The sequence below is a fragment of the Sorangium sp. So ce119 genome (genome assembly GCF_051524405.1).
GTDB lineage: Bacteria > Myxococcota_A > Polyangia > Polyangiales > Polyangiaceae > Sorangium > Sorangium cellulosum_G.
This window is the reverse complement of record NZ_CP150310.1, coordinates 1204601-1435286: the sequence shown is the minus strand read 5'-3', so window position 1 is coordinate 1435286 and position 230686 is coordinate 1204601. Positions and strand designations below refer to the sequence as shown.

The window sequence follows — 230686 nt, the reverse complement described above, 5'->3', positions numbered from 1 at the left end:
GGCGCGGCGAGGCCACGGAGGCGCAGCGAAAGGCCGCTGTCCACGCGCTCGCGGCGCTCGCGGCGGCGCGCGGCCGGCGGAGCTGGGCCCTCGGTCGCGCTGTCCGCCGCGCCCGGCGCGCGCTCGAGGCGCTCGGCGGGCTCGACCCCGCGACCGACATGGCGCTGTCGGCCGCGCTGGACGCGCTCATGGCCCGCGTCGTCGCGCCGAACGCGCCCGACCGGCTGCCGCTCGTGCGCGCGATCGAGCTGCTCTCGGAGCTCGACGCCGCGGCGTTCGCGCGCGCGGTGGGCGAGACCTGGAAGGCCCCGCCCGCGACCTCGCCGGCAGCCGGAGCGCTCGCCCTCCTGAAGCGGCAGCTCGAGGAGCTCGGCGACCCGGAGCTCGGCCTCCGGCTCGGCGCGCTGCTCGTGGATCGGCCGCACCACGGCTCGATGAGCGCGGAGGCCGGATGGACGCTGCGCTGGAAGGCGCTCTCGCCGCACCTCGAGGCGCACCTCGCCCGCAGCGGGCGGTCGCTGAAGGACTACCTCGCGAGCCTCGACGCGGGCGGCGACCCGCACATCGCGCGGCGCGTTCAGCGGATGCGCGCGGCGTGAGCTGACCGCCGAGCGCGCGCCCGAGGAGACGCCGCGCCAGGCAGGTGCGCGGCGCGGCGTCTCCTCGGGCGCGGACGTGGGCGAATGAGCGACACGTAGATACGCCACGCGAGGGGATGCTTCCGCCGTGACCCGAGCGACTCTGCTTGACCTGTTCTGCTGAGATCGCGATTCTCTCAGGCCATCCGCCGCGGGAGGCGCCTTGGCGAGCTCACCGAACCCGATCGACATCGCGAACGTCAAGCAGCTCGCCGCGAGCGGATCACCTTCCCTCGCCGAGACCATCGAGGCCTACCTCGATCAGCCGGAGCCCACCCCGGAGGCGCCGCCCCGCGAGGGCGCGCTGACCTTCCCGGCGTTCCTGGGGCTGCTCTCGAGCGCGCAGGGCATGCGCACCCCCGAGCAGCGGCGCGAGCGGGCCACCGACGCGTGGAAGCGCTTCCTCGCGCAGCTCGACCCCGCCCCGCCGCCGCGGCTCGAGCTCGCCGACCTGCTCGTGCGCATCTACGAGGAGGGCACGGACGCGGGGCGCAGCGCGCTGTGCGACGTCGCCACGAGCGCGCCGCTTGTCTTCGGCGCGTGGGGCGGGCTCAAGCGCATCTACAAGCTGGCCGAGGCGCGCCTCGACGCGGTGCTCTTCGGGGCGCTCGCGTTCCGCTTCGACACCGAGGTGGCGCGCGGCGGGCGGCGCGAGGTCTCCCGCGGGACGCTCATCTACATGCGACGCCGCGCGTGGCGCTTCCTCCGCGAGCTCGGCCGCAGCGTGCCAGAGCTCTACCCGCAGTTCGCGGTCGAGGTGCTCCGCCACTACACGCCGGACACGAGGTTCGGCGACCTCTGGGTCGCGAACCACGTCTGGGCGCACCGCGCGGGCAAGTACGACGGGCGCTCGTTCCACGGCGGCGTCCCGCCGAGCGACATGGTGAAGCACCGCGCCTTCGACGAGGCGTGGAGGCGATCGCCCGACCCGCTGATGCTCCTCCTCTCGACCTGCGAGGCCGATCCGCCGGCCAGGTTCGCGATCCAGGGGCTCAGGAAGGACTTCCCCGAGGCGCTGCGGAGCGTCACGCCCGCGTGGCTCGCGCGACTCGCCTTCCGGCCGCTCGCGAGCGCGCACGACTTCCTGATCGAGACGCTGCTCGGCTCGCCGGAGCTCCACCAGAGCAAGCTGCGGGGCCTCGGGCTGCACGACGCCGCGCTCGCGCTGCTCGACTCTCCGAGCCCCAAGGCGCGCGCGTTCGCGATCGAGTACGCCCGCGCCCACGCGGCGGATCTCGACCCGGAGCGCCTCGCCGGCCTGCTCGCCTCCGCGCACAAGGACACGCGCGCGTTCGCGGCGGCGGCGCTGCAGGGCAGGAGCCCGCGCGCGCTCGGCCACGAGCTCCTGGGGCGGCTGCTCACGCGCGGCGAGACCGAGGCCTGGGCCGCCAAGGCGCTGAGCGAGAGCTTCGACCGCGCGGAGCTGCCCGAGCGCTTCCTCATCGACATGATCTACGGCGAGCCCGCGCAGAAGCGGTGGGCGGCCGCGCACTTCAAGGCCAGGTACCGCCCCGGCGAGCTCGGGACGGGGTTCTGGGTGCGCGTGCTCGACGACCCGCGCCACGAGGAGGACGACCGCGCGACGGAGACCGCGCTGGACGCGCTCGGCAAGTACCCGGTCGCGGCGATCGGGACGCCGTGGCTGCTCGACGCGCTCACGCGGAAGAGCATCGGGCGCACCGTCGCGACCTGGCTCCAGAAGGCCGACGCCCTGCCCGACCTGACGGCCGAGAGCGTGGAGCGCCTGAAGGGGCTCGTCTTCAGCGCCGAGACGCGCGCTGTCGCGCTGGAGGTGCTCGGCAACCCGAAGATCGTGACGCCGCGGCAGCTCACCCTCCCCTGGCTGCTCGCGCTCGCGCGGCGCGCCGATCCCACGCTGAACGGCTTCGCGCGCCGGTACCTCCTCGCGTACATGAAGCCGCAGGACTTCGACCCGGGGCAGGACCCGAGCGGCCGCGGCGACCGCGAGGCGGGCACCGCGAAGCTGTTCGCGCTCGCGCTCGGCGAGAAGGAGCCCGAGCCGATGCGCGCGTTCGCGCAGACCTACCTGCGCTGCCACCACCCGGTCCTCGGGCCGGAGCAGAGCGAGGCCAAGGAGCTCGAGCTCAAGCCCGCGCTGAAGCGCGCGGCGTTCACCGCCGAGCGGATCTGGCCCGCGCTCCTCGACCCGCGCGAGGACGTCCGGCGCTTCGCCGCGCTCGTCACGCGCGCGGAGCTCCGGGCGTGGGGCTACCAGACCCGCGTCTACGAGCTCGCCCACAGCGACGCGAAGGAGGTGCGCAACATCGCCTTCGACGCGCTCCGCAAGGCCGGCGATCCGTCGGCCGATCCGGCGATGACGCTCACGGTCGAGGAGCTCGATCCAGCGCAGGTCTTCGCGCTGACGGAGAGCCTGAAGAAGAGCGCGCGCGAGCTCGGCCTGTCGCTCATCCTGAAGCACTACGCGCGCCTCGGCGGCCCGGAGCGCCTCGGCTGGCTGATGCAGAGCGCCGACCGCGAGGTGCGCCTCTTCGCGGTGCGCATGCTCTGGGAGAAGCACCGGCCGCGCGATCTGCCGCCGGGCTGGCGGCCGCGCGCGGCGCGCGGGGAGGCCGGCCCGACGACGGAGCCGCCGGAGGACGCAGGGCGGTTCGAGGACGTCGAGGCGCTCCGGCGCTTCCTGCGGTACGTGCTCTCCGGCATCCCCGCGGGGCGCTCGCCCGATCCAGGCGACGGCGCGGGCCCGCGGCGGCGCCTCTCCGCGAGCGAAGCCAAGCGGCGCGTGATCGAGATCGTGCGCGACCTCGCGGTCGAGGACGCCGCGTTCGCGGCGCTCGTCGCCCCCGTCATCGCCGAGTTCACCGGATCGATCGCGAAGGGCGAGTGGCAGGCGTGCCTGGCGGCGCTCCTGCACCTCCGGCGCGCGCACCCGGGGCTCGAGATCGAGGGGCTCGCCGCCCCCAGCGTCGGACAGGAGCGCGCATGAGCCACGCGATCGGCCACTACGAGAAGGTCCGCGCGCTCGCGGTCGGCCCGCGTCTCCTCGCCGTCGGCGGGGTGCGCGCGCCGGCGAGCGGAGGCGGCGCGCGCGGGACGTCTGCCGCGCGATCTCCCGCCGGCGCGAGCCAGGTGACGCTGTTCGATCACGCGGCGAACAAGCCGGTGCGCTCGATCGACGTGCCGGCGCACGTGCTGGGGCTCGCGTTCGCGGGCGACCTGCTCGCCGCGGCCTGCTCCGACGGCGCGCTGCGGCTCGTCGCGGGCGCCGGGGCCGAGGCGCGGGCGATCGACGCGCACCCGGGCGGCGTCACGGCGGTCGCGGCGGCGCCGGACGGCGCGCGCCTCGCGACCGTGGGCGTCGACGGCGCGCTGCGCGTCTGGCGCGTCGGCGGGGGCGCCGGATCCCCTGCACCGCCGCCGGGGACCGCCGTCGAGGTCTCGTCCTTCGCGCTCTCGACAGCGCCGCTCCGCGCCGTCGCCTTCGATCCTGCCGGCGAGCTGGTCGCGGCCGCGGGCGACGACGGCATCGTCCGCGTGATCACGCTGTCGACCGGCGCGCAGCGCGACATGCCCGGCCACGAGGGGCCGGTCGCGGCGCTCGCGTTCACGCCGCGCGACGGGCGGCTCGCGTCGGGCGGCGACGACGGCACCGTGCGCCTCTGGTACCTCGTCGGCGACGTGGAGTGCGAGGTCCGGGGCGCGGACGGGAGCGGACACGCGGGCGGGGTCCGCGCGCTCCTGTGCCTCCCCACCCCGCCGCCGCAGGAGGACGGCAAGGAGGCCGGCGACCGCCTGGTGTCCGCGGGCGTGGACGGCGCGATCCGCATCCACCGGCTCGAGGACCGGCGCAAGCCGCGCACGCTGGAGACGAGCGCGCTGCCGCTCCACGCGCTCGCGCTCGCGCCGCCCGCGGACGGCGGCTCCGCGCGCAAAGGATCGCGAGGGCACGCCGGGCGCGGCGCCACGGACGCGAAGGACGGGCTCGGCGCCGTCCTCGCCGCGGGGGACCGGCGCACGGTGTGGCGCTTCCCGATCGACGCGACCGGCGCGCCCGCGGACGGCGCCGTCGAGCTCGCGCACGGCTTCGATGTCCTCGCCCAGGCGCTCTCCGGGGCGCGGCCGGCGCGCGAGAGCGCCGTCAAGACGCTCGCGGCGCTCGACGAGCCCGAGGCGCTCGAGGCCGCGCTGCGCGCGCTCCGGTCGGACCGCGACGCCGAGGTGCGCGCGCTCGCCGCCCGCGAGCTCGGGGCGCACGCGCGCCGCGGCGCGCGCGTGAAGCTCCGCGAGGCGCTCGACGACGAGCACGCGACCGTCCGCCTGGCCGCGCTCGAGGCGCTCCGCGCGATCGAGCGCGACGCGCCGCTCACCCCGCTCCGGGCAGGCCTCGAGGCGCGCGCCGCGGACGTGCAGCGCCGGGCGCTCGTCGAGATCGGCAAGCTCCACGGCAGCTCGCCGCTCATCCCGGGGCTCATCGCCGACAAGCTCGCCGCCCGCGACGCGTCGGTGCGGCTCACGGCGCTCGACCAGCTCCAGAAGCTCCACCCGGACGGCCCGGAGCCGCTCCGGGCCGCGTTCGAGCGCGGCCCGGCCGACCTCCGGGTCGAGGCGCTCGTCCGCGCCGCGCTGAGGGGCTGGCTCTCGCTGCCGGCGTTCGCGCCGATCGCGGCGCGCGCGCTCGACGACGACGACGCCGAGGTGCGCCGCATCGCCTTCGCGGCGAAGGTGCTGGAGCGGCGGGCGCTCGCCCACGCGCTCGAGGCGCGCGACGAGGATCTCGGCCGCGCGGCGCTCGACATCGCCCGGCGCGCGGCCGAGGTGCTGCGGCGCGCCAGCGCCGGCGGCGACGAGCAGCCCGCGCCCGAGGCGAAGGCCAAGGCGAAGGCGGCCGACGAGGCGCTCCTCCAGGCCACGCGCGCCCGGATCCCCGGGGTGGGGAGCCCCGGGGCCGAGCCCGCCGAGGCCGACCTCGAGCCGCTGCTCGCGGCCGTCGCGTGCCGCACGCCGGACACGGCGGTGCGCGGCGCCCGCGGGCTCGCGCAGCTCGGCGACACGCGCGCCCTCGGCGCGCTGCTGCAGCTCACGCGCGAGCAGGATCCGTCGCTGCGCCGGCAGGCGGCGACCGCGCTCGCCGAGCTCAGGGATACGCGCGCCGAGAAGCGGCTCATCTGGATGCTCGACGACGCGGACGGGTCGGTGCGCGCCGCCGCGCTCGACGCCTACGCGCGGCTCGAGTCGTCGGCCCCGCTCGCCGTGGCCGAGGCGTCGCTCCGCTCCTCGCAGGAGGACATCCGCGTCCGCGGGCTCGACCGGCTCGTGGCGCTCGCCGGCGAGGGCAAGGGCCCGCGGCCCCCCGAGGCCGAGGCGCTGCTCGCCGACGCGATCGAGGACGAGTCGCCCAAGGTCCGCGGCGAGGCGTTCCGGACGCTCTGGTCGTGGCACACCTCGGACCCGCAGAAGGCGCTCGACCGCGCCCAGCTCGCGCGCTTCCCCGATCTGCGCCTGCGCGCCGTCGAGGAGCTCAAGGCGCACGGCGAAGCGCCGTGGGCCGCGGAGCGGCTGCACGCGGCGATCGGCGACCGCGACGCCGGCGTCGCGCAAGCCGCGTACGACGCGGTCGTGAAGCTCCGCGGCAAGGCCGCCGTGGAGCCGCACCTCGCCGCCATGGCGTCGATCCACGCATCGGTCCGGGAGAGCAGCGCGCGCGGGGCCACGCACGCGCCGGTGAGCGAGGCCGCGCGCAGCGCCCTCATCCGGCTGCTCGAGGACGACCACGCGGGGCCGCGTACCGCCGCGATCGAGGCGCTCGACAAGCTCCTGCCCGGCGAGGCGGGGCCGCTCCACATCGGTCTCCAGTCGAGCCACCTCGATCTGAGGGTGCGCGCGGCCGAGCTCTGCGCCGCGCGGCGCGACGAGCAGCTCGTGAACCCGATGCGGGCGCTCCTCGCCGACAAGTCGCTCTTCAAAGAGCTGCCGATCCAGATCCTCGGCCCCCTGCGCGCCCGCGCCGCGACCGCGCTGGCGACGCTCGGCTCGCCGCGCCTCGTCAAGTACTTCGCCACCGAGCTGCTCAAGGACGACTATCCCGACGTGCGCGAGCAGGCGGCGCGCGGGCTGGCGATGGCCGCCCGCCGCGGCGAGGAGGGCTACCTGCTCGACGCCATGGGCCACGCCGACGTCGCGGTGCGCTCGTGGGCCGCCGACGGGCTCGCGCGCCTCGGCGACGTGCGCGCGCTGCCGGTGCTCACGGGCACGCTGCGCCACGAGCACCCGCCCATCCGCGTCGCGACCATCATGTCGTTCGCGGCGCTCGGGCCCGAGGGCTACGGGGGCATGCTGCAGGGCCTCGAGGACAGCGCGCGCGAGGTCCAGGAGATCGTCTTCGCGATCGTGCTGGCGCGCGACCTGAGGGCCTTCCGCCGCGGCGATCCGCCGGATCTCCTGACCAGCGCGCTCTCGTCGCAGCGCTCCGACGTGCGCTTCGCCGCGGCGCGCGCGCTGGAGCTCCGCGCCGACCCGGAGGCGTACCTCGCCCACCTCATCGAGGCGCTGATGCCGCCGCGCCCCGACGCCGCCGCGCAGGCCGACCGCGACCGCGCGGCCGACGGCGAGAAGCCCTCCGGCATGAAGGAGTGGCCGCCCGAGGTCGCGCGCGGCCGTATCCTCGTCGGCCTCGCCGAGGCGCTCGCCAGCGACAACCCGGAGCAGCGCTACGCGGCCGCGCAGGTGCTCCGCCTCCGGCGCAAGCCCGTCGAGTACTTCCGCGAGGCGAAGCGGGTGGCCGCGCTGCGCCCCGCGGGCGCGCCCGTCATGGCGGACACGACGCCGCGCGCGTCCGAGGACACCGACACGGCGCCCAGGAAGGGGTGGCTCCGCCGCCTCTTCGCGCAGCCCGGTCAGAAGCAGGGCGACAAGGCGGGCGCCGACGCTGTCCCGGAGGGCGAGCAGCGGCGGCTGCGCTGGCTCGCGTTCGGCGCGTACATGGGGCTCCTCCGGCAGGTCGCGCCGGGCGACGACGAGGCGCACCGCACCCGCCGGGACGCCATCGACCGGATCGTCGACGTCTGCGTGAGGGGGCACGTCAGCAGCACGGCGGCGATCCCGCCGCTCGTCCGGGCGCTCGACGACCCGCACCACCTCGTCCGCAAGGCGGCCTTCGCCGGGCTCAAGGCGCTCTTCCCGGCAGGGGCGCGCGAGCCGCTCGCGCTCGGGCTCGCGTCCGCGTCCGCCGACGTGGCGCGCGCGGCGCTCGACGAGATCGCGGCGCGCGGCGAGGACGCCCGCCCCGAGATCGTCCGCGCGCTGAGCTCGCCGCTGCCCGACGTGCGCCGCTACGCCTTCGAGCTCCTCGAGCGGCTCTGCCCGAAGGGGAGCCTCGAGCCGCTCCTCGCGGCGCTCGGCAGCGAGCACGCCGACCTGCGCCTCGGCGTGCTGGAGCGCCTCGCGTCGTCGAGCGATCCCCGCATCGTGCCGGCCCTCTGCCGCGCGATGGAGAGCGACCACGACGACCTCCGCCTGCGCGCGGCGGAGCTCCTCGCCCGCCGCCGCGACGATCGCGCCGTCGACGTGCTGGCGGCGTTCCTGCGCGACGCCGCGGCCGCGACGTCGACGCGCGCCCGCGAGGCGCTCGTCGCGCTCGCGAGCGACGCGGCGGTGCGCGCGCTCGCGGCGCACATGGACGAGGCGGCCGCGCCGGCGGACCGCGCGGCGCTGGCGCGCGCCCTCGGGAGCACGCGGAACCACGAGGCGACGGGCGCCCTCGCGGCGCGCTTCGACGACGACGCCGCCGAGGTCCGGAGCGCGGCGTTCAAGGCGTGCCTCGAGATCGTCGACCGGGGGCGCGAGCGCGAGAAGCGCGACGCGGCGCGCGCGCTCGGGTTCCTCGCCGCCGCCGCGCGCGCGAAGGACCCGGCGCTCCGCCTCGGCGCGGCGCGCGAGCTCGATCTCGGCGACGATCCCGCGCAGAACGACCTCCTCGCCGCGCTCTTCGCGGATCGCGACCTCCCCACGCGCGTCGCGGCCGTCACGTCGTACGCGAAGCGCGTGAAGGACAGGGGCGCGCCCTCGGGGCCGCTCGAGGCGGTGCTGCGCGCGGGCGCGCGCGAGCTCGTGCTGCCGGCCGCGGAGGGCGTGGCCGCGAGGGGCCTCGCCGCGGCGCTCCGGCCACTCCTGCTCGTCGCGCGCGCGGGCGAGCCCGGAGAGCGGGAGCGGGCGCTGCTCGCGCTCGGCACGCTGGGCGACGCCCGCGCGCTGGACGAGCTCGAGGCGATGGCCGCCGGCGGGACCAAGGATGCGCCCGTCGAGCCGAGCATGCAGGCCGCCGCCACCGAGGCGCTCGGCCGCATCGCCCCGAAGCTCGCGAGCGCCGAGCTCCGCCGGCGCGCCTCGGAGCGCGTCGAGCAGGCGCTCAACGCGGACGCGATCGATCTCCGCGAGTCGGCGGCGCGGGGCGCGCGCTGGATGGGCGGCGAGCGCGCCCGCGTGCTGCTCGAGGAGCTCGTGCGCGCCGGTGACACGCCCGACCGGCTCCGCGTCGTCGCGGTGAACGAGCTCGGCCTGCTCGGCGACCCCGCGGCCGAGCCCGCGCTCGCCCGCGCGCTCGACGCGCGGAGCGCCGAGGTCCGCAAGGGCGCGCGCAAGGCGCTGGAGAAGCTCTTCCCGGACCAGCGCACGCGCGTCGAGCTCCTCGCCGTCGGCAGCGAGTACGACGACATCGCAAGCCCGGCGGCGAGCTACCTCGCCGCGGAGGCGGATCCGGCCGAGCTCCTGCCGCGGCTCCCGTCGCTCAAGGACGAGGACCTCCGGCAGCGGCTCGCCATGGGCCTGCTCCGCCGTGGCCCCCTGCCGGCGGCCGCGCTCGAGCGCATGCTCGCGGACGAGCGCGCCCCGGCGCGGCAGGAGGCCGCGCGGCTCATCGCCGCCGGCACGGTGGAGGGCGATCGCGGGGCCCTCGCCGGCGCGCTCGCCGCCGCGGCGCAGCGCACGGCGGAGCGCTGGTCGGCGGCGCACGGCGACGAGCGCGACGCCGAGGCCGCCGCGTGGCGCGAGCTCCTCTGGGCGGCGGCGCGCGCCGGCGCGACCGCGATGGCGCCCGCGCTGCGCGCGCTGCTCCTCTCCAGCGGCGCCCCGGGCGTCGTCCGCCGCGAGGCCGCGCGCGCGCTGGGCACGCTCGCCGCGCTCGAGTCGGCCGAGGCGGCCGCAGGCGGCGCGCGGGATACCGTGGAGGCGCTCGCGGCCGCCCTGGCGGACATGGACGCCGGCGTCCGGACCGCCGCGGCGGCCGCGCTCGCCGCGCTGGCGCCGGACGGCTCGGCCACGCGCGCGGCGTCGGTGCGTCCCTTCGACCCTGTCGCCTTCGAGGCGACCGCGCGCGCGGCCTCGCCCGAGGCGCTCTCTGCGCTCGCCGCGAGCGAGCCGGGCAGGCGCCTCGCGCTGCCGGCGATGCTCGCGCGCGGCGCGCTCGCCCCGCTGATCTCGCTCGCGCAGGGCGCGGGCGGCGACGCCGCGGCGCGCCTCGACGCGATCGCGGCGCTCGGCCGCGCCGGCGGCGAGCGCGCGATCGAGGCGCTGGCCGCGATGGCGTTCGACAAGGCGGCGGCCGACGTCGCGGCGCGGAAGGCCGCGTACCGCGCTTACCGCCGCGCGAAGCGCAAGGCGGCGGTCGATCGCCGCACGAGCAGCGCCCGCGCCCCCGTAGAACCCGAGACCCCCGACGGAGTCAACGCATGACGGCGGCCCTCGCACGCCCCATCCACCTCCGGTACGCCGCGCCGAGCGAGCTCGCCGCTGCCCCGCTCCACTCGAGCGTGCGCCTCTCCCTCGACAGCACCCGCGGCCCGGTCGGCGTGCGCGGCACCCTCCGCGACGCGGCGCTCTTCCGCGACGCCATGGCCGCGCTGGCGACCATCCTGGAGAGCGACCTCCGGTACAAGGGCAGGGACCGCGCCGCGTACCTCGCCTACCTGATGAAGCAGGGCAAGAAGGCGACCGCGGCGATCTGGGAGGCGCAGAAGGCCTTCCTGGAGAGCGCCTTCGCCGACGACGCCGCGAGCGCCAGGAAGGGCGACGGCTCGCCGGCGAAGGCGTCCGGCGCGCTCGATCCGGTACTCACGGTGCACCCGGACGAGGTCTCGATCGAGGTCTTCTCGCGCGACGAGAGCGCCTACGCCCGGCTCGCCTTCTCCAGCGACCTCTTCGAGGGCCGCGAGGCGGCGCACGGCACCGCGTTCGTCGATCTCTCGCCGCGCATCGTCGAGCAGATCGACCGCCTGCGCGTCTACACGAAGGTGGAGCTCGACGCCGGCGCGTCGCGCGCCGCCGGCACGACCGGCGCCGGCGCGCGCGGGGCGGGCGGAGCGTCGATCGAGCGCTCGCTCGAGGTCCCGGCGACGTGGCTCCGCGGCTTCCTCCAGGTGCAGTCGGCGGCCACGCTCCCCGCGGTCTCCTGCGAGCTCGCCCCGATCGACCTCTACAACGCGCTCTTCGTGCTCCGCACCCGCAAGGCGAAGAAGCCCCCGCGCGGCCTGCGCTTCGAGCTCGTCCCCGGCAAGCCGCCGCGCCTCATCCTGGAGCCCTGGGAGATCCTCCTCGAGGGCCACGGCCCGCCGTACGAGGGCCCGCCGCGCGTCGTCCGGACGTTCGGCCGGCAGCGGCTGCTCGCGCTGTCGCGCCTCCTGCCGCACGTGCGGAGCGCGCGCGCCGAGCTCCGCGGCCCCGGGCTGCCGGTCTTCTGGGTGCTCGATCTCGGCCGCGCGACGCTGACCGTCGCGCTCACGGGCTGGACCGACAGCAGCTGGGCCAGCGCCGCCTCGTTCGACGCGCTGATGCCGCGCGAGGGCGGCGCCCGCGCGGCGCTCGACGCGGTCGCCGGGCGGCAGCTCGCCCTGCTCCGCGAGCGCGGTCCGCTCCCGCTCGCCGCCCTCGCGGCCGGCGGCAGCGCCGAGGACGCCCGCGCGGCGCTCCAGCTCGAGTGCCTGCGCGGCCGGGTGCTCTACGACGTCGCGCGCCGCGTCTACCGCCCGCGCGAGCTGTTCCCCGAGCCGGTCGACGAGCGCGAGATCCGCTTCAGCTCGCCCCGCGAGGCCGCGGCGCACCGCCTGCTGGGCGCGCCCGGCGCGGTGAGGCCGACCAAGGTGCACGAGATCGCCGGCGAGGGCACCGAGATCCACGGGCAGGTCGCGGACCGGGAGGCGCACCGCGATTTCTCGCCGCGGTTCACGATGGACCTCGAGGGCCGCGTGTCCGACGCCTGGTGCAGCTGCCCGACGTTCCGGCGCAGCGGGCTGCGGGAGGGGCCGTGCGAGCACATGATCGCGCTCCGCGTCGCCTACGCCCGCGAGCGCGCCGAGAAGGACGCCCTGCGCCAGACGGCCGAGGGCCGATCGCTCATCCGCGCCGAGACGCGCACGTATGTGCGCCGCGAGGCCTCGGGCGCCGAGGTGGTCTATCGTGTCTCGCTGGACGACCGTGTCGTGCACCTGTCGTGGGCCCCGCGCGGCGGGGAGCCTCGGCACCAGCGCATTTGGTTTGACACGGACGGCGAAGCGCGCGACGCGTATTTCAAGCGCCTCGATGCGTTAACATCGTCTGGATTCGTCGACGCCGACGCGTCGTCTGCGTGAAGCAGGGGGAGGAGGTCAAGGGTCAGATACTCGTCGTGTTGCCAGGAGAGGTTCTGAACGCACCAGCCTCCGCGCCTTGAGCGTAGGAGCGGCGTCGCGCCGCTCTGGAGGAACCGCCAGTCACTCTCCGCAAGGTAGCCTGTTCTTGGTTCTCTTCGGCTAGACCAGCGCTACGGCGCGGGGAGAGCTGAGACAACCTCGCGAACGCCGTTTCTCCCCGCGCCGTAGCGCTGGTCTAGCCGGAGAACCGGTGAGGCTACCGTGCCCCATGAGAAGAAGGTGATGCGCTCGGGGCCTCTCTTGGCGACATGAGATCGTATGCAGCGACAGGCATCCCGGCCTCGCCGGGGGACCGGCCGCGCTCGTCGTGATGCACAGCCACGCCTCCACCGAGACATGACCGCGAAGATCGACGCGACCGTCCAGGCCCGAGCCCCCGTCGTCCTCCCCCTCACGGCCTCGCCCGCCGCCGGCGGCGCGGCGGCCGGCGGCGGCAGCGCCGAGGAGCGCCAGCGCGCCCACGAGGCGCGCGTCGCCCGCTGGAAGGCGATCGCCGAGGCGGGCGGGATCGACGCGTGGGTGATCGCGGAGCTCACCGCCCGCGGCGCCCTCGCGACGGGCGACCCGAAGGCGATGTCGGACCGGGAGCGCGCCCAGTGGAAGGAGCGCAAGAAGGTCGAGGCGAAGGAGCGCCGCGCGCTGCGCCGCCTCGCCTGGGAAGCCTACCTCGCGACGCACATCAACCACCTCGGCGCCGGCGTGCACTGGGGAGATCGCCCGAAGCCGGACAGGCTCGACGTCCCCGGCATGAGCGAGCGCGCCCGGTCGCACGGCCTCCCCGAGCTCCCCGGCGCGGGAGAGCTCGCGACGGCGCTCGGGCTGTCGATCCCGCGGCTCCGCTGGCTCGCCTACCACCGCGAGGTCGACACGGGCACGCATTACCGGCGGTGGCTCATCCCGAAGCGCGACGGCAGCGCGCGCACCATCGCGTCCCCGAAGCGGGAGCTGAAGCGCGCGCAGCGCTGGGCGCTCCGCAACCTGTTCGAGAAGCTCCCGGTCCACTCCGCGGCGCACGGCTTCCTCGCGAGCCGCTCCATCGTCACGAACGCCGCCGCGCACGCGGGCGCGGACACGATCGTCAAGGTGGACATCAAGGACTTCTTTCCGACGATCACGTGGCGCCGCGTGCGCGGGCTGCTCCGCAAGGCGGGCGTGGCCGAGGGGCCGGCGACGCTCGTGGCGCTCCTCTCGACCGAGGCGCCGCGCGAGGTCGTGCAGTTCCGCGGGCAGACGCTGTACGTGGCCACCGGCCCGCGCGTGCTCCCGCAGGGCGCGCCGACCTCCCCGGCGATCACGAACGCGATCTGCCTGCGCCTCGACCGGCGCGTGTCCGGCCTCGCGCGCAAGCTGGGGTTTCGCTACACGCGGTATGCCGACGATCTCACGCTCTCCTGGCGCGCGCCCGACCCGCCCGACGCGCCGGGAACGGCGGAGACGGGCAGCGCGCCGCGAGCCAGCGCGCCGCGCGCGCCGGTGGGCGCGCTGCTCCGGGGGATTCGAGAGATCCTGAGCTCGGAGGGATTCCGGCTTCACCCGAGCAAGACCGTGGTGATGCGCAAGGGCAGCCGTCAGAAGGTGACAGGCCTCGTCGTCAACCGCGCGGGCGACGCCGCCCCGGCGGCGCGTGTCCCCCGCGAGCGGGTGCGGGCGCTGCGCGCGGCGATCCGCAACCGGGAGCTCGGACGGCCCGGGAAGGGCGAGACGCTGGCGCAGCTCAAGGGGCTCGCCGCCTTCGTGTACATGACGGATCCGGTCAGGGGGCGCGCGTTCATCGAGCGCATCGAGGCGCTCGAGCGGAATCAGCCTGCATCGGCCGGCGAGGCGGGCTGACGCCGGCCGCGCGCGCGGGCGCCGCGCGCCGGCGCAGGACTACTGTCGTTCCATCCTGAGCAGCGTGACGTCCCCCGGGTCCCGGCTGATCGCCGTACCCCGCTGCCCCTTGGCCGTGAGCACCCAGTCGAAGACGCTGACGCCGCCGGCCGAGTCGATCGTGGTGAACGTGCCCGTGCCGTCCTCGCCCAGCGACCAGCTGCCCGTGAAGGTGTCCGTGAATACTCGCCCTCGAGGCTCCCCGACTCCGTGGCGGTCAGCGTCCCATCACGGTGGAACACGACCACGCCGTTCGCCACGAAGTTGCCGAGCCCCACGAGCGAGCCGGCGGCGTCCCACCCGTACCGTCCATGGAAGTCTCCGCCCCTGCGCGCGGACTCCGAGGCTTCCTCGGCATGGGCGATCCCGGCGCCGCCTCGATCCGCGTCGACGAAGCACGCGATCGTCATCAGACCAACGACAGCCATCCTTTACAGTGTCTTCTTCATGGCGCACCTCCAGCTCCAGCGGTCGCGGCTCGTGGCGTGGTGCTGACGAGAGGCATGGGCTCTTCCGGCCCAGCCGCCCGCCTCACCGCGCCTGCTACGCGCCCGGAAATCGTGACCCTGCCGATGCCTCGCGCATCGCACACCCAGGCGTCGACATTCGATTCACCTTACAGGCGCATCAACAGCGCTGTCAACGCGGCGCGCCCGCGCCGATCTCGTGTTCTGGCCATCCGGCTCGCGACGCGGGGCATCTGGCCATCCGGCCGCCTGGCTTGTCGGTTCGTGGCCTGAAGCAGAAAGGACTGCTCGAGGCGAGCCTGCTGGCGCACGTGCGTAGCGCATGTAGCAGCCGCGACGACGCGATGCGCTGCTCGCGGCTCGTCGGCGGCGCCCCCGGGCATACCAGGCAACCTTCCCTTGAGAGCATCAATCCAGCATCCACTGGGCAACATGAAGGTCTGCTGCTGTAAAGCTGCTACACCGAGCGGCGTCTGGACATCCGGAGTGCAGCCTGGATAGGATGATCGGCTATGCAAAAGCCATCTGCTCGTGTCCTCGCGCTTCCGGCCGTCCTGCTCGTTGGCTCCTTGCTCTGCGGGTGCCCCAACCCGAACTCTTACGGGACACCGCGGACCGTTGCGCCTGGCAAGGTCGCGCACTCGGTGTCGCTCGAGAGCCTCGGGTATATCGCGCCGGTCGATGACATCGAGGTTGATCCGAACACCGGCGAGACCACGCCGAGGCGGAGGACGGCCAGCGGGTTCCTGCCGACGCTGCCCTCATACCAGCTCCGGGCCGGCTTGACGGACATGCTCGACATCGGCGCTCACCTCCACAACCTCAGCTCGTTCGGCGTCGATCTCAAGGTGAACCCGGTCCGCGGCGTCTTCGACCTCGCCGTCGATCCCGGGTTGCAGTACTTCTACGTGGCGTCCAACGATGCCTCCGTGCATGTCCTTTACCTGCACGCGCCGGTGATGCTCGGCGTGAACCCGGCGGACTGGTTCTCCATCGTGGTGACCCCCGGGGTCACGTACGCGCTCGCCTCGGGCGACATCGTGGGCGACGACGAGGCGGCGGCGGCCGCGGACGGCCTCCTCCTCCGCGGCGGCCTCGGCTTCCAGTTCCGGACCTCCGACAGCTTCGCGATCCACCCCGAGATCACGATGATGAAGAGCATCGATGGCCCGGGGCTCGTCTACAACTTCGGTATCGGGTTCAACTTCGGCGCGCTGCCGAGCTACAAGGACCTTCAAGAGCCGATGTGACGCGGCCGTCGCGGCGGCCCGTCCGTCTCGGGGAGACGCTCGGTCGGCGTGGCGGTCCGCTCCTCAGCCGTGACGCCGACGAGCGGCACGCCGATGATGCCCTCGCCGGCCTCCAGGATCCGTTGTCCGCGACGCATTCCGGTGTCCGCAGCAACAGCCATCGCCCCTGTGGCCGCGCCTCTCGTGAGGTGAACGAGGTGTGTGGTGAGAGAGGCGATGGGCGCCCTTCGAATTGAGCGTACATCGGAAGTCGAACGCGAACAGGCGAGCTCGTTCGGCATGGCAAACTGCCCTTCTTCCTCGCTGCCGGGAGCGCCTCAGCGAGCGCGCTCGCGCGTCCGCTTCAGCGCCGCCTTGAGGACGTGCTCCGCGATGAGGTAGCCGAACCCCTCCCCGTCGATCCGCCGGAGGAGCTGGTCGCGCGCGATCCGGAGCGCCGCCGCGGTGGCGTCCAGGTTCCACCCGTGCGCGGCGAACTGCTGGAGCAGCCGCGCGCGCCGCACCTGCCCCGCGGAGAGCCGGTAGGTCTTCGCGTACTCCAGCGTGCCGTCGTCGCGCACGATCGCCTCGCCGATGTGGTTGTCCAGCGCCGGATCGAGCTCCGTCATGAACCGCTGGAGCGAGAACGGCCCCGCCCTGTACACGCGCTCCGCCGTGATCGGCCGGCCGAGGAGGCCCGCGGCCGTGTCCACGTGCAGCGCGCCGGCCTCCGCCCGCGCCCGGTCGAGCGCGGCCCGCAGGTCGTCGAGCGAGCCGATCTGCGCCGCGTCGAACGTGTGAACGAACGCCTGGCTGTCGCCGTTGTGGCGGGCCGCGTGGAGCAGCGTCTGCTCGAAGAAATCCTCGATCAGCGTGCGGTGCAGCGCGCGGTAGTCGTCGGGGTGCGACACGACGAACACCGACGCGAGCAGCTCGCCAATGAAGAGCAGGAGGCCGCACTGACCCTCGTGGATCTCGAAGACGCGCAGCGCGTCCTCGAGGCTCGGGATCGCCCGGCCGGAGAGCGACACCTCGGCGCGCGGGTCGAGACCGCGCGAGATCGCCCGCCGCGAGTACTCGGACCAGGCGATCTCGGGGGCGTTGAAGTGCAGGGCGAGGAAGCCCTCCATGGCGAGGTGCTGCGGCAGGAGACGCAGGCGGTTCCGCTCGGCCGGATCCTCGCCGCGCGCCTCGCGCCGGGCCATGCGGTGGAGCAGGTTGACGCCCCAGCCCAGCCTGGCGAGCGGGTTGCGCTCGCCAGGTCCCGCGAGCGCCGCGCCGTACGACGCGACGGGCGAGCCGTCGTCGGTCCACCCGACCACGAGCGCGTGCGGCACGTAGTTCGAGCAGTAAAGCGAGCCTTCGCCCGCATCGACGAGCGCCATGGGGTCGTCGTACCCGCGGCGGGCGATGCGCAGGTCGCCCCGCGGGGCGGCCCGGAGGAGCGGGACGAGGCGCACGCCCGCGAAGACCTGGGCGTGCGTGGCCGTGAGACCCCGGAGCGCGAGAGACCGGAGCAGGGCGGGCGCCTTGGCCATCAGGGCGCTCCCGGCGCCGCGGCGAGCGCCTCCACGGCCTCCTCGCCCGAGGCGGCGAGCGCCTCCACGGCCTCCTCGCCCGGGGCGGCGAGCGCCTCCACGGCCTCCTCGCCCGAGGCGGTCGCCCCGGCCGTCTCCGCGGCGACCGAGGGCCGGCCGTGCCGCGACAGCAACGCGGCCGCGCGCTGCGCGAGGTAGCGCTCGAGCTCCGCGAGAGGCGCCGTGCCCTCGGCGAAGCGGGCGAAGCCGAGGACCGTGGGCAGGTCCTCCGCGTCGCGCAGGCCGACCGTCGGGATCGACGGGCCGAGCCCGCGGGGCGCGTAGCGCTCGCTGTCGAACACGGGGTTGATGTGGACGATGGAGGTGCGCTGCCCCGGGTCGAGCCGCGCGCGGAAGCAGCGCGCGACCTCCGCGGCGGCGCCCGGCGGGTCGTTCTCGAAGCCGTCCGAGAGGACGACAACGACGTCGGGGCGGCACGCGAGCGCGTCGAGCAGCGGCGTGGCGAGATCGGTCTGGCCGCGCGCGTCGACGAGGATCTCGTCGGGCGTCGGCGCGGTCCAGAACGCGCGGTACTCGCGGGCGGCGGCGCGCAGCAGGTAGCTCACCCCGAGCGCGACGGCGAGCGGGCGGCGGCGCTTCTCGCTCGATCCGGACGCCGAGTAGCTCCGGTCGAGCACGGCGGCCACGCGCCCGAGCGCGGCGGGGCTCTTGCGGAGCGCCCGGGCGGCGGCGCGCTCGAGCGCGGCGTGGAGCTCCTCGCGGCGATCGCGCCGCGCCTCCTCGGGCAGGGAGAGGGCGTACAGGGCGACGCGGGTGAGCGGGGCGCGGCCGAGGTCGACGGCGAGGTCCACGTCCTCGCGCCCGGCGGCGCGCTGGAGCCGCAGGCGCTCGCCCTCGGTCATGCGCGGGGCGGCGCGGCGCAGGAGCTCGTCGCGCGAGACGCCGCGGGCCGCGGCGAGCCCCTCGGCGACGGTCAGCGGCAGGTCGAAGATCGCCTCCTTCGCATAGCGGGCCTGCCGCGCGCGCTCGAGGAGCGGCGCCTCGAACGGCGCGCGACGATCGGGCTCGAAGAGGAACGGCCCGAGCTCGCCGGGGAGCCGGAGGTGGGCGTGCGTCGCGAGCGCGCGGACGTGGGCGCGGTACTTGACCGCGTCGAACGCCGGATCCGGCCGGCCGGCGAGGTAGTCGCGGATGACGGCGCGCGCGCGGCGGTTGTTCACGCGGCGCTCCCGGAGGGCGCGGAGCGCCCGGAGCGCGCGCTGCGGCGGGAGCTCCCGGAGCGCCGCCGCGATGAGCAACCCCTCCTCTCGCCGATCGGCGGGGGGCGTCTCGGCGCCGGTCGCGAGGAGGTTCACGGCGATCAGGGCCTGGTTGAAGTGGTTGATGCCGGCGGCGAGCGTGCGCGCGTAGAGGCGACGGTAGTTGCCGAGGATGTATTCGTGGAGGAACTCGACGGAGACCACCTGTCCGCCGGAGGATCCGTAGAACTCGGCCTGCCCGGTGCACGCGAAGCAGGCGTTGATGAACATGACGAGGTCCTCGCGCTCGACGCGCTCGGTATGGAAGCAGGCGGAAAGCGCGGGCCGCGAGGGGGACATGCGAAGAGCCGCCCGGGGAATGGTGGGGCGAGTTACCTAAACAGTTACCAGACTGGGCTCGGGAATCGCCCCGGAGTCCCACGGGCGGCAAGAGGCAGGATACACCGGGACCGGCGCCTCGCAGAACCGGCCGAGCAGGTTTGCATCACCGGTGCGGGGCTCCGGGGTAGCGGGCGCGCGCAGCGCTCCCGTCTCGGCAACGCTCATCGGCGGATCTGGCCGGCTGATCTGGCCGACGATGTGACCGGCTACTCTGGCCAGACCTCGATCCAGACGAACAGCACCTGCCCGGCGGCCTGGTTGTCGACCGCGACCGGATAGACGGTGCGCGCCCGCAGCGCCGCGACGAGGTGATCGTGGTGGATCGCGAACCTGCCGATGAAGTCGTCGCTCACGAGGTCCCTGTCGATGAGCTCACCGCTCAGGCGAAGGTCCGGCGTGAGCGGCACGCCGCGCCACGTCGGCGGGCCGTTCCATCCTGGCGTGCACGTGTCGCGCTGCCCCGATCGATCGAGCGCGCGCCTCCCGAGCGAGCGCGCGCCCGCGAACAGCTCCGCCGAGCCGAAGGGCTCCGGCGGCTCGGTCCCTGCCCCCGCCGCCTCCGCGGCGAACCCCGCCACGCTGGCGGCCGCAGCCGCCGGGTGCTCCGTGCGGAGGAGGCCGCCGATGGCGGTGAGCGCCCCCGGCGCGACCGCGCCCATGCCGTCCCATTGACGCCCGTCCGCCTTGGCCGGGCTGATGACGGCGCCGTCGATGGAGATGCGGACACGGGCCGGCAGCGGCTCCGCCGCCGGCTTGCACGCAGCGAAGGCGAGGGCGAGCCCACACAGCGAGGCCGCCCCGAGGGGAGGACATGACGCCATGCCTCGAGAGCGTATCCCGGCGGGCGCGGATCACCAACGCGGAAGAGCGGGTGACAGCGTATTACTTCGTCCGCGCGACCTTCTGCGCCCGCGCAAGGTCGTCCTTCAGGCGCGCGATCACGGCGACGATGCGGTCACGCGGCGCGGCGTCGAGCGACATCGTCAGCCCGTGGCTGCGCGCAAAGTCGATGAGCGCGGGGAGCACGCGACCCGGCTCGCCGGTGATCACCGTGGCGCGTGGGTGAATCCATTCCTGGTCGGTCGCGAGCTCGTCCTCCGCGGTCAGAGAGGGCCGCAACGCCACCTTGAGCGCCGCGGGCTCCATGCACGCGGTTCCCTGCTGAGAACGCCGCCAGAACGTGGCGGAGAGCCGGACAGACCCGCCGTCCATCCACTCCGCGTTCCCGCCGGCGCGCTGGATCAGGAAGCCGTAGCGCGGCGGGATGCGCGACGACGTGGCGATGAGGTAGCGGTCCGCGATCACCGCCCTGCCGTCGAGCGAATCGGCCGTGGAGGCGGCCGTCGCGGCGTCCGGGAACGAGGCCCAGAGCCGCGCGCGATCGGCGCGCGGGGAGCGGGCGGCGAGCATTTCAGGCCAGTGGGCCTCACCGGGAACCGGGGCCAGCTCGGCGGCCAGGACGGCACCGTGCCTCACTGCGATCGCCTCGATCTGCGAGAGGGTGCCGTGGAGCGCTCCCCGATCCGGTGTTCCGGAGGGGAGCGCACCACCGCGGAGCGGGATGGGGCCGTACAGGTCGAGGCCGCGCCTCTCGAGGACGGCGATGTCGTCCACCGCCAGCGCGACCTCCGCCGCCTCCAGCGACGCCGCGTCCCCGAACCGCAGGCCCGCCACGATCTCCACCGGATCGTGCTCATGGACGCCCGAATAGACGGCTCGTCCGCCCCGCTTCCACAGGAGCGCTCGCAGCGAAGGGAAGTCGTCGTCCACGGCCATATCGGTGTGCAACATCACGCTCCCCCCGACGCGCGCGATCGAGCCCGGCGCCACCTCTCCGTCGTCCAGGCGGATCCCCTCGCGCTCCAGGAGCGATCGCCACTCATTCCCGTACGGCTCGCCCGGAGTCCATCCCGGCAAGAGATCTTCGATATAGCGACGGGCGTCATCGAGCTCCTCGAAGCGCCCGACGAGCACGCAGTCGCCGCTGTTGTTGCCGGAGAACCCCTGCCAGATACGGATACCGTCGGAGAGCTGTGCCTTGCGCCGCGCGGGCCTGGCGCAGCCCGGGAGCGGCGCGGGCCCGAGGAGCCGCTCTCGCTCGGCAGACCAGGCGGCGAGCACGTCGTCCGCCGACCGGACGGGCGCTCCCCGCTCCTGGAACGAACAGGCCTTGAGCGTGCGATCCGAGGTGATCGTCACGAAGTCCAGGCCGGCCCCGCAGTCGCCGTCCACCCCGTCGAAGAGGCGCGGCACGGGTTCCAACCTGTCCCCGAAGCAGACCGAGAGCCGCGCTCGAACAGGGCTGTCGGCGATGATCTCGGCGAGGCGGCGCTCGCCGTCCCGGTCAAGGTGGTTGTCCGGGTCGAGCCCTACATACCGTAGCAGCGCCACGTCGCGGCACCCGAGCCGGGCGAGCCGCGCGAGGAGCGCAGGCAACGACGGGAGCTGCGCAGGCGTCGCGAGCACGTTCACGCCGAACGTCACGCCCGCCGCCGCGAGCAGCTCCAGCCGGTCGTCCCAGGGCGTGTCTTGATACACGGAGACCCGGATCTCTCCGACGTGCGGCGCGAGCGCACGGAGCCTCCGCTCCGTGAGCAACGTGCCGTTCGTGGTGACGTGGAGAGCGAGCCCGGTCCGCTCGGCGAGGCGCGTCAAGAGCTCGTCGAAGCCGGCGAACGCCAGCGGCTCTCCTCCGCCGAAAGCCACCTCCAGGAGGCCGCGGCGCGCGAGGCCCGAGAGCACGTCGAAGGCCCCGTCCACCGTCCACGCGCTCCCCGCGTCCCGGTCCCGCGAGCAGAAAGAGCACGCGAGGTTGCAGCGGTTGGTGATGCCGAACAGCGCGACGCGCGGGGCCCGCCTCGTCAGCCGGCGCGTCGCGGGCCCGTCCCAGCGCACGTTCGTCCCCGTTCGCGGATGGAACCAGAGGAGCGCCCCGTCGAGCGCGTGGGGCCGAAACACATCGCGGGACGGCAGGGGGATCGCGTCTTCCATGGCGCGGGAAGTCTACCCTTGCTGCGGCTCTGGATCATCGGGGGAGGGCTCTCGGCGAGGTCCATCCTTTCAGTACAAGGTACTCAGCGGCTGACGACCATGCGATCGACGAGCTGCTGCGCGAGGACGAGGACCCCCAGGTATCCGTCTTCGGCATTCTCGATGACCCACGCCGTGAGCTCGTCCGCCGCGGCCGCGGCGCGGCGCTGGAGGTCAGTCCGCGCGCGGACACCAGCGAGCAGGCCGAGCGTGGTGGCCGTCACGAGCCGGGCGAGCAGCTCCCGTAGCGCGTCAGGGAGCTCCTCGACAGTCCACTCGACGATGAGCCGCACATCGTAGCCGACGAACAACCCCGCATGTGCCGCGCAGGCGGGCACGAGCGCAACGCCGGTGTTGCACGCCATGGCGTGGGCCCATCGGGGACCGACGCGCGCCGCATTCGTGGCGTCCAGGGCCTCGCGTGCGTCCGAGCCCATGACCGCGTGGGCCAGCCCGTGGCCGAAGAGCGCCACGCCCTCGAGCGCGCTGTCCTCCAGCGCGGACTCCAGCATCTCGCGGACGGCATGGTCGCCCTTCACGGCGACCGCCTCGGCCTCCGCGGCAAGGCGGATCGTCTGCTCGGCCATCCAGCGGCTGTTCCACAGCGCGGCGTCCTCCGGGGTCCATGCCGCGAAGACAAGGAAGCGCGCCATCAGCCCGCCTGACGCATCTTCGCCTGGACCTTGACCATGCGCACGGCGGCGCCGTGGATGTCTTGCAGGAAGTGCAGGGCCACCGCGTCGTCCTCCTGAAGCAGCTGCAGCATCTCCTTGGCCGTGACGCCCGCGCCATCGGGGCGCCGGAAGACGACCTCGTCTTCCGGCGCGTACTGGAGGAGGTGCTCCAGCGCGCGCTTCGCGGGGCCTGGCTCGTAGAGGTGCTCGCGATCGATACGCGTGAGGTCCGCGCGCTCGATGACAGTGCAGCCGTCGTGGAGCGAGACGTCGTAATACCCCGTAGGGTCGAGGTCGAACAGGTTGGAGTGGGTCGCGATGAAGAGCTGATCGATGTGCCGCTCCTCGACGAGCCGGACGAGCAACTGGCGCAGCGCACGGCCGCTCGTCGGGGCGTGGAGGTGGGCCTCCGGCTCCTCGATGCCGACGGCGCGGGCGCCGAGCAGCATGGCGCCCGCCAGGATCGTGTAGACCTGCGCGACGCCGAGGCCGACGAGATCGATGGAGACGTCGCGGCCGTCGGGGTTGGGCTCCGGGAGGAGCTCGCGCAGGTCGATCTCGCCAGTGCGCGGGTCCTGAACCGGGGCGAAGGGCGGGCGATGAAGCGGCTCGCCCGCGAGCAACGCGCGGAACGCGGCGAGCTTGTGGCGGACCTCGTGGCTCGGGCTGAGCTGGGCGGCGAGCAGTGCGCTCTTGAGGCGGCCAGCACGGAGGTGCCATGCAACGACGTCTTGGCCCTCGGGCGGCGCAGCGGTCTCTTCATGCCGAGGCTGGCGGTCCGCGCTTACGAGCGTGTAAGCGCTGGCGCCGAGTTCGATCAGCAGCCCCCGCAGCTGGTCGCGCTGATGCCGCCGATAACCGTTCACCTGACCGTGTCCTGGCGGCGGTTCGGGCGGCGCCCAAAGAGACTGGAGATCCGAGCCCCCCGATTCGAGGACCGAGAACGAGAGGTTCGGCGCGTGCTCGAGAGTCCAATCGAGGGTCACCTCGAGGATGAGATCCGCCGCGGGAAGCGGCCCGGCGGGCTCCAGGGCCTCGGCTTGCAGCCCCACGAGCCGAGCTCCCAGCACGACGTGCCTCGAGGTGTCACGAGCGCAGACGTCGCGCCGGTGAATCAAGCCTGCGTGGATCGCCTTCACGGCGTCCGTGACGCTCGCGAGCTCCTCCGTCATCGCGAGCGCGGCGGCCAGCCGAAAGAGCGTCCGCAGGCCTTCGAGAAGGTTGGACTTGCCGCTCCCGTTCGGACCGTAGAGGACGTTGAATGCGCCGAGGTCGTCGACGCGGACATCCCGGAGGCTGCGGTAGCCTTTGGCCCAGAACGACGCGATCCGCATGGCGGCGCGATGCTACACACCGCCACCCGCCCGGGCCAGCGCAGCGACGACCGCGCAGGCTGGGCGGACCGCGCAGCGCAAGCGACGCCGCGCCGTCGAGGCGGGCTGGCCTGTTCCCGCGCACATCACCAGCTCCGTTAGCTCACGCGCCGCTCACCCCCGGCTCATCCGCGCGATCGCCTCGGCCAGCGCGCCGTCGTCCGCGCCCTCGGCGTCGCTCGCGAGCGCCTCCTCGGCGGCGGCGAGCGCCGCGTCGCGGAGGCGGTAGAGCTCGGGCTCGGGGATGCGCTCGCGGGCGGCGAGGACGCCCGGCGGGACGCCGCGCAGCATCTCCAGGACGAGCCCGAGGCGGCGGCGGGCCTCGGGCGGCGGCGGCGCGCCGAGGCCGAGCCGCCGGCGCGTGGCCTCTGGCGCGGCCGCGAGGCGGCGCGAGGCGGCCTCGGCGACCTGGGCGGCGAGCGCGTGGTACGCGCGCGGCGACGGGAGCTTCGCCTCCGTCCAGACGAGGAGCCGGACGAACTCGCGCGCCCCGCCCTCGAACGCCCGCCGCCCGTGGAGCATGCGCCGGTTGTCGACCACCAGGATGTCCCCCGCGCCGAGCGAGAGCTCGATCACCTCGCGCCGCGACGCCTCGACGAAGCGCGCGAGCCGCGCGGCGATCGCGTCCCCCGGCGGCACGATCGGCGCGTGCGTGAGCGCCAGCGCGCCGCCGCGGAGCGACACGGTGGGCCCGAAGAAGTCGCCGAAGACGAAGGGGATGCGCCTGTACACCGTGAAGAGCGCGCGGAAGAGCTCGGGATCGTCGCGCTCGATCGTCGCGAGCAGCGCCCAGCCGTCGAGCAGGAGGCAGCCCCCGCCGCGCTCCGCGGGCCTGACGCAGGCCATGATCTGCACCGCCGGCGGCGCGCCCGCGAAGCACTGGCTGTCCGTGTGGAGCGGCGCCGCCGCGGAGCTCGCGGCGAACGACCTCCCCCCCGGCACCGCCTTGATCGGCTGCCGCTCGACCAGGAGCGGCCTCGCCCCGAGCAGCCGCTCCGCGAACCCCCACGGCGCCCGCGCCGCCTCCTCCGGAGGCAGCGCCCCCTCGTCCCCGCGCAGGACCGAGAAGCCGCGCGCCGCGAGCTCGTCGAGGAGCCTCATCTCTCTTCCTCTGTGCCCTCTGTGCCCTCTGTGCCTCTGTGGTTCAAATTCTCTTCTCCCCCCGCCCCCGCTCCTCCATCGAGGAAGCGGGCCTCCCGGAAACCGGCGCGGAGCAGGTCGCGCGGAACAGGCAGGATCCGGAGCAGCGGCGCGCCCTCAGGCACCTCGATCGCCGCGCCGATGCGGCGCACGTGGAACACCGCCGGGGTCGCGAAGAAGACGTCGGTCGCGACCACCCCGCGCATCACGTCGTAGCCCTCGCCGTGGATGCCCTCGAGCAGGCTCGACCAGCCGGGCGGGGTCGTGGTGAAGGCCCACGGCTTCACGAAGAAGTGCGGCTCGCCCGGCGGATGGGGCGTGAAGTACTTCGTCAGGTACCAGAGCGCCCCGCGGTTCGCGGCGACGAAATCCTCCCCGAAGACCCGGGCGAAGGTGCGCTCCACCGCGGCCGCCCCCTCGGCGAGGCGCGGCGCCTCCGGCGCGACCGCGAGCGTGTGCCCGTCGAACGTCGCGCGGAACGGCACCGCGTTCCTCACCACGATGGACTGGAGCCGCCGAGCTCCCCCGCGCCAGGGGACCGGATCCGGCCCCGCCGCGGTCGTGACCTCGGTGACCTCGGCGATCTCGGGCGCCCCCGGCCCGGCCACGACCAGCCGCGCGCGCGCCGGCCCCGCGCGCTTCACTCCCGCGCTCCCTTCCTCCGCGCTCCCCCCTGCCGCGCTCCCTTCCGCCACGCTCCCCTCGGCCGCGCCACCCGCCCCCGCGCGCCCCTCCCCCGCCCTCGCCTGTCCCGCCACGAGGCGCCGGTACTTGCGCGTCACCTCGCCCTTCTTCACCGCGAAGTATTTCGCGTCGTAGAACGCCGCGTGCGCCCGCCCCACCTCGGGGGCGTCCGCGAGCGCGCAGGCCTCGATCCGCACGTCGGGGCGCACCGGCGCGACGCAGCCGATCTCGCCCTCGAGCCGGAGCACCCGGGGCGCCTCGTCGCGGACGCGCAGCTCGACCACCAGCGGCACGAAGGCGCCGTCGTCGGCGAGGTACGCCTCGCTCACGTCGATCAGCACGTTCCGGCGGTTCGCCGCGCCCGCGACCCGCAACCAGAGGCCCGGATCCGGGCGCACCAGGAGCCCGGTCCACAGCCGCAGGCGCGGCGGGCCGAGCCCCGTCCGGCACGTCCAGGCGATGCCGCCGCGCAGCGCCCGGTGCCACGCCCCCTCGGGCGCCAGGAAGCCCTGCGTGACCAGCCGGGGCAGCGCGGCGCGGTGCGCGCGGAGCAGCGCCTCGCGGTGCTCCCCCGCGGGCTCGGCGCGCAGCGAGCCGAGCCGCCGCTGCACCTCGATCGGACGCCCCAGGGTGATCTGAAGCCCGAACGCGTTGCCCTCGAGGAGCGGCACGCACGCCTTCGCCACCCGGAGCGGCACCGCGCCGTCGAGGTCGCCGGTGCGCCGGGTGAGCCGGCAGAGGCCGAGGGCGTCGAGCACCTCGAAGCAGGCGTCACCCGCCGCAGCCACCACCACCGCCGCAGCCGCCGCCGCCACCGCAGCCGCCGCCGCCGCCGCAGCTCGACGAGCTGCAGCTCGATCCGCCCGACGAGCCGCCGCCCGTCGAGACCGCCACGGGCGGGCCCATCGCGTAGACCATCGGCGCGAAGAGCGGCGACATCGCGAGCATCGCCGCGCCGCCCGCGGCCACCGTCAGGCCGATGTCCACCGCCTCCCGGCGGCGACCGCTGGCGACGTCCGAGCGCAGCGAGACGGTCGAGTCGTCGAGCCACGCGAGGTAGCTCGCCCTCAGGCTGCTGTACTTGCTCGTGGCCATCGCCACGAGCCACGTGGCGAACAGGAGCGCGATCATCTCCATCACGAGGAACGTGTGGGGACGGTTGAGCTCCTCCGCGCGAAGGACGCGGATCAACCCGACCCCGAGGAGCGCGAGGCCGACAGCCCAGACCACGGCCGAGAGCGTCTTCAGCGTCCCCGGCGTGCGGAGCATCCCGGCGGCCGCGAGCTCGCCGCGGAGCTCCTGCTCGAACCGCTGCGCGATCTGATCGGCGGAGGCGCGCAGCTGCGCCACCGAGAGCGTCGCGCCCGCGGCCCCCCTCGAGGAGAGCGCGCTGTGGAACGCCGCGAGCACCCGGTCCCGCGGCGGCGCGCCGCCCATGACCTGGAACGCCTGCGGCGCGTCCTTCGCGTCGCCCGCGGGGACGAGCCAGCCCGCGGCCATCGCGACCGCGATCAGCGTCTCGGCGACGCCCTTGCTCTGGTCCCGGAGGTACGCGATCGCCCAGTACTCGTCCGGCTGGGGGATCCAGCCCGCCGAGAGCCGCTGCCGCTGCGGCGGCTGCGCGTGGAACCGGTACGGCGTGCCCGCCGCGGCCGCGGCGGCCGCCGGCGCGCCGACGGGCTGCGCCGACCGGTCGAGGGAGGCGCCGATCGCGTTGCGCAGCAGGATGGCGAAGAGGAGGCCGGAGACCGACAGCGCGCCGTAGAAGAGCAGGAACGCCGGCCCCGACTCCATGTTGAACGGGAAGAAGTCGAAGATCTCGTGGATCACGGCGACCCCTGGTGCTCGAGCCCATCGACGTCGTCGACCGCGCGCGCGAGCAGCGCGGCGAGCGCCTCGTAGGCAGCGCCCGGCGCCTCGTGGACCCGCTGGAGCGGGGCCACGTCGACGCCGAGGTGCTTGCCCGCCCCGGCGAGCACGGTCGCGAGGTCGTCGTCCCCGCCGTCCCCGTTGATCCCGTGCAGGCCGAGCAAGGCGTGCAGCGGGCCGCGGATCTGCTTCACCTTGCGGAAGACGGCGCCCCGCAGCGCCTCGTCCGAGCCCATCCCGTCCACCACCGCGCGGCGGAGCCGGATCTGCGCCTCGCGGAGCTCCTGCTCGACGCGCAGGCGGCGGTTCTTGCCGTCGATCACCAGCGCCGAGAACGGGTCGCGCCCGGAGAGGAGCACGTGGCACCGGCGGATGTCGTCGTAGAGCAGCGGGAACACGTCCGCGGCGCGCGGGATCTCGGCGACGGTGAGGATCATCGCCTCGATCCGGGCCGCGTAGCGCGCGATCCTGAGCGCGTTGGCGATCGCGTCGAGGCCCTCGCGGGAAGCCTCGTTGAGCACCACCATCAGATCGACGTCGCTCTGCCCCTCGCGGTAACCGCCGCGCGCCGCGCTGCCGTAGACGAGCAGGCACGCGAGCTCGTCGCCGAGCGTCCGCTCGAGGCTCTCCTTGAGCTCGACGAGCCGCGCCTGCACCTGCGCCGGCAGCCTGGAGACGGCGCTCCCCTGGGCGATCGTTCCTTCTTTCATGCGCACTCCTCACGACCCGAAGAGCCGGACGTCGGCGCTCGAGCCAATCCCCTTGATCGCCCAGATTACCCGACCTCCGGGGAGCCGTTCTCGCCGAATGAACGGCAGGAGCCGGGGCCGCACGCTCCCGTCGCCCGCGGGCCCGACGAAGCGGGCGCGGAGGAGCAGGCGATCCACGGCCGCCTCGGGCGCGAGCCGCGCGTCGGCCTCGGCGGCGGCGGCGATCCGGAGCGCGTCGGCCACCGCGGCGAGGCGCGGGGCCCGCGGCGACGCCTCGACGCACCGGGCAGCGAGGCGCGCGGCGGCCTCGCGGTGCGACGCGAGCCGCGGCAGCAGCGGGAGCGCGTCGTCCACGCGCTTGCGCTGGAGGATCGCGCGCGAGCGGGCGACCTCCGCGGCGTCGAACGGCCGCACGCCGTCCGGCGATGGATCCAGCGGCGCGGTGAGCAGCTCGGCCACGTGCGCCTGGACCGCAGCGAGCGCCGGGGCCCCGGCGGGCGGATCCGGATCGGAGGTGGAAATTTGCAGTGCTGATGCGCGTCCGGCCGTCGGCGGGGGGCGGGGCGGCGCGGATCGGGCGAGGACGCGGAGGGTCGCGATCTCGGCCGCGAGCGACGCGAACGGGGGGAAGTCGCCGTCGCGCTCGAGGAGGATCGGGACCGGCCCGGTGCGCTCGAGGACCGCGGCGAGGAGCGCGAAGACAGGCTCGGGGACGGGGTGGGCGTGCGTGTCGAAGTAGAAGCCGTGCTCGCGGGCGCCGCCGGCGATGTGGATCATCGCGACGCGATCGAGCGGGTAGGAGCGGACGAGCGTGGCGGGATCGGCGCCGGCGTTGACGGCGTTCGCGTAGACGTTGCCGACGTCGAGGAGGAGGTCGCAGCCGGTGCGGGCGACGACCTCGGCGTAGAAGCGCCCCTCGTCGAGGTCGTCGTCGGGGAAGCGCAGCGTGCGCGCGGCGTTCTCGAGCAGCAGCGGGATGTCCGGGAGCGCACGCCGGGCCGCGGCGACGTTCCGCGCGACGACGCGGGCCGCCTCGACCGTGTACGGCAGCGCGGTGAGGTGGCCGATCTCCCGGCCGCCGCCGCGGACGAAGGCGACGTGCTCGCTCACGACGGGGGCGGCGAGCTCCCGGCAGAGCGCCCCGAGGCGGCGGGCGCGATCGAGGTCGATGCCCGAGGCGCTGCCGAGCGAGAGCTTCACGCCGTGCGGCACCACCGGCCAGATGCGGGCGATCGCGGCCGCCTCGCGCCGCGCGGCCGGGCTCGCGAAGCAGGCCTCGGCCACGACCTCGACGAAGTCGACGGCGTCGGGAGCGGACAGCAGATCGGCGGCGAGCTCGGGGCGGAATCCGACGCCGACGCTGCCGACGCCGCCGTCGACGCCGGAGAGCGGTGCGCTGGGGAGGCGAGCAAGCACGCGGGGACCTCGCCCAGTTTGCCCCAGCGGAGCGGTTCGCGACAGGGGGCGAGCGGGTCGCGCCTGCGGGAGGCCGCGGGAGAGGCAGAGGATCGCGTTGCCAGGACGCCAGGAGGGGGGAACTCACCTCTTCGGCCAGAAGCGGAGATCTCGAGTTGCGCATGGCAACGAGGAGGGCGACGACATTGCAATGGGAAAGCGACCGATCCAGATGCCGGCGCCTCGCCATTCACGGCCGCTCCCGCGGCGCGGACACACTATGTCCGCGCAGCCGCCTTCGGCATTGCGCGCCTCCGCGCCGCGCGCGAGGCTCGGCGCCGAATGAAGATCCTCGCCATTGCGCTCGCGCGTCATAGCCAGTTCTCCGGTATCTTCGATGTGCTCCGCCGCAAACACGAGATCACGCTCGTCGCGCCGGACGGCACCGGCGAGGCGCCCGGGCTCCGCGTGATCCCCTTCACGCCGGCCCGCGTCAGCTCGGGCAGCCGGGCCGAGCGCGCGGTCGGGTCGTTCCTGGGCACGGGCCGGGCGGTCGCCAGCGCGATCGAGCCGCTCCGGGGCGAGCGCTTCGACGTGGTGTTCGGACAGGTGAGCTTCGGCTGCACCCACGAGATCCGGCGCGTCCTCGGCGCGCCCGTCGTCTCCCATGTCGAGCTGCCCGGCCGGGAGATGGCCACGGCGCGCCCGGAGTTCCCGCCCTCGCGCGAGGACATCGAGGCCGGCGAGGCGCACCGCGCCCTCGTCGACCAGAGCCTGCGCGCGTCCGATCTCATCATCACGCCGTCCCGCCACGCCGCGGGGCTGCTCCCGCGCGACGTCGCGCCGCGCGTGCGGGTGAGCATGGAGGGCTTCCGCGTCGGGCCGCTCAGGGACGCCGCCGAGCGGAGGGCCCTGCGGCAGCGGCACGGGCTGCCAGCCGACGCGCCGCTGCTCGGCTACTTCGGGAGGACGCTCGAGGCCATGCGCGGCTTCGACGTCTTCGTCCAGGCGGCGCGCGAGGTCCGCCGCGCGCTGCCCGGGGCGGCGTTCCTCGTCGTCGGCGAGCCGGTCACGCACTACGGCAGCGAGCAGGCCGCGCTCGGCGGCGAGAGCTTCAAGGACTTCGCCCTCCGGACCGCCGGCGTCGCCGAGCGCGAGCTGATGTTCCGGAGGATCCAGCCGTTTCCCGTCTACCGCGAGCTCCTCGCCGCCGTGGACGCCGCGGTGTTTCCGATCTTCGAGAGCGCGGGGCACTGGAGCTTCTTCGACAGCCTCGCCGAGGGCACGCCCGCCGTCGCGGCGCGCCGGGCCTTCTTCCCCGAGGTCATCAGGGACGGGCACAACGGCCTCCTCTGCGACGTGCGCGACGTCGCGAACTTCGCCGCGCGCAGCGTCGCCCTGCTGACGATCCCGGGGCTGCGGGCGCGGATCGGGCGCGCCGCGTGGGAGACGGCGCGCCGCGACTTCACCGAGGAGCGCGCGGCCGCGCGGTACGAGGCCGTCTTCGAGGAGGCAGCGCGGCTGCCCGCACGCGCGCTGACGGCGTGCGCGCCGGGCTGAGCGCCCGCCGCGCAGCGCCGGCGTCGCGTCAGCCGCGCAGCGACGCGGCCGCGTCGAGCGCGCGCGCGGCGGCGAGATCGGCCGGGGTGTTGATGTTGATGTACCGGCCCTCGAACCGCAGCGCCGAGAAGCGGACGCCCCGGCGCATCGCGAAGCGGAGGGCCTCGGTGATCTCCCGCTCGTTCCGGGACGGGTCGATCGGCGCGAGCGCGAACAGATCGAGGACCTCGGGGGTGAGCAGGTAGAGGCCGAGACCGCAGGCGAGATCGCCGGGATCCGGCGGCTTCTCGGCGAGCTCCTCCACGAGCTCGCCGCGCATCCGGACGCCGTAGTTGCGCCGCACGCTCGCGCCGTCGCCGCCGGACCAGACCGCCAGCGCGGGCGCGGCCGGCCACGGCTCCACGAGGCGCCCGTCGAGCACCAGGTCGCCGAGGACGACCAGCGCCGGCCCGCGCACGAGGGGCCGCGCGCAGAGCGCCGCGCTGGCGACGCCGTCCGGCGCTGGCTGGCGCACGATCGCCGCCCCGGGGCACCGCGACCGCGCGAAGCGCGCGACGTGCTCGTCGTCGCCCGCGACCACGAAGACCGGGGGCGCGCGCGACGCATGGTAAGGCAGGAGCTGGCGCATGAGCCGGCCGACGAGCGGCTCGGCGCCGAGCGCGATCATCGATTTGGGCACCCCGGCCGGCTTGTGATCGCCGAGCCGCGTGCCCCGCCCGCCGCAGATGAAGACAAGCTGCATGGCGGCTCCGTTCATCCGATCGGGTGCGGGGTCGGATCGCCGTCGAGGCGCGGCCTCAGCGCGTCGCAGTCGAGCGGCGCGAGGTCGGGCGTGATCACGCGCGCGACCCGCAGGCCGGCCCGCGCGACGTCCGGCGTGGTGAGGTCGACGAAGCACGCGTCCGGGATCCGCGCCGCGATCTGCCGCCATCCGGGCGCCGGCGGGCGGGGTCGCGCGACGCCGTCCGGGCGCAGCCAGCGCTGGCGGCTGGCGATCAGATCCCGCCGGACCGCGTGCGCGCGCGGGTGGTCGCTCAGCGTGCGGGGCGGGTACGCGGGCGGCGGCTCGCCGCGGGCGAGCCATCCTCGCAGCCAGATGTCGACCACCACCGTCTCCAGCGACGCGGCGCGCGCCGCTTCCTCGAGCGATCGGCGCGCCGCGAGGCCGGTCGCGGCGTACGGCGGCTCAGGCCGCTCGAGGAGCGAGACGACGACCTCGAGGCCGCTCTCGCACGGCAGCCGGCAGAGGTGGAGCCCCTCGATCGGGACGGGGCGCACGTCGACGCGCTCGACCGGCAGGTGGAGGCGCCACGCGCGCATCACGCTGTCGCGCTCGATGCGCTCCTCCAGCGCGTGCTGGATCGCGTCGTCGAGCGTGCGGCCGAGCGCGAGGCCGCAGGTCGTCTGCACGCCGAGCGAGGGCTCGCCCTCCGCGCGGTGGTACGGGAAATAGACGAGCGCCGCCGGTACCCAGACGGGCGCGTCGTCGACGAGCGACGTGGCGCGCGCCCAGCGCAGCGGCGCGTCGGCGTCGAAGGGCTCCCCCGGGGCGAGGCGGCGCGGGTCGAGCCACCGTCCGTCGAGATCGCGCGCGCGCGCCAGCGGGAGATCGTCGGGCGCGAACGCGGGACAGTAGCGCTCGACGCTCTCTCCGCTGGCCCGGGCGCGGGCCGACGCCCTCGTCGTGTCGGCCGCGATGCCGTCGTTGAGCCCCCGGACGCCCAGCTTCCACCCGAGCGGCTCGGTGCAGCAGCCGACCGCCAGGGCCGCCACGATCCCCGGGAAACCGCTGGCGATCTCGTCGACCCGCGTCACGACGCCGAGCCGCTCGCTCACGAGCGCGTCGATGCCGCTCGCCTCCGCGGGCAGGGGCGCCTCTCGACACCGCGGGCACCCGGGGACCGGGACGAAGTCGTGGCGGCGCGTCCCGCCCTCCGGAAGCAGCTCGATCTGGGCTGCGCCGGCCGCGCCGTCGTCGTCGCCGTCAAGAAAGCGCCGCACCGCCGCGGCGACGCGCGCCACGAGCGCGTCGGGCGCCTCCTCGACCGGCCGGCACGCCCTCGCCCCGTTCGATCGGCGGCGCGCGGTGAAGCACGCGAGGCAGCCGGACCCGCCGGCGCCCAGCGTCGGCCCGACGAGCACCTGCCCCTCGTCGCCGGCCTCGATCAGGATCCACGGCGACTGCGCGTGGCCGTCGAACGCTCGCAGCGCGGCGAGGTCGTCCCAGTGGCACGCGAGGACGACGGTGGACGACGCCGCGCCGCGCGGCGCGCTCGCCCCGGAGAGCGCGCTCCGGAGCGCCCTCGAGAACGGGGTGTGTCCCAGGATCTGGATCTCTTTCTTCATGGCTCATCCCCCCGCGCTCGACGATGGATGTCCTCCGGCAGGCCCCCGGCCCGTTCCAGCGCGCGCCGCGATCTGCGCGTAGGTCTCGTCGGGCAAGCCCAGCGTCCCCCGGATCTGCCGGACATCCTCGATGGGGCGGTGCGCGACGAGGATCCTCGCGGTCATGCGCGGAATGCCGAAGCGCGCCGCCAGTTCCTCGGGATCGCTCTCGTTCAGGGCGGCGAGCACCCCGTCGCGCTCGGCGCGATCCGGCGCGGGGCGCGGCGCGGCCGGCGCCGCGGGCTGCTGCGGGCGCCCGCCGCGCGCGGCGGCCGCGCGCACGGCGGCGCAGCCATCGATCAGACCGGCGCCGAGCCCGGGGTCGCGCGCCGGTGTCGCCGCCGCCGCCATGATCGCGCGCACCTCGGCGGGAGACAGCGTGGGATCCTGGGACAGGATGAGCGCCGCCACGCCGGCGACGTGCGGCGTCGCGAAGGAGGTCCCGAAATCGGACCGCGCGCCCCCGCCTATCGCCGCGGAGAGGATGTTCTCGGCAGGATCGTGCGAGCCCGAGCCTCCGGGCGCCCCGAAATCGACCTCCTTGCCATGGAACGAATACCTGCACCGGGCGCGATCGGGCCCGACGGCGCCCACCGAGATCACCGAAGGGTAATCGGACGGGTAATGCGGCTGATCGGCCTGATCGGGCCAGTTGCCCGCGGAGCAGACGACGACGGCGCCGCGCTCGACGGCCGTCGCGAGGGCGTCCCGGATGAGGCCGATATCGCCGCTGGTCTTCCAGCTCAGGCTGATGACGAGCCGCTTCCCCGCCGGGACGCGGCTCAGCGCATAGAGGATCGCGTCGCGCCGCCGCGCATAGCTCGCCGTCTCGCCCGAGAGCGGCACCTTGAGCGGCAGCAGCCGGCACCCGCGGCAAACCCCCTGGATCGACTGCGCGCCGCTGCCCACCAGGATGCCGGCGATGAACGTCCCGTGCCCGACCTCGTCGTCGGGGACGAGAACCCCGTCGCTCGCGAAGTTCCAGTCGTCGTCGTCCCCGCGCGGCAGGATCGCGTCCTTCAGCGCCGGGTGCGACGTGTCGACCCCGGAGTCGATCACGGCGACGATCACGTCCGGCGAGCCCTCGCCGTAGCCCCACGCGTCCGGGGCGCGGAGCAGCGCGAGGTTCCAGGCCGCCGCGGGCCCGCCGCTCGCCGGCGCGCCCGCCCCGCCGCCCTCGAGATCGTCGAAGCCGATGAAGTTGGGCTCGGCGAACTTCACCTCGCTCCGGCGGTTCAGGCCCTCGATCGCGCGCGTGAGCCGCGCCGGCTCCCGCTTTCCGTCGACGAGGCGCAGGGTGAGCAGCCCCGGGGTGCGGTGGCGCTCCGCGATCTCGAACCCCGCAGCGGCGATGATCTCCGCCTGCCGCGCCTCGGGGACGCCGTCCGCGAACTGCACGGCGCACAGCTCGGGATCCATGTACCGGCGGCTCGCCGACGGATCGCGGAACGCGGGCGTCACCTTCTCCACGTCGGGCGCGCGCTTGAGATCGGCCAGGATCTGCGGCGCCGACTCGGTCTCCGGGACGCGGAAGAGCCGGTGGCTCGCGCGCGGCCCCGAGCGCGCGTCCTCCCGGAGCCTCAGCGCCATGGGGCTCGGCGCGCGCGCGGCGGCCTCGCTCTCCCGGAAGGTCACCACGACCTCGGACGCGTCCGGCGCGAGCGCGACGCGGCTCCCGGTGAGCTTGTCGCGATAAGCCAGCTCGGGGACGTCGAAGATCGCCGCGACAGCGTCGAACGCGGCGGCGTCGATCTCCGGGAGGCCGCGCAGCTCGGAGAGGAAATAGAGCGGCCGCGCCGCGAGGATCGCGCGGGCGGCCGCCGCCGGGATCCCCGCCTTCTTCGCGAGCTCCTCCTCGCTCGCGGCGTTGATGTCGAGCTTCGGGATCTCGAACGCGCGCACGCCCCGCGCCACCCGGAACGGCAGGGCGCGGCGGAGCTCCGCGAGCCCCGGGAACGGGCGCGCCCGCACGAGCGCCTCGACCTCCTCCGGCCTCAGATCGAGCAGCGCGGCGAGCTGCTCCCTGGAAGCCTCATTGACGTGGACCGTTCGCATGGATCGCCTCCTCCTCCAGCACCTGAAACAGCTCGGAGAGACCGCAGCACGAGGGGTCGTGTCCCGGGTCGTGGCGCTCGGCGACGTAGCGCTCGTGCGGGCACCAGCCGCGGCAGTACTTGAAATACCGACACCCCCGCTGCTGCTCCTGCGCGGCGCGGTTATCCGCCGCGAGCGCCTGCGCGCGCTGGCCGGCGCGCATCTCGTCGAAGCTCTGGGTGAGCACGTTGCCGAGCGTGTAATCGGGGTCGCCGACGAACTTGTCGCAATGGCCGACGCTGCCGTCGGGCTCTATCGAGAAGAACGCCCCGACGCAGCTGCCGAGCAGCTCGCAATGGCCCGCCACCTCCCCTCGCGCGGCGCGGGCGGCGCTGTCGAGCTCGCGCACATGGATCCACGGCTCGGGCTGCGCCTTGCGCGCCCGGTCGAGCTCCAGCAGGAAGCGCACGTACGTCGCCCGATCGACCCATTCCACGCCGGGCCGCCCCGCGCCATCGCCATTGCCGGGGCGGGTCGGGAGCACGCCGACCCGGGTGAGCCCCTCTTCCTGCAGGAACCGGACGATCCGCGCCGCGCCCGCGGCGAGCGTCGCGCCGCCGATCACGAGGTAGACGTGCTTGAGCAGGCCGGCGTCGCGCAGCAGGCGCAGGCCACGGCGCACGTCCGCGAACGTCGACCGGCCGCTCACGTGCAGGCGCGTGCGATCGTGGAGCTCCGGCGGCCCGTCGATGCTGACCCCGACGTGCATTCCGTAGCGAAGGAAGAACCGCACCCAGGCGTCATCCATCGTGGTGGCGTTCGTCTGGATGCGATTGAAGATCTGCTGTCCGGGGCGCTGGAACCAGCGCTCCAGCGCGAGCGTCCTCAGGAAGGCCTTCTGACCGAGCAGCGTGGGCTCCCCGCCGTGCCACACGACCTCGATCGTGCCGTGCTGTCCGGACCCGACGAGCTCCTGGAAGAGCCGGGCCTGCACGGGGAACGTCATGATCTGGTCCGTCTCTGCCCGCCAATCGTGGCAATACGTGCAGCGCAGGTTGCAGAGGCGGGTGATCTTGACGATCGCGCAGGCATAGCCCGCGTAGCTCATGTCCTGCCCCGGCGCCCAGCGGAGCCGCGTGGGCGCCGCCGGCGCCTGGCTCGGCCGTGCGGCCTGGAGCCACGCCGCCTCGTCGGCGGTGAACAGCGTCTCCAGCGGCCAGGTCGCCAGCGCCTCGACCGGATCGAGGGCGCGCCGGAGCAGGACGTCGAGCGCGGCGCGCCCGGCCTCGTCGAGGCCATCGGCGGCCGCCCACAGCGCGGCCGCGCGCGCCTCCGAGCCGAGCGCCCGCGCGGCGCTCGCCTGGCTCCGGAGCACGACGGGGCGGCCGGCCACCGCGACGTCCTCGGGCAGCCCGGGCGACGCCGCCCGCTCCAGGAGATCGCCAGGGCTCCCGGGCCCGTCCTGCGCCTCGGCGAGGCGCGCGAGGGCGTCGCGGGCGCGGCCGAGCGCCGCGGGCGACAGCGATTCTTCCACGTGCACGCTCATCGTCGGCTCCTCATCTCCCCGGGCTCGCCGGCAGCGCGAGCGCCAGGAAGCTCCGGCCCTCTCGCATCATCAGCCCCCTCGCGCAGAACTCGACCAGCGCGGCCTCGACCTCGTCCGGCGGCGCGGAGACCCCGGCCCTGGCGGCGATGCTCTCGACCGCCAGCGGGCGATCGCTCGCCGCGAGGTACAGCGAGGCCAGCGGCCCCTCGAACGTGTACGTGCCGGCGCGCTCCGGATCGCGCAGGTCCTCGATCTGGAGCAGCTCCGGAGAGGACCAGTAGGTGAGCGACGGCCGCGGCGCCCGCTTCCACGCCTCGATCCAGGCGGTCACCGCCCTCGACAGCCCCTCGTACGCGGACGCCCCCAGCGTGTTCTCGAGCTGGTAGTCGAAGAAATAAGCCACCCTGTCGAGCGCGACGTGCCGCGGATAGACATACGCGTAGCTCTTCTCCGGCCGCACGTAGGCGGCGGGGAACGACGCGCGATCCGCGTAGATCGGGCTGAACCGCTCCATCCAGATGGGGCCCGCGCCCCCGGGCGGCTCCAGGTGGGTGAGCTGCGCGATGAGCTCCGTTTGCTCCCGGTAGTCCTCCGCGGTCTCGCCAGGGAAACCCCAGATGAGGTTCCAGCCGACCCCGATGCCATGGTACCTGGACCAGCGCATCGTGTTCACGTTCTGGATCCCGGTCACCCCCTTGCGCATCAGCTTGAGCACGTGGCTGCTCAGCGACTCGATCCCCGGCTGGATGCGCCGCACGCCGGCCTCGCCGAGCGTCTTGAGCTGCTCCCGGGTGAGGTTCGATTTCACCTCGTAGAAGAACTCGTAATCGGTCCGCTCCTCGGCGAGGCGCGTGAAGAGCGTCTTCAGGTACGCGTTCGAGACGATGTTGTCGACCGCCTCGAACTGGAAGCTCCTGTGGCGCCGCGCGAGCTCGGCCAGCTCCTTCGCGACCCGCTCCGGCGATTTGGCGCGGAACGCCATGGTCGAGCCGTTCAGCCCGCAGAACGTGCAATGGTGCTTCTCCCCCCACCAGCAGCCCCTGGCGCTCTCGAACGGGATGTCGACGACGCGCCGGCCCGCGCGGGGGAGGAGACCGAGCGCCTCGGCCCGCTCGAAATACTCGCTGTACTCGGGCACCGGCAGCTCGTCGAGCCGCTCGAACGGCGGGCGCGGCCGCGGGCTCACCACCTCGCCGCCCCGCCGGCACGCGACGCTCGGCACTCCGGCCGGATCGCGCCCCTCGTGCAGCGCGAGGAGCAGCTCGGGGAAGGCCTGATCGCCCTCGCCGCACACGGCGTAATCGACGCAATCGATCGACCGGCAGAGCTCGACCCCCATGTCGCCCTCGAAGTTCGAGCCCCCGAAGATCAGCGTCACGCCCGGGTGGCGCTCCTTGATGCGCCTCGCCAGGGCGAACGACGCCGTGTTCTGCTGGAACGTCGACGTGAAGCCGACCACCCGGAAATCCCCCCATGGGATCGCGTCGATGAGGCGATCGAGATAGCGGGGCACCACCTCGCGGCGGATCGCCCGCAGCCGCTCGGGCGACTCGGGCGAGTCCGCGGGCTGGCCGGCGCCGGGCAGGAGGTCCTCGAGGAAGCGATCCTCGAGATCGGGCGCCCGGTCGTCGAAGGCCGCCAGGGAGAACAGCCATTCGCCGACCAGGCGCCCTCGATGCCGGCAGAGGTGCTCGTACACGGCCGGGCCGACCTGGACCGCGAAATCCAGGTTCAGGTGGTGGGTCGTCACCGGGAACCCGTGGGACTCCCCGATGGCCTTGAGGAGCCCGAGCTGGATGGATGGCCTCGTCATCGACACGAACGGCATCGTCACGAGCGCGACCCGAAACGACGCGCGCGATCTCCGTGTCGCTGCGTCCAGCCTGGTCACGTCGCCCCGGACCCCCGGTGACCCGGGCCGGACCTCTCCCTGCCCCGGCTCGGTCGCGTCGAGCAGCGATAGACGTCGCCTGTTGTCAGGCGCCGGTTCGCGCGCGATGTCCCTGGGCGACGAGCTCATGGGCTAGTTAGTCCAGGTGACGGTCGCGCCGCCGACGGAGACCTCCCTGGCGGCGGCCTCGCCCTCGAACTCGTACCTGGCCGCGACGCCCGCCTTGAACGCCGATTTGAAGGCGTCCGACAGCCTGGGCAGGCTCGTCGGGCCGGTCGGCTCCGCCGGCTTCGCCTTCGCCTTCTCCGCGATCGACTGGCCCGCGATGCTGATGATGGCGAGCAGGAGGCCTCGCTCGGTCTCGGTGAGCACCTCCGAGAGCTCATCCAGCTTGGTCGCGAGCTTGTCGATCTCTGCCTGCGTGGGTTTGATTTCCATCTGTTTTCACCTTCCGTGAATGGTTGCCTCAGAATCCGGCGGCGCCATGGCGGGCGCCGCCGGAGCTTGCGGGGCTCCGGCGCGAGCGCGCGTGTCGGCGCGCCGCTGCGCGCCAGATGCGCGCCCGGCGCGCCCGGCGCGCGCCGGCACGCGTGCTCGCGCGTGCGCGCGTGCGCCGCGCTGGCTGCCCGCGGGAGCTTGCCTTGCTCGAGCCCCTGAAACCGTTGCTTCTGTGGTGCGGCCCCTACCGCTCTACCGTCTCCACCGTCGCTCGAAGCGAGGTGCGGTCACGCCGGAAGCACTCGACCGTCCTACAATGATTTCTGGCTCACGCACGGTCAAGGCGCGGACCACGAGGTCGGCTGGCCATCCATGCCGGCGCGCGGGCATATTGGCTCAATGGCTCGCTTCATCCATCGATGTCGGCCGCAACCGCGGCGCGGGCGCTGAGCCCGCCGCCGCGGCGCGGCAATGCCCGCGGGCGCCGTCGCGCGGGCATTGCCGCAGCGACGGCTCGATCGAGCTATCGCGGGCTTTCGCGCGGCTCGCCGGGCCGCGCGACGCGAGCGCCGAGCTCGCCGCCGCGGCGGTCAGCGTGGATTGGAGTCACGCCCTCGCCCCGCGTGGCTCAGAGGAACTGGCTGCTCCACTTGCGGAACGTCATGATGCTCTTCTCGCCGGCGCACAGGACGGGCTGAGGGCGATAGATCTTGTTCTCCCAGATCGGGATATCCTCCTCGATCTGCCGGCAGACCTCCGCGGCCAGGGCCTGGCCCAGGCGCTGCGCGCCGTCCTTGCGCAGCCAGAACGCGACACGCACGTCGACGAGCTCGTCGTCCACCGGGGTGACGGTGTTCACGAAGAGGAGCTCGACGATGCCGGTGAAGCGGATCGTCCCGTAGCCCATGCCGTGGCCTTCCCAGGTGATCGTGCCGTCGACCACCCGCCCGCCCGGGCCTCGCTGCTTCACCGCCGACCGGGATCGAATGATATGGCCCTCGACCTCGACCTCCGTGCGAGGCGGCTCCGGCATGCTGTGTACGGTGACGAAATGGGCCGGATCCACGATGTTCTCGAGCGTCTCCTGGACGTGCGTCCGGATCCTCCAGCGCCGGGTCGTGTCCATCGACCACTCGGTCGAGCGCGCCTCGGCGAGCGGCGGTATCTCGAAGGCGGGGGGCTCGCCGCCGATCGCGTGGTGGACCAGGATCGCGCCGTCGAGCTCCCGCGTCTCCCAGGCGCGGACCCTCGCCTTCGGAGGGATCGTGTCCGCGTACGGGATGTGCACGCACGCGCCCTCGCCGGAGATCACCCATCCGTGGAACGGACACCGGAGGCCGCCCTGCTCGACGCGGCCTCCGATCCCGAGGTGGGCGCCCATGTGCGGGCAGTGGGCGTCGAGGACGCGGGCCTGGCCGTCCTGGGTGCGGAACAGCACCAGATCCCGCCCGAAGCAGCGGAGCGGGAGCGGGCCGCCCGTGGACAGCTCCTCCGAGGAGGCCACCTGGAACCAGCCTCTGGGGAAAGGCGGAAGCGGGATGCGAGCGCTCACGTGGGTCTCCTCGGCTCAGCGCCTGTCGGGGTCGGCCGGGCGCTCGTCTGGCGCCCGGGGGAAGCGGCTACGTCATGCCGGCGATCGCGGCATGAGCTCACCACTTTACCAGCAGCGTGGCAGACGTGCGCGCGCCGAGACACGCCACGAAGCCGCCGCGCGTGCCCCTGCCCACGTCGAGCGCGGCGCGCGACACGCGAGCGGGCGGCCGCGCTCCAGCGGATACCGTCGCTGTGCGCCGCCAGGCCGCCTGGCCGCGGGCTCCCTGTCAGCGCGCCGCCGAGAGCGCCGCCAAGCCCTCGTCCACGCCGAGGACGGGGGCATACCCGAGCTCGGCGCGGGCGCGGTCGGTCCGCACGGTCACGGTGCGCGACATCATGGCGACGGCGAAGCGGGTCATCGGCGGCGCCCGGCGGACGCCGAGGAGGCGCCACGCCCCCTCGAGCGCCGTCGCGAGCGGGAGGGCGACGGCGCTCGGCACGCTGCGCCCGGGCAGCTCCACGCCCTGCGTGCGCGCCAGCGCGCTCAGGAACTCGCGCATCGAGCGCGCACCGTCGTCCGCGACGAAATACGCGCGCCCGCCCTGGCCGCGCTCCAGCGCGAGCAGCAGCGCGTGCACCAGGTTCGCGACGTGGGTGGTCGACGTCCGCGCGCGTCCGCCGTCGATCCAGGCGAAGCTCCCCTCCCGCGCCATGCGCAGCACCAGGGGCAGCACGGTCGCGTCCCGCGGGCCCCAGACGAGGCGCGGGCGGATGGACACGGTGGTCATGCCGCCGGGGTCGTTCGCGGCGAGCGCGCGCCGCTCCGCCTCGGCCTTCGTCTCCGGGTACAGGAAGCGCGGCTTCTCCGGGTACGGGTGCGTCTCGTCGACCTCGACGAGATCGTGGCCGTCGAAGAGCGCCGCCTCGGTGCCGACGTGGACGAGCCGGCGCACCCCGGCCGCGCGCGCCGCCTCGATCACACGCGCCGTGCCCTCCACGTTGGCCTCCCAGAACTGCGCGCGCGTCCCCCACTCCTCGACGTACGCGGCGCAATGCACCGCGGCCTCGGCGCCCGCCAGGTCCTCGGCCTTGAGCGTCCCGAGGTCGGCGGCGACCGGCGTCGCGCCGTACCGCCGCGCCACGTCGGCGCTCTTCGCGGAGCGAGCCAGCGCGCTCACCTCGTGGCCGGCGCGCACGAGCCCCTCGATGAGGTGGCCTCCGATGAACCCCGAGCCCCCTGTGACGAAGACCTTCATGGCGGCACGGTGCCCGCTGTCCCACCGGATGTCCAATGCGGCCGGCGGCGGCGCCCGGGGCCGGACGGGCCCACGGTTCGACGCAGTCGCCGGCGGCGCCGGTCAAGGCACCGGCTCGTACTCGAAGGTGGCTGTCGCACCACCGGTCGCGTCATACGAATCCCCCAGCACCCGGAGCCGGTAGAGCGCAGCGTGCTCGGCGTCCCACACCAGCAGCCCCAGCCCGATGCTGTTCGCCTCGTCGCTCTCATGGATCGTTGTCCCGCTCAGGTAGGCGATCGGGGCCCAGCTCGAGCAGCCATCCACGTCGGTCGGGATGTCCGCCAGCGCCGCGAAGGACGTTCCTCTCTCACAGATCGACTCGGCCGCGGCCGACCGGAGAGAGATCACCATCGCCCACTGGACACCGAGGTCTCCCGAATCCGACACGGTCCCGTCGGCAAGGCGCACGTGATCGCCGGTCCCGACGGTCAGCGACGTCAAGGTGACCGTCCTTGGCCACGCGCCTGGCTCGGACGATGCTGCCGAGCCCGGGCCGTCCCCTGCGATCGCGGGCTCTCCGCACCCCACCGTCATCGCCACGAGCGCGACGCACGCTCCAGCGCACAGCCGCCCAGCGTATGCCGCCACCCAAGGTCTCATCGCGGGAACGTAGCGTAGCCGACGGCCAACCCGCCATGTCAAGGATCCGGCACGAACGAACAGGCGACTCGAGGAGCGCGCTGGCAGCGCCGCCGCGCAGGCCCGCGCGACGGCTGCTCGGGGGCGGCGTGGATCAGCCGAGGAAGCTGAGGACGTCGTCGTTGAACTTCTCCGGGTTCTCCAGCCACATGAAGTGGCTGCCCCCCTCTTCTGCGCTGAAGACGATGAGCTCGGCGCCGGGGATCTGGTCGGCGACCCACTCCTGGGAGATGGGGCTGAAGAGGCTCGCCTCGCCTCCGACGACGAGGGTGGGCACGTCGATCCGCGGGATCACGTCCCTCCAGTCCTGCGAGGCCTGGTTCACGAGCAGCGTGGCGGCGTGCTCGCGCGGGAGCTTCAGGTTCTGCTCGATGACCGCGGCGAGCTTGTCTGCCGGGTAGCCGGGGCTGAAGAGGCTGGCCACGAGGCCCTGGGTCGTGGCGAGCCCGCCCGGCCCGCGCAGCGCGGCGGCCGTGTCGTGGAGCGACTGCGGGGTGAAGATCGCCCCCGCCTCGAGCTTCTCCTCGTCGGACCAGTCGGGCCAGGCCGTCATCGCGGGCCCCACGTCGACCAGGATCAGGCGATCCAGATAGCGTCCCCCGTAGCTGTCCCAGTAGCTGTAAAGCGCGCCGCACCCCATCGAGTGCCCGAGGGCGGTGACGTGCTTGAGCCTCATCCCGCGGAGGAACTCGAAGAGATCCCTGCTGAATCGCGCGATGCGGTAGCCGTGGTCGACCTTCTCCGAGTCGCCGTGCCCTCGCCAGTCGAGCACGAAGACGTGATGATGTCGCGCGAAGGCGAGGATCTGCGCCCTGTACATCGCCGCCGACTGGGACCACCCCGGCAAGAGGAGCAGCGGCCTGCCTCTCCCCGCCTCCAGGTAATTGAGCGCGACCCCGTCCGTCGTCGTGAACGTCCCGGAGCGAATGCGCGGCGCGGCAGACGCCTCTCCACCGAGCAAATGCGCGGCGGCCAGCCCCGCGCCGAGGCCCACGGCCTGCTTCAACACCTGGCGACGGGTACGGCTCGCGCTGGACGGATGTGCTCCTTGCTTCTTGTCGCTCATGACTCTCGATCTCCACTGCATGCCGCGCGAGCGTGAGGTTGCCCTCGGACGCAGCGCGGCAACTGCCAAAAGGAAGCGTCTCGACGCGACCGCATTGGCCGTCGTAAGTGACGTCGACCCCTCGCGCCTGCGCGGGTCAGTGCACGTCAGTCCACGTCAGTTCACGTCAACGTAGAAGTCGAGGCTCTTCAGGTTCGTGATCGGGCCTTCCCAGATCTCGAAGCCGACGGCGACCGCGTTCACCTGGTCGCCGGGCACGCTGAGGCCGCGCGTCTGCGCGTCGCGCACGAAGTCCATCACGTCGAACTCGATCTCGTAGCTGTCGTTCCCCTCGGCGCGCACCCAGTTCACGATCGGCAGGCCGTTCACCATGCCGTTCCAGATGTTCCACGTGCCGGGGACGTTCGCGACCGTCACGCCCTGATGCGCGGGGTTCGGCTGCCCGGCGGGCTGGTAGCTCGGCGGATCGCGCAGCCACACCATGAGGTAGCCCTGGAGCCGCGTGCCGTTGCCCATCCAGATGTCGTACGCGGCGTTGTACTCGCCCTCGTTGCCGTTCTTGGCCCAGCGCCAGCCGGTGCGCAGGCTCGTGATCGATCCGCTCGGCGCCGGCAGGCCGCAGTCTGGCACCTCCATCACCGAGTAGCGGCCGCAAAAGACGGTCGGGTACGAGGCGGGCTGCCCCATCGAGCCGGCCGCGCCGCTCATGCTCTCCACCGTGAACGACGTGCCTTCCCACGAGACGGTGTGGCTGTCGAAGCCGGGGCCCCAGCCGTTGGTGATGAGCACGTACGGCGTGTCGTCGCGCGAGACGAGGCCCGTCTCGTACCGCTCGCTCGATCTGCCGGAGCCCTCCATGGTGCCATTGCCGAGCTCGGAGCCCGGGTTCGCGGTCCCACCGGTGCCGCTGCTGCTGCTCGCGCTGCCGCCGCCCGTTCCTGCCGTGGTGCTGGTGCTGCTGCTCGCGCCGCTGGTGCTGCCGCTGGTCGCGCCGGTGCCGCCCGTGGTCGAGCCGCCGCTGCTGGCCGCGCCGCCGCCCGTCGAGCTGCTCGCGCTCGGCAGCCCGCCGGATCCCCCCGAACCGCCGGTGCCGGCGTCGTCGGAAGATCCAGAGCAACCGGCGGCGAGGGTCGCCGTCAACGTGAGCAGTGCCAAGGACCCGGGCAAGGAAAGCGCTCTCATGGGGGGAACATACCACCTGGACACCGGCGCACGGCGGCGCGTGGTGCCGCCGTGCGCGAGAAAACAGCGCGCGAGTTGAACAATTGAAGCAACAGCGATGGCGTCACAGCTCGGCTCCAAAAGTGTGGCACGCGCCGAATCGCGAGCTTCACGGACTGGACGTCGCTCGTCAGAGAGGCGCTCGATCGGTGGCTCACCGATCTTCATCGATGCCCCGAGCCGCAGACTCCCGGGCTCGCCACCGAGGACGTGACATGACGGCTACGCCAGCGCGCGGTACGCCCGGATGGCCGCCTCGAGCCCCGGACGTGGGCTGCTGAAGACGGGGACAGGCAGGTCGAGGCACGAGGCGGCGGCGTCGGCCATGGAGGCCTGCGCCAGGACGATCGCGTCGGCCGTCGGCGCCGCCTCGCGCAGCCTCGCGGCGATCGCCCGGCGATAGCCCGCGTGATCGCCGCGCTCGAAGTGCGGCCATGCGTCCTCGAAGAGCGCCTCGGTGATCGCGAGGGTCCTCCCGGCCTGATGGGCCACCTCGAGGAGGAGCTCGCGCGTCGGGGCGATGGTGCTGGCCAGCGTCGCGGCGACGAGGATGCGCCCCCCTGCGGCGACGGCGCGCTCCGCCATCGCGCGATCGACGCGGAGGACCGGATGGCCGGCCGACCGGCCGGCGCGCTCGGCGCACCCGCCGATCGTCGAGCAGGTGCAGAGGACCACGGCGGAGCCACCGGCCATGGCGCTCAGGATCGCCTGATCGATGCGGCGAGTCACCTCGGGGGTGAGGCCCGAGGCGCGGGCGTCGCGCAGGAGGTCCTCGTCCACCACGTGCCTCGCGGGGATCGTCGGGGCCATCTCGGCCAGCAGCCCATCGAAGGTGGCGATGTGCACGGGCGATGTGTGCAAGAAGGTGAGCGTCTTCGTCATGGGCAGGCTCTCTGCGCGGCGCGCATCCTTCTATTTCCCCTGATCTCCTGGCGCCCTCGGCGCCATGGCGGTTCGCTCACCGGACTGACCTCCCGCAGCAGGGCTCGTATGCGCCGGCGGGCGGCTGGGCGTGATCACGAGGGGCGGTGGGCCTGCGCGCCGAGGAGGCTCCGGGTGAGCGGCCCGCCGTCGACGAGGAGCTCGTGCAGCGCCTCCTTGAGGTCCTCCTCGCCGACCGCCGTGCCGCGCCCCGCGTCGGCCGCGAACAGCGCCGCCCGCCTCAGGAGCTCGCGGATGAACGCCGCGCTCACCCCCTCGGTCCGCGCGATGAGCGGCGCGAGGTCGTCGCCCCTGAGCGAGAGGCCGCGGCCGTAGAGCGCGAGCAGCCGCCGCCGGCAGTCGGCGTCCGGCAGCGGGACCTCCACGGCGAGATCGATCCGCCCCGGCCGCGCCGCCAGCGCCGGCTCCAGGGCCTGCGGGCGGTTGGTGGTCAAGAGGAAGATCACGTCGGTGTCCTCGGCGAGGCCGTCCATCTGGTTCAGGAGATCGAAGAGCAGCGGCGAGCGACAGCTCGAGTCCGTGCTCTCGCGGTCCTGGGCGATGATATCGACGTCCTCGAGCACCAGGAGCGACGGCTGGAGCGACCGCGCCATCGCGCAGGCCTCCTTGAGGAGCTTCACCCCGAGGCCGGTGAGGAGCAGGGTGGTGCGCTCCTGCATCTGGCTCGCCAGGTACATCGCGGTGAGGGTCTTGCCGGTGCCCGGGGGCCCGTAGAGGAGCAGCCCGCGCTTCAGGTGTCGCCCCGAGGCGAGCAGGGACTCTCTGTGCCGGGAGAAGCCGATGGTCGACCGCTCGAGCCGCGCGAGCAGCGCCTCGGGCAGGATGAGCGATTCGCGCGCGATCCGCGGGAGGCTCTGGAGCTCGATCTTGGTCGCGGCCGGGAACATGTCGGTGGCCTCGCTCAGGGTGACCACGCGGCCGCGGTAGACGTTGAGCCGGCGCATCGAGACGCGGAGCTCGGCGAGGAGGCGCTGGGCGCGCTCGTTGTCCCTCGCCATCACCTCGACGGTGAGCTGCTGGCGCCGGAACCCGGCGTCGTTCGGGCCGCGCACCAGCAGCGCGAAGCGCTCGTCCCCGTGGCCGAGGAGGTAGATGCCGCCGGCGACGCAGGCGAGGACGCGCTCCTCGTCGAGGCGGACGTTGCGGTACTGCACGGGCCCCAGCGAGGGCGGCGCCCCGCCGACACCGGGTATCGCCGGAGGCGGCGAGACGAGATCGGGGAGGCTCACCCCGCGGAACATGTCGCCGCCGGAGACGCCGAGCAGCTCGGAGGTGAACCCGCCGTCGCGGAGGTGGGTCTCGATGGCGAGCTGGAAGTTCGGGTGGTCCGAGGGCGGGAACTCCTCGGCGACGACCGGGAGGGCGCGGGGATCGGCGCCGAAGTGCCCGCGGAGGCGGCCGAGGAAGAACGGCTCCTGTACCGCCTGGGCCGCGGCCAGCGCGCCCATCAGATCCGTGAGGGAAGGAGTGGGGTTCTGGGGCTTGTCGTTTTCCATGATCTTGTCGCCAGCGTGGGGTGGACAATACCAGACGAGCGGGTGAGCTCGTTGGACTTGTTGGTTCTGGTCAGTGATCTGGGAATTGTACTTTGGACGTCATGAAAGCCGCGAGTCATCCCGGAACCGAGCAGTGTTCCAGGCGCGCCGAGGAGCCCTGCTGTTGCAGGGACACGAGGAGCAACGACGCGATGCGACCGACATCGGCTGCCTGGCGGCGGGAGCTTCTGTTCGGTGCTCTTGATGCCGCCACGGGGATCGATCCTTCAAACAAACTGCCCGCTCGACCACCTCATGCCGAATGATGGTGGTGTGGCGAATATTTCTCATACGGCGCGGTCGGAGGCCACGGACGCCGCCCTCCGTGCTACCCTCCAGCGCCCGAGCGACGGCCACCATGCCCGACGAGATCTGCCCTCGGAGCTGCGCCGGTGGATCTCGCGCCTCATCCCAGCATACTCGCCTATCTTCAGCGCATCGGTGCGCGGCCCGCGTATCGGCGGGCGATGGCCAAAGGCACCCGGACCTGACGCCCATGCTCACCTGAAGCCGGGTCGACGCCCGCTCGCTGACGACGAGGTCGCGTCCCTCTTCGAGCCGACGAAGGTCTCCTCGGATCCGGCTCGGGCGTATCGCCTCGGGGAGATGCCCATGACGCGCTTGAACGCCGTGTTGAACGCGTGCTCGGATTCATAGCCGAGCGACCCCGCGATTCGCGCCAGCGTGTCACGACCGTGGATGAGCTTTTCTCCCGCCAGCATCATCCTCCAGCGCGTGAGATAGGCGATCGGCGTCTCCCCGACCCGCTCGCGAAAGCGCTCGGCGAAGATCGAACGCGACATACCGGCCCGCGCGGCCAGCTCCTGCAAGGTCCATGGAAACGCTGGATCCGCGTGTATCGCCCCGAGCGCCGCGCTCAGCTGAGGATCGGCGAGGGCGGCAAACCATCCAACGTCGTCGTGGGAACGCTCGGACAGATACAGGCGAAGCGCTTGCACCAGCATCATGTGGGCAAGCTGTTGCGCCACCAGCGACGAGCCTGGCCGGGCCTCCCGCAGCTCCTCCATCATGAGCTCGATGGACCATCTCAGCCTGGCGCGATCGCCCGAAGTCTCGACGTGCATGAGAGGTGGCATCGTCTGGAGCAGCACCTCGGCGTGCCGGCCGTTCACTTCGAAGCGACTGCCGACCAGAAACACGTCGCCGCCGCCGTTGTAGGTGACGACCTCGCCGCTGCGGTTGGGGTCGAGCACCTCGCTCGCCCGTTTCGGCTCGACGCCCAGATCGCTGCCGATGGTCACGGGCCGTCCGCTGGGCAGGACGAAGCAGTCTCCTGACTGGAGCCGCACTGGCGCGTCCATGCCTTGCATGGCCAGCCAGCAGGTGCCCTTGATGACGGCATAGCACTTGATGCGGCCAGCCAGGTCATCGAGCGTGAGCGCCCATGCCCCGCCGGCGTCAAAGCCCGCAGTGATGTAGCTGTGAGGCTTCAGCAGGGAGAGAACCTCGGAAAGCGGATCCATGCACTCCTTGGACGATCGCTGGACGATCGCGAACAAAATGCCGACTTTCTAGCATGGATCGTCCCGATCACCCGGTCTACACAAAAGTGACAGGTCTCCGCGAGGGGATCCCCAGGACATCTCTCTGGAGTGAAACAGCATGAAAGCTGCAGTCGTGAATTCATTCGGCGTTCCGCCATCGTTCCAGGATTTTCGTGAGCCAGAGGCCGGCGACGGCGAAGCCGTGGTCACGGTGCACGCCGCCGCGCTCAGCCCGATCGTGAAGGGCCTGGCCTCGGGCAGGCACTATGCGAGCGGCGCGTCCGCTGGATTCGTGCCGGGAGTCGACGGCGTCGGGATCGACGGAGCGGGGCGCCGCGTCTACTTCCTGTTCCCGAAGGCGCCCTTCGGCTCCATGGCGGAGAAGTCGCTCGTCGCGAGCCACATGATGGTGCCGGTACCCGAGAATCTGTCCAGCGAGCGCGCGGCGGCCGTCGCCACGGCGGGGCTGGCGTCGTGGATCGCGCTTTCAAGGCGGGCCAGGCTTCAGGCGGGTGAAACGGTGCTGGTCATCGGCGCGACAGGCTCTGCGGGAAGCATGGCGCTCCAGACCGCCCGATACCTCGGCGCGAGCAAGGTCATCGCGGTCGGTCGTGATGAGGCGAAGCTCGAGCGTCTGACCGCAGACGTGAAGGTCGCCCTGAACGATGACGCGGACAGCGCGTTACGCGCGCAGTTCGACCAAGGGGTCGACGTCGTGCTCGACTTCGTCTGGGGCGAGCCCGCCCTTCGCGTCCTGAGGGCTGCGACCAAGGACCGCGGCTCTCGAGCCGGCGAGCCGCGCTTACGCTACGTGCAGCTCGGCACCGTGGCAGGCGATGAGATCCCTGTCCGCGGCGACATGCTGCGCAGCACGGGTCTGGAGCTGATCGGAAGCGGCATCGGCAGCGTGGCCGTCAAAGAACTCCTGGCCGGCGCTGGCGAATTGCTTGCAGCCGCTCCTGCTGCCGGGTTCGACGCGTCGTTCACCCGCTTGCCGCTGCGAGCCGTGGTCGATGCCTGGAACGGGGCCCCCGACGTTCGCTACATCCTCGTGCCCTGACATCGAGTCGTCGGGGGCGCATGCTCGGCGCGGGGGAGCTGCGCCGGGCTGCGCGGCCGACCTTGCGCCCTCGTGGAACGGCCCTGGCCGCGCGCCGCGATCGCGCTGCGCAGCTACGGCGACACCGCCGAGCCGAATTTCTCGGTGCTGTCGCCGCCTGCGCCGGCGAGGGAGGCCTGCGGGTCATCGCTGAGGTTGCCGCCGAGGAACACGCGCATGCTCGGGCCCCTGGCGAACCCCACGACGATGTCACCGAGCCCATCGCGGTTGAAGTCGCCGGCGCGCGAGATGCGCGTCCCCGCCTTGTCGCCGGACCGCCCGATGCTCGCGGCGTCCGGCTCCGCGTCGGGGCGCGCGCTGCCGCGGTACACATACAACTTGCCGCCCGGGTAGATCTCGGGCGCGCCCACGAGCATCTCGGCGAAGCCATCGCCGTCCAGGTCCCCCGAGGACACCGCCTGTCCGAAACGATCGGACGAACCTTCCCCCTGGAGCATCAGATCGGCCGTCGTCTCGAACGCCCCTCCCGGTCCGCCGAGAAACAGGGAGGCCGTGCTGCTCGTCGGATCGCCCACGAGCAAGTCGGCGAACCCGTCTCCGTCGACGTCCCCCGCGCTCACCGATCGTCCGAACTCGCCCTCGCCGACGAGCAGGCCCTCAGGTACGGTATCGATCGGGCCGGACGAGCCGAAATGCACGTAGACGCGGTGGCCGCCAGGCGCTCCGACAGCGATGTCCGAGAAGCCGTCACCATTGAAGTCTGCCGACGCGAGCGATGCGCCGAACGCGCTCGAGTCTTGCACCCCCACGAATTTGGCGTCTGCAGCGGGATCGAGGCTCCCGGCTCCGCCCAGCAGCACGTAGGCGCTCCCGGGCTCGCCCCCGTCGTACCCGCTTCCTGGCGTGCCGATCACCAGATCGGCGTAGCCATCTGCATTGATGTCGCCCGAGGTCAGCGCGGCGCCAAACAGGCGGTCTTTCATCCTGACAGGCTCGTTGATCGGCTGGACCGGGGGCCACGTCCCTGGATCGGCCGAGCTCCCGGGCATCACGAGGACCAGGCCTCTGAAATCGGCGTGAGACGACCCCCCGAGCACGGCGTCGGCGAAGCCATCCCCGTTCACGTCGGCGGTCGCAAGGGCGTCTCCCACGTGGGCCGTCTCGATGGGCCGACGTTCCAGGTTGAGACCGACCAGCACGCCATCCGCCTTCGCGTCGAAGCCGTCGCCCATTCCACCCAGAAAGACGTAAGCGCCTCCGCAAGGGTAGTAGCCCTCGAACTCCGGGGGCAGGAAATCGCTCGCCCCCACGAGGACGTCGTCGGCCCCGTCGCCGTTCAGGTCGTGGTGACCCCGCCCCACGTTGATCCATCGCACGGCCGACGGCTCGGAGCAGGCGCCCTCGGCGCACGCGCGGACTCGCCAGTAGACGCGGCTGCCCACGGGGGGCGCCGCGGAGCCTTCGAGGTCGGCGTCCGGCTGCCAGCGCGTCGCCGCCGTCGTCGCCGCGTCGACGCCCGCGGCGAACGACGGGTCCTGGCTGAGCTCGATGGTGTACTCGACGCCGCCTCCGTCAGGCGCTCTCGACGGCTCCCAGACGAAGGTGGGTCTCCGGGAGCCGGGCACGAGCATGGATCCGACAGCGCTGTCCTGCACCGGCAACCGCGGCACCGGCGTCGTGGGCGCGTTCGGGTCGCCGGCGCCGCCGCTGCCGCCGCTGCCGCCGGCTCCGCCGCTGCCGCCGGCTCCACCGCTCCCGCCGGCTCCCCCGTTGCCGCCCACTCCACCGCTGCCGCCGGCGCCGCCGCTGCCGCCGGCTCCACCGCTCCCGCCGGTGCCCGACCCCGGGTCCAGGGTCACGTCCTCGATCCCGAGGAGATCGGCACAGCCGAGAAAGAGCGTCGCGAGCGCGACGGCCGGGAGGAAAGAGCTCCGCATTCCATGAATTCTAAGCGAACGGCGAAACGCTCACAAGGCGAGCGCAGCGGGCCGAGCGCGGCGGGCCCGGCAGCGTCACGCGCGAGGCGCCACGGCTCGCCAGCAAGATCGCGCCGCGACTGGCGCGCTTCGCCCTTGCCTGACGCGCGACGCTAGCACTCCGGCAGGTGGACCCCGACCTCGAGCGGCACCTCGACCACGTTCACCGCGAGACCGCCGCGCGCCGTCTCCTTGTACTTCGACTCCATGTCTGCCCCGGTGTCGCGCATCGTCTTGATCACCTTGTCGAGGCTCACGAAGTGCGCCCCGTCCCCGTGCAGCGCCATGCGCGCGGCGCTGATCGCCTTGATCGCCGCCATCGCGTTGCGCTCGATGCACGGCACCTGGACGAGCCCGCCCACCGGATCGCACGTGAGCCCGAGGTTGTGCTCCATCGCGATCTCGGCCGCGTTCTCCACCTGCGCCGGCGTGCCGCCCAGCCCCTCGGCCAGCGCGCCCGCGGCCATCGAGCACGCGGAGCCCACCTCGCCCTGACACCCCACCTCCGCGCCGCTGATCGACGCGTTCTCCTTGTAAAGAATGCCTATCGCGCCCGCCGTCAGCAGGAACCGGAGGACGCCCTCGTCCGTCGACGTCGGCACGAAGCGCCGGTAATAGTGCAGGACCGCCGGGATGATGCCCGCCGCGCCGTTGGTCGGCGCCGTCACGACGCGGCCCCCGGCGGCGTTCTCCTCGCTCACCGCGAGCGCGTAGAGGCTCACCCAGTCGATCGCCGTCAGCGGATCCCGCAGGCCCGCCTCGGGGCTCTCGATGAGCTTGCGGTACAGGGCCGGGGCGCGGCGCGTCACCTTGAGGCCGCCGGGCAGCACGCCCTCGGTCCGGAAGCCGCGCTGCACGCACGCCTGCATCACCTCCCAGATCCGCAGGAGCCCCGCCCGGATCTCCGCCTCGGGGCGGAAGACCTTCTCGTTCTCCAGCATGACCTGGCTGATCGACAGGCCGCTCGCCGCGCACACCGCGAGCAGCTCCGCCGCGCTGTGGAACGGATACGGCAGCGGCGTCCTGTCCTCCCCGATCGGACTCTCGCCCTTCGCCGCGGCCTCGTTCACCACGAAGCCGCCGCCCACCGAGTAATACACGCGCGCCCGCAGCGGCGCGCCCTCCTGGTCGAGCGCCGTGAAGCGCATGCCGTTTGGGTGAAACGGCAGACTCCGGTGCAGGAACGCGAGGTGCCCTTTCACCTCGAAGCCGATCTCGCGCCGGGAGAGCAGGGAGAGGCGGCCGCTCCGCCGCACGCCGTCGACGATCTCGCCCGCGCGCTCGACGTCCACGCCGTCCGGCGTCTCGCCCAGGAGCCCGAGGATCACCGCCTTGTCGCTGCCGTGGCCGCGGCCGGTCGCGCCGAGCGAGCCGAACAGCTCCACCTGGACCGCCGCGACGCGGTCGAGCAGCCCCGCCTCGTCGAGATCCACCGCGAACATGCGCGCCGCGCGCATCGGACCGACCGTGTGCGAGCTGCTCGGGCCGATGCCGATCTTGAAGAGATCGAAAATGGTAACCGCCATGTGCCCTGGAGCGCCGTGATTCCCGTGTGATTCCCGCGTGATTCCCGCCGGATGACCCCTCGACGCCCGCGGACACTACGGGATCCCGCGCGCGCCCGCCACCGCGGCACGCGTCGCTGTGACGCCGGTCGCCCGGTGGTATACTCGTCCCTGTCTTCCCTCACTTCCCTCCCCTCCCGCGATGAGGTCCTCCATGCGCCATCTCCCGGCCCTGCTCCTCGCCGCCTCCCTGCTCGCCCCCGCCGCCGCGCGGGGCGACGGCCCCGCGCCCGCGCCGGGCGCCCAGGCCAGGCCCGCGCTGGAGGTGACCATCGATCGCTCCAGGGTCGACCTCAAGGGCCGCCAGATCGAGGTCAAGCTGTCGCGCGCCGCGAGCAAGGTGCGCATCAAGGTCCTCGGCCAGTCGGGCGCCGTCCTCGCCGAGGAGGAGAAGCCGTTCAGCGGGGCCGCCGCCGGCACGCCGCTCGTCGTGACGTGGTCGCCGTCGAGCGACGAGACCGTCGGGCGCATCGAGGTGTACGGCCACGACACCGAGGGCTACTGGGCCGGGATCGCGATCATCCCGTGGAACGTGAGCATCCCCCACGAGGAGGTGCAGTTCGAGACCAACTCCGACGTCATCCGCGCCCCCGAGGTGCCCAAGCTGGAGGCGAGCCTCCAGCGCATCTCCGAGGTGGCGGCGAAGGCCCGGGAGCTCGGCAAGATCACCCTGTTCATCGTCGGCCACACGGACACGGTCGGCGGCGTCGAGCACAACCTCGCGCTCTCGCGGCGGCGCGCCCGCTCCATCGCCGCGTGGTTCAAGGGCCGCGGCCTGAAGCTCCCCGTCGCGTACGAGGGGCTCGGCGAGTCGTCGCCGATCGTGAAGACCGCCGACCAGGTGGACGAGCCGCGCAACCGCCGCGTCGATTACATCCTGTCGATCGAGCCGCCGAAGCTGCCGTCGGGCGAGGCGTCCTGGAAATCGCTCTGACTCCCGACGAGACGCTCTCCAGAGCCCTCGCCGCCAGGCAGCGCGGCGGCTTGCACGCGGGGCCCGGCGGCGCAAGAGGACATCGACGATGGAGCAAGAGAAGGCGTTCGCTCTCTGGCTCGTCCCCGGCGGAGAGCCGCGCGCGCGGCTGCAGGAGCTCATCGAGGCGCTCGCCCGGGAGACCGGCGGGCCGGCGTTCGCGCCGCACCTCACCCTGCTCGGCGGGCTGCGCGGCGACGGCGGCGACCTCGCCGCGAAGCTCCGCAGCCTCGGCGCGCACCATCCGATCGCGCTGGAGGCGCGGGACCCGGCGACCGGGAGCGCCTACCACCAGTGCGTGTTCGTCGACGTCGCGCCGACCGAGCCGCTCGCGGCCCTGCGCCGCGCGGCCGCGACCGCGCTCGGCGCGCGCGAGACCGCCTTTCGCCCGCACGTGAGCCTCGTGTACGGCGACATGCCGGCCGATCGCCGAGAGGCGCTCGCCGCCGACCCGCGGGTCCTCGCGCTCGCGGGCGAGGCGTGGCGGGCAGAGCGGCTCGAGCTGTGGGCCGTGGAGGGCGAGGCCGAGCGCTGGCGCTGCATCGACGGCATCGCGCTGGTGAGCCCGTGAGCACGCCGCCAGCACCAGCGCCAGGCTCGCCCACGATGTGTCCAGCGACACGGTTTGGTCGTGGCAGAAAAATCCACAGGCCTCTTACGTCCGGATCGCAGGATGCCGCTCTCCGAAGTAGGTGCGCCCCCGGATCTCGGCTAGCCTAGGACCATGGCGGCTCCCGTTGCTGTGGGCGATGTGCTGGCGGGCAAGTACCGCGTGGAGCAGATCGTGGGCGCAGGTGCGATGGGCATGATCGTCGCCGCGTGGCACCTGGAGCTCGATCAGCGCGTCGCGATGAAGTTCCTGCACTCGCCCGGCACCGACACCGGCGGCGGCGACCCTGCGGAGCGGTTCCGGCGCGAGGCGCGGGCGCTGGCCAGGATCAAGAGCGAGCACGTGGCGCGCGTCCTCGACGTCGGCTCGCTCCAGGCCGGGCTGCCCTACATGGTGATGGAGTTCCTGGACGGGAACAACCTCTCGGACGAGATCCGCGCGCGGGGCCAGCTGCCCGTGATGGAGTCGGTCGGGTACATGCTCCAGGCGATCGAGGCGATGGCCGAGGCGCACGCCGCCGGCATCGTCCACCGCGATCTCAAGCCGGCGAACCTGTTCCTCGCGCGCCGACCCGACGGGGAGCGGATCATCAAGGTCCTCGATTTCGGGATCTCCAAGGCGCTGCTCGGCATCTCGCGCGAAGAGCTGTCTTTGACCAAGACAGCGACCCTCCTCGGCTCGCCGCTCTACATGTCTCCCGAGCAGGTGCGCTCTGCCCGGGAGGTCGACGCCCGCGCGGACATCTGGTCTCTCGGCGTCATCTTCTACGAGATGCTGACCGGGCGGACTCCGTACAACGGCGACTCCGTTCCTCAGCTCTTCTCCGCGCTGCTCTACGAGTCGCCCTTCACGGTCGCCCAGATCCGCCCCGACGTCCCGCACGACCTCGACGCCGCGGTGATGCACTGCCTCGCCAAGGAGCGCGAGCAGCGGTGGAGGAACGTCGGAGACCTCGCCGCCGCGCTGCTCGCGTTCGGCCCCCCCGGGAGCCACGTGCACGCCGAGCGGGCGCGCCGCGTGCTCGGGCTCCAGGACGCCGGCGGGTCGCGGCCGAGCCTCCAGAGCCAGCCCAGCCTGCCGCCCGGCGCGATGCACGGGAGCGCGCACGCCGCCGGAGCGCGCCTGTCCGCGCCGCACATCCAGTCGCACGGGGGCCCGCACACCGCCGGAGCGCGCGTGTCCATGGCGCCCGGCGGGACGCAGGGGGGCGCGCACGCCGCCGCCGCCGGAGCGCGCCCGTCCGTGCCGCACGGCGCGCCGTCGCCCGCTTCGGCCGCGGAGACGGGCCCCACGGTCAACTCGTGGAGCAACACGGGCCAGCTCCCGCGCGCAGGACGCAAGGGCGCGGCGATCGGGATCGCCCTCGCCGGCAGCGCCACCCTCGCCGCCGTCGCGATCGCCGCCGTGCTCCTCCTGCGCTCCGGGCCGCCGGCCGGCGGCGAACAGCCCGCGGCGCCCGCGGCGGAGCTGCCCCCCGGGACCGCGGCGCCGGGCCCGGCGCGCGGGGCTGCTCCCGAGCCTGAGAAGCCCGCTGCGGCCGAACCGACCGCGCCCGCAGCGACCGCCGGCGCGAGCGCGCCCGAGGCGACCGCCGGCGCGACCGCGGCCGAGGCGACCGGCGGCGCGACCGCGGCGCCGCCCGCGGCATCGAGCGCGAGCGCGCGGCCGCCGGCCGCGTCAGCGACCCCGGGCGCGGCGCCCGCGGGCCAGCCGGGCACGCCGGCGACGCGGCCCGCCGAGCGCCCGCAGCCGGGCCCGGCAGCGCGCCCGGAGCCGCGTCGAGACAACGAGATCAGCGACTTCGGCGGGCGGCGCTGAGCGAGGCGCGCGCGACGCCGATCAACAGCACGAGGGCAACGGCCCTCGGGCCCTGTCGTGGCCAGCTTGGAGGAGAGTACGGGACGAATGAAACGTCATCAGCGATGCATCGCACGCCGCGCCAGCCTGGGGCTGTGCGCGGCGTTGATCTCCGGGGCGATCCCCGCGTGGGCGGAGCCGAGCGCCGCCGAGAAGGCCACGGCAGAGGCGCTCTTCGACGCGGCGCTCGATCTGATGAAGAAAGGGCGCAACGAGGAGGCGTGCCCGAGGCTGGAGCAGAGCCACCGCATCGATCCGGGCATAGGCACGCTCCTCTACCTGGCCGAGTGTTACGAGAAGACAGGCCGCACCGCGAGCGCCTGGGCGACGTTCCGGCAGGCGATGTCGGAGTCGCAGGCCGCCGGACAGGGCGATCGCGCCCGCAAGGCGCAGGCGCGCGCGGCCCGGCTGGAGCCGGGCCTGTCGAAGCTCACCATCGACGTCGGGCCGGAGGCGCTGGCCATCGAGGGGCTCACGGTGAGCGTCGCCGGCAAGGCCCTCGAGCGGCCGCTGTTCGGGATCGCGATCCCGCGGGATCCGGGCGAGATCGCGATCGAGGCGAGCGCCCCGGGCCACGAGACATGGAAGACGACCGTGAAGCTCGGGGCCACCGGCGCCGCGGAGAGCGTCAAGGTACCGCCGCTCACGCGGCTCAGCGTGGCGTCGAGCGAGCCCGGCGCGCCGGCGCCCAGCGCCGAGGAGGGCCCCGCGCCGGCGCCCGCGCCCGCGCGAGGCGCCGCGGCGCCGGCGGAGTCCGGCGGCGACACGACGCGCCTGATCGGCCTCGTCGTGGGCGGCGCGGGCGTTGTGGGGCTCGGCGTCGGGACGTTCTTCGGGGTGAGGGCGATCTCGAAGAACGGCGAGGCGGAGGACTACTGCAAGGGCGGCGCGACGTGCGAGGATCCGCGCGGCGTCACGCTGACCAACGAGGCCAGCAGCGCCGCCACCGCCTCGAACATCGCGTTCGGGCTCGGGACGGCCGCCGTGATCGGCGGCGCCGTCCTGTACTTCGTCGTCGCCCCCAGGCAGACCTCGCGCGTCCAGGTGGGGCCGATGGTGGACGGGCGCAACGTCGGGCTGCTCGTGGGAGGGACGTTCGAATGAGGCGCATGACAGGGCTCCTGTCGCTGATCCTGCTCGCTCCGCTGACGGCCGCGACGTGGCTCGGCTGCCACGCGATCGCGGGCATCGAGGACCGCACCTACGTCGATCCAGGGCAGGAGCCGGAGCCCACCGAGGTGAGCGAGCAGTGCGCGGCGTACTGCGCCGCCGTGATGGAGAACTGCACCGCCGAGCACCAGGTCTACTCGACGGTGGACACCTGCCACGGCGTGTGCGCCCTGCTGGAGCCGGGCGACCCGCTCGAGCCGGTGGACAACACGGTCGCCTGCCGCGCCCACCAGGCGGAGCTCGCGGGGCGCACCGGCGAGGTCGCTGTGCACTGCCCGCCGGCGGGCCCGGGCGGCGCCGGCGTCTGCGGGAGCAACTGCGAGAGCTACTGCACGCTGCGGGCCGGCGCGTGCACGGCCGAGCTCGACTCGCACGAGCAGTGCGTCGCCATGTGCGCGGGGCTCACGGACGCCGACATGTTCGACGTCATCGAGAACCACGAGGGCGACACGCTGCAGTGCCGCCTCGTGCACGTGAGCTCCGCGAGCGTGGACCCGGAGGAGCACTGCAAGCACTCGAGCCTGATGCCGGTGGAGCCGTGCGTCGAGCCGGCGGGGACCGAGCCGGACTGCGAGGGCTTCTGCCAGGTCGTGATGACCTCGTGCACGGCCGAGCTGGCCGTCTACGAGTCCGAGGCGCAGTGCCTCGCCGTCTGCGGTGCGCTCCCCCCCGGCGGCGTGGAGGACCGGGAAGAGAACACCGTGGGCTGCCGCAAGTACCACGCCTACAGCGCGATGCTGGCGCCGACCGCCCACTGCCCGCACACGGGGCCGGGCGGCGACGGCCATTGCGGGTCCGCCGACGAGCCGGACACGGGCCTGACGGGCAACTGCGAGTCGTACTGCATGCTGCTCACCACGGCCTGCAGCGAGTACCTCGGCGAGTCGTTCCCGGACCCGGCCACGTGCGAGTCCGAGTGCACCTTGCTGCCGGGAGCGGCCCGCGACTCCGGCTACTCCGTCGCGAGCGCCGAGGAGGGGGGCAACACGCTCGCCTGCCGGCTGTTCCACGTCAGCCGTGCGCTCGAGCTCGCCGACCCGGAGGAGTGCCTCGCCGCGATCGGCGAGAGCCCGTGCCAGTGAAGGTCCGATCCCCCGCCGCGCGCCGCCTCACGGCGGCGTGACGAACGACGCCGGCCCCGCCACGGCGGGGGACGGGTCCTTCCGGTAGCGCTCGGCGAGCAGCGCGCGGCGCTCCGCCGTCCAGCCGTTCTTCGGGGACGCCGCCTGCACGAGCGCCTCCAGCGCGAGCCGCCGCAGCCGCGGATCCTTGCTCTCCCGCAGCTCCTGCTCGAGCAGCGACGGGTGCACGCAGGCGTGCACCGCGGCCATCGCCGCGACCATCGCGTCGTGGTGCAGCAGGTCCCGCCGCCCGAGCTCGGTGAGCGCCTGCCCGAGCTCGCGCCACTGGAGCAGACGCGCCGCGAGCCCGAGGTACTGCGGCACGGCCAGGGCGTCCTGCTTCAGCGCGGCGAGCAGCCCCTGGCCGACGGCCAGGTGGTGCTGCGGGGCATACGCGCCGAGGCGCGCCGAGAGCACGGGCAGGAACGCCACGAGGTGGCGGCGCCTCGGCGAGAGCTCCTCGAGGCGCTGGACGACGCGGCGCACCTCGCCCGGCTGCATCCGGGCGAGCGCGGCGGCGAGCGCCTCGGCCGCCTCCTCCGGCGCGGCCGCGCCCATGTGCCCGAGCAGCCTGTCGAAGAGCGCGCGCTTCTCGTCCCGGAGCGGCAGGTGCGCGGCGCGCCGCAGCAGATCCAGCCGCGCCTCGGGCTCCGCCCGGCCGAGGATCGCGGCGAGCAGCCCGACCACGCGCTGCTCGGCCTCGGCCGACAGCCTGCCGAGCGGGATGTCCGCGAGCTTCGAGGCGACGATCCAGTCGGGATCCTCGACGGCGCGCGCGAAGACGTCCCAGGTCTCGGGCCGGTCGAGGTGGTCCCAGAGCGCGCGGAGCAGCGCGATCCGCACGTCGCGGTGGGCCTTCGGGGTGTCGAGCCGGAGCAGGTCCCGGTAGGCGTCCTCGCCGCCCATCTCGCCGAGCAGGCGCACGACCTCCTTGGCCACGGTCACCTTCGTTGTCGGCACCGCCCGGAGCTCCGCGAGCACCCGCTGCCGCGTCATCTCGGCGAACACCTTCCGGAGCGCGTAGATGGCCCACCGCGCGCGATCGTCGCCCAGGCACTCGATCAGCACGGGCACGCCCTGGCCGGCGTCGAGCCACGGCAGGCCGCGGACGGCCATCTCGCGCACGGGCTGCCGCGGGTCCGAGGCGAACGGGGTGAACGCGGACGCGTCGGCGTAGGCGAGCCGGATCAGCGTCGAGACCGCGAACCGCTGCGTGGGGACGTCGCACGTCTCGTCCTCGAGCAGCGCGCGGAGGCTGGCCGCGTACCGCTCTTGCTGCCTCGCCGTCCAGCGGCCGTGGCCCGCGCCGAAATCGACGACCCAGTGGGTCCGGCCGGTCGCGAACCTGCCGGTCATGGGCTGGGCCTCCAGGAGCGGATCCAGGAGGTCCTGGCGCTTCCGGCTCACGTGCCGGGCGACGACGCCGACAAGGACGAAGCTCCTGTCGTCGCGCAGGAGCGCGGGCACGAGCCGGGCGAACCGCGGCCGATCGTGGAGGCTCAGCAGGCCCAGCGCCGCGATCGCGACGCCGAGGAACGGGAGCTCGCGGGAGAGCCGCTCCAGCGCCTCGAGCAGCGGCGGCACGACCTTGAGGCGGACGCCGAGGCTCTGCGCGAGCAGGAGCACCGCCGCGGCGCGCTCGCGGGTGCACCAGAGATCCGCGAGCTGCGCGAGCGCCGGGGTGAGCCGCTCGGCCTCCGCCCGCGTCAGCCCGTCCCCGAGCCCCGCCGTCGAGACGGCGCCGCGCGCGGCGAGGATCTTCGCGAGCCAGCGCGCCCCCCACGCCCCGTCGAGGCGGAACAGCTTCACCACGAGCCGCTCCACGGCCGAGGCCGTGGCCTGCGACAGGTCCGCGGCGTCGAGCGCGTCCTGCACGACGGCGCCCGCGGCCTCGAGGTGCTCCGGCCCGAACCGGGCGACGGGCAGCGCGGCGAGGGCGCCGATCATCGCCCGCCGCACCGGATCCTGCTCGAACTTGCGGGCGCGCACGGCCGCGAGGGCGTCCGGGAGCGCCCCCCGGTCGTGCGCGACGGTCGCGAGGAGCAGCGCCTGCGCCTTCGCCCGCTCGTCGCCCTCGGGGTGCCCGAGGAACGGCGCGAGCACCTGCCTGGCCTCGGCGAACCCGAGGAGGCGCGCGTAGGTCATCCGCCGCTCCGGCTTGGCGGCGAGCGCGGGGCACTCGGTGAGGTGCCGCCGCGCCTCGCGCTCGCGCAGGTCGCGCGGCAGGACCTCGATCACGTCGGGCGCGATGGTGCCGTCGGAGGCCTGGGCGGCGCAGGACCAGCGCGCGAAGGCCCGCTCGCGGATCGCGTGCTCCCCGGGCGACTCGGCCTTCACGTAGCGGAACAGGAACGCGCCGAACCCCCCGCGCCCGCCGTCGAGGAAGGCCCGCAGGACGGCCTTCTGGTCGTCGGCGCGGAGCCGCAGGAACCACCGCGCGCCCCGCTTGCCGTCGCTCAGCGTGCCCCAGGCGTGGCGGATGAGGTAATCGAGGCGCTCGGCGCCGAGGCCGCGCACCCCCTTGTCGAAGCGCACGACCGCGAAGGCGCCGGGCGGCCGCGCGGGGAGGCCGCTCTCGTGGCGGGCCCGGAGGAGATCGAACGTGGCGGCGGGGCGCGCGCGGGCCAGCACGCGGAGGGGGTCGGCGAGGAACGAGGGCTCCTCGCCGAGCGCAAAGAGGGCCTGGATCAGCGCGACCGCCGCGTCGGGGGCGCGCCGGGCCAGGGAAACGAGCAGCGGGGCGAGGCGGTAGCGCTGCCGGACGTCGAGCGAGCGGGCGCGCGCGATCGCCTCCCCGAACCAGCGCGCCGCGGCCGCGGGGTGCATCGCGGCGAGCCGCGCGAGGCAGCGCGGGCCGCCCGCCTCGTCGATGTCGCGCCGGTGCGACGACGCGAGCTTCTCGGTGCCGAAGGGGAGCAGATCGACGATCGCCGGATCGCGCCCCTGCTGCATGCGCGCAGCGAGGAAGGCGTCCACGACCCCGCGGCGCTTCCGCCGCGCGAGCTGGGCCACGGTGCGCACGAGGGTGCGCCGCGAGAGGAGGGCGCCGAGCGCCTCCAGCGCCTGCGCGTCGTCGCAGAAGCGGGCGACCATGCGGCTCGCGCGCTGCCGCACGGCGCGGGACGGGTCCGAGAGGGCGGCGACGACGCGCGCGCCGTCCCCCGACCCGTACACGGCCATGAGCGCGAGGAGGCGCTCGTACGGCTGAGCGCCGCGCGAGAGCGCGCCGAGGAGGGCCGCGGCGCCGGCGTCGCCGCCCGCGGCGGCGCGGCCCAGCTCCACGGCGCGGCGGACGCGGTCGTGGTGCGTCAGCGGCTCGATCTGGTCGAGGAAGGAAGCGGTGTCCATGGGCGGCGATCATACCGCCCCGGGGCGCGGGGCTCGCAAGGCGGGAGCACCGCGCCTGCGGCGCGCCGGCAGGGTCGCTTGAGCCAGCCGCCGCGGGGCTCTATCGTGGTTCCAGGCGATGCTGCTGGGACACGTGGCGCTGAGGAACCTCTGCCGGGCGCGGGATCTGCTGTCCGACGTGCGCGAATCGAGGCTGTCGATCGAGGAGGTGGCGAGGGAGGTGGCGATCTCGCCTTATCACTTCATCCGGCAGTTCGAGGCCGTGTTCGGCGCGACCCCGCACCAGTATCGCATCCAGCGGCGCCTCGATCTGGCGAAGCAGCTCCTGGCGGCCGGGCACCACTCGGTGACCGACGTGTGCATGGAGGTCGGGTTCTCGAGCCTCGGCAGCTTCAGCGCGCTGTTCGCGCAGCGGATCGGCATGCCGCCGTCGGCGTACCGGCGGCGCGCGCGCGCGCTGGTCCAGGTGCCGGGGAGGCTCCCGTGGGAGCTCGTGCCCGGTTGTCTCACCCTGATGGGCCGGCTGCCGCCCGGTGCGTTTCGCAGTTTTCGAGAAGCGTGAGCCGGGCGCTCCTGGCAGAGTCGGCCTCGGACCATTCACCCAGCGAGGCGATCGTCGATGAGGATCAAGCTCAACAGCATCATGGTCGAGGACCAGGACCGAGCGCTCAAGTTCTACACGGAGGTGCTCGGTTTCAAGAAGAAGCACGACATCCCGCTCGGAGAGTACCGCTGGATCACGGTGGTCTCGCCGGAGGGCCCTGATGACGTGGAGCTCGTGCTGGAGCCGAACGCCAACCCGGCGTCGAAGACGTACCAGCAGGCGTTGTTCGCGCAGGGGATCCCGCTCACGGCGTTCGAGGTGGAGGATCTCAAGGCCGAGTTCGCGCGCCTCAAGGAGCGTCAGGTCGCGTTCACCAAGGAGCCCACGCCGATGGGCCCGGTGATGATAGCGGTGCTCTCGGACACCTGTGGGAACCTGATCCAGCTTTATCAGCCGCTCTGATACCGCCTCTCCCCCCTTTCGTCTCCCTTCCTATCTGCACCACCTCTAGCTGCTCCACGCGGTCGAACCGCCCCCGGGGCATCGATCTCGCCCGTGGGAGGGCGGTCGAACCGCCCCCGGGGCATCGATCTCGCCCGTGGGAGGGCGGTCGAACCGCCCCAGCGGCACCGAGCTCGCTCGTGGAAGGCGGGTCGAACTGCAGCTGATGCTCGCGGAGAGCACTCACAGATATCGCCGGACTCCGGTCCGGAGACAGCGGCAATGTCGACCTTGCCGCTTACCCGCTCTTCGTTCCAGCTCGGATTCACGCTGTATTCCTCCACCGAATCGACGTCAGGGGTCCTGAGTTCCCGCAAGCGCCTCGCTTGACTACCCACACGTGTCGCGGCCCCCGAACGCCCCGGTCCGGCGGAGCAGCTCGGCGCGGACGCCCTCGGCGGTGAGCCATCCGAGCCCGCACCGGGCGAGCTGCTCGAGGAAGCCCGCGAGCTCCACCTCACCCCACACCGGCGCGCCGGAGCGCGTGACCTTGTCGGGGCCGAGCGGCACGTGGCGCGCGAGGAAAGCGTCCGCCAGGCCGTCAGCGTCCGGGGACCACAGAGCTGGAGCCGCCGGCTCCTGCGCCCAGTCGAGCTCCAGTATCTGGACGAATCCGCCGTCTCCGGCGACGATCCCTGTCCGCGCGTCCGCCGATACCGCGACCGCGGTCGGGACCCCAGGATGGCGCAACGAGCCTACCTCGCGCGCGGATCGCAGATCCCAGAGCTGGACTTCGCCCCCCGCGCGGCAGGAGACAGCGAGCGCGCCGTCCAGTGTCATAGCGACATCGCGAACGGCGTCCCCTGATCCCGCGAGGGTCGCGCGCTTCTCCGCGCGAAGGACATCCCAGATCACGAGCGCTCCGGATGAATGACCCGTCAACAACCGGCTGCCGTCCGGTGACAGCGCAAGGACGCTCAGCTCGCATTCCAGATCGAGCCTGCGCACATCCCATCGAGGGACATGCCAGACCAGCGCCACATGGCCCTTGCCCGTCGCCAGGAGCTGCCCATCTTCGCTGAAGCTCGGCCGGACCCGCGCGTCGATGGACGTGTCGCGGAGCTCGCGCCGCACGAACCCGGGCAGGACGTTCATGAGGCGGACAGCCCCGGGCGATGCGACCGCGACAAGGCGGGCGTCGGGCGTCATCGCCAGCGCGCCTGCCGAGCTCCGCTCGGAGCCGGCGTGCTCGCCGGTCACGGTGTTCCACCATGTGATTCCATCGGCCGCCAGCACGCCGTCGGCCGACAGCGCGATGCCGCCGCCGCAGGAGCCCGCCACGGGCAGGGTCCGGAGAGGGGCGCCGGAGCTCGGACAGAAGACCTCGATCGGGCCGTCGGAGCCGCGGACGAGCGCCACACGCCCGTCGCGGCCGATCGCAGCGTGATGCACCGGCGCACCTGTTCTGAGCACATGCGCTTCCCGGATCTGCCGGAGCTCTCCGCGGCGCGGGTGTGTGCCCGCACGGGAGAGCGGGGCGAGCACCTGGGCGCGGAGCGCGGCGATCTCGGCTTCATGAGCGGGCAGGGCGGGATCTGCCCGGCTCGCAGCGTGCTCGAGGTGAACCTGCATTGCCGCAAGGGCACGCGGCAGAGCGCCGAGCTCCCTGTGAACACGACCCAGCTCGAGGCTGCCCAGCGCCTCTTCCTCGCGGTCTCCATCTGCGCGCGCCAGGGCGACCCGCTGTTCGAACGCAGAGATGGCCTCATGCAACCTGCCCTGTCCAGCCAGGAAGAGCCCGAGATGGCCGAGCGCGCGGGCCTTGACCCCGGAAGCTCCAAGCCCGCCTGCGACCTGCGTCTGTTCCCGGAGGAGCGCTTCCCACTCGGCTTCGTGTTGCGGCGTGAGCGCATCCGGCGGAATCGCCTCGTAGACGGCGACGGCGCGCGCGATCGCATCCGACCAGCGTGTCCAGTCGCCGCTCCGCTGCGCCGCGACGACCCCGAGCAACCCCTCGACGATCGCGCGCTCGTGGGGGAGCAGGCGCGCCGTCGCGAAGGCGCGTGCGAGAGGGTGTAAACAATAGCTCTGCCCGTCCGCGATCAGGCCGAGCGTTCGAAGCACCTCCGTGCCGCCGGCACCTCCGAGCGCCGTCGCGCGGGCGTCGGAGCGGGCCAAGCGCACGAGGCTCCAGGCCTCGTCGTCGTCGGCGCTGGCCGGGAGCGCGCCGAGACGACACCAGAGATCGCGGATGGACGGCGGGAGGAGATCGAACACGGTCGTCATCACGGCGTCCTCGGGCGTTCGGCTCTCCTGCGCCGCAGAGCGCAACCGGACGAGGAAGTTGCGGGGATTGCCGAGGACGCCCACCTGAAGCACGCTGCGAGCGACACAGAGCGCGAAGGGAGAGCAACCACAGAGCTCGGCCACGCGCTCTACGAGCGACGCGCCGACGTACGGCACGGCCGCCCGCAACAGCGCCGCTGCGTCGCCGAGCGCGAGCGGGCCGAGCTCTCGCTCGTGGGCGCCGGACAGCCCGAGCGACCGCGGAGCGGTGATCAACACGACACCGTCGGTGTCCACCACGAGCGACTCGACCTGAGCGCGATCGCGGGCGTCGTCGAGGAGCAGGACCGGGCGCTCCTCGGTGAGCGCAGCGCGGTAAGCCGTGCTCAGCGCTCGATCGTCGCCGGACCAGCCGACCTCGCGGTCGAGCGCGCGGAGCACGAGCCGCATCGCGTCGAGGGGGGCGAGCGGCGCATCGGTCGATCCCTGGAGGCCGAGCTCGACGTACGGCCCGTGATGGGGCGCGAGCTCCTCGGCGACGCGGCGGGCGAGCGCGGTCTTGCCGACTCCATCCGGTCCGCACAGCACCACCGGCCCGCGTTCGAGGTGCTGGAGCACGTCGAGGAGCTCGGTCTCGCGGCCGATCAGGCCCACGTCGATCTCCAGCCGCGACGACCGCGCCTCGGGACCGGAGGCGGTGCGCTCCAGGTCGGCGGGATCGCTGCGCGACCCGCCCAACCTCATGGCACGGAGGTACTCACCCTCTGCAGGGCCGAGCGCGTCGGAGAAACCGCCGCGCCGGTCCCTGTTGAGGTCATGCATCGAGGGGACGAGTCTCCGCTCGTACTCCGCCTTGAAAGCACGCCCGCCGCGCGGCCGCTCGGCGTCGGGGAGGGAGAGGAGCTCGACCGCGGCCCGGATCCCGCGCGCCACGCTGGCCCACGCCTCGTTCCGGTTGCGCCAGCTCGTGACCGGCTCGCGTCGGAACGGGAGCGGCGTGAGGCCCGCGAAAGGTGCGCTCTCCCAGTCACACGCGTGCACGAGGACAGGGAGCACGACGGCATCGCCGGCGGCGTGCCGCGCGAGCGAGCGCCTCATGTCGCGCTCATAACAGGCCTCGTGCGCCAGGTAGTCGGCGCTCACGAGCAACAGCACGAGCCTCGCGGCGCCCAGGAGCGCGGCGATCTTCGCCGTCTCCTCTCCGGGCTCGACGTGCGCCTGGTGCCACGTCCGGATCAGCCCCTGCCGCTTCATGAGGCTGATGTGCACCTCCAGCCGGGCCCGCTGCCGTTCGTCGGGAGGGGCATAGGAGATGAATACATCGATGGGCGCGGGATCCGCCGAGACGGCCGGCGTTGCAGGATCGCTCTTCGGTGTCACGTCGGGTGTCCCTGCCGGTGTCCGGCCCGCCGCGGCGCCAGACGTCCGCCAGTATCTCGCGCGGGATGTTCCACGGGCAAGGGAGGCAACGGGGCGCCCGGCGCCGGGTCCAACAGCCGGCCGCGGCGCCTCGCCTTCTCGGGCGCCGCTCCCGAGGAGCGGCGCGCCCGTCACCGCCAGGGGCGGAGGCCGCCCGGCTCGAGGACGGAGGCGATGTCCCCGATCGCGAGCGGCGGCCGTGGCGCCGGCGGCTCGTCCCGCACGGGCGTGCCGAGGTGGATCCAGCCGAGCATCTCCTCGTCGTCGCGGAGGCCGAGCGCCTCCGCGAGCGCGCGCCCCTTCGTGAACGGCACGCTCTTCCACACGGCGCCGACGCCGAGCGCGTGCGCCGCGAGGACGATCGCGTACCCGGCGCAGGCCGCCGTCGCGCTCTGCTCCCACAGCGCGATCTTGCCGGGCTTCGGCGACGCGATGAGCGCCACGACCGTCGGGGATCGGAACGCCTTTGCGCGGACCGATTCGAGCTTCTTCTCCGGCATCCCCGGCGCGTGCTCGGCGGCGCTCGCCGCGAGCGCGTCGCCGAAGCGCGCGCGGCCGTCCCCCTCGGCGACGACGAAGCGGAAAGGCCGGAGCAAGCCGTGGTCGGGCACCGCGCCGGCGGCGAGCAAGATCCGCTCGAGCTGCTCGGCGGACGGACCGGGCTCGGCGAGCGCCCCAGCGCTGCGGCGGCCGACCACAAGATCGAGGAGGTCCGGGGATTCGTTCATGAGCGCAGCTTAATCGATCGCCCGGGCGGCGGGTACGCCGCGGACGACGAGACGCGGGGAAGCGCTCCGGTGTTCCACGAGGCGGTCCTCGCTCTGCCACTTTTGCAGATGAGAGAACAGCTCTTCCCGGGGCCCCTCATCGAAACGGCGGAGAGACAGGCGCTATCCCTACCGGCGCCAGCGGGTTCCTCGCCCTCTCCGCGGCCTGCTCTGCGGCGAGCTGCACCGGCATGGCCGTCTCCAGGAAATTGGCCTGCAACGAGCGAGACATCACCCGATACCCGGCCTTGAACAGGATCTCTTTCTCGAGCGGCGACAGGCGGAACTTGAAGATGGGCACAGCCTCCGTGTTGACCTCGATGACCCTGGCCCACTTGAGCAGATCCACGGCCTTCGACGTGTCGGTGAAGTCGTGCGCCTCGATGGCCGTGGAGATAAGGGCATAGGCAGCGCGGGTCACCATCGGGAAACCGATACTGTGGTATCGATCACGCAGGATGCGAATCCCGACGGTCAGCGTATCTCTGCGTGACGTCCCGGCGGCGTCAAAGAGGCGAACAGGGAAGTTGCTCAGCAGCCCTCCGTCGACGATATAGCTATCGACCCCGTTGTCTCCCGTGAGCCGCACTGGACGGAAGACGAAGGGGACGCTGATGCTCATCCTCACCGCCAAGGCGACGTCGAGGTCGTCCGGATCCACCCCGTATTCTTCGGCGTTGATGTCATCGGGCAGGACGAGCATGCGCCCGCGCGTGATGTCGGAGGCGACCAGGTGCACCCTGTACCTGCGAGACGCCTCCGTCTCCCGCTCGCAGCCGGGCATGATCAGATCTCCGAACGTCCTCACACCCTTGGCGCGCAGCTTGCTCCGAACGTCATGGCTCCACCTTTCAGGCAAGGGGTGGCCTCTCCGCGCACGAGCGCTGCAGGGGTACACCGAGCACGTAAGGCCGGTCGCCGTTGAGCGTCAACGCCGCTCGACGAGGAGCGACAGCGCGTTGACCTGGATTAGCTGTTGTTCAACGGATCTCACCTCTCCGGGTGTCTGCAGCGAAAGGCGGCCTGGGAGAAGAAGAAGCAAATCGATGTACAGAGTTCATGGAAGAGCCGCGGCGCCAGGGTCGCGCTGAGCTCTGCTGATCGAGCGTACGAAGGGCTGGCGCAGCGGCGGCGCGCGCCGGCCCCTGACCCGTCGCCCGCGCTCGCCGAGGCGCGCGGGCGGCTCGAACGCTTCCCCTTGACGTCCCTCTTCGCCGGTCTAAAGTAAACGGTACGGTTTTGTTTACTTCTTGGAGAGCGCCATGGCGACCATCGAGCAGCGCAAGGCGGCGAAGCGGGCGCAGATCAGGGCGGCGGCGCGGCGGTTGTTCCTCGATCGCGGCCTGGGCGCGACGAGCACCGACGCGGTCGCCGCGGAGGCGGGCGTCTCGAAGCGGACGCTCTACGCCCACTACCCGAGCAAGGAGCTGCTCCTGCAGAGCGTCATCGAGGAGCTCCTCGCCGGGCCCGGCCAGCGGGGGCTCGCCATGGTCGCCCCGCTGCCCGAGGACGCGCCGGCGTTCCGCGACGCGCTCGCGGGCTTCCTGCGCGCGGTGCTCGCCACCCTGATGCAGCCCGATTACATCGGCCTGGTCCGGGTGGTCGTCGCCGAGATCCCCCGGATGCCCGGGCTCGGGGCGATGCTCCGCGAAACCGTGCCGACGCGGATCCTGGGAGGCCTCGGGCGGCTGCTCGAGCACGGGCAGGCGCACGGGCTCGTGTCGTTCCCGAGCCCGGACGCGGCGGCGCGCATGGCGATCGGCGGGCTGCTCACGCACGTCCTGATGGAAGGGCTGCTCGTCGGCGACGGCCCGCCGCGCCCCCCGCCCCCGGAGCGCGTCGACGAGATCGTGGCGCTGCTCCTGCAAGCCGGTCGGCCGAGCCTGGCGCAGCAGCGCTGAGAGGAGGCCCAGCGCTCCAGGGAAGGAATCCTGGATTCATGTCGAGTCCGTGGTCGTGCGCGTGTCTCGTTGTCTACGTGGGTCGTTGTCTGCGTGCGTCGTTGTCTGCGTGTCTCGTCGTCTGCGTGCGTCGTCGCGCACGCGCCCGCGGTGAACTCGGCGCCGATGACCGGCGTCAGGAAGGGTGGAGGAGATCATGAATGCAGCGCGTTCGGTACCGATGGAACCCTCCGCGACGCCCCGCTCCGGCCAGCACGGCGCCGGCTGGACGATCCCCTTCGAGGAAATACGCGCGCGCGACCTGCCGCGCGTCGGCGGCAAGGGGGCCAACCTCGGCGAGCTGGCGAGCGCCGGATTCCCCGTGCCGGCCGGGTTCTGCGTCACGACCGGCGCCTATGCCCGCTTCCTCGAGGCCTCCGGGGACGCCGCCTGGCTCTGGGAGCAGCTCGAGGGGCTCGATCCGCACGACCTGCCGCGCGTCCAGGCGGCGGGCGCGCGCGTGCGCGGGCGGCTGCTCGATGTCGCGATCCCGGCCGAGATCGAGGCCGCCATCCTCCGCGCCTGGGAGGCGGCGGGCGCCGCGCACGCCTACGCGGTGCGCTCCTCGGCGACCGCCGAGGATCTGCCCGGAGCCTCCTTCGCCGGCCAGCAGGACACCTTCCTGAACGTGCGCGGCCGGGACGCGCTCCTCCAGGCGGTGCGGGCGTGCTGGGTCTCGCTCTTCACCGACCGCGCCATCCTCTACCGGATCCAGGGCGGCTTCTCGCACCGCGCGGTGATGCTCTCGGTCGTGGTCCAGCGCATGGTGATGCCGGACGTCTCCGGCATCCTGTTCACCGCCGACCCGGTGACAGGACATCGCCACCGGATGGCCATCGAGGCGAGCTTCGGGCTCGGCGAGGCGCTCGTCTCCGGCCTGGTAAGCCCCGACCGCTACCAGCTCGACAAGCGGCGCCCGGGCGAGGTCGAGATCGTGGTCGCGGACAAGCAGCGCGCGATCCGGCCGCTCCCGGAGGGGGGCACGCGCGAGGAGCCGCTCGAGGGGCCGGCGCGCCGCGCCCGCGCGCTCAGCGACGCGCAGATCCAGGAGCTCGCGCGCCTCGGGGCGGCGATCGAGCGGCACTACGGCGCGCCCCAGGACATCGAGTGGTGCCTCGAGGGCGGCGCGTTCAGCGTCGTCCAGTCGCGGCCCATCACGTCGCTCTACCCGCTCCCGCGGCCGGAGCGCGGCGGCGAACGCGGCCGGCTGCGCGTCTACGTCTGCTTCAGCCACCTGCAGGTCATGACCGACCCGATGCCCCCGCTGGCCGCGGCGGTGTGGCGGCGCCTGTTCCCCTTCGGCAAGCAGGGCGACCTCGCCGCCCCGAACCCCCACATGGTCGAGGCGGGCGGCCGGCTCTACATCGACATGACGCCGCTCCTGCTCCACCCGGCGGCGGGCAAGGTGCTGCCGCGGCTCCTGTCGGCCGCCGACGCCCTCGCCGCCCGCATCCTCCGCGAGCTGGCGGCGCGGCCCGAGCTCCGGGCCTCTGCCCGGGATCCCGGGCTCGCGGCCCGCACCAGCGCCGTGCTGCGCTGGGCGGCGCCCATCGTCGGCAGGATGGCCGGCTGGCTGCTGTTCGGCCGCCCGGAGGCGGCGCGCCCCCGGATGGAGGCGCTGATCGACCGCGCGGTCCAGGACGCGGCCAGCCGGCTCGCCGCGGCCCCCGCGGGGCCGGCGCGGCTGCGATGCGCCTTCGGCGAGGTGCTGGGGGTCGTGCCGCCGCCGTGCTTCCGGCGGGCCATGCCGATGGTCGGCGCGGGGGCCGTGGCGTTCCTGGCGCTCGGGCGGCTGCTCCGGGAGCAGGCCCAGCCCGGCGACCTCGAGGCGCTCGGCCGCGGCCTCGTGGGCAACGTGACGACCGAGATGGACCACGCCGTCGGGGACCTCGCGGACGTGGCCCGGCCCCATCCGGCGCTGGTCGAGGCGCTGCGCGCGGTGGCGGCCGGGGCGCCGCTCGACGGGCTGCGCGCGCGGGACGGGGGGCCGGAGTTCCTCCGGGCGCTCGAGGGCTTCCTCGCGCGCTACGGGATGCGCGGGCCCGGGGAGATCGACATCCGCCGCAAGCGCTACCGGGACGACCCGCGCCTCATCCTGCACGCCGTGGTCGGGAACCTGGCGCACGGCGAGGTCGGCGAGGAGCGGCGGCGCCACGCGCGGCTCGGCGAGCAGGCCGAGGCCGCGGCGGCGCGGCTCCTCGCGGCGGCGCGGCGGGGGCGCTTCGGGGGCGTCCGCGCGCTCGTGGCGGCGCGGCTGATCCGGGTGGCGCGGCACCAGATGGCGCTGCGGGAGCACCCGAAGTTCCTGATGATGCAGCTCTTCGATCTGGTCCGGCGCGAGGTGATGGCCGCGGGCGAGGAGCTCGCGCGGGCCGGGCGGCTCGACGCCGTGGAGGACGTGTTCTTCCTCGGCGACGAGGAGCTCGTCCGGGGGCTGGAGGATCCCGCGATGGACCTGAGAGGCCCTGTCGCGAGGGCGCGCGCGGAGCTGGCGCGGTTCGAGCGGATGGCCGCGCCCAAGGTGATGACGTCCGAGGGCGAGTGCCCGCCGGCAGCGCACGACGCGGCCGGGTTTCCGGCCGGCGCGATCGTGGGGACCGCGGCGTCGGCGGGCGTCGTGGAGGGGCGCGCGCGCGTGGTGCTGGACCCGACGCGCGAGACGCTCCTGCGCGGGGAGATCCTGGTGGCGCCGTTCACGGATCCGGGGTGGACGCCGCTGTTCATCAACGCCGCGGGGCTCGTCATGGAGGTCGGCGGGATGATGACGCACGGGTCGGTGGTGGCCCGCGAGTACGGGATACCGGCGGTGGTGAGCGCGACCGAGGCGACGAAGCGGATCCGGACCGGGCAGCGGGTGCGGGTCAACGGGGCGCTCGGGGTCGTGGAGATCCTCGAGGAGGATCAGGGGCGGGAGGCGCGCGCGTGATGACACGGCATCATCGCGCCGCTCGTGCCGGGCGAGGCCAGATCGCGGCGGCTCGGCCCCCCCAGCTCGTCCGTGGGCGACGAGGTGTCAGTCCCACCGCCCGGAGAGGACCGCCCTCATCCGGTCGATCCGCAGCGCCCGATCGAGCGCGCGCCCCTCGAAGGCGCTGAGCAGCGCGGGCAGCGCCTGCCGCGCCAGCGCCAGCAGCGCGCGGCGGCGGACCTCGGCGTCGAGCCTGCCCTCGGTGACGATCTGGCTGAAGGCGAGCGCGAGGATCGCCTCGTCGCGCGTGAGCAGGCTGTACTCGTCCTCCTCGCCGAGGGCCTGGACCTCGGCCGCGTCCACGGCGTTCCAGTGGTCATTACCCACCTCCCAGCGGGCGAGGAGCGCGTCGAGGAGCTCGAGGGGGCTGCCGTTCGGCTGCTCGTCGCGGAAGTCGCGGAACGCGGTGAGGGTCTCGTGCGCTGTCTCGTTGCCGAACGGGGCGGTCTCGTCGGTGAGCGACCAGAAGAACGGGTCGGTGAGGGCAGCGGCCGCCCGGGGGTGGCAGTCGTCGGGCGAGAGATCGGGGAGCTCGGGCGCTTCGGTCATGAGGTGAGGGCCTTCCGTCGGGTGAGGCGCGGGCGCGCAGCGCCGCTACCTTACCCCGCCCGGACGCGACGTCAGACCGCGGCGCGCGCGCCCCTCGTCACTTTCAGTGCCAGTGTCCCTTGTGCTTGTGCTTGTGCTTGTGCTTGCCCTTGTGGAGGATGATGACCCGGCCGTCGTCGTCATCGTCGTCGTGCACGATCACGGTCGGCTTGACGTCGACCTTCACGGCCCACCCGGTGGCCACCAGGATGGCGATCGCGGGCGCGCTCGGGCCGACCACGATCACCGAGCCCGGATGGTAGCCGCAGAGGACCACGTGCGTGTGCCCGCCCTCCTTGACCACCACCGTGATCTTGGTCGGGTTGACCTTCACCTTCAGCTTGCCCGTGAAGAAGAGCCGATCGGGCCCGGGCGCGAGCACGATGACGTCCGGCCCCGACGGCGTGTGGACGGCCAGCTTGATCTCGCGCTCGCCGATCGGGACGGGCTTGAGGTTGAGATCCAGCACGTACACGCGCATCTCGCCCGAGTCCTTGTCGGCGACGATCTCCACGATGTCGTCTCCGACCGGCTGGAGCACGCCCCCGTTCGGGCCCTTCATCCCATCGAGCTTGTGCGCCTCGTTCTCCTTGGCGCTCTCCTGGAGCTCCCGGGTCCCGCCGCGCGGCACGTGCAGCACCCCCTTGAACGGCTCGCCCTTGACCTTGAACTCGTAGTTCACCTCGGTCAGGTCGTCCTCGAGCGGCGGGATCTTGGCGAGCAGGACTCCGCCCGATTTCGGCTCGGGCACGAGCTCCGCCGTCACGGGGGCGCCTTCCTTGCCGGGCACCTTCACCGTGACGTTGCCCGACACGCCCTCCTCGATGGGCTTGCCGTCGCGGTCCTTCACGAGCGCCGTCACCCGCCCGTCCTGCGCCACGGTCACGACGACCGAGCCGGGCTCGTGCTGCTCCGTCAGCGCCCAGTTGTCCTCGATGCTCTCCGCCGTGATCTGCGGCGACTTGCTGCAGGCAGGCGAGACGAGCGCGGTGGAGGCGACCGCGAGCGCGACGAGCATGGATCGGAGACATCCCTGGATTCGCATACATCCCTCTCTGGAAGAGCCTTGAAGCCTCGTGGCGAGCGTTCGGGCCACGGGGTCAACTCACGGCGTCCGGCCGAGCCGGCCGCCATCGTAACAGAGCGGCCGCGGCGCGGGGTCGGCCGCGCGCGCTCGAGGCGCCGCGGCGCCCGTGGACCTGTCCTGATGTGTTCACGACCGACATGCTGTGCGCCTCATACCTGCTTGCGGGTCACAGACCAGATGAAGCCGTCGTACCAGAAGTGCATCAGGGCGACGGTCTGCGTGATCGACCACAGCGCCCGGTCGTCCGCCGGCGCGAGCTCCGCCCAGACGCCGTAGGCGAGGACACCGACGAGGAACACGGCCGCGGCGATCGGCTTGCCGGCCCGGCGCGCGTCGAGGCGCAGCCGGCGGCGGAGGCGGCCGCCCTCCGACCACCAGACGAGCGCCAGGTACTGCACGGCGTGGAACAGGTTCATGATGAAGAAGGCCTGTCCCCAGGGGTTGAACCCCCACGTATAGATGGAGCAGAGCCCCGTGCTCACGAACAGCCACACCTTGGGGAACGACACCCGATAGCCCTGCCGGTGCATCGCGCGGTAAGCGAGCGCGTAATAGAGCAGGAACAAGGTGCCTGCCGCGATGACGGTCCAGGTGATGGCGCGGTGGTTCGACGCCATCAGCGCCGGGACGGCGGTGAAGAAGGCGGCGTTCACGTCGTCGAAGGCGTCGAAGCTCTGGAAGTGGAGGAGCATCGTCGCGCCGGCCAGGACCGGGCCGGCATAGAGGAGCAGGTTGAGCCAGAGGTCCAGCTTGCGGCCGAGCGCCGGCGCGTTCCCCGCGCGCGCGTCGTAGATGCGCCCGAGCCCGAACGTCTGGAGCGCCGAGTGGTAGACGTCCCAGAACACCACGAGGACCGACACGATGGCGACGGCCCACAGGGAGAGCATCATCGCGGCGAACACGGCGACCGGCGCGACGACGAAGCGGAGCCGGTATTGCCGGAAGATGTCGGCGTTGCCGTGGCTCCGGAGCAGCACCGCGGCGAGGTGGCCGTGGATGAGCGTGCCGATGAAGAGCCCCGCCCACGTGACCTTCTCCCCGTGGAGCCTGAACCTCGAGTCGGTGAACGGCGTCCCGGCGATCAGGGCGCCGACGGCGAGCGCGGCGACCGGCGGAAGCAGGAAGAAGGCCCAGTCGTACGAGGGGCTGACGATGTACGCCGCCCTGCCCGCCGCGGCGAGGAGCCCAGGGGGCGCCGTCTCGGCCCGCGCGCTCATGCGGAGCGCTCGACCGCCGCGGGCCGCGGCTCCGGAGCTGCTGGCGAGAAGCCGATCGTCCAACCCTGCGCACCGAGATGGTCGACGAGCGAGAGCAGGAAGAGATTCACGCCGAGCATCTCCATCGACTCCTCGACGAAATCGATGAGCCCATACACGAGGTTGTCGCTCCCGGCCTGCTCGGTCCAGTACCCGAGCGGCAGCTCGAGGACGAGCGCGCCGGTGACATAGATGCCGCCCGAGAGGAGGAAGCGATTGCGGGTGCCCCGCGGCAGGTGCGCGAGGAACCGGAGGTACGCGAGCGCGAACACGGCCACCGCCACGGCCGCCGGGATCACCCAGCTGAAATACAGGACCCCGCCCAGCTCGATCCAGGAGCTCGCCGCCTCGTGGATCTCGACGACCTCGTCGATCGAGATGTAGAGAAACGCCGCACAGAGCCCCCACCAGTGCTTCACGAACCCACCCGCGCGGCGGGCGCCGGCGGCGATGACCGCCAGGGTGAGCGCGCAGGCGAGGAGCAGCGACGATGTGTACCACGTGGGCACATTCTGCTCGTAGCTCAGCGAGAGCAGCGGGACGACGCCGCTGCGGTTGTTCAGATGCAAGATGGGCTGGAGCACCTCGACGGCGAGCCCGGCGCCCGCGACCACCGCCAGCGCGGCGAACAGCGCGCTCCGCAGCCTGGCTCGCGCGAGGGTGATCTGCATCGAACATGAACAGATACGCGAGGACGTCTCACGCCGTCAATGCGCCCAGCCCCCGGGCCGCGCGGCGCGCCCTGGCGAGCGACCTCAGGAGAGCTCGCGATGCGATCTCAGAGGCCGCCCGGGGGCGGAATGCGGTGAGAACGAACAGGCACCGTTCGTCGCGTTCACCCGTGCGGTCGCGCGCTCGCGGCCGCGGACGGGGCGCGGGCGCTCAAGGAGCCTTGTAGAACGCGACCTGGCCCTGGTAGCGGTAATCGCCGGCGTTGGACCACAACAGGCCCTCACCTTCGGGGGCGAGGACGCGCCAGGGGACGGGCTGGCCGAACGCGAGCACGACGGTCCTGTTGCTCTGGAGATCGTGCGCATTGATGCTGCGGTTCCCGCCGGTGTCCGTCGAGAACAGCGTCGAGCCGCGGAGGGAGAGCCCCGACATCGAGACCCCCTGATGGACCAGGGTCTTCTGCCCTCCGGCGATGGGCGCCTTGAACACGCCGCCGTCGCCGACGTTGGCCCAGTACACGAACTCCGCGTCCACCGCGATCCCGGCCGGCTCGGCCTCGTTCTCGGCGATGACGGTCACGTCCCCGCCCGACTTCGCCACCTTGTAGACCTTGTTGGTCGCCGCGCCGCCGGTCCAGTAGATGTTCTCTGCGTCCTGCGCCAGGTATGCGGGCCTGCCGGCGTCGGGCGCGAGGACGACCGCCTCGCCGCCGTCGAGCGGGACCGTGTAGAGGTTCTCTCCGGCGCCGTCGCCGAAGTAGAGGGCCGACGCGTCGCCGATGACGCTCACGACATAGCCGACCTCGACCAGCGTCTCCACCTCCAGGGTCGCCTTGTCGACGCGCCGGATCGCCGAGGGGATCACCGGATCATCGTCGCCGCCGCTCGCCCAGTACACGTGGGATTCATTGACCCACAGCGACTTGGGGTCGGGATCGGCGGGGATGATCGCCTCCGCCTCGGTGGCGTCCGACTTCGCGCGGAAGACATAGCCGTCGTTGTTGTCCCCGGTCGCGGCGTCCTCGGTGCCGCCGCTCGCAAAGTAGAGGAAGGACCCGTCGGCGGCCAGCGCGCTCGGGTAGCGGTGCTGGCTCGCCAGGAGGGTCGGCAAGATCATCCCGGGATAGACGCTGGACAGGCGGTCGGTCTCGGTGACGACGCTCTCCCTGGAGACGTCGTGTCGCGCGAGCGGCGCGAAATCGTCCGAGCCCTCCTGCGCGGCGAAGCCATGGGCGCCGAGCACGGTGTTCTCGCCGAGCTCTGCCTTGAGCTGGACGGTGATCGGCAGCGTGAGCGTGATCGGCTTGGCGAACGTCAGGCCCTCCGGGCCGAGGATGTACATGGGCCCCACCGCGCCCTCGGGGGCGTCGTCCACGCGCTCGATGGTGATCTCGGTCTCCTCGCTCACCGCGCCCGGCGGCACCTCGATCGAGAAGCCGTCCTCCGCGGTGAAGGTCCCGCCCTGCGCGTCGACCGAGAACTCGCCGGAGCCCGACGGCGAGCCGGTCCCCGACGGTTCGCCCCCGCCGCCCGTACCTCCGCCGCCCGTGCCGCCGTCGCTCGCGCCGCCGCCCTTGTCCGAACCCCCGCACGACGCGCTGCCCAGCGCAGCCGCGGCACACGCCACCATCACCAGGAAGGATCGTTTCATCGTCTTGCTTCTCCGCGGGCGGTCATCGCCGCCCTGTCATCGCAGACCATGGATTGTGTTGAGCTCGCTTGAGGCGAGGCCGCGACGTCTCCGTCGCGCGCAGACGATAGCGAAGCACCAGATTCGCTATCGGCAAGGTCGAGGCTGGCCGCAAGGCCGAGCCAGATCACGTGAGGACACACACCCTTGCACACCAGGGTTGCCCCAGGTGTGCAGTTGCACCATCACGCGACGGCGGCTCATGAATCTTTGCGATGGGCCACGGCGCCGCGCGCGGAGCGCTCCTGCCGGAAATCACAGTGGCGCACCGCGCGGAGGCTTCACCCTAATGGGGATTACGCCCGTTTCCGGTACGATCGATACGGCTGCACCTGACACGCCCTCAGGTGGAGCAAGGGATTGTCCACTGGCCTGACACGCCCCAGGGCGTTACACGCCACGTTGAAACGCAGAGAAGACGAACCACAGAGGCACAGAGGGCACAGAGTTTTTTGTTGTTCCTCTGTGCCCTCTGTGCCTCTGTGGTTCAAATCTCTTCATTCATGGGTGTTTCAGCGGATCGGCGCTCCAGGGTCGGGCGGCCGCGCGCCACACGAGCGTGCGCCACGTGTCGCGCTCGAAGACCTCCGGCCTGCGCCCGCCGAGGAGCGGCGCATAGCGCGCGACGATCTCCGGGACGTCGGTGGACACGAGCCCCGAGAGGATCAACGTCCCCGGCGGGGCCAGTCGATCCACGATCAGGGGGGCCAGCGCCGTGAGCACATCGCGAAGGATGTTGGCCACGACGATGTCGAACACCCCGTCCGGCCACGTCGTCGCGAAGCTCACGTGAGCTTCCACCGCGCTCCGCCGCGCGTTGTCCGCCGCGATCGCGACCGCGGCGGCGTCGATGTCGATCCCGATCGCCTCGCCGCCGAGCTTCGCGGCGCCGATCGAGAGGATCCCCGTGCCGCTCCCGACGTCGAGGAGGCGGAAGCCGCCGCGCGGCGCGAACGACGCGAGCGCCTGGAGGCACATCCGCGTGCTCTCGTGCCGGCCGTCGCCGAAGGCGTGGCCTGGACCGAGGACGATGGTGCGCTCGTCGACCTCCGCGTCCCACGGGCCGGTGACCACGCGAAAGCGAGGCGGCACGTCGACGACGGTGGGACGGCCGCTCATGCGCTGCAGGACGCCTGCCACCGCGCGTCGCGGCCCTCAGCGCCCGGGGAGCGGCAGCCCGGCCTGCGAGAGGCGGGCCATCGCGAGCTTCGCGGCGACGAGCGCCTCCTCCGGCGTGCGGCCGGTGGCCGAGAGGTGGCCCATCTTGCGGCCAGGGCGCGCGACCCGCTTGCCGTAGAGGTGGAGCCGGACGCCGGGGATCTCCAGCGCCGCCTCGAAGGCCGGCGTCGCGCCGCCCTCCCACGCGTCGCCGAGCAGGTTGACGATCGCCGCCGGGCGGACGATCTCGACCGAGCCGAGCGGGAGGTCGCACACGGCGCGCACCGCCTGCTCGAACTGGCTCGTCGCGCAGGCGACCTCGGACGCGTGGTAGCTGTTGTGGGGGCGCGGGGCGAGCTCGTTGATGAGCAGGCGGCCGTCCTTGAGGAGGAAGAGCTCGACCACGAGCAGGCCCTCCACGCGCAGGCCGACCGCGAGATCGAGCGCGATCTGCACCGCCTGTCCCGTCACCGAGGCCGAGAGCGGGCCCGGCAGCAGCGACCAGTCGAGGATCTGGTTCTGGTGGTGGTTCAACGCCGGCGGGTAGACCGCCAGCTTGCCGCTCGGGCTCCGCGCGACGAGGACCGACAGCTCGGCCTCGAGATCGAGCGCCTGCTCGACCACGCAGCGCTGGCCGCCCAGCGACCCGAAGAGCGCCGCGGCCTCGCGCCCGGCGTCGCCCTCGCTCTTCCCCATGTCGCGCGCGCCCGCCGACAGCCGGAGCTGCCCCCGGCCGTCGTACCCACCGACGCACGACTTCACGAAGCACGCCCCGCCCATCGCGCGCGTCGCCTCGAGGAGCTGCTCGCTCGTCGCGACCTCGCGGAACGGGCCCACCGGGAAGCCGTTGCGCGACAGCCAGCTCTTCTGCACGCCGCGGTCCTGCACCATGGCCAGCACGTCGGCCGACGGGCGCACCGGCGCGAACCGCGCGGCGGCCGCGAGGCCGTCCGTGGCGATCTTCTCGATCTCGAGGGTCACGACGTCGCACTGCGACGCGAGCTCGGCCGCCTGCGCGACGTCGTCGAACGACGCGACGATGCAACGGTCGAGCACCGAGCGGGCCGGGCAGTCCGGGTCGGGGTCGAGGGCGTGGACCTTGTACCCGAGGGTGCGGGCGGCGAGCGCCGTCATGCGGCCGAGCTGGCCGCCGCCGAGGATTCCGAGGGTGGAGCCGGGGGCGATGGGCATTGCTGGAGGACCTATACGAGGATCGCGTCGCGGAGCACCGCCGCTTCCTGCGCGCTGCGGAAGGCGGCGAGGCGCTCGCGGAGCTCGGGGTGTTTGCCGGACAGGACCGCCGCCGCGAACAGGGCTGCGTTCGCCGCGCCGGGCTTGCCGATCGCCATCGTGGCGACGGGGACGCCCTTCGGCATCTGGACGATCGAGAGCAGCGCGTCCATCCCGTTCAGCGCCGTGGCGGGGATGGGCACGCCGATGACCGGCAGCACCGTCTTCGCCGCGACCATGCCGGGCAGGTGGGCTGCGCCGCCCGCGGCCGCGATGATCACCTCGATCCCGCGGTCAGCGGCCGTCGTCGCGTACTCGAACATCCGGTCCGGCGTGCGGTGCGCCGAGACGACGCGCACCTCGTGCGGGATGCCCAGCTGCGTGAGCAGCTCGCTCGTCACCGCGAGGTGCTCGTAGTCGCTCTTGCCGCCCATGATCACGCCGACCCAGGGCCTCTCGGTCGAGCTCGCTCCCATCTCCGTCGGGGCCCGGCCCTCGCCGGCCCCTCCCTGCGCCATCGTGCTCATCGTCCTCTACCCATCACCCGATCATCGGTCACCGCGTCGCCGCGTCGCGTCTTGATCCATCCAGCCGTCGAGCGCACCGCGCCCGGATCAGCGCGTGAGCTGCTCGAGCAGGCTCAGGCTCTCGCGCTCCTCCTCGCCGATCTCGCCGTCGGACGAGATCATCTCGCGCGCGGCGGCCAGGAAGAGCTGCCGGTGCGCGCGGGGGATCTTCATCGGATCCAGGTCGTCGGCCGTCGGCGGCACGTCGAGCCAGCCGCGCACCTCCTTGGCCTCCTCCTCGTCGAGCTGGAGCCGCAGGATCATCTTGCGCACGAACTCGCGCTCCTGCTCGCGCACCTGGAGGTCGGCCCAGGCGAACGAACAGATGAACCGCATCAGCTGGAGGCGTTCTTGGCGAGAGAGCTTGTCGAGCATGGGAGGGGACTCTAGCCCGGATCAGCCGGCGTTTTGTGTGGAAATTTGCGCGCAAACGAGCGCCGCGCGGCGTAAGGAGATTCCCGGCGCCTCCCCGCGCTCGCGCACCTCGCCCCTCTCGCCCCTCCCGCGCTTCCAGCATCTCCCGCGCGTACGGCGCGTCTCGCATCCCATCCCATCCCATCCAATCCATCCCGCGCGCGCGGCTCAGCGGTACGGGCCGGCGACGCGCGGGCCGCGCAGGAGCGCCGCCAGGTGGAGCTGCGCGCCGAGCAGGTCGCGCAGGGTCGCGGGGTCCTCGAGCGGCGCCGGCACCGTGACCACGATCGCGTGCGGGGCGATGCGGAGCGCGCGCGCGCGGGCCCGCAGGCGCTTGACCGCCTCGCGCACCCCGGGCGAGGCCGCGCGCAGCAGCTCGGGGTCGTCGTGATCGAGCGCGGCGTCGAGCGGCGGGTCGAGCACCAGCGTGACCTCGGAGCACTCGGGGTGCGGGCCGCGCTCGAAGCACGTGTCGATGTGGAACGTGGCGCCGTCGAGCTGCGCGTCGCGGATGCGCATGCGGCCTACCTCGAAGCGGCCGTGGAGCTCGGCCGCGAACCGCTCCCACGCCGGGCGCATCCCCGCCATCGGCGTGGGCGGCGGGATGCGGCCGGCCGCGGCGCTGATCTCGGCCGCCAGCGCGGCCAGGTGCTCGAGGAACGCGCCGAGCCAGGGCTGGTCGTGGCCCGGCGTGCGGGACCGGACCGCCGCGCGCTCGTCGTCGAGCCGGACGTCGTCGAAGGCGAGCAGCGCCCGGCGCAGCGGCCCCGCGATGACGGCGCGAACCTGGCCCGGGTCGCGCCCACGCACGCGGTAGCGGCGGCCGAAGCCCTCCTCGTCCTCGGACGAGAGCGCGAGCAAAAACCGCTTCACGCCGACGTCCAGGTCGAGCCCCCACGATGGCCAGCGCAGCTCGCCCACGAGCGCGCCGCTCGACGAGGAGCCCGCGTCGATCCACACGGACGCCGCGCAGCCGGAGAGCGCGCCCGAGAGGCGCAGCTCCAGCGGGTCGAGCGAGAGCCCGTGGCGCGCGCCGACCGCCTCCCAGACCGCGCGCCACCTCCCCGAGCCGATCTGCCGGCGCATCGCGCCGAGGCCGGGCGGCCGATCGAAGACGCCGAGGACGAGCGGGGTCGTGTGGACGATGCCGCCCCCGCGCGCGAGCTCGACGCGCACCTCGATCCCCCAGACGAGCGCGACCCAGCCGGCGTCGAACGAGGGCGCGACCGATCGAGGGATCCGGAACCGGAACGGCAGCTCGCGCCCCTCGTCGCGGCTGTCCGCGCGGCGGAAGGCGGTGAAGCGGTGCGCCTCGGTCGCGCGGTTCGACGCGGCGGGGTCGGCGCTGAGGAGGCGCTCGACGCCGACCAGCGAGATCTCGATCCCGCGCACGCCGCGCCCCTGCACGTTGCCGAGCGCCACCGCCCCGGAGATCTCGTCGCCGGGCGCGAAGACCTGATCGTCGAGCGAGACCTCGATGAAGGGGCTGTCGCCGCGCGCCGTGGTCCCCGCGGTCGGCGCCCGGGCCGGGCGCGTCACGGGGCGCGGCGTGACGAGCACCTCGTACGACTCCTGGACGTCGAGCCACCACGGGATCGCGATGGTGAGCGTGATGCCGTAGCGGATCTCGGCGCGCGTGCCGAGGTACGAGCAGGGCGCGTCGGCGGGGAGCGGGAAGCTCGCGCGGTAGCGCTGCTCGCCGTCCGGGAGCGTCGTCTCCCCGGAGACGCGGGCGACGAGCGAGAGGAAGTGGGGGGGCACGAGCACGCGCTCCTCGACGCGGGCGACCTGCATGCCCTCCAGGTGGAGCTCGATCGAGTCGACCGGCGTCCTGCCGCGGCTGCGGAGCACGAGCTCGACCAGGATGACGTCGCCCGGGTGGACGGTCCTGGACATCCGGAGCTCGACGTCGGGTCGGCTGCGCATGGCGAACGGCTCAGCGCGGCGGGCGCGGGCTCACTTCACGAGCGGCGCCGGGACGGCGAGGCGGATCGGCCCGCGGGGCGCGCCGCGCTCGAAGAGCTCGCCGCGGCGGTCGGCGACGCCGAGGCGCATGAGGCCGTCCGCGCGCACGAGCGCGAACGGGGCGCGCGGGGCCGGCGCGTCGCGGGCGACGCCGTCGCGGCCGGCGTCGAAGGGGACGACGAAGACCACGACGTCCTCGGCGCCCGAGGCGGGCGCACGCGGCGGGGCGGCGTGCGCGCAGCGCACGGCCACGGTGGCGTTCCTGTCCTCGCTGGCGCAGCGGGCGAGCGCGCGCCGGTCGGCGTCGGCGCCGCCCTGCGCGAGGTGGTCGGCGGCGGCGAGGCGCACCGCCTCGGCGGGGTCGCGCGCGAGCAGGTCGCGGGCCGCGGCGCCGTCGCAGCGCGCCCGGGCGACGGTGAGGCCCGCGAGCGCGTTGGCGCGCACGTACGGGCGCGCGTCGGAGAGCGCCCCGCAGAGCGCCGCGGCCGCGCGGGCGGGCTGGCCGGCGCGGGCGGCGATGCGGCCGATCGCGCCGGCCGCGTTGCCCGCGACGGCGGCGTCGGGGTCCTCGAGGAGGGGCGGGAGCAGCGGCAGCGCGTCGCCCTCGCCCACGGCGCCCAGCGACCAGATCGCGTTGGCGCGGACGCCCGGATCCGCGTCGCCCGCGAGCTTGCGGAGGGCGGCGGCGGCGCCGGCGTGCGCGGCGTGGCCCGCGAGCGACTCGGCGATCTTGCGGCGGTCGTCGATGGGCGCGGCCGCGGCCATCCCGGCGAGCGCGGCGCCCGCGGCCTGCCCGGGCATGCGGCCGAGCCCCTCGATCAGCGCGTCGCGCGCGGCGTCCGGGGCGCTGGCGATCGCCGCCGCGACGTCCTGCACGAGGCCCTTGTCGCGCCCGTCCTTCGCGTCGTCCGCCACGCGGGAGAGCGCGCCCGAGAGGGCGATGCCGAGCGCGCCGCGGTCCTGCTCGGCGGCGACGGTGAGGCGCTGGAGCAGCGCGCGCGCGCTCCCCGGGCCGGCGACGCGGGAGAGCGAGACCGCCGCGCGGAGGCGCACGTCGGCCGACTCGTCGTCGAGCGCCTCGAGCAGCGCGGCGTCGACGGACGCGCCGAGCTTGCCGGCGGCGCGCGCGGCCCCGAGCGCCTCGATGACCGCGAGGCGGAGCGGCGCGGAGCGGGCCTTCGCGAGCGGCAGCAGCACCTCCTGCGCGCGCGGCGAGCCGGTGCGCCCGAGGAGCTGGACGAGGGCGAGCTTCTCGTCGTGCGGCGTGGCCGGGTCGACCAGCAGGGCGCGCGCGGGGTCGACCGCGCGCCCGTCGGGCCGCGCTGGATCGAGCAGCGCGGTCGCGGCGCGGATCGCCTCGCGGCGGACCGAGGGGTCGGCGTCGCCGAGCAGCTCGAGCACGCTGGGCAGCGCCGCGGGGTCGCCGAGCGCCCCGAGGGCGCGGAGCCCGTGCCGGAGCGGGACGACGCCGCGCTGCATGCCGCGGACGATCGCGGGGAGCCCTCCGTCGGCCTTGAGCTCCCCGAGCACGAGGGCGGCGCCCGCCGCTGTGTTCGCCGACGGCGCGGCCGCGAGCGCGGCGATGAGCGCCGGGACGGTCGCGCTCTGCTTCCCGGCGCTGACCAGCGCGTCGCGGACCGCCGATCGCGGCGCCGCGGGGTCGTCCTTCGCGAGCGCCGCGAGCAGCACCCTCACCGCCGCGTCGGAGCCGATGCGGCCGAGCGCGCGGAGCGCCGCCTCCCGCACATCGTTGCTCGAGGTGCCGCTGTCGGCCGGGCGCGACCCGGGGAACGCCCCCGGCGACGCCGCGACGACATCGGCGATCGCGGACGTCGCGTCGTCCGAGCGCAGCCGGCCGAGCGCGGTCACCGCCTCGACGCGGACGTCCGGGGACGCGTCCTGCAGCGCCAGGATGAGCGCGCTGACCGCACGCGCGTCGCCGAGCTCCCCGAGCGCCCGCGCCGTGGCCCTGCGGACCTCCGGGACCGAGTCCTGGACCTTGCCGATGAGCGGCACGACCGCGCGCGTGTCGCCGATGCGGCCGAGCGCGCGCGCGACCTCCGCGCGCACCTCCGGCGCTGTATCGTCGAGGTGGCCGAGCAGCGGCGAGACAGCGTCCGGGAGCCCCGCTGCGCCCATCGCGGCCGCCGCGGCGAGGCGGACGTGCGGATCGGGATCGCCGAGCACCCGCCCGAGCGCCACGACGGATCGGTCCGTGGGCGCCGCGCGGATCACGTCGCAGGCCGCGAGCCGCAGGCGCGCGTCGCCCTCGCCGAGCCACTCGATCACGAGGTCCCCCGCGCGGGGCATCCGGAAGCGCACGGCCGCCCCGGCGAGGTGCAGCCGCACCTCGACGTCCGGGTCGCTCATGCCCTTCTGGATGAGCTGGATCGCCGTCTCCGGGGCGAGCTCCCCGACGCGGGTCGCGGCGAGCCGGCGCTCCGACACGTCGCCGGACGTGAGCGCCCGCGCGATCTGCTCCGGCACGTTGGGCCAGAGGAACGCGGCCGCGTCGCCGGGCGGCGCGAGCGCGGCGGCCGAGGCGGCGACGACGACGAGGACCTGCGGGAGGCGGCGCAGCGGCGAGACGGAACGGCGCACTCGAGGAGCGTAGTACAGCGGGCGCGGCCGCGTCATGACCGTTCCAGGCGGCTCGACCGCCGCGGGCCGGGGCGCCGGACGGACGGGAGCGCTGGACGGCGGGGCGTTCACGCCCCGGGGCAGCGCCGCTCCCCCGGCGCTCCCGCGACCGTCCTTGTCGTGCAACAGTCGAGCGAGGTGTCCGACATGATCCCCTTTTCCGTTCTCGACCTATCTCCGATTGTCCAGGGCGGAGACGCCGCCCAGGCCTTCCGCAACACGCTCGACCTTGCCCGGCACGCCGAGCGGCTCGGCTACCGCCGCTACTGGCTGGCCGAGCACCACAACATGGGCGGCGTGGCCAGCGCGGCGACCTCGATCGTGATCGCGCACGTGGCCAGCGGCACCTCGACGATCCGCGTCGGCGCGGGCGGGATCATGCTGCCGAACCACGCGCCGCTCGTGATCGCCGAGCAGTTCGGCACGCTGGCGTCGCTCTTTCCTGGGCGCATCGATCTCGGCCTCGGGCGCGCGCCCGGCTCCGATCCGGTCACCGCCCGCGCGCTGCGGCGCACCCTGGCCGGCGACGTCGACGGCTTCCCCCAGGACGTCCTCGAGCTGATGGGCTACTTCCGCCCGGTGGAGCCGGATCAGCTCGTGCGGGCCGTGCCCGGGGCCGGCCTGGACGTGCCGATCTGGATCCTCGGCTCCAGCCTCTTCGGCGCGCAGCTCGCGGCGGCGCTGGGCCTCCCGTACGCGTTCGCCTCGCACTTCGCGCCCGGCCAGATGATGCAGGCGATCGCGCTGTACCGCAGGGAGTTCCGCCCGTCGGACCAGCTCGCGCAGCCGTACGTCATGCTCGGGTTCAACGTGTTCGCGGCCGACACCGACGAGGAGGCCCGCCTGCTGTGGACGTCGCTCCTGCAGGCCTTCGTCAACCTGCGCCGCGGCCGTCCGGGGCCCTTGCCGCCGCCGGTCGACGGCTTCGAGCGCGAGCTGGGCCCCCTGGAGCGCGCCGGCATCGAGCAGGCGCTCTCCTGCTCGGTCGTGGGCTCGCCGGAGACGGTGCGGCGCGGCCTGGAGGCCTTCATCGCCCGCACCCGCGCCGATGAGCTCATGGTGACCTCGCAGATCTTCGACCACGCCGCGCGCGTGCGCTCGTTCGAGCTCACGGCGCAGGCCCGCGACGACCTCGCGCGCGCCGGCTGAGGCGCCTCGCCGGGCCGGTCGCCCTGAAGTTCAGCAACTTCGGTCAGGCACGACGGACAGCCCCTCGCTACGTTGCCCCTCGCCGAGGAGGATGCCGCGTTGACCGCAGCCGCCGAGAACGCCTACATCGTCAGGTTCCGCAGGGTGCTCGATCACATCGACGCGCACCTGGACGAGGACCTGACGCTCGATCGGCTGAGCGGCGTCGCCGCCCTTGCCCTGCTCTCCCCGTCACCCTCCGGAGAAACGCGCATGAATCGATCCGTGGGCAGCCGCAGCCTGGTCGTGCGAGACGCGACGAAGGACCTCTCGTTCCCCGTCCTGCTGATGTACCCGACGCACGTCCCCGCCGAGGTCGTCGCGATGGGGCCTTACTCGCTCGAGGTCGCTCCGAACGCGCCCCTTCCCGGTGGCCCTTCGCCCCTCGTCGTCATCTCGCACGGCAGCGGGGGCACGCCCCTCGCTTACCGGACGCTCGCGTCCCACCTGGCGCGGAGCGGGTACATCGTCGCCATGCCGGAGCACCCCGGGGACAATCGCAACGATCGGTCCCTGTCCGAGACGGTCGAGAACCTCGAGAATCGACCTCGCCACGTCCGGCTGACGATGGATGCCCTCTGTGCCGACGCGGAGATCGGGCCTCACCTGCAGCGCGACAACGTCGCGATCGTCGGACACTCCATGGGCGGCTACACCGCGCTCGCCGTGGCGGGCGGGCAGCCCTGGACAGGGCCAGGGCAGAGGGTCGCGGTCACGAGAGACCCGCGCGTCAAGGCGCTGGTCCTGATGGCCCCCGCGGCGAGCTGGTTCGTCCCCAACGACGCCTTGCAGGACGTGCGGGTACCCATCCTCTTGCTCGTGGCGGAGCACGACCGCATCACGCCGAGGTGGCAAGGGCAGCTCGTCCTCGACCTCGTCCCCGACCGGGCTCAGGTCACCTGCACGATCGTCGAGAACGCGGGCCACTTCTCCTTCCTGAGCCCGTTTCCTCCCGCCATGCGCAACCCGGGCTTCCTGCCCGCCACCGATCCCCCCGGCTTCGATCGAGAGGCGTTTCAGCGCCAGCTCCAGCGAGACGTCCTCGACTTCCTCGATACGTCGCTGCGTGACCTCAACCCGGATCGATCCGATAGATCCGCCCCGTGTTGAACATCACCACATAGATCTCCCCGGCCGCGTCCTCGCCGAACGAGGACGGGAGTCCGTTCGGGCTCAGGGCGGAGGTGAGCTCGACGCGGTCGGTCGCGGCCTTGCCGTCCCATACGAACGAGAAGAAGCGGCCTGTCACGTAATCGCCGTAGAGATAGCGGCCGCGCAGGCACGGGATCTTCGCGCCGCGATAGACATAGCCGCCGACGATCGAGCCCGCCTCGCTCCGCGGGTGCTCGACCGCGGGCGGGACCCCGCGCGGCTTGCACGTGGAGCCCGGAGGATAGCAATGGCTGCCCTCCATCGCCTCCCAGCCGTAATCGTTCCTCCCCTGGCCAGGGCGCTCCACGAGGATCTCCTCCCAGCTCTTCTGGCCGACATCACCGATGTACAGATCCCCGGTGAGCCGGTCGAAGCTGAAGCGCCACGGGTTCCGGAGCCCGTAATCCCAGACCATCGGATCGCCGCTCGTCATGTTGCCCGCCGGCGCCCTGCCCGGTTGATCGACGTCCATGCGGAGGATCTTGCCGAGCTTCGAGGTGAGATCCGCCGCCGGGCTCGGCGATCGCGCGGAGTCGCCGATGGCGGCGTAGAGAAAGCCGTCCTTGCCGAAGGCCAGCATGCCGCCGACGTGGTTCCAGGCGCCGTGCTTCACGTCGACGAGGGAGCGGACCGGCTCGGGGTGGGCGGCGTCGCCGCCCTGCGCCCCGCGCTTCCACTCCTCGATCACGACGTTGCCGCGAGGGGCCGACGAGTAGTGGATCCAGAAGCGCCCGTTCTTCGCGTAGTCCGGGTGGAACGCGAGCCCGAGCAGCCCGCCCTCCGCGTTCGGCGCCGGGAAGAACACGCGCGATCGCGCGTCGAGGAACGGCGCCGGCTGGATGGCGCCGTCCTTGAGGAGCCGGATGGTCCCCGTCTTCTCGAGCACCAGGAGGCGCGCCGGATCGCCGGGCGGCGCGGCCACGTACGTCGGCTGATCGAGCCCGCTCGCGACCAGCGTGAGCTTCAGCGGCGGAACGCCGCCGCACTTCGCCGGGCGAGCGAGCTCCGCGCCGGACGCGGCCAGCGCCGCGGGCGCGCCGCCCGTCGCCGCGGGCGCCGCAGGCCCACCTTCCGGCGCCGCGGGCGCCGCGCCGGTCGTCGCGGCGCCCGCCCTGGCCGGCGACGCCGCGCCCCCTGCCGCGACCTGGCCGGTGGGGCCGCCCTCGCGCGATGCGTCGGGCGGCCCCGCGACCTGCACGCGTCGCTCGCAGGCGGCTACACTGCCCGCGAGCAGGAGGCAGCAGGCGGCCCGATGGAACGCGCACGCTCTCGTCACGCAGGCAGCGCGCCCGACGGCGCGCCGCGGAATCCGTCTCTCGATCAAGCGGACACCTCCGTCTCCTCCTCCATCACGAGCGGCCGGCTCTGGCAAGCCGCCATCGCGGCGCTGCTGCTCGCGAGCGGCGGCTGCAGCGCGAAGGAGACGCCCCGGACCGAGCCCGTCCCCGCGCCCGACCGGCTCGACATGACGGCGCCCGCGGCCGCGCGCGGCGCCCGCGCGAGCGAGCGCCCCGGCGCCGGCCCGGCCGAGGCCCCCCCGGAGCTTCCGCCCTGCAAGGACGGCGACACCGATCCTCACGATCTCCGCTGCACCGGCCTGTACAGCGACTTCGGCGCGCGCACGCTCGCGGAGGGCGTCCGCGAGTTCAAGCCGGCCTTCGAGCTCTGGAGCGACGGCGCCGAGAAGACGCGCTGGATCTACCTCCCTCCTGGCTCGACCATCGATGTCTCCCGGATGAACGACTGGAGCTTCCCCGTCGGCACCAGGCTGTGGAAGGAGTTCCGGGTGCCCGTCGCCGGCGCGGTCCGCCGGATCGAGACGAGGCTCCTCTGGAAGACCGCGGAGGATCGCTGGACGCGCGCCACCTACGCCTGGTCGGAGGACGGCGCGCGCGCGCTCCAGGTGAAGGCCGGCGTCCCCCAGGTGCCCGGCACCGACGGCTACGCGATCCCCGCGCAGGTCGACTGCATCCGCTGCCATGCGGGCAAGACCGACAACCCGCTCGGCTTCGAGGCGATCCAGCTCGCCGCGCCGGAGGCCAGCGGCCTCACCTACGCCGAGCTCGTCCAGCGCGGCCTGCTCTCGACGACCTCCGGCGGCGCGCTCCCCGACCCGGCCGCGCTCGACGTGCCCGGGAGCGCGACGGAGCGGCGCGCCCTCGGCCTGCTCCACGCCAACTGCGGTGTGTCGTGCCACCACCCGCTCGGCGTCGCGACGCACTTCGAGATGCGCCTCGACATCGACGCTGCCGGCCGGGTCGGCGACGCGCGCGGGACGCGCGTCTACCAGACGGCGATCAACCAGCCATCGAAGGTCCGCCCGCCCGGGGCGCCACCAGAAGCGCGCTATTACCGGATAAGGCCCCTCGATCCGGATCGCAGCACCTTGCTCCGCGCCATGTCCCGGCGCGACGCGCCCGGCGCGCCGCCCGAGCAGATGCCGCCGATCGCGACCCGCCGCGTCGACGAGGCGGGCGTCGCCGCCATCCGCGCGTGGATCGAGGCCATGACCCCCGCCGCCGGCTACCCGCCGGCCGCGCCCTGAAGACCCTGCCGCGCGCTGCGCCTCGCGCCCTACCGCCGCCGTCCGAGGCGCCGGGCTGAAGGGCGCGCAGGAAGCCGGCGAAGGGCGCGCGCGGGAAACGCCGTCGCGCGCGCGCCGCGCCGTGGTGATCACGCTCGCCTGGCCTCATGCTCCCGGCGGTCGCAGCGCCGCGCGACCGCGGCCGACGTCGCTCGCCGGGCGCACGGCACCGGCGGATGCGCCGCCTTGCCCGAGGAGCGCCCACGACCGCGACCGGGGGGGAACACGTCACGTGAAGCAGCCGAAAGAGATCAAGAAGGCGGAGGGCAAGCTCGGGGTCCTGCTGCCGGGCCTGGGCGCCGTCGCCACGACGACCATCGCGGGCACCCTGCTCGCGCGTCGCGGCCTCGCGGCGCCGATCGGGTCGCTCACGCAGCTCGGCACGATCCGGCTCGGCCGGCGGACCGACGACCGCGCGCCCAGGATCAAGGATTTCCTGCCGCTCGCGACGCTCGATCAGCTCGTGTTCGGCGGGTGGGACATCTTCCCCGACAACGCCTACGAGTCGGCGCGCCACGCGGACGTGCTCGAGCGACGCCACCTCGACGCCGTCCGCGACGAGCTCGAGCGGATCCGGCCGATGCCCGCGGTGTTCTACCCGCAGTACGTGCGGCGGCTCCACGGCAACCACGTGAAGAAGGGCGCGAGCAAGGCCGAGATGGTCGAGCAGGTCCGGGAGGATCTCCGCGCCTTCCTGCGCGAAAGCGGCGCGGCGCGCGCCGTCGCCGTCTGGTGCGGCTCGACCGAGGTGCACCTCGCGCCGGCCGAGGTCCACGCCTCGATCGCGCGCTTCGAGGCGGGCCTCGCCGAGGATCACCCGGCGATCTCGAGCTCCCAGATCTACGCCTGGGCGTGCCTCAAGGAGCGCATCCCGTTCGCGAACGGCGCCCCGAACCTGACGGTCGACTTCCCGGCCGCCTGGGAGCTCGCGAGGAAGCAGGAGGTGCCGATCGCCGGCAAGGACTTCAAGACCGGCCAGACGCTCATGAAGACGGTGATCGCCCCGGGGCTCAAGGCGAGGATGCTCGGCGTCGCCGGGTGGTTCTCGACGAACATCCTCGGCAACCGCGACGGCGAGGTGCTCGACGACCCGGAGTCGTTCAAGTCCAAGGAGGTCTCGAAGCTCGGGGTGCTCGAGCACATCCTCCAGCCGCACGCGCACGGCGAGCTCTATGGCAAGCTCTTTCACAAGGTGCGGATCGAGTACTACCCTCCTCGGGGCGACGCCAAGGAGGGCTGGGACAACATCGATCTCGTCGGTTGGCTCGGCTACCCGATGCAGATGAAGATCAACTTCCTCTGCCGCGACTCGATCCTCGCCGCGCCCATCGTGCTCGACCTGGCGCTCCTCCTGGATCTCGCGCAGCGCGCCGGGCTGCGCGGCACGCAGGAGTGGCTGAGCTTCTACTGGAAGAGCCCGATGACGGCGCCGGAGCTGTACCCGGAGCACGACCTCTTCATCCAGTCGATGAAGCTCAAGAACACGATGCGCTGGCTCATGGGGGAGGACCTCATCACCCACCTGGGCAACGAGTATTACGACTGATCGCGGGGCGACCGGGACCTCACGCCCCGCCGCGAGGCCGCGTGTCGCGCAGGCGGGGTGGGATACCGGCGCTCGCGCCCGCGCTCACGGCTCGAAGGAGACGTCGAGCGTGTACGGGCCGGCGTCGGCCAGGGACCAGAAGCCGTCGACGAAGATGAACAGCGGGACGCCGCCGGTCACGTCGAGCACGAGCCGCTCGTCGACGCCGCCGGATTGGCGGTCCACGCACGCGAGCTCGGTGGTCGTGTCCAGGCAGCTCGACCGCACGTACAGGGCCTGGTCGGTGGCGGACGACAGCACCAGCGTGAGCGTGCCATCGGCCGGGGGCGTGAACCGGTAGACGTCCTCGCGCGCGTCCGGCTCGAGGCACTCGCCCCTGAAGGCGACCGTCCCTGTCAGCGTGTCGCCCGTGTTCACGCCGAGGACCGCCTCCCGCGCGCCCTCGCAGAACGCGGCGCAGTCGCTGGCGCAGCCGTAGGGCTCCTCGACCGCGTTGCACTGCTCGGGCCGGGTGAGGACGCCGTCGCCGCAGACCGCCTGCGTGAACGTGGAGCGCAGGGTGTACGGGCCCTCGTCCCCCGCCTCCGCGGCGTCGACGACGAGGCCGACCGACTCGCCCGCGCCCAGGACGACCTCGATCGACTCGGGGAGCCCGCCGGGGCTGTCGTTCGCGCAGGCGATCTCGGCTCCCGGATCCGCGCACGCGCTGCGCGCGTGGAGCCCGTGGTTCGAGTCCGACTCGAGCACGACCGAGAGCGTGCCCGACTGTCCTTCGGGCGGCGTGAACAGGTACACGTCCTCGCGGCCGGCGCCCGTGCAGTCGCCCTCGAACGCGCTCGTCCCGAGCGAGGAGTCGCCCGAGACCTCCGGCAGCGCGGGCGGCGCTGCCGCGCACGCGGCTGCGGCGAGCGCCGTGCAGGTCTCACGGCAATCGTCGTCGCTGCAATCGATGGCGGCGTCGCGGTCGTTGTCCTCGCCGTCCTCGCAGCTCGCCTCGTAGATCCTGCACAGGCCGGTGCGCAGGTTGCACCTGCCGCGCGTCGGGCACTGCGCGTCCTCGGTGCACGCCGGGCGGCAGCTCAGCGTCCCGTCGGCGGCGGGGGCGCAGGCATAGCCGGGCCGGCAATCGCTCGACGTGCTGCACCCTCCGTAGCAGAGGTCGCCGTTGCTGCCGGTCGCGATGCAGACCCCATCGCCGGGGCAGACGCCGCCGGTGTGCGCGCACGAGCTGATGCAGTAGCCGCCGGGCCACCCGTTCGTGGCCTCCCGGTTGCAGAAGTTGCCCGCGCACTGAGCGTCCTCGGTGCACGCCGCGCCGTCGGGCCGGTCGGTGCTTGCGCCCGCGCCCCCGGAGCCGCCCGAGCCTCCGGTGCCGCCCGCGCTCGCTGAACCGCCGACGCCCTCCGAGCCGCCGACGCCGCCCGAGGCGCCAGCGTCGCTCGTGCCGCCCGCGCCCCCTGAGCCGCCGACTCCACCCGTACCGCCTGAGCCGCCGACTCCACCCGTACCGCCTGAGCCGCCGACTCCACCTGTACCGCCTGAGCCGCCGACTCCACCTGTACCGCCTGAGCCGCCGATTCCACCCGTACCGCCTGAGCCATCGACGCCGCCGGATCCACCACTGCCGCCCGCGCCCCCCGCGCCGCCGCTGCCGCCCGCGCCCCCGGCACCACCCGTGCCCCCGGCACCACCCGCCCCCCCGACGCCGCTCGTCCCACCGCCGCCGCCGCCCGTCGCGCCGGCGTCGCCTCCCTGCCCTCCTCCCCCTGTCGCGTCCGCGCCGCCGTTGCCGCCCGTCCCTGTGCTCGCGCTCGGGGCGCCGTCGTCATCTCCGCATGCCGCGGCGCTCGCCGTCAGCCCCAGCATGAGAAGGCAGGTCATCCATCGCAGGTTCATCCGTCACTCCAGGCAAAAGGGGAGACTCGAATGTCGAGGGCGCAGAATGGTTGACCCCCTGCGCGGCGACATCTTCCGTGCAATTGCCTTTCGTGTGAACCCCCACCTCCGTCTTATTCCAGCTCCGTGGGGCCCTCACGGCGTCGCCCCCCCCGGGGCCGCCGCCTCACTGCCACCGCAGGTGCACGTCCACGACCGCGCCGGTCCGCGTCACCGCGCCGTCCGAGAACGTGAACGCGGCGCGCTCGACCTCGCAGTTGCCGCGCCCGTCGCAGCGCCGCTCGCGCCCGTACGAGAGCTCGATGGCGACGAGCCCGCGCGACGCGATCGGCTCGAGCTCGCCGGTGCTCGAGGCGCGGTTCGCGTCGCGGTCGCTCCAGAGCACGAGCCGCGACCATGCCTCGTCCCGCGCCGTGATCCGGCCGTCGCCGTCGGTGTCGAGCTCGCGCAGCGCGGTGAACCCGTTGTCCGCGCGGGCGCCGCTCGAGAGCACCGTCGCCGAGCCGAACAGCTCCTCACCGCCGTCGATCGCGCCGTTGCCGTCCCGATCGATCGCGAGCCACGGCGTCGCCGCGGTGGGCCAGTCGGTGGCGACCGTGGCCCCGAGCCCGGTCAGATCGAACGCGCCCGTCATCGCGGTCAGGTACTCGATCGGCCGCTGATCGAACGAGAGCACGAGCGGCGTGCTGCTGCTGCTCGACTGACACCCGGTCCAGGTCGGCACCCCCTCGACGTCCTCGCACTGCTCGAAGCCGCCCCCCCCGTTCATCTCGCAGCTCCGGCTGTCGCCGATCGTGCACGCCGGCTCGGCCTCTTCCTCGCCCTCCTCGCCCTCGGCCGCGCCCTCCTCGCCTTCGAGCGCGCTTCCATCCGTCCCTTCGCCCGGCACGGAGGTCACTTCTGCGACGCACCCGCCACCGAAGGACACCGCCGCCAGGAGCAGCGAGAAGGAAAGAGTTCTCACGGAAACAGAATGAGCCATCAAGGATGTCGTGTTCATGGCACATCCCTTTGGCAAGCCGCACGCCAGCCGCTCGGTGACGGCTAACTCGTTGGAAACACGTCAAAGCGTCGATGGTGACCGCCTGCCCACATCGACAGTCCGTGCCACTATGTGCCGACCGTGCCGAGACCACGGGTCATGGTGGCTCATGAGCGTCAGATCGTGCCACTGGCCGCTGAGCCAGGCGAGCTCGCCGCTACCCCCGCGGCGGCGCGTAGAAATCCACGATCCGTATCGGCTCGGTCAGCCGCACCCGCACGCGCGAGCGCTCCCCGCGGACGTCGCCGCCGATCTGGAAGCTCGTCGCCGGGTCCATCTCGATCGTGACCTCGTCGACGAAGTAGTCGAACACCGTCTCCAGGTCGTCGAACTCCCCGTTCCAGATGCTCGAGAAGTTCCGCACGAACGTGAACGGCGAGATCATCGACACGCGGAGCTGCATCCGGTCCTGGCGGTCGTCCGCGTAGGGGAACATCCGGAATCCGAAGCCGTAATAAGGGATCGTCGACAGCGCCGCGATCTTCGCCGGCCCCTCGTAGATGACGCCGCCCTTCTTGATCGGCGCGCCGAGGATCGCCCCCTTCTCGCCGACGCGGATCGCGTCATTGCCCTCGTTGATGATGCGGCAGTGCGGCGTGCGCCGCACGAGGTAGCTCGGGATCGTCCGCGTCGTCGCCGCGACCGCGTACGCCACCGGCCCCGGCGCGAGCCGCTTCAGCGGGCCCCGCGCGAGCGCCGACTTCACCGCGTTGTAGTCGCGCAGCATCACCGCGTCGATCCCGAAGCCGCAGAACGGAGACAGGATGTCCTCGGCCTCCACGAGCCGCAGGTTCCGGCTGCCGGCCTCGGCGCGCAGCCGCTGGAGGTCCACCGCGAGCCCGGGCTTCGCGCCCGCGCCCCCCGACGCGCCGAGCACCCACGCCAGCGAGTTGCCCGTCCCGAGGCGCAGCAGCCCGAACCGCGGCAGCGGCAGCCCGCGCCGCTTCGCCTCGTTCACGACCGCCGTCACCACCACCGTGAACGTCCCGTCGCCGCCGCCCGTGAGGATCGTGCCGTAGCCCCGGTCGACAAGGATCCGCGCGATGCCCTCGCTCTCCTCCACCCGCCGCGACACGAACAGGTCGCCCGTGTCGAGGATCTGGTCGAGCGTCTCGATCACCTCCGCCGTCACGCTCTTGGCGTTGCCGTTCACCACCACAGCAATCCGGCTGCTCGCCAGGCCCCGCGGGATCTCGCTCGCTCGACGCGGCGCATCAGCAGGCGCGGCCTTGGGTACGTCATCGGGGCCGCGATCGGCGGGCGGAGAGCTCATGGACCGCGATCTACCACGACCGCCCCCCGCGCTTGGAGACCGCGCGGCAGGGGCGCGCGCCGGCGAGGGGACGCCGCGAACGACGGGGACGACTGCCCGGCGGCCGACGGGGCCGCACGCGGCCCTCACGGGACCACCGCGTCAGCCCCCGACGGGCCCTCGCTGTGGGCAAACCTGCTCCGTGCACCGCTCGTCCGGTGACCCACTTTTCGAGAGACCCCATAGCGTGCGATGCTCGCTGGTTTTGGCTCTCGGACCGATCTTGGGTCATGCTGGCATCGGGAAAGCGAAAAGCCTCCCCGAAACTTAGTGGACGGGGAGGTCGATTTTTTGGTAAGGCGACGACCTGTCGATCCAATTGGACTTGACAGCCGTGCGGGTCTTCCCCCGCGCGGGCGGCGCGCGCTTGTGGCGAAGGGCCGCGATGATCTCGTACCCAGCGGGGGACGCAGCGACATGCCGAAGATCACAAAGCAGGGCAGCTCCGACAAGGCGACGGGCACGAAGAAGAAGTCCTCTTCGAGCGCCAAGGGGGGCGCAGAAGCTCAGCTTGCGAAACCCGTGAATCCGGTAATCAAGGAAGACTCGAAATCTTCGTCAAGCGCCTCCAAGCGTAAGCTCGGCCTCCGCGGCGCCGCGCCGTGGGCGGCCCGGCACGCCGCGAAGCACGCCGCCGAGGCCCGGGCTCGGGCCGCCGAGCCGGCGCCCCCCGGCAGCGCGCGCGCGACCATCCGGGTGCCGAGCGGCGCGGAGGAGATCAAGGCGAAGATCGCCGAGCTCCACAACCAGACCCAGAAGATCCGCACGCTGCGCAAGCGGCTCGACAAGGGGTTCTTCGATATCGGGGTGGTGCTCGCCGAGATCCAGCAGCAGGAGCTGTATCAGGCGAAGGGGTACGGCTCGTTCGAGGCGTTCCTCGAGCGCGAGATCGATCTCGGCAAGCAGACGTCGTTGCGCCTCATCAAGGTCGCCCACGTCTTCCAGCGCGAGGTGGCGCTCGACTACGGCATGGACCGCCTCTTCGTCGCGCTCGCCGCCCTCGAGGGCGAGGCGGCGCCGAAGCCCGCGCCCTCCGCCATCCCCTCCGCCCCCGGCTCCAAGCCCCCCCTCCCCCTCAAGCCCCCGATGCGCATCGTCGGCTGAGCGGCGCTCACCCGCTGCGGATACGGGCCCACCTCGACGTTTTCGGTGCTCGGCGTACATGAGTACGCCTGCGCGCCGAAAACGCCGATCTGGGCCCGTCTCCTGTGCGGGTGAACGCCGCTCGGTACGGCGCGTCATGCCCGCTGACGTCGCCCATCAGATTCCAGCGCCGCGCGGCGGCGAGGTGGAGGTCGGGCGGGAGACGGGCTCGGCGATGAAGCGGGGGAGCCGCACGCGGACCGTGGTGCCCTCGGCCGCGCGCGTGTTCACCTCCACCCGACCCGCGTGCTGGTCGACGATCTTCCGGACGATCGCGAGCCCGAGGCCGGTGCCCGCCGCCTTCGTGGTGAAGAACGGATCGAAGATCTCGGCGAGGATCGTCGGATCGATCCCGGGGCCCGTGTCCGAGATCGACAGCCACACCTCGGTCGCGTCCCCCGACGCGCACGCGCGCAGGACCCCGCCGTCGGACATGACGTCCAGCGCGTTGACGACGAGGTTCAGGACCACCTGCTTGAGCTTCTCCACGTCGCCGAGCGCGAAGCAGTCGTCCCCGAGGTCGCGGACGACCTCGACGCGGTGGCTCGCGAGCGTCTCCTCCTCCAGGTCGAGCACGTCGCGCACGACGCGGGACAGGTCGACGGGCTCGCGGTGGGGGGCGCGCGGGCGGGCGAGCTCGAGGAACTCGCCGAGGAGGCGGCCCAGGCGGGCGATCTCGGCCTCGACGATGCCGACGCGCCGCTTCATGGGCTCGCGGATCGCCTCGTCGGAGAGGCGGTCGATGCCGCGGCTGAGCAGGTGGAGCTCCAGGACCGCAGCGTTGAGGGGGTTCCTGATCTCGTGCGCGAGCCCGAGGGCGAGCGGGGCCATGGCGTTCAGGGCCTCGGCGTCGGCGGCGCGCCGCTCGAGGGCGCGGCGCTCGGTCACGTCGATGCCGATGCCGTACACGAGGTCGGTCCTGCCGCCGCGCCCGCCGCTGCGGACGCCGGAGAGGTGCCAGCGGACCCGGCGGATCGCGCCCACCGCGTCCCGGACGCCGACCTCCACCTCGGCGGCGGCGTCGCCCTCGACCACGCCCAGGAACGACTGGTTGAACCGGCGCTGCTCGGACTCGTCGACGAGCGTCTCGCAGAACGGCATGCCGAGCGCGGCGTCGCCGCCCACGCCGGTCAGCGCGGAAAGGCGCGGGTTGAAGAGGGCGACGCGGCCCTCGGCGTTCAGGCCGAGGATGAGCACGTCCGCCGCGTCGACGATCGCCCGGTAGCGCCGCTCGAGCTCCTCGCGCTCCCGCTTCAGCGAGATCTTCTCGATCGCCTGGGCCACCGTGGAGATGAGCTCCTCCGGGCGGAACGACTTGAGGATGAACGCGAAGGCGCCGGCGCGGAGCGCGGCCATGGCGGTGTCGACCGTGGCGAAGCCGGTGACGAGGACGATCTCGCCGTGGGGGGCGGCGGCGCGGAGGGGGGCGATCAGCTCGAGGCCGCTCGCGTCCGGGAGCTTGACGTCGACGACCGCCACGTCGAAGCCGTCGCGGCGGGCGGCCGCGAGCCCCTGCTTGCCCGTGGGCGCGAGGGCGACCTCGACGTCGAGCTCGCGCGCGCCCTCGAGGACGTCGCGCAGATTTGCGGCCAGGCTCGTGTTGTCGTCGACGATCAGGATTCGAGCGCGCACCTGGGATCTCCTGGTCGAGCGGTCCGGCGGCCGACCCGACGCGAGGGGCGGCCTTCCGCTGTGGGGTCTTTTCTGAATTTTATGCTATGAGCCGCCGTCATGCGGTTCGTCGATCGGTGCCGTCTGAAGGTGATCGCCGGGGATGGCGGCAATGGAGCGATCGCGTTCCGCCGCGAGAAGTACATCCCGTTCGGCGGCCCCGCGGGCGGCGACGGCGGCCGCGGCGGGGATGTCGTCTTCGTGGGCGACGAAGGCCTGTCCACGCTACTCGACTTCACGTACGCGCGCACGCTCGAGGCGGATCGCGGCGAGCACGGGATGGGCAGCGACTGCCACGGGCGCGCCGGCGCCGACCGCGTCGAGAAGCTCCCCGTGGGGACGCAGATCTTCGACGCCGAGAGCGGCGAGCTGCTCGCCGACCTGACCGAGCACGGCCAGCGGGTCGTTGTCGCCCGCGGCGGCAAGGGGGGCCGGGGCAACCTGCACTTCAAGTCGCCGCACGACCGGGCGCCCCGGCGCTCCGAGCCGGGGGAGCCCGGGGAGGCGCGCGAGCTGCGCCTCGAGCTGAAGGTGCTCGCCGACGTCGGCCTGCTCGGCTTCCCCAACGCCGGCAAGAGCACGTTCGTCGCGGCGGTCTCCGCGGCCCGGCCGAAGATCGGCGACTACCCGTTCACGACCCTCACCCCGACCCTGGGCATGGTCGAGATCGGCGGCGGCGTGCGGTCGGGCGGGTCGAGCTTCGTGATCGCGGACATCCCGGGGCTGATCCCGGGCGCGAGCGAGGGGGTGGGGCTCGGCATGCAGTTCCTGAGGCACGTGGAGCGGACGCGCGTGCTCCTCCACCTCGTGACGATCGATCCCGGCGAGGACCGCGAGCCGCTCGCGGACTACCGGGCGCTCCGCAAGGAGCTCAAGAAGTTCAGCCCGGCGCTCGCGGAGCGCCCCGAGATCGTGGCGCTGACGAAGGCCGACCTGACCGACGTGCGCGAGGCCTACCCGAAGCTCAAGGCGCGGTTCGCGAAGGCGAAGGTGAAGCTCCACCTGGTCAGCGCCGCGACGGGCGAGGGCGTCCCCGAGCTGATCAACGAGCTCGCGGCGATCGTGCGCAAGCGCGAGGCGTGAGCGCCTGAAGGGCTCGGCCGGACGCCCGGCCCCTGGATCCCTGGAGGCCTCGGCCGGACGCCCGGCCCGCGGCGAGGGGGTTCTCCGCGCGGGGTGGGGGCCCCGCCGAACTCGCCTGAGCCCTCACACCTCCGGCAGAGCCGGAGGCGTGAGGGCTCAGGCTCAAACATCGGCCCATCCCCCACCCCGCGCGGAGAACCCCCTCGCCGCGGGCCTACCGATCTAGCTCGTCGTTCGATTCCATACGACATCGGCGAGATATCCATCTGACATCGGCCCATCTCCCCCGCGCGGAGGCAGACACAGTGTTGTCTCGTAAGCGGACAGCCCACATTACCTTGGCTTTTGCAGCCGAGAGGGCGCTCGCGCTGCCTGGACAAGCGAGGGAAGTTCGCGTCCACTTTTCCTTTCGGACTCTCGCGTCCTGTCAGGAGAGGAAGCCCCGATGCGCTGGTCGATCTTCAGCAAACCGTCTGCTCTCGCGTGGTGGTTGGCCCTGTCGGCGGTGCTCGGCGCCAGCGGGGCGGCGCGCGCCGACGTCGTGCAACCGAACGGCACCGTCGTCCCCGTGGTCCGTGAACGGTTGAGCGACCTGCTCAACGGATCGGCGAACAACGACGACATCGACGAGGGGATCGACGTCGTCGCCGACGCCGCGGTGGAGCCCCAGGTGTTCTCGCCGCTCTGCGAGTTCAGCGGCAGGTACATCGCCAAGGGCGGCGGCGCCAACTTCGCCGTCGGCTGGTACAACGTCGACGATGCCCGCGGCAGCGACGACCCGCCGCTGTACAAGTCCGTGGACAACGGGGCCAACCTCAACACGGCGGCGCCGGAGAGCGACATCCAGATCCTCTTTCCGTTCTCGACCTCTCTGCCGCCCGCCGAGACGCGCGAGCTGACGGCCGTGTCGATCCGGGAGAGCCCCGCGTACGCCGGCGGTCTGATCGGCTTCGTGCTGATCCCCAACCCGAACGGCACCGGCAACGGGAACGCCACGCAGTACCACTACACCGAGCACCGGTTCAACGTGATGTGCACGGCGTGCGAGACCCCGGGACCCTGGTACTCCGATCTCATCTACCGGTCGAATGAGCTGCTCAACACCTTCTATCTCGGGTTCGAGGATCTCGACTTCCAGAACGCGGCGGGCGCCGCGGGGGTCAACGGCAACGATCTCGATTACGAGGACTTCCTGTTCCGCTTCTCGGGAATCACCTGCCCCGAGGCCGGCCAGCCGTGCGAGGTCGACGAGAACGTGGGCGCTTGCCGCCTCGGGATCTCCGATTGCGACGCGCAGGGCGCGGTGATCTGCACGCCGTTCGTGCTGCCCGGAAGCCAGGCAGAGCAGTGCGACGGCCTCGACAACGACTGCGATGACGTGATCGACGAGGAGGCGCCCTGTCCGGAGAGCCAGGTGTGCAGCCGCGGCCGCTGCGTGGACCGCTGCGGCTCCGCGGAGTTCCCCTGCGAGGACGGGCTCGTGTGCGTCGAGGGCCTGTGCGTCGAGCGGGCGTGCGTGGACGTGGTGTGCGAGGCAGGCGAGGTGTGCCATCAGGGCGAGTGCCGCGGCGCGTGCGACGGCGTGGTGTGCCCGCACGATCAGGTGTGCCGCGGCGGGCGCTGCCTCGATCCGTGCGAGGGCGTCCAGTGCAACGACGGCCAGGTGTGCGAGGGTGGCGTCTGCGTGATCGAGTGCAACTGCCGCGGGTGTCCCACGAACGAGGGCTGTGACATGGAGTCCGGCCGGTGCGTCGAGACCGCGTGCGTGGGCGTCGCGTGCGAGGCCGGCACCTACTGCCGCGACGGGAGCTGCGTCGACGCCTGCGATGGGGTCGCGTGCCCCGCGGGCGAGCGGTGCGAGGCGGGCGCGTGCGTCGCCGAGCCGCCGGCGCCCACCACCGCCACGTCGGTCGGCGCGGGGCTCGACACCGTCACGTCGTCCGGCGCGGGCAACGCCCCGTCGGGCGCGGGCGGGGGCTCCGCGTCGGGCGCGGGCGGGGCGCCGGCCACGGGGTCCGGGGCAGGCGGCGGGGGCGAGGGCAGCGGCGAGTCGTCGGGCTGCGGCTGCCGCCTCGGCGCCGACACGCCCTCCGCGGGCGGCCTCACCGCGCTGCTCCTCGCCGCCGGCCTCGGGTTCCGCCGCGGGGCACGCCGCCGGCCGGCTCGCGGGCAGCGCCGCGCGCCCGGCGGTGGTGAGATGCGCTGAGGAGCTGCCAAGGCGCGCGCGCGCGGGACAGCGAGCCGCACGCGCGCGCTCGCTCCTACGGGCGCTCGACGGCGAGGCTCCGGGCCTTGTCGTCGAAGCCGCTGGGAGCGAGGTTCGCGTCTGCCGTGAAGACGCGCGACTCGGCCGAGTACCGCCAGAGCCCGTCGTAGAGCGTCAGCTTGAAGCCGGGGGGGACGCGGACGGAGCTGACCCTCTGGTCCCACGGGCTGCTGTACAAGAGGGAGGAGCCGACGCCGTACAGGACCGAGGCGCCCGAGAGCCCGGCGTGCTCGTACAAGGTGACCGCGTCCAGCTGCGGGTCCGAGGCGTGCGCGACGACGAGGCTCGAGATGGTGTTGTCGAAGCCCGCGGCCACGAGATTCGTGTCCGAGGTGAAGACGCGCGCCTCGCGCCCGAACTCGTGGTCGATGAAGACCGTGACGCGGAGCCCGGCGGGGACCCTGATGGCGCTCGCGCGGTCGTCACCGATGATCGTCGAGTTCGGGAGGTTGTGGCGGCCGAGCCCGAAGCCCTGCGAGATGCCGGAGAAGTTCGAGAGATCGTGGAGCACGACCTGGTTGCTGGGGTGGACGGTGGGGCCGCCGGCGATCGTGGCGTCGATCCACGCCCGGTGGCGCGCCACGTCGACGCCGGTGACCGTCGCGTGCAGGTTCGTGCCGTTCTGTCCGTTCGAGGCCGAGAACACGGCGACCTGGCGCCCGTCGACGAACCACGGGCCGCCGGAGTCGCCGCTCCAGCCCGCGCCCGTCACGCCGGTCGCCTTGAGCTCCTCGTCGGAGTGCCAGCCATTGATGTGGATGGTCGCCTTCTTGAGCGACGGCGCCATCACGAGCGGCGTGCCCTCGCTCCCCCAGCCGTAGGCCGTCGCGTCCCTGCCGATCCAGGTCGATGTCGCCTCGGCGAGCTGGACGAACGGTCCATCGGCGTCCTCGGTCAGGTGGAGCAGCGCGATGTCGGCCGCGGCCGAGGGCACCTCGACGGCGTCGACCGCGATGCGCCGGCCCTCGCGGTACGTGTTGCTGCCGACGCGAACCGCCGACGTCTCGCCTTCGTCCGCGATGCAGTGCTGCGCCGTGAGCACCCAGCGCGGCGCGACGAGGGTGCCGGTGCACTGGTAGAAGTCGCCCGTGCTCCCGCGCACGTCGAAGACCTGGACGGCCCAGAGGCTCGCCTCGGCGAGCTCGCCGCCGACGATCTCGGACGCGTGCGACGCGACCGGCTCGCCCGGCTCGTCGGCGCCCGAGCAGGCCGTGGAGAGGCTGAACGCGACGCCGGCGCAGACCGCGAGACGCAATTGATGATTGATGAGCGCTTTTTTATTCATCGTATCTCCGCGTCGTGACGTCCGGAGTGTGCGCGATGCCTGGGGCGATACAAGACGGCGTTCTGGAACGGCCGCGTTCGAGGAGTGGAACATCGAGAGGGCTCGATGCTCTGTTTGATGTATCGGTACTTGTGCACCCGCCGTGGCGGCGCGCGCCGGTGAGGTCGCCCGGGCGGAGATAGAAGCTCACGCGCGCTGACCGTCTCGGTCCCTCGGGACGCTCGTCCCGTGCACGCGCGTCAGCCGGTCACGGGTCGCCGGACGTCGGTCCGAAGAGCTCGACGTCGTCGATCTCGATGGTGCCCGAGTCGACCTCGCCCTGGCCGAGGAAGCCGTTCGCGCCGACGCCGTTCATCTGCGGGCCAAAGGAGAGGCCGATGATCGACCTGAGCACGTCGTTCACGTCATCGCCCGGGTCGCGGCCGTCGTCGATGGCCCAGCCGGGGAGCGCCATGTCGGCGAACTTCAGCTCGATGAGCTGAGGCTCGGCGCTGAGCCGCACGTCCCACCCGTGACGGACGCCGGAGATCCCCTCGCTCTGCGCGGGGCTCTCGACGTCGAAGCGCAGCCAGCGCGCCCCGTCGGCGCGCGCCCGGAAGCGGACGCCCTCGAGCGACGTCACGTCGAGGGGGCTCTCGGCGAGGGGCACCGCGAAGTACACGTACTGCCCCCAGGCGTGCCCCTCGTCGCGGAAGTCGAAGCGGAGGAGCAGGCTCTGCGCGCCGTTCAGCGGATCTTCCTGCGTCAGCGACTGCACGGCGCCGGACGCGTTGTTGGTGGCGAGCAGCGTCCCGACGTACAGCCCGAGCGTGTCCGCGGCCTCGAAATCGCTGATCCCCGTCGCGGTGAACGAGAAGGGCACGAGGGGCGTGCCGCTGGCGAAGCGCGCCAGGCGCTCTCGCAGGATCGGCACCTCCTGCCTGAGCCGCTCGACCGCCGGCTCCCAGCCGGCGAGGCCCGGCCCGAGCGGGTCTTCCTCGACGGCATCGCGGATCAGCGCGGCGTACCTGTCGACCTGCTCCTCGATCTGCCCCTCGCTGAACGGCCCCTCGAGCAGCTCCTGGAGCGCAGCCCGATATCCCGCCGAGTCCTGGAGCAAGGCGCTGAACAGCGGGTCGCAGCTCGGCTGGCGCACCTTCTCGTTGCCCATGAACACCAGGAGGTCCGTGGGGCAGGTCGCCGGCGCCTCCGTCCAGCGCGGCACCTGGCCGAAATAGGTGCTGGGGCTGAGGGTCTGGTCGAGATCCCACGGGATGAGGCGGAATTTGCCCGAGGAGGGATCGTCGTAGATGAAGAAGTTGTGGTTGCCCGCGCCGCCCGCGTCGTCGACATAGAAGGTGGTGACGCCGTCCCAGTTCACGATCGCCTCGTCGACGGCCATGTACCGCTGCAGTTGCTCGATGTCCGCCCACTGCGACAGCGCGGCGAGGCGCTCCGCGCCCTCGGCGGACGCGAGGTCGCTCGCGAACGCCACGAAGCGCTCGTGCGTCGCCTCGTCCTCGTTCGTCTCGAGGCGCTCCGCGTAGTAGCTGGCGTCGTCCGTGACGGGCCACGCCTCCTTGTAGAGAGCGCCCTCCGACCCCTCGGGGAAGTTGCTCTCGAGGAAGGGGCCGTCGACCTCCTCGACCATCGAGAAGAGCCCTTGCGACTCGCCGTTCACGTGCAGCGTGGCCCACGAGCTCCTCGGGGCCGGAACGCCCATCTCCCGGTACAGGCCGTAGGCGATCCGCTCGTGCAGCCTGGTGGGGTCCCAGGTCATGGAATGGAAGTTCAGGCGCTTCTGCTCGTGGAAGCGCTGCCCGTCGACGTACTCGTCGAACTTCACCTTCATGCTGAGCTTCGGGCAGGTGAGCCTTCCCTGCTCGTCGAAGCACAGCTGCAGGGTGCCGTAACCGCCCTTGAAGCGCAGGCCAACGACGCCCAGGCTCTTGCCCTTGTAGCAGGCCTCGGCCTCCACGTACTCCTCGTCGCGGGCGTTCGCCTTGAGCTCCGCCCAGCGCTCTTCCGGAAGGTGGAAGTCGAAGCGCGGGATCTCGTCCGCCGCGTACAGCTCGTCCGCGTCGCGGTCGGCCAGCGTGGGGTCCGCCGGCTCGCACGGCGGCGTCGAGACCTGCCCGCCGGCCCCGCCTTCGCCCGCGCCACCTTCCCCGCCAGCCCCGGCCCCCCCGGCGCTTTGTCCGCCAGCCCCGTCCCCGCCCGAGCCTCCCGTCCCAGCACCGCCGCCGGCGCCCTCGTCATCCCCGCAGCCCGCGCCCACCGCGGCAGCCGCCAGCAAAAGCAACGTCCAAGTACCAAGCCTCATGCAATGCTCCTTCACCAGCCGCGACAGTAGTCGTGTCGTTCGCGCGCGTCGACGCTCGACATGCGCGCACGCGCCGACGCGCCGCCGCAGCGTCGCTTTCGTGCGCCGTCCGTGACATCGGCCCGGGGATGCGCGGCCCGCGCCCTCGCCGCGCCGTGGAGGAAAGTCCGAGCAGCGCCGCGCGATCCGGTTGACAAAACGGCGCGGAATGGCGTGTTGCGCTCGGGCATTTCGCTTTCGATGACAGACAGCAAGGGGCGCCTCCGCGGGAGGCTGAAGCGTGTGAGTGTCGGGCTCGCGGCGACAGCCGCGCTCCTCATGGTCGTCCGGACCGGGGCGTCGGGTTGGGGTCAGTCCCGGCTCCGGGAGTACCTGGATGCCACCCAGGCCGAATGGGACGCCGAGCGCGCGCAGATCCGCGAGCGCTCGCGGCCCGCCGGCGAGGGCGGCGCGCAGCAACGTTGCGGGGCGAGCTACGCGAGCCTGTCGGGCATCGAGATGCAGGCCCATCCCGAGAAGATAAAGCGAGCGATCGAGGCTGGACCGGGCGCGCGGCCGTCCCCCGAGCTCCTCGCCGAGATCGAGCGGCACCGTCCGGAGATGGACGCATTCCGGCAGGCGGCGAGGTGCTCTCACTACGAGCTGACGGAGGACAGCGCGTGGGTCGAGTACGGCCCGGTGTGGCGGTTCATGTCCGTGAGCCGACTGGCCCTGATCGAGGGGCACGAGCTCGCGGCCAAGGGGGATGTGCGCGGCGCGCTGGACCGTTATCTCACCGTGGCCAAGGTCGGCGCGGACATGTCCGCGGGGTCGCTCATCGATGGCCTGGTCGGCATGCAAAACGCGACGCACGCCTACCGCGCCACCGCCGCGCTCGTGGCCGGCGCGCCCCGGCTCCACGCGGCGGAGCTCGCCGATCTGGATCAGGCGCTCGCGGAGCGAGGGCGCGACCTGCCGCTCCTCGCCGACGCGCTCCGGAAGGAGCGCCTGCGCCTCCGAAGAGCGGTGATGAGCCTGATCGATACGGGCGCCCTCCCCGAGCAGCTTCCTCCCGAGGTGCGGCGACCCATCGGCACGATCGCGCTCACGACGGTGCTCCCGGAGAGCGCCCTGGTAGGTCATGCCCTTCCCCGGATGGACGCGTGGCTGCGCGGCGCGGAGCAGATCGCGCGCGACGCGCAGCGTGATGTCTCCCAGTCCGCGCGGTTTCAGGAGATCGCGATCGACTCCCTCGTCCTCCACGCGACGGAGCTCAACCCCACGATGAGCGTCGACGTTCTCCAGGACTTCGCGGGGCGCGATTGCGCCTTGCGGGCGTCGTATCTCCTGGCGCGCGCGACCGTCGAGGCAGAGCGGGCGTATGCGGACGGCGTCTATCCGGAGGCGCTGCGGTCGCTCGCGCAGGATCCTTGTGGGACAGGGCCTCTCGTGTACCGCAGGAGCTCGAACGGCGAGGGCTACACGCTGTCCAGCGTCGGCGGCAACGGCAACGCGGACGGCCCGCGCGCCGCCGGCGGCACCCCCCACGCGAGCGGCGGCATCGTGATCACCCGACGGGGAGCCAGCGTCCTGTAGCGCGCGACCCGGGCGGCATCCGGGCGCCGGTCGGCGCGTCCTGCGCGTCGGGTCGGCGCGTGGGCGCGGCACCCCGGCGCCTCCTGCCAGGGTGAGCCGACGCGCCCTCTCCTGACCAGGCGCAGGGCGCGCGGCGGTGGTACCCTCCCGGCGTGAGCCAGCGCCCGTACCCGGAACCCCAGGCAGCGCGCCTCCTGTCCGTCGCGGAGTGGGCAGCGCTGCCGGAAGACGAGGCCGGTGAGCTCATCGATGGCCGGCTCGTCGAGGAAGAGATGCCCGATTGCGTCCATGAGCTGGCCGTCGCCTGGCTCATCCACGCCCTGCGGGCATGGCTGTTCCCGCGCGGCGGCTTCGTCTTCGGCTCCGAGGTGAAGTACGCGCTCAAGCCGCGGCGCGGGCGCAAATCCGACGTGTCGGCGTTCCTCCCAACCTCCCGGAAGCCCCCGGCCCGCGGCGCCGTGGCGATCCCGCCGGACATCATGGTCGAGATCGTCTCGCCCTCGCCGCGGGACGGCCGTCGCGACCGCATCGAGAAGCTGGAGGAGTACGCGGCGTTCGGGGTGCGCTGGTACTGGCTGCTCGATCCGCAGCTCCGCACCCTGGAGATCTTCGAGCTCACGCGCGACGGGGTCTACGCGCCTCGCCTCGGCGTGAACGGGGGTCTGCTCCAGGAGGTGCCGGGCTGCGACGGGCTGACGCTCGACCTCGACGCGCTCTTCCGCGAGATCGATCAGCTCGACGCGGCCGAGGAGCAGGAGCCGCCGCAGGTCATCGTCGAGCGCGGGGAGTAGCAGCGAGGGCGGCGATGGGCGCTGCGCGGGCGGCGCGCACCTCACCCGTGCGTCAGCCGCGCTCGCGCGGGGCGCGCGCCGCCGCGATCAGGGACGGCGCCTGGGCCTCGACGGCCAGGCACGCCTCGAACCCCTCGCGGTAGCTCGGATAGAGCAGCGCCATGCCCAGGGCGCGCTTGATCTTCGCGTTGTCCACGGCGCGGTCGTGGCGGAGCGTCTCGTGCAGGTCCTCCCGCGGCGCGCCCGCCGGCAGCTCCAGGCCGAGCCGCGCGCACAGCCAGCGGACGACCTCGATCTGCGGCACGGGCGCGTCGTCCGCGACCAGGAAGGCCTCGCCGGGCGCGGCGCGCTCCAGGGCCGCGAGCGCGAGGCGCGCGAGGTCCTCGACGTGGATGCGCGAGACGACGTTCCTGCCCTGCTGGTCGCCCTCGCCCGACATGCGGAAGTCGCCGCGCAGCAGCCGCTGGTGCAGGCCGCGGCCGGGACCATAGATGCCCGCCGCGCGCAGCACCACCGCGCCGCGCTCGCGGTACACGGCCTCGGCGGCGAGGCGCGCCGCGGCGCGGGGACCGTCGGCCGAGGTGGGCGTCGCCTCGTCGATGCGCCCGGTCGCACCGCCGTAGACGGCGGTCGACGAGACGTACGCGACGGCGCGCGCCCGGCCGAGCGACGGCGCGATCGCGGCGTCCGTGGCGCCGTCGGGGGGGAAGGCGACGAGCACGTCCGCGCCGTCGGGCACGAGCCGGTCGACGGCCTCCGCCGTGAGCGCTGGCAGGACGCGCACGTCGATGCCCGCCTGCGCGAGCTCGGCCGCGCGCTCGGAGGAGCGCGTCGTCGCGACGACCCGGCCGCCGGACGCCCTCCGCAGGCCGGCGACCACCGCGCCGGTGAAGCCGCAGCCGAGGACGAGGAGCGGGGGAGTGGCGTCGCGCATGATCTGGACGACCCTTCTACCAGCAAGCAAGAGAGAGGGAGCGCCTCACGCGCGCGAAGCGCAGCCGGCCGCGCTCGAGGCGCGCGGATGGGTTCGCGATGACGTGGACTGCCCTGGCCGCTGCCACGGCCAGGAGGGCGCGGATCCCGAGGACGGTCGAGCATCAGCGCCGCCTCTGATAGCCTGGTCGGCGCGGAGCGGGCGGCCGAGACGCAGCGAGCTCGCCGCCGCAGCGACGCCCTCAGCGCATGGCGGTCAACGTCTTCATCTCCTACGCCCCCGCGGATCGATCGCACCTCGAAGCGCTCGAGGCGCACCTCGCCGCCCTCAAGCGGCAGGGCCTGGTGAGCACGTGGCACCGCGGGCGGATCGGCGCCGGCGCGGCGCGCGACGAGGCGATCGCGGCGGAGCTCTCCGCCGCCGAGGTGGTGGTGCTGCTGGTGAGCGAGGCGTTCCTCGCCTCCGATAGCTGCTACGAGCGGGAGCTCGGTGCGGCGCTGGAGCGGCATCGCCGGGGGGCGGCGCGCGTGGTGCCGATCCTGGTGCGCGCGTGCGACCGGGAGGGCACCGCCCTGGCGGAGCTCCAGGCGCTGCCGCAGAGCGGCGGGGCGGTGACGAGCTGGGCCAACCCGGATGAAGCCTGGAGGGACGTGGTCCGGGGCATCCGCGCGGCGGTGGAGGAGGCCGCCGTGAGCGCGCGGCCGGAGGCGGAGCCCGCCAGGGCGGCGCTGACGAGCGCGCTCGCGGCGACCCTGCGCGAGGCCGAGGAGGCGATCCGCGCGATCGACAGGCAGATCGCGGCGGCGCAGAAGCGGCGGGTGCGGCTGCAGGCCGCCGGCGCGAGCACCGCGGAGGTGGACCAGGAGCTCGTCGATCTCCGGCGCAAGCGCCGGGAAGGCGGCCAGCTCCACGTGGGCGAGGAGCTCAGCGAGGGCCGGTACCTGCTGCTGGAGCGGATCGGCCGCGGGGGGTTCGCGACCGTGTGGCGCGCGCTCGACGCGGGGCGGGGCGACCAGCCGGTGGCGATCAAGGTGCTGCACCCGAACCTCGCGGGCGACGAGGGGCGGCGGGAGCGGTTCTTCCGGGGGGCGCGCGCGATGGCGGAGCTCGATCACCCCGGCGTGGTGCGCATCCTGGAGCCGAAGGGCGAGGACGGCGGCTGGCACTACTTCGTGATGGAGCTCGTCCATGGCGAGGACGTGCACAGCGCGGTCATCGGGAAGCGGCTGCCGGCGGAGCGGGTGATTCCGATGCTCCTCCGCGCGGGCGAGGCGATCTCGTTCGCCCACGGGCGGGGGCTGGTGCACCGGGACGTGAAGCCGGCGAACATCCTGCTCGATCCGGAGGGGCTGCCGCGGATCACGGACTTCGATCTGGTCTGGGCGCGCGACACGACGGGCGGCACGAGGAGCGGCGCGCTCGGGACGTTCCTGTATGCGGCGCCGGAGCTGATGCACCGGCCGCAGGACGCGGACGCGCGCGCGGACGTGTACGGGCTCGGCATGACGGCGGTGTTCTGCCTGCACGGCGCGGAGCTGCCGCCGATCATGATGCGGTATCCGGGACGGGTGCTCGAGCGGCTGCCGTGCAGCGACGCGGTGCGGAAGGTGCTGGAGCGGGCGATCGAGTTCGAGGCGTCGGAGCGATTCCCGGATGTGGCGGCGTTCTGCGAGGCGCTGGGAGCAGCGGCGGGGGGCGGGGGCGGGGCGGAGCGGGAGGGTTCGAGCGGCGCAGGCGTGTCCCAGGGCGAGACAAAGCCACAGGCGCATGAGGGCTTGCGGCGGGTAGCGGGCAGCGCAAAAAGAACAATTCGTTTTTTGCGTCTTGGCGTCGAGCTCTCTCTCCTCTCGCGAGGCAGATCCCTGGCAGGGTGTCTGCCCCGCGGAACCAAGTTTGGCGTTAGCCCGCCTCACCCCCCGGCTTGCGCGTATACCGGTGCTTCACCCCGAGCGGGAAGTACTCCGCATCCCCCGCCGCCCTCAGCGTCACCCGCGGCGCGCGCTTCCCCGCCGGCACGTAGCTCCTGAACTCGCTGTTCAGCCGGACGAGGTGCTCCTCGATCGACCGCGCCGCCGCCTCGCGCCGCGCCTCGCTCTCCGCCTCGCCGGGCGCGAGCTCGACCACCACCGAGAGGTACGCATCCCTGTCCGCCCCCTCGCGGACCTCCAGCACGAACTTCCCGGTCACCCACTCCTTCACGCCGGGCTGCTCGATGCCCACGACCACGTTCTCCGGATAGATGTTGGCGCCGAAATACGACACCGTGAAATCCGAGCGCCCGAACACGTAGACGAACGGCAGCTCGCGGGCGCCGCGCTCCCCGTCGAGCTCCCGCCGCGGGTCGAAGCCGAAGCGCGCGAGCGCCGCCATCATGTCCGCGTGCGCGTACACGCCCCCGCTGTCCAGGATCGAATAGCGGATGAGCGGGACGCCGTTCTCGCCCGAGAAGAGGAGCATCCCCTCGCGCTGCTCGAAGAACCGCACCGCCGGGTCGTACTGCACCAGCGTCGGCAGCCGGTCCTGACCGAAGAGGGCGCGCGCGGCGTCCGGCCTGCCCGCGAGGAACCTGCGGATCGCGATGCTCAGCGGCGTCTCGTTGCCCAGCACGCCGGCGTCCGCCGTCCCGTAAAGAGAAGCCGAGTCGTGGCAGGGCGAGGTCGACCCGACGCGCTCGCCGACCAGGGTCCGCCACTCCTCGCTGAACACCTCCCCGGCCATCACGAGCTTGATCCGCAGCGGCGCCCAGTCGATCCCCCGCGCCCGGCCCGTGTCGATCACGTCCTTCAGGAAGGGCGGATAGCCGAGCAGGACGACCTGCTCGAACGCCGGCCCCAGATCGAGGACGACACGGTAGATCTCGTCCTTGTTGTTGCCCGGCGTGACGACCGTGATCGGATATCCCTTCGCCGCGAGGTGACGGCAGCAAGCGGCCGTGTACATGCCGCCGACCCATGAGCCGAGCGCGAAGCACACGACAGCGAGCGTGCGGCGCGCGTCCGCCCGGAAGCTGTCGTGAAACACCTGCTCGAAGCGCCGCGCGACCGGGAGCTCGTCCGTGACGGAGCGAGGCCAGAACGTCGGCTTGCCCGTCGACCCCGACGAGACGGCGACCATGTCGCAGGACTCGACGCGCCCGCCGCGGCACAGGTCCGCGATCGGATGCCGGAGCACGTAGTTCTGCTTCGTGATCACCGGGAGCGCCGCGAAGTCCGCGGGAGTCCGGACAGCCGCCGGATCGACGCCGTGCTCGTCGAGGAAGCGGCGGTACGCAGGGACGGTCGCGGCGACATCGTGGAACAACGCGAGCGCGCCGGCCGCCGGATCCGCCTCGCGGTACCGCGTGAGCGCCGCGTCGAGCGGCGTGCTCAGGAAGGCGTCCATGGCCGCCAGGACCCGCCTGGGCTCTACATCCTGCATCGCGAGCTCTCCCCTCCTCCGGATGGTTGACGGCGAAGCGCGAGGACGGCGCGCGACCTCCCGGCCCTCCCGCCTTCCCGCGCGCCCAGCTTACCTCACGCCGGGTCGGCGTCCCCCACCCTGGCCGCACCGGGCAGCGCCGCCGCGAGCGAGCGCTCCTCGGCGCGCCGGTCGTAGCCCGGCGGCGGATCGGACGGCGGGTTCGCGAGCAGCGACGTGATCACCGTCTCCAGCCAGCGCCGGAGCGGCGTGTGCTGGAAGCCGAGCTCCGCCCTCGCCTTCGCGGGATCCAGCATCGACATCCAGGGGTCGCTGAACGGCGACATCGCGACCGGGTCGATGCCGCGCGCCCGGAGCGCGGCCCGGTCGACCCGCGCGAGCCGCGCCGGCGCGCCGAGCAGCTCGGCGACGAGCGCGAGCAGCTCCGGGAGCGTCGGCGTCTCCTCCATGCAGAGGTTGTACGCCTGGCCGAACGTCGAGGGCACGAGCAGGAGCTTCACGATCGCCCTCACGACGTCGCCGCTGTACACGTGCCGCACGGGGTGCTCGCCGCCGTCCGGGACGAGCAGCGGGCCGCCGTCGAGCACGCGCGCGATGTACCGCTCGAGGCGGCGGTGGGGGTCGCGCTCCCCGTTCACCATCGGGATGCGCAGCACGGTCGCGGGGAAGCCGTCGTCCCGCCACGCGGCCGCGAGGGCCTCCTCGCAGCCGCGCTTGTTCATGCCGTAGGCCCACGACGCGCGATCTTCCTCGTCCGTCGGCTCCGGGAGCAGCGGGCCGTCGTAGTCGCGCTCGCGCGACGGCCGCGGGCACCCCTCGCGGACGAGGTACACCGAGCCGGTGCTGATCATGACGTAGTGGCCGACGCGCCCGCCGCCGAGCGCCCCCACCGCGGCGCGGCCGTCCGCGGCCGTGTACGCGGTGAAGTCCACCGCGGCGTCGAACTCGCGGCCCCCGAGCGCCTGCTCGAGACCGCCGGCCGTGCGGTCGCACCGGATCCGCGCGACGCGATCGCCGAACAGGTCGGGCGTCACGCCGCGGTTCAGGAGCGTGACCTGATGGCCCGCCGCGAGCAGGCGATAGACCAGGAAATGACCCATGAATCGAGTGCCGCCGAGCACGAGGACGCGCATGCGCGGCAACCTATCACCGCCGCCCGCAATGAGGGCATTGCGAGCGCGCGGATCGCGCCGCCTGCGGCGCCGAGCGGCCTCGCGCGCAGCGCGATCCGGGACCAGGTTGCGCCCCGATCGTGCTAGATAGCGGGCCGTGCCGTTCTCCCACATCCTCGGCCAGGACACCGCGGTCGGCACCCTCGCACGCGCGCTCCAGACGGGCCGCGTTCACCACGCCTACCGCTTCGAGGGCCCGCCCGGCGTCGGCAAGGAGCTCGCGGCCGTCGCGCTCTCGCAGGCGCTCGTGTGCACCGCGGGCGACCCGCTCGGCTGCGGCCGGTGCGACGCGTGCCGGCGCGCGGCCGGGCGCTCCCCGGGGCGCCCCGCGTCGCCGCTCCACCCCGACGTGCAGTTCGTCGCGAAGAACTTCTACCCCGCGGCCGTCATCGGCCGGAGCCGCGACGAGCTGACCGAGATCTCGGTCGACCAGGTCCGCTCCATCGTGCTCGCCCACGCCTCCTACCCGCCCCACGAGGGGCGCGCGCGTGTCTTCATCGTCCGCGACGCCGAGGACCTCAGCGTCGGCGCCGCGAACGCGTTCCTCAAGACGCTCGAGGAGCCGCGGCCCGGCACGCACTTCATCCTGCTCACCTCCCGCGGCGACCGGCTGCTCAACACGATCCGCTCGCGCACCCTCCCCGTGCGCTTCGCCCCGCTCTCCGAGCCGATCGTGCGCGGCATCCTCCGCGATCACGGCGTTCCGGAGGAGCGGCACGACCTCGCGGTGGAGCTCGCCGCCGGCAGCGCCTCCGCGGCGCTCGAGCTCGCGGACGAGGAGCAGACCGCCTCGCGCGACGCCTTCGTGAAGAGCGTCCTCGCGGCCGCCGCCGCCCGGGACCTCGGGCCCGCCGTGGCGTTCGCGGAGTCGGTGGACCGCGACAAGGGCGCCCTCAAGGACGACCTGCGCGCGCTCAACGCCGCGCTCGCCCGCGAGGCGCGCGCCGCCGTCGCGGCCGATCCGCGCCGCGCCGGCCTCTCGGCCAAGCGCTACGCCGCGGTCTCCCGCGCCGTGGCGCAGCTCGAGCGCAACGCCTCGCCGAGCCTGGCGATGGCGTCGCTCATCGCGGAGCTGCGCGGCGTCATCGGCTGACGGGCGCCGCGAGGCCGCGAGGGCGGGCGTCAGCCCTCGCCGCCGCCGCCCAGCCGCTCGTAGCCGCCGTCCTCGATGCGCCGCCCGGCCCAGGCGTGGATGCGCCCCTCGCTCGCGAGCACCACGGCCGCGTCGTGCCCGCCGCCCTCGTACAGCGCGATGATCCCTGCGCCGCCCACGCGAGGCGCGCCCCGCCCCAGCCGCGCGAGCGCCGCCGGCAGCCGCGCCCGCCGGCGCAGGGTCATGCCGGCGATCTCGAGCGTCGCCGGCGGCTCCTCCGGCGAGTCGACCGCCGCGGGCGCGAGCCACAGGATCTCGCGCCGCGGCGCCGGGAAGGCCGCCACCGCCCGCTGCGCCGCCCCCTCGGGCGCGAGGAACACCACGGCCACGAGCTCGCCTCGCTCCCGCGCGACGATCGCGCCCGAGAGCCAGCGCTCCTCGCTCCCGGCCAGCACCACGTCGCCGAGCGCGAGCGGCAGCTCGTCCCAGAGCGCGTCCTCGGGCGACCGCGCGGGCGCCTCGGGCTCCTCCTCGCCGCCCCTCCCCACCTGCGCCTCACGCTCGCGGCGCGCCGCCATGTAGCCCAACGTCGCCGCCACCGCCGCGGCGGCCGCCGCGAGCAGCGTGAGGCTCATCGCGCGCCCCCTCCGGGCGGCGCCGCCGGCGTGCCGGCCTGCGCGAGCGCCTCCTTGAGCGCCCTCGCGCGCGCGCTCACTTGCTCGAGGGCGCGCGACGCGGTCGCGCCCTCCTCGGGCAGCAGCGCGGCGATGATCGCCGCGGCGGAGCAGAGCGGGGCCACCTCGCGCGCCCTCTCCAGCGAGATGCCGCCGATCGCCACGAGCGGCAGCCCGGGCCGCGTCCGCTCGACCATGTCGCGCAGCGACGCGAGCCCATCGAGGCCGACGACGGCGTCCGGGCGCTCCTTGCTCGAGGTCGCGAAGATCGGCCCGACCGCGACGTAGTCGAGGTCGTCGAGGTCATCGCGCCGCCCCCGCAGCGCGGCCTCGAGCTGCGCGGGCGTGTGGGTCGAGAGCCCGACGCGCAGCGACGCGCCGGCGCGCAGCGCCAGCCTGCGCACCGCCGGCACGGGGAGATCGTCCTGGCCGACGTGCACGCCGTCGCAGCGCGCGAGCACCGCGAGATCGGCCCGGTCGTTCGCGAACAGGGGCACGCCCGCGCGCGCCGCGAGCGGCTGGATGGCGCGCAGGAGCGCGAGCGTGCGCCCCGCCCCGCCCCGCTTGTCGCGGAGCTGGATGGCCGCCGGCCGCGCGTCGAGGACGGCCTCGGCGAACGCCGCGGGCTCCAGCCCGTGGCGCGAGAGCGAGTCGGTGTCGACGATGGCGTACAGGCCGCGCATGACCACGCTTCGAGCGATGGGAGAGCGCCCGGGCGCCCACGAGGGGGCCAGGCTCGCTGGCTACGCTAAGGTTGACGCCCCCAGAAAGAAAGCGGAAGCGTTCGCTCCCGAACGGATCCTCCATGCGCATACGTCTCGTCCGGATCGCCAGTCTGTTCACGTCGACCGCGTCGATCGCAGCGGCCGCGCTCGGGCTCGCGTCGCGCCCCGCGCTCGCGCAAGAGGGGTCGGGCCCCGCGCAGCAGGCAGAGGAGCCGAGCTCCGCCGCGCCGCCGGGGAAGCCGAAGGCCGGCGCTGCTTCGCCGCCTGGAGGCGCCAGCGTCGCGGCGCCCAAGTCCAGCGCGCCGGCATCCAGGGCGGGCGCGAAGAAGAAGGCGCCCGAGCCGCCGCCCCTTGCGCCCGCGCCGGCGCGCGTGTGGCTCATCGCGCCGTCGCCGCAGGGACCGTGGACGCTGCGGATCGACAACCAAGGGGAGCGCCCGATGCGCATCCCGGCGGACGTCCGTCTGCTCCGCCTGGAGGTCGACACGCTGAACAAGCGCACGAAGAAGACGGTGCGCTGCGCTGCGCCCGCGGGGCTCAAGCCGAGCGGCTTCCCGGAGCGGCGCGCGCTCCTGCTGGCGCCCGGCCAGTCGTACATGGAGCATTTCGATCCGCGCCTGCTCTGCTTCGGCAAGGACGAAGCCGCGCTCGCCGGCGGCTCGGTGGTGAGGACCTGGTACGGCTGGGGCCCGCCGCCGAAGTGGTCGAGAAAGGCGCCCGCGCCCCCGTTCGCCGCGGAGTCGACGGACGCTCCGCCGGCGTTCGCCCCGGCGCCCGGGCTCGCCGCGCCGACGATCGTGCTGAGCTACGACCTTCCCTCGAAGAAAGAGGCCGCCGGAGACCAGCCGGACGGCGCCGAGCCGCCCCAGCGCTCGGGCGGCGAGCAGGCGCAGCCCTCGGCTGCAGCGGCTCAGCCTTCAGGAGACAAGGCAGCTCAGCCCCAGGGCGACAAGCAGGCGCAGCCCTCGGGCGACAAGGCAGCTCAGCCCCAGGGCGACAAGGCAGCTCAGCCCTCGGGCGACAAGGCAGCTCAGCCCCAGGGCGACAAGGCAGCTCAGCCCCCCGGCGGCGCCGGCTCGTCGGCCGAGCCCATCGTCGACGCCAACGCGCCTCGGTTGGAGCTCAAGAGCGAACCCTGGTCCGACGCGGCGAGCCCTCGCTCGATCGTCGTCCGGGTGAGCGCGAGGAACGCCGGCAAGCGCCCCATGACCGTCGCCATCCGGCCGCGGATGCTCGAGTTCCACGTCGCCGGTCCGAACGGCACGACCGTGTGCGAGGCGTCCCCGCCGACCGGAGCGATCCCGCGCGACCTGTACAGGACGTTGAAGCCTGGCGCGTCGGCCGACGTCTCGCTCCTCCTCCGGGAGGTCTGCCCTGCCGACACGTTCGCCCGCGAGGGCCTCTACGAGGTCACGGCCACGCTGCACGCGAACGAGCCTGGCACCGGCCTCGGCATCGACGCCTACACCGCCACGGTCGCCGCCGACACGCCGACGCTCCTCCGCGTGAAGAGCGCGCCGGAGCCGTTCTACGCCGCCGCCCCGCGCGCCGTGCCGACGCCGAAGCCCGAGCCAGCGGCGCAAGACGCAGACGCGGACTGACTACACCGGGACGATCCCCCGCTTCTTCTCCGGCCGCTCCACGCGCTTCTTCCGCGCGAGCTCGAGCCCCCACGCGATGACCCTGCGCGTGTCCCGCGGATCGATCACGTCGTCGATGAGCCCCCACCCCGCGACCTTCATCACGTCGATGTTCTTCTGGATCATGTCCACGATGCCCTGCTTCACCTCCGCGGGCGGCGGCGCGTCCCCGAACATCTTCCTCGCCGCGATCCCGAGCATCCCCTCCGGCCCCATCACGCTGATCTCCGCGCTCGGCCAGCCGACGATGAGGTCCGGCTCGTACGCGCGCCCGCACATCACGTAATACCCGGCGCCATACGCCTTCCGCACGACCACCGTGATCTTGGGCACCGTGGCCGCGGCCATCACGTGCAGCATCTTCGCCCCGTGGCGGATGATCCCCTCGTGCTCGACCTTCGAGCCGATCATGAACCCCGGCACGTCCTGCAGGAACACGAGCGGGATGTTGAACGCGTCGCAGATCTGCATGAAGCGCGCGGCCTTGTCGGACGCGTCCACGTCGAGGATGCCGCCCATGTGGCCCGGCTGGTTCGCCACGATGCCGACCGGCTGGCCGCCGATTCGGGCGAGGCAGGTGATGATCGAGCGCGCCCACCGCGGCTTCAGGTCGAGCCGCTCGCCGTGATCGACGATGGCGTCGATCAGCTTCAGCATGTCGTAGGCGCGCCGCGGGTTCTCCGGCAGCAGATCGAGCAGCGACTCCTCCCGCCGCTCGATCGGATCGGTCACCGGCAGGCGCGGCGGATCCTCGTCGCAGCTCGACGGGAAGAACGAGAGGTACCGCTTCACCGCGGCGAGGCACTCCGCGTCGCTCGCGTACTCCGCGTCGCCCACGCCGCTCTTCGTCGTGTGCACCTTGCTGCCGCCGAGCTCCTGCTCGGAGATGTCCTCGCCCGTCATCGCGCGCACGAGCGGAGGACCGCCGAGCGCCAGCGACCCCACGTCCTTGACCATCGGCACGAAGTCCGCGAGCCCCGGGATGTACGCGGTGCCCGCGGCGCCCGGCCCCACCATCGCGGCGACCTGCGGCACCACGCCGCTCATGTGCACCTGCTCGCGGAACAGGTGCCCCGAGCCCGCGAACAGCGAGATGCTGTCCGGGTGCATCGATCCTGGGTCGATGCGCGCCCCGCCCGAGTCGATGAACCACACCATCGGCCAGCGGCCGCGCAGCGCCATCTGCCGCAGGCGGGTCACCTTCTCCTCGCCCGTCTGCCCGATGCTGCCGCCCTTCACGGTGAAGTCGTACGCCGCCGCGCACACCATCCGCCCGTCGACCTTGCCGAACGCGCACACCACCGCGTCGGCCGGCGGCCGATCGCCCCCGTCCGGCCCGGCCGCGAGCCCCATCTGCGTGCCGTGCATCCCGACCTCGAAATGCACGCCGTCGTCGAAGAACGCCGCAATCCGCTCCCGCGCCGTCATCTTCCCGCGGGCGTGCTGCTTCGCCACCCGCTCCTCGCCGCCCATCCGCCGCACTTGCTCCCGGCGGGCCTCGAGGTCCTTCACGAGCTCTCGCATGTTCACGGGCCACCTCATCCTGCGCGCCTCGCCGGCGCCTACTTGCCCGACCAGCGGGGCTGCCGCTTCTCCAGGAAGGCCATCAGCCCCTCGCGCGCGTCGTCCGTCGCCAGGCACCCGGCGAGCCGCTCGCGCAGGAGCGGCAGCGCCGACTCCAGATCGAGATCGTCCTGCGCCGCGAACGCCTCCAGGCCGAGCCGCACCGCGATCGGGCTCTTCGCCGCGATCGTGGACGTCACCTCGTCGACCGCCGCGTCGAGCGCGCCCGGCTCCACCGCCCTGTTGAGGAGGCCGCACTGCGCGGCCTCATCGGCGTCGAGGCGCTGCCCGAGGAGCATCATCTCCAGCAGCTTGCGGCGGCTCACGTGCCGCTGCAGCACCGCCATGATCATCATCGGGAACAGGCCGACGTTGATCTCGGGCGTCCCGAGCTTCGCGCCGCGCGCCCCGACGGCGAAGTGCGACGCCGCGACGAGCCCGAGCCCGCCGCCGAGCGCGTGCCCGTTCACCCGCGCCACGATCGGCTTGCTCGAGTTCGCGAAGGCGAGCAGCAGATCCGCGTAGTCGCCCTTCGGCGCGACCTGCGGCGCCCCCTCGGCGCCCGCCATCTGCGCGAAGTCGCCGCCCGCGCAGAACGCGTCCCCCGCGCCGGTCAGCACCACGCAGCGCACCGCCTCGTCCGCCATGCCGGCCTCGAGGGCGTCGAGCAGCTCGTTCACCATCACCGGCCCGATCGCGTTCTTGCGCCACGGGTTGTTCAGCGTGAGCCGCAGGATGCCCCCCGCGGACGCCGCCTGGATGACCGTGTACGCGCGCGCCGTCACGACGCCGCCCCTTCCGCCGCGCCGGGCGCGTCGTCCCGCCGCAGCCCGAGGATCTGCCGCGCTTCCTCGACGGTCGCCGGCCTGCGCCCCACGTCGCGCACCATGCGCACCGCGACCTCGCACAGCTCGCCGTTGCTGCGCGCCATCTCCCCGCTCGGCAGGTAGAAATGGTCCTCGAGCCCGCACCGCACGTTGCCGCCGAGGACGAGCGCCGCCGCCAGCATCCTCCACTGCCCGTGGCTGATCCCGATCACCTCCCACTCCGAGCCGGCGGGCATGATCTTGGTCTGGAGCTGGAGCGACTCCACGTGCGCCGGGATGCCGCCCAGCACGTTGACGATGAACGAGAACTGCAGCGGCGGCTTGAGGAGGCCCATGTCGATGAGCGGCCACACGCCCTGCGTGTGCCCGGTGTCGAAGCACTCGAGCTCGGGCTTCACCCCGGCCTCGTTCATGGCGGACAGGAGCTTGCCGATCTTCGCGTACGTGTTGGGAAACACCATGTCGAAGTCGAAGCTCTTCCGGGCGCGCGAGTACTTCGAGTAGTTCATCGTGCCCATGTTGAGGGCCGCGATCTCCGGCCGGCTCTCGCGGACATAGGCGCACTGCTCGCTGACATCCTCGAGGATGGTGCCGGTAGAAAAATTCAGGATGATCGGACAGCGCCGCCGCACCTCCTCCTTGATGCTGGCGAACACGGCCGGCGAGAACGTCGGCGAGCCGTCGTCGTTGCGCGCGTGGATGTGCACCGCCGCCGCCCCTGCCTCGTAGGCCCGCCTCGCCTCCTCGGCGATCTCGACCGGCGTGTACGGGATCGCGGCGCACTGCTTGCGGCTGGCGAGCACCCCTGAGAGCGCGCAGGTCACCACGCAGATATCGGGATCTCGCTCGTTCGGATTCCTCGGCTCCCCCGTGAACGTCGGCTTCTCTCTCATGGCCTCGGCCTCCCTTGTCACGTCCCGTCGCCGTCGATCTTCCTCTGTCCGCCCTGCCCCACCCGCGCGACCACCTGCTTCTGCAGCTTGGTCAGGATCCGGAGCAGGTCGCGCAGATCGTTCGAGCTCAGGCTGAGCAGCGCGCTCCGGAAGATCTCCATCGGCTCGACCTGGATCTCGCGGGCGAGCCGCGCCCCCTTCTCGCTGAGGCGGATGTGCACGACCCGCCGGTCGGCCTTCGAGCGCTCGCGCCGGACGAGCCCTTCCCGCTCCATCCGGTCGACGATCCCGGTCACCGTGCTGTTCTGCGCGCGGATCCGCTCCGAGAGCGTGGACAGCGAGAGATCCTGAAACGACTCGAGCAGCTTGAGGATGGTGAGCTGCGGCCCGGTGAGGCCGAACCCGCTCGCCATCCCTTTCGTGAGCCGCCGCGACTCCGTGTAGAGATAGATGATCATCTCCACGATCGCGTCGATCTCCGGCCTGTCTGGCGTCGGCAGGGTCGCTGTCACGATGCTTCGTGTACGAAATATTCTCTCCTCAAGGTCCCGTCAAGCGCGAGCGGTCGGGCCCCCGCGAGTACCGAGCGGACACAACCACCCTTGATCACAGGCCCCGGGGAGGGGGCTCGTCGCGCGGCGCCGGGAGGGCTGTTGTCGGAGCCCAGATAACGATGCGTCTCCGGCGTGCCACGCACGCCGGAGACGCATCGTTCAAGGCGAGTTCAGCCCTCCCGGCGCCGCGCGACGAGCCCCCTCCCCGGGGGCCGATCCCCTCGGAACCGGCTGCTTACCGCCGCCCCCGCCGCCGCTTCCCCTGCCGCCCGTCCGCCCGGATCTCCCGGATGCACCACCGCAGCGCCTCCTGAAGGTCCCGGTGCACCTGGACCGACGAGAGATCGATCCCGAGCGACGACGCCGTCTGCGCCACCTGGGGCTGCACTCCGGCCACCACCCCCTGCGCGCCCAGGAGCTCGATCGTCTGCAGCATGCTGATGAGGTGCTGCGCCGTCGTGGAGTCGACCTCCTCGACCCCCGTCACCTCGACGATGGCATAGCGCGACTTCGTCTCGACGATCGTGCGCAGCAGCTTCTCCGTGATCTCGGAGGCCCGGTGTCGATCGATGCTGCCCACGAGCGGCAGCACGAGCACGCTGTTCCAGACCTGGATGATCGGGGTCGACAGCGTCTCGATCGCGGACTCCTGCCGCTCGATCACCGCGCGCAGCGACTCCTGCTGCTCGACCACGGCGCGCAGCGACTCCTCGGCGCGCATCCGCTCCAGCGTGATCGCGAACATCTCGCCGACGACCTGCAGCAGCGCCCGGACGCCCTTGTCCCAGGCCCGGATCGACCGCACCGCGTCGATCCCCACGACGCCCACGAGCCGGCCCGCGTACGCCGCCGGCATCCGCACCAGCGAGGCGATCCCGAGCTCCGTGAACGCCCGCTTCTCGCTCGCGGCCTCCTCCGGCAGGTCGGCCACGCGCGGCACGTCGCACACCTCGAGGCGGAACAGCCGCTCGACCAGCCACGGATACTCGTCCCTGGAGACGACGGCCCGCTCCGCGAGCAGCGACGGCACCCCGTCAGCGCACCACTCGTGCGTCTTCAAGAACCGCCGCCCGTCCTCCGACAGCAGGAACAGGCTCGTCCTGTCGGCGCGCAGCGCCCTGCCGAGCTCCGCGAGCGCCGACTGGAAGCCGCGGTCGATGTCCGCGAGCTTCACGTTGATGAAGTGGGCCGAGATCGACGCGACGAGCATCTTCGTCTCGATCCGCTGCATCAGCGCCCGCTCGACGCGCTTCTGCTTCCCCACGTTGCGCGCCCAGGCGTAGATGAGCCCCTCGCCCGGCACCGACAGCAGCGACCACGACAGCCAGACGTAGAGGCCGCTCCTGCTCCGGCACCGGTTCTCCAGCCCGAGCGTCACGGGCCCCAGCCGGAGCCGATCCATCTGCTCCCGCGTCGCGGCGAGGTCGTCCTGATGCACCAGATCCAGGAGGTTCTTGCCGATCAGCTCCTCGGTCCCCAGGCCGAGCGTGCTCTCCCAGGCGCCGCTCACGCGCAGGAACGATCCGTCGATCCGCAGAACGCAGAGCGGATCGGGACAGACAGCGAAGAACCTCTCCACGTCCGCTTCGTTCGCAGGTGCCTCCATCGCTGGTCGCCTTGCGCAGCCTCCGCTCCACCGTCACGGCGTCACGGCTCTTTGACGTCCTCGAACGTCGTCCGCGCGGCCACGTGCTCCTCGTTCAGGTTGAGCAGGATCGGCAGGGTCTCGTGCTGCCAGTCGTCGTCGAGGATCCGACGCACGGTCACCCGCCCGGGCACCAGGTTGTACACGGCGTCCACGATGTCCATGATGACGTAGAAGCCGTTCGAGTTGCAGAACCGCATCTTCACGAAGTCCATCACCGTGGACGTGATCGGATGCTGCGGGAGGACCCGCGCCAGCTCGTCGAGGTAGCTGGAGAGGTACCGGTACGGGTTGTCGATCCGGATAGCGCCCTCGAAGGTCAGGACGAGGCGGTTGTCGTCATCGAGCCGGGCGACCGACTGAAAGACGCTCAGCCCGCCATCCGTGATTTCTCCATAGCTGAGAGCCTTCATACGCGACCTTTCGTGGAAAACATACGCAGCCTTTTCAAGGGAAAGTAGCCTGGACGACGAGGATTCCATCGACGTACTGCGTCGAGAGATGGAATTTGTTCTCAGCAGTCAGCCGAATGAGGCCTAGGCCGCCCCTGCGCCGGTCGTTGCGCCGCTCGCGCACCGTCCTGGCGAAGAGCTCCCTCGGGTCCTCCGCGGCGAAGATCTCGTCGAATACCGCCTTGACGGTTCGGTACTCCTCCGGCGTGACGCGGTTGGAAACCTTGATGAGCAGCCGGTCCGGGTCGATGCTCAGGTCGAGTCGCACCTCGCTCTCGCGCTCGGTCCCGTGCTGGATCACGTTGGTGACCAGCTCGGTGACCACCACGTTGACCTTCTGGCATATCCGTCTGGGATAGAACCTCACCAGAAGCGCGTCCAAAAAGTTCGCAAGCAGGCCGGCCACGTCGCCCGTGATGTGATCGATCGGAGAGATGTATATCGATGCACCGACCGACGTCTGCGAATGATTCTTCTCGGGCTTCATCAGGCGCACCTTCGCAGGATGATCAGTGTGATGTCGTCGGCGTCCGCCACTCGGAACCGCGTGTAGTCCTCGATGCACCGATCGAGGATGACCTGCACCGGCTCCTCGCTGTGCTTGACGACGATTTCGTTGAGACGTTGCACGGAATATATCTCCCCGCTCGCGTCCTGCGCCTCGAACATCCCGTCTGTGTACAAGGCGAGGACGTCATCCTCCTCGAACGGCAGCTCGAACTCGTGAAACGGCTTGATGCGCAGACCGATGAAGTTGCTCACCCGGTTGAACGAGCGAGGCGTCCCTCGACGGACCAGGAGTCCGTAGCCTCCGCCCGACACGTAGCGGAGGAATCGGTCCGTAAACATGACGAAGTTCACCGTCGCGTACCGGCGGACCTCCCGCAAGAACGAGTAGGCGCTCCGGTTCACCCAGTCCACGATCGCCCCCGGGCTGTCGAGCCGTTTGGTGGCGTGTGCGAACTGGGCTTTCAGAAACGCCATGATGAGCGCCGACGATACTCCGTGGCCCGATATATCGTAAACACCGATCGCGTGGCGCTCGCCGGGAAGATAGAAGAAGTCGTAGTAGTCCCCTCCTACCTGCGCGAGCTGCTTGTGGAAGATGGCCATGTCGAACGCCGACGCGATGGCCCCGCTCGCCTCTGGCAGCAGCGCGCGCTGTACCTGCCGCGCCACCGCGAGGTCGTCGTCGATGGCCCGGTTGTACCCTTCAAGCTCGTTCTCGATGCTGGTCGCGTGCTCCAGGATCGCCTCATGCACCAGGGAGAGGTCGTCGAAATCCAGCTTCAGCTTATCGACGTACTCCAGGAGTGCGTTGCAGCGCTCCATGAAGTCTGTGAAGTTCCCCTCATCGCGTAGCAGTGTGTTCCACGCTTGCCGCTCCTTCACGATCGCCCTGATGGCATCCAGATTGTTCTGCTTCTGTATGAAGCCTCTGGAGTGCATCGAGCTGAGGTCCTTGGGTGCAGTCATGGATCGACCTGGACGCGATTCGGGTTGGACGGAAGATCCCATCCGATCTCAATCACAGAGTATCATCTCGAAGTTCTGGTTGAACTTCTTCAGGTTGGGCAGCGACTTCCCCTGCCACGGGATGGACTTCGACCCGCGGACGATGAGCTGGAGCTCGCCCTTCTTCCGGGTGGCGATCGCGAACTTGTAGAGGACGTTGATCCCCGAGCTGTTCAGGAAGTTCAGCGCCCTGACGTCGAGGGTGATGGTGGGCGGATTCGTGGCGAGGACCTTGTCGAGCAGCTCCTCGATGGGGGCGTACTCCGTGGTGCCGCCAAGACGAAGGATGCCCTCCAGGTACACCACCACCTCAGAGGGATCGTACCAAACCCGGTAGTTGCCACCTTTGATTTCCATTCTCGACCTTTCGTTCAAAATAGGAATCCTGGCCATCGTCTTGATGCTGAAGCTGTTGACCGAGATCGGGTCCAGCTTCCACCCAAGACTGACACCGTAGTCATTCATGATGATCAGATAGCCGAGCCCCGATCCGGCGTTCTCCGCGTCCTCGGCGTTCGCCTCGGCCTGCCTGCGCAGGAGCTCCCCGGGATCCTCCTGCGTCAGCTCGAGGAGCTTCTCGCGCAACGAGGGGACAGCGGCGTTCGTGATCTGGTTGCTGACGAGGCACACCAGGTCCTCACGCCCGATGCCGACGGTCACGGTGATATCACCGTGCTGATTGAACTTGACGGCGTTCTCGACCAGCTCGTTCAGGACGTAACCGATGGCGCCTGAGACTTCGTCGCGGCTGATGAGCCTGTCCTCCCCGTCGATCTCCGGGAAGAGCTCGCCGAAGTACTCGGCCATGAAGTTTGCCGTCAGGTTACAGAGGCTCCATCTCACCGCGAACGAGTCGGGGTACAACGTCAGCGACATGTGCTCGCTGAACGAATCGTCTAAAGAGTAGACGCCGATGATTTCGCTCATGGTAATGCCCAGTCTCCCCCTTGCTCATACCCTCTTAATGACAAGTACCGTAATGTCATCATGGATCTTGTTGTAGCCAACGTGCGCCAAGACGTCCTCGATGATAGCGTCCTTGATCTCCTTGGAGTTTCTCTCGTGGTTCCGCGAGATCACCTGACACAGCCGGTCGATGCCGTACTGCTCCTCTTCTGAGTCCTCCGCCTCGGTGATGCCGTCGCTGAAGAGCGTCACGACGTCCCCAGCCTCCAGCGCCACCTCGATGCTGCCGATGAAATCGCTGATATCCAGATCGATGCCGATCGGCAACCCGAGCCCCATGGTCTCGACGCGATCGAGGGTCCCGTCCTTCCGGACGATGATCAGGTCCTCGTGCTGTCCCGTGAGCTGGAGCTTGCCGTCGCTGTAGTCGAGCAGGGTCAAGGACAGGTTCTTGTCCGAGCGGATGCGCTGGATGTTCTGGTAGATGACCTTGTTGACGATGCTCAGGAACTTCTTCGGATCCCGCTCGTTGCTCGCGAGCAGGGTCCGCACCGCCGTCTGGACCATCAGCATCAGAACGCCGCTCTCCAGCCCGTGGCCGGTGACGTCGCCGATGCCGATCTTGCCGAGCCCGTCGCTCCGGAGCACGTCGTAGTAGTCCCCTCCGACCTCGTCGGCCGGGGCCATGTAGCCGGCGATGTCGAGGCCCGGGATCTCCTGGAGCTCGCTCGGCGCCGGGAGCACCATGAGCTGGAGCTGTCGCGCGACGTTCAGCTCCGCGCCGAGGCGGATGTTCTCCTGCGCGAGCTTCGCGTTCAGGTCGCTGATCTCCGCGTTCGCCTTCTCGAGCGCCCGCGTCCTCTCACCGACGAGCTCCTCGAGGTTGTTGGTGTAGGCCTCGATCTCGCTCGCCATATCGTTGAAGGCGACGCCGAGCTGCCCGATCTCGTCCGCGGAGTTCACGTCGATGCGAACGCCGTAATCACCCTCCCGCATCCGCGTCGCGCCGCTCGAGAGCGCGACGAGCGCGCCCGTCATCTTGCGAGAGACGAGGTAGACGCCGAGCATCAGCACGAGGAACGAGGCTATCGTGACGAGGATCTGCTTCGTGACGATGCTGGTCCGGCTCTCCTCGATGGCGCGCTGGGACGCGAGGAGCGACGCGTACAGCTCCTTCTTCGGCACGACGAACCCGAGCGTCCATTGCTGCGACTCGATCCGCGCGCCCGGACCGGCCCAGCTATTCACGGGGGCGAGCCGCTGGAGAGCAATGATGTACGCCTCGCCGGCGATCATCCGTTCATGGTAGTCCACGTTGTCGTCGCTGGGCAGCGCGATCATCGCGACGGCGGGATCGCTGCTGTCCTTGAGACGGCGCTGGAGGACACCCACCCCTTCGCTCTGCCCCGCTCCGCCTTCGGCCCGGAGGTGCAGCGTCTTGACGCCGAGATCGTTCACGGCGAGCACGTTGCCGTCCGCCTGGGTCAGGAAGGCGAAGCCGGCGTTCGCCAGGCGGACGTCCTTGATCGACTCGACGAGCTGCGCGAGGGTCAGGTCCAGCCCGAGCGCGCCTGCGAACTTGTCGCGCTCCTTGCTCCAGATCGGATGGAACGCGGTCATGATCATGCCGCCGCCGCCCGCGTCGTCGTAGGGCGCGGTGACCGTCGTCTGGATGGGACGGCTCTGAAGCCCATTTGGCTCCTTCAGCCACTCGCTCCAGCTCTCGACGAGGCCCGGATAGAAGAAGTCGTACCACCTCTTCTCGTTGTGCCCGGGATAGAGCTTGTCGAACGTCCCTCCCATGTCGAGGTAGGGCGCCACCCGGACAAACGGCTGCTCCGCGCTGCCGGCATAATATACCTGGAGCTTGTCGGCGCCGTACTTCTGGAACGACGGGAGGATGAGGTCGAGCAGCGCTGTCTTGTCCACCGCGCGCTGCGCCTCCGGCAGGATCTGGCCGTCCTTGCCGAGGTAGCCCCAGACCCCGACCACGGTCGGCTCGTCCGGGCCGTTCTGCCACCAGTTGCCCTTCTCGTTGTAGACGAGCTTGTCGCGGAACAAATCCATGCTGGCGACCTTCGCGTGCAGCTCATCGAGCTGGTCGCCTTGGTCCACCATCGTCTGCACGATGGCGGCCAGCATCCTGAGATCGGCGTAGGCGTGGCCCAGCCGCAGGTTGACCTGCTGCGCCGTGTCGCCGAGGTGGTTCGTCAGATACTCGCGGTTCGCCTCGTTCAGCCCGCCTTCTATCTCGCGGGCGGACTTCTGGCTGAGCTCATGCAGACCTTGCCGAGCGACGAGGACGTTCAGGAGGGCACCGAGCAGCACGCTGAACCCGGTGACCAGCATGAACTTCGTATTGAATTTCTTGAGCCCAATGAAGAAGCCGCGCCGCCGCGACTCCTTCAGTGTCTCATGAGCAGGCGAGGTCACGTATGAGTATCTCCCACCGAAACGACTGCGGTTCTCACGAAACCACCTACATCATCTTCACTGGCTTGCGCCCGGAGCCCGCGTAGATGGGCCACGACGCCAGTCCCTTCGGGTTCGTGATGGTCGCCATGTGGACCTTGAGGCCAGCAGAGATCTCCTGATGAAACTCTGGAAGGGTGCCGGCCGTGGCCGCCATCTGGCTCGTCCCGTTGATCCAGCTCTCCACGACCCGGGCGAAGTCGTAGCAGTCCGTGTTCATGTTGGTGATGTCGATGAGGTTGATCTTGAGATCTTCGAGGCCGGCGTCGGTCAGCACCTGCCGCGTCTTCATGCCTATATCGAGATCCATGCCGACCATCTTGCCGAGCTCGAGGATGCGCTGGTAAGTCGCGCGTATGAGCTCGTGGTCGGGCCACCCGTAGTTGCACGACATCATCTCGTTCGTGATATAGATGCGCCCGCCCGGCTTGCAGATGCGATAGAGCTCCTGCATGATCATCTCGGGCTGGTGAAAGACCTGAAGCGCGAGTCGGCAGGCCACGAAATCGAACGAGTTGTCGGGCAGGAGGAGGGTCGCGGCATCCCCGTACTGGTACTCCACATCCTCCATCCCGAGCCGCTTCGCCATCTCCTGGGCGTAGCGGAGCGATGGGCGGGAGTGGTCGACGCCGACCAGGTACTCCGGCTTGAAGTCCTTCTGGAGCATCACGGCGAAGTATCCTAGCCCGCAGGCGATGTCCGCGATCCTCATCCCTGGCATGAGGCCGTGGTGCGGCAATATCTTCCGCTCGTGCTCCCAGATGATCCGCTCTTGCAGGCGAAGCACGTCGATGAACTCGGCGTCCTCCAGCATCCGCTGGATCGGATAGAACGCCATGTCGTAGATCTCGACCGAGACGTTGGAGTAGATCTCCGCGATCACCTGGAACTTGCGGATGGCCCAGGGGATGACGCTCGAAATGATGAGCTTTATCTTGAGGTTAGGCCGCGCCTCGACCGCCCAGCGAACGAACCTGTTGATCTCGAGAAAAGCGACGTTGTTCATGTACTTGAGACGCTTGAAGTCCAAGCACAGCTCGCCCCGCGCGCTCTTCGCTGCCGTCTCCAGCGTGCTGCGGATGGCCCTCATCTGATCGGCGCCAAAAGGTCGCAGCATGCCCGACAGCGCGACCTCCTGATCCGTCTGGTCGACGCGCATGCTGAACGTGACCTGCGAGCGCCACGATGGAAGGCCGCTCGAGGAGGAAGGCGGCACGACGGATTCGCGACCGATCGAAGCAGTCATAATTCGTCTACCTCAGTGAACGGGAACTGAATGGCCAGCAGAAGCTGGCCCCCGCCCGCGGGTTCGGTGATGCTGAGTTTGGAGCCGTATACAACCGCGAGTTCCAGTAGCCCAAGCGCCTGCGCGTCGTCGTCCGGAACGTCGTTCTCGAGCTGTTCTCGATACCAGGACATCGGATCGGGCTGATTCACCAGCTGGACGGCGTGGTTGTAGAACTGCGCGCTCTGTTCGTTTACCGGGACCTCGGCCTCGACGAAAATATGACTCTGACTCTTCCGGAACCGTATCTGTATTTCGCCGCTTGGCCCGTGATTTCGATAGACGGCTTCGAGCAGCTCATTGAAGAACGTCGACAACAGGGTGGCATGGCGCTCGGGGTCGTCCTCGTTTGCACTGGCATATCGCGCAAGAAAGTTGGCCAGCTGATGACAGTGGTTCCAACGTTTGCTAAAACCACCCACGGAGAAGTTCGCAGAGATGACCATACCGTCCGCCAGAGGAGCCGGCGGCGGTCGCAACGTCGGGGCTATGTCGGCCTGCTTGGAAACGGACATCAAAGCCTCGGGGGTTGGTTGACGAGTGAGGCACGAACGAGGTTACCCGGGTTCGGGGTGCCCCGTCGAGTGCATCGCGCGGTTTCCGGAGAGCCCCATCCGGGAGTTCAGACGGCAGAAACGTCAGCGGCCGCCCGACCAGCTGCACAAGGTGTGCCACCCGTCCTCAACAATTTTGTAATACGAATCGCACTTCTCGGAGAGTACTGGACGCCTGATCAGCGACTCGAATGGGAAGCGACCTCGTCCAGCCGACCGTACCGCGCGACGGTTTCGCGCTTATCCGGGCGAAACGGGCTCAGCTTCTACCCGATGCGACACCATGAGTCGTCACGGCTGTCAGACATTTTGTCCACAGAGCACCCGCGGCACACCCAAGGGTCTGTGGTACATATTACATATCTCTCTCGGGATCATCTCCGCCGATCGCACGCTGGTTGACCATCAGGTCATTTGGAACGGCTGGAGAGAGGTAATCGAAAGTTCATCGCTGCTGTCAACCCCTGCCGCGCGGCGAGGTGCGCTCAGGCATCGTGTGGTCCCGAGCGGCGCCGCCGGAGTACGGGGCGATGCGTGCGCTTACCTACCCGCCTGCCGGTCGGGCACCGGACTCCAGTGCGCCTCTCGGACGCGGATGAGGTATGCGGCCCTCTCGCGCGGGAGTCGGCATCTCGGGGGCGCGCGGCGCCGCGCAAGCGCCCGCCGCTGGGGCGCCGGGTGTCGTCTCGCATCCGGGATCGCTCACGACAACGATGGTCCTGCAGCCCCCGTCCTCCTTCTGGCTGCCCCTCGATCGAGGGGGCGAGCTTGCCTTCGGCGGGAGCGGCCAGGTGGTGGTATGCAAGGTCGGACGCCGCGACGATTGAGCTTGACAAACAGCCACGCAGACGACGTGGGTAGTCAGCATTGCGGTACCTGGGCGCGTCTGCTCATGGCCGCCGCGCACAGCGCCCGGCGCGGCTTGGCCGCGCGCTCGCGCTGCACGCGGCGCAGAGGCGGCTCGCGCAGCCGCCGCCTCCGCGTCACCTCGGCGCGGCGCCGCGCCGCTCGATCGCGTCGAGCTCCTCCATCACGGCCTTCACGCGCGGATCGGTGGGATCGGCGGCGCGCGCCTTCTCGTACGCCTCGCGCGCGTCCCTGAGCTGTCCCGCCTGCGCCAGCGCGTTGCCCAGGTTGATCCAGGCGCTGCCGAGCTTGTCATCCAGCTTCAGCGCCTCGCGGTAGAGCGCCGTCGCCTTCTGCAGGTCGCCGCGGAGGTGGTGCGCATACCCGAGGTTCGATCGGTACGTGGCGCGGCTCGGGTCGCGCGCCACGGCGGCCTCGAGGTACGGGATCGCGCGCGCAGGATCGTTCGCTGCGAGCAGCGCCGTCCCGAGATCGTTTTGCAGGCGCGCGTCCGCCGGCGACAGCCGCGCGGCGCGCTCGTAGGCGCGGATCGCGTCGGCCGTCTTGCCCGCGGCGAGCAGCGCTGTCCCGAGGTTCGTCTGCCGCTCGGCGTCCCCGGGCGCGAGCTCGGCGGAGCGCGCGAGCTCGCGGACGGCGTCCTGCAGGTTTCCGAGCGCGAGGTGCGCGACGCCGAGCGCCGAGCGCGCCTCGGCGTCGCTCGGGGCGAGCTCCGCCGCCCGCGCGAGCTCGCCGAGCGCCGCCTCGGCGCGGCCGAGGACGAGGTACGCGCGGCCGAGCTCGAGGTGCGCCGGCGCGTAGCCCGGCTCGAGCTTCACCGCGCGCTTCAGCTCCGGAATCGCGGCGAGCAGCGTCCTGTCGTTCGGCGCGCCGCTGAACTCCGCGGACACTCCCGCCCTGGCGATCGCCGCGCGCTGCGCGCCGACGATCGCCGCGGCGTCTCGCCTGTCGAGCTGCGCCGCCGCGCGATAGGCCTTCTCCGCGGCGGCGAAGTCGCCCGTCGCGTAGGCGGCGTCGCCCTCCTCGAGCTTCCTGTCCGCCGCCGTCCCGGTGCCGCGCGCGACGCGCGGCGGCGGGCTCGCCGCGGCGGCCTCGCTGGTCGACGGCGCGTCGAGCGGGACGCCCGAGCCGGCCAGCGCTCCCGCCGCTGCCCCGCTCCCCGCCGGCTGCGCGGCGGCGCTCCCCGCCGGCTGCGCGGCGGGCGCCGCCGCCGCGGGCGCCGCCGCCAGCGCTGGCGGCGGCGCGCCGAGCGGAGCAGACCGCGCGGGCGCCTCCGAGGGCGGCGGCGCGGCGGCGCAGCCGGCGAGCGCGAGGAGCGCCGCGAGCCGGCCGATCGATCCGTTGGAGCTCACAATTTGTACGGCGTCATCGCGTGCTCCTTGCCATCGTACCGGAGCAGCACAGGCTTGTTATCCATCCTGGTCGCGACGCCGACGGGCCGCTTCCAGCACCGTACCAGCGCGACGAGCGTCTCGCGCGCGTAGTCGGCGCGCAGATCGAAGCCGCCGTGCACGTGCTCGAGGAGGAGCTCCCCGCGGTTGCCGTAGTTGGCGTCGACCACGCGGATGTAGGGATCGCCGAAATTCGTGAGCTGGAAGAGGAGCTTCTCCTTCACCTCCTTGAACTCGCGGCTCTCGATCTCGAACCTGTCGTTCCGCCCGGAGAAGCCGAACGTGTACATCTTCTGGTCGATCACGAACTCCGGCGTCAGGAACTCGTCGATGAAGGTCACGTCGTTGTAGAGCGCGCGCACCTGGAAGATCTTCTCGCGGCCGAGGCCGAGCCGCATGTCCCAGGTGCGCTTCGCGTCGAGGTCGGTGCACTCCTCCCACTCGCGGCCGAAGCGGCCCTTGTTCCACCGGTCCTCGATGTAGCGATAGAGCTCCACGCCGACCTTGTACGGGTTGAAGCGCCCCGGCGCCGTCGCCATGACGCCGGCGTTGTTCTCGGCGTAATCGATGATCTCCGAGGCATCGAGGACCTTCTCGGTCATCATCTTCGAGTGCCAGTACGAGGCCCACCCCTCGTTCATGATCTTCGTCTGCCGCTGGGGTACGAAGTAGTAGGTCTCCTCGCGGATGATCTCGAGCACGTCGCGCTCCCACCGGTCGAGCGGCGCGTGGTCGAGCAGGAACTTGAGCACGTCCCGCTCGGGGCGCTCCGGGACCTTGCGCTCGGGCTTCTTCGCGTCCTGCCGCTTCTTCCGCTGCGCCTCGAGGATCTCCTCCGGGTTGATGAAGGAGTCCATGTACTCCTTCGCCCGGAGCTTGTACGTGTCCATCGGCTCTTCCGTGGGCTCCTCATCCTCCCTGGGCGCCGGGCGGCCGGTGAAGGGGGCCCACGGGTCGATGAGGTTCTCGAGCGAGAGGCAGTGGTCGATGAACGCCTCGACCTTGTTGATGCCGTGGCGCTCGATGTGGCGCGCCACGCGCGCGCCGTGGTTCGCCATCTTGTCGATCCACTTGCGGTCGGGATCGTAGTTCTCGGTCTTCCGCACGGGGTCGACGAGCGGGCCGCGGTGGTCGAGGTCGGTGGACCGGAAGCAGAAGTTGTTCTTGAAGAAGTCGACGTGCGCGTACACGTGCGCCATCACGAGCTTCTGATCGGTGAGCGAGTTGCCCTCGAGCAGGTAGGCATACGAGGGGTTGTTGTTGATGACCATCTCGTAGATCTTGGAGAGGCCATACTCGTAGCTCTTCGAGAGCTGCTCGTACTCCATGCCGAACCGCCAGTGCGGGTAGCGGCTCGGGAAGCCGCCGTACGCGGCGATCTCGTTCATCTGGTCGTACGTGAGCATCTCGAAGATGACCGGGAAGAAGTCGAGCCCGTAGTCCCGGGCGATCTTCTCGATGCGCTCCTTCTCGGTGCGCAGGTAACGGGGGAGCGCGGTGTTCAGCGCGAACTTGCTCATACCGCTCTACTTCCCCTTCCCCAGGAAATCCTTGATGCTGCCCACGATCGCGTCCTTGTCCCTGATCTCGCTCACCACGACCCGGTCGTCCTGCGAGAAGTGCTCTTTCAGGTCCTTGATGAACTGGCCCGACCCGTAAGGGCTCTCGACCTGCCCGTAGGCGAACATGTTGACCCGCGGCAGGATCTGCGTCTTCAGCACGTCCACGCAGGAGAGCGTGTCGTCCATCGACCAGTTGTCGCCGTCCGAGAAGTGGAACGGGTAGATGTTCCACTCGTCCGGCGGGTAGTCGTTGTCGATGATCTGCGAGCAGAGCTTGTACGCGCTCGAGATCATCGTGCCACCGGACTCGCGCGTGTGGAAGAACGTGTCCCGGTCGACCTCGCGGGCGATCGCGTCGTGGATGATGAAGCGCGACTCGAGGCCCTTGTACTGGCGGGTCAGCCACGCGTCGATCCAGAACGACTCGATGCGCACGATCTCCTTCTGCTCGTCGCCCATCGATCCGGATACGTCCATCATGTAGATGATGACGGCGTTCGCGACGGGCTCGGTGATCGTCTTCCACGAGCGGTACCGCTTGTCGTCCGGGATCGGGACGACGACGGGCGCCGTCGGGCGGAACGTCCCGCTCGAGATCATCCGCTTCAGCGCCTCGCGGTACGTTCGCTTGAAGTGGCGCAGCGACTCGGGGCCGACGCGGCGGATGCCCGAGTAGCGGTCGTGGGCGTTCGAGATCTTGCTCTTGCCCTTGTCCTGGATGTCGGGCAGCTCGAGCTCCTCGCCGAGGATGCTGGCGAGCTCCTCCAGCGTGACGTCGACCTCGAGGAGGTGGTCGCCCTCGCCGCTGCCCGCCTGCCCTTGCCCGGGCTGCTTGTCGTCCGAGCCCCCCACGGGATCGCCGGGGTTGCCGTCGCCCTGCCCGACGCCGCCGCGCTGCTTGTCGCCGAAGCGGAAGCGCGGGATGTCGATCTGGGGGATGGGAATCGAGACGAGGTCCTTCCCCTTCCGCCCGATGAGCTCGCCTTGCGAGATGTACTTGCGGAGGTTCTCGCGGATGCGGCCGCGAACGATCTGACGGAAGCGCCCGTGATCCTGGTCGATCTTCAACGACACGCTGGCGAGTGTAGCATCGGAAGCGGTCTCCGGTCCGCACGTTCGGCGGGTCGCGCCGTCCCCGCGACGTCCGCCGTCCCACCGTCACGCCCGCCCGTCGCGGACTGCGCCCGTGGTAGCCTCCTGGACGTGCTTCCCCGAGCGGTCGATCTCCCACCCCCGAGGCACCCGTGAGCCCGGCGACGCCGCTCCTCGGCCGCGCGCTGCACGGGGCGCCGTGCGCCGCCCCGGGCGACCGCTGCGCCGGGCCGTGCACCGGGCGGGTCGGCCGCGGGAGCGGCCGGGACGGGGACGCGCGCGGCGCGGCCGACGGCGGCGGCACCCGCTCCTGACCGACGATGCGCGGCGCGATCGTGCGAGGCTCGATGGGAAACGGCTGCGCGATGGCGCGGGGCGCCGCGCTCGCCGCGCTCGTCGCGATGACCGCAGCGCCGTCCGCGCAGGCCGCGCCGCCGGGGGCGCCGGCCGAGGGGGCGCCGCCGCGTGATCTCGCGGTGGCCGGCCTGCTCGTCGATCTCGAGAAGATGGTCGAGGTGCAGCAGTCGCTCGGCTGGACGATCGACAGGTACGAGCTCGACGAGATCATGTCGCCCGCGCTGATGAGCGTGTGCTCGGCGACCCCGGAGACACGCGTCGCCGCGCTCGCCGCGCTCGACCGGCGGATCCTCGAGCTCGGCGGGCCCGTGGAGGAGGCGTTCCGGCGCCGCGGGGGCGACCTCGACGAGGTCGCGGATCTCCTGTTCGCGACCCGGGTGCGCGCGCTCCTCGACGAGGCGATGCGCCGCGCGGGGCACGGCCGCGACGCGCGCGAGGCGCGCGCGACGTACGAGACATCGACCGAGTGCCCGTTCTGGCTCCGCCCCTCGCCGGCGTTCCGGGGGCGCGAGACCGACGCCTACCGGACGACGCTCAACCTGGAGGGCGGCGGCCTCGGGGCGCTCGAGGCCGCGCAAGGCAGGGTCCTGCTCGGCGCGGGCGGGTCGGCGCGGCTGCTGCTCGGCCGCGGGCTCGACGAGCGCTGGACGTTCCTGGCCGGCGGCGAGTTCGGCGGCACGGCGCAGTTCGAGCAGACAGAGACGAAGACCCGCTTCCCCATCAGCTTCACCGCCGCGCTGCCGATGGTGCTGCGGTATCACGCCCGCACATGGCACTACGAGGGCGAGCTCGCCTCGCTCGCGTACTTCACCCAGGACGACCTCCGCGTGAGCCCGGGGCTGCGGCTCGGCGCGCTGGTCGGCGTCTCTGCCCTGCGGGTGCGCGGCATCATGCCGTGGGCCGGCCTCGGGATCGCGGTCGAGCACGTGCTGGAGACCCACCGGCGCCCCGCCCAGTGGAACCTCAAGACCGGCGCTCGCCTCGGCTTCGACTGGGGTTTCTGAGCGCGCCGGCGCGGCCTTCAGAGGCGATGTGCGGGGAGCCGGACGCGCAATAGGCGCATCCGCCCGGGTGGGCTACAGCGGCTCCTGATTTCGATTCCGGTACTTCCCGCCGACTTTCCGACCGGGAAAGAGGAAACGCTGTGGCACCATGAGTCCACGAGCGAGCTCATGTCGAGAGAGCTCGGGGGAGGGCTCAATGCCGAGAGGCGAGACAACGAAGGATACGTCCAAGCAGAGCAAGCGGATCGGGAGCGGCGAGCGGGAGCAGGCTTCGACCGCGACGTCCCAGGGCGAGGTCGGTCGGACGGCGTCGGGCCGACGGACCCGGTCTGCGGCCGGGGGCGCGAGGAAGACCGCGGGCCCGATGCGGCGAGGGACCCAGGCCAAGAAGGGAGCGCGCAAGGCCGGCGCAGGCGTCGCGGCGCGGCCGAGCGGGCCGCGGCGCGCCGCGGGGACGGCGAAGAAGGCGGGCGGCACGGCGAAGAAGGCGGGCGCCGGGCAGGCGAGCCGGCAGCGGAGCGCCGCCGCGAAGAAGGCGGCCGCGACGAGGAAGCGCAACGCCGCCGGCGGGGCGGCGGGGCGCGCGCGCGCCAAGGCGGGGCCGGCGGCCGGCGGCGCGCGGCAGACGGCGCGCAAGGCGGCGGGCGCGAAGCGGGCGACGACGCAGCGCGCGGGCGCGACGAAGCCGCGGACCTCCGCCGCCCGCACCGGGCGCGGCGGAGCGCAGCGGACGAGGGCAGCGCAGCCGGGCGCGCAGCGGGCGGGCCAGAAGCGCGCGACCGCCGGAAGGCGGTCGGCGGCCCGCTGAGCCGCAGCGTCGGGCGCGCCGCGCGTCGCGGAGCGCCCACCGCAACCTTTCCTATCTCCCATCCCAGGATGATCCAGCCGCTCGTCGGCGAGCGCCGTCGCGCCGGGGCTCGATCAGAGCGACTCGTCAGCAGCCGTCGCCGCGCCCGGGCTCGCTCAGCGCGGCGACGGCGCCGGCGAGGACATGGGCTCGCCCACCGTGAGGATCACCCACGTGGCGGTGAGGAAGTGATACGAGGTCCCTCCGAGGCCCGCCATCGCCGACCGCGCGCGGGCGCGCCTCGCGCAGAGCGGGCAGCCCGCGTCGCCGCGCCGACCGATCAGGTACCGGCGCGACGACGGCGGCGGTGACGCAGGACAGACCTGAACTTCATCGCCCTCCATCACTCCGCACTTTCCCCCCATCCTGCTCTGCAGCGGAGGCGCCTCCGTGCGCCCGGTGATCTGCGACGCCCCGCGGGACCGGAGCGCACGACCCTCCTCGCCAGGCCAGCCCTCGAGGACCCGACATGCGGCCGCTGACGTAGGGGGATGCTGGACCATCGTAGGCATGCTCCTTCGGACGAGCCGAGAGCCAACGACCCAGGCGCGGGATGTGGCGCCGCACTGCGGCCGAGATTCATCCTAGCAGGATCCCGCGGCCACGCATGGATGACATTCCGTATCTGCGTGGTGCTTCCCACCGCGACAGCCTCTTGTCTTCGCTGTCGTGCCCCTGTGTATCTTGTGCATTTCCTCTGCTCTATCGATATCGCAACGAGGTGCGCGGGAGCAGAGCGTCAATTGCGCTGGCAGCGTCAATCTAAAGTACAGCGCGTACGATGGCGAGCGCTGGCGATCCGCGCCTCACGCGCGGCGCGCGCGAGCCGCGCCGGACAAAGGCGGGATCTTCCGGAGCGATGTTAGGGCATGTCCTGATGAACTCCGGCGCTCACCGCGCCGGTGGGGCGGGGCCCGCTCCCGCCCTCAGAGCGAGCGTCATTTCCAGGAGGACTCGGGGAAGAGACGATGGTTATCAGGAGAAGTCTGATGGCCGTCCTGCAACCGCGGGACACCGCTCGGGAGCCGACGCGCGGGCATCAGCGATCCGGCGCTCGCGGGGCGCGTCAGCGCGGGATGGGCTCCGGCACCGGCGGCGGCTCGTCGTCGGGCACGATGCACGCCGACAGGTCAAACAGCATGAAGAGCAGCGCCTTCTCCTGAGGGGTCAGCTCCTCCGTGGAGCAGCCCTCCGGGAAAGGCGGGCCCGTGAGATCGCCCGCGGAGACGTGGATGTCGGTGAACACGAGACGGCCGCACTGCTGGTCTTCCGGGACGCCGATGGGCGTGTTGAACGTGAAGTACTGGATCCCCGCCGGCTCGGGTTGATCGTAATAGATCCACCGGGTCGAGATCTCGTCGTTCACGTCGTTCACCGTGTGCTGAGCTCCGTTGATCACGATCTGGCCGTGCACGTCCGACGCGCCGACGTTGACGAGCCAGTCCGCCAGGGCTTGCCCCTTCGGGAGCGTGGTGTCCACGAGCGCCGTGAGCGGGCTCTCCGGGTCCTCGTTGAAGTTGTCCCAGACCGCCGTGTCCGGGAACGGCGCCGGCCCGCGCTTCAGCCAGACGTTGTGCCAGTGGGACGCGAACACGCGCCCGCCGAGCGACGTGTAATCGAACAGGGCCTGGCGCGCCGTCTCGGGCTTGTCGTCAGCGTACGGATCGCCCTCGCAGGCGAGGATCACCATGTCGTACTGGCGCAGGCTGTCCACGGTCCCCCAGAGGCTCGTGGCCGGCGTGAACGCCGCGCCTTGATTCAGGCCGTCCGCATACTGCGTGGTCACGGGGTGCCCGGCGTCGCCGCGGCCCGCAAACAGGTTGATCCGGCCGGTCCCCGTCTCGGGCGTGAACTCGCTCTCCGAGATCCCGAGCTTGTGCAGCAAGCATTCGAGCGGATCGGCGCCGCCCGTGGTGAGGGCGATCTTCGGGAGGTGCCCCTCCGCTTGATTGCGCGGCAGCCGGATGGTCCCGGCGTCGGTCGGTGTGTCCTTGCACCCCTCGACCGCCGGGAGGATGATCTCGCGCCGCCACTTGCCGACCTGAACGACGAGCGGGATGTTCTCGCCGGCCGGCACGTCCTCCAGGACGAAGTTTCCCTTGGTGTCGGTCAGCGCGGTCACGATCGGGGAGCCCGAGAGCGTCGCGCTGCATTGGTCGCAGGTCGCGCCGTCCGTGATCTCGTCGAGCGGCGCATTGGGCACGTAGACGATCACGTTATAGAGGGGCAATTTGCCAGAGGGGTCGTAGACCGTGCCGCTCACGGTGGTCTTCGCCTCGCCCTCGCAGTCGACCTGCTGGCATTCGAGGCCCTCGCACGGGCCTTCGCCGCCCGTGCCGGTCACCCCGACGTTCACCAGGACCCCACCACCGATGCCGAAATCGCTGCCGCCAGTCCCATGCCCACCGCCAGGCCCCGCGCCGCCGGATGCCGTGGTCGCCGTGCCCCCCGTGTCGCCGCAGGAGCAGCCAGCCATGACGCCCGGCGCTACAGCGATCGCAGCCATCAAGACTCCCGCCTTGCCCGACCAAGTCAACATTTCGAGCCTCCCGGGCGCTGCCGGCAAACGTGCCCTGCTGCCGCCCAGTGTCCATCGTAGGCCAGTGCCTAGAAATCGGGAAGTATGTCCGGCGAGGAGCAGGAATGAAGCGATGGTAGATCAGGGTAAGCTCTGATACCCAAAACTACCGACGCCGCGCAGGACGCACGCGTCGCGAGGTCGGACGAACGGACAGCGGATCTCCGCGCGTGCGACATGGTGTGAGCGACGATGACAGAGGGCTCGGCGCACCGGCGGCGGCGGGCGCGCGGACGCGACGGCTGCGCCGCGCAAAGGCGCGCCGCGAGCGAGGGAGAGGGCGAGCGCGGCGGCCGCCCTGCTCCTCCGGAACGGAGCCGCCGGGCGATTGGCTACTGCGGATTCGCGCGCGACAGACCGAACCAGAGCACGGCGTGCCAGCGCTCGTTCCATCTCAGCAGCATCGGCCCGATCGCAAACCCGGGCCCCGCGGCGCGCAGCTCGTCCTTGAGGGCGCTCACGGGCCACGGGTTGCCGAACGCCTTCTCGCCATAGGTCAGCGCCAGCGTCGGCGCGCCGTCGAGCTCCGACGGCAGGAGCTGCGCCTTGAAGCGCCACACCTTGCTCCCGAGGACCACGTTCGTGCCGGAGTTGCCCCCGTGGTCGAACTCATTGCCTGTCCAGGGCATCCAGCGCGACGCGATCGCCGTGATCAGCGGGCGCGTCGCCATGTGAACTCCGGCCGTCGGGTGCAGGGCGAGCAGGCGCCCTCGCGGCGCGTCGCCGAGCTCCGCGGGATCGGCCGGCTTCCCCGCCTCGTAGAGCTGCTGCAGCGCCTCCGGGTGCGCGCCGACGAGGCTGTCGAGGGAGGCTGCCTGGATGTTGCAGCGGCGCGCGACCGCCGACGCTGCGTGCTGCTCGCTCTGGGTGGTCATCGTCTGGCGCCTGGCATTCCACCGCGCCCCGCGAGGGTCAACGGCAACCGTCAGCGCGCCTCGCCGGACGCGCTCGACTCCGGCGCCGCCTCGCTCCCGACGATGGCCTCGTACGCCGCGCGGACGCGCCCGGTGATGGCGCCGTAGCGCGCGAGCAGCTCCCGCGCCGACTCGGCCGCGGTGCGGCCCCGGATGCCCGTCCGCCGCGCGAGGAGCGGGACCCCGGGCGCGTTCTCCTCGAGGAGCTGCGAGGCGTCCGCGTGCACGATGCGGATCCGCTGCTCCAGCTTGCGCAGGAAGGCGTGGCCGTCCCGGAAGACCTCGGCGTGCTTGGGCGACAGGTACCCGGCCGAGGCGAGCGCGTCGATCGCCGCGAGCGTCTCGGTGGTCCTCACGCGCGGGTCGGCGCCGTGGCGCATCTGCAGGAGCTGCACCGAGAACTCGATGTCCGCGAGGCCGCCCCGCCCGAGCTTGAAGTCGCGCCGGCCGCGGCGCTCGTGCGAGAGCTCGCGCTCCATGCGGAGCCGCAGCCGGTGGATCTCCTCGGCGATCGGGTCGAAGTCGTCCGCGTGGAGGTACGCGGCCTCGTGCGCGATCGCGATCGCCTCCGCCCCGAGCTCGGGATCGCCCGCCGCCGCGCGCGCCCGGATCAGCGCGAGCCGCTCCCAGGTCGCCGCGCGGATGTGCCGCGCCCCGGGCGACGAGTCGGGCTCCGCGGACGCCGACGCCGTCGCGCCCGCGCGGCGGATGCCGTGATAGCGCGCGAACGAGTCGATCGACGTGACGAGCAGCCCCTGGCTGCCCGACGGGCGCAGGCGCGTGTCGAGCTCGTAGCCCGGTCCGGCCGCGTGCGACATGGAGATGAGCCGGATGATCTGCCGGGCGCGCCGCGCGTAGTACGTGCCCGGGTCCGAGCCGGGCCCGTGATCGCCGGCCGACGCGCGCGCCGGGTCGAACAGGAAGAAGACGTCCAGATCGGACCCGTAGCCGATCTCGCGGCCGCCGAGCTTGCCCATCGCGATCACGGCGAGCCCCCGCACCGGCTCCCCCGGCGGCGTCCCCAGCGCGAAGCGCGTCGCGGCCTCCAGCGACGCGTCGGCGAGATCCGAGAGCGCGAGCGTCGCCTCGCGCGTGCCGACCTCGCCGCTGAGGTCGGCGAGGCCGACCTCGATCGTGACGCGCGCCTTGGCGCGTCGGAGCGCGGCGATCAGCGCCTCCTCGGGATCGTCGTCCGGCGCGGCCTCGCTGAGGCTCTCCTCGATGGTGTGCCTGATGACGTCGGCGCCCGGCGCGCCGCGCGCGAACAGGACGACGTCGACGAGCTCGGGGTACCTGACCATGGCGTCGCCGATGAACGCGCTCGACCCGAGCGCCTCGACGAGCCTGCGGAGCGCGCGCGGATCGTCGCCGAGCATGCGCGCGTAGACCGACGAGTGCCGGATGCGGGAGAAGCACAGCCGGAGGAAGCGCGCCGCTTGCTCGGGATCGGCGGCGTCGACGACCGCGGCGAGCAGCGTCTCCGCGAGCGACGAGGACGCCTCGCGGCTGCGCGCGCCGAGCAGGCCGTCCGGGTGCCGCGAGAGCTCGAAGAGGTCGTCGGCGACGTCGCGGAAGCGCGCGGAGAGCGAGGCGTGCGCCCCCGGCTCGAGCGGCGCGGCGCCGGGCTGCGCGGCGAGCTCCGCCGCGGCGCCCGCGTCCGCCGCGGCGCCCGCGTCCGCCGCGGCGCTGGCGGCGGCCTCCGGCTCGCCCGCCGGGCCGCCGAGGACGAGCACCGCGTGCTTCGCGAGCGCCTCGGCGAAGGCGTCGCGATCGCCGCGGTCGAGCGCGGCCATCGCCTCGATCCACCGCGATGGCCGGGAGCTCCCCTTCGGCAGGAGCGACAGGAGCCGGGCCTTGATCCGGCTCCGGCGCTGCTCGGTGTCGGCGAGGAACGCCGCGGCGTCCTTGAAGCGCAGCGTCCGGGCGAGGCGCTCCATCTCGGCCTCGCTCTCGGGGAGCAGGTGCGTCTGCACGCCGGTCGCGGACTGGACGGCGTGCTCCGCGCGCCGGAGCGCGAGGTAGCCCTCCACGAGCTCCCGCCCCTCGCGATCGGTCACGTACCCGAGCGTGCGCAGGCGCCGCAGGCCGTCGAGCATGCCCTGCGCGCGCGCCCGCGGCTCGCGCCCGCCCCAGATGAGCTGCAGCGCCTGCACGAAGAACTCCGCCTCGCGGATGCCTCCGGGGCCGAGCTTCAGGTCGCGCGAGGCGTCGTGCGAGAGCTCGACGCGGGCGCGCTCGACGAGCTCGATCATGTCGACCGCGAGCTGGGGGTCGACCCGGCGCCGCCAGACGAACGGGGCGAGCACCCCGAGCGCCTCGGCGCCGAAGTCGAGATCGCCCGCGATCTCGCGGGCGCGGAGCAGCGCGGCGCGCTCCCAGAGGCGGCCGAACGACTCGTAGTAGCGCTCTGCCGCGGCCAGCGAGTTGACGATCGGGCCGCTGCGCCCCTCGGGGCGCAGCCGGAGGTCGACGCGCCAGACGAAGCCGTCCTCCGTGACCTCCTCGAGCGTCGACGTGAGGCGGCGCGCGACGCGCGCCCAGAAGTCGTGCAGGGTGACCGAGACGGCGCGATCGCCGGAGGGGCCGACCTGCCCCTCGTCGGTGTCGTAGAGGTAGATGAGGTCCACGTCGGAGCCCGCGTTGAGCTCGTCGCCGCCGAGCTTGCCCATCCCGAGGACGACGAACTTCGACCGCGCGCCCGTCGCCGTGCGCGGCTCCCCGAACCGCGCGGTCACGGCCGAGACGGCCTCCGCGAGCGCTACCTCGATCGTGGCCTCGGCGAGCGCGGTGAGCTCGCGCGCGGTGTCGTCGACGTCCGCGCCGCCCGCCGAGGGCGGGAGCAGCTCGCGCAGCGCGATGCGGATCCGCTCGTCGCGCGCCGCGCGCCGGAGCTCGCGGCGGACACGGTCGGCGTCCGAGACGTCGCCGACGCGGGCCCGGAGCCGCGCGAGGTACGTGGCGCGGTCGCGGGCGGTCTGGTGGCCCTCGGCCGCGAGCCGCTCCGCGATGTCCGGATTTGCCTCGATGACCGCGCCGATCGCGGGGTAGGCGGCCGTGAGGAGCGCCGCGATCGCGAAGGCCATCGTCCCGGGGCGCAGGCGAGGCGTCAGCCGCGCCGCGCGCTCCTTCACGCGTTGCTCATCGATCGCGTTCGCGATCTCCAGGAGCCTCGAGACCTGTTGCATGGCCGGAGGCTAGCAAGACCGTGGGGTCGCGAACGTCGGTTCCGCAGCGCCCGACCGCCAGTTTATCGCGCCCCGACCTCACCTCGCGCCTTGGCGGAGCCGCTCCCAGATCCTATGCTCGCCGGGTGCGATTGCTCTGCGTCTCGGATATCCACGGCCACGCCGACGCGCTCGCGGCGGTCCTGGCCACCGCCGAGCGCCGAGGCTACACCCAGCTCCTGGTCGCCGGAGATCTCTGCTTTCCCGGCCCGAAGCCGCTCGAGACCTGGCGACGGCTCACCCAGGCCAAGGCGGTGTGCGTACAGGGCGTATCCGACCGCGCCCTGGCGACGCTGGACATCCACAACGTCAGGCCACGGAGCGAGCACGAACGGGCGCGGCTCGACCGCCTGGCCCAGACGCGCACCGAGCTCGGCGAGCTGATCCTTGCCCGGCTGGCGCGGCTCGCCCCGACGTACCGCCTGCCGCTCGAGGACGGCGGCGAGCTCGTCCTGGTGCACGGCTCCCCTGCGGACCCGCTGGAGCCGATCTCCCACGACATGACGGACGAGGAGGTGCTCTCCCTCCTCGGCGACGATCCGGCGGACGTCGTGATCTGCGGCGGCTCGCATGTCCCGTTCGACCGCATGGTGGGCGGCGTGCGCATCATCAACGTCGGCTCGGTGGGCGAGGCGCCGTGCTCGATGCGGGGGGACGTGCGAGACGTGCGGGACATGGATCGCGTGCGCGTGGGCGCGCGCCCTTCGGGCGAGCTTGTGCGCAGCGGGGCCGTCTCCACCTTTGGCACGGGGCACGCCGACGCGACGTTCGTCGAGATCCGGGCGGGCGAGCTCTGGGTCGAGCAGCTCGTGGTGCCGCTCGGCAGAGCGGCGTGAAGGCGCCTGCGCGCGGCAAGGCACCCCTGTGCGGGGAGGCGCCCGCGCGCGGGCGAGAGAGGCGCGCGCGGCGCGCGTGATGCGCGCAGACGCACGTTGCGCATCCTACCCGACACGGAACATCGCCTGCGCCATGCCCTCGCGCTTGAACCTGTTTCAAGGATTGAGGATCATCCTCAGGGAGCATGGGCAGCCACCACCCCGACGATGACTTCGAGGCCACGCGGGTGGCCAACGTTGGGGAACTCCAGAAGGAGCTCCCGGCGCGCTCGCCGAAGGACCGCGCCTACCTCATCGTGCTCGCCGGCTCGAACGTCGGCGAGATGTACCGGGTCGAGGGCGCCGAGATCGTGATCGGCCGGGCGTCCGGGGCGACCATCCGGCTGAACGACGACGGCATCTCGAGGCGCCACGCCCGCCTCCTCCAGATGGACAGCCAGGTGCTCATCGAGGATCTCAACAGCTCCAACGGGACGCTGGTGAACGGCGAGCACGTGACGCGCGTCGCCCTGCACGACGGCGACAAGATCCGCCTGGGTTCGACGACCGTCCTCAAGTTCACCTACCACGACTACCTGGACGAGTCGTTCCAGCAGCAGATGTACGATGCCGCGCTGCGCGACGCCCTCACGAAGGCCTTCAACAAGAAGTACTTCCTGGATCGGCTCGAGACCGAGGTCTCCTATGCGCGGCGGCACAGCGCGCACCTGTCGCTGCTCATGTTCGACGTCGATCATTTCAAGAGGATCAACGACACGTTCGGGCACCTCGCCGGCGACTACGTCCTCGCGAGGATCGCCAAGATCGCGAGCAACACGGTCCGGACGGAGGACGTGTTCGCGCGCTACGGCGGTGAGGAGTTCGGCATCCTGTGCCGCGGCGTGGCGCTCGAGAACGCGGGCATCCTCGGCGAGCGGCTGCGGCTCCTCGTCGAGGGGTCGGTCTTCGAGCACGAGGGCGTCCGCGTGCCGACGACGATCAGCGTCGGCGTCGCGGCGCACCCCGACATCCCGGTGCAGAGCGGCCAGGAGCTCATCGCGGCGGCCGACGAGGCGCTCTACGAGGCGAAGCGCACCGGCCGGAACCGCGTGCTCCTGAAGTTCGGCCAGAAGACCTGAGCCCGGGGCTCGTTCCGGAGCACAGCGGACATCGCGCGGAGCTCGACGCTGAGTGACGCGGCGGAGGCGCGCGTCCACGACGCCTCCCCGAGCAGGCCGCGCGGGCGCTGCTCGGGCGGCCGGTCCGCGCGCGCCCGCCGGCGCGGCGCGTGCCTCAGTCGATCTTGAGGAGCTCCTTCACCTTGGCGATGACCTGCGGCGCCTGGATGGGCTTCGTGATGTACGCGTTCGCGCCGAGCTGCAGCGCGCGCTGACGATCCTCCTGAGACCCCTCGGTGGTGATGATGATGATGGGGGTGTCCTTGTGGACCGGATCCGTGCGCACGCGCTTGACGAGCTTGAGCCCGTCCATGATCGGCATGTTGATGTCGGTGATGATCACGTCGTACTTGGTCGAGGCGAGCTTGCGGAGACCGTCGACGCCATCATCCGCCTCGGTGACGCGGAGGTTCTTCACGCGCGCCAGCGCGAAGACCAAGAGCTGCCGCATCATGGGCGAGTCTTCAACGATCAGACACGAGTACTCGGCCATGATCAGTCCTCCAGGTCCAGGAATGCCTGGACGCCGGGCACCTTCCGGCCGGCGTCGGTGAAGAGCCGCGCGTTGATGAGGGCGGGGGCGGCCTGGGCCCCGAGGAGCTTGAAGAGCTCGGTGTCCACGTTCACGAACTCCGTCTTTTGCGGGAGCGTGCTGAAGATCGCGATGACACCCACGGTGCGCCCGTTGAAGTCGAGCGGGATCACTGCGGCGGGGTCCTCGATGCTCCCCTGGGAGACGTCCTTGGTCTCGTCGAAGAAGATTTCCCCCTTCGAGAATGCCTGGCCGATCGCGCCTTCGGTCACCGGCATGCGCGTGATCTCGTCCACGGCGACGCCTTCGCTCGCGATCGAGACAAGCTCCTTACCATCAGGAGACGCCAGGTACACGGAGAAGGCGCCCGCCCCGAGGAACTGCGCGAGCAGCTCCTTCAGGTTCCGCAGGACGTGGCGCACGTTGCGCGCCGCGTGGAGCTGCGACAGCGCGACGTACAGGTTCGCGAGGTTCGCGAGCTCCCCCTCCGCCTCCGAGTAGCGGCTGTTGAAGCGGTCGGAGGCCGCCACCATCCGCACCGACTGCGTCACGAGGTCGCGCTTCTCCTGCTCGAGCTCCTCGATCTTGCGGAGCAGATCGCGGATGGCCGAATCGCTGGCGAGGTGCGCGCGGAGCTTGCCGTTCTCCGACTCGAGCTCGGTGATCTTGTCGCGAAGGCGCTCGTTCTCGCGGAGGAGCTCCTCGGTCAGCTGCGCCCCCTTTCGGAAGAACTGCTGAATGAAGGCATCGCGCTCCTTCTTCAGGTCCTCGGGGGGACGATCGCTCTGACGCCCTTTTTTCTCCGTCATTTTATCCCGGGGTTCTCCAGAGCTTCGGACCGTATCATGCGGGGCTGACCGGACGGAAGCGTCGAGCGCGGGCCGCAGCCGCGCCCGGACTCTGCGCCGGAAGGGCCCGGAAGGGCGAGCGCCCGGCGCACCGCGGCCGTCACAGACGTCGGGGTGGGCCCGCTGGCCCTACCTCGGGGACGGGCTCCCCGCCTCCCCGGCCCACCTCCCCCCCTCTCCACTGCTTACGCCTTCTCCATCTGCTTCAGCAGCTTGGCCCACTGGCGCAGCTCTCGCCCGAGCAGCACCGGCATCTTCCGGAGCGACGCGACGTCGCGCGCCCCGACGAGCAGCATGACCGCCCGGAGCTCCGCCTCGATGTTCTCGAGGTACCGCACCGCGGCGTCCCTCCCCCCCGAGACGAAGGCCTGCAGCACCGGCCGCGCGATCCCGGCCGCATGCGCGCCGAGCGTGAGCGCGCGGGCGATGTCAAGGCCGCTGGTGATTCCCCCGGTCGCGATGATGGTCTTGAAGCGCGGACGGATGGCGCGGGCGATGAGCACCGAGGCGGCGGTCGGGACGCCCCACTCGCGCAGCGCCTCGCCGAGCGAGCGGGCCGCGCCGTCGGCGCGCGCCGTCTCCACCGCGACCCAGGACGTGCCGCCGGCGCCGGAGACATCGAGGTTGCGGACGCCCGCCCGGACCAGGCGGTACGCCGTCCCCGGACCGATCCCGCAGCCGGTCTCCTTTGCGACGACCGGGACGCTGAGGCCGTTCGCCAGCCGGCTGATCGCCTCCAGCGCGCCGGCGAAGTCTCGATCGCCGCCTGGCTGGACCAGCTCCATCGCGGGGTTCAGGTGAACGCAGAGCGCGTCGGCGCCGACCTGGGCGACGAGCTCGGCGACCGCCTCGGTCGAGAGGGATCGCGCCTGCACGGCGCCGATGTTCCCGAGGAGCAGGGCGGTCGGCGCGCGCTCGCGGACCTCGTACGTGGCCGAGGCGTCGCCGTTCAGCATCGCCCGCTGGCTCCCCAGCCCGAAGCCGTACCCGCGCTCCTCGGCGATCTGCGACAGCTCCCGGTTGATCGCCTGCGCGCGCTCTGTCCCGCCGGTCATGGCCGCGATCACGAGCGGCGCGCGGAGCCGCTTGCCGAGCAGCAGCACCGAGGTGTCGATGGCGTCGAGGGACAGCTCCGGCAGCGCGTCGTGGATCAGCTCGACCTGCTCCAGAAGCGTCGTCTTGGCCCGGAAGCCGACGTCACCCGTCGCGCAGAGCTCGATGTGATCGGCCTTCCTCCCGGAGATGTCCTTCGCCTCTTCCGTCATGGGGGCACAACTTTACGCGGTCGCCGACCGCCGTCGAAAAGGAAGTGCCATGGACGAAAAATCGCAACGAAAGGTCGAGGCCAGGCGCTCCGGGGGCTGGTAAGGAGCCGGCGAGGGGCAAAACCCTTCGCCAGGCGCCCCTCGTCGCTGAAGCTACTGCGCGACCGGCGCGCGCCCGTGGCATAAAGTAACCTCATGGACCTCCCGGACGAACCCCAGATCCGCTGGATCCTTCGGACGACCGCCGCCCTCCTCCAGCACGGCGCAGAGCCGGTCCGCGGCCTGGTGCAGCCGACGGCCGAGTTCTTCCCGGATCCGTACGACGGCTCGCCGAAGACGGTGGCCGCCCTGATGGTGCGGGTGCAGGAGCACGCCGGGCTCCAGGATCTTCCGGTGGAGCTCGCGGTGGTCACCCCGGAGGGGCAGGCCAGCACCGTGAGCTGCTCGAGCGGCGCGTGCGGCGGGATGGCGCTGGACACGAAGCTCGAGCGGGTCGCCCGGCGCCCCGACGGCGGGTACCGGGTCGCCGTTTCCGCGGGCGAGCTCCGCAACCCCACGGTGCTCACGACCGCGTTCGTGCGCGCCGTGTCGTTCATGTTCCTGAGCGAGGCGGACGTCTTCGACGCGCTCGTGCCGCCGGACCGCGAGCCCGCCGTGGACCTCGCCGCCGTGCTGCTCGGCTTCGGCGTCCTCACGACCAACGGCTCGTACCTGTACGCGAAGGGGTGCGGCGGCGTGCAGGTGCACTCCGCGACCAAGATGCCGGTCGACGAGCTCGCGCTCGCGCTCGCCGTCTACTGCCGGCTGCACGACGTGCCCGACCGGACCGCCGCGCGGCACCTCGACGTGACGCCGCGCGCCCACTTCGACGAGTCCGCCGTCTGGGCCAGCTCCAACATCGCGCTCGTCCGCATGCTGCGGGCCGCGCCGGACCGGATCGCCGCGGACGACTACGCCATCGGCGAGGCGAGGAGCTGGCTGGCCCGCGCGCTCGGCTTCGGCAAGCGCCGGCCGGCGCGGACGGCGGAGGACGAGCTGCGAGAGCTCGAGCGAGCGCTCGCTGCCGGCGCGGCGAAGCCGCGATCCCTGGATGAGGGCAAGGCGAAGAAGCTTGCCGAGATCCGCGCTCTCGTCGACGAGAGCCTTGAGCGCTGAGAGAGCTGAGAGACCTGAATGAGCGTACGACTCTGGGACAAAGGGGGCGCGACCGACGCCCAAATGCTCCGTTACACCTCGCGCGACGACTGGCAGCTCGATCAGCGCCTGCTCGCCTACGACCTGCGGGCGACGATCGCGCATGTCCGCGGGCTCGCGCGCATCGGCGTGCTCAGCGAGGCGGAGCGCGACGCGCTCGTCCGGGAGCTCGAGGTGCTCGCGGCGCAGAACGAGGCCGGCGAGCTGCGGCTCACCGAGGACGACGAGGACGGCCACAGCGCGATCGAGGCCGCGCTGGTCGCCCGCATCGGCGACGCAGGCAAGAAGGTGCACACGGGCCGGAGCCGCAACGACCAGGTGCTCGTCGCGATGCGCCTCTACGAGCGCGACGCCCTGGACGAGCTCGCCGAGCACGCGACGGCTGGCGCCCGCGCGTTGCTCGAGCTCGCCCGGCGCGAGGCGGACACGCCGATGCCCGGCTACACGCACCTGCAGCGGGCAGTGCCGTCCTCGGTCGGCTACTGGGCCGCGTCGTTCGTCGAGGGGCTCACCGACGCGGTCGACGTCGTGCGGGCGACCCGGGCGCTCGTCGACCGGTGCCCGCTCGGCGGCGCCGCCGGGTTCGGCGTGAACCTGCCGCTCGATCGCGTCGGCGTCGCGCGCGAGCTCGGGTTCTCGGGCGTGGCCTTGAACCCGCTGGCCTCCCAGACGTCGCGCGGCATCATCGAGGCGCAGATCCTCGCGGCCGCGTGGCAGGTGGTCGCGGTGAGCCGCCGGCTCGCGTGGGATCTCAGCCTGTTCGCGATGAGCGAGCTCGCGTTCATCCGGCTCCCGGAGGCGTTCACCACCGGCTCCTCGATCATGCCGCAGAAGCGCAACCCCGACGTGGTCGAGCTCATGCGCGCGGCCTGCTCCGTCGTCCAGGGGGCGCTCGCCGAGGTGCAGTCGCTCGTGGCGCTCCCGTCCGGCTACCACCGCGATCTGCAGCTCACGAAGGGCCCCACGATGCGCGGCCTCGACGAGGCGCTCGCGACGTCGCGCCTCTTGCCGCGGCTCGTCGAGGGGCTCGCGTTCGACCGCGAGCGCATGGCCCGGGCGATCACGCCGGAGTGCTTCGCGACCGATCGCGCCGTCGAGCTCGCCGTGCAGGGCGTCCCGTTCCGCGAGGCGTACCGCAAGGTCGCGGCCGAGATCGCGGCGCTCCCCGCCGGCGATTCCGCGGCGAGCCTCCGCGCCCGCGTGTCGCTCGGCGCGCCGGGCAACCTCGCCCTGGACGACCTGGCCCGGCGGCTGGAGCGGCACGAGCGCTGACGCCGCGACCCTAGCGCCGCGGGCCTGCCCTCTCGGCGGAGGGGGCCCGCAGGTCGCTAGCTAGCGCTGCCGGCGAAGCTCGCGGACCGCGCCAGCGTCGGCCACCAGCACGTCGGTCGCCATGTCGAGGAACAGGCCCGTGTCGACGACGCCGGGGATCTTGCGGATGCGCGCGTCGAGCGCCGCCGGCGCGTCGAGCGGGTCGAACGCGGTGTGGAGGATCCAGTTGTGGTTGTCGGTCTGGAAGGGGTACCCGTCCGCGTTCTTGCGGATCTCCGGCTTGCCCCCGAGCGCGGTCAGGTGACGCGCGGCCGACGAGCTCGCGAAGGGCACCACCTCGATCGGGATGGGCACGCGCGAGCCGAGCTTCTCGACGAGCTTCTCGGGGGTCACGAGGATGATGAAGCGCGCGGCCTCGTAGGCCACCACGCGCTCGCGGAGGAGCGCGCCGCCGAGGCCCTTGATGAGTCCTAGATCGGGCGCGACCTCGTCGGCGCCGTCGACCGCGACGTCGAGGCGCTCGACCTCCTCGAACGGCACGATCGGGATGTTCTCGCGCCGGGCGAGCGCCGCGGAGCGCTCCGACGTGGCGACGCCCCGGATCTGCAGGCCGCCGCGGACGCGCTCCCCGAGGCGCCGGATGAAGGCCTCGGCCGTGCGCCCGGTTCCGAGCCCGAGCAACATCCCGTTGTCGATGCGCGCGAGCGCAGCGACGGCGACACGATCGAGATCAGCGGGGTCCAGCGCCGCGGTGCTCATGCGCAGCTCATCGGCCATCACGGCCGCTAGCGCAACGGGATTTTTCGATCTGATCGAGCGGTCCGGGGCAAAGCGGCCGCAACCGGCAGCCCTTGCATTCGGCGCCGGTCCAGATGCCGTCGAACGTCGCCTGCATCTCGTCGAGCAGGAGGTCGTCGTCGGTGAGCACGCCCGCCTCGAAGTTGCGCCGCCCCTCGCCCTTCGCCCCGAGCCCGGCGCCGGTGAGGTTCGCCGAGCCGAGGTACAGGAGCGCGCCGTCGACGGCGATCATCTTCAGGTGGACCCGCGGGCAGCGCCGCATCTCGATCGGCGGCCGGGGGCGGCGGCGGAGCTCGGCGCGGAAGGCGCGCGACGGGACGCCAGCGTGCAGCAGGCGCAGCTCGACCCCCCGGGCGGCGAGCGCGTCGAGCAGATCGAGGAACGACATGTACCGGCCGCGCGCCCGCGCCCGCGAGCCGACGGGCGCCTCGACGCGCAGCTCCTTCACGTTGGCGGTCGCGATCCACACGGAGACGCGCGCCTTCGCGACGGCGCCCATCACCAGGGTGTCGTAGTGCGCCCGGTCGCGCAGGAGGGTCAGGTCGACCCGCCGCGCGAGCTGGGAGCGCGGCTTTGGATCGTCGGCGGGACGCGGGCGCGGCGGCGGCCGCGCGCTCACACCGGGCGACCGGCGCTGGCAGGCGCCTGCTCGGGATCGAGGTGGGCGCCGAGCAGGGCGCGGACGTCCTCCGGCATCGGGACGGACGCGAGCTGCACGAGATCGGTGGTCACCACCGTGTGGCGGAGCTCGGCCGACAGCACGCCGTCATGGGCGCGGATCATGCGGTACCTGAGCGTGGCGCTCCGCCGGCCGATGTGGACGACCGACGTCTCGATCCGGAGCGCCTCGCCGTAACGCGCCGGCGCCGCGTAGTCAGCCTCGACCCGCACCGCGGGCAGCCCGATACGACGCACGAGGATGAGCCCGGCGTAGCCCCCCTCGAGCGGCGCGAAGAACCGCTCCATCGCCTCGTGCGCGTAGTTGAGGAAGCGCGCGAAGAAGACGATGCCCGCGGCGTCGACGTCCTCGAACTTGATCGGGCGCTCGAGGGAGACCATCGCGGCCTAGGAGAGATCCTCGGCGAGCCTGTCCAGGGTCGCCCTCCCGAGCGGCGCCTTCACCGTGTAGCGCGGGTGCGCGACGACGATCGACGCCGCCGCCTTCCGCGCCTTGATCGCGGCCTGCGCTTCGGCCACGAGGTCCACCTTGAGGTAGTGCACCGCCGTCGTGCGGTCCTCCATCGAGCCGTCGCGCTTGCCGATCGCCCGCGCGGTCACCCCGTCGACCTCGAGCGACACGGTGTCCTCGAGCCCGACGAGCTCGACGAGCATCTTGTCGCGCAGCGCCCGCTCCGGGATCTCCACGAAGAGCGTCAGGCTGAGCTGCCCCGGCCCCGGGATGAGATCGTTGTACGTCTCGATCTCGTGGAGGATGCCGCTCTCGCTCGTGATGCGCTCGGTGCGGAGCATCTCCTGGATCTGGAACAGCACCGAGTCCCGGTTCTCGAACACCGCGGTCAGGTGGTCGCCGATCCGCACCCGGCGTGGCCGCTTCTCCTCGATGATCCGGCTGCGGAACCGCTCGCGAATCACCTCGTATTCGCCGATCCCGAGCACCTCGTTGCGATCGATGGGACGCATGACGGCTCTTCTCCTTGACAACGACGGTCACGATTTCGGCGCGATGTACGAGGTCGGTCCGAGCCCGTACGCGTGGGCGAGCGCCTCGACCGGGTGCAGCACCTTCGCGCCGTTCTCCTTCACCATCCTGAGGCCCGCGAGGGTGCAGTCGCTGACGATGACGTCCGCGTCCGCGACGCCGCGCACGAGCTTCGACGCGTACTTGCGGCCTGTCTCGTAGTGGGCCGCCTTCATCCCCCACGTGCCGTCCACGGCCGAGCACTGCTCGACCACGCGCACCTCGGTGTCGGGGACGACGCCGAGCACCCTGGCGCCCGGGAAGCCGATCTTCTGCGCGCGCAGGTGGCACGCGGCGTGGTACGCGATCGTGCCGAGGCCCCTCTTGAACTCGCGGTTCAGCTTCTTCTCGCGCCCGAGCTGGACGAGGAACTCCATCATGTCGAGCGTCGCGGCCGCGACCTCGCGCGCCTCCGTCGTCTGCAGGTACTCGGGCCACTCCTTCTTCATCGTGTAGCCGCACGTCGGGCCGATCACGATGATCTTCCGCCCCATGCGCACGTGCGGGTGAAGGAGCGCGACGTTCTGCTTCACCTTGGCCATGAAGGCGTCGAGATCGCCGCCGTCGAGGTTCGGCATCCCGCAGCACGTCAGCGCGCCGTCGGGCGCGTCCTCCGGCTCGTCCGCGGAGGGGCATCCGGGCACGTGCACCGCGTAGCCGTTGTGCTCGAGCACGCGGACAGCCGCCTCGGGGACGCCGGGCGTGTTGTACTCGCCGTAGCAGGTCGCGAAGAGCACCACGGATCCCTGCTTGCCGGCGTCCGCCGCGGCGCTGTGCTCGGCGAACCAGGACGAGAACGGCTTGCGCGCCATCTCCGGCAGCGGGAACTCCGACGAGATCCCGGTCACCTTCTCCTGCACCTTGCGCAGCAGGCGGCTCGCCTGCACGAGGTTCGAGAGCGGCGCGACGGCGCCGGAGCCCAGCTCGCCGATGAGCTGCGGCTCGCCGAGGATCCTGTCCACCAGCGGGATGCCCTCCCGCTGGGCGCGCACCGCGCGCTCGCGCGCGAGCACGCGCGGGTAATCCAGGAGCTCGTACGCGTGCTCGTCCGCGGTGTACGGGCACTTGATGTAACAGAGCTTGCACTGCCAGCACTCGTCGCCGATCGCCTTGAAGTCCCCGTAGGTGAGGGCCTCGGCCCCCTCGGCGACGCCGGCCTCGATGTCCCTGTCGACCCGCGCGAAGAGCTCGGGGAACGAGCCGCAGTACCCGACGCACATGCGGCATTCGTGGCAGATCTGGAACGTCCGCCGCAGCTCTGCCTCGAGGTCGCGGGGGTCGAGATATCGCTCGTCGTTCGGCGATGTCGCCGGTGGACGGTCTGGTGCACGTCGGATGACGCTCACGGGTCGGTTCCTCTCAACAGCACGTGGGGTTCGTGGCGAACGGGCGGCTCACCGCGCCGCCCGGCGCCTCACGGCGACGGCGCGTGCGCCCCGGATCGAGCCGCCGGCGGCTCGGCGCGATCCGGGACGCTCGCGCTATCTCCTCGGGCAAAGATCAGAAATCGAGCGACTGCAGCGCCTTCTGGAAGCGCCCCGCGTGGGACTTCTCGGCCTTGGCGAGCGTCTCGAACCACTCGGCGATGTCGTCGAAGCCCTCCTCGCGGGCCTCCTTGGCGAACCCCGGGTACATCGTCTCGTACTCGTGGGTCTCGCCGGCGACGGCGGCCTTCAGGTTCTTCTCCGTGCTGCCGATCGGCAAGCCGGTCGCCGGGTCCCCCGCCTGCTTCAGGTAATCGAGGTGGCCGTGCGCGTGGCCCGTCTCGCCGTCCGCCGTGTCCTTGAAGAGGCCCGCGACGTCGGGGCGACCTTCCACGTCGGCGACCTTTGCGAAGTACAGGTAGCGGCGGTTCGCCTGGGACTCCCCGGCGAACGCGTCCTTCAGGTTCTGGTGCGTCTTCGTGCCCGTGAGCTGCTTGTTGGCCATGATGTTCGCTCTCCTTGGTTGAACGGCTGGGACGATGAATCCCTGGTGGCCGCGCAGGTCAGCGCGCCGGCGCGGCGGTCCGGCTAGACATGTTCCGGGCGCCGCGCCCTGCGAGCCCCTGCACGGCGGAGTCGACTGGTCGCGTCGACGCGCCCGGCGTCTCGCGCCTTCGGCTGCGCGGCGGCGTCTCCCTGGCTGCCCTTCGCGCACGAAGCGCAGATTCCCCGGTAGATCCGCTCGACGGCGCGGACCTCGAAGCCCGGCGCGGCCGGGAGCTGCGCGGGGACGCTCTCTCCCGATCGCTCGGCCGACGACGCGCCCGGATCGCGCGGCTCGCACGGCACGTCGCGGACGAGCCCGCAGCGATCGCAGACCGCGTGGTGATGCGCCGCCATGTTCGGATCGAACCGCGACGCGCCGGGGGACAGCGACAGCGCGACGCAGAGCCCCGCGGACGCGAGCGCGTCCAGCGTGTTGTAGACGGTCGCGAAGCTCATCGTCGGCAGCGCCGGCCGGAGCCGCTCGAACAGCTCCTGCGCCGTCGGATGGGTCGGATCGGCCGCGAGCTCGCGCACGATCGCCAGGCGCTGCGGCGTCAGCTTGAGCCCCGACGACCTCACGCAGGCGAGCATCGAGGCGACCCTGGCGTCCTCCGCCACCCCGTCGCCGCCGAAGCCGGCCGCACGTCCCCGGGGAGGACGGGACGCAGACCCCTTCGCGGCAGGTGTTCGCGCGGCGGCCACGGCGAGATAGATACTTAGAAAGTTTCTCAAGTGCAAGTCCTGATAATCGAGTCCTCAGACCGGACGGACCGGCAAAACCAGGCCGATCGGCGGGCGCCCCGGGCCGCAGCACCCCGCTCCGTCCTGCGGGGATGACTCTTGCGAGGCTGGGGGGGCTCTGCCATAGTGCGCGCCCCGCGCTGCCGGCCCCCCGCCGGCTTGCATTTCCGCCCGCCACCTGGGCAAGTTTTTATCCCAGCAAGAGGACGCTTCGAGACATGCCGACAGACGCCATTCAGTGCAAACCGCTCGAGGTCGCCGTGGGCGACAAGGGCATCGAGCGCGCCATCAAACACCTCAAGAGGAAGATGGCTGCCGAGGGGATCCTCCGCGAGCTGAAGCGGCGTCGGCACTACATGAAGCCGTCCGTGAAGCGGCGGAAGAAGGCCTCCGAGGCCGCGCGCCGCCGCCGGAAGCGGTCCAAGATGGACATGGTCGCCTAGGACGACCGTCCCTCTCCCGAGCGCAACGGCCAAGACGCAGAAGACGCGCGAGGACGCTGGATCAAGCGTCCGCGGCGTGCTCAGCGTCTTGTCATTTTGTTCACGCTGTTCGAGCTGCTCGATCCGCCGCGCGGCGGCGTGATGCGTCCCTGGCCCCGCGTCCGAGCGACGCGGGCGCGGCGCTCCCGATGCGCCCCGACCTCTGAGGTCCCCGATGCGCGCCGTCGTGGTCACGACGTCCTATCCGATCAGCGACGAGGATCCTTCGGGCCACTTCGTGCGGTCGTCGGCGCAGGAGCTCGCGCGCAGCGGGGCCGAGGTCCACGTGATCGCCGCCGGGGGCTCGGTCCTCGACGCGCCGTCGCGGGACGGCGAGCTGGTCGTCCATCGGGCGGGCGGCGGCGCGCTGTTCGGGTGGCCGGGCGCCGTGGCGCGCGCGCGCGAATCGCCGCTCCGGCTGCTCTCCGCGGGCCCGTTCGCGCTCTCGGTGCTCGCGCGGCTCCGCCAGATCGGGCCTGTCGATCGCGCGGTGGCGCACTGGATCGTCCCCTGCGCGTGGCCGCTCCTGGTCGCCTCGCCCCGCGCGCCGCTCGAGGTGCGCGCGCACGGCGCCGACGTGCGGCTGCTCCTCCGCGCGCCGCGCGCGGCGCGTGCGTCGATCGTCGGCGCGCTGCTCCGTCGCGAAGCGCGCTTCGTCTTCGCCGCCGGCGCGCTCCGCGACGTGCTCGCGGGCGCGCTCGCGCCGGAACAGGCGCGCGCGCTGCTCGGCGCCTCGCGCGTCGAGCCGCCCGCGTTCGACCTGCCGCCCGTCGCCGAGCGCGCGGACATGCTCCGGCGCGAGCTCTTGCAGGGCCCGGGCGAGCGCGTCGCCGTCGTGGCGTGCCGGCTGATCCCGACGAAGCGGGTCGAGCTCGCGATCGCGGCCGCGCGCGCGGCGGGCCCCGGGTTGCGGCTCGTCGTGGTCGGCGATGGCCCGGAGCGCGCCGCGCTCGAGCGCCTCGCGCGGCGCGGCGGCCCCGCCGACGGCGTGAGCAGCGCAAGCGGCGGGGCGGTGCGCTTCACGGGCGCGCTGCCGCGGCGCGAGGCGCTCGCGTGGATCGGCGCGGCGGACGTGCTGCTGCACCCCTCGTCGCACGAGGCCGCCCCCACGGTGATCCGCGAGGCGCGCGCGCTCGGGGTGCCCGTCATCGCATGCGACGCGGGCGATGTGGTCGCGTGGGCCAGGGACGACGACGGGATCGTCGTCGCCGAGGGCACCGCGGAGAGCCTCGCGGCCGCGCTCCGCGCCATCCCGTCGCGCCGCTCGGATCGCGCGCCCGCGCCGTTGCCCTGAGGATCGCGGCTCCTCGCAGGGCGATCCGCGGCGCTCGCATGCCCCTGCTCAAGGCGGGACGCCCCCGTCCGGAGCGGGTCTTCGATGCGCGACGCGAAACCCTTGCAATTGGCAGGGCTTCGACTACGGTGCGCCTCGCTCCGCACCGAAACGAGGCGGCGGAGTGGCTCGGGGCGTAGCGCAGCCTGGTTAGCGCACTTGACTGGGGGTCAAGGGGTCGGTGGTTCGAATCCACTCGCCCCGACTGGTCCGGCGGAGAGATTCTCCGGCGGACCTTTCGGCTTTGTAGGGCGTCCGTGCTCGTGACTGCGGTCGCGCCGGGGAACGGCGCGGCGGCGCTGTCGTGGCCTCACCGTGTCGCCGGCGCCGCGCGACGCCCGGACGTCACCGCGTCATCCGGCGAGCGAGGGCGGTGCGACCGGCGTGGTGGGCCGGTCCGGCTCGCCGGCGAGCTCGTCCTCGATGGCGATCATGGCGGCCAGCACCAGGTGCTCGCTGTAGGGGAAGCCGACGACCTGCACCCCGACGGGCAGCCCCTCGCTCTTCGCATCGACCTCGGCGGCCCGCTTCTCCAGGCGGTCGCGCGGCCGCTCGCGGCGCGCCTCCTCGGCCCGCACGCGGGTCACGGGGACGACGCCGGCCGGGAACTGCGTGAGGTTCCAGAGCATCGCGGGGCTGCCCGCGAGCACGAAGTCGCGCGACGCGGTGTGCGGCAGCGCCGGCGTCGCGTACGGCGGGCAGAGCAGCACGTCGAGCGCCTCGGCGCGCATCGCCGACGCGATCGCGGCGCGCGCCTCGCGCAGGGCGTGCGTGGCGCGCCAGAACTCGGAGACGGACTTCGGCCCGGTGACCTCGAGCAGGCGCTGGAGCCGCCGCTCGCCCGCGAGCCCGGCGACGCGCGCGGCGGCGCGCCGCGCGAACGGCGGGAGCGTGGCCATCGTGCGGAGCGAGCGGAGCGAGACGTCGAGCTCCGCCCCCTCGCCGCCCTCCGCGAGCGCGAGCGCCGTCGCGCCGCCGTCCGCCGAGAGCGCCGCGAAGTACCCGTAGACCGCGTCGACCATGCCGGGCGGCGTGAACGGCACGACGGTCGCGCCCCGCGCGCGCAGCGCCGACGCCGCCTTCAGGACGGCGCGGGTGACGGCGGTCGACGAGGGGACCACGCCGTCGTCGCAGTAGAACCCGACGCGCAGCCGCGCCACCTCGACGCTCGCCGGCTCGACGATCGGGAAGGGCGGCACGCGCACGTCGAGCTCGGCCATGGCCGCGGGATCGAGCTCGGAGACGACGAGCGCCAGGTCGCGGGCGCTCCTGGCCATCGGCCCGACCTGCGCGCGGATCGCCTCCTGCCCGAGCAGCGCCGAGTTGCTCCCCTGGTTGGTCCAGCGGTCGAGCGTGGGCTTCAGGCCTGCGATCCCGCAGCAATGCGCGGGGACGCGGATGCTGCCGCCGATGTCCGTGCCGATGCCGAGCGGCGACATCCCCGCCGCGATGGCCGCGGCCTCGCCGCCGGACGAGCCGCCCGAGCTATGGTCGAGGCTCCACGGGTTCGCGGTCTGGCCGAACAGGGGATTGCGCGACTCGTTGTACAGGAGGAGCTGCGAGACGTTCGTGCGCCCCAGGATCACGGCCCCCGCGCGGCGGAGCAGCGCGGTGACGGCCGCGTCGCCCTTCGCCCGATGGCCCCTGCGGGACGCGACGCCCAGCGTGGAGGCCATCCCGGCCATGTCGAGCGACTCCTTCACGGTGACCGGGAGCCCGTGGAGCGGGCCGCGGACGTCCCCGCGGCGGCGCTCGTCGTCGAGGCTGCGTGCAGCCGCGAGCGCCTCGTCGTGCAGCACCTGGGTGAAGGCGTGGAGCCGCGGGTCGAGCGCGTCGATGCGCGCGAGGTGCGCCCGCGTCAGCTCCTCCGAGCTGATCTCGCGCGCGGCCAGGAGCGCGGAGAGCACGGTCGCGGAGAGCTGGGTCGGATCGGTCGAGGCGCTCACGGTACCCGACGACTATCACAGGTCCCCGCGCGCGAAGGATTGCTAGGCTCCGGGGCCGCTCCTCCGCGGAAGAGCACCGAAGCCATGCAGCCGCTGCCGATCGATCCGATTCTCCCCGATCTCTGCGCCACCCTGCGCGCGCGCCCGAGCGTGGTGCTCGAGGCGCCGCCCGGCGCGGGCAAGACGACGCGCGTGCCCCGCGCCCTGCTCGACGCGGGCTTCGCCGAGCGCGGCGAGATCCTGGTGCTCGAGCCGCGGCGGCTCGCGGCGCGCCTGTCCGCGCGCCGCGTCGCGGAAGAGCTCGGTGAGCGCGTCGGCGAGACCGTGGGCTACACGATGCGATTCGAGGAGGCCGCCGGCCCGGCCACGCGGATCCGGTTCGTGACCGAGGGCGTGCTGACGCGTCGGCTCCTTGTCGATCGCGAGCTCCGGGGCGTCAGCGCCGTGGTGCTCGACGAGTTCCACGAGCGGCACCTCACGGGCGACGTCGCGCTCGCGCTGCTCCGGCGCCTGCAGCGCTGCGCGCGCCCCGATCTCCGCCTCGTCGTGATGTCCGCCACGCTCGACGCCGGTCCGATCGCGGCGTTCCTCGGCGGGCAGGCCGCGCAGGACGCTGCGGCGAGCGAGGCAGGAGGCGAGCGCGGCGCGCCGGCGACCGAGGCTACGCCGGCCCCGATCCTGCGCGCCGAGGGGCGGATGTTCGACGTCGCGATCGAGTACCTGCCGGCGGCCCGGGTGAGCGCGTCGACGCACGCCGCCGGCGATCGTCGCGCGCCGGCGCACTGGGGCGACCGGACGCTCGAGAGCCTCGTCGCCTCGTCGGTGCGGCAGCTCATCGAGGATGGGCTCGACGGCGACGTGCTGGTGTTCCTGCCGGGCTCCGCGGAGATCCGGCGGTCGATGGAGGCGTGCGCGGCCCTGGCGAAGAGCGAGGACCTGCTGCTCCTGCCGCTCCACGGCTCGCTGTCACCGGCGGAGCAGGACCGCGCGGTGCGCCCCGCCGATCGGCGCAAGGTCATCCTCTCGACCAACGTGGCGGAGACCTCCGTCACCATCGACGGCGTCGTCGCGGTCGTCGACAGCGGCCTCGCGCGCGTAGCCGCGCACGCTCCCTGGTCGGGCTTGCCGACGCTCCGCGTCGCGCCGATCGCCCGCGCCGCCGCGGCGCAGCGCGCGGGGCGCGCGGGGCGCACGCGACCCGGCCGCTGCCTCCGGCTCTACACCCGCGGAGATCTCACCGCGCGGCCGGAGCACGAGGCGCCCGAGATCCGACGGCTCGACCTCGCGGAGACGGTGATCGAGCTCTGCGCCGCGGGCGTCACGGATCTCGAGGGCTTCGGGTGGCTGGAGGCGCCGCCTGCCGCTGCGCTCGCCGCGGCCGAGGCGCTGCTCGTGCGGCTCGGCGCGCTCGACGAGGGGCGGCGCGTGACGCCGACGGGGCGGCGGATGCTGCGCTTCCCTGCGCACCCGCGGCAGGCGCGGATGCTCGTCGAGGCCGAGCGGCGCGGCATCGCCGGCGACGGGTGCACCCTCGCGGCGCTCGTCGCGGAGCGCGACCTCGGTGGGCCCGCGGGCCCGCGGGACGGCCACGGGCGGCGGAGCGACGCGCGGCACAGCTCCGATCTGCTCGCCGCGCTGCAGACGTTCGACGAGGCGGATCGCGCGCGCTTCGCGGCGGACCGGCTGCGGTGGCTCGGCATCGACCCGGCGCGCGCGCTCGCGGTGGAGCGGACGCGCAAGCAGCTCGCGCGGCTCGCCGACCACCGGAGCGCGGCGCCGCCGGAGACCGCGGAGGCGCGCGAGATCGCGCAGCGCATCGCGATCCTCGCCGGCTACCCCGACCGGGTGGGGCGCCTCCGCCGCCCGGCCAACGCCTCGGGGCGGAGCGGGCGAGAGGTCGTGCTCGCCGCCGGCGGGACGGCCGCGCTCTCCGAGGCGAGCGTGATCGAGGACGTCGACCTCGTGGTCGCCGTCGACATCGAGGAGCGCAGCGAGGGGCGCTCGGCGCGCACGATCGTCCGGGCGGCGAGCACGATCGAGGCCGACTGGCTGCTCGACCTCTTCACGGACGCGATCCGCGACACGACGGAGGCGACGTGGAACGCCGCCGCGGAGCGCGTCGAGGTCGTGCGCCGGCTCTCGTACGACGCCCTGGTGCTCGACGAGGCGCGGCCGACCACGGGCGCGGGCGGTCCGCTGTCGGAGGCGGCGGCCCGCGAGCTCGCCGCGCAGGCGAGGGCGAAGGGGTGGCGGGCGTTCGTGAAGGGCGACGCGCTCGAGGGCTGGCTCCTGCGGGTCGCGTTCGTTCGCGCGCACTGCCCGGACGCCAGGCTGCCCGACATCGGCGAGGAGGCGGTGCTCGCCGCGCTCGACGCGCTCTGCGCCGGGCGGAAGAGCTTCGCCGAGCTCCGCGACGCGGACCTGGCGAGCGCCGTGCAGGGGTCGCTGAGCCCCGCGCAGGCGCGCGCGCTCGCCGAGCTCGCCCCCGAGTCGATCGTCCTGCCCGGCGGCCGGCGGGCGCGCCTCGAGTACACGGCGGACGCGCCGCCGTCGCTCGCGTCCCGGCTGCAGGACTTCTTCGGCATGGCGGAGGGGCCGCGCGTCGCCGGCGGGCGGGTGCCCGTGGTGCTGCACCTGTGCGCGCCGAACCAGCGCCCCGTGCAGGTCACGACCGACCTGTCCGGGTTCTGGGCGCGTCATTATCCGGCGATCGCCAAGGAGCTCCGTCGCCGCTACCCGAAGCACGCGTGGCCGGACGACCCCGCGCGCGCCGCGCCGCCCACGCGCGGGGCTCCCCGCAAAGCCTGAGTCAGCGCACGAGCGCCGCGCTCCTCGCCGTCTCGGCGGCGGTGCGGAGGAGCATGCGCACGATCCCCTCGCCGAGCGGCAGCGTGAACGCGACGTCGCTCTCGCGCTGCGCGACCTGCATCGGGGGGACGGAGCCGTAGCCGAAGCCCCACGACGAGAGCAGGGTCGCGATCCGGGCGATCTGCTCGAGGTTGCGGAGCGCGACGGCGCCGTTCGCGGCGCTCTGCGGGTCCGTGTACGTGAGCGCGCCGGCGAAGTTGACGCCAGGCGGCTGGAAATTGCCGATGACGCGCACGTACTGGAGTCCCGAGAGGAACGGGAGCTGCCCTGCCGCGGACGCGACCGCGGGCTGGCTCGTGAGATCGCCGGCCACGGCGAACGACGCGTTCTTCGTGTTCAGGAGCTCGACCATCCACGACGGCACGGAGCGCTGCAGCTTGCTGAAGCGGAGCCGGTCGAGGGCCCGACGCATGCCGGTCTCGTTGCCCGTGAGGATCGTGTGCGGCGTCAGCACGACGAAGCCGACGTTGCCGGCCGTGAAGAGGTCGTTGTCGGCGTAGCGCGTCTTCACGAGCGGCGCCCCGATGACGGTCACGGTCCGGGCATCGGCGGCGCGGCGGATCGCGTCGACGTCGAAGTTGCCCTGCATGACCGCGCAGAAGTCGGCGCCCTGCATCGCGTACAGACCGCCGTAGACCTTCACGACGTCACGCGAGGGGACGAAGTTCGACTCCGGACCGAGCGGGAGCAGGCTCGCGACGATCTGGTTGACCTCGGCCCCCAGGCCGGAGGCGAACAGCGCCGCCGCGTCGAGGTAGCCGAGCATCACCGCGCCGCTCGGCAGGACGGCCAGCGGGTCGCGATCGATCGCGGTCGCGTCGATCTTCTCTCCACCCACCAGGGCGAGGCTGTCGTCCGCGCCGCCGCAGCCGACGAGCGTCGATGTACCAGCGAGCGCCGCGATCGCGATCGCGCCCGCCGCGCGGCGCAGGGCGCCAGTTATCCGGGAATGCAGCAGCATCCGCACCATCTCGCTCGTCATCCAGCGCGCTCGTGCGGCGGGTCGGGGCGCTCCAGGGGGAAGGAGCCGATGATCTTCAGCATCTTGGTCTCGCGCTTCACGCCCTCGAGCGCCGCGACGAGCGCCCGATCGGTCGTGTGGCCGCTGACCTCGACGTAGAAGACATAGTCCCAGCCCTCGCCGGGGACGGGGCGGGAGTGGACGCGCCGGAGGTTGCAGCTCCGCTCCTTGAAGTGCTGGAGGATGTCGTGGAGCGCGCCGGGCCGGTCGTGGACGCTGAAGAGGATCGCCGTGGCGTCGTGGCCCGAGCGCGGCGCGGGGAGCCGCGAGAGCACCGCGTAGCGGATCCGGAGCTCCCCCTCGTCGCCGACGTTCTCGCGGGCGACGCGGAGCTCCTGCCCGCCGGTGAAGCCGCGGGGGACGATGGCGGCGCTGCCCTCGTTCTCGGCCGCGAGATCCCAGGCGACCTGAGGGCACCGCACGTCGAGCACCAGGGCGCGCGGGTGCTGGAGCTCGAGGTAGTTCACGCAGGCCACGTGGTCCTGCGGCGAGCAGTAGACCCGCTCGACGTCGGCGAGGTTGCCGCTCCGGTTCACGAGGTCGAGCGCCTGCGCGAGCTGGCGCTCGCCGACCACCTTGAGATCGGCGCCGCCGATCGCCTGGATCGTCGGGAAGATCGGCCCTTCCTTGAACGACTCGTACGGGATCACGGCGAAATCCGCGCGCGAGCGCGCGACCTCCTCGATGGCCGTGGCGGCGCTGTCCGCGCGCACGAACTCGCCGCCGACCCCGAAGTGATCGTGCGCCGCGGTCCAGCCGTAGTCGCCCTCGGCGCCCAGGTACGCGACCCGGGGAGCGACATCGTACGCGCGCGAGGCCGCGTCGATGGCGACGAAGATCGGCCGGACGGCGCGGAGCGGGAACGGCGGCGTCACGGCGCGCTCGAGCGCCTGGACGTGGGCGGCGTCGGCCGTGGGGGCGAACCGTGCCGTGCCCGTCCTCAGCTTGGCCAGCTCGTGCGCGATGCGCGCGCGGCGCTCGACGCTTCGCAGGATTTCTTGATCCAGCTCCGTGAGCTGCCGGCGGAGCTCCTCAAGTCGCTTTCTCTCATCCATCCCGGCCACCCTAGCACCGCCCCCGGCACAGGTGGACACGCAGCACTCCCGGCGCGAGCGCAGGACTCTCCCCGCGCGGCGCCGCGCCGCGCAGGGATGTCTACACCGCCGTCGCCGATCGCCGAGACGGCGTCAGGCCGCCGCGGGGGCGGACGACGCGCCGGCGTCGCTCTTGGTGCTGCTCGTCGACGAGGAGCCGCTCGAGCCGGCGTCGGAGCTCGTCCCCTCCGACCCCGAGGAGCTGCCCGACCCGCCGTCCGACTTCGCGGGCGGCTTGTTCGAGCCGGAGGCGTAGAGGTCGGAGTACCAGCCGCCGCCCTTGAGGATGAAGCCCGTGCCGCGCGAGATCTGCCGCCGGGCCGTCGCGCTGTGACACGACGGGCACTCCGTCAGCGGTGCCTCCTTGATGGACTGCTCGGCCTCCCATTCATGCGCGCAGGATGTGCAGGCGTACTCGTAAGTGGGCATGGCATTTCTACTCCTCGAAACAACGCGAGGGATATGGCCACGTTAGCCACCTGTCAAGGCGGCTGCCAGGAGCGCGGGTTGCGCCACGGACATCGCTCGTTCTCGATCGACGCGCGCCGCCTCGCTGTCGCGTCACGCAAGACCTGGTCCTCGATGCTCGCGTGAGGAGACGGGTTTCCGGTCTTGCCGCGCGACGCCAGCGCACGTAGACCCCGGGATACCAGTCGTGACGGTACGTGGCGTGCTGTGACGATACGTTTAAGCTCGCCTGGCCGGTCCCGGGGACGTCATGCGCATTCGGAAGCTCGAGATCAGCGGGTTCAAGTCGTTCGTCGACCGGACGGTGGTCCATTTCGACACCGACGTGGTGGGCATCGTCGGTCCGAACGGCTGCGGCAAGTCGAACATCGTCGACGCGATCCGGTGGGCCATCGGCGAGCAGAGCGCGAAGCACCTCCGCGGTAAGTCGATGTCGGACGTCATCTTCAACGGCTCCGAGACCCGCGCCCAGCACGGGATGGCCGAGGTGACGCTCACCTTCGATAACAGCGAGCCCACGGCGGCGTCGCAGCTCCCGCTCGAGTACCGGGACTACGCGGAGATCGCGGTGACGCGGCGGCTCTTCCGCGACGGGACGAGCGAGTACCTCATCAACAAGACCCAGGTCCGGCTCAAGGACGTGACCGACCTGTTCCTCGGCACCGGCGTCGGCACGAAGGCCTACTCGATCGTCGAGCAGGGCAAGATCGGGCTCATCGTCTCGGCGCGGCCGGAGGACCGGCGGATGCTCATCGAGGAGGCCGCCGGCATCACGAAGTACAAGGCCAGGAAGAAGCAGGCCGAGCAGAAGATGGACCAGACGCGGCAGAACCTGCTCCGCGTGGGGGACATCGTCTCCGAGATCCAGCGGAACCTCGCGTCCCTGAAGCGCCAGGCGGCCAAGGCCGAGCGGTACGTGAACTACCGCAAGGAGCTGGAGGACCTCGTGCTCCACGAGGCGTCGCACAAGCTCCTCGAGATCACGGTGCTCACGCAGCGCGAGTCGATCGGCAGGGCCGAGCACGCCGAGCGCGCGCAGGTGGCGCAGACGGCGCTCGCCGCGCGCGAGGCCGAGATCGAGGTCACCCGGCTCGAGGCCCTCGCCTGCGAGGAGCGGGCCGAGAAGGCGCAGAACGAGGCGTTCGCGGCCGACAACCAGGTGCGCACCCACGAGGCGGAGATCGCGCGGGCGCGCGACCGCCTGCGGCACCTGGAAGAGCGGCTCGTCACCGCGGCCAAGGAGCAGGGCGAGCTCGAGAAGACGGTCGACGAGCTCACGAACGAGAAGGCGCAGCTCGAGGCGCAGCTCGCCGGCGTCGAGGAAGAGGAGGCGCGGGAGAGCGAGCTCGCGCTCGAGCAGCACGAGCGGCTCGAGGAGCTGCGCCACGGCGAGCGCACGGCCGAGCACGAGGTCGCGGCGCTGAGGCGGCGGGCCGGCGAGGCCACCGCGGCGGTCGCGGCCGCCGAGGCGTCGCTCGCCGGGTTCGACCGGCGAATGACCGAGATGAGCCAGCGGCGGGCGAAGCACGAGGACGAGCTCGGGCGGCTCATGTACGAGTCCGAGGAGCTCGAGCGGCGTCGCTCGTCGCTGACGCGGAACGTGGCGGAGCTCGCGGACGGGAAGCGGATCTCCGCGGAGGAGCGGACGCGGCTCGACGCCGAGATGAAGGCGCTGCGGGAGCAGGCGGTCGCGAGCGACCGCACCGTGGAGCACGCGAAGAACGAGCTCGGGCAGCGGCGCAACCGGCTCCGCGCGCTCGAGGAGCTGCACGCCCGGCTGGAGGGCGTGGGCGCCGGGGTGAAGAACCTCCTCAAGACGAAGGACCCGGCGCTGCTCGGGCTCGTGGCCGACCGGATCGAGGCTCCGGCCGATCTGACCGCGGCGTTCGCGGGGCTGCTCGGGGATCGGCTGCAGTGCGCGGTGGTGAGCGACGTCGAGCGCGGGATCGCGCTGCTCGCGGACCTGTCGAAGAACAACCGCGGGCGGGCCAGCGTGATCGCGGCGCGGCCGGCGTTCGTGGCCGGCGCCGCGCGTCGGCCGCCGCGCGGCGAGGGCGTGCTCGGGCCGCTCGTGGACCGGCTCGTGTTCGCGCCGGAGGACGAGGCGCTGGCGCGGGCGCTCGTGGGGGACGCGGTGGTCGTCGAGTCGGCCGCGGTCGCGGCGCGGCTCGCGGCGGCGGGCGCGGGGTGCACGCTCGTGGCGCTCGACGGCACGGTGGTCCGCGAGGACGGCGTGGTGAGCGGCGGCTCGGGCGACGCGGTCGCGGCGGGCATGATCGAGCAAAAGCGCGAGATGCGCGCGCTGCACGAGTTCGTCGCGGCCAAATCGGAGGAGGTGACGGCGCTGCTCGACGCGCAGCAGAAGCTCCGCCTGCGGATCACCGAGGTGGGGACGGCGCTGGAGCGGGCGCGCAGCGAGGCGCACGAGGGGGAGCTCGCGCTGGTGACGGCCGAGAAGGACCTGCGCCGCGCGGAGGAGCAGCTCGCCGCGGCGCAGAAGCGCGAGGGCGTGGTGCGCTCCGAGCTCGAGGACCTCGCCGACAACCTCGACGCCGGCGGGAGCGAGCAGCAGGCGGCGCGGGACAAGCTCGCGGCAGGGCGCGCGGCGCGCGAGGCGGCGGCGGCGGGCCTCGATCACGCCGAGCAGGTCGCGGCCGAGTGGCGCGAGCGGGTGCTCGGGCAGCAGTCGGTCGTGACCGAGCGCAAGGTGAAGCTCGCGCGCGTGCGCGAGCGCGCGGCGGCCGCGCGGGGCACGGTCGAGCGGCTCGCGCGGTCGTGCAACGAGCTCCGCGGCCGCATCGCCCGGCTCGATCAGGAGAGGACCGAGAGCGCGGTCGGCGCCGGGAAGGCCGCGGCCACGATCGTGATCGCGCGCGAGGCGCTCGTCCGCGCCGTGGCCGAGGCGCACGCGGCGCAGGCCACGCTGACCGAGGCGCGGCGCGCGCTGGACGAGGCGCGGCAGGCGCACGCGGCGCGCGAGGCCGACCTGCGCGGGCTGCGCCAGGAGCTCGCCGAGGTGACGGAGCAGCTCCGCAAGCACGAGCTCGCGCTGGAGCGGCTGCGGGTCGAGCACAACCACCTCATCGAGGGGGTGCGCGAGCGCTTCCGCGGGCTGGAGCTCGCCCGCGTGGTCGGCGACTACCACAAGCGGCCGCCGGTCGACGCCTCGCACCGCGCGCGCATCCAGGAGCTGACGGAGCTGCTCGACCGCATGGGCCCCGTCAACCTGGACGCCGTGCGCGAGCACGCCGAGGCCGAGGAGCGGTACACGTACTACTCGGGCCAGAAGGCCGACCTCGAGAAGGCGCTCGACGACCTCGAGAAGGCGATCGCCCAGATGAACCGCGAGTCGAAGCGGCTCTTCAAGACGACGTACGACGGCATCAACGCGCGCTTCAAGACGCTCTTCCCGAAGATGTTCCGCGGCGGTCAGGCGGAGCTCAGGCTGACCAACCCCGACGACATGCTGGAGACGGGGATCGAGATCCTGGCGCAGCCGCCGGGCAAGAAGCTCGGGAACATCGAGCTCATGAGCGGCGGCGAGAAGGCCCTCACCGCCGTGTCGCTCATCTTCGCGATCTTCCAGTTCAAGCCGTCGCCGTTCTGCATCCTCGACGAGGTCGACGCGCCGCTCGATGAGGCGAACGTGGCCCGCTACAACGAGGCGATCCGGAGCATGACGAGCCACTCGCAGTTCATCCTGATCACGCACATCAAGCGCACGATGCAGTCGGTCGACGTGCTCTACGGCGTGACGATGCAGGAGCCCGGCGTCTCGAAGCTCGTGAGCGTGCGGATCAACGAGATGGCGAAGCGCCCGGAGCGCGAGGCGGCGCCGGCGGCGGCGGTGGCGTGAGCGCCGGATCGGGCGCGGAGCGGGCGGCCAGGCGGCGTCTGTCCCGCGGCGCCTCGGGGTTGCGGCACCTCCGCTGGGCCCGCGAGGTGCTGGCCACGCTCGAGGCGCACGTCGAGCGCAACCCGTCGCTCGCCGACGCCGATCGCGAGGCGCTCCGGGGCGAGGCGCGCGCGCTCGCGGCGTCCGTGCAGGCGCTCAGCGGGGCGGTGAAGCCGTACCGGGATTTCCTCGAGCGGACGCGGGTGCGCTACCGCGGGCACGTGCGCGTCGCGGAGCACCTGGTCCGGGAGGCCGACGCGGACGGCGCAGGCGGCGCGGCCGAGGCGGCGCGCGAGCGCCTCGGGGAGGCGCTGACGGAGCTCGCCGGGATGGAGGAGACGCAGCGCCGGCCGCTCAAGGAGGCCCTGTCGGCGGAGATCGACCGGCTCCGCGAGGCGATGGCGCAGATGGACGCGCGCCTCGGGGAGCGGGTCTCCGCGGCGCTCGTCGAGAGCCTGTACCCGCCGCTCACGGACGACGCGTCGAGGGTCGCCGACGACTGCGATCCGGACGACGACGCGACGGCGAGCCCGCGCTAGCCGCGCGACGAGCGAGCGGCTGGCGACGTCGGCGACGCGGCGAGGCGCGGGCATTCGCGCGGCGACGGATCACCTGCCTGCACGCCGGGGTGGAGATGCGGTAAAGAGGCTGCGAACCCACGTTGAGAGGACGTCGATGGGCTGCGCGGAATCGGCCGCTATCCTGCTCCTCCGCGGGCGCGCCGCGGCGAGCGAGCGACTCGAGGCGCTCATCCGACGCCATGTGCCGGACGTGGGCGTCACCTCGGACCCGGAGCGCGCGCTCGAGCAGTGCCTGCGCGAGCCGCCGCCGGTGCTCGCCGTCGACTGGAGCGACCCGGCCGGCGCCGCGGCGCTCTGCGGCCGCGTGCGGGCGCAGCCCGGCGGCGAGGCGGTGATCGTCCTCGCGCTCACCGAGCGCGACGCGGACATCGACGGCATCCTGGCGGCGGGCGCGAGCGACGTCCTGCTCGTGGGCGTCGAGGGGGACGGCGCGGGCGCTCGGGCGCGGCTCCGCGTCGCCCGCGCGCGCGCCGCGCGCGAGGCCGCCGCGCGCCACGCGCTCGCGCAGACGCAGGCCCGCCTCGTCCTCGCCGGCCGCATGGCGAGCGTCGGCACGCTGGCCGCAGGCGTCGCCCACGAGATCAACAACCCCCTCGCCTTCGTCATCACGAACGTCGACGCGGCCATCCGGCGCATCGCCTCGCTCGATCGACGGAGCAGCGCCTCGCGCAGCGGCCCCTGGGGGCGCGCTCACGGCGAAGGTCGCGCGCCGTCGAGCGAGCTCTCCGAGGTGCTGAACCTCCTGGAGGACGCGCGCGAGGGCGCGGAGCGCGTGCGGCTCATCGTGCGCGACCTCCACACCTTCTCGCGCGCCGAGGACGACCGCCGAGGGCCGGTCGATGTCCGGCGGGTGCTCGACTCCTGCGTCCACATGGCGATGAACGAGATCCGGCACCGCGCCCGCGTCGTCCGGAGCTTCGACGAGGTGCCGCCGGTCGAGGCGAACGAGCCGCGGCTCGCGCAGGTCTTCCTGAACCTCATCGTGAACGCCGCGCAGGCCATCCCCGAGGGGCTCGCCGAGCAGAACGAGATCGAGCTCTCGACGCGCCGCGACGCCGCGGGGCAGGTCGTCGTCGCGGTGCGCGACACGGGCACCGGGATCGCATCCGAGGCGCTCGGGCGCATCTTCGACCCGTTCTACACGAGCAAGGAAGAGGGCGAAGGGCTGGGGCTGGGGCTCGCGATCTGCCACTCCATCGTCACGGCGCTCGGGGGGCAGATCGAGGTGGAGAGCCGCCCCGGCGAGGGGAGCACGTTCCGCGTCGTCCTCCCCGCCGCCGGGACCGGCGAGGCGCGCGCCCCGGCTGCGCCCGGTGACGACGCGCCGCGCTGGTCGCGCGAGGGCGGCAGGCTCGCCGCGGCCGAGCTGCAGGCGGCGCCGCGGCAGCGGATCCTCATCATCGACGACGAGCCGCTGCTCACGCGGGCGATCGCGGGCACGCTCGAGCCACGGCACGAGACGACCGCGACCGCGAGCGCCCGCGACGCGCTCGCCCGGATCCGCGCCGGCGAGCGCTACGACGCCATCCTGTGCGACCTCATGATGCCCGATATGACAGGGATGGATTTTTACGCTTCGCTCGCGGAGCTCGCGCCCGAGCAGCAGCGCCGGGTCGTGTTCCTGACCGGCGGCGCCTTCACCGAGCGCAGCAAGGCGTTCCTGCAGCAGGTCGACGCCCGGCTGCTCATGAAGCCGTTCGACGCGGCGACGCTGCTCTCGCTGGTCGACGAGGTCGTCGCGTCGCGCTGACGCGCGCGCTCTTCGACGAGGTCCTCCGCGCCCTGCGCCCCCGAGGGCGAGCTCGCTCAGTGATAGTCGCGCGACTTGAGCGCGACGTCTTGCCCGCTCGGCAGCTCCAGCCGCTCGAGCTCGCGCGCGACCACGTGGATCACCTCGCCCTGCCGCTCGACCCGCCCGGCGACGAGAAGGAGCGCGGCGTGCCGCGCCACCTGGTAGTGATCCGCGAAGACCTGCTTCTGGACGATGACGTTGACCACGCCGGTCTCGTCCTCGAGCGTCACGAACGTCACGCCGCTCGCCGTCGCCGGGCGCTGGCGACCGACGACCATCCCGGCGACGCGCACGCTCTCTCCGTTGCGCGCCGCCTTGATCTCCTCGGCGGTCCGCACGCGCGCGCCTCCGCGGCGCCGCTTCAGCGCCGGCCTCAGGTGCCGCATCGGGTGGTCGTGCAGCGACAGGCCCACGCGCCCGTAGTCCAGCGCGAGCTGCTCCAGCGGCCTGAGCGGGGGGAGCCCCACGTCCCTGTCCTTCTCGATCGGCACGTTCTCGAAGAGCCCCTCCACACGGGGGGCGCGCGCCCGCCAGAGCGCCTCCCGCCGCGCGGGCACCAGCGTCGCCAGGGCGCCCGCCTCGGCGAGCGCCTCCACCTCGTTCTTCTTCAGCTCCGCGCGCCGCACGAGATCCGGGAGGCTCTTGAACGGCGCGTCCTCGCGCGCCGCCACGATCGCCGCCACGGCCGCCTCGCCGAGCCCCTTCACGAGGCGCATGCCGAGCCGCAGCGCAGGGCCCGCCGAGGGCTCGGCGCCGGGCTCGAGGGCCGCGTCCCACGCGCTCTGCACCACGCACACCGGCCGCACCTCCACGCCGTGCCGCTGCGCGTCCTGCACCAGCGCCGACGGGCTGTAGAACCCCATCGGCTGGGCGTTGAGCAGCGCGCAGGTGAACGCCGCCGGGTGGTGGACCTTGAGCCAGGCCGACGCGTACACGAGCAGCGCGAAGCTCGCCGCGTGCGACTCCGGGAAGCCGTACTCGCCGAAGCCCTGGATCTGCTGGTAGAGCATCTCCCCGAACTTCGCCGAGATCCCGCGCTCGGCGAAGCCCTGGATGAGCCGCCCGCGGTGCCGCTCCAGGCGCCCGTGCTTCTTCCACGCCGCCATGTCGCGGCGGAGCTGATCGGCCTCGCCTGGCGTGTAGCCGGCGCCCACCATGGCGATCTGCATCACCTGCTCCTGGAAGAGCGGCACGCCGAGCGTCCGCTCCAGGATCGGATCCAGGCACGGGTGCGGCGACACCGGCGGCTCCTGCCCCGTGCGCCGGCGCAGGTAGGGGTGCACCATCCCGCCCTGGATGGGCCCGGGGCGCACGATGGCCACCTCGATCACCAGATCGTAGAACTTGCTCGGCTTGAGCCGCGGAAGCATCGCCATCTGCGCGCGGCTCTCGATCTGGAACACCCCGACCGTGTCGGCCCGGCCGATCGCCTCGTAGACCGCAGGGTCCTCCGGCGGGATCTGCGCGAGCGCCGCGATCGGATCGAACGCGGCGCCCCGGCCAGCGTGACCCCACGGCCCCGCGGACGAGCCGCCCCGCTCCGCGTCGGCCGCGACGACCGCGGGCGCGGCGTCCCGCTCCGCATCGCCCGAGGGCCCCTCGGGCGTGCCGTCCTGCTCCGCGCGCCCCGCGTGGACCACCGGCCCCCCGAGCGCCGCGTACCGATCCGAATGGATCAACGCGAGCGCCTTGCGGATCGCCGTCAGCATGCCGAGCGCCAGGACGTCGATCTTGAAGAAGCCGAGATCGTCGAGGTCGTCCTTGTCCCACGGGATCACCGTGCGACCCTCCATCCGCGCGGGCTCGACCGGGGCCACCCTGTGCAGCGGCTCCGACGACAGCACGAAGCCGCCGACGTGGATCGAGAGGTGGCGCGGGAAGCCCTCCAGCGCGCTCGCCATCATCACCGCCTGCCGGACGCGCACGTCGTCCGGATCGAGGCCGGCCTCGCTCACCCGCTGCTCGGTGATGTCCGCCTCGTGGTGGAGCACGAGGCCGCTCAGCCTGTCGACCTGGTCCGGCGAGAAGCCGAACGCCTTGCCCACCTCGCGGAGCGCGCTCTTCCCGCGGTAGGCGATCACCTCCGAGACCATCGCCGCCCGGTCGCGGCCGTACATCTCGTAGATCGCCTGGATCACCTCCTCCCGGCGCTCGTGCTCGAAATCGACGTCGATGTCCGGCGGCTCGTTGCGCTCCTCCGACAGGAAGCGCTCGAAGAGCAGGTTGGAACGGGCCGGGTCGACGGCGGTCACGCCGAGCGCGAAGCACACCGCGCTGTTCGCCGCGCTCCCGCGGCCCTGGCAGAGGATCTGCCGCGCGCGGGCGATCTTCACGACCTGCTGCACGCTGAGGAAGTAGGGGGCCACGTCGAGCTTCGCGATCAGGGCGAGCTCCTTCTCGATCTGCGCGCGCACCTGGGGCGGCGTCCCCGCGGGGTAGCGGTCGCGGCAGCCCTCCTCGGTGAGGCGGCGCAGCGCCTGGTCCGACGTCTCGCCCGGCATGCAGAGCGCGTCGCTCGGGAAGCTGTAGCGGAGCTCGGACAGCGAGAAGCGGCAGCGGGACGCGACCTCCACCGTGCGCGCGATCCACGCCGGATGATCGCGGAACAGCGCCGCCATCTGCGCGCCGGACCGCACGTACGCCTCGGCGTTCGGCGCGATCCGCGTCCCGGCTTGATCGAGCGTGGCCTTGGTCCGGATGCACGTGAGCACGTCGGCGAGCGGCTTGCGCGACGGGTGGTGGTAGAGCGGGCGCGCGGTCGCCACCGCGCAGGCGCCGTAGCGCCGCTCCGCCGCGAGCGCCGCCGCGACCCGCTCGCCGTCGCGGCGGTCGAGGTGCTTCCAGGTCGCGACGAGCGCGCGCTCGCCGAACGCGTCGCGCAGCGCGCCGAGCAGCGGGCCGCTGACGGCCGCCGGCACGAGCGGATCGAGCGGCACGATCGCGGTGAGGCCCCGCGGCGCCGCCGCGATCGCCTCCGCCGAGATGCTCGCCGTCCCCTTCTCGCAATCGGCGTGCGCGATCGTGAGCAGGCGGCAGAGGTTCGCGTAGCCCTCGCTGTCCTCGACCAGCAGGACCACCGACGGCTGGACCTCCGGCGCGCGCGGCGCGACGCGCTCGGCAGCCGCGCGCGGCGCGCCGATCGTCAGCTCGGCCCCGACGATCACCCGCTGCTCGATCTTCTTCGCCGCCGTGTGCGCGCGGACGCTGCCGTAGATACCGTCGCGGTCGCAGAGCGCGAGCCCCTCGAGGCCGAGCTCCTTGGCGCGGTGCACGAGCTCCTCGGGGTGCGAGGCGCCCTCGAGGAAGGAGAAGCAGGAGCGGCCGCAGAGCTCCACGAACGGCACCGACGCGCCGGCGCTCACGCGCACCACCCTTGCAGGAAGGCCTCGCCCGTCGCGCGGTCGACGTAGATCCACGCCTCGCCGCAGGAGCTCGAGCTCGCGCCGTCTCGGGGCCGAAGCTCACCGAGCCGCCCCGGGGCCCTGCCGGAGGGCGCTCCAGAGACCAGCCAGGCGCGCGCGTAGTCGCGCGAGGCCGGCGTGGGCGTCCACCACTCCACCGCGTCGATCCGCATCACGAAGGAGAGCCGCTCGATCGCGTAGAGGTGGCGATCGACCGCCACGATCGCCCCGCGCCCCACGCGGCCGAGCGGGATCGGCTGCGCGAGGAGCCGCGCGGGCTCCGGCGCCGGCTGCTCGGCGCCCTCCGCGCTCCCCCCCTGCTCCGCCGCGGACCGCTCCGCCGCGCCGCGCGCGCGGGACGCGGCGGACGGTCGCGCCGTCGCCGCGTCGTCCTCGACCGGCACGAGCCGCGAGCGCGCCTCGGGGCGGTGCGCGTCGGCGATCTCCAGGACGCCCACCCGCTCGGCGCCGATCTCCGCCGAGAGCTCGGCCAGGAGCGCCGGCAGGCTGTCGGGATCGACCGAGCGGTCGCGCGACAGATCGAGCTGCACCTGGCGGGCGCGCGCGATCCGGGAGGCGATGAGGTGGACGCCCACCGCGGGCGCCGCGAGCTCGATCCGCTCGAGCTTCGCCTTGATGGGCCGGAGCAGGTCGCCCGCGTCCGAGAGGGGCACCGGCATGTCGACGTGGAAGCGCAGCGAGGGGCCGCGCTCGTCGTCCTCGAGGAGCGCGGCGTCGTCGTCCTCGCGATCGCCGAGCCGGAGCCGCGCGATCGAGCGATCGTAGGCGATCGCCACGTTGAGCCGCCCGCACGCCTCGCCGCGCGCGGCGAGCCGCGACGCGATCCGCGACGTCATGCCGCGCAGCACGAACAGGAGCGACTCGGCGTTCTCGACCGGCTCGTCGAAGAGCACCTCCTCCTCGATCAGCCGGGGCACCTCGTAGGGGAGGAGCGGCACGGGATCGCGGCCGGCGAGGAGCTCCATCACCTCGGTCGTCCGCGGACCGAGCCGCGCCGCCACCTGCGCGCGCGGCAGGCGCGCGAGGTCCTCGACGCGGAGCACGCCGAGCCGGACGAGGAAGCTCGCCACCTCGCGCTCGACCGGGAGCGCCTGCACCGGCAGCGGCCCGATCGCCTGCGCCCCCTTCCCTGGCGGCGCGATCGGGGCCTCGGCCCCGCGACCGCCGTCCGACGCGTGCGCGCCGAACCGCGCGAGCGCCTGCGCGAGCCGCGGCCCGTCCGCGATCGCGAGCCGCGCCCGGTGGCCGAGCGCCGCCACGCGCTCGCCGAGCTCGTCGAGCAGCGCTTCCTCGCCGCCGACGAGGTGCGACGCCCCGGTGATGTCGAGCCACACCGTGTCGTACGGACCGTCGCCCCAGGGGCTCCGCGCCGCGCTCGCGGCGCGCTCTCCGGCGCGGCCCGCCCGCGACGGCCGCGGCGCACCGGCGCGCTGCGTCGCGCCCTGCTCGCCGAGCTGGATCGACGCCGTCGCCCCGAGCCCAAGCGCCACCTCGGCGACCCGGCCGAGCGCCGCGTCGATCTCGGCGAACGTCACCCGGTGGATCGCCAGGTGCGCGACCAGCGCCGCCGCCTCGACGACCTTCTGCCCCGGCCTCACCCCGTACCGCCGCGCCTCGTCGTCGACCACGTCGATCACCGCCACCGGGGCCGGAGGCTCGCGCTCGGACCGCGCGGCGAGCGCCGCCCGGCGCTCCTCTTCGCCCCCGATGATCACCGCGAGCGGCGCCTTCCCGCTCGGCGAGACCGGTCCGCGCTGCTTCACCAGCTCGCACGCGAGCTGCGGGAGCACGATCGCCACAATGCGCCTCACCGCCATCGCTCCTCCTCCCTCACACCCGCGACAGGGCGGGCCGGGGCTCGCTGCCCGTCGTCCGCTCGGCCTTCACCTTCGATCCCAGCATCACCGTCGTCGGCGAGGTCACGCGCCCGCGGCGGTCCTTGGCGACGCGGACCGTCAGCCGGTCCTCGGCGACCTGCTCGAGCTCCAGCCGCATCGCGACCGGCAAAGGCATCGGCCGTGCCGCCTGGCGGTCGGTGAGGAGCAGGACCGTCCCGTCGCTCCCCTCGGTCGCGAGGGCGAGCTTGCGCACCACGTTGACCCAGCGCGCGAGGTCCTCCTCGCGACGCCCCGCCGCGGGCGCGCCCCGCTCCCCCTTCGCCGCGCCCTGGCCGAAGGCCCCGGGGACCCCGGCCACGTCGATCACGAGCACCGCGAACGCCCGGCTCATCGCCATCCGGACCGCGACCTTCGCGAGCATCTCCACGGGGGGCCGCGCCACGAGCAGCCGGCTCAGGTCGACCCCCGCCCGCGCGACCGCCGGCGCGAACAGCGAGCCGCTCGGGTCGATCCAGGCGCACCACGCCCCCGCCGTCGCGCTCGTCCCGCGCAGCCGCGCCTCCGCCTGCGCCGAGGCGCACGCGGAGAGGGCGACCGAGGTGGAACGCCCGAGCCCCCGCGGTGTGGCGAGCTCGACCACGCCCCCGCGCGGGAGCCCCCCTTCCGGGAGCGCGTCGTTGATTTCCTGTAAAGTGAGCGGGAGCGTCTTGGCGCGCGCTTCGAACTCGGGGAGGGTGTGGCGCAGGAGGTCCCGGGCGAGAGGAGCGGCAAGAGCGACGGGCGACATACTGAACACGATAACAGTACCCTCGCGAAGCTGCCAACTTTGCCGGACGAACAACGTCCTACCCGCGCGCGGCGCATTCTTCTTTCGCCTTCCTCGGGCGGAGGAACGATCGTGCCGGTGATCTGAGCTCGGAAGGGATGGCAGGGTGACGTGGTTGAGGGTAATGCCCGCCGTCCTGCTTCAATAAGTCTGCCCCGCGGCGTGTCGACCTGGGACCGGCATCCTCCTGAAGTGGACGGCGAGGGCCATCGCCAGGACCACCGGGATACAGGCCAGGACGGCCGAGGCCGTCACCAGGACGGCGGGGCCATGGCCAGGACGGCCACGACCTTTCGCAGTCACCGCGGCGGAGCGGCCGCCCCGGGGACGCCCCCGATGTAGCGGGAGCTCGGCCGGATCAGCCGCCCCACGCGCCGCTGCTCGTCGATGTGCGCGCACCAGCCGGCGGACCTGCCCACCGCGAAGGTCGGCGCGAACAGCGCGCGCGGCAGCCCGAGCGCGTCGAGCAGCACCGCCGTGTAGAACTCGACGTTCGCGCGCAGCGGCCGGTCCGGGTGCCGCGCGCGGAGCGCCGCCTCCGCCGCCCGCTCGACCGCGCGCGCCAGCGCGAGCCGGGCGCCCCGCGCTCCGCCGGCCGTCCGCGCGAGCCGCTCGATCGCCCGCTCGAGCACCGCCGCCCGTGGATCCCGCACCCGGTAGATGCGGTGCCCCATGCCCATGATCCGCCGGCCCGCCGCGAGCTCCGCCTGGATCCACCGCTCCGCGCTCCCGGGCGACGGCGCGCCGCCCTCGCCCGCCGCCGCGCCGATCGCGTCCAGCATGTCGAGGACCGGCCCCGGCGCGCCGCCGTGGAGCGGCCCCTTCAGCGCGCCGATCGCGGCGACCACAGCCGAGATCGCGTCCGACCCCGTCGAGGTGACCACGCGCGCGGCGAAGGTCGACGCGTTCATGCCGTGGTCCGAGACCGTCACGAGGTACGTGTCGAGCTCGCGCGCCTCGGCCTCGCTCGCCGCCGCGCCCCGCGCCATCCGCAGGTAGTCGGCCGAGAGCCGGAGCGCCGGATCCGGCGCGACCGGCGCCTCGCCCGCCGCGCGCCGCGCCCACGCCGCCGCGAACGTCGCGATCGCCCCGGCGATCGCCGCCGGCGGCGCGTCGCTCCCGAGGTGCGCGACCGCGGCGCGGAGCGCGTCCATGCCGTCGCGCGCCTCCAGCGCGCCCCCGAGCCGGCCGAGGAGCGCGAACGCCCGCACCCTGCCCTCGCCGAGCGCTCCGCGGAGCGCCTCCCGCTCCGCCGCCGCGGGCAACGCGCCGCCCCAGAGCAGCCCGCACACGTCCTCGAAGGTCACCCCGCCGTCGCCGGCCAGCGCCTCGACGTCGTGTCCGGCGAGGGTGAGCCTCCCCCGCTCCCCCTCGACCTCCGAGAGCCGCGTCTCCGCCACCACCACGCCCTCCAGGCCGCTCGCGAGCGGCGCCGCCACGTCCTTCATCCCGATCACCTCCACCGAGGACATGTTGGGCATCGTGAATGGTTGATCAATCTTGATTGTACAATCAACCATGCACGCTATCGAAGCGCGTCGAGGGCGCCCCGGGCAGGCGGTCGTGAGGCCAGCCCCTCCCGGGCTCACGTCGAGGGGAACGGAGGGGCGCCTCGGACAGCGGCCGAGGGGCGCGCCGCGCCAAAAATCCCGAGATGGACCGAGGAGCGCGGTGCTAGGAGGGACAGAGGTCGTCCGGCGATCCTCGACCCACGACGCCTCGATGGTGGACAGGATGGATCTGACGTTGATGGGCTTTCATGGTTGATCTACCTGGCCCGGAGCAGCGGCCCTCGGCGTACGTGACCGGCGCCGAGGCCGCGGAGCTGCTCGGCGTGAAGCGGGAGACGCTCTATGCGTACGCGAGCCGGGGCGTGCTCCGGGGCGTGCCCGGCGGGCGAGGGCGCGCGCGGCTCTATCTCAGGGCGGACATCGAGCGGCTCAAGGCGCGGCACGACGCGCGCGCGGGCCATGGCCCCGTCGCCGCCGAGGCGCTCCGGTGGGGCGAGCCGGTGCTCGAGTCGGCGCTCACCGCGATCGGGCCGCGCGGCCCCGTCTACAGGGGCAAGGAGGCGGTCGCGCTGGCGCTCGCGGACGTGCCGTTCGAGGACGTGGCCGAGCTCCTGTGGACCGGCGAGCTGCCCGCGGGGGGCGCGCCGGCCGCGCGGCCGGGCCGGCTGAGCGTCCGGCCGGCGAAGCTCGCGGCGCTCCTGCCGGAAGGCGCGCCGCCGTTCACCGCGCTCGCGCTCGCGGTGCCCGCGATCGGCGCGCACGACGCGACCCGCCACGTGGGCGCGCCGTCGGGCGACGGGCGCATCCCCACGAGCGACGCGGAGCGGGCCCGGGCGCGTGCGCTGGTGCGATCGTCCGCGGCGCTCGTCGGCCTGGGGCGCGACGCGAGCAAGGTGACCGCCGCCCTCGAGGCCGAGGGGACGGCGCGGCGCCTGCTCGTCGCCCTCGGCGCGAACCCGTCGAAGAAGGCCGAGCGCGCCGTGAACCGGGCGCTCCTCGTGTCGGCCGATCACGAGCTGAACGCCTCGACGTTCGCGGTCCGCGTGGCCGCCTCCACCGGCGCCGACCTCTACGCCTGCGTCAGCGCGGGGCTCGCGGCGCTCTCCGGCCCGCGTCACGGCGGCTCCGCCGACCGGGTGGAGGCGCTTGTCGCCGAGGCGGGCCGACCCGAGCGCGCCGCCGCCGCGGTCCACGAGCGGCTGCGCCGCGGCGAGCCCATCGCGGGCTTCGGCCACCGGCTGTACCCGGACGGCGACCCCCGCGCCCAGGTGCTGCTCGACACGGCGCGCGCGCTCGCGCCGCAGAGCGCGGCGCTGCGCACCGTGCTCGCGCTGGTCGACGCGCTGCGCGACGCCGGCCACGATCCGCCGTCGCTCGACGTGGGCCTCGTCGCGATCGCGGCCGCGCTCGGCTTGCCGGCCGGCGCGGCGGCGGCGCTCTTCGCGGTGGGGCGCGCCGCGGGGTGGATCGCCCACGCGTTCGAGCAGCGGGAGGCGGGCTACATGCTGCGGCCGCGCGCCCGGTACACCGGCCCGTGATCGCCGCCGGCCGCGCTCGACCTAGAAATTGACCTGCATGCCGAGCTCGACGACCCGGTTCGGCGGCAGCCCGAAATAGGCCGTCGCCGGCCGCGCGTTCCGCGAGATGAACGCGAACAACGCCTTTCGCCACCGGGACATCTTCGAGCTGCCCGTCGTCAGCAGCGTCTCCCTGCCGAGGTAGTAGCTCGTCCTCCCGAGATCGATGATGAGCCCGTGCCGCTTGCACCCCTCCAGCACCGACGGGGCGTTCGGCGTCTGCATGAAGCCGTAACACGCCGTGACCTGGTAGATGCCCTCGCCCCGCGGGATCACCGTCGTGCGCCGCTCCGCCGGCACCTCGGGCACGTTCAGCACCTGGATCGAGAGGAGCACCACCTGCTCGTGCAGCACCTGGTTGTGCTTCACGTGGTGCAGCAGGATCGGCGGCGTGCCCTCCGGGCTCGACGCCATGAAGACCGCCGTCCCGCGCACCCGGTGCGGCTTCGTGCGCTTCACGTCCTCGAGGAACACGTCGAGCGGCAAGATCGCCGACTTGATCGCGGCCGCGAGGTGCTTGCGCCCCGTCTTCCAGGTCGTCATCACCGTGAAGGTCGCCGCCCCCATCACGATGGGCACCCAGCCCCCGTGGAAGAACTTGGCGCTGTTCGCCGCGAAGAACGCGAGATCGATCACCAGGAAGAGCCCGGCGAGGGGGAGCGACTTCCAGACCGGCCACCCCCACGTCTTCCGGGTGACCACGTAATAGACCACGGTCGTGATCCCCATCGTCCCCGTGACGGCGATGCCATACGCGGCCGCGAGCGCGCTCGAGTTCTTGAAGGTGATCACGAGCACGAGGCACGAGACCAGGAGCCCGCTGTTCACCTCGGGGATGTAGATCTGCCCCGCCTCGTCCTTCGACGTGTGGACCACCGTGACGCGCGGGAAATAGCCGAGCTGCACCGCCTGCTGCGTCAGCGAGAACGCCCCGGAGATGAGCGCCTGGGACGCGACGACGGTCGCCGCTGTCGCGATCGCCACCGTGGGGTAGAGCGCCCACGACGGGACCAGCGCGTAGAACGGGCTCGCCGCGGCGGTCGGGTCCTCGAGGAGCTTCGCGCCCTGGCCGAAGTAGTTGATGAGCAGCCCTGGCCAGACGATCGTGTACCAGGTGTACTTGATCGGCTCGCGGCCGAAATGGCCCATGTCGGCGTAGAGCGCCTCGCCGCCGGTGATGCAGAGGACGACCGCGCCGAGGATGAGGAAGCCGTGCACCTTGTTCTCGACGAAGAAGCTCACCGCGTACTCCGGTGAGACGGCCCGGAGCACGCCCGGGCTGTGGACGATCTCCTTCGCTCCCAGCAGCACGAGCGCGACGAACCAGACGAGCGTCACCGGCCCGAAGACCGTCCCTATCCCGGCCGTGCCGCGCTTCTGCACGAGGAACAGGGCGAGCAGCAAGGCGCACGTGATCGGCACGACCGCGGGCTTCAGGGTCGACGTCGCGACCTCGAGGCCCTCCACCGCCGACAGCACCGAGATCGCGGGCGTGATCACGCCGTCGCCGTAGAGGAGCGAGGCGCCGAAGAGGACGAGGAGCACGAGCAGGCCGCGGCCGTCGCCCTTGCGCTCGCTGTTCGGCACGAGCGCGAGGAGCGCGAGGATGCCGCCCGCCCCCTCGTTGTCGGCCCGCGTGATGAACGTCACGTACTTGATGGTCACCACCAGCATCAGCGACCAGAACATGAGCGAGAGCACGCCGAGCACGTTGGCCGGCGTCAGCGCGACGTGGTGCGGGCTGGCGGGGCTGAAGCACTCCTTCATCGCATAGAGAGGGCTCGTCCCGATGTCGCCGTAGACGACCCCGAGCGCCGCGAGCATCAGCGGCCACATCTTCTTCGTGCCGTGGGCGTGCGCGGCCGAGGGGGTCGGCGCGCGTTGCTCTGCGCCCGGGACCGGCTGTGGGCTTGTGGTCATCGGGGCGAATCCTACTCCATCGCGAGCGCGCGCCGCGAGGAGGCGGAGCGCGCCGGGCGGCGACCGCTCAGCCGAGCGCGCGCGCCACCGCGGTGAGATCCTCGATGAAGCGGGAGAGCTCGGCTTGCCTGGAGGCCTCGTCCGGCATGCGGAGGATCGACGCCGGGTGCACGGTCGCGAGCGTGCGCGGCGCGAGCGGCGAGGTGACGATCCGGCCGCGATCGCGCGTGACCCGGAACGAGCTCCCGAGCAGCGCCTGCGCCGCCGTCGCGCCGAGGCACACCACGATCTGCGGCTCCACCACCGCGATCTCTGCCGCGAGCCAGGGGAGGCACGCGCGGATCTCGCGCGCGTCGGGCTTCTTGTGGATGCGCCGCTTGCCGCGCGGCTCCCACTTGAAGTGCTTGACCACGTTGGTCACGTACGCCCGGCGTCGATCGATCCCCGCCTCCTCGAGCGCGCGATCGAGGAGCTGCCCCGCCGGGCCAACGAACGGCTTGCCGGCCAGGTCCTCCTTGTCGCCCGGCTGCTCGCCGAGGAGGAGCACGTCGGATCGCGCCGCGCCCTCGCCGAACACCGTCTGCGTGCCGCGCTCCCACAGCGGGCACGCCCGGCAGCCCGCGGCGGCCTCGCGCAGGCCCGGCAAGGAAGGGTGGCTCGGTACGAGCGCCGCCGCCGTCGGCGCTCCCGCCACGGCGTCACGCCCTGCTGCATTTCGCCTCGCCACGGTCACCATGGTCTCCTCGAGCTCTCCGGGAGCATCGCTCATGCCAGCAGCGCGAGCGTGTTCGAACGCGGCGCGTCGCGAGGCGCACGGCCGAGCCGGCTTGACGGCCCATGACGGTCTTCCCATAGTGGCTCAGTCCCCGGACGTTGACCGACCAGTCAGAATGCCCCGCCTCGCCGATCGCCGCGCCAGGATCGAGTTGCTCCGCGCCGCCGAGGCAGCGTTCACCGAGCGCGGCCTCGCGGCGGCGCGGGTCGAGGACATCACCGAGCGGGCCGGCGTCTCGAAGGGCGCCTTCTACCTGCATTTCCAGAGCAAGGACGATTGCTTCAAGCAGATCGTCGAGACCTTCATCGCGCGCCTGGCCGGGTGCGTGGAGCCGCCGCCCATCGTCTTCCAGAGCGAGCGGGCGTCGATCAACGAGTACCTGAAGCGGGTCCTCGCGCACGACGTCGAGGTGCTCGAGTTCTGCTGGCAGAACCGGGCGCTGCTCAAGATGATGCTCGCGGGCGGCGGCGGAGCCCCCTACGCCTACCTGATCGACGAGTTCGCCCAGCGCGTCGCGCGCCAGGTGGAGAGCCGCGTCCGGTACGCGATGGATATCGGGCTCTACCGGCGCGATCTCGAGCCCAGCGTCATCGCCGCCCTCGTCTCCGGCGCCTTCGACCGCCTGGTGCGCAAGCTGATCGACGCGCCGTCGAGGCCAGACATCGGCGCCTGGTGCGCGCAGGTGCTCCAGCTCTTCACGCACGGCCTGCTCGCCCCGGAGGTGCGCGCCGTCGCTGACCCGTCGGTCATGGAGGCGCCGCCGCGCAGCGCGCCGCAGACCGCCGGCGCCGCGCCGGCCGCTGGCGGCGAACGCGGCGGCGGTGAGCGCAGGCGCTCCAGGGCCAAGGCGACCTGACGCGCGCGCCGGCTCACCCATGCGGCCGGCGTCGGCGGCCCTGGGCGAGTCGCTGCTGTCGAATCAGCGCTCGCGGCACCAGGATCTTCCCGACTCAGGCTGGGAGTGCCCAGCGCAGAACGAGGGCTTTTGTACAGGAAATCCCTGATGCTTGATTCCTCATCACCCTAGCGGCCGGTCGGGCGCCATCTGAGGTACAGCTAGCCGTCAACGGATTCCAGCTTCGGGACAGCCAGGGGGTGGGGTCGGGGAAGCGGAGGGAGCCGCTCGGGCGATCTCCGGAGGAGCGCAGCTTTGGGGGCGGTCCTGATCGTTCAGCCGCGTCATGTCGGCCGCCGCGCGCTCCGGCCGATGGCGGGCGCTCGCTGGGCGGTTCTCCGCCGGGGAACGGGCGCTGTCGAGGGGGGCTGCATGAGCACACGGTTCGGTTGCGATAGACGGTTGTTCCAGGAGCTGCTCCGGCAGACGTGCCGCTCGATTCAATGGAGCGCCGACGCCGAGCGGTCGATCGCGGAGCGGATCGAGATCGCCCTCGAAGAGCACGCGCTCCACGTCTGCACGCCGGACGTCGATCTGCGCGTCCGGCTGACCAACGACTTCGCGCTCGCCATCGCGATACGCGTGCTCTCCTTCGGGGACGACGCCGAGGAGTCGCTGAGCAAAGCCCTCTGTGACGACAGATCGCTGATGGCGGAGCTCGTGAAGGCGGAGTGGCAGCTCGTGCGCACCGCGTGCAGGACGGCCGAGCGGACCGCCGGGAGCCTGGTGTTGCTGACGACGGTGCCGGAGGCGTGAGCCCAGAGCAGGACGCGCCGAGGCTGCGCTCCACGCGCGCTCGACGAGGGATCAGCAGGAACGAGGACGCGGGTCGACCGCCTGCTCGACCCGATGTCATGGGCGAGCTGAGCCTGAACGTTGATCGCTCAAGAGGAACGCTGAACACGGCATGACGCGACCGGGCCCACGAGGCGAAGCAGATGGCGCCCCAGATCAGCTACAGCATCTACGTTCGTTTCAGGGGCAGGCGACTCGCGCTCATGAAGCACATCCGCTCGCTCGATGCGGCGCGCTCCGCGCTGCTGGCGCTGCGGGCAGAGCGGTTCCACGACGCCGATCAGGTGTTCCTCGTCAACGACGCGACGAAACAGATCGTGGAGGAGGGGGGATGGGAGGGCGGCCCGGAGCCGGCGGCGAACCGGGAGATCAGCGTCAGCATCCGAGTTCGCGCGGACGACCCGCGCAGGGAGCGAGCGCACGGCGCGGGGAGCGAGGCGGTCCGCGCGCTGCGGGGGGGCAAGGCGCCCGCGCTGCTCGAAGCGCACGAGGCCCCGGCGGCGCCCGACGATCCCGAGGCCCGCGCGGACGACGAACCCCGGCGCGACGGGACAGAGCGGAGGTGGTCCAGGATCGAGAGCCTGGAGCCCCCGCGCACACGCCTGCGCCGCGCGATGGCGGCAGCCCGGGTCGCCCGAGCGCGCCACGACGCCGCGCTGGAAGCCCTGAGCAGACTCCAGCCCGGCGGGAGGATGGACGAGATGAGGCTGGTCGGGATCAGCGATTCCGCCCGCGCGGTGTCGGAGCAATCGACGCACATCCTGGAGCAGCTCGAACGGCTCCTCGCGCGCCTCGAAGGCGCGAGTTGACGGGAGCGAGGTGCGTACAACGCCACTCCGCTCCTCTTCCTGCGCCCTCCCGGCCTCATGAAAGGTGGTTGAGGCCGTCGGACGCCATGACCAGCGCTCAGCGCGCACGAGAACAGCCGATGATCGTCCCGTTGACCGATCGCGCACCGCAACCATAGCTTCGTCATCATCAGGTCCCCGCGGCTCCAAGGCACCTGAGAAGGAGCCAACCTTTCCAGCCACAATGCCCGAACACAAGAAGTCACGCCGGACGCAACTCAGGGCAACGGCCCAGAGCGACGCCGCGCACCTGCCGGGCAGGGCGGCGGCGCCGAGGCGCGCGATCGAGCCGTCCCGGGGCGCCGGCGCGTCGTCCAGGGCGGGCGAGCAGCACCTTGGGGGCGAGCTGCGCTGTCTCGTCGTCGGCGTCGTCGCAGCGGCCGGCGGGCGCGGCGCCGTCGCGGAGCTCCTCCGGCGGCTGCCGAGCCGAGATACGGGCCTCTCCCTCGTGCTGATCTACACCGCGGATCCCGGGGAGACTCCGCTCCTCGAGCTCGCCATGCAGAGCAGCCCGCTGCCGGTGGCCGAGCTTCGATCCGGGACGAGGCTCATGCCTGGTCACGTCCAGGTCCTCCCGCCGGACGCGCGAGCGACGCTGGACGGCGTGACCGTCGACGTCGCGCCGCGGGGCGACGGCGGCCCGAGCCCCGCAGACATCTTCCTGCGCTCGCTCGCGAGCGAGCTGGGCTCGAGCGCGGTCGCGGTCGCGCTATCCGGCGCCGGGAGCGACGGCGCCGTCGGCATGAAGGACGTGAAGGCAGAGGGCGGGGTCACGTTCGCGGAGGACCCGCGCTCGGCCGACCGACCGGCGCTCCCGCGCAACGCCATCGCCGCCGGGGGCATCGATTTCATCCTCGGCGTCGAGGAGATCGCGGCGGAGCTCGCGAGGATGGGCCGCCCCGGACACGTGCTCGCGCCGTGGCTCGCGCAGGGCCCGTCCCTCGGCGTCGACCCGGTCCTCGGCAAGCTCTTCAGGTTGCTGCACGCGACAGCGGGCGTGGATTTCAGCCACTACAAGAAGAACACGCTGAAGCGCCGCATCCAGCGGCGGATGACGCTCCACAGGATCGGGAGCCTCCAGGAGTACCTGGATCATTTGCAGGCGAACCCGGGCGAGATCGAGGCGCTCTACCAGGATCTCCTGATCAAGGTCACGACGTTCTTCCGCGATCCGGGGGCGTTCGCCGCGGTGAAGACCCACGTGCTCCCGGTGCTCATGCACAACAGGCCACAGGACTCCCCTGTTCGCGTCTGGGTGCCGGGCTGCTCGACGGGCGAGGAGGTCTACTCCCTCGCGATCTCGCTGCTCGAGTTCCTCGAAGCCGACGCGAGCGACCACGCCGTCCAGATCTTCGGCACCGACCTGAGCGAGGCCGCCATCCAGCAGGCGAGGGCCGGGATCTACGTCGAGGGCCTGTCGGTCGACGTGTCGCCCAGCCGGCTGCGCCGCTTCTTCGTCCGGGTGCAAGGCGGCTTCCAGGTCAACAAATCGGTCCGCGATCTCTGCGTCTTCTCGCGCCACGACGCCACGACCGCCCCGCCCCTCTCGAAGCTCGATCTGATCAGCTGTCGCAACCTGATGATCTACCTGGAGCCGAGCTTGCAGCGCCGGCTGCTGCACACGTTCCACCACGCCCTCAAGCCGACGGGCTTCCTGCTCCTCGGCTCGTCCGAGAGCATCAGCACGGTGCCCGACCTGTTCGGGATCGTGGACAGGACCCACAGGATCTTCTGCAAGCGCGCCGCGCCCGACGCGGCCTACTCCCTCGGGCCCGCCGCGCCCGCCCTGCCGAGCGCTCCCGCGCCGAGGGCGGAGAAGGAGCGGTATCCCGAGGGGCTCGGCATGGACGCGGTGCGCAGGGAGGCGGACGCCATCGTCATGACGCACTACGCCCCTGCCGGCGTGGTGGTCGACGAGGACATGCAGATCGTCCAGTTCCGGGGCAAGACAGGGCCCTACCTCGAGCCAGCGCCGGGCGACGCCAGCCTGCACCTCTTCAAGATGGCCCGGGAGGGGCTCCTGCTCGGCCTCCGGGCCGCCATCGACGCGGCGATGAGCTCGTGGACGATGGCGCGGAAGGAGCAGATCAAGGTCAGGCTGGGAGAGAAGCTCCGGTACGTCGACATCGAGGTGTGGCCGCTCAAGGTGCGGCTCCCGCAGGGGCGCTGCTTTCTCGTCGTCTTCTCCGAATCGGGCGTGGCCAGGCTCGACGCGGGCAGCGACCCGCCCCAGGGCGCCCCCCAGAAGGACCTGGAGGTCGTCCAGCTCCGGAGGGAGCTCGTCGCCACGAGGGAGTACCTCCAGTCGATCATCGATGAGCTCGAGGCGACGAACGAGGAGCTCCTCTGCGCGAACGAGGAGCTCTTCGCGAGCAACGACGAGCTGCACAGGATGAACGACGCGCTCGATGCTTCGCGGGAGGAGCTCCGGTCGGCGAACCAGGAGCTGGCGACGATCAACGAGGAGCTCCACAGCAGCAACGTCGCGCTCGGGCTCGCGAACGACGACCTGCAGGACCTCCTCGACAGCGTCCACGTCCCGATGGTGATGCTCGACGCGGACCTCAGGATCCGCCGCTTCACCGGCGCCGCGGACAGGCTGCTCGGCCTCGCCGCGAACGACGTGGGCAGGTCCATCCTCGACGTGAAGCCGAGGGGCTGGGCCGACGTCGCGCCCGTGGTCGCCGAGGCGCTCGACACGAGGAGCACCGTCGAACGACAGGTCGAGGATCGCGACGGCCGCACCTACGTGATGCGGGTGCGCCCCTCCAGGACCGCCGGGGACGAGGTCGACGGCGCGGTGATCTGCTGGCTGGAGGGCGACGCGCTGAGGCGCGCCGCGCGCGAGATCGCCGGCGCGCGCGATCGCATCTCCGCGGTCTTCGAGGTCCTGCGCCACCCGTTCCTCCTGCTCGACGGCGAGCTCCGGATCCGAACGGCCACCCGGCGCTACTGCGAGCTGTTCATGATCTCGCTGGGGGACATTGAGGGGCGGCCGCTCTCGGCCATCGACGCGGGCTGGAACACCCCGCAGCTCGAGCAGCGCCTCCGGGACGTGCTCCACCGCAGCGCCTCGCTGGTCGACTTCCGCTTCGAGGCCGTGCTCGCGCGCGTCGGGCGAAAGACGCTGTCGATCTCTGCCTTTCGGCTCCAGGCCGACGAGGGCGAGCTCCCGGCCCTGCTGCTCGTCGTCGAGGACAGGACGGGCGTCGAAAAGGACGACGCCGCGCCTCCGGGGCTACGTCCAGCGCGCCGCGCCGGCGCCGACTGACGCGCTCATCGCTGCTGCCGTGTCCGCCAGTCCCCGGAGGCGATCCGGGGACACCCGCGCGCCTGGCTCGCGCGCATCAGGTACGCCTCGCACCGCGCGCCTCCGTCGAGCTCGATCGACTCCCGCTGGAAGAGGTCGGGGCACCCCTCGTAGAGGTCGAGCGAGGCGAGCGTCTCCGGGTCAGGCTCATAGAGCTCACCGAGGACCGCGGTCGAGCCCCCGCGCACGAGCGCCGGATAGGCGCCGAGATCGGCGAGCTCGAACGATCGGGCGGTGCGGGCGGACCCGAGGCGACGCGCGCGCCCGAGCAGCTCGTGCGAGCGCTCGCCGCGCATCAACGTGCCATAGACGAACAGCGGCATTGCCTCGTCACCGGCAGTGCTGTTCGACCGCGGCGAGGAGCTGATCGAGGTTGATCGGCTTCTTCAGGAACTGCGCCGCGCCGAGCGAGGACACGAACTCGTCGCGCCCTGTCGCCGAGATGATCACCACCGGGATCGAGGCGAGCTCCGGGTCTTTCTTCTGCTCCGCCCTGAACTGCCAGCCATCCATGATGGGCATCATGAGGTCAAGCAGGATGAGATCAGGCCTCGGATCCGTTCGGAGCGCGCTGAGCGCCTCGCCGCCGTGGGCGGCCGAGGAGACGGCGTACCCCTCCTCCTGCAGGAGCTCGGCGAGGGTCTCTCGAATATCCGGATCATCATCGACAACGAGGATCCTCTTCAAGGGAGTGGCAGGCACGGTGCATCAACCACTATGCGAAAGCCTGACGTCACGGCGAAACAGGGAAAGCCCTGAATCCCTGCTCGGGGGGCGCTTGATCGAGCTCGTTCTGCGAGGAAGGAGGCGCATGGAGGTCTCTCTGCGGTGATGGGCGCCGCGAAGGCGCGTCGGAGCGGGGCCCGCTCGTTCGTCGATGACAGCGCGCCGCCGACGCCCCAGATCCGCGCGGGGGGCGGAGACGTTCGGGCCGGACGGCGGTCGCAGGAGGAGTTCGGGCGTACGCATCGCGGTGGTCGATCGTCGGCAGCAAGCCCGATGTTACAGCAGGGGAGCGCTCCAGCGAAGCCGCTCTCTTTGATCTGCGGCCAGCCAGGGTGAGCATGGCGCGGCGCGGCCGCGCTCACCACGTCACGCCCTGTGATCGTACCACCGTCGCGCTGAGGCGCAGCAGCGCAGCGCCCGCCGGAAGGGCGCTCCGGGCGCCGCCGGCGCGGGTCGAGCGGGCAGCGTCAACGCCCCTCTCCCGTGGCGGCGAGCACCACCCTCGCGAGGGTGCTCAGCAGCACATCGATGTCCACCGGCTTCGGGATGAGCGCGGCCGCATTCAGCCGCTCGGCCATCACCTGGATCTCATGCGGCAGGCGGGCCGAGAAGATCATGAGCGGAGAGGGCGTACCGAGCTGCGCGAGCTCGGCGACGAACCGGTCCGTGGTCATGCCCGGCATGGTCAGGTCGAGCAGGACCGCATGGAAGCGCCGGTCCGCGAGCGCGTCCAGCGCCGCGCGCGCGGTCGCGGTCATCTCGACCTCGTACCCTTCCAGCGTCAGGAGCTCCTCCAGCATCGCCGCAGTGTCAACGTCGTCCTCTGCAACCAGGATCACGTGCTTGCCAGGCATGGCTCCCCTCGCCTCTCCTGGGCAGCAGCGCCGTTCCCAGGACGGCGCGCCGCTCTCTCCCATGCCGGGGAGGAGCGACGTCGATGCGACGCGCCCCGCCAGCGACCCGCACAGCGCGGGGTTTCTCATCATGCGCCCGGCGTGACGATCACCGGGCGAACCGATCCGCGCGCGCGCCGGAGCGCTCGCCGCGGCGCGCCACGTCGACGATCGCCGACGAAGCGCGCAGCAGGGCAGACCGCCGCTTCCGCCGGTCCGGCACGTCCCATTTCCCCGCTCCGCCCCTGGCAGTATGAAAGCCCGATCGCGCTCCGGATGCAAGGAGGGCGGACCGGAAGCGCGAGCAAATAGAGAGCGCGAACGGACTCCCCGACAGGGGAGACACCCTGGTAGACTCCCATGGATGCCTGGCGAACGCCGCGTCGCGCTGCTCGCGATGGAGCCAACCATGCCGGACGGAGGGGGAGCGCCGTTCAGCCATGGAATCCGTCGTGTCGAAGCCTCATTGCTCACCGATCCGGAGCTCGCCGGCGTACCGATCCACGTGATCGAAGCGCAGACGAGGGATCTCGACGCGTGGGTCGCCGAGGTCGAGACCGTGGACGCCGATGTGGTCGGCCTCGCCGCGCACGTCTGGTCCTTTCCCACGTTCATCGAGGTCGCGCGCCACCTGCAGCGCAACCGGCCAGGGCGCACGATCGTCCTCTGCGGCCCCCTCGCGCGCCCAGCGCTGTTCGCGCTCGCGCCCTGGCGCGACGCCGCCGCCAGCATCGACGCCCTCGTGCACGGCAACGAGCTCACGTTCCGGAACATCGTCCGCCTGAGCGATCGCTCCCCCGAGGCGCTGCGCGCCTTGCCGGGGCTGCACGTCCCCACCGCCGACGGCTGGGTCTCGACGGGCGAAGCGCCGTACGTGGCGCCCGACGAGCTCCCGTCGCCGATCCGGATGAAGCTGCTCCCGACCGATCGCATCGTCCCGCTCGAGCTCAGCCGCGGCGGCGTCATGAGCTGCCTGACCTGCGGCGTCTCGACGGGCGACGCCGGCGCCGGCGTCTTCTCGGAGGCCTACCTCGTCGAGGAGCTGAGCGCGCTGCTCGCCGCGGGCGCCCCGGGCGTCCAGATCGTGGACGCCCCGCTCAACCTGAACGCGGAGGCGTTCCGGAACCTCGTGGCCGCGGAGAAGAAGGTCGGCTTCTTCAAGCAGGCGGCGCTGATGGCGTCGATCGATCCGGAGCACGCGCACGACGAGCACCTCGAGTTCCTCCGCGGCGTCGCGCGCGTGTCGCTCGGCGCGCGGCTGCCGCCGCTCACCAAGGACACCGGCGACGGCACGCAGCGCCCCTTCCGCGAGTCGAAGTTCGCGAAGGTGATCGAGGAGCTCTCGACGTTCACGGACATCGAGGTGGACATCCTCCTCGGCCTCCCGGGCGACGGTCCCGTCACGTTCCGGCGCACGCTCGAGCGCGCGCGCGAGCTCCCGTGCAAGGTCCGCATCCTGCACAGCCTCGTCCTCCCGGACGACCTCATGACCCGCGCGCCCGCGTCGTTCGAGCTCCGCTTCGACCCGTTCAACTTGATGATGCGCTCCTGCCTCGGCTGGTCCGAGGACGCGCTGTCCCGCGAGCGCAGCCGCCTGATCGAGATGGCGTACCGCGAGGGCGGGGAGATCACGCCGGACATGTGGTCGTTCCCCGGGCCGCGCGAGATGCGGCGGCCGGCGATGCCGCTCGGGAGCGGCGTGGTCCCGCCGGGCGGGGAGATCCGGGTGGAGGGCGCGACGACGCTCGCGCCGGCGGGGCAGGACCTGCAGCGCGTGCTCGAGCTCGGGATCAAGGAGGCGACCTCCGGCGGGTGGACCTTCGTCGAGGCCTCGGCGCGCCCGGGCGAGATCGTCGTCATCATGAAGACGCGCGACGGCGCGCTGGTCGTCGAGATGCGCCCCGCCTCGCCCACGGAGAACGCCTACAAGGTCGTGGACGGCGTCGCGTTCGGCTACCGCTCGCCGCGCGGCGTGAAGATGAGCGACGGCGCGCTCCGCCTGCTCGATCGCGTCCTCCAGCGCCTCCACGCGCCCGCGCGCACGGCGCTCGGCCTGTCGACCCAGGACGGCGGCCCCGGCTCGGCGCGGGTGCGGCGCTTCCGCGCGACCCCCTCGTGACGCGCCGCCGGCCAGGGACCTCCCCGGGCTACTGAGCGCCTTCGCGATCCGTGCTGCGCCACGCGGCCGGCGCGCGCGCGGCCTCGGCCCGCGGCGGTATCGACTCCATGGGGCGGGGCGCCCGGAGGAACTCTCGCCGGAGCTCCTCGATGCGCTGCGGCGAGATCTCCTGGTGGTCCACGATGTAGGGGTGGACCTGGCGGCTCTTGCCGCGGATGCTCAGGGCGCCGGTCGGCTGCGCCGGGATGCAGTCGTCGAGCGTCGCGTACGTCGCCTGGCAGATGATGATCTTGGAGCCGAGCTCCTTGTTGAACTGCTCGAGGCGCGAGGCCGTGTTCACCGTATCCCCGATGCAGGTGTACTCCATGCGCTGGAGCGATCCGATGTTGCCTGAGATGACGGTGCCGGTCGCGATCCCGACGCCCATCTTGATCTCCCCGCAGCCGAGGATCTGCCGCTGGTTCATGCGCTCGAGGGCCTGCACCATCTCGATGGCCGCGACCACGGCGCGCTTCGGCGCGTCCTCGACCGACAGCGGCGCGCCGAACACCGCCATCAGGCCGTCGCCGATGTACTTGTCGAGCGTGCCCCCGTAGCGGAACACGATCTCGACCATCTCCGTGAAGTACTCGTTCAGGAACGAGACCACGACCTCCGGCTCGACCGACTCGGTGAGCGGGGTGAAGTTGCGGATGTCGGTGAACATCACCGACACGTGCCGGCGCGTCCCGCCCAGCTTGAGCCGCCCCGGATCGGAGAGGACGAAGTCGACGAGGTCCTTCGAGAGGTACCTGCCGAGCTCCTGCTTCTCGCGCTCGAGCCGGACGCGGGCCAGGGACTCCACCTCGGCGCGGAGGAGCAGGTTGCGCGAGATGCGGGCGATGATGCCGGCGACGACGCCCGGGAGCGCGATGAAGAGGATCTGCTGGCACTGGTCCGCGATGTTGATGGCGTTCTGGCCGTAGACGGACACCGCGCTGATCGGGATCGCGCCCGTCCAGACCGTGGCCGCGAGCACGACCGCGTTGAAGAGGGCCGACAGCCCCGCCGAGTACAGGCACGCCGCGAGGCTGTAGCGGAAGCCCGACATCAGGTTCCAGAGCACGTAGACCGTCGCCAGGTAGCTCGAGAAGTACTCGATCATCCCGGAGTGGTTCCGCGCCGTCGCCAGCGCCGTGAGCGTCAGGAGCGCGAGGTCGACGAAGATGCTCACGTACTTGAGCCAGCTCACGTAGACGTCGGGGCGCAGGCGGAAGAACGCGTAGAGCAGGAGCGAGTAGGCGAGGTAGCCGCCGATCTGGATCGCGAAGACCTGGTTCGCGGCCGGCGTGTTGACCGTCCACACGTGCGTGAACGTGTAGACGCTGAGCAGCGCGAACACGAACCGGACGTGGTTCACGATCTGCTCGCCGCGCATCTCCTGCGCCTGGATGATCCGCACGATCTCGGGCGATTTCTCGATGCTCATGCGCGCCGCTCCCCTCCGCGCCGCAGCCGAGACCGGGCCGCAGCGAACCCGCGCGCGCAGAGCGCGGTCGTCAGCGCCCTGCCCTGGTGGTGCCCCTCGCGGCCGTGCTTCATCGGCGTCCGGTAGAGCGGCTCGGCCGGCCAGGAGCCGTCCACGAGCTGGCGCTCGCCGAGGTTGCGCAGCCCCCGCTCGATCAGCAGCGGGTCCGGCGCCGCGGTCATCGCGGCCCCCTCGAGGCACGCAGCCGTGCAGAGCGGCGTCCCGAAGCCGCCGTCGAGCCGCTGCGAGCCGAGCATGCGCGACAGGACCGCGGCCTCGACCGCGGCGATCTCGGCCGTGCGCGGCGCGTCCGCTGCCCTCTCCTGGTGCTGCCGGTAGAGGCGCGCGAAGCGGAGGAACGCGAGGTCCGTGTACGAGTCGTCATAGAAGCAGGCGCCCTGGATGCCGTCCGGCGAGGCGGCGTCGAGCACGCGCCGCGCGTTCGCGTCGATGAGCCACGCGAACCGCGTCGCGTCGAACGAGAGCAGCCCCGCGAGCAGGTTCAGCCGCACCGCCGAGCAGTCGTCGCCGGCCCACGCCGCGCCCGGCGTGGTCGGCCCCGCGGGCCCGCGGTAGAACCAGGTCGGGACGACGCCATCGTCGCCCACGTTGGCCAGCATGACCTCGATCCACGTCTCCGCCCGCTCCCGGGCGGCGCCCGTCGCCGCGATGAGCTGGAGGAGGATCGCGAGGTCGTCCGCGTCCGGCGGGAGCTCGCGGAAGTCGCCGAAGTAGCGGAGCTCGCCGGCCGGGATCTCGTCGAGCAGCGCCGCGGCGTCGGCGCGGACGTCGCGCCCGGCCTCCCCGATCTCGATCAGCGCCATCAGGATCGTCGCCCGCACGAACCAGTGCCCCACGGGCTGCTCGCGCGATCCGAGCACGCCGAAGCGCTGCACTTCCCAGGACTCTTGCCACGGCGCCGCTTCCAGGAGGAACGCGACCGCCGCCCGCAGGTCCGCGTCGTCGTCCGGCGCGAGGTCGCCCTGCGCGCGCGGCGGCCCGAGCGCCGCGCCGGCGCCGATGACGTCGCGGAAGGACATCAGCCCTTCGAAGAAGCGGAGGCGCTCTCCGAGCGCGTCGACGAACTCGCGCTGCGCCTCGGCGAGGGCACGCTCGCTCGGGCGCGCGCGAGGAGCGCTGGCCGCGAGCTCGCGCGCCGACGCGAGCGCGCCCCGCGCCCGCGCGGCGAGGGCGGCCCGGTAGGGGCGACCCGCGAGCAGGCCGCGGATCTCGCGCCGGCGCACCGGGGACGCGCGCTCGCCCGCGAGGGCGCGGAGCAGCGGCGGGGCGAGCTCCGGGTCGCGGAGCCAGAGCGCGAGGAGCGGCGTGAGCGTCGGCGCCGCGAGGTCCGGCACCGCCGGGTCGAGCCAGAGGCGCACGAGCCCGTCGAGCAGCCAGAGCGGCGCTGTCACCGCCTCTCCGAAGCGGCGGGCGGGCGCGGGATCGTCGCCTGCCAGGAGCGCAGCCGCCGTCCACAGGGCGACTGCCTCGCGCGCGCCGCCCGCGTCGCTGCGCGCGACCGCGGCGCCCGCGGCCACCACCGGGTTGTGCTCCCACGACGCTTCCGCGAGCTCGGCCAGACCGAGGAGCCAGCGGTGGACGCGCGCCTCCTCCACGTGCTGCGCCAGCAGGCGCCCGGCGAGCGCGCCGCGCGCGAGCGCGTCGGGCGCGCCGTCGACGCCGCCGGCAGCCACGAGCGCGACGGCGACGGCCGCATCACCCGCCGCCACGGGCGACGACACACGCCCGCAGATCCGCAGGGCCCAGCCAGCCCAGGGGATGCTGCGCCCCGACGGTGCGCCCACGCCGCGCTCGATCGCGAGCGCTCCCCACGCCGCGTCGCCGCGCCAGAGGGCTCCCGCGCGCAGCAACGCTGACCAGGAGCGCTCGCACACCCCCTTGTCGGCGGGGTCGAGCCAGGGCCAGGCGGCGGTCGCCCCTGCGTCGGCGGCCAGCGTCACATACCGACTCCACCCTCGCGCGCCGCGGTCGCGATGGCCGCATCGACCGCTTCGGGCGTCGAGGTCGCGGCGTCCCGGATGCGCTGGAGCGTCTCCGGTGCGACCTCGTACCCCTCCGCCTCGATGGTGCGCTCAGGGCTCGCGAGGAGCTGCTGACGGAAGCTCGAATCCACAACGGCACGACCGATGAGCTCTGCCTCTGTTTTCTTCGCTGTCACGACTCCTCGCTTTCTCGCTCCGGAGGCTAGGAGACCTCCAAACGGCTAGCAAGTGGAAGCAGGCGCATCCTCGCGCGTTGATCAGGTCGCTGCGACGGCGCGCGGGTTCGCGTCCCACCGCCTCGGCTCAGCGCGGCGCGCCGACGCTCGCGACCGGCTCGCCGGCGAGCGCGCTGAAAAACGCGAGGAATACCCGCCGCTGGATCTCGGCCATGTACCGCGCGCGCTCCTTGCAGAAACGCACGGCCTCCGGTAGCTCGAGCGCCCCGGCGGCATCCTCGGCGCGAGCGAGCTCACAACGCGCCTCCTCCAGGATGGCGTCGAAGCCGCCGCGCGCGAACAGCGCCACGCGCAGCGCCGTCGCGCCGCGCCCGTCCGTAGTGCGCCGGGGTTCGTCGTCAGCTCGCGCGGCCCCGCCCGGCCGCGGCGGCCCATCGCCGCTCGGCTCGACCTGCGCGCCGAGCCGGGAGAGCACGTACGTCGCGTTCCCGATCGCGCGATCCTTCTCGGCGTGCAGCAGATCCGCGAAGAGCTGGTGCGCCGCGGCGAGCGCGGAGACGAACGTCTCGAGGGAGGCGAGGCGCTCGGGCCGCGACAGCGCGAACAGCGCCGCGGCCGCCGGGAGCACGAGCGGGCGAGAGCGGGCGAGCACCCGGCGGAAGGTGTCGGCGTCGCGCGCGCCGCCGCCCCGGTGCAGCCGCCGTTCGAGGAGCATCGCCTCGCCGTACCCGAACCACACCTCCTCGAAGAGATCCCAGAAGGCGCTCCCGCCGGGGAGCGAGCGAGCGAGCAGCGCCTGATGTCGGGCGAACAGCGCCCCGGACAGGAGCACCGCGGCGCCGGGCTCGCCGACCCCTTCGTCGAGCAGATCGTCCTCGATCCGGACGTGCAGGTACCCGACCGCCGCCGCCTCGGCGAGATCGACGGCGAGCGGCGGAAGCCCTCGCGGTCCAGCTCCCGGCGCTGGCGCGCCGAACCCCGTCGCGACCCAGAGCGGCAGCTCGAGCACCGGGAGCGCCATGGGGTGCGAGAAGTACCCCTCGCCCGGCTCGCCCTCGAAGAGCCTGAGGCGCGCGGCGAGCTCGTCGAACAGCGCGCCGAGCTCGCCTCCGAGCCGGCGTCGGAACTCCGCGATCCGCCGCAGCACCTCGGCCTCGAGCGACGCCTCGACGTCGCCCTTCGCGCCCTCGCCCCCTCCCGCTGCGCCTCCGTGTTCGCTCATCCCACCTCCGGCCGGCGCGAACGGCGCCGCCTCGCGCGACGCTACCACGAGCAGCCTCGTCCGCAGCGCAGGCGCCGCCGACTTTGCCATGAGCGAAGGCCGTGCGACACTCGGCGACTTCACGAGACGGAAAAACCATGATCGATTCCGAGCGTTTCTCCGAGCGTTACGGAGACATCACGACCGACGCTCGCGCCGACGTCCTCGATTTTCGGGACACCCTCTATCGCCCCACGATGGTGGAGGTGCCTCCGGTCATGCCGCCCGAGCGCTTCATGGACCACGGCGTGCCCGTGCTCGATCAGGGCAGGAACAACGGGTGCACCGGCTTCACGGTCGCCACCGTGGCCCACTATCTCCTGCGCAAGCGCAAGGTGTCCCCGGACTACGGGCTCGTGAGCCAGAACATGGTGTACACGATGGCGCGCCGTTACGACGAGTACCCGGGCGAGGACGACGCGCGGGGCTCCAGCCTGAGGGGCGCCATGAAGGGCTGGCACAAACACGGTATCTGCGCCTACGAGCACTGGCCGTGGGACCCGAACGATCTGCACGGGACGCTCACGCCGGAGCGCGCGTCCGACGCGATGCTACGCCCGCTCGGCCTGTATCAGCGCGTGAACCACAAGGACCTCCCGGCGATGCACAACGCCCTCGCGGAGGTCGGGGTCGTCGCGGCCTCGGCGCTCATCCCGTTCAGCGGCTGGTACTACGGCACCCAGAAGAACGGCATCATCCCGGCGGTCGACAAGACGAACCCCTTCATCGCCCCCTGGGGAGGCCATGCCTTCGCGATCGTCGGGTATGACGCGGAGGGCTTCTGGCTCCAGAACTCCTGGGGACTCGGCTGGGGCAAGAGCGGCTTCGGGCGGCTCTGTTACGACGACTGGCTCCAGTACGGCTTCGACGCGTGGGTCGGTCGCCTCGGCGTCCCCATCCGCCTGAGCCAGCCGCGATCGCTGCGCCCGCTCACGTCGGCGAGCCGGACGTTCGCGAGCCTGCGGCCGCACCTCATCAGCGTCGACATGCACGGGCAGCTCCAGCAGCGCGGCGCCTACGGCACGTCCTCGGAGGACGTCCGCATCATCATGGAAGAAGACTTCATGAGCGCGACCGAGAGCTGGAGGCGCCGCCGCCTCGTGCTCATCGCGGGCGGCGGGCTGCGCCGGCAGATCGACGCGATCAACCGGATGTCGCGGCTCCGGCCGAAGCTGCTCGGGCACGAGATCTACCCCCTCGAGCTCCTCTGGGAGACCGACCACTACCCGCGCCTGCTCGAGATCCTCCACCGCGCCACGGAAGGCCGACGCCACGACGGCTACGATCCCCGGGCGTTCGGCTTCATGATCGACCGGCGCGACGACGCCCTGGAGCCGCTCGTCCGCCGCATGGGCGGCAAGGCCGAGTGGGATCGCATGAAGCTCGCCGCGGGCGACGCGACGATGGACGCCGATCACGGCGGGCTCCGCGAGATGATCGGCCGCCTCGCGTCGCTGATGGACAGGGATCCGAGGATCGAGCTCCACCTGGTCGCCCACTCCAGCGGCACGTTCCTGCTCGCGCCGCTGGTGCAGCTCGCCACCTCGGAGAAGGGCAAGCGGATCGAGGGGGGCCCGATGCGAGGCCAGCTCGGGCTCGGGCTCCCCATCGAGTCGCTCTCGCTGCTCGCGCCGGCGAGCGCCATCGACGCGTTCCGCGACACGTACATGCCCTCGATCAAGAGCGGCATGGTCCGCCGCTTCGCCCTGTTCACGCTCACGGACGAGGCGGAGCTCCAGGACCACTGCGAGGTGTACGGAAGGTCGCTCCTCTACCTGGTCTCGAACGCGCTCGAGCGGCGCCCGCGGGTGCCCGGGACGAGCGGCGTCTCGCTGCTCGGCATGGAGGCGGGGCTCCTCGATCCGGAGAACGCCGACGTCCTCGCGCTCCTCACGGAGGACAGGGAGGAGCGGCACACCGTGTTCCCGAGGGCGGAGTGGATCAAGGGGCCCAACACGAGGCCTCCTCCCCACGGCTCCGAGGCGCGGCGGCACGAGGACTTCGACAACGACGCGACCACGTGGAAGTCCGTGATCGCCCGCATCCTCAACCAGCCCTTCGCGGATGGCCTGCCGCCGATGTCGGCGCGGGATCCGTGGTGATGACGCCCTTCTCACCCCTCCGAGCTGCGCGGCTCCACGGAGGTCACCTCGCGGAGGACCGGGGCGCCGAGCCGCTCGGACACGGGGGGCGGCGGCGCGATCGCTCCGCTGAGGAGGATCGCGAACGAGGCCCGGATCTCCTCGCCGAAGTCGATCCGGAAGAGGCTCATCTCCGGCCGGCTGCGGATGTCGCGAATCACGTCGCTGGGATCGCAGACCTGGCGCATCCCGATGAGCAGGGCGTACATGCGGATGAGGAGCGGACCGCCCTGCCCGGGGGCGAGCGACGGCAGGCATCGCTCGAGCAGCGCCCCGGTGCGCTCGACATGCGCGAGCAGGGAGAGCTTGAAGCGTAGGGCGGCCTCGTAGCTGACGTTCTGCTCGAGGACGCTGTGCAGGATGGAGAGCAGCCGCGTCATCGCGCCGCGCGCGACGAGGGTCGTCGACATGATCGAGGCGATGCTGGCGGCCGCGTCCTCTCCGGACGCCGAGGAGCCGCCGCGGCGCCCCCGCGAGGGCCGAGCGTGCGGCGCGCCCGCGACCCCCTGGGAGTCGCCGAGATGCGCGAGATGGATATTCACATCATCAAACCATTTCGCGAGCTCTTGATCAACGACGGCGAGGAACAGCTCTTCTTTGGTCGTGAAATACAGGTAGAGCGTACCTTTTGCGAGCCTGGTACGCTCGGCGACCTGCGCCATGGTGACCTCGGGATACGGGGTCTCCTGGAACAGCCGCCAGGCTGCGTCGATGATGAACCTCCGACGCTCCTCTTTCTGTTCCTCCTTTCTCGCTCTTCGCGTTGAGCTCATAGACAGACCGGTTTACGCCGTCTGCAGAAGATAAGCAATCCACACAATGCATCACACCGCATGTATACAAACTGACCAGCGCGTGTCGGTCGCGCGTGTCGGTGTCGCTTGCCCCGCGCGTGTTCGCTCCGCCGAACCGCCGTTATCGTAGAAGTAACCGCCCTCATCACATTTCACCGGCCGCGGTCACACCGATGCCGTGTACCCCGGCTGTCGCAGGCGCATGTCGTGGCGACAGAGCAGTAAAATAACGTCATTGCTGCTCGGCGCTCGAGGCTCGACATGGAGAGTCGCTCTCTCGGCGCCACATCCCGCGTCCGCGCGGGCTGCGCCTGGTCGCGCTCTTCCCGAGTCGCGCTGTCTCAGCCCGCGGCTGCCATCGCCAGGGCCCGGTGGATCACGCGGAGCGCGACGTCGGTGAGGCCATAGGCCGGCAGCTCGGCGGCAGGCACGAGGGCCACCTCGGAGGCGTCGTCGCCTGGAGAGAGGACGCCTCCGGTCGACTCGCAGAGGTAATCGAGGATCACGTAATGATAAGGAGTCGCCACGATCTCCACGACGTCCACGAGCGGGCCGACGCGGATCTCGAGGCCCGTCTCCTCGCGGATCTCGCGGGCGAGGGCGTCGGCGAGCCGCTCGCCGGGCTCGACGCGGCCGCCGGGGAGCGACCAGGAGCCCTCGAGCGGAGGGCGCGCGCGCCGGATGAGGACCACGCCGGGCGCGCCGGACGCGTCCGCGCGGCGCTCGAGCACGACGGCGCCGACGGCCACGCGCGGGGGCTCCGGAGGGCGGCTCGGCGCGTCGCTCACGGAGCGGCCGTACCCGTGCGGCCCGCCTTGCAGCGGGCGTCGCCGGGCGTCGCCACCACGAGGTCGTACTCGCCGAGCGCGACGTCGCGCGGAACGATGACGGCGTCGTCGTAGCGGCCCCGATCGTCCGTTGACAGCGAGCCGACCGTCACGCCCTGCGGCGCCGAGCTCCCCGTCAGGATCACGTCGACGCGGACGTGGGCGCACGGCGCGCCATTGCTGCTGATCTGCCCCTGGAGGCGGAGCGGGAAGCCGCGGCGGATGTCCTTGTCCAGCGCCGTCACGACCACGTCGGTGCGCTCGGCCGCGCGCTCGTTCGGATCGCTCGTGGGGGTCGGCGCCGGCGGCGCTGACGGCGGCGGCGCGGCCGGGCTGCTGCCGCTGCCGGCCGGGCCCGCGGGCCCCTGCTGCGCCTGGTCGGCGCGTGTCCTGTCCGCGAGGTCCTGGCCCGAGTCGCGCTGCTCCGGCCAGCTGTAGGGATCCGGCGGCGGCACATAGGGCGGGCGGCTCGGATCGACCTCCTGGTCCATGTTGAGGGCGGCTCCCCCGAGATCGACGCGGTGCCAGAGCGAGCCGTCGAAGACCTCGACCCAGGCGTGCGCCTCGTTGACGACCATCCGCGAGGGGAGCCCGATGTGCAGGGCCGTGACGAGGAACGCGAAGGCGCGATGACGGCAGACGCCCTTCCGTGAGAGCGCGAGATCGAGGTAGATGTCGCCGTGCCCCTTGGGCGGGTCGTCCGACGGGGCGAACGACCGGAAGTACTCGACCATCTTCTGCACGACGTCGCGCGGCCGCATCGCGGTCGAGATGCCGATCGCCTGCGCGACCTGCCGGAACGCCGCCTCGTGCGACGCCTCCTGCGGCGCGCGGTAGCGCTCGAGCTTGGCCCAGTCGACGTCGGCGAACTCGCTGCCGAACGTCGCGCGGGCGATCGCGAGCTGCACGACGAGCCGGACGCGCGCGCTCTTCGTGCCGCGCGCGAACCAGTTGTCGGCCCCGTCGCGCAGCACGACGACCGGGGTATCGGGGTTCACGTGCATCCGCACGAGCCGCGTATCCGGGCCGACCGTCGGGATCCGGACCGGCTCATTCGGCACGAGGTCGACCGCGATGTCCCCGTAGAACGCCTCGTCCCCGGCCGCGACCGTCGCGTCCGCCTTCACCGTCTTCAGGCCCCGATCGCGGACGACGAGCGAGTAGTCCGCCCTCACCGCGTCGTAGGCCTGGAGCCGCTTGAACGGCGCGGTCGCGGGGGAGAACGGATCGTCGTAGCGCTCGACGTTCGGTCGGCGGGTGTCTCGATCCGGCTCGTACGACGCCTCGGGTCCCGCGTCGGATCCGACGTTGCTGTAGACCTGCTGCTGGGGCGACGGCGGTCGCTGCGGATCCGGCGCGGTGGCCAGGCCGCTCGGCGTCTGGATCGCCGCCGGGAGCCCTCCGTCGAGCGTCGTCGTGGCGAGCGACACGTCCTCCGCGGGATCGGGCGCGATGAACTCGTGCAGGAGCGACCCCTGCGCGTCGGCGAGCGGCGATACGGCGCACGCGAGCGCGAACACGAGCGCGCTGCGCGCCCAGCCGCCCCGCCGGCGCCCGGACGCGGAGACATCGGGCGGAGGAGCGGGGAGCAGGCGCGCGGCCGGAGGGGACATCAGGGTTCTTTATGAAACCAGAAACCCCGGCGATGTTCCACGCCGGCCGGTCGATCGCCGTGGTTGGCGGTCATCCGCCGTCATGCATCGTCGCCACCGTCCATCACCGGTCAGCGCCGGTACTGCGGGGCGTCGGCGTGGTGGCGCCGCGGCTGCGGGCTCGAGCGTAGCCGGTCGATCGCCTCGGTGGACTCGCCGCGGGCGGTCAGCTCGGCCGCGAGCACGTCGAGGGCGGGCTGGAAGATGTCCGTCCGCGCGAAGCGGCCGGCGCGGCCGCCGGCCAACCTCGGCAGGACGGCGACGATGCGCCGCATGCCGTCGGCGTAGCGACGGGAGATGGCCAGCCGGTCGATGAGCGGCTCGAGGAAGTCGGCCACGGCCGCAGCGCGATCGCGGACGCCGTCGCAGGCCTCCTTCATCGGCTCGAGGAGCAGGAGCGTCCAGAGGACCGTGTCGTCGAGCGGCCGGTCCGCGGCGGTGCGCCGGTCGACGTAGTCGAGCACGCGCCAGAGGCGCTGGCCCGGGCCGTCGTCGCCTCGATCGTCGTAGAGCAACGCCGAGACCTCCGGCAAGAGCACGTCGAGCACGCCGGTCTCCCACGCGAGGTAGATGGTGCGGCGCGCCTGGCCGCCGCGCAGGAGGCGCAGGATCTCCTCGGAGAGGCGCGGGCGCGCCGCGAGGGCGAGCGCGTCGCGGCAGTACACGACCGCGTCGTAGACGTCGGGGGTGATCGCGAGGCCCAGTCGGCCCGCGAATTTGAGCGCGCGCAGGATGCGGATCGGATCCTCGCGGAAGCGCGTCTCCGGGTCGCCGATCGTGTGGACCACCTGGCGGCGCACGTCATCCATGCCGCCGACCCAGTCGAGGATCTGCCGCGCCTCCACGTCGTAGAAGAGCGCGTTGATCCGGAAGTCGCGGCGGAGGGCGTCCTCGTGCGCGACGCCGAACGCGTTGTCGCTCCGGATGAGCAGCTCGCTCCCGTCGTCGGAGTCCTCCTTCGGGTTGCGGCGGAAGGTCGCCACCTCGATGACCTTCCCGCCCTGGAAGAGGACGTGCACCAGGCGAAACCGCCGACCGATGATGCGCGAGTTGCGGAAGAGCTCGCGGACCTCCTCCGGCCGGGCGCTCGTGGCGACGTCGAAGTCCTTCGGGCGCCGGTCGAGCAGCAGATCTCGTACGCAGCCGCCGACCAGATAGGCCTGGAAGCCGTGGCGGACGAGGCGTCGAACGACTTTCTGGACGTCCGGATCGATCCGCGCCTCGTCGAAGACCACCTGGTAGCGACGCGGGGTAGGGATGTCCTCAGCGACGAGCTCGATCCGGAACGGATCCTCGTCGAGGGCGCCAGGGTCCGTCGGCATGAGCTCGCCCTCGGGCGGAGCGCGTAGCCCGGGGGCGCTGCGGCTCTCGTAAATCGGGAGTTCGGCGTCTTGGAACGCCGCTGTGCCGTTGTCAGGAGATGGGGTCGCGCGACCCATAATCAGAACCGAAAAAGCGGCCAGGCTGAGCCTGGAGGGAGTGGAGGACGACTGGCGCGCGATTCTGGGATTCCAGTTTCCCCTGGAGAACCGACCCGCGCTGATGAGGCCCGCGCCCGCGGACCCCCGAACCGTGCCGGCTCGCTCCCCTCGGCCTGGAGCGGCCTGACGAGCGGATCCGGCTGTCGCCCGGAACAAGAGATGGTAACGGCCGTCTAGCAGGGCTTCGCCGCGAGAGCAAAGCCGAGGCGCACGGAGGTCGACGGAAGCCTCCGGAGCGAGCGGGCTTCACGGCTTGGTGCCCCAGTGCCCGATCCCGGAGGTCGGCGGCGCGGCGGCGTCCGGCTGGGCAGCGAACGGCGCCCCGGCGCCCGCCTCCGGCGTCGCGAGCAGCGCCTGCCGCAGCTCCGCCATCGACGGGAACCTGCCCCGTGGATCCTTCACCAGCGCCTTGCGCACGACCGCGTCGAGCTCGCGCGACATGAGGAGCCCCGGGTGCAACCGGTGCAGCGGCGGCGGCGGCTCGCGCCCGTGCTTCGCCGCGATCGCAGGGTACGGACCCTGGAACGGAACACGGCCCGCGAGCATCTCGTAGAGCACGATGCCCAGGGAGTAGACGTCGGCGGTGGGCGCCGCCGGAGCGCCGTGCGCCAGCTCGGGCGCCATGTACTCGGGCGTCCCGACGACGCGGGAGAGCAGCGAGGCGTCGGCGCCCTGGTCCTGGATGAACGAGAGCCCGAAGTCGAGCAGCTTGACGATCTCGCGCCCGTCGGCCGCGTGCACGAGGAACACGTTCTCGGGCTTCACGTCACGATGGATCACGCCGGCGCGGTGCGCAGCCTCGAGGCCCGCCGCGAGATCGGCGGCGACCCGGACCGCGCGCGCGGGGACGAGCGAGCGGGCGAAGGTCAGCGTATCGGCGAGATCGAGGCCCACGAGCAACTCCATCGCGAAGCACGGCGTATCGCCCCCGCGATCGAGCGCCTCGACGCAGAGGACGTTGGGGTGCCGGACGCGCGAGGCCGCGGCGGCCTCCCGCTCGAACCGCGCGACGAGCAGCGGGTCGTCGCGGAGCTCTGCCCGCAGGACCTTGATCGCGACGCGCGCGGGCGCGGCGTCGTGCGTCCTGCCGATGCGCTCCGCGAGGTAGACGTGCCCGACCCCGCCGCTGCCCAGGAGCTGCACGACGCGGTACCTGTTGCAGAGGACTTTGCCCACGAGCGCTTCGGCGGCGACGCGAGCAGGAGGCATGGATCGATCGTAGCGCAGTCGCGCCCGCCGAAGGGCAAAGGCGCGCAGCAGCGCCGATGAAGAGAGCGCCGGCCGTCGTGACGCGGGCGCACGACCGAAAGGTTTGCGGCCGCACTGCCAGACGAACGCGGCGCGCGATGTCTCGCGAGGATGAGCCCAGCCGCCGCGTCGACTCCGGTCGGATCGCCTGGCTCCTCCACGGTCGCGGTGAACGGGATGACGCGCAAAGTCATCCATGCCCGCACACGGTCTGGCCAGGCCGCCCGTGCGCCGTCGTGGGCCGCGGAGCAGGACCGATCGGCGTGCCGCCGGCGTCTGCGCGCGGCGCGCTCCGGCGGCGCGACGAGCGGCGGGCGACCGGAACGAGCGCAGGTATATCGCTTGAGCGGTGGCGAGGAGACGGCCACGCTTAGCGACGCATGACCGACGATCGTCGATTCTCCTCCCCGAGCACGCTCGACCTCGATGTAGAGCTCGCTCCCGCGGCGACGAGCTCCGCGGGGCCGAGCGCCAGGCCCGTGTCGCGGCCGGCTCCGCTCCGCTGGAAGAAGAACCTCGCGCTCTTCTGCCTGACGGTCGTCTCGGTGTTCGTCGCCGGCACCCTCTGGGCTCCGATCACGCCAGAGGACGACAGCGTGCTCTCCCTCGTGAAGGCGCTGCCGCAGACGTGGCCGTTCGCCGTGCCGTTCCTGGCGATCCTGCTGGCGCACGAGTTCGGGCACTACTTCGCGGCGCGCGCGCACGGGGTCGAGGCGTCGCTCCCCTACTTCATCCCGCTCCCTGTCGTGAGCCCGCTCGGCACGATGGGCGCGGTGATCTCGATGAAGGGCACGATCAAGTCGCGCAACGCGCTGCTCGACATCGGCGCCTCCGGGCCGCTGGCCGGCCTCGCGGTCGCGCTCCCGGTCCTCTTCGTGGGCCTGACGCACTCCGAGGTGCACGCGACGTCGGGCCCCGCGCTGCAGGAGGGGCGGAGCCTGCTCTATCTCCTGCTGAGGTGGCTCGCGGTCGGCGCGATCCCGGAGGGCCACGACGTCTTCCTCGGCCCCACGGCGATGGCCGGCTGGGCCGGGCTGCTGATCACGGCGCTCAACCTGTTCCCGGTCGGCCAGCTCGACGGGGGGCACGTCGCGTACGCGCTGTTCGGCAGGAGGCAGGACCGCTACAGCCGCGCCGCGCACTACCTGATGCTCGCGCTCTTCCTCGGCAACGTCGCCTACTTCACGCGGCACTTCATCGCCGAGGGATTGCCCGACGCGCTCCGCGCCGCGGTCGCGAACGGGATGCCGTGGCTCACGTGGTTCGGCGTCGTCTACGCGATGCTGCGCGTGGGCGGCCGGGAGCACCCCCCGACAGAGCCCGGCGAGCTGTCGCCGGCGCGCAAGGCGATCGCCGTGGTGACGCTGCTCTTCTTCGTGCTGCTGCTGATGCCGACCCCGTTCGGGACCTACTGAGACGACGGCCGCCTCTCAGGGTCTCGCGGCGGCGAACTTCGCCCGGAGCGCGTCGCAGACGACGGCTGGCGCGTAGTGGCTGACGTCACCCCCGTGGCTCGCGATCTCGCGCACGAGCGATGCCGAGACGAAGCCGTAGTGGGTGCGCGTCGGCAGGAAGACGGTATCGACGCCGGGGAGCATGTCCGCGTTCGCGTGGGCGATCTGCAGCTCGTACTCGAAGTCGGTCGCCGCGCGCAGGCCGCGGACGATCACGCGCGCGCCGACCCGCTGGCAGTACTGGATGAGCAGCCCCTCGAACGAGTCGATCCGCGCGTTCGTCACCTCGCTCGTGGTCTGGCGCAGGAGCTCCAGCCGCTCCGAGTAGGTGAAGAGCGGGTGCTTGGTCGGGTGCCGGCCGACGGCGATGATCACCTGATCGAACAGCTGCGACGCCCGCTGGATCAGGTCGAGGTGGCCGAACGTGATCGGATCGAAGCTCCCCGCATAGACCGCCAGCAGTTCCTTGGACATGGCGCTCACCGATCCGGCGTCCGCCGGGGCGCGCCCGCGGGCGGCGCCGCTCCCGGAGCAGCTGCCGGCGGCGACGGCGCGGTCTGGGGCGCGGGCGCCTGCGGCGGAGGCGCCTGGGGCGCCGGTGAGCCGGTCTCGCCCGCCGGGGCGGGCGCCTGCCCTTCGTTGGCGGGCGCCGGCTCGCTGCCCCGAAGCACCTTGTTCATGGCGACGTCATCCTCGATCCACATGAGCCGACCGCCGTCGCCGAAGGTGATGCGGAAGTAGGCGAGCAGCCCCGCGCCGATCACCCCGTCCAGATCGAGCTGGAGCTGCTTCTCGACCGCCTGGAGCGGCGCCCCGTACACGCCCGGCACCTTCGGGATCTCCAGCGCGCCCAGCCGCAGCATCGGCACGACGCCCTGCTTCAGCTTCTGCTCCGGATCCTGCTCGACCCGCTTCAGCCCGTCGGCCTCGAAGCCAGCCTTCTTCCAGCCCTCCTTGTCGAGCGCGATCGGGAACGTCATCGACGTGTCGATGAGCATCGGCCCCTGCAGCATCTTGTCGGGGCCCACGCTGCTCCGCAGCACCATGCCGCCGCCCTTGATGAAGGCGAGGTCGACGCGCGTCGCGTCGGGCGGCGCCGGGGGGGAGAAGCTGCGCACCACGAACTGCCGGCCGCTGTAGTCGATGGTCGCGTTGAGGTGGCGGAGCAGGTTCACCCCGAGCAGCGCCTTCACCGGCGCGCCCATCTGCTTCGAGATGCCCGACAGGTCCTGCGTGAGCGCGGGCACGTCGTTGACCTGGAGCTTCTTGCCGAAGCGGAGCGAGACCCAGCTCGGCTCCTTGCGCGTGCTGCTGTCGAGGACCACCTCGCCCGTGCCGGTCGACACCATCGCGAGCGCCGACTCGCCGTCGATCTCGACCTCGACGACGAAGAAGGGCGCCGCCGGGCTGACGTGGGGCATCTCGATCGCCGCCAGGAGCGCGCCCGAGATCGTGAACGGCGCGCGCCCCGCCCCGCGCCGCGCCAGCTTGGCGATCGACTTCGCCCAGTCGTCGACCACATCGGGATCGTCGAGCATCGCTTCGAGCTCGTCCGCGGCGGCGTCGAGGTCGCCCTTGTACCAGAGCGCGCGCCCGCGGAGCCCGGCCGCCTCGGAGCCGGCGACCCCCTGGAGGAGGCGCAGCGCCTCGGCGTAGTCGAGCCGCGCCAGCGCGATGCGCCCCGCGAGCAGCCGCGCCTCGGTGTCGGTCGGGACGATCGTCAGCGCCTTCGCGACCGCGTCGCGCGCGTTGTCGACGTCGGCGGACTGGAACTCCTGCCGAGCGCGGGCGAGCCACTTCTCCGCCGCCGGCGGGCGGGCGGTCTCCGGGCCCATCATGGTCGAGCACGAGGCGAGGAGTGTCGCGGCAAGCAGGCCACCGAGGCGAACAGCAAGAGGGGAGCGTCGCGTCGGCGCGGTACGGTTCGAGTGGATTCGCACGTGGATCTCAGGCCCTTCGCGCCGTGCCGTCCGGGGCGAGCTCTCCCGGCGAGATCGGCTCGATCGCCAGGATGCGATCGGCCCGTAGCTCACGACGGCTGCGCGACGGGAGCAGATAGCCGAGAACCCGGGGTGGGTCGAGGTCCGTTCGCACCCCCGTTACCCGTACCACGAGCTCCTCCGGCCCCCGGCGCGCCGGGCGGTACCTCATCCGCACGGTGGCGGAATGCTCGGCCGCGCGCACCGCCGCAGCGACCAGCGCCGGACGGGCGTGGCGCTCGCCGATCCGGACGTGCCACAGGTCGCGCGGCGTCCGAGGGGCGAGGACCTCCACGATCTTGCGGAACACGGCGCGCAGCGCGTGGACGTCGTCCTCGGCGCGGTGGGCGCGCTCGCGGTGCACGCCGAGCTCCCGGCACAGCGAGGCGAGGCTGTGGCTCGGCAGGGCGAAGGCCCGGCGCGAGAGGACCAGCGTGTCGAGGTAGTACGGGATGCGCCTCGCCTTGCCCGCCCGCGCGAGCTCGGCCTCGAGGAACGCGACGTCCCATGCGGCCGCGTGGGCGACGATCACCGCGCCCTCCATCACCTGCTCGATGCGATCGCAGAGCTCGGGGAACGTGCGCGCGCCCACGAGCTCCCGCGGATCGATGCCGTGCACGTGCGCGTTGCCGAACACGTCCGGCTCGGGCCGCACGAGCGACGTGATCGCGTCCTCGCACGTATCCCCCCGCATCCGCTCGGCGCAGACCTCGATGACCCGGTCGCTCTCGGGGCGGAGCCCCGTCATCTCGAGATCGAGGAACACGAGCGGCGCGCGCTCGATCGGATCATCCCAGGGCGACCCGGCGGGGGGCTCTGCGCCGGTCGTCCGCTCTGCCTCCGGTCCTTCGCGCTGCTCTGTCATCCGCTCGGTTCCCCCCGCGACGGCGCGCCCCGGGGGGGCAGCCGTCCCTCGACATGGACGCGTCTTAGCGAAACCCGCGCCCGACCGAAAGCGCTCGCCGCGCAACGTCGGACGGCGCCCCTCCCCGCGGCGGGCGCCGGCCTCATCTCGCCGGCCGCGCGCCGCGGAGGCGCGCCGGTCGCGCGAAGGGCCCCGCGTTTGCGGCGAGCCCCTAGGGGCGCAACGGGCGCGCCCCGCGCGGTCCCCACGCCGCGCCCACACACAGCACAGCAGGATTTCTGCCGCCAAGCGCCGGATGTTCACGGGAGCTTTCGTTGCTACACTCCCGGGCGTGCCGGACGGGGTAGCCACAGTCCCGGGGGGCTCTCCTCATGAGGAGCTCGATCTCGGCGACGAGTTTTCTGGGTTCCGCCGCGACCGCAAGGCCGAGCCGCTCGACCTCCCCGTCCTCGTGGTGAACCGCTTCTTCCAGCCTGTTCAGATCACGACGGCGCGCCGCGCCTTCCTGCTGCTCTTCGGCGGCGCGGCCCTCGCCATCGACGAGGCCGGCGAGCTCCACGATTTCTCGGCCTGGCGGAGCTTGCCGGTGCGGGACAAGGACGACGGCCTCCCTGTGGTCGGCGGCTCGCTCCGCGTCCCGCGCGTCCTGCACCTCCGCCGCTACGATCGCATGCGGCGACCGACGATCCGACTCACGCGGAAGAACGTGATGCTCCGCGACGCGCACCAGTGTCAGTACTGCGCGCGCCGCCCGCCTGTCCGCGACCTCAACATCGACCACGTGCTCCCCCGGTCGCGCGGCGGCGAGGACTCCTGGGAGAACCTCGTGACCGCCTGCCGCACGTGCAACCTCCGCAAGGGCTGGCGCACGCCCGACGAGGCCAGCATGCGGCTCATCCGCCAGCCGGTGCCGCCGCGGTGGTCGGCGACCATGCAGATCCTGCTCGGGCTGCCGCACTCGTTCGACGAGTGGAGCCCCTTCCTCAAGACCGGCTGACGCCCCCCTCGCCAGGCGCGCCGCGGCGCCGCCCGGAGCCGTCGGAGGCCGACGTCGACAGGGAGGCGCTCACGGCGTCACGGTGATTCGCCCCTGCTCGTCGCAGTACGCGACCGCACTCCACCCCTCCTCGGTGCAGAGGAAGAAGTCGCCGCAGCCGGTCCGGCACGCTGCCTCCGCGCACGTCTCGGCGGCGTCGGCCGGGCAGTCCGGCTCCTGAAGCGCGGGCGCGCAGCCCGACGCCTCGCCGCTGCGATCGAGCGTCACGACCTCGCAGCCGTCGCCCGGCGAGCCCGCGCCCGCGTCCGCGTCCGGTTCGGGCTCGCCGGGCCGGTCGCAGCGCGCGGCCATCGTCCACGCCCCCTCGCGACAATCGTACAGAGCGCGACACACGTCATCGTCGCATGTCCCCCCCCGGCCGAGCGGGCACCCTCCGTCGGGGATCTCCCCGCAAAGCAGCGGCTCGGCGATGGGATCGCAGCCTGCCGGCGCGAGGGCGGCGAGGGCGGCTCCGGCCATGAAAAGCAGCGGGATCTTCACGACAGCCGTGAGGAGAGCTCGGATCGTCGGCGCGAGGGAGAGAAAAACACGAGGCACCTCGCCTCCGCTCTGCCGAACCGTTTAGTATGCGCGCCATGCGTCCCTGCGCCACTGCCAGCGCCGTGTTCACCGGAGTCCTCGTCGCCGCGACCCTGTTCGTGGCCTGCTCGAGCGGCACCGCCCCCCCCTCGCCGCCGGAGAGCGCGCCGCCCGGCGCTTCGCCCCCACCCGCGTCGCAGCCGGCCGCCGCCGATCCGGCCGTCGCCGATCCGGGCGCCGCCAGCCCGGGCGCTCCCGCGCCGGCCCACGCGGACAAACCCGCGGGCCGCGGGAAGACGCCGGAGACGGTCGAGGACTGCAAGGCGATCGCCTCCGAGATCACGAACGAGCCGCCGGACGGCGGGGTCGTGATGAACAACGCCATGACCTCCGCCGACGCGGGCTCGAGCGATCGTCTGCAGCCGCTCGTCGACGCGATCAAGGCGCGGCGCGACGGCTTCCGCTGCTGCTTCGACCTCTACGCGCGCAAGCACCCGGGCGCGCAGGGCAGGATCACATGGCAGCTCAAGCTGAAGCCCGACGGGACCTTCGAGGAGGCCACCATCGTGCGCGACAAGAGCGACGTGACCGCGCCGCAGATCGAGTCCTGCATGGAGGAGCTCGCGAAGTCGATCACGTGGGCGCGCTCGCCGGGCGGCAAGGAGACGGTGCTGACCTACCCCTTCGATTTCAAGAGACGCAACTAGCAGCGCATCGCCGGCGAGGAGCACGTCTGTGTCGAGCGACGCTTCGGGGATCCTGCGCGGCTCGGGCTACCCCGGCCGCAACGCCTACGCCGAGCTGCTCCGCGACACGCGCGGCCTGCGGCGGGAGCAGCAGCAAGCCCGCGAGGCGTGGTTCGCGCGGCTCGCGGCCGACAAGAAGGACGAGACGCTCTTCGAGCTCGAGATCCTCCTGAAGGGCGTCGCCTGCTTCGCGAACCCGCGGAACCACCCTGGCGCCGGGCGGCGCCAGACGATCGTCAGCCACGACTTCCACGAGCACCTCCAGCACGCCCGCGACGGCATGGCGCGCGTCGTCCAGCTCACGCGCACCATGCTCGGCGATCGCGACCGCGCCTTCGTCTTCCAGCGCTACCTGGAGACGGTGCTGCCGGAGGACACCGCGCGCACGCGCCTCCTGCACGCGACCATGGCGCAGGAGTCGCCGGAGTCGAGCCTCTTCGTGCTGCGGCACGGGTTCACGAACCTCATCGAGGTCGCGGGCGGGCTGCTCCGGCTGCCGCGGGTCAACTTCAGGCTCTTCTACGCGCACCTCGCGACGGCCATGCGCGAGATCGCGCAGAGCACGTTCTTCAACCCGCTCCACGCGCTCGAGTTTCGCCCGGAGTTCGACCGCATCGCGTCGACGCAGGTGCTCGAGCTGATCCACCGCGTGCCCGGCGAGCAGGCGCACCGCCTCGTGGCGCTCACGTTCCTCGCGCTGTTCCGGATGCTCCGCTACCTCCGGCTGCTCGACGCCATCGCGCTCGACCACTCGGATCACCGCGTCGCCGGGCGCGGCTACCTGGTGCTCGCCGTCCTGCGCAGCGACGCGCGCGCGCTCTCGAACTACCTCCGCCGCCGCGCGGGCGCGCTGCTCGCGGACAGCTTCGAGCGCGATCTGCTGCGCGTGCCCGCGAGCGAGCTCGTCGCGCGCCACGACGAGCTCGCCGCCGAGGGCCACCGCCTCCTCTCGACGAAGGCCGCGCTGACCGGGCTCGCCGCGAACCTGCGGCTCGAGATGCGCCGCGCCTTCGAGCACGACCTCCCGCCCGCCGACGCGCTGGTGAGCGAGTCCGAGTACCGCCTCCGCCTCCGCGCCGTGTCGCACGGCCTCCGCCCCGCGCTGCAGAACGCGATCCTGTTCCTCGGCAGATCGCTCGGCGCGAAGCTCGAGGAGGGCCGCGTCTTCGACGACCACGCGGCGCGCCGCGCGACGAGCGATCGCCTCCGTCGCGACGTGTGGATGTTCGCCCAGATCGCCCGCGCGTTCGCGAGCAAGGCGCGCACCACCGGCCCCGCGCCCGATCGGTGGACGGGCATCGCGAGCTTCGCGTTCGTCCGCGAGTTCCTCTCGTACTTCCGGGCGATGGGCTACCCGCTGCTCCGCGTCGGCGACTACCCCCGCGTCGACGCGTTCGTCTCGGCGATGACGGCGCTCGAGGACAGCGACCTGCTCGACCCCCAGCGGCTCGACGCCGCCATCCGCGAGTGCGAGGCGTTCTTCGAGTTCCTGATGAAGCTGTTCGAGCAGATCTCGAAGCGCGAGGACCTCGTGGGCGTCCCGTTCGATCGCAAGGGCGCCGCGCGCGCCCTCCGGCTCTACCTCGGCGAGCGCACCTGAGCGCCCCTCTCGGCGCCGCGCCGCAGCTCCACCACCGAGGCACCGAGGGCACGGGCACGGCTCCCGGCGCGCGCCGTCCGGCGCCGCGGAGCAGGTGAACGTCCGCGCCGCGCGGCGGTCCAGCGCCGCGCCGGTCCGGCACCGCGCCCTGCGCGCACGCGCCGGTCGCGGTCGTCACGCGGCGGCGCCGTCGCGGGGACATCATCAACCCGCGCGCGCCCCCGGCCTGGACCAGCACGCCGGCTCCGCGGCGTGCTCACCCTCGGGCGTCCTGTAGAAGCGACCTGTAGAACAGAGTTTCTCGTCGCGGCCGGCGGGCCCCCTCGCGGCGCCTCACCGGGTGGACGGCGCGAGGCGCGCCTCTTGCGCCTTATTCCGATTCGTCGGACGGCCCGGTGCTCGCAGGCGCCGGGGCCGGCGTGCTCTTGCGCGCGCCGCGGGAGCCCGCGCCCTTGGCCGGCGCGCGCTTGGCAGCCGCGCGTCCGCCTCGAGGCGCCGCCGCCTTCTTCGGCGCAGCCGCGCGCTTGCCGGCAGCCTTCGCCTTGCGCTTCGGAGCCGCCTTCTTGGCGGCGGGCTTCTTGGCGGCGGCGCGCTTCGGGGTCTTCTTGGCGGCGGCGCGCTTCGGGGCGGCCTTCTTCGCTGCCTTCCGCGCCGGCTTCTTCGCGACCTTACCGGCCTTCGCGGCGGCCGGCTTCTTGGCCGACTTCGTCACCTTCTTCGCAGGCTTCTTCGCGGTCTTCTTAGCAGCCATTGGAAATCCTCCTGCATTCGCCCCGGCCCGGCGGACATCGCTCGACGTCCTCGCCACTACAATTTCCTCACCGAGGCAACAGATGTTGCACGACGTATATTGCCACGCATGGTGATGGTCAAGGAAAATCTTGCAGGCCCTAAACCGATGTATCCCGTGTGTTCCAGGCAAACTGGTCCGCAAGCGTTGCGAGGGTAAACGCCGGATCAGGCCATGGTGAAAAGAACCAGACCGCGCCGGACGCCGAATTTCGTTGACAAGCTCCAGGATGTCTGTCTTGGCCCTCTTCGCTTCTCTCCGGCGACCGCGCGCCTGCAAGGCGCGGCAAACCGCGCCGTGGAGCTCATGGTCGCACGGAGCACCAGCGTTGCGCAGGCTCTAGAGAGCCTTGTGCGGCGCCATTCGCCTCGCTACCGTCGCGCCGCCTGCGCGGCGGTCGCCCCTCATGGGCCGGCGCCGCGCCGCTCTAGGAGGAAAGGTATGTTGGTTCGTCGCTCGACGTCGTGGTTGTTGCTGGGCGCAACGCTCCTTGCCGGCTCGGGGGCGCTCGGATGCGGCTACTCGGAGGAGGAGATGCAGGCCAAGGTCCGCGAGATCGAGGGCCTGAAGACCCAGCTGAGCGCCGAGCAGGCGCAGAACAAGAAGGCCAGGAGCGAGCTCGATGAGGCGGCCGCCCGGATCGAGCAGCTCAAGTCCCAGCTCAAGGCCGCGGGCGTGGACATCTCCAACCTGAACGCGAACCTCGAGCAGCAGGCCCGCGCGCTCGAGGACTTCCGCCGCCGCGCCCAGCAGCTCGAGGACATCAAGAAGCGCTTCGAGGTGCTGCGGGACAAGCTCCAGGCCCTCACCAAGCTCGGGCTCAACGTGACCGTCCGGAACAACAGGATGGTCATCCAGCTCCCCGGCGACGTGCTCTTCGACTCGGGCCGGGAGACGCTGAAGAAGGAGGGCCAGGACATCCTGCTCAAGGTGGCCGAGGTCATCCGCAACGACGCCGGGCTGTCGACGCGCTCGTTCCAGGTCGCCGGGCACACGGACAACGCGCCGCTCGCCGGCGGTCGCTTCAAGGACAACTGGGGGCTCAGCGTCATGCGCGCCCGCGAGGTGCTCGCGTTCCTGCTCCAGCCCCAGGACAAGGGCGGCGGCGGCCTCAAGCCCGAGCGGTGGAGCGCCTCCGGCTACGGCGACACCGACCCGGTGAAGGCCAACGACACCCCGGAGAACAAGCAGGCGAACCGGCGCTGCGAGCTCGTGGTGCTGCCGAACGTCGAGGAGATGCTCGACCTGAAGACGCTCACCCAGTGAGGCCTTCCGCATGAGCGTCGCGGCCATCGACATCGGGACGAACTCGGTCCTCCTGCTCGTCGCGGAGCGCCGAGGGGGTGAGCTCGTCGCGCTCGCCGAGCGCGCGACGATCACCCGCCTCGGCCAGGGGGTCGACGCGGCCCGCGCGCTCGCCCCGGAGGCCGTGGAGCGGACGCTCGCCTGCCTCGCCCGCTACGGCGAGGAGCTCAGGTCCCTGGGCGTCGAGCGGGTGGACGCCGTCGGGACCAGCGCCATGCGCGACGCCGCCGGCGGGGAGGCGTTCATCGCCCGCGCCCGCGACCTCATCGGCGTGGCGCCGCGTGTGATCTCCGGGCCGGAGGAGGCGGAGCTCACGTACGCCGGGGCGCTGACAGGGCTCGACCTGCCGGCCCGAGGTCCCAGGATCGTGTTCGACCTGGGGGGCGGCAGCACGGAGATCATCGTCGGCGACGCCGGCGGCACGGTGGAGCGGGCGGTGAGCCTCGACGTCGGCAGCGTCCGGCTGACCGAGCGTCACATCCGCGCCGACCCACCGACCGAGCCCGAGCTCGAGGCCGTCCGCGCGGACGCCCGGGCCGCCCTGGCGACGGTCCCGGCCGGGCCTGTGTCGGGCGCGCCCACCCTGGTCGGCGTCGCGGGGACGGTGACGACCCTCGCCGCGCTCGTGCGCGACGTCGTCCCCTACGACGGCGCCCGCGTGCACGGCGCGCGGGTCTCCGGGGCCGAGGTCGTCGCCATCACGTCCCGGCTCGCCTCCCTGCCGCTCGCCGCGCGAAGGAAGCTACCTGCGCTGGATCCGGCGCGCGCCGACGTCATCGTCGCCGGCAGCGTGCTGATCGAGGAGCTCCTCGCGTGGGCCTCGAGGGTCGCCGGGGCGCCTGTCGATCTCATCGCCTCGGACCGCGGGGTCCGCTGGGGGCTGGCCGAGCGGCTCTGCCCTGCCTGAGCCCAGCGGCTCGCTTGAACAGGGACGGACGCAGCCCCTCCTGGCCGTTGTGTCCGCCACATTTTCGCCTCATCCCACCCAGCTCAGGTCCGCCACCTCTCCCGGAGAGGCCTGCTCTGCCCTAAACTAGAGCGGCGGGCCAGCGTGCATTCACGCTGGTGCCTCCACTGGCACACACTGTGACCCCGCCCGATCCTGAGAAAAAAACCAGAATGATCACGCGACGATGGGTCAGCCTCGGGGATTTTCGTTGACGGTTCTGTGCTGGCTCACTAGAGTGCGCGCGCCTGGCGCAAACCGGCCCTTTTTCGAGAGGGCCGTTCCCCCAACCTCAATCCCTTCCGCCCGAAACCGTCCGCTTTCACCGCCGCTGCTCGAGATTTCACTGTGCACGCCTGAGCACCGACCCCTCGCGGGTCTTGGCGGTGGTGCTCGCGCTTGTGCTCGCACAGCGGTCTCGAGACGCGGTTCATGGTTTTTTTCTCGGAATGCGCGACGGTGTGTGTCGGTTCTGCGGGTCCAGGTTCAACCGCATGTGCAACGGCCGCTTCCCGGAGAGGATTTCGGGAAGCAGACGAAAAAATAAAGAGACGGCGGGGTGGAAGGCAAAGGAGACGATATGCAGGCTCGTTCGGAGATCCAGTTCAAGGTGGGCGACAAAGCCGTCTACCCGGCCCAGGGCGTGGCCGAGGTGGTCAACATTGAGGAGAAGGACATCGCTGGCAACCGTCAGCGATTCTATGTTCTCCGCATCTTGGACACGGATCGAAAGATCATGGTTCCAGTCAGCAACGCGAGCGCGGTCGGCCTTCGCCAGGTCATTTCTGAACAGGAAATTCGAGAAATCTTCGACATCCTCCGCGAGCGCACCATCGCGTTCGACAACCAGACATGGAACCGTCGCTACCGCGGCTTCATGGACAAGATCAAGACGGGTTCGATTTACGACGTCGCGGAGGTGCTCCGCGACCTGTACCGCCTGAAGACGGACAAGCAACTCTCGTTCGGTGAGCGCCGCATGCTCGACACCGCCCGGACGCTGATCGTCAAGGAGATCGCGATCGCCCGGGGCCAGACGGAAGAGCAGGTGAAGACCGAGATCGAGGCGATCTTTCTCGCCAACTGAGGCGTTACCTCATGGCTAGCGGCCCTGCGGCCGCTGCCGATGGAGGCCGGCACTGCCGGCCTCCGGGCTTTTGTGGCTCCGATCTCCGGAGCCCACGGCGGGCTCGCGGCGTCGAGGCCTCGGCCGGCGTCCTACCCGGGGGGGCGGCCGCCGGTGGCTCCGCTCAGAGCTCGCTGCCGGGCCGCTTCTGTACGGGAGGGAGCGGCGGTAGCGCGAGATCGACGCGCCAGCCGGCGTCCTCGTAGACGCAGGGCACCTGGACGCGCTCTCCCGGGAGCAGGCCGGCGACGTCCACGAGGGCATGGGCGCCGGCGATCTGGGCGACGTACCGCTGCGGCTCGAAGCGCAGGAGGAAGCGGGAAGGCGTGATCATCGCTTCGGGGGCGATCGCCTTGCCGGTCGCCGCGCTGTAGCGCTGCGCGCGCGCCGCCAGGTTGTCCCGCGCGCGGCGGGACAGGAGCTCGAAGGCGGCCTTGGCGTCGGCCGGATCGCCGTGGAGCTGGCGCAGCCGCGCGACCAGCTCCCGGACGGCGCCGTCCGGCGTGCCGTTGGGCGGGCGCCTGCTGCACCCCGACGAGGCGAGCGCCGCGGAGAGCGCGGCCACCGCGACGGCGCAGCGCAGGCGGGCGGCCGCCCGTCCGCTGTGCCGCGCGCGCTGCCGGTGCGTCGTCATGCCGCCGGTCCCTTAGAACGACGCCCCGCCGGAGTCCACAGCGCGCGGCCGCCGGCGTCCGCCGCACCTCGCGGAGGAGCGCGCCTTCACGCCGGCGCTGCGCCCGCGAGCGCGCCCACCTGGCGGAGCGCCTCGTAGAGAACGATCGACACGGCGTTGGCCAGGTTGAGCGAGCGCACGGGGCCCAGCGTGGGGATGCCGAAGACGTCGTCCGGCATGCGGGCGAGGAGGTCGGGGTCGAGGCCCACGCTCTCTTTGCCGAAGACGAGGGCGTCGCCCGGCCGGAAGTCCGCGTCGAGGTAGCTCCGCGACGCCACCGCGCTGAACAGGCGCAGCCGCGCGTTCGGGTGCCGGTGGCGGAAGTGGGCGAGGTCGAGGTGCTGCTCGAGCGTCACCAGGTGCCAGTAGTCGAGCCCCGCGCGGCGGACGCTCCGCTCGTCGATGCGGAACCCCAGCCTCCCGAGCAGGTGCAAGGGGCTCTGCGTCGCAGCCGCGAGCCGCGCGATGTTGCCTGTGTTCTGCGGGATCTCGGGCTCCACCAGCACGATCCGGAACGGCGGATCGAGCGGCGCCGCGCGGAGCCGGGGGCGACCATCCTTGAGCACGCCCTCTCTTTCGGCGACGCGCCCTCGCGGTGCAACCCCCTTCCGCGACGCAAGCCCCGAGGAGGGGCCGCGCGCGGCCTGGCCCACCGGCGCGCGCGGCGCGGCCCGGTCGGGCAGCCGGCCCACGCGGCGCGACGCAAAACGTGGTCGGAGCTGACGGAGGTGCCTCTGTTCGCTTGACGGCTGTACGAGCGGACACGTAGCCTCCCGCCTCGGAGACACGGAATGCGCGCATCGTGCTGGATTGCCTCGGCAATTGCCCTCGCGGGGGTGGCGTCATCCTCGCTGGCGTCTGCAGACTCCATGGATCCCGCGCTCGCGCGGCTGGTGCGCGAGCCGGTCCCTGGCGTCGGTGACGCTGCGGTGCCCTGCCGCATCACGGGGCCGGACAACGGCCTCTACTACAACCCCGCGTCGCGCTATCAGCGCTGCCAGACCGACGACGCCGCGTTCGCGAAGCTCATCGCGCAGTACGGCTTCGCGATCGCGCCGTCGGCGATGCACTCGGCGCGGACCACGGGCTACGGCGGGTTCGAGATCGGCATCGAGGCCGCTTACACGAAGATTGACAGCGAAGCGGACTACTGGCAGCGCGGCACGCAGGGGCCGCAGGATCCGGCGTCCGGGAACTTCTCCATCGAGAACCGGAGCCCGGACTCCTTCCTGCAGCACTACTCGCTCAAGGTGCGCAAGGGCTTCCCGTTCGGCTTCGAGCTCACCGGCGCCGTCGGGTTCCTCGCCAACACCAACATCGTCAGCGGGGGCGCCGACGTACGCTGGGCGCTCTTCGAGGGGTTCCGCCGAGGGATCCCCGCGATCTTCCCGGAGGTCGCCGTGGGCGGCAGCGTCAGGACGATCACCGGGACCGAGGAGTTCCAGCTCACGGTCGCCGGCGTCGACGCGCAGATCTCGAAGCCTCTGCCGATCGGCGGCGCGGTGGTCGTCACCCCGTACGCCGGGTACCAGTGGATCCACATCTTCGGCGACTCGGGGCTGATCGATCTCACCCCGAACACCGACGCCGTGAACTACTGCAACTTTCGCGGGTTGAACTCGCCGGCGAACCCCGTGCAAGGGGCGGACGGCCAGACGCTCCCCCACGACGGCCAGCCCGTGTGCGCGGGCGGATCCCAGGCCGACTTCAACAACACCGTCGTGTTCGACGCCGTGCGCATGTCGCGCCACCGGCTCCATTTCGGAGCGCAGCTGCGCTTCCAGATGGTGAAGCTCGGCGCCCACTTCATCACCGACATCGTGGGCCCCGAGGACGCGAACCAGGGTGCGGACTACGAGATCAACGGCGAGAACAAGTTCGCCGGGCTCGGGTCGCAGTGGACCCTCGCGCTCGATCTCGGCGCCGTGTTCTGAGGCGCGCGGCGCCCGGAGCCCGCGCGCTCGGCGCCGTGTTCTGAGGCGCGCGGCGCCGCGAGCCCGCGCGCGGCCCGGGTCGCGTCAGCGCTTCGGGCCCAGATCGGGCAGCGCGTAGCCGAGCTCGGCGAGGATGGCGCGGAACGCGCGATCCTCGTTCCGCGCCACGGTGAGGTGCTCCATGAACTTCTTGAAGTTGCCCTGAGCGGCCGCGTCGGCGGCGCGCTCGCTGTTCGCGAGCACGAGCAGGAGGTGCGGGTGCGCCCTGGAGACGGAGGCAGGGCACTCCATCTTGCCCGCCACGTTGGCGCGCGCCTCGGCGAGCGCGTGCACCACCATGATGAGCTCCTTGTCGTGCGTGCGCGGCAGGAGCATGTCGCCCTCCCGGCGCGCCTCGTCGAGCAGCAGGCTCGCCCTGTCCAGGTAACTCCCGGCCCAGGCGGGCAGCGCGACGAAGAGCGAGCAGAGCGCGAAGGAGAAGGCAATCAACAGGTGACGGATCATCGACTGGGTCCTCGGTCGTTCATGGGTGGCTCGGAGGGCGCCGCGCCGCCCGGCGCGGCGCCCGTGCCCCCGGGCGCGCCTTCCAGGGCCTCGGCGGTCGCCCGTTCATCGGATGGGGTCGCAGGCTCCGGCGCGGCGCACGCCACGAGGGCGGCGCGCGCGGCCGCCTGCTCGGCCAGCTTCTTCGATCGGCCCCGGCCGGTGCCGATGACCTTGCCCTCGACCTCGACGGCGACGAGGAACGCGCGGTCGTGGTCCGGCCCCTCCGTGCCCATCAGCCGGTAGCGCGGCGACGCGGCGCCGCGCGCCTGCACGCGCTCCTGCAGCTCGCTCTTCGCGTCGCGCCCGAGCATGCTGCCGCTCGCGAGCTGGGCGAGCGGGCTCGCGACGATCTTCCGGCTCAGCGCGCGCGCGCTCTCGAAGCCGCGATCGAGGTACAGCGCCGCGACGAGCGCCTCGGTCGCGTCGGCGAGCACGTTGGTCTGGTCGCGCTCCCCGGCGACCTCCGCGCCCCGCCCGACCCGGAGCGCCGCGCCCAGCTCGACCCCGCGCGCCCAGGCCGCGAGCGCGTCCGTGTTGACCAGCGCCGAGCGCATCATCGAGAGCTCCCCCTCCCGGGCCCCCGGGAAGCGCTCCATGAGGAGCTCCGTCACGCACAGGCCGAGCACGGCGTCGCCCAGGAACTCGAGGCGCTGGTTGTCCACGCGCCGACCGCCGCGCTGCTCGTTCGAGAAGCTCGGGTGCGTCAGCGCCTCCTCGAGGTGCGGCAGGTCGCCCTCCACGCCGAGATCCAGACGCAGCAGCAGCTCGCTCGGGAGCATCCCCAGCACCTTGCCCACGCGCGACGTCTCAGCCCGTGTTGAGGCGGTCGGTCAGCTCCGCCATCTCGAGGTCGAGCGCCGTCAGACCGCCGGCGTCATGCGTGGACCACGCGACGCGCACCTTGCCCCACGACAGCAGGATGTCCGGGTGGTGATCGCGGCGCTCGGCGAGGAGGGCGAGCCGCATCGCGAAGCCCACGCCGGTCCCGTAATCCGGAAACGAGTAGCTCCGCTCGATCCGCTCGCCCGCTCGCACCCAGCCCGGGTGAGCAGCGACGAAACCGGCGATCTCATCGTCCGGGAGCCGATCACGCTTGCCCATGGGGAGCAACTATGAGCTAAGCCCCGCCTCGGTGGAACCCCGAGTTGCGTCCCCGGGCCCCGCGCGCCGCTCGCCGCGCGCTCGTCCGCCGTGCGCTATCCTCCCGCGGCGATGACCGGGCTCACCGCCTGCCCCTTCTGCCGGGAGATGTTCGAGGCGAAAGAGGCCCGTACATGCCCCGCCTGCGGCCTCCGACTGGAGGAGCTCTCGAAGCTCCCTCCCTCGTACGACGCGCTCCACGAGGAGCCCGACGAGCCGCTCCCGCCGCACATGGAGCCGCTCCCGTGGATCTACGCCGGTCGCTGCCGGGGGGCCCTCCTCGCGCTCGCGGTCGCCGGCCTCGCGGCGTTCTTCGCGCCCTGGGTCCACGAGACCGCGCCCGAGATCCGCGATCTCAGCGGCCTCGGTCTCGCGCGCAGGCTCGGGTGGATGTGGGCCCCCGCGGTCGCGTTCTTCGTGATGATCCCGCTCGTGCTGACGCGGAGATCGATCCACAAGATGCGCGGCGCCCGCGTGGCCGTCGCGTTCCTCGCGGCGATCGCCCTCACCACCGTGGCGATGCGCCTGCTGTTCACGCCGGCCAGCACGCTGCTCCGTCCAGTCCGCTTCACGTGGGGCTACGGGCTCTACGCGACCGGGGCGATCGCGCTCGCCGCGCTGATCGCGGCTGCGTTCTTCGGGGGAAGGATCGACGACCTCCCCACGGGACAGCGGCGACGGGGCGACGAGGTGCTGCACTGACCGCGCTGCCCGACGGCCGCCTTCCGGCATCGTGAAACGATCGGCGCCAGGGCTGACACCGATGCCATACCTGCCAGGACGAAGCGCCGCCTCGCGCGCGGGAGGGATCGGGATGTGGAGGACGACGCTGAACGAACGACGCGACGAGGCGATGAACGACGCGACGCGAACGACGGACGATGTACGCGCGCGCTTGGAGGCATCCCGGGTCGACAGGCCCGCTGGTGCGACGTAACCTTGGTAGGAGTGGCCTTTGTCCGCTGCTCGGAGGTGCGCGATGGCCAAGAGATCTGCCAGCGTACGCCGTGAGCCGGTGCGGGACGACGAGGCGTTCGATGTTCCCGCGGCGGTCCTCTGCGCGTGCTGCGGCCAGCCGGATTGCGCCGGCTGCGCCGCGGCGACCGACGAGGGCTCGGGGGTCGTCGCGATCATCCCGTGGGAGCGCCCGTTCGGCGGCGTCTGGTCGCGGCTCTGGGCCACCTCGAAGGCCACCACGCTGGGGGCCGAGACCTTCTTCGCGGCGCTGCCCGACGGCGCATTCCCGGCGGCCATGCGGTTCGCCCTGCTGGCGGAGACGCTCGCGATCCTCTCGATGGTCGTCGCGCTCCTGCCCATCGTGGCGCTCGCGCTGCCGGGCCTGACGCTGGAGCTCGCGCGGAACCCGGCCGCGCGCGCGAGCGCTCTCCAGTGGCTCGCGATCGGCGTTCCAGGGCTCACCGTGTGGATGGTGCTCGCCCACGCGGTGCACGGGGCCGCCCTCGAGCTCGGCGCGCGCCGCCAGGGCGCGCGGCCGGAGCGCCGGCGCGCGCTCCGCTTTGGGCTCTACGCGTGCGGGTGGGACCTCATGGCCGGGCCGCTCGGCGCGCTGGTCATGCTCATCACGGGCGGCATCAAGGGCGCCGAGCAGATCCTGTCGGCGTCGCTCCGGGTACCGGGCAGGGCCTCCACGGCGCTGCTGCTGGGCGTCTACGCGCTCCCGCCCGAAGCTGCAGAGCGCGCTCGCCGCGCCGGGAGCATCGCCGCGCTCGTGGTCACCATCGCCTCCGGCTTCGCCGCCATCGCGATCGTCGTCGCGCTGAGCTGACCGCGCCAGCGGCGCTGGCGAGGCGCCCGGCGGCTCGAGGACATCGGTCGCACCGATGCCGAGACGTCGGACGGGCTCAGCGCATGTCCTGGCGCGGCACGGGCGAAGGCGGAGGCGTGCCCGGGCGGCGGCCGCTCGCCAGGGTGCCCGGGCGCCGCAGGGGCTGCAGATCGCCCGTCGAGGTGATGTCGATCAGGTCGACGAGCTCGGGCGCATGGCCCGATACGTCCTGCGCCCGCAGGCGCTCGAGGAGCTGCTTCACCTGCGCCTCGGCCTTGCCGTGCGCGAGGATCTGGCGGATGGACGGCGCCTCCTGCTCCAGCGAGCGGCTCACCGGCCTGCGGCTCTGGCGTCGCCACAGCACCGCGAAGCGATCGCCCTCCGCCACCGGCTCGGGCACGAGCTCCCCGTCCTTCACCCGGGCGGCAGCCTCGATGAGCCCCGCGGGGAGCTTCAGCCCCGGCTCCGCGGTGCTGCCGTCGGGCGCCACGAACCCGAGATCGCCGCCGCGCAGGCTGGTCGCCTTGTCGAGCGATCTGTCGCGCGCGATGTCCTTGAAGCGCTGGGGCGACGGGTCCTTCTTGAGCTCGGCCAGGATCGCCTCGGCCTCCTCGCGCGTCGCGACGAGGACGCGCCAGAGCGCCACCATCGACGGCGCGCTGAACTTGTCCCGGTTCGCTTCGTAGTAGGCGCGGACCTCCTCGTCGGTCACCGGCGAGCTCGCCGCCGCCTCCGCCTGGATCCGCTGCAGCAGGGCGGCGCGAAGGACGCCGCGGATGCGGTCCTGCACGTCGGCCCGCTCGGTGAGCTTCTGCGCGGCCGCCCCCTGGGCGAGGAGCAGCTCGCGCACGAGGACCTGGCTCACGAAGTTCCTCCGGATCTCGTCCGGGGTGCGGCCGAAGCTCTGGAGCTGAAACGGCGGGATCTGCGCGATCCTCCGCTCGACCTCCGCCGCCGTGATGACCTTGTCGCCGACGCGCGCCACCACCGCGTCCGCCGCGGCCGACGGCTGGGCCTCAGCGCGGAGCGACAGGCCGGTCGACGCCGCGCACACGGCTGCGGTCGCGGCCGCTGCGAGGAGGAGCTTCACCGTTCTCGCGCGCATCGGAGCGGGTTATCCCCGCGCCGGCAGGCAAGGTCAAGCTGCGCCGCGGCGCGCCGTCTCGGCCGGCGCGCCGGTCGGGGCTCCCCGGTCGCCGCCCCGCAGCACGCCCGCCTTGCGCAGGGCGTGCGCGTCGAGCCCGACGAACCGGTACACGTCCGCGGAGAAGCCGTAGGCGCGGTGGAGGTGCCTCAGCCCCTCGACGAGCTCGGCGGTCACCTCGACCGTGGGCGGAGGCGGGTACGCCTTGCGGATCGAGGCGAGCGGCTCGCCCAGCTCGAGGAGCTCCTCGACGCGCGACAGCACGTCGATCGGCTTGAGCGCGCGCTTGCCGCGCCGCGAGACGCCCTCGGCCAGCTCCGCGAGCAAGCGCCGGCGCCGGCGCTCGGTACGGCCATCCCCGGCGCGGCCACCGCCGCCCAGGAGCAGCTCGTTGAACCGACGCGCGGCCCGGCGCTTCTCGACCGCATCCGGACTTCCCCGGCGGTTCTGCGCATCGCCGTCCCGCTTGGCTGGACGTGGCGCTTTGGTGGATCCGGCCCTGGAGGCCGGCGATCTCTTCGTCTTCACGATCCTCGGCAGGAGCACAGCGGCGCTCGAGGAGCCGGTATTCCCCGGCACATCTTCTGGCTGTCCCCGGAGTATAGACAGCTCATCCTCTCGCTTCGAAGAAAGCGGCGAGCGCACGTCGCGCTCGCGCCGCGCGCGCCGGACCTCAACGTCCGCCCTCACACCACGCCAGGGCCGTCCCCACGGCCGCGATCAGCCAGGCCGGCCACGTCGCGCGGAGGAAGCCGGCCACGTCGGCCAAGGCGCCGCGCCGCGCGCGCCGTGCAGCCTCGGCGTGGCCGATCCGCCGCAGGTTCTCGCGCTCGATCTGCTCGTGCTCCTCGTCGTCGAGGGGATCGCTCCCGGCGAGGTGGTGCAGGTGGTGCGTCACCTCGTGGTCGATCGTCTCGTCGATCTCCGCGTCGACGTCGAAGCCGGGGTCCTCGCGGGCCTCTGTTCGAAACGTCCGATAGAAGATCCGGATCTCCGGAGGACGCGCGATCCCGAGCTCGTCCGCGGGCGTCCCGGGCGTGTAGCAGCCCAGCAGCGGCTCGCCTCCGTCGTCGCAGGCCGGCACGCCCGCGTCGATGAAGAGGTCGATGTTCCGCACGCCGCGGGCCTCGTAGACGCGCTCCGCCGCCGCGCGGACGCGCGCCTCGAAGGCGTCGAGATCGGGGAAGGCGCGCCCCTCCCCGGCCGCGGAGGTCGCCTCTCCGGGGACGTCCGGATCCGCTTCGGGGGCGCGGAGAGGCGCGCGCGCGAGCTCCCGCTCGAGCGGCACATCGAGGTCGTTCCGGGCGCCGCAGGCCTGACAGCGGTGAACCGCGAGGAGCCGCGCGGGGTAGCGCGCCTCGTGGTAGAGGTCGACGATCGCCGCCCAGGATTCGTCCGGCGCCCTGGCGAGCGCGTCGGCGATCACCGAGGCGCGCCGCTCGCGGCCGAGCGCAGCGATGCCCATGGCCACGACAAGCGACGGCGTGACGCGGAGCGCGCCGTCGCTGGACAGGCGGAGCAGCGGCATCGCCTCCTCGACGGTCCGCTCCACGAGCCGCACGCCGCGGCACACGGCGCGCCCGACGCGCAGCGCCGGGATCGGGTGCAAGGCGCCGAAATGGAACGGGCGATCGAGCTCGGGGTCGTCGAGCTCTCCGTCGGTGAACGGCCCGATCTCCAGCAGGCTCGACGGAGCGACCTCGAACGGGGCGCCGCAGTTCTCGCACGTGTACGCGCCAGGCTCCTCCGGCGTGACGCCGGCGAACGCGAGGAGCGCGCGCAGGACGTGGGCGTCTGCGAGCGGGAGGCCGCGCGGATCCAGCGGCGCGCCGCGCGCGTCGGCCAGGACCGACGGGCCTGCGAGGATCTGCACGTCGCGCGCGCACCTGCCGGCCGGGGCGGGCGCGTCGCCGCCGCGGCTTCCGGGGGCGCCCAGGACGGCCGGCGCGTGGGCGCGCGCGGCAGCGTCCGACAGGCGCACCACGTTGCCGGAGGGGAGGTGGACCTGCGCGGGGAGCAGGCGTTGCGCGGGCGCAGGATTCGGCATCGCTCGGCGGCCTATAAGGGCACGGGCGCGCGCCTTCCAGCGCGGCGCCTCCTCACCTCGCCTGTCGCCTCGCCGCGGCGAGATCCTCCCGTCAGGGGTCCTCGGGGGCCGGCGAGCCGCTGGAGGCGCCGTCGTCGGCCGGCGCAGACGAGCCCCAGGCATCGCGGTCCCTGTCCGCGCCAGAGGGCTCCCGCCCCGCGCGGCCGACGTCGAGCCCAGCGGCGTTGGCCAGCTCGGCCGCCACCACGGCGGAGAGGGAGCCTCCGCCGAGCGGAGCCATCCGCGGCGCGACGGTCGACGAGGGCGACGGCTCCGAGGACGTGCGATCGCGGCGGCGACCTCGGCCCACCACGGGCGCGCGCTCGCCGTCGCCGGCGGGATCCGGCGCGGCGGCGCCCTCGCGATGCAGGGTCGCGCGGAGCTGCATGCGCCCGAGCGACAGGCTCGCCGCGCTGGCGGGCGGCACGCTCGACGAGGGCTCCGCGCCGAGCGGCACGCCTTTCCCGAAATCGAGGTAGCGCGTAATGGCCAGGGCGTAGATGAGCTTGCGCACGATCGGCTCCGGCGCGACCCCGGACCTGATGAGCGCCGGGAGCGTGGGCATGGAGCTCTGGACCACGTCGATCACGGCGAGCTCGCCCTCGGAGAGGCCGAGACGACCCGGCTCGAGGGCAGGGTGCAGCCGGAGGGGAACCGCCTCGATCCGCTCGAGCGTCCGCTGGAGCCGCGTCGAGCGCTCGCCATGCTCGCGCAGCCCCGCCCAGAGCAGCGCGAGCGGATCGACCTTCGCGGGGTCACCGCCCCAGTCGGCCAGCACGTCGAGGCCGTCGAAGTAGCGGTACGTCGTCTCCGGCGGCAGATCGAAGAGCCGCACCATCCGCCGCAC

The 230686-nt window shown here is 72.5% G+C and carries 178 protein-coding genes, 1 tRNA gene and 2 pseudogenes (2 of these 181 cut by a window edge); 62 read left to right on the top strand and 119 right to left on the bottom strand.

Annotation, left to right across the window (positions count from 1 at the left end; translation table 11 throughout):
• The 6 genes from WME76_RS05690 to WME76_RS05665 all read left to right on the top strand — a co-directional run.
• Positions 1–599 carry the 3' portion of a WGR domain-containing protein gene (locus WME76_RS05690; protein WP_437959173.1) on the top strand. 301 nt of this gene lie to the left of the window's left edge, so the window shows 599 of its 900 coding nt (coding positions 302–900); its start codon lies off the left edge, out of view; its stop codon occupies positions 597–599.
• Between the two features lie 202 nt (positions 600–801).
• Entirely contained in the window at positions 802–3603 is a 2802-nt protein-coding gene (locus WME76_RS05685) for a hypothetical protein (RefSeq protein ID WP_437959172.1), read from the top strand.
• Positions 3600–10343 carry a HEAT repeat domain-containing protein gene (locus WME76_RS05680; protein ID WP_437959171.1) on the top strand — a complete coding sequence of 2248 codons (6744 nt, stop codon included), beginning with the start codon at positions 3600–3602 and terminating at the stop codon, positions 10341–10343. Before WME76_RS05685 ends, WME76_RS05680 begins: the two co-directional genes overlap by 4 nt.
• On the top strand, positions 10340–12235 hold the full coding sequence (locus WME76_RS05675) for an SWIM zinc finger family protein (protein WP_437959170.1): 1896 nt from the start codon (positions 10340–10342) through the stop codon (positions 12233–12235). Before WME76_RS05680 ends, WME76_RS05675 begins: the two co-directional genes overlap by 4 nt.
• 396 nt (positions 12236–12631) lie before the next feature.
• The gene (locus WME76_RS05670; RefSeq protein ID WP_437959169.1) at positions 12632–14125 is read left to right on the top strand and encodes a reverse transcriptase family protein; all 1494 of its coding nucleotides are present in this window, start codon (positions 12632–12634) and stop codon (positions 14123–14125) included.
• Between the two features lie 1018 nt (positions 14126–15143).
• A complete protein-coding gene (locus WME76_RS05665; protein WP_437959168.1) occupies positions 15144–15881 on the top strand; it encodes a hypothetical protein in 738 nt (245 codons plus the stop codon).
• Between the two features lie 317 nt (positions 15882–16198).
• On the opposite strand, the gene WME76_RS05660 is transcribed toward WME76_RS05665, so the two are convergent.
• The 11 genes from WME76_RS05660 to WME76_RS05610 form a co-directional block, all read right to left on the bottom strand.
• On the bottom strand, positions 16199–17398 hold the full coding sequence (locus tag WME76_RS05660) for an ARPP-2 domain-containing protein (RefSeq protein ID WP_437959167.1): 1200 nt from the start codon (positions 17396–17398) through the stop codon (positions 16199–16201).
• Positions 17398–18996 (bottom strand): hypothetical protein, encoded by a 1599-nt coding sequence (locus tag WME76_RS05655; RefSeq protein WP_437959166.1) that lies wholly within the window; start codon positions 18994–18996, stop codon positions 17398–17400. Before WME76_RS05655 ends, WME76_RS05660 begins: the two co-directional genes overlap by 1 nt.
• Before the next feature lie 248 nt (positions 18997–19244).
• A complete protein-coding gene (locus tag WME76_RS05650; RefSeq protein WP_437959165.1) occupies positions 19245–19859 on the bottom strand; it encodes a hypothetical protein in 615 nt (204 codons plus the stop codon).
• Between the two features lie 61 nt (positions 19860–19920).
• Positions 19921–22029 (bottom strand): radical SAM protein, encoded by a 2109-nt coding sequence (locus WME76_RS05645; protein ID WP_437959164.1) that lies wholly within the window; start codon positions 22027–22029, stop codon positions 19921–19923.
• 83 nt (positions 22030–22112) lie between these two features.
• Positions 22113–22721 carry a hypothetical protein gene (locus tag WME76_RS05640; protein WP_437959163.1) on the bottom strand — a complete coding sequence of 203 codons (609 nt, stop codon included), beginning with the start codon at positions 22719–22721 and terminating at the stop codon, positions 22113–22115.
• Positions 22721–24076: an AAA family ATPase gene (locus WME76_RS05635; RefSeq protein ID WP_437959162.1), complete on the bottom strand. Its 1356-nt coding sequence runs from the start codon at positions 24074–24076 to the stop codon at positions 22721–22723. The genes WME76_RS05640 and WME76_RS05635 overlap by 1 nt, the downstream gene beginning before the upstream one ends.
• A 153-nt stretch (positions 24077–24229) precedes the next feature.
• Positions 24230–25216: a TauD/TfdA family dioxygenase gene (locus WME76_RS05630; protein WP_437959161.1), complete on the bottom strand. Its 987-nt coding sequence runs from the start codon at positions 25214–25216 to the stop codon at positions 24230–24232.
• Positions 25213–26727, bottom strand: a complete 1515-nt coding sequence (locus WME76_RS05625; protein ID WP_437959160.1) for a hypothetical protein — start codon at positions 26725–26727, stop codon at positions 25213–25215. The genes WME76_RS05630 and WME76_RS05625 overlap by 4 nt, the downstream gene beginning before the upstream one ends.
• Positions 26711–27769 carry a hypothetical protein gene (locus WME76_RS05620; RefSeq protein WP_437959159.1) on the bottom strand — a complete coding sequence of 353 codons (1059 nt, stop codon included), beginning with the start codon at positions 27767–27769 and terminating at the stop codon, positions 26711–26713. The genes WME76_RS05625 and WME76_RS05620 overlap by 17 nt, the downstream gene beginning before the upstream one ends.
• Positions 27766–28518 (bottom strand): nucleotidyltransferase domain-containing protein, encoded by a 753-nt coding sequence (locus WME76_RS05615; RefSeq protein WP_437959158.1) that lies wholly within the window; start codon positions 28516–28518, stop codon positions 27766–27768. Before WME76_RS05615 ends, WME76_RS05620 begins: the two co-directional genes overlap by 4 nt.
• Positions 28519–28527: 9 nt before the next feature.
• Positions 28528–29934, bottom strand: a complete 1407-nt coding sequence (locus tag WME76_RS05610) for a DUF692 domain-containing protein (protein ID WP_437959157.1) — start codon at positions 29932–29934, stop codon at positions 28528–28530.
• 321 nt (positions 29935–30255) lie between these two features.
• On the opposite strand from WME76_RS05610, the gene WME76_RS05605 reads away from it, so the two are divergent.
• On the top strand, positions 30256–31473 hold the full coding sequence (locus WME76_RS05605) for a glycosyltransferase (RefSeq protein WP_437959156.1): 1218 nt from the start codon (positions 30256–30258) through the stop codon (positions 31471–31473).
• A gap of 28 nt (positions 31474–31501) precedes the next feature.
• Here WME76_RS05605 and WME76_RS05600 read toward each other — a convergent pair whose 3' ends face one another.
• The 11 genes from WME76_RS05600 to WME76_RS05550 form a co-directional block, all read right to left on the bottom strand.
• Positions 31502–32215, bottom strand: coding sequence for an NTP transferase domain-containing protein (locus WME76_RS05600; protein ID WP_437959155.1), 714 nt, complete (start codon positions 32213–32215; stop codon positions 31502–31504).
• Between the two features lie 11 nt (positions 32216–32226).
• Positions 32227–33819 carry a YcaO-like family protein gene (locus WME76_RS05595; protein ID WP_437959154.1) on the bottom strand — a complete coding sequence of 531 codons (1593 nt, stop codon included), beginning with the start codon at positions 33817–33819 and terminating at the stop codon, positions 32227–32229.
• A gap of 3 nt (positions 33820–33822) precedes the next feature.
• Positions 33823–35913 carry a S8 family peptidase gene (locus WME76_RS05590; RefSeq protein WP_437959153.1) on the bottom strand — a complete coding sequence of 697 codons (2091 nt, stop codon included), beginning with the start codon at positions 35911–35913 and terminating at the stop codon, positions 33823–33825.
• Positions 35891–37438 (bottom strand): radical SAM protein, encoded by a 1548-nt coding sequence (locus tag WME76_RS05585; protein WP_437959152.1) that lies wholly within the window; start codon positions 37436–37438, stop codon positions 35891–35893. The genes WME76_RS05590 and WME76_RS05585 overlap by 23 nt, the downstream gene beginning before the upstream one ends.
• Positions 37439–37448: 10 nt before the next feature.
• Positions 37449–39272 carry a RiPP maturation radical SAM C-methyltransferase gene (locus WME76_RS05580; RefSeq protein WP_437959151.1) on the bottom strand — a complete coding sequence of 608 codons (1824 nt, stop codon included), beginning with the start codon at positions 39270–39272 and terminating at the stop codon, positions 37449–37451.
• Between the two features lie 189 nt (positions 39273–39461).
• A complete protein-coding gene (locus WME76_RS05575) occupies positions 39462–39767 on the bottom strand; it encodes a hypothetical protein (protein ID WP_437959150.1) in 306 nt (101 codons plus the stop codon).
• Between the two features lie 628 nt (positions 39768–40395).
• On the bottom strand, positions 40396–41319 hold the full coding sequence (locus tag WME76_RS05570; RefSeq protein WP_437959149.1) for a Rieske 2Fe-2S domain-containing protein: 924 nt from the start codon (positions 41317–41319) through the stop codon (positions 40396–40398).
• A 268-nt stretch (positions 41320–41587) separates the two neighbouring features.
• Positions 41588–42556 (bottom strand): NAD-dependent epimerase/dehydratase family protein, encoded by a 969-nt coding sequence (locus WME76_RS05565; protein ID WP_437959148.1) that lies wholly within the window; start codon positions 42554–42556, stop codon positions 41588–41590.
• A 102-nt stretch (positions 42557–42658) separates the two neighbouring features.
• Positions 42659–43039: a hypothetical protein gene (locus WME76_RS05560; RefSeq protein ID WP_437959147.1), complete on the bottom strand. Its 381-nt coding sequence runs from the start codon at positions 43037–43039 to the stop codon at positions 42659–42661.
• A 292-nt stretch (positions 43040–43331) separates the two neighbouring features.
• Positions 43332–44303, bottom strand: coding sequence for an alpha/beta fold hydrolase (locus tag WME76_RS05555; RefSeq protein ID WP_437959146.1), 972 nt, complete (start codon positions 44301–44303; stop codon positions 43332–43334).
• Between the two features lie 156 nt (positions 44304–44459).
• Entirely contained in the window at positions 44460–45161 is a 702-nt protein-coding gene (locus WME76_RS05550; RefSeq protein WP_437959145.1) for a GH12 family glycosyl hydrolase domain-containing protein, read from the bottom strand.
• Between the two features lie 43 nt (positions 45162–45204).
• Between WME76_RS05550 and WME76_RS05545 the strand changes: the two genes are divergently transcribed.
• Positions 45205–45564 (top strand): hypothetical protein, encoded by a 360-nt coding sequence (locus WME76_RS05545; RefSeq protein WP_437959144.1) that lies wholly within the window; start codon positions 45205–45207, stop codon positions 45562–45564.
• Between the two features lie 182 nt (positions 45565–45746).
• Here the strand turns inward: WME76_RS05545 and WME76_RS05540 are convergent, their stop codons facing one another.
• Both WME76_RS05540 and WME76_RS05535 read right to left on the bottom strand, forming a co-directional pair.
• Positions 45747–46406 (bottom strand): aspartate/glutamate racemase family protein, encoded by a 660-nt coding sequence (locus tag WME76_RS05540; protein WP_437959143.1) that lies wholly within the window; start codon positions 46404–46406, stop codon positions 45747–45749.
• A 134-nt stretch (positions 46407–46540) separates the two neighbouring features.
• On the bottom strand, positions 46541–47962 hold the full coding sequence (locus WME76_RS05535; protein ID WP_437959142.1) for an AAA family ATPase: 1422 nt from the start codon (positions 47960–47962) through the stop codon (positions 46541–46543).
• 428 nt (positions 47963–48390) lie between these two features.
• Between WME76_RS05535 and WME76_RS05530 the strand changes: the two are divergent.
• Positions 48391–48509: pseudogene (locus WME76_RS05530) on the top strand (glutathione S-transferase family protein); the annotation flags it as partial.
• Here the strand turns inward: WME76_RS05530 and WME76_RS05525 are convergent.
• Positions 48502–49485, bottom strand: coding sequence for an AraC family transcriptional regulator (locus WME76_RS05525; protein ID WP_437959141.1), 984 nt, complete (start codon positions 49483–49485; stop codon positions 48502–48504). The pseudogene WME76_RS05530 and the gene WME76_RS05525 sit on opposite strands and share 8 nt — an antisense overlap.
• Positions 49486–49624: 139 nt before the next feature.
• Between WME76_RS05525 and WME76_RS05520 the strand changes: the two genes are divergently transcribed.
• Positions 49625–50566, top strand: a complete 942-nt coding sequence (locus tag WME76_RS05520; RefSeq protein WP_437959140.1) for a quinone oxidoreductase family protein — start codon at positions 49625–49627, stop codon at positions 50564–50566.
• Positions 50567–50679: 113 nt separating this feature from the next.
• Here the strand turns inward: WME76_RS05520 and WME76_RS05515 are convergent, their stop codons facing one another.
• Positions 50680–52503, bottom strand: coding sequence for an FG-GAP-like repeat-containing protein (locus WME76_RS05515; protein ID WP_437959139.1), 1824 nt, complete (start codon positions 52501–52503; stop codon positions 50680–50682).
• A 152-nt stretch (positions 52504–52655) separates the two neighbouring features.
• Positions 52656–54068 (bottom strand): L-serine ammonia-lyase, encoded by a 1413-nt coding sequence (locus WME76_RS05510; RefSeq protein ID WP_437959138.1) that lies wholly within the window; start codon positions 54066–54068, stop codon positions 52656–52658.
• A gap of 193 nt (positions 54069–54261) precedes the next feature.
• Between WME76_RS05510 and WME76_RS05505 the strand changes: the two genes are divergently transcribed.
• The 5 genes from WME76_RS05505 (at position 54262) to WME76_RS05485 (ending at position 59799) form a co-directional block, all read left to right on the top strand.
• Complete coding sequence (locus WME76_RS05505; RefSeq protein ID WP_437959137.1) at positions 54262–55041, top strand: OmpA family protein; 780 nt, start codon at positions 54262–54264, stop codon at positions 55039–55041.
• Between the two features lie 88 nt (positions 55042–55129).
• The gene (locus tag WME76_RS05500) at positions 55130–55651 is read left to right on the top strand and encodes a 2'-5' RNA ligase family protein (protein WP_437959136.1); all 522 of its coding nucleotides are present in this window, start codon (positions 55130–55132) and stop codon (positions 55649–55651) included.
• A 153-nt stretch (positions 55652–55804) separates the two neighbouring features.
• Positions 55805–57508 carry a serine/threonine-protein kinase gene (locus WME76_RS05495; protein ID WP_437959135.1) on the top strand — a complete coding sequence of 568 codons (1704 nt, stop codon included), beginning with the start codon at positions 55805–55807 and terminating at the stop codon, positions 57506–57508.
• Positions 57509–57595: 87 nt separating this feature from the next.
• Positions 57596–58651, top strand: a complete 1056-nt coding sequence (locus tag WME76_RS05490) for a hypothetical protein (protein ID WP_437959134.1) — start codon at positions 57596–57598, stop codon at positions 58649–58651.
• Complete coding sequence (locus WME76_RS05485) at positions 58648–59799, top strand: hypothetical protein (protein ID WP_437959133.1); 1152 nt, start codon at positions 58648–58650, stop codon at positions 59797–59799. Before WME76_RS05490 ends, WME76_RS05485 begins: the two co-directional genes overlap by 4 nt.
• A 27-nt stretch (positions 59800–59826) precedes the next feature.
• On the opposite strand, the gene WME76_RS05480 is transcribed toward WME76_RS05485, so the two are convergent.
• Positions 59827–63186, bottom strand: coding sequence for a hypothetical protein (locus WME76_RS05480; protein ID WP_437959132.1), 3360 nt, complete (start codon positions 63184–63186; stop codon positions 59827–59829).
• Positions 63187–63304: 118 nt separating this feature from the next.
• Here WME76_RS05480 and WME76_RS05475 point away from each other — a divergent pair, with 118 nt between their 5' ends.
• Together WME76_RS05475 and WME76_RS05470 are read left to right on the top strand one after the other, a co-directional pair.
• Complete coding sequence (locus WME76_RS05475) at positions 63305–63748, top strand: helix-turn-helix transcriptional regulator (RefSeq protein ID WP_437959131.1); 444 nt, start codon at positions 63305–63307, stop codon at positions 63746–63748.
• Between the two features lie 57 nt (positions 63749–63805).
• Entirely contained in the window at positions 63806–64192 is a 387-nt protein-coding gene (locus WME76_RS05470; protein ID WP_437959130.1) for a VOC family protein, read from the top strand.
• A 369-nt stretch (positions 64193–64561) separates the two neighbouring features.
• Here WME76_RS05470 and WME76_RS05465 read toward each other — a convergent pair whose 3' ends face one another.
• The 3 genes from WME76_RS05465 to WME76_RS05455 form a co-directional block, all read right to left on the bottom strand.
• On the bottom strand, positions 64562–67837 hold the full coding sequence (locus tag WME76_RS05465) for a TIR domain-containing protein (RefSeq protein WP_437959129.1): 3276 nt from the start codon (positions 67835–67837) through the stop codon (positions 64562–64564).
• 170 nt (positions 67838–68007) lie between these two features.
• Positions 68008–68604, bottom strand: coding sequence for a nitroreductase family protein (locus tag WME76_RS05460; RefSeq protein ID WP_437959128.1), 597 nt, complete (start codon positions 68602–68604; stop codon positions 68008–68010).
• 136 nt (positions 68605–68740) lie between these two features.
• Positions 68741–69382, bottom strand: a complete 642-nt coding sequence (locus WME76_RS05455) for a patatin-like phospholipase family protein (RefSeq protein ID WP_437959127.1) — start codon at positions 69380–69382, stop codon at positions 68741–68743.
• Between the two features lie 523 nt (positions 69383–69905).
• Here WME76_RS05455 and WME76_RS05450 point away from each other — a divergent pair.
• The gene (locus tag WME76_RS05450) at positions 69906–70544 is read left to right on the top strand and encodes a TetR/AcrR family transcriptional regulator (RefSeq protein WP_437959126.1); all 639 of its coding nucleotides are present in this window, start codon (positions 69906–69908) and stop codon (positions 70542–70544) included.
• Positions 70545–70764: 220 nt separating this feature from the next.
• On the top strand, positions 70765–73509 hold the full coding sequence (locus WME76_RS05445; RefSeq protein ID WP_437959125.1) for a phosphoenolpyruvate synthase: 2745 nt from the start codon (positions 70765–70767) through the stop codon (positions 73507–73509).
• An 87-nt stretch (positions 73510–73596) separates the two neighbouring features.
• On the opposite strand, the gene WME76_RS05440 is transcribed toward WME76_RS05445, so the two are convergent.
• The 11 genes from WME76_RS05440 to WME76_RS05390 all read right to left on the bottom strand — a co-directional run bounded on the left by WME76_RS05440 (position 73597) and on the right by WME76_RS05390 (position 86777).
• Positions 73597–74100 (bottom strand): hypothetical protein, encoded by a 504-nt coding sequence (locus WME76_RS05440; RefSeq protein WP_437959124.1) that lies wholly within the window; start codon positions 74098–74100, stop codon positions 73597–73599.
• A gap of 103 nt (positions 74101–74203) precedes the next feature.
• Entirely contained in the window at positions 74204–75157 is a 954-nt protein-coding gene (locus WME76_RS05435; RefSeq protein WP_437959123.1) for a hypothetical protein, read from the bottom strand.
• 218 nt (positions 75158–75375) lie between these two features.
• Entirely contained in the window at positions 75376–76443 is a 1068-nt protein-coding gene (locus WME76_RS05430) for a hypothetical protein (protein WP_437959122.1), read from the bottom strand.
• The gene (locus WME76_RS05425; protein WP_437959121.1) at positions 76440–77153 is read right to left on the bottom strand and encodes a hypothetical protein; all 714 of its coding nucleotides are present in this window, start codon (positions 77151–77153) and stop codon (positions 76440–76442) included. Before WME76_RS05425 ends, WME76_RS05430 begins: the two co-directional genes overlap by 4 nt.
• Positions 77154–77364: 211 nt before the next feature.
• On the bottom strand, positions 77365–78804 hold the full coding sequence (locus WME76_RS05420; RefSeq protein ID WP_437959120.1) for a DUF5050 domain-containing protein: 1440 nt from the start codon (positions 78802–78804) through the stop codon (positions 77365–77367).
• A 540-nt stretch (positions 78805–79344) separates the two neighbouring features.
• Positions 79345–79962, bottom strand: a complete 618-nt coding sequence (locus WME76_RS05415) for a 50S ribosomal protein L11 methyltransferase (protein WP_437959119.1) — start codon at positions 79960–79962, stop codon at positions 79345–79347.
• Positions 79963–79998: 36 nt separating this feature from the next.
• Positions 79999–81192: a 5-(carboxyamino)imidazole ribonucleotide synthase gene (gene purK / locus WME76_RS05410; protein WP_437959118.1), complete on the bottom strand. Its 1194-nt coding sequence runs from the start codon at positions 81190–81192 to the stop codon at positions 79999–80001.
• 11 nt (positions 81193–81203) lie between these two features.
• Complete coding sequence (gene purE, locus WME76_RS05405) at positions 81204–81707, bottom strand: 5-(carboxyamino)imidazole ribonucleotide mutase (protein WP_437962078.1); 504 nt, start codon at positions 81705–81707, stop codon at positions 81204–81206.
• A 138-nt stretch (positions 81708–81845) separates the two neighbouring features.
• Entirely contained in the window at positions 81846–82133 is a 288-nt protein-coding gene (locus tag WME76_RS05400; protein WP_437959117.1) for a TerB family tellurite resistance protein, read from the bottom strand.
• 246 nt (positions 82134–82379) lie between these two features.
• Complete coding sequence (locus WME76_RS05395; protein WP_437959116.1) at positions 82380–84137, bottom strand: hypothetical protein; 1758 nt, start codon at positions 84135–84137, stop codon at positions 82380–82382.
• Between the two features lie 30 nt (positions 84138–84167).
• Positions 84168–86777, bottom strand: coding sequence for a HEAT repeat domain-containing protein (locus tag WME76_RS05390; protein ID WP_437959115.1), 2610 nt, complete (start codon positions 86775–86777; stop codon positions 84168–84170).
• 186 nt (positions 86778–86963) lie between these two features.
• On the opposite strand from WME76_RS05390, the gene WME76_RS05385 reads away from it, so the two are divergent.
• Both WME76_RS05385 and WME76_RS05380 read left to right on the top strand, forming a co-directional pair.
• Entirely contained in the window at positions 86964–87965 is a 1002-nt protein-coding gene (locus WME76_RS05385; protein WP_437959114.1) for an LLM class flavin-dependent oxidoreductase, read from the top strand.
• A gap of 99 nt (positions 87966–88064) precedes the next feature.
• Positions 88065–89114, top strand: a complete 1050-nt coding sequence (locus WME76_RS05380; protein ID WP_437959113.1) for an alpha/beta hydrolase family protein — start codon at positions 88065–88067, stop codon at positions 89112–89114.
• On the opposite strand, the gene WME76_RS05375 is transcribed toward WME76_RS05380, so the two are convergent.
• The gene (locus WME76_RS05375; protein ID WP_437959112.1) at positions 89077–90354 is read right to left on the bottom strand and encodes a PQQ-dependent sugar dehydrogenase; all 1278 of its coding nucleotides are present in this window, start codon (positions 90352–90354) and stop codon (positions 89077–89079) included. The genes WME76_RS05380 and WME76_RS05375 overlap by 38 nt on opposite strands.
• A 54-nt stretch (positions 90355–90408) precedes the next feature.
• Between WME76_RS05375 and WME76_RS05370 the strand changes: the two genes are divergently transcribed.
• Together WME76_RS05370 and WME76_RS05365 are read left to right on the top strand one after the other, a co-directional pair.
• Entirely contained in the window at positions 90409–91701 is a 1293-nt protein-coding gene (locus tag WME76_RS05370; protein WP_437959111.1) for a hypothetical protein, read from the top strand.
• A gap of 271 nt (positions 91702–91972) precedes the next feature.
• Positions 91973–93286 (top strand): inositol-3-phosphate synthase, encoded by a 1314-nt coding sequence (locus WME76_RS05365; protein ID WP_437959110.1) that lies wholly within the window; start codon positions 91973–91975, stop codon positions 93284–93286.
• Between the two features lie 84 nt (positions 93287–93370).
• Here the strand turns inward: WME76_RS05365 and WME76_RS05360 are convergent, their stop codons facing one another.
• From WME76_RS05360 to WME76_RS05350, 3 genes are all read right to left on the bottom strand, one after another.
• Entirely contained in the window at positions 93371–95167 is a 1797-nt protein-coding gene (locus WME76_RS05360; RefSeq protein ID WP_437959109.1) for a DUF4215 domain-containing protein, read from the bottom strand.
• A 181-nt stretch (positions 95168–95348) separates the two neighbouring features.
• A complete protein-coding gene (locus WME76_RS05355) occupies positions 95349–96146 on the bottom strand; it encodes a calcium-binding protein (RefSeq protein WP_437959108.1) in 798 nt (265 codons plus the stop codon).
• Positions 96147–96381: 235 nt separating this feature from the next.
• Positions 96382–97497, bottom strand: coding sequence for a diacylglycerol/lipid kinase family protein (locus tag WME76_RS05350; protein ID WP_437959107.1), 1116 nt, complete (start codon positions 97495–97497; stop codon positions 96382–96384).
• 456 nt (positions 97498–97953) lie between these two features.
• Between WME76_RS05350 and WME76_RS05345 the strand changes: the two genes are divergently transcribed.
• Positions 97954–98640: a hypothetical protein gene (locus WME76_RS05345; protein ID WP_061610554.1), complete on the top strand. Its 687-nt coding sequence runs from the start codon at positions 97954–97956 to the stop codon at positions 98638–98640.
• A gap of 156 nt (positions 98641–98796) precedes the next feature.
• Here WME76_RS05345 and WME76_RS05340 read toward each other — a convergent pair whose 3' ends face one another.
• Positions 98797–100311, bottom strand: coding sequence for an ATP-binding protein (locus tag WME76_RS05340; protein ID WP_437959106.1), 1515 nt, complete (start codon positions 100309–100311; stop codon positions 98797–98799).
• Between the two features lie 99 nt (positions 100312–100410).
• On the opposite strand from WME76_RS05340, the gene obgE reads away from it, so the two are divergent.
• Both obgE and WME76_RS05330 read left to right on the top strand, forming a co-directional pair.
• Complete coding sequence (gene obgE, locus WME76_RS05335; protein ID WP_437959105.1) at positions 100411–101433, top strand: GTPase ObgE; 1023 nt, start codon at positions 100411–100413, stop codon at positions 101431–101433.
• Between the two features lie 445 nt (positions 101434–101878).
• Positions 101879–103639, top strand: a complete 1761-nt coding sequence (locus WME76_RS05330) for a hypothetical protein (RefSeq protein ID WP_437959104.1) — start codon at positions 101879–101881, stop codon at positions 103637–103639.
• Positions 103640–103694: 55 nt separating this feature from the next.
• On the opposite strand, the gene WME76_RS05325 is transcribed toward WME76_RS05330, so the two are convergent.
• Both WME76_RS05325 and WME76_RS05320 read right to left on the bottom strand, forming a co-directional pair.
• Positions 103695–104984, bottom strand: a complete 1290-nt coding sequence (locus WME76_RS05325; RefSeq protein WP_437959103.1) for a S1 family peptidase — start codon at positions 104982–104984, stop codon at positions 103695–103697.
• Between the two features lie 247 nt (positions 104985–105231).
• A complete protein-coding gene (locus WME76_RS05320; protein ID WP_437959102.1) occupies positions 105232–107286 on the bottom strand; it encodes a CotH kinase family protein in 2055 nt (684 codons plus the stop codon).
• A 282-nt stretch (positions 107287–107568) separates the two neighbouring features.
• Between WME76_RS05320 and WME76_RS05315 the strand changes: the two genes are divergently transcribed.
• Positions 107569–108861, top strand: a complete 1293-nt coding sequence (locus WME76_RS05315; protein ID WP_437959101.1) for a hypothetical protein — start codon at positions 107569–107571, stop codon at positions 108859–108861.
• 152 nt (positions 108862–109013) lie between these two features.
• Positions 109014–109652, top strand: a complete 639-nt coding sequence (locus WME76_RS05310) for a Uma2 family endonuclease (RefSeq protein ID WP_437959100.1) — start codon at positions 109014–109016, stop codon at positions 109650–109652.
• Positions 109653–109704: 52 nt separating this feature from the next.
• Here WME76_RS05310 and WME76_RS05305 read toward each other — a convergent pair whose 3' ends face one another.
• Positions 109705–110586 (bottom strand): NAD-dependent epimerase/dehydratase family protein, encoded by an 882-nt coding sequence (locus tag WME76_RS05305; RefSeq protein ID WP_437959099.1) that lies wholly within the window; start codon positions 110584–110586, stop codon positions 109705–109707.
• Positions 110587–110834: 248 nt separating this feature from the next.
• On the opposite strand from WME76_RS05305, the pseudogene WME76_RS05300 reads away from it, so the two are divergent.
• Positions 110835–112106, top strand: a pseudogene (locus tag WME76_RS05300) (protein kinase domain-containing protein); the annotation flags it as partial.
• A gap of 379 nt (positions 112107–112485) precedes the next feature.
• On the opposite strand, the gene WME76_RS05295 reads toward WME76_RS05300, so the two are convergent.
• Both WME76_RS05295 and WME76_RS05290 read right to left on the bottom strand, forming a co-directional pair.
• The gene (locus tag WME76_RS05295) at positions 112486–114003 is read right to left on the bottom strand and encodes a phenylacetate--CoA ligase family protein (RefSeq protein ID WP_437959098.1); all 1518 of its coding nucleotides are present in this window, start codon (positions 114001–114003) and stop codon (positions 112486–112488) included.
• Positions 114004–114098: 95 nt separating this feature from the next.
• Positions 114099–115136 (bottom strand): NAD-dependent epimerase/dehydratase family protein, encoded by a 1038-nt coding sequence (locus WME76_RS05290; RefSeq protein ID WP_437959097.1) that lies wholly within the window; start codon positions 115134–115136, stop codon positions 114099–114101.
• Positions 115137–115272: 136 nt separating this feature from the next.
• Here WME76_RS05290 and WME76_RS05285 point away from each other — a divergent pair, with 136 nt between their 5' ends.
• Positions 115273–116268: an ATP-binding protein gene (locus WME76_RS05285; protein ID WP_437959096.1), complete on the top strand. Its 996-nt coding sequence runs from the start codon at positions 115273–115275 to the stop codon at positions 116266–116268.
• Between the two features lie 29 nt (positions 116269–116297).
• Here WME76_RS05285 and WME76_RS05280 read toward each other — a convergent pair whose 3' ends face one another.
• Both WME76_RS05280 and WME76_RS05275 read right to left on the bottom strand, forming a co-directional pair.
• Complete coding sequence (locus tag WME76_RS05280; protein WP_437959095.1) at positions 116298–116903, bottom strand: hypothetical protein; 606 nt, start codon at positions 116901–116903, stop codon at positions 116298–116300.
• On the bottom strand, positions 116900–117625 hold the full coding sequence (locus WME76_RS05275) for a thiamine phosphate synthase (RefSeq protein ID WP_437959094.1): 726 nt from the start codon (positions 117623–117625) through the stop codon (positions 116900–116902). The genes WME76_RS05280 and WME76_RS05275 overlap by 4 nt, the downstream gene beginning before the upstream one ends.
• Positions 117626–117747: 122 nt before the next feature.
• Here WME76_RS05275 and WME76_RS05270 point away from each other — a divergent pair, with 122 nt between their 5' ends.
• Complete coding sequence (locus WME76_RS05270) at positions 117748–119268, top strand: hypothetical protein (protein ID WP_437959093.1); 1521 nt, start codon at positions 117748–117750, stop codon at positions 119266–119268.
• Here the strand turns inward: WME76_RS05270 and WME76_RS05265 are convergent, their stop codons facing one another.
• The 15 genes from WME76_RS05265 to WME76_RS05195 all read right to left on the bottom strand — a co-directional run bounded on the left by WME76_RS05265 (position 119269) and on the right by WME76_RS05195 (position 136864).
• Positions 119269–120831: an acyl-CoA carboxylase subunit beta gene (locus WME76_RS05265; RefSeq protein ID WP_437962077.1), complete on the bottom strand. Its 1563-nt coding sequence runs from the start codon at positions 120829–120831 to the stop codon at positions 119269–119271. It abuts the gene before it with no gap.
• A gap of 38 nt (positions 120832–120869) precedes the next feature.
• Entirely contained in the window at positions 120870–121655 is a 786-nt protein-coding gene (locus tag WME76_RS05260; protein WP_437959092.1) for an enoyl-CoA hydratase/isomerase family protein, read from the bottom strand.
• A complete protein-coding gene (locus tag WME76_RS05255; protein WP_437959091.1) occupies positions 121652–122590 on the bottom strand; it encodes a 3-keto-5-aminohexanoate cleavage protein in 939 nt (312 codons plus the stop codon). Before WME76_RS05255 ends, WME76_RS05260 begins: the two co-directional genes overlap by 4 nt.
• Before the next feature lie 17 nt (positions 122591–122607).
• On the bottom strand, positions 122608–123102 hold the full coding sequence (locus WME76_RS05250) for a MarR family winged helix-turn-helix transcriptional regulator (protein WP_437959090.1): 495 nt from the start codon (positions 123100–123102) through the stop codon (positions 122608–122610).
• 277 nt (positions 123103–123379) lie between these two features.
• Positions 123380–124750, bottom strand: a complete 1371-nt coding sequence (locus WME76_RS05245; RefSeq protein ID WP_437959089.1) for an STAS domain-containing protein — start codon at positions 124748–124750, stop codon at positions 123380–123382.
• A gap of 41 nt (positions 124751–124791) precedes the next feature.
• Positions 124792–125202, bottom strand: coding sequence for a hypothetical protein (locus WME76_RS05240; protein WP_020734190.1), 411 nt, complete (start codon positions 125200–125202; stop codon positions 124792–124794).
• Positions 125203–125236: 34 nt separating this feature from the next.
• Positions 125237–125728 carry an ATP-binding protein gene (locus tag WME76_RS05235; RefSeq protein ID WP_233561296.1) on the bottom strand — a complete coding sequence of 164 codons (492 nt, stop codon included), beginning with the start codon at positions 125726–125728 and terminating at the stop codon, positions 125237–125239.
• A complete protein-coding gene (locus WME76_RS05230; RefSeq protein ID WP_437289759.1) occupies positions 125728–126717 on the bottom strand; it encodes a PP2C family protein-serine/threonine phosphatase in 990 nt (329 codons plus the stop codon). Before WME76_RS05230 ends, WME76_RS05235 begins: the two co-directional genes overlap by 1 nt.
• A gap of 48 nt (positions 126718–126765) precedes the next feature.
• A complete protein-coding gene (locus WME76_RS05225) occupies positions 126766–127683 on the bottom strand; it encodes a slr1658 superfamily regulator (protein ID WP_012234413.1) in 918 nt (305 codons plus the stop codon).
• Between the two features lie 24 nt (positions 127684–127707).
• On the bottom strand, positions 127708–130095 hold the full coding sequence (locus tag WME76_RS05220) for a SpoIIE family protein phosphatase (protein ID WP_437959088.1): 2388 nt from the start codon (positions 130093–130095) through the stop codon (positions 127708–127710).
• A gap of 46 nt (positions 130096–130141) precedes the next feature.
• Positions 130142–131293, bottom strand: a complete 1152-nt coding sequence (locus WME76_RS05215) for a class I SAM-dependent methyltransferase (protein ID WP_063815744.1) — start codon at positions 131291–131293, stop codon at positions 130142–130144.
• An 83-nt stretch (positions 131294–131376) separates the two neighbouring features.
• The gene (locus WME76_RS05210) at positions 131377–131934 is read right to left on the bottom strand and encodes a hypothetical protein (protein ID WP_433934841.1); all 558 of its coding nucleotides are present in this window, start codon (positions 131932–131934) and stop codon (positions 131377–131379) included.
• 1022 nt (positions 131935–132956) lie between these two features.
• Positions 132957–134189, bottom strand: coding sequence for a tetratricopeptide repeat protein (locus WME76_RS05205; RefSeq protein WP_437959087.1), 1233 nt, complete (start codon positions 134187–134189; stop codon positions 132957–132959).
• A complete protein-coding gene (locus tag WME76_RS05200; protein WP_437959086.1) occupies positions 134186–135748 on the bottom strand; it encodes a SpoVR family protein in 1563 nt (520 codons plus the stop codon). Before WME76_RS05200 ends, WME76_RS05205 begins: the two co-directional genes overlap by 4 nt.
• A 6-nt stretch (positions 135749–135754) precedes the next feature.
• Entirely contained in the window at positions 135755–136864 is a 1110-nt protein-coding gene (locus WME76_RS05195; protein WP_061605397.1) for a DUF444 family protein, read from the bottom strand.
• Positions 136865–137034: 170 nt separating this feature from the next.
• Between WME76_RS05195 and WME76_RS05190 the strand changes: the two genes are divergently transcribed.
• The 3 genes from WME76_RS05190 (at position 137035) to WME76_RS05180 (ending at position 139051) form a co-directional block, all read left to right on the top strand.
• A complete protein-coding gene (locus tag WME76_RS05190) occupies positions 137035–137196 on the top strand; it encodes a hypothetical protein (protein ID WP_437959085.1) in 162 nt (53 codons plus the stop codon).
• A 33-nt stretch (positions 137197–137229) separates the two neighbouring features.
• On the top strand, positions 137230–138243 hold the full coding sequence (locus WME76_RS05185; protein WP_437959084.1) for a hypothetical protein: 1014 nt from the start codon (positions 137230–137232) through the stop codon (positions 138241–138243).
• Between the two features lie 364 nt (positions 138244–138607).
• Positions 138608–139051: a hypothetical protein gene (locus WME76_RS05180; RefSeq protein WP_437959083.1), complete on the top strand. Its 444-nt coding sequence runs from the start codon at positions 138608–138610 to the stop codon at positions 139049–139051.
• A gap of 155 nt (positions 139052–139206) precedes the next feature.
• On the opposite strand, the gene WME76_RS05175 is transcribed toward WME76_RS05180, so the two are convergent.
• From WME76_RS05175 to WME76_RS05160, 4 genes are all read right to left on the bottom strand, one after another.
• The gene (locus WME76_RS05175; protein WP_437959082.1) at positions 139207–139434 is read right to left on the bottom strand and encodes a hypothetical protein; all 228 of its coding nucleotides are present in this window, start codon (positions 139432–139434) and stop codon (positions 139207–139209) included.
• Between the two features lie 722 nt (positions 139435–140156).
• On the bottom strand, positions 140157–141596 hold the full coding sequence (locus WME76_RS05170) for a carboxypeptidase regulatory-like domain-containing protein (RefSeq protein WP_437959081.1): 1440 nt from the start codon (positions 141594–141596) through the stop codon (positions 140157–140159).
• A gap of 404 nt (positions 141597–142000) precedes the next feature.
• Entirely contained in the window at positions 142001–142543 is a 543-nt protein-coding gene (locus WME76_RS05165) for a hypothetical protein (protein WP_437959080.1), read from the bottom strand.
• Between the two features lie 50 nt (positions 142544–142593).
• On the bottom strand, positions 142594–145767 hold the full coding sequence (locus WME76_RS05160) for a bifunctional [glutamate--ammonia ligase]-adenylyl-L-tyrosine phosphorylase/[glutamate--ammonia-ligase] adenylyltransferase (RefSeq protein ID WP_437959079.1): 3174 nt from the start codon (positions 145765–145767) through the stop codon (positions 142594–142596).
• Between the two features lie 125 nt (positions 145768–145892).
• On the opposite strand from WME76_RS05160, the gene WME76_RS05155 reads away from it, so the two are divergent.
• Complete coding sequence (locus WME76_RS05155; protein ID WP_437959078.1) at positions 145893–146642, top strand: metallophosphoesterase family protein; 750 nt, start codon at positions 145893–145895, stop codon at positions 146640–146642.
• Between the two features lie 185 nt (positions 146643–146827).
• On the top strand, positions 146828–147760 hold the full coding sequence (locus WME76_RS05150) for a diguanylate cyclase (RefSeq protein ID WP_437959077.1): 933 nt from the start codon (positions 146828–146830) through the stop codon (positions 147758–147760).
• 154 nt (positions 147761–147914) lie between these two features.
• Here the strand turns inward: WME76_RS05150 and WME76_RS05145 are convergent, their stop codons facing one another.
• The 3 genes from WME76_RS05145 to fni all read right to left on the bottom strand — a co-directional run bounded on the left by WME76_RS05145 (position 147915) and on the right by fni (position 150444).
• On the bottom strand, positions 147915–148292 hold the full coding sequence (locus tag WME76_RS05145) for a response regulator (protein WP_012234398.1): 378 nt from the start codon (positions 148290–148292) through the stop codon (positions 147915–147917).
• A gap of 2 nt (positions 148293–148294) precedes the next feature.
• Entirely contained in the window at positions 148295–149140 is an 846-nt protein-coding gene (locus WME76_RS05140; RefSeq protein ID WP_437959076.1) for a GAF domain-containing protein, read from the bottom strand.
• A gap of 224 nt (positions 149141–149364) precedes the next feature.
• Positions 149365–150444 carry a type 2 isopentenyl-diphosphate Delta-isomerase gene (gene fni / locus WME76_RS05135; RefSeq protein ID WP_437959075.1) on the bottom strand — a complete coding sequence of 360 codons (1080 nt, stop codon included), beginning with the start codon at positions 150442–150444 and terminating at the stop codon, positions 149365–149367.
• A gap of 195 nt (positions 150445–150639) precedes the next feature.
• On the opposite strand from fni, the gene WME76_RS05130 reads away from it, so the two are divergent.
• Positions 150640–151599 carry a hypothetical protein gene (locus tag WME76_RS05130; protein WP_437959074.1) on the top strand — a complete coding sequence of 320 codons (960 nt, stop codon included), beginning with the start codon at positions 150640–150642 and terminating at the stop codon, positions 151597–151599.
• An 18-nt stretch (positions 151600–151617) separates the two neighbouring features.
• On the top strand, positions 151618–152910 hold the full coding sequence (argH, locus tag WME76_RS05125; RefSeq protein ID WP_437959073.1) for an argininosuccinate lyase: 1293 nt from the start codon (positions 151618–151620) through the stop codon (positions 152908–152910).
• A 60-nt stretch (positions 152911–152970) separates the two neighbouring features.
• Here argH and rpiA read toward each other — a convergent pair whose 3' ends face one another.
• The 7 genes from rpiA to WME76_RS05090 form a co-directional block, all read right to left on the bottom strand.
• Positions 152971–153669 carry a ribose-5-phosphate isomerase RpiA gene (gene rpiA / locus WME76_RS05120; RefSeq protein ID WP_437959072.1) on the bottom strand — a complete coding sequence of 233 codons (699 nt, stop codon included), beginning with the start codon at positions 153667–153669 and terminating at the stop codon, positions 152971–152973.
• A gap of 7 nt (positions 153670–153676) precedes the next feature.
• On the bottom strand, positions 153677–154327 hold the full coding sequence (locus WME76_RS05115; protein WP_437959071.1) for a phospholipase D family protein: 651 nt from the start codon (positions 154325–154327) through the stop codon (positions 153677–153679).
• On the bottom strand, positions 154324–154767 hold the full coding sequence (locus tag WME76_RS05110; protein ID WP_437959070.1) for an acyl-CoA thioesterase: 444 nt from the start codon (positions 154765–154767) through the stop codon (positions 154324–154326). The genes WME76_RS05115 and WME76_RS05110 overlap by 4 nt, the downstream gene beginning before the upstream one ends.
• Positions 154768–154773: 6 nt before the next feature.
• On the bottom strand, positions 154774–155349 hold the full coding sequence (locus tag WME76_RS05105) for a DUF3501 family protein (protein WP_437959069.1): 576 nt from the start codon (positions 155347–155349) through the stop codon (positions 154774–154776).
• A 27-nt stretch (positions 155350–155376) separates the two neighbouring features.
• Positions 155377–156753 carry a hypothetical protein gene (locus tag WME76_RS05100; RefSeq protein WP_437959068.1) on the bottom strand — a complete coding sequence of 459 codons (1377 nt, stop codon included), beginning with the start codon at positions 156751–156753 and terminating at the stop codon, positions 155377–155379.
• Positions 156754–156907: 154 nt separating this feature from the next.
• The gene (locus tag WME76_RS05095) at positions 156908–157336 is read right to left on the bottom strand and encodes a rubrerythrin family protein (protein ID WP_061615959.1); all 429 of its coding nucleotides are present in this window, start codon (positions 157334–157336) and stop codon (positions 156908–156910) included.
• Between the two features lie 83 nt (positions 157337–157419).
• Complete coding sequence (locus WME76_RS05090) at positions 157420–157968, bottom strand: Fur family transcriptional regulator (protein ID WP_437959067.1); 549 nt, start codon at positions 157966–157968, stop codon at positions 157420–157422.
• A gap of 368 nt (positions 157969–158336) precedes the next feature.
• Here WME76_RS05090 and rpsU point away from each other — a divergent pair, with 368 nt between their 5' ends.
• The 3 genes from rpsU (at position 158337) to WME76_RS05075 (ending at position 160138) form a co-directional block, all read left to right on the top strand.
• Positions 158337–158561, top strand: a complete 225-nt coding sequence (gene rpsU, locus WME76_RS05085) for a 30S ribosomal protein S21 (RefSeq protein ID WP_012234386.1) — start codon at positions 158337–158339, stop codon at positions 158559–158561.
• Positions 158562–158775: 214 nt separating this feature from the next.
• A complete protein-coding gene (locus WME76_RS05080) occupies positions 158776–159894 on the top strand; it encodes a glycosyltransferase family 4 protein (RefSeq protein WP_437959066.1) in 1119 nt (372 codons plus the stop codon).
• A 169-nt stretch (positions 159895–160063) separates the two neighbouring features.
• A tRNA-Pro gene (locus WME76_RS05075) sits at positions 160064–160138 on the top strand.
• Between the two features lie 148 nt (positions 160139–160286).
• On the opposite strand, the gene WME76_RS05070 is transcribed toward WME76_RS05075, so the two are convergent.
• Positions 160287–161879 carry an amidase gene (locus WME76_RS05070; RefSeq protein ID WP_437959065.1) on the bottom strand — a complete coding sequence of 531 codons (1593 nt, stop codon included), beginning with the start codon at positions 161877–161879 and terminating at the stop codon, positions 160287–160289.
• Between the two features lie 84 nt (positions 161880–161963).
• Between WME76_RS05070 and WME76_RS05065 the strand changes: the two genes are divergently transcribed.
• Complete coding sequence (locus WME76_RS05065; RefSeq protein WP_437959064.1) at positions 161964–164687, top strand: ATP-dependent RNA helicase; 2724 nt, start codon at positions 161964–161966, stop codon at positions 164685–164687.
• A 1-nt stretch (position 164688) separates the two neighbouring features.
• On the opposite strand, the gene WME76_RS05060 is transcribed toward WME76_RS05065, so the two are convergent.
• The 3 genes from WME76_RS05060 to WME76_RS05050 form a co-directional block, all read right to left on the bottom strand.
• On the bottom strand, positions 164689–165729 hold the full coding sequence (locus WME76_RS05060) for a hypothetical protein (protein WP_437959063.1): 1041 nt from the start codon (positions 165727–165729) through the stop codon (positions 164689–164691).
• Positions 165726–166823 carry a bifunctional chorismate mutase/prephenate dehydratase gene (locus WME76_RS05055; protein WP_437959062.1) on the bottom strand — a complete coding sequence of 366 codons (1098 nt, stop codon included), beginning with the start codon at positions 166821–166823 and terminating at the stop codon, positions 165726–165728. The genes WME76_RS05060 and WME76_RS05055 overlap by 4 nt, the downstream gene beginning before the upstream one ends.
• A 132-nt stretch (positions 166824–166955) precedes the next feature.
• Entirely contained in the window at positions 166956–167291 is a 336-nt protein-coding gene (locus WME76_RS05050; RefSeq protein ID WP_437959061.1) for an FmdB family zinc ribbon protein, read from the bottom strand.
• 289 nt (positions 167292–167580) lie between these two features.
• Between WME76_RS05050 and smc the strand changes: the two genes are divergently transcribed.
• The 3 genes from smc to WME76_RS05035 all read left to right on the top strand — a co-directional run bounded on the left by smc (position 167581) and on the right by WME76_RS05035 (position 173556).
• Positions 167581–171186 (top strand): chromosome segregation protein SMC, encoded by a 3606-nt coding sequence (gene smc / locus WME76_RS05045; RefSeq protein ID WP_437959060.1) that lies wholly within the window; start codon positions 167581–167583, stop codon positions 171184–171186.
• A complete protein-coding gene (locus WME76_RS05040; protein WP_437959059.1) occupies positions 171183–171764 on the top strand; it encodes a hypothetical protein in 582 nt (193 codons plus the stop codon). The genes smc and WME76_RS05040 overlap by 4 nt, the downstream gene beginning before the upstream one ends.
• 136 nt (positions 171765–171900) lie before the next feature.
• Positions 171901–173556: an ATP-binding protein gene (locus WME76_RS05035; protein ID WP_437959058.1), complete on the top strand. Its 1656-nt coding sequence runs from the start codon at positions 171901–171903 to the stop codon at positions 173554–173556.
• A 56-nt stretch (positions 173557–173612) separates the two neighbouring features.
• Here WME76_RS05035 and dnaE read toward each other — a convergent pair whose 3' ends face one another.
• From dnaE to WME76_RS05015, 4 genes are all read right to left on the bottom strand, one after another.
• The gene (gene dnaE, locus WME76_RS05030; protein ID WP_437959057.1) at positions 173613–176960 is read right to left on the bottom strand and encodes a DNA polymerase III subunit alpha; all 3348 of its coding nucleotides are present in this window, start codon (positions 176958–176960) and stop codon (positions 173613–173615) included.
• Entirely contained in the window at positions 176957–178837 is a 1881-nt protein-coding gene (locus WME76_RS05025) for a DinB/UmuC family translesion DNA polymerase (RefSeq protein WP_437959056.1), read from the bottom strand. The genes dnaE and WME76_RS05025 overlap by 4 nt, the downstream gene beginning before the upstream one ends.
• A 13-nt stretch (positions 178838–178850) precedes the next feature.
• Positions 178851–179645, bottom strand: a complete 795-nt coding sequence (locus tag WME76_RS05020) for a recombinase A (RefSeq protein WP_437959055.1) — start codon at positions 179643–179645, stop codon at positions 178851–178853.
• Positions 179646–179983: 338 nt separating this feature from the next.
• The gene (locus tag WME76_RS05015) at positions 179984–181165 is read right to left on the bottom strand and encodes a citrate synthase (RefSeq protein WP_437959054.1); all 1182 of its coding nucleotides are present in this window, start codon (positions 181163–181165) and stop codon (positions 179984–179986) included.
• 278 nt (positions 181166–181443) lie between these two features.
• On the opposite strand from WME76_RS05015, the gene WME76_RS05010 reads away from it, so the two are divergent.
• A complete protein-coding gene (locus WME76_RS05010; RefSeq protein WP_437959053.1) occupies positions 181444–182733 on the top strand; it encodes a citrate synthase family protein in 1290 nt (429 codons plus the stop codon).
• Between the two features lie 21 nt (positions 182734–182754).
• Here the strand turns inward: WME76_RS05010 and WME76_RS05005 are convergent, their stop codons facing one another.
• Both WME76_RS05005 and WME76_RS05000 read right to left on the bottom strand, forming a co-directional pair.
• Positions 182755–184692, bottom strand: a complete 1938-nt coding sequence (locus WME76_RS05005; RefSeq protein ID WP_437959052.1) for a potassium transporter Kup — start codon at positions 184690–184692, stop codon at positions 182755–182757.
• A gap of 67 nt (positions 184693–184759) precedes the next feature.
• On the bottom strand, positions 184760–185428 hold the full coding sequence (locus WME76_RS05000; RefSeq protein ID WP_437962076.1) for a UdgX family uracil-DNA binding protein: 669 nt from the start codon (positions 185426–185428) through the stop codon (positions 184760–184762).
• Between the two features lie 154 nt (positions 185429–185582).
• Between WME76_RS05000 and WME76_RS04995 the strand changes: the two genes are divergently transcribed.
• The 4 genes from WME76_RS04995 to WME76_RS04980 all read left to right on the top strand — a co-directional run bounded on the left by WME76_RS04995 (position 185583) and on the right by WME76_RS04980 (position 191276).
• Positions 185583–186323 (top strand): TetR/AcrR family transcriptional regulator, encoded by a 741-nt coding sequence (locus tag WME76_RS04995; protein WP_437959051.1) that lies wholly within the window; start codon positions 185583–185585, stop codon positions 186321–186323.
• Positions 186324–186734: 411 nt separating this feature from the next.
• Positions 186735–187118 (top strand): hypothetical protein, encoded by a 384-nt coding sequence (locus WME76_RS04990; RefSeq protein ID WP_437959050.1) that lies wholly within the window; start codon positions 186735–186737, stop codon positions 187116–187118.
• 182 nt (positions 187119–187300) lie between these two features.
• Positions 187301–187966, top strand: coding sequence for a hypothetical protein (locus tag WME76_RS04985; protein ID WP_437959049.1), 666 nt, complete (start codon positions 187301–187303; stop codon positions 187964–187966).
• 223 nt (positions 187967–188189) lie between these two features.
• A complete protein-coding gene (locus WME76_RS04980; protein ID WP_437959048.1) occupies positions 188190–191276 on the top strand; it encodes a CheR family methyltransferase in 3087 nt (1028 codons plus the stop codon).
• A gap of 5 nt (positions 191277–191281) precedes the next feature.
• Here the strand turns inward: WME76_RS04980 and WME76_RS04975 are convergent, their stop codons facing one another.
• The 3 genes from WME76_RS04975 to WME76_RS04965 form a co-directional block, all read right to left on the bottom strand.
• Positions 191282–191638: a gamma-glutamylcyclotransferase family protein gene (locus WME76_RS04975; RefSeq protein ID WP_061619726.1), complete on the bottom strand. Its 357-nt coding sequence runs from the start codon at positions 191636–191638 to the stop codon at positions 191282–191284.
• Between the two features lie 7 nt (positions 191639–191645).
• Complete coding sequence (locus WME76_RS04970; RefSeq protein WP_437959047.1) at positions 191646–192017, bottom strand: response regulator; 372 nt, start codon at positions 192015–192017, stop codon at positions 191646–191648.
• 491 nt (positions 192018–192508) lie between these two features.
• Entirely contained in the window at positions 192509–192895 is a 387-nt protein-coding gene (locus WME76_RS04965; protein ID WP_437959046.1) for a response regulator, read from the bottom strand.
• Positions 192896–193298: 403 nt separating this feature from the next.
• On the opposite strand from WME76_RS04965, the gene WME76_RS04960 reads away from it, so the two are divergent.
• Complete coding sequence (locus WME76_RS04960) at positions 193299–195053, top strand: B12-binding domain-containing radical SAM protein (protein ID WP_437959045.1); 1755 nt, start codon at positions 193299–193301, stop codon at positions 195051–195053.
• A gap of 28 nt (positions 195054–195081) precedes the next feature.
• Here WME76_RS04960 and WME76_RS04955 read toward each other — a convergent pair whose 3' ends face one another.
• The 4 genes from WME76_RS04955 to WME76_RS04940 form a co-directional block, all read right to left on the bottom strand.
• Positions 195082–196521: an adenylate/guanylate cyclase domain-containing protein gene (locus WME76_RS04955; RefSeq protein WP_437959044.1), complete on the bottom strand. Its 1440-nt coding sequence runs from the start codon at positions 196519–196521 to the stop codon at positions 195082–195084.
• A complete protein-coding gene (locus WME76_RS04950; protein WP_437959043.1) occupies positions 196518–198521 on the bottom strand; it encodes a hypothetical protein in 2004 nt (667 codons plus the stop codon). Before WME76_RS04950 ends, WME76_RS04955 begins: the two co-directional genes overlap by 4 nt.
• Positions 198518–198739, bottom strand: a complete 222-nt coding sequence (locus WME76_RS04945; protein WP_437289716.1) for a Franean1_4349 family RiPP — start codon at positions 198737–198739, stop codon at positions 198518–198520. The genes WME76_RS04950 and WME76_RS04945 overlap by 4 nt, the downstream gene beginning before the upstream one ends.
• Before the next feature lie 127 nt (positions 198740–198866).
• Entirely contained in the window at positions 198867–199961 is a 1095-nt protein-coding gene (locus WME76_RS04940; RefSeq protein WP_437959042.1) for a geranylgeranyl pyrophosphate synthase, read from the bottom strand.
• A 137-nt stretch (positions 199962–200098) separates the two neighbouring features.
• Between WME76_RS04940 and WME76_RS04935 the strand changes: the two genes are divergently transcribed.
• The gene (locus WME76_RS04935) at positions 200099–202102 is read left to right on the top strand and encodes a C1 family peptidase (RefSeq protein ID WP_437959041.1); all 2004 of its coding nucleotides are present in this window, start codon (positions 200099–200101) and stop codon (positions 202100–202102) included.
• Positions 202103–202113: 11 nt separating this feature from the next.
• Here WME76_RS04935 and WME76_RS04930 read toward each other — a convergent pair whose 3' ends face one another.
• The 5 genes from WME76_RS04930 to WME76_RS04910 all read right to left on the bottom strand — a co-directional run bounded on the left by WME76_RS04930 (position 202114) and on the right by WME76_RS04910 (position 208104).
• Complete coding sequence (locus tag WME76_RS04930) at positions 202114–202551, bottom strand: hypothetical protein (RefSeq protein WP_437962075.1); 438 nt, start codon at positions 202549–202551, stop codon at positions 202114–202116.
• 725 nt (positions 202552–203276) lie between these two features.
• Positions 203277–203723 carry an NUDIX hydrolase gene (locus WME76_RS04925; RefSeq protein WP_437959040.1) on the bottom strand — a complete coding sequence of 149 codons (447 nt, stop codon included), beginning with the start codon at positions 203721–203723 and terminating at the stop codon, positions 203277–203279.
• Positions 203720–205375: a transglutaminase-like domain-containing protein gene (locus WME76_RS04920; protein WP_437959039.1), complete on the bottom strand. Its 1656-nt coding sequence runs from the start codon at positions 205373–205375 to the stop codon at positions 203720–203722. Before WME76_RS04920 ends, WME76_RS04925 begins: the two co-directional genes overlap by 4 nt.
• 110 nt (positions 205376–205485) lie before the next feature.
• Positions 205486–206736, bottom strand: coding sequence for a polynucleotide adenylyltransferase PcnB (pcnB, locus tag WME76_RS04915; RefSeq protein ID WP_437959038.1), 1251 nt, complete (start codon positions 206734–206736; stop codon positions 205486–205488).
• A gap of 405 nt (positions 206737–207141) precedes the next feature.
• On the bottom strand, positions 207142–208104 hold the full coding sequence (locus tag WME76_RS04910) for a serine/threonine-protein kinase (RefSeq protein ID WP_437959037.1): 963 nt from the start codon (positions 208102–208104) through the stop codon (positions 207142–207144).
• 419 nt (positions 208105–208523) lie between these two features.
• Here WME76_RS04910 and WME76_RS04905 point away from each other — a divergent pair, with 419 nt between their 5' ends.
• A complete protein-coding gene (locus WME76_RS04905) occupies positions 208524–209558 on the top strand; it encodes a site-2 protease family protein (protein WP_437959036.1) in 1035 nt (344 codons plus the stop codon).
• A gap of 15 nt (positions 209559–209573) precedes the next feature.
• Here the strand turns inward: WME76_RS04905 and coaD are convergent, their stop codons facing one another.
• From coaD to WME76_RS04890, 3 genes are all read right to left on the bottom strand, one after another.
• Entirely contained in the window at positions 209574–210071 is a 498-nt protein-coding gene (gene coaD, locus WME76_RS04900; RefSeq protein WP_437959035.1) for a pantetheine-phosphate adenylyltransferase, read from the bottom strand.
• A 5-nt stretch (positions 210072–210076) separates the two neighbouring features.
• Positions 210077–211435, bottom strand: coding sequence for a tetratricopeptide repeat protein (locus WME76_RS04895; protein WP_437959034.1), 1359 nt, complete (start codon positions 211433–211435; stop codon positions 210077–210079).
• A gap of 109 nt (positions 211436–211544) precedes the next feature.
• The gene (locus tag WME76_RS04890; RefSeq protein WP_437959033.1) at positions 211545–212441 is read right to left on the bottom strand and encodes a 3'-5' exonuclease; all 897 of its coding nucleotides are present in this window, start codon (positions 212439–212441) and stop codon (positions 211545–211547) included.
• A 331-nt stretch (positions 212442–212772) separates the two neighbouring features.
• On the opposite strand from WME76_RS04890, the gene WME76_RS04885 reads away from it, so the two are divergent.
• The gene (locus WME76_RS04885) at positions 212773–213438 is read left to right on the top strand and encodes an HNH endonuclease (protein ID WP_437959032.1); all 666 of its coding nucleotides are present in this window, start codon (positions 212773–212775) and stop codon (positions 213436–213438) included.
• Positions 213439–213507: 69 nt separating this feature from the next.
• Here WME76_RS04885 and WME76_RS04880 read toward each other — a convergent pair whose 3' ends face one another.
• Positions 213508–213957 (bottom strand): hypothetical protein, encoded by a 450-nt coding sequence (locus WME76_RS04880; protein WP_437959031.1) that lies wholly within the window; start codon positions 213955–213957, stop codon positions 213508–213510.
• 116 nt (positions 213958–214073) lie between these two features.
• Here WME76_RS04880 and WME76_RS04875 point away from each other — a divergent pair, with 116 nt between their 5' ends.
• Both WME76_RS04875 and WME76_RS04870 read left to right on the top strand, forming a co-directional pair.
• On the top strand, positions 214074–214724 hold the full coding sequence (locus WME76_RS04875; protein ID WP_437959030.1) for an AgmX/PglI C-terminal domain-containing protein: 651 nt from the start codon (positions 214074–214076) through the stop codon (positions 214722–214724).
• 28 nt (positions 214725–214752) lie between these two features.
• A complete protein-coding gene (locus WME76_RS04870) occupies positions 214753–216363 on the top strand; it encodes a hypothetical protein (RefSeq protein WP_433934771.1) in 1611 nt (536 codons plus the stop codon).
• 370 nt (positions 216364–216733) lie between these two features.
• On the opposite strand, the gene WME76_RS04865 is transcribed toward WME76_RS04870, so the two are convergent.
• Complete coding sequence (locus WME76_RS04865) at positions 216734–217114, bottom strand: histone H1 (RefSeq protein ID WP_129574168.1); 381 nt, start codon at positions 217112–217114, stop codon at positions 216734–216736.
• A gap of 480 nt (positions 217115–217594) precedes the next feature.
• Here WME76_RS04865 and WME76_RS04860 point away from each other — a divergent pair, with 480 nt between their 5' ends.
• The 3 genes from WME76_RS04860 (at position 217595) to WME76_RS04850 (ending at position 220491) form a co-directional block, all read left to right on the top strand.
• Positions 217595–218419 carry an OmpA/MotB family protein gene (locus WME76_RS04860; protein ID WP_061608688.1) on the top strand — a complete coding sequence of 275 codons (825 nt, stop codon included), beginning with the start codon at positions 217595–217597 and terminating at the stop codon, positions 218417–218419.
• 10 nt (positions 218420–218429) lie between these two features.
• On the top strand, positions 218430–219365 hold the full coding sequence (locus WME76_RS04855; RefSeq protein WP_437959029.1) for a Ppx/GppA phosphatase family protein: 936 nt from the start codon (positions 218430–218432) through the stop codon (positions 219363–219365).
• Positions 219366–219984: 619 nt separating this feature from the next.
• Positions 219985–220491 carry a CarD family transcriptional regulator gene (locus WME76_RS04850; protein WP_012234339.1) on the top strand — a complete coding sequence of 169 codons (507 nt, stop codon included), beginning with the start codon at positions 219985–219987 and terminating at the stop codon, positions 220489–220491.
• A 163-nt stretch (positions 220492–220654) separates the two neighbouring features.
• On the opposite strand, the gene WME76_RS04845 is transcribed toward WME76_RS04850, so the two are convergent.
• Positions 220655–221164 (bottom strand): hypothetical protein, encoded by a 510-nt coding sequence (locus WME76_RS04845; RefSeq protein ID WP_433934767.1) that lies wholly within the window; start codon positions 221162–221164, stop codon positions 220655–220657.
• 86 nt (positions 221165–221250) lie between these two features.
• The gene (locus tag WME76_RS04840) at positions 221251–221769 is read right to left on the bottom strand and encodes a tRNA (cytidine(34)-2'-O)-methyltransferase (protein ID WP_434046320.1); all 519 of its coding nucleotides are present in this window, start codon (positions 221767–221769) and stop codon (positions 221251–221253) included.
• 303 nt (positions 221770–222072) lie between these two features.
• On the opposite strand from WME76_RS04840, the gene WME76_RS04835 reads away from it, so the two are divergent.
• The gene (locus WME76_RS04835; RefSeq protein WP_437959028.1) at positions 222073–223137 is read left to right on the top strand and encodes a hypothetical protein; all 1065 of its coding nucleotides are present in this window, start codon (positions 222073–222075) and stop codon (positions 223135–223137) included.
• Between the two features lie 84 nt (positions 223138–223221).
• On the opposite strand, the gene WME76_RS04830 is transcribed toward WME76_RS04835, so the two are convergent.
• Genes WME76_RS04830 through WME76_RS04820 form a run of 3 tightly spaced genes read right to left on the bottom strand, consistent with a single transcriptional unit; the run spans position 223222 to position 224784 of the window.
• The gene (locus WME76_RS04830) at positions 223222–223641 is read right to left on the bottom strand and encodes a hypothetical protein (protein WP_437959027.1); all 420 of its coding nucleotides are present in this window, start codon (positions 223639–223641) and stop codon (positions 223222–223224) included.
• The gene (gene rnc, locus WME76_RS04825) at positions 223638–224480 is read right to left on the bottom strand and encodes a ribonuclease III (protein WP_437959026.1); all 843 of its coding nucleotides are present in this window, start codon (positions 224478–224480) and stop codon (positions 223638–223640) included. Before rnc ends, WME76_RS04830 begins: the two co-directional genes overlap by 4 nt.
• Before the next feature lie 10 nt (positions 224481–224490).
• Positions 224491–224784, bottom strand: a complete 294-nt coding sequence (locus WME76_RS04820) for a 4a-hydroxytetrahydrobiopterin dehydratase (RefSeq protein ID WP_061620881.1) — start codon at positions 224782–224784, stop codon at positions 224491–224493.
• Between the two features lie 111 nt (positions 224785–224895).
• Between WME76_RS04820 and WME76_RS04815 the strand changes: the two genes are divergently transcribed.
• Positions 224896–225525 (top strand): hypothetical protein, encoded by a 630-nt coding sequence (locus WME76_RS04815; protein WP_437959025.1) that lies wholly within the window; start codon positions 224896–224898, stop codon positions 225523–225525.
• Positions 225526–225802: 277 nt separating this feature from the next.
• Positions 225803–226609 (top strand): hypothetical protein, encoded by an 807-nt coding sequence (locus WME76_RS04810; protein WP_061620880.1) that lies wholly within the window; start codon positions 225803–225805, stop codon positions 226607–226609.
• Positions 226610–226685: 76 nt separating this feature from the next.
• Here WME76_RS04810 and WME76_RS04805 read toward each other — a convergent pair whose 3' ends face one another.
• The 4 genes from WME76_RS04805 to WME76_RS04790 all read right to left on the bottom strand — a co-directional run.
• Positions 226686–227714 carry a peptidyl-prolyl cis-trans isomerase gene (locus WME76_RS04805; protein ID WP_437959024.1) on the bottom strand — a complete coding sequence of 343 codons (1029 nt, stop codon included), beginning with the start codon at positions 227712–227714 and terminating at the stop codon, positions 226686–226688.
• Positions 227715–227747: 33 nt separating this feature from the next.
• A complete protein-coding gene (locus tag WME76_RS04800) occupies positions 227748–228281 on the bottom strand; it encodes a hypothetical protein (RefSeq protein ID WP_437959023.1) in 534 nt (177 codons plus the stop codon).
• A 145-nt stretch (positions 228282–228426) separates the two neighbouring features.
• Complete coding sequence (locus tag WME76_RS04795) at positions 228427–229800, bottom strand: metallopeptidase family protein (RefSeq protein WP_437959022.1); 1374 nt, start codon at positions 229798–229800, stop codon at positions 228427–228429.
• Positions 229801–229891: 91 nt separating this feature from the next.
• Positions 229892–230686 carry the 3' portion of a hypothetical protein gene (locus WME76_RS04790; protein ID WP_437959021.1) on the bottom strand. Its footprint extends 339 nt past the window's final position, so 795 of the gene's 1134 nt are visible here — the last part of the coding sequence; the start codon falls outside the window, past its right edge — the gene reads right to left on this strand; it ends in the stop codon at positions 229892–229894.

What these genes read in the sequence shown, in the direction of transcription:
- WME76_RS05680 (WP_437959171.1), top strand. Translation starts at nt 3,600, where the DNA reads ATGAGCCACGCGATCGGCCACTACGAGAAGGTCCGCGCGCTCGCGGTC.
- WME76_RS05675 (WP_437959170.1), top strand. Translation starts at nt 10,340, where the DNA reads ATGACGGCGGCCCTCGCACGCCCCATCCACCTCCGGTACGCCGCGCCG.
- WME76_RS05670 (WP_437959169.1), top strand. Translation starts at nt 12,632, where the DNA reads ATGACCGCGAAGATCGACGCGACCGTCCAGGCCCGAGCCCCCGTCGTC.
- WME76_RS05665 (WP_437959168.1), top strand. Translation starts at nt 15,144, where the DNA reads ATGCAAAAGCCATCTGCTCGTGTCCTCGCGCTTCCGGCCGTCCTGCTC.
- WME76_RS05660 (WP_437959167.1), bottom strand. Translation starts at nt 17,398, where the DNA reads ATGGCCAAGGCGCCCGCCCTGCTCCGGTCTCTCGCGCTCCGGGGTCTC.
- WME76_RS05655 (WP_437959166.1), bottom strand. Translation starts at nt 18,996, where the DNA reads ATGTCCCCCTCGCGGCCCGCGCTTTCCGCCTGCTTCCATACCGAGCGC.
- WME76_RS05650 (WP_437959165.1), bottom strand. Translation starts at nt 19,859, where the DNA reads ATGGCGTCATGTCCTCCCCTCGGGGCGGCCTCGCTGTGTGGGCTCGCC.
- WME76_RS05645 (WP_437959164.1), bottom strand. Translation starts at nt 22,029, where the DNA reads ATGGAAGACGCGATCCCCCTGCCGTCCCGCGATGTGTTTCGGCCCCAC.
- WME76_RS05640 (WP_437959163.1), bottom strand. Translation starts at nt 22,721, where the DNA reads ATGGCGCGCTTCCTTGTCTTCGCGGCATGGACCCCGGAGGACGCCGCG.
- WME76_RS05635 (WP_437959162.1), bottom strand. Translation starts at nt 24,076, where the DNA reads ATGCGGATCGCGTCGTTCTGGGCCAAAGGCTACCGCAGCCTCCGGGAT.
- WME76_RS05630 (WP_437959161.1), bottom strand. Translation starts at nt 25,216, where the DNA reads ATGAGGCTCCTCGACGAGCTCGCGGCGCGCGGCTTCTCGGTCCTGCGC.
- WME76_RS05615 (WP_437959158.1), bottom strand. Translation starts at nt 28,518, where the DNA reads ATGAAAGAAGGAACGATCGCCCAGGGGAGCGCCGTCTCCAGGCTGCCG.
- WME76_RS05605 (WP_437959156.1), top strand. Translation starts at nt 30,256, where the DNA reads ATGAAGATCCTCGCCATTGCGCTCGCGCGTCATAGCCAGTTCTCCGGT.
- WME76_RS05600 (WP_437959155.1), bottom strand. Translation starts at nt 32,215, where the DNA reads ATGCAGCTTGTCTTCATCTGCGGCGGGCGGGGCACGCGGCTCGGCGAT.
- WME76_RS05595 (WP_437959154.1), bottom strand. Translation starts at nt 33,819, where the DNA reads ATGAAGAAAGAGATCCAGATCCTGGGACACACCCCGTTCTCGAGGGCG.
- WME76_RS05590 (WP_437959153.1), bottom strand. Translation starts at nt 35,913, where the DNA reads ATGCGAACGGTCCACGTCAATGAGGCTTCCAGGGAGCAGCTCGCCGCG.
- WME76_RS05585 (WP_437959152.1), bottom strand. Translation starts at nt 37,438, where the DNA reads ATGAGCGTGCACGTGGAAGAATCGCTGTCGCCCGCGGCGCTCGGCCGC.
- WME76_RS05575 (WP_437959150.1), bottom strand. Translation starts at nt 39,767, where the DNA reads ATGGAAATCAAACCCACGCAGGCAGAGATCGACAAGCTCGCGACCAAG.
- WME76_RS05565 (WP_437959148.1), bottom strand. Translation starts at nt 42,556, where the DNA reads ATGAAGGTCTTCGTCACAGGGGGCTCGGGGTTCATCGGAGGCCACCTC.
- WME76_RS05555 (WP_437959146.1), bottom strand. Translation starts at nt 44,303, where the DNA reads ATGAGCGACAAGAAGCAAGGAGCACATCCGTCCAGCGCGAGCCGTACC.
- WME76_RS05550 (WP_437959145.1), bottom strand. Translation starts at nt 45,161, where the DNA reads ATGGAGGGCTCCGGCAGATCGAGCGAGCGGTACGAGACGGGCCTCGTC.
- WME76_RS05540 (WP_437959143.1), bottom strand. Translation starts at nt 46,406, where the DNA reads ATGACGAAGACGCTCACCTTCTTGCACACATCGCCCGTGCACATCGCC.
- WME76_RS05535 (WP_437959142.1), bottom strand. Translation starts at nt 47,962, where the DNA reads ATGGAAAACGACAAGCCCCAGAACCCCACTCCTTCCCTCACGGATCTG.
- WME76_RS05525 (WP_437959141.1), bottom strand. Translation starts at nt 49,485, where the DNA reads ATGGATCCGCTTTCCGAGGTTCTCTCCCTGCTGAAGCCTCACAGCTAC.
- WME76_RS05520 (WP_437959140.1), top strand. Translation starts at nt 49,625, where the DNA reads ATGAAAGCTGCAGTCGTGAATTCATTCGGCGTTCCGCCATCGTTCCAG.
- WME76_RS05515 (WP_437959139.1), bottom strand. Translation starts at nt 52,503, where the DNA reads ATGCGGAGCTCTTTCCTCCCGGCCGTCGCGCTCGCGACGCTCTTTCTC.
- WME76_RS05510 (WP_437959138.1), bottom strand. Translation starts at nt 54,068, where the DNA reads ATGGCGGTTACCATTTTCGATCTCTTCAAGATCGGCATCGGCCCGAGC.
- WME76_RS05505 (WP_437959137.1), top strand. Translation starts at nt 54,262, where the DNA reads ATGCGCCATCTCCCGGCCCTGCTCCTCGCCGCCTCCCTGCTCGCCCCC.
- WME76_RS05500 (WP_437959136.1), top strand. Translation starts at nt 55,130, where the DNA reads ATGGAGCAAGAGAAGGCGTTCGCTCTCTGGCTCGTCCCCGGCGGAGAG.
- WME76_RS05495 (WP_437959135.1), top strand. Translation starts at nt 55,805, where the DNA reads ATGGCGGCTCCCGTTGCTGTGGGCGATGTGCTGGCGGGCAAGTACCGC.
- WME76_RS05490 (WP_437959134.1), top strand. Translation starts at nt 57,596, where the DNA reads ATGAAACGTCATCAGCGATGCATCGCACGCCGCGCCAGCCTGGGGCTG.
- WME76_RS05485 (WP_437959133.1), top strand. Translation starts at nt 58,648, where the DNA reads ATGAGGCGCATGACAGGGCTCCTGTCGCTGATCCTGCTCGCTCCGCTG.
- WME76_RS05480 (WP_437959132.1), bottom strand. Translation starts at nt 63,186, where the DNA reads ATGGACACCGCTTCCTTCCTCGACCAGATCGAGCCGCTGACGCACCAC.
- WME76_RS05475 (WP_437959131.1), top strand. Translation starts at nt 63,305, where the DNA reads ATGCTGCTGGGACACGTGGCGCTGAGGAACCTCTGCCGGGCGCGGGAT.
- WME76_RS05470 (WP_437959130.1), top strand. Translation starts at nt 63,806, where the DNA reads ATGAGGATCAAGCTCAACAGCATCATGGTCGAGGACCAGGACCGAGCG.
- WME76_RS05460 (WP_437959128.1), bottom strand. Translation starts at nt 68,604, where the DNA reads ATGAACGAATCCCCGGACCTCCTCGATCTTGTGGTCGGCCGCCGCAGC.
- WME76_RS05450 (WP_437959126.1), top strand. Translation starts at nt 69,906, where the DNA reads ATGGCGACCATCGAGCAGCGCAAGGCGGCGAAGCGGGCGCAGATCAGG.
- WME76_RS05445 (WP_437959125.1), top strand. Translation starts at nt 70,765, where the DNA reads ATGGAACCCTCCGCGACGCCCCGCTCCGGCCAGCACGGCGCCGGCTGG.
- WME76_RS05440 (WP_437959124.1), bottom strand. Translation starts at nt 74,100, where the DNA reads ATGACCGAAGCGCCCGAGCTCCCCGATCTCTCGCCCGACGACTGCCAC.
- WME76_RS05435 (WP_437959123.1), bottom strand. Translation starts at nt 75,157, where the DNA reads ATGCTCGTCGCGCTCGCGGTCGCCTCCACCGCGCTCGTCTCGCCTGCC.
- WME76_RS05430 (WP_437959122.1), bottom strand. Translation starts at nt 76,443, where the DNA reads ATGAGCGCGCGGGCCGAGACGGCGCCCCCTGGGCTCCTCGCCGCGGCG.
- WME76_RS05425 (WP_437959121.1), bottom strand. Translation starts at nt 77,153, where the DNA reads ATGCAGATCACCCTCGCGCGAGCCAGGCTGCGGAGCGCGCTGTTCGCC.
- WME76_RS05420 (WP_437959120.1), bottom strand. Translation starts at nt 78,804, where the DNA reads ATGAAACGATCCTTCCTGGTGATGGTGGCGTGTGCCGCGGCTGCGCTG.
- WME76_RS05415 (WP_437959119.1), bottom strand. Translation starts at nt 79,962, where the DNA reads ATGAGCGGCCGTCCCACCGTCGTCGACGTGCCGCCTCGCTTTCGCGTG.
- purK (WP_437959118.1), bottom strand. Translation starts at nt 81,192, where the DNA reads ATGCCCATCGCCCCCGGCTCCACCCTCGGAATCCTCGGCGGCGGCCAG.
- purE (WP_437962078.1), bottom strand. Translation starts at nt 81,707, where the DNA reads ATGGGAGCGAGCTCGACCGAGAGGCCCTGGGTCGGCGTGATCATGGGC.
- WME76_RS05400 (WP_437959117.1), bottom strand. Translation starts at nt 82,133, where the DNA reads ATGCGGTTCATCTGTTCGTTCGCCTGGGCCGACCTCCAGGTGCGCGAG.
- WME76_RS05395 (WP_437959116.1), bottom strand. Translation starts at nt 84,137, where the DNA reads ATGCGCAGCCGACCCGACGTCGAGCTCCGGATGTCCAGGACCGTCCAC.
- WME76_RS05385 (WP_437959114.1), top strand. Translation starts at nt 86,964, where the DNA reads ATGATCCCCTTTTCCGTTCTCGACCTATCTCCGATTGTCCAGGGCGGA.
- WME76_RS05370 (WP_437959111.1), top strand. Translation starts at nt 90,409, where the DNA reads ATGGAACGCGCACGCTCTCGTCACGCAGGCAGCGCGCCCGACGGCGCG.
- WME76_RS05360 (WP_437959109.1), bottom strand. Translation starts at nt 95,167, where the DNA reads ATGACCTGCCTTCTCATGCTGGGGCTGACGGCGAGCGCCGCGGCATGC.
- WME76_RS05350 (WP_437959107.1), bottom strand. Translation starts at nt 97,497, where the DNA reads ATGAGCTCTCCGCCCGCCGATCGCGGCCCCGATGACGTACCCAAGGCC.
- WME76_RS05345 (WP_061610554.1), top strand. Translation starts at nt 97,954, where the DNA reads ATGCCGAAGATCACAAAGCAGGGCAGCTCCGACAAGGCGACGGGCACG.
- obgE (WP_437959105.1), top strand. Translation starts at nt 100,411, where the DNA reads ATGCGGTTCGTCGATCGGTGCCGTCTGAAGGTGATCGCCGGGGATGGC.
- WME76_RS05330 (WP_437959104.1), top strand. Translation starts at nt 101,879, where the DNA reads ATGCGCTGGTCGATCTTCAGCAAACCGTCTGCTCTCGCGTGGTGGTTG.
- WME76_RS05325 (WP_437959103.1), bottom strand. Translation starts at nt 104,984, where the DNA reads ATGAATAAAAAAGCGCTCATCAATCATCAATTGCGTCTCGCGGTCTGC.
- WME76_RS05320 (WP_437959102.1), bottom strand. Translation starts at nt 107,286, where the DNA reads ATGAGGCTTGGTACTTGGACGTTGCTTTTGCTGGCGGCTGCCGCGGTG.
- WME76_RS05305 (WP_437959099.1), bottom strand. Translation starts at nt 110,586, where the DNA reads ATGCGCGACGCCACTCCCCCGCTCCTCGTCCTCGGCTGCGGCTTCACC.
- WME76_RS05295 (WP_437959098.1), bottom strand. Translation starts at nt 114,003, where the DNA reads ATGCAGGATGTAGAGCCCAGGCGGGTCCTGGCGGCCATGGACGCCTTC.
- WME76_RS05290 (WP_437959097.1), bottom strand. Translation starts at nt 115,136, where the DNA reads ATGCGCGTCCTCGTGCTCGGCGGCACTCGATTCATGGGTCATTTCCTG.
- WME76_RS05280 (WP_437959095.1), bottom strand. Translation starts at nt 116,903, where the DNA reads ATGAGCCTCACGCTGCTCGCGGCGGCCGCCGCGGCGGTGGCGGCGACG.
- WME76_RS05275 (WP_437959094.1), bottom strand. Translation starts at nt 117,625, where the DNA reads ATGCGCGGCCTGTACGCCATCGTCGACACCGACTCGCTCTCGCGCCAC.
- WME76_RS05270 (WP_437959093.1), top strand. Translation starts at nt 117,748, where the DNA reads ATGCGCATACGTCTCGTCCGGATCGCCAGTCTGTTCACGTCGACCGCG.
- WME76_RS05265 (WP_437962077.1), bottom strand. Translation starts at nt 120,831, where the DNA reads ATGCGAGAGCTCGTGAAGGACCTCGAGGCCCGCCGGGAGCAAGTGCGG.
- WME76_RS05255 (WP_437959091.1), bottom strand. Translation starts at nt 122,590, where the DNA reads ATGAGAGAGAAGCCGACGTTCACGGGGGAGCCGAGGAATCCGAACGAG.
- WME76_RS05245 (WP_437959089.1), bottom strand. Translation starts at nt 124,750, where the DNA reads ATGGAGGCACCTGCGAACGAAGCGGACGTGGAGAGGTTCTTCGCTGTC.
- WME76_RS05240 (WP_020734190.1), bottom strand. Translation starts at nt 125,202, where the DNA reads ATGAAGGCTCTCAGCTATGGAGAAATCACGGATGGCGGGCTGAGCGTC.
- WME76_RS05235 (WP_233561296.1), bottom strand. Translation starts at nt 125,728, where the DNA reads ATGAAGCCCGAGAAGAATCATTCGCAGACGTCGGTCGGTGCATCGATA.
- WME76_RS05230 (WP_437289759.1), bottom strand. Translation starts at nt 126,717, where the DNA reads ATGACTGCACCCAAGGACCTCAGCTCGATGCACTCCAGAGGCTTCATA.
- WME76_RS05225 (WP_012234413.1), bottom strand. Translation starts at nt 127,683, where the DNA reads ATGAGCGAAATCATCGGCGTCTACTCTTTAGACGATTCGTTCAGCGAG.
- WME76_RS05215 (WP_063815744.1), bottom strand. Translation starts at nt 131,293, where the DNA reads ATGCGCGTCGACCAGACGGATCAGGAGGTCGCGCTGTCGGGCATGCTG.
- WME76_RS05210 (WP_433934841.1), bottom strand. Translation starts at nt 131,934, where the DNA reads ATGTCCGTTTCCAAGCAGGCCGACATAGCCCCGACGTTGCGACCGCCG.
- WME76_RS05200 (WP_437959086.1), bottom strand. Translation starts at nt 135,748, where the DNA reads ATGAGCAAGTTCGCGCTGAACACCGCGCTCCCCCGTTACCTGCGCACC.
- WME76_RS05185 (WP_437959084.1), top strand. Translation starts at nt 137,230, where the DNA reads ATGGGAAACGGCTGCGCGATGGCGCGGGGCGCCGCGCTCGCCGCGCTC.
- WME76_RS05180 (WP_437959083.1), top strand. Translation starts at nt 138,608, where the DNA reads ATGCGGCGAGGGACCCAGGCCAAGAAGGGAGCGCGCAAGGCCGGCGCA.
- WME76_RS05175 (WP_437959082.1), bottom strand. Translation starts at nt 139,434, where the DNA reads ATGGAGGGCGATGAAGTTCAGGTCTGTCCTGCGTCACCGCCGCCGTCG.
- WME76_RS05170 (WP_437959081.1), bottom strand. Translation starts at nt 141,596, where the DNA reads ATGGCTGCGATCGCTGTAGCGCCGGGCGTCATGGCTGGCTGCTCCTGC.
- WME76_RS05165 (WP_437959080.1), bottom strand. Translation starts at nt 142,543, where the DNA reads ATGACCACCCAGAGCGAGCAGCACGCAGCGTCGGCGGTCGCGCGCCGC.
- WME76_RS05160 (WP_437959079.1), bottom strand. Translation starts at nt 145,767, where the DNA reads ATGCAACAGGTCTCGAGGCTCCTGGAGATCGCGAACGCGATCGATGAG.
- WME76_RS05150 (WP_437959077.1), top strand. Translation starts at nt 146,828, where the DNA reads ATGGGCAGCCACCACCCCGACGATGACTTCGAGGCCACGCGGGTGGCC.
- WME76_RS05145 (WP_012234398.1), bottom strand. Translation starts at nt 148,292, where the DNA reads ATGGCCGAGTACTCGTGTCTGATCGTTGAAGACTCGCCCATGATGCGG.
- WME76_RS05140 (WP_437959076.1), bottom strand. Translation starts at nt 149,140, where the DNA reads ATGACGGAGAAAAAAGGGCGTCAGAGCGATCGTCCCCCCGAGGACCTG.
- fni (WP_437959075.1), bottom strand. Translation starts at nt 150,444, where the DNA reads ATGACGGAAGAGGCGAAGGACATCTCCGGGAGGAAGGCCGATCACATC.
- WME76_RS05130 (WP_437959074.1), top strand. Translation starts at nt 150,640, where the DNA reads ATGGACCTCCCGGACGAACCCCAGATCCGCTGGATCCTTCGGACGACC.
- argH (WP_437959073.1), top strand. Translation starts at nt 151,618, where the DNA reads ATGAGCGTACGACTCTGGGACAAAGGGGGCGCGACCGACGCCCAAATG.
- rpiA (WP_437959072.1), bottom strand. Translation starts at nt 153,669, where the DNA reads ATGAGCACCGCGGCGCTGGACCCCGCTGATCTCGATCGTGTCGCCGTC.
- WME76_RS05110 (WP_437959070.1), bottom strand. Translation starts at nt 154,767, where the DNA reads ATGGTCTCCCTCGAGCGCCCGATCAAGTTCGAGGACGTCGACGCCGCG.
- WME76_RS05105 (WP_437959069.1), bottom strand. Translation starts at nt 155,349, where the DNA reads ATGCGTCCCATCGATCGCAACGAGGTGCTCGGGATCGGCGAATACGAG.
- WME76_RS05095 (WP_061615959.1), bottom strand. Translation starts at nt 157,336, where the DNA reads ATGGCCAACAAGCAGCTCACGGGCACGAAGACGCACCAGAACCTGAAG.
- WME76_RS05090 (WP_437959067.1), bottom strand. Translation starts at nt 157,968, where the DNA reads ATGCTCGCCTGCGTGAGGTCGTCGGGGCTCAAGCTGACGCCGCAGCGC.
- rpsU (WP_012234386.1), top strand. Translation starts at nt 158,337, where the DNA reads ATGCCGACAGACGCCATTCAGTGCAAACCGCTCGAGGTCGCCGTGGGC.
- WME76_RS05080 (WP_437959066.1), top strand. Translation starts at nt 158,776, where the DNA reads ATGCGCGCCGTCGTGGTCACGACGTCCTATCCGATCAGCGACGAGGAT.
- WME76_RS05065 (WP_437959064.1), top strand. Translation starts at nt 161,964, where the DNA reads ATGCAGCCGCTGCCGATCGATCCGATTCTCCCCGATCTCTGCGCCACC.
- WME76_RS05060 (WP_437959063.1), bottom strand. Translation starts at nt 165,729, where the DNA reads ATGACGAGCGAGATGGTGCGGATGCTGCTGCATTCCCGGATAACTGGC.
- WME76_RS05055 (WP_437959062.1), bottom strand. Translation starts at nt 166,823, where the DNA reads ATGGATGAGAGAAAGCGACTTGAGGAGCTCCGCCGGCAGCTCACGGAG.
- WME76_RS05050 (WP_437959061.1), bottom strand. Translation starts at nt 167,291, where the DNA reads ATGCCCACTTACGAGTACGCCTGCACATCCTGCGCGCATGAATGGGAG.
- smc (WP_437959060.1), top strand. Translation starts at nt 167,581, where the DNA reads ATGCGCATTCGGAAGCTCGAGATCAGCGGGTTCAAGTCGTTCGTCGAC.
- WME76_RS05035 (WP_437959058.1), top strand. Translation starts at nt 171,901, where the DNA reads ATGGGCTGCGCGGAATCGGCCGCTATCCTGCTCCTCCGCGGGCGCGCC.
- WME76_RS05025 (WP_437959056.1), bottom strand. Translation starts at nt 178,837, where the DNA reads ATGGCGGTGAGGCGCATTGTGGCGATCGTGCTCCCGCAGCTCGCGTGC.
- WME76_RS05020 (WP_437959055.1), bottom strand. Translation starts at nt 179,645, where the DNA reads ATGTCGCCCGTCGCTCTTGCCGCTCCTCTCGCCCGGGACCTCCTGCGC.
- WME76_RS05015 (WP_437959054.1), bottom strand. Translation starts at nt 181,165, where the DNA reads ATGCCCAACATGTCCTCGGTGGAGGTGATCGGGATGAAGGACGTGGCG.
- WME76_RS05010 (WP_437959053.1), top strand. Translation starts at nt 181,444, where the DNA reads ATGGTTGATCTACCTGGCCCGGAGCAGCGGCCCTCGGCGTACGTGACC.
- WME76_RS05005 (WP_437959052.1), bottom strand. Translation starts at nt 184,692, where the DNA reads ATGACCACAAGCCCACAGCCGGTCCCGGGCGCAGAGCAACGCGCGCCG.
- WME76_RS05000 (WP_437962076.1), bottom strand. Translation starts at nt 185,428, where the DNA reads ATGGTGACCGTGGCGAGGCGAAATGCAGCAGGGCGTGACGCCGTGGCG.
- WME76_RS04995 (WP_437959051.1), top strand. Translation starts at nt 185,583, where the DNA reads ATGCCCCGCCTCGCCGATCGCCGCGCCAGGATCGAGTTGCTCCGCGCC.
- WME76_RS04990 (WP_437959050.1), top strand. Translation starts at nt 186,735, where the DNA reads ATGAGCACACGGTTCGGTTGCGATAGACGGTTGTTCCAGGAGCTGCTC.
- WME76_RS04985 (WP_437959049.1), top strand. Translation starts at nt 187,301, where the DNA reads ATGGCGCCCCAGATCAGCTACAGCATCTACGTTCGTTTCAGGGGCAGG.
- WME76_RS04980 (WP_437959048.1), top strand. Translation starts at nt 188,190, where the DNA reads ATGCCCGAACACAAGAAGTCACGCCGGACGCAACTCAGGGCAACGGCC.
- WME76_RS04975 (WP_061619726.1), bottom strand. Translation starts at nt 191,638, where the DNA reads ATGCCGCTGTTCGTCTATGGCACGTTGATGCGCGGCGAGCGCTCGCAC.
- WME76_RS04965 (WP_437959046.1), bottom strand. Translation starts at nt 192,895, where the DNA reads ATGCCTGGCAAGCACGTGATCCTGGTTGCAGAGGACGACGTTGACACT.
- WME76_RS04960 (WP_437959045.1), top strand. Translation starts at nt 193,299, where the DNA reads ATGCCTGGCGAACGCCGCGTCGCGCTGCTCGCGATGGAGCCAACCATG.
- WME76_RS04955 (WP_437959044.1), bottom strand. Translation starts at nt 196,521, where the DNA reads ATGAGCATCGAGAAATCGCCCGAGATCGTGCGGATCATCCAGGCGCAG.
- WME76_RS04940 (WP_437959042.1), bottom strand. Translation starts at nt 199,961, where the DNA reads ATGAGCGAACACGGAGGCGCAGCGGGAGGGGGCGAGGGCGCGAAGGGC.
- WME76_RS04935 (WP_437959041.1), top strand. Translation starts at nt 200,099, where the DNA reads ATGATCGATTCCGAGCGTTTCTCCGAGCGTTACGGAGACATCACGACC.
- WME76_RS04930 (WP_437962075.1), bottom strand. Translation starts at nt 202,551, where the DNA reads ATGTCGACGACCCTCGTCGCGCGCGGCGCGATGACGCGGCTGCTCTCC.
- WME76_RS04920 (WP_437959039.1), bottom strand. Translation starts at nt 205,375, where the DNA reads ATGTCCCCTCCGGCCGCGCGCCTGCTCCCCGCTCCTCCGCCCGATGTC.
- pcnB (WP_437959038.1), bottom strand. Translation starts at nt 206,736, where the DNA reads ATGCCGACGGACCCTGGCGCCCTCGACGAGGATCCGTTCCGGATCGAG.
- WME76_RS04910 (WP_437959037.1), bottom strand. Translation starts at nt 208,104, where the DNA reads ATGCCTCCTGCTCGCGTCGCCGCCGAAGCGCTCGTGGGCAAAGTCCTC.
- WME76_RS04905 (WP_437959036.1), top strand. Translation starts at nt 208,524, where the DNA reads ATGACCGACGATCGTCGATTCTCCTCCCCGAGCACGCTCGACCTCGAT.
- coaD (WP_437959035.1), bottom strand. Translation starts at nt 210,071, where the DNA reads ATGTCCAAGGAACTGCTGGCGGTCTATGCGGGGAGCTTCGATCCGATC.
- WME76_RS04895 (WP_437959034.1), bottom strand. Translation starts at nt 211,435, where the DNA reads ATGATGGGCCCGGAGACCGCCCGCCCGCCGGCGGCGGAGAAGTGGCTC.
- WME76_RS04890 (WP_437959033.1), bottom strand. Translation starts at nt 212,441, where the DNA reads ATGACAGAGCAGCGCGAAGGACCGGAGGCAGAGCGGACGACCGGCGCA.
- WME76_RS04880 (WP_437959031.1), bottom strand. Translation starts at nt 213,957, where the DNA reads ATGGCCGGAGCCGCCCTCGCCGCCCTCGCGCCGGCAGGCTGCGATCCC.
- WME76_RS04875 (WP_437959030.1), top strand. Translation starts at nt 214,074, where the DNA reads ATGCGTCCCTGCGCCACTGCCAGCGCCGTGTTCACCGGAGTCCTCGTC.
- WME76_RS04865 (WP_129574168.1), bottom strand. Translation starts at nt 217,114, where the DNA reads ATGGCTGCTAAGAAGACCGCGAAGAAGCCTGCGAAGAAGGTGACGAAG.
- WME76_RS04860 (WP_061608688.1), top strand. Translation starts at nt 217,595, where the DNA reads ATGTTGGTTCGTCGCTCGACGTCGTGGTTGTTGCTGGGCGCAACGCTC.
- WME76_RS04855 (WP_437959029.1), top strand. Translation starts at nt 218,430, where the DNA reads ATGAGCGTCGCGGCCATCGACATCGGGACGAACTCGGTCCTCCTGCTC.
- WME76_RS04850 (WP_012234339.1), top strand. Translation starts at nt 219,985, where the DNA reads ATGCAGGCTCGTTCGGAGATCCAGTTCAAGGTGGGCGACAAAGCCGTC.
- WME76_RS04845 (WP_433934767.1), bottom strand. Translation starts at nt 221,164, where the DNA reads ATGACGACGCACCGGCAGCGCGCGCGGCACAGCGGACGGGCGGCCGCC.
- WME76_RS04835 (WP_437959028.1), top strand. Translation starts at nt 222,073, where the DNA reads ATGGATCCCGCGCTCGCGCGGCTGGTGCGCGAGCCGGTCCCTGGCGTC.
- WME76_RS04830 (WP_437959027.1), bottom strand. Translation starts at nt 223,641, where the DNA reads ATGATCCGTCACCTGTTGATTGCCTTCTCCTTCGCGCTCTGCTCGCTC.
- WME76_RS04820 (WP_061620881.1), bottom strand. Translation starts at nt 224,784, where the DNA reads ATGGGCAAGCGTGATCGGCTCCCGGACGATGAGATCGCCGGTTTCGTC.
- WME76_RS04815 (WP_437959025.1), top strand. Translation starts at nt 224,896, where the DNA reads ATGACCGGGCTCACCGCCTGCCCCTTCTGCCGGGAGATGTTCGAGGCG.
- WME76_RS04810 (WP_061620880.1), top strand. Translation starts at nt 225,803, where the DNA reads ATGGCCAAGAGATCTGCCAGCGTACGCCGTGAGCCGGTGCGGGACGAC.
- WME76_RS04805 (WP_437959024.1), bottom strand. Translation starts at nt 227,714, where the DNA reads ATGCGCGCGAGAACGGTGAAGCTCCTCCTCGCAGCGGCCGCGACCGCA.
- WME76_RS04795 (WP_437959022.1), bottom strand. Translation starts at nt 229,800, where the DNA reads ATGCCGAATCCTGCGCCCGCGCAACGCCTGCTCCCCGCGCAGGTCCAC.